General features: G+C 35.7%; 197 protein-coding genes, 9 tRNA genes, 1 other RNA gene, 4 pseudogenes and 1 riboswitch (2 of these 212 cut by a window edge). Of the genes and pseudogenes, 113 read left to right on the top strand and 98 right to left on the bottom strand.

Going from position 1 to position 230686, the window contains the following annotated elements:
* From ACP3T3_RS12190 to ACP3T3_RS12145, 10 genes are all read left to right on the top strand, one after another.
* Window positions 1–1047 carry the 3' portion of a ComEC/Rec2 family competence protein gene (locus ACP3T3_RS12190; protein WP_426476132.1) on the top strand. It extends 726 nt beyond the left edge of the window, so the window shows 1047 of its 1773 coding nt (coding positions 727–1773); its start codon lies beyond the left edge, outside the window; it ends in the stop codon at window positions 1045–1047.
* A 143-nt stretch (window positions 1048–1190) separates the two neighbouring features.
* The gene (locus ACP3T3_RS12185) at window positions 1191–1853 is read left to right on the top strand and encodes a succinate dehydrogenase cytochrome b subunit (RefSeq protein ID WP_426476131.1); all 663 of its coding nucleotides are present in this window, start codon (window positions 1191–1193) and stop codon (window positions 1851–1853) included.
* Between the two features lie 15 nt (window positions 1854–1868).
* Window positions 1869–3881, top strand: a complete 2013-nt coding sequence (locus tag ACP3T3_RS12180; RefSeq protein ID WP_426476130.1) for a fumarate reductase/succinate dehydrogenase flavoprotein subunit — start codon at window positions 1869–1871, stop codon at window positions 3879–3881.
* Window positions 3882–3905: 24 nt separating this feature from the next.
* Window positions 3906–4673, top strand: coding sequence for a succinate dehydrogenase/fumarate reductase iron-sulfur subunit (locus tag ACP3T3_RS12175; RefSeq protein WP_426476129.1), 768 nt, complete (start codon window positions 3906–3908; stop codon window positions 4671–4673).
* Between the two features lie 306 nt (window positions 4674–4979).
* Complete coding sequence (locus ACP3T3_RS12170) at window positions 4980–6518, top strand: TlpA family protein disulfide reductase (protein WP_426476128.1); 1539 nt, start codon at window positions 4980–4982, stop codon at window positions 6516–6518.
* Window positions 6519–6626: 108 nt separating this feature from the next.
* A complete protein-coding gene (rlmD, locus tag ACP3T3_RS12165) occupies window positions 6627–8039 on the top strand; it encodes a 23S rRNA (uracil(1939)-C(5))-methyltransferase RlmD (RefSeq protein ID WP_426476127.1) in 1413 nt (470 codons plus the stop codon).
* Between the two features lie 31 nt (window positions 8040–8070).
* Window positions 8071–8547: a DUF6452 family protein gene (locus tag ACP3T3_RS12160; RefSeq protein ID WP_426476126.1), complete on the top strand. Its 477-nt coding sequence runs from the start codon at window positions 8071–8073 to the stop codon at window positions 8545–8547.
* On the top strand, window positions 8513–9178 hold the full coding sequence (locus ACP3T3_RS12155; RefSeq protein WP_426476125.1) for a DUF6048 family protein: 666 nt from the start codon (window positions 8513–8515) through the stop codon (window positions 9176–9178). Before ACP3T3_RS12160 ends, ACP3T3_RS12155 begins: the two co-directional genes overlap by 35 nt.
* 296 nt (window positions 9179–9474) lie before the next feature.
* Window positions 9475–11490, top strand: coding sequence for a M43 family zinc metalloprotease (locus tag ACP3T3_RS12150; protein WP_426476124.1), 2016 nt, complete (start codon window positions 9475–9477; stop codon window positions 11488–11490).
* Between the two features lie 167 nt (window positions 11491–11657).
* Window positions 11658–16088, top strand: a complete 4431-nt coding sequence (locus ACP3T3_RS12145) for a GEVED domain-containing protein (protein WP_426476123.1) — start codon at window positions 11658–11660, stop codon at window positions 16086–16088.
* Window positions 16089–16224: 136 nt separating this feature from the next.
* On the opposite strand, the gene coaE is transcribed toward ACP3T3_RS12145, so the two are convergent.
* The 4 genes from coaE to ruvB are packed head-to-tail and all read right to left on the bottom strand — an operon-like array spanning window position 16225 to window position 19427.
* Window positions 16225–16854 (bottom strand): dephospho-CoA kinase, encoded by a 630-nt coding sequence (gene coaE, locus ACP3T3_RS12140; protein WP_426476122.1) that lies wholly within the window; start codon window positions 16852–16854, stop codon window positions 16225–16227.
* A 9-nt stretch (window positions 16855–16863) separates the two neighbouring features.
* Window positions 16864–17730, bottom strand: a complete 867-nt coding sequence (locus ACP3T3_RS12135) for an MBL fold metallo-hydrolase (RefSeq protein WP_426476121.1) — start codon at window positions 17728–17730, stop codon at window positions 16864–16866.
* A 13-nt stretch (window positions 17731–17743) separates the two neighbouring features.
* Window positions 17744–18355 (bottom strand): FMN-binding negative transcriptional regulator, encoded by a 612-nt coding sequence (locus tag ACP3T3_RS12130; RefSeq protein WP_426476120.1) that lies wholly within the window; start codon window positions 18353–18355, stop codon window positions 17744–17746.
* A gap of 49 nt (window positions 18356–18404) precedes the next feature.
* Window positions 18405–19427: a Holliday junction branch migration DNA helicase RuvB gene (ruvB, locus tag ACP3T3_RS12125; RefSeq protein WP_426476119.1), complete on the bottom strand. Its 1023-nt coding sequence runs from the start codon at window positions 19425–19427 to the stop codon at window positions 18405–18407.
* Between the two features lie 261 nt (window positions 19428–19688).
* Here ruvB and hutI point away from each other — a divergent pair, with 261 nt between their 5' ends.
* The 3 genes from hutI to ACP3T3_RS12110 all read left to right on the top strand — a co-directional run bounded on the left by hutI (window position 19689) and on the right by ACP3T3_RS12110 (window position 23350).
* Complete coding sequence (hutI, locus tag ACP3T3_RS12120) at window positions 19689–20912, top strand: imidazolonepropionase (protein ID WP_426476118.1); 1224 nt, start codon at window positions 19689–19691, stop codon at window positions 20910–20912.
* 87 nt (window positions 20913–20999) lie between these two features.
* Window positions 21000–21920: a formimidoylglutamase gene (gene hutG / locus ACP3T3_RS12115; RefSeq protein WP_426476117.1), complete on the top strand. Its 921-nt coding sequence runs from the start codon at window positions 21000–21002 to the stop codon at window positions 21918–21920.
* A 137-nt stretch (window positions 21921–22057) separates the two neighbouring features.
* Window positions 22058–23350 (top strand): aldehyde dehydrogenase family protein, encoded by a 1293-nt coding sequence (locus ACP3T3_RS12110; protein ID WP_426476116.1) that lies wholly within the window; start codon window positions 22058–22060, stop codon window positions 23348–23350.
* A 200-nt stretch (window positions 23351–23550) separates the two neighbouring features.
* Here the strand turns inward: ACP3T3_RS12110 and pyk are convergent, their stop codons facing one another.
* The 6 genes from pyk to ACP3T3_RS12080 form a co-directional block, all read right to left on the bottom strand.
* Entirely contained in the window at window positions 23551–24996 is a 1446-nt protein-coding gene (pyk, locus tag ACP3T3_RS12105) for a pyruvate kinase (RefSeq protein WP_426476115.1), read from the bottom strand.
* A complete protein-coding gene (locus ACP3T3_RS12100) occupies window positions 24989–25462 on the bottom strand; it encodes an IPExxxVDY family protein (protein ID WP_426476114.1) in 474 nt (157 codons plus the stop codon). The genes pyk and ACP3T3_RS12100 overlap by 8 nt, the downstream gene beginning before the upstream one ends.
* Window positions 25440–26204 (bottom strand): ribonuclease III, encoded by a 765-nt coding sequence (rnc, locus tag ACP3T3_RS12095; protein ID WP_426476113.1) that lies wholly within the window; start codon window positions 26202–26204, stop codon window positions 25440–25442. The genes ACP3T3_RS12100 and rnc overlap by 23 nt, the downstream gene beginning before the upstream one ends.
* Window positions 26205–26213: 9 nt before the next feature.
* Entirely contained in the window at window positions 26214–27458 is a 1245-nt protein-coding gene (gene fabF / locus ACP3T3_RS12090; protein WP_426476112.1) for a beta-ketoacyl-ACP synthase II, read from the bottom strand.
* Between the two features lie 34 nt (window positions 27459–27492).
* Complete coding sequence (locus ACP3T3_RS12085) at window positions 27493–27732, bottom strand: acyl carrier protein (protein WP_002976354.1); 240 nt, start codon at window positions 27730–27732, stop codon at window positions 27493–27495.
* 503 nt (window positions 27733–28235) lie between these two features.
* Window positions 28236–28691, bottom strand: a complete 456-nt coding sequence (locus tag ACP3T3_RS12080; protein WP_426476111.1) for a hypothetical protein — start codon at window positions 28689–28691, stop codon at window positions 28236–28238.
* A 245-nt stretch (window positions 28692–28936) separates the two neighbouring features.
* Between ACP3T3_RS12080 and ACP3T3_RS12075 the strand changes: the two are divergent.
* The 5 genes and pseudogenes from ACP3T3_RS12075 (at window position 28937) to ACP3T3_RS12055 (ending at window position 33318) form a co-directional block, all read left to right on the top strand.
* Window positions 28937–29814, top strand: a pseudogene (locus ACP3T3_RS12075) (IS982 family transposase).
* A gap of 184 nt (window positions 29815–29998) precedes the next feature.
* Window positions 29999–31498, top strand: coding sequence for a hypothetical protein (locus ACP3T3_RS12070; RefSeq protein WP_426476110.1), 1500 nt, complete (start codon window positions 29999–30001; stop codon window positions 31496–31498).
* Between the two features lie 10 nt (window positions 31499–31508).
* On the top strand, window positions 31509–32069 hold the full coding sequence (locus tag ACP3T3_RS12065) for a DUF6705 family protein (RefSeq protein WP_426476109.1): 561 nt from the start codon (window positions 31509–31511) through the stop codon (window positions 32067–32069).
* A 482-nt stretch (window positions 32070–32551) separates the two neighbouring features.
* Entirely contained in the window at window positions 32552–32959 is a 408-nt protein-coding gene (locus ACP3T3_RS12060) for a hypothetical protein (RefSeq protein ID WP_426476108.1), read from the top strand.
* A gap of 5 nt (window positions 32960–32964) precedes the next feature.
* The gene (locus ACP3T3_RS12055) at window positions 32965–33318 is read left to right on the top strand and encodes a hypothetical protein (protein ID WP_426476107.1); all 354 of its coding nucleotides are present in this window, start codon (window positions 32965–32967) and stop codon (window positions 33316–33318) included.
* 411 nt (window positions 33319–33729) lie between these two features.
* Here ACP3T3_RS12055 and ACP3T3_RS12050 read toward each other — a convergent pair whose 3' ends face one another.
* From ACP3T3_RS12050 to ACP3T3_RS12040, 3 genes are all read right to left on the bottom strand, one after another.
* On the bottom strand, window positions 33730–35061 hold the full coding sequence (locus ACP3T3_RS12050) for a hypothetical protein (RefSeq protein ID WP_426476106.1): 1332 nt from the start codon (window positions 35059–35061) through the stop codon (window positions 33730–33732).
* A 69-nt stretch (window positions 35062–35130) separates the two neighbouring features.
* A complete protein-coding gene (locus ACP3T3_RS12045) occupies window positions 35131–35400 on the bottom strand; it encodes a hypothetical protein (RefSeq protein WP_426476105.1) in 270 nt (89 codons plus the stop codon).
* A gap of 5 nt (window positions 35401–35405) precedes the next feature.
* Window positions 35406–35642 (bottom strand): hypothetical protein, encoded by a 237-nt coding sequence (locus tag ACP3T3_RS12040; RefSeq protein WP_426476104.1) that lies wholly within the window; start codon window positions 35640–35642, stop codon window positions 35406–35408.
* A gap of 633 nt (window positions 35643–36275) precedes the next feature.
* Between ACP3T3_RS12040 and ACP3T3_RS12035 the strand changes: the two genes are divergently transcribed.
* From ACP3T3_RS12035 to ACP3T3_RS12010, 6 genes are all read left to right on the top strand, one after another.
* A complete protein-coding gene (locus tag ACP3T3_RS12035; RefSeq protein WP_426476103.1) occupies window positions 36276–37565 on the top strand; it encodes a tyrosine-type recombinase/integrase in 1290 nt (429 codons plus the stop codon).
* Window positions 37566–37580: 15 nt separating this feature from the next.
* On the top strand, window positions 37581–38315 hold the full coding sequence (locus ACP3T3_RS12030) for a hypothetical protein (RefSeq protein ID WP_426476102.1): 735 nt from the start codon (window positions 37581–37583) through the stop codon (window positions 38313–38315).
* A gap of 81 nt (window positions 38316–38396) precedes the next feature.
* Window positions 38397–38675 carry a helix-turn-helix domain-containing protein gene (locus ACP3T3_RS12025; protein WP_426476101.1) on the top strand — a complete coding sequence of 93 codons (279 nt, stop codon included), beginning with the start codon at window positions 38397–38399 and terminating at the stop codon, window positions 38673–38675.
* A gap of 75 nt (window positions 38676–38750) precedes the next feature.
* Window positions 38751–39989, top strand: coding sequence for a primase-helicase family protein (locus ACP3T3_RS12020; RefSeq protein ID WP_426476100.1), 1239 nt, complete (start codon window positions 38751–38753; stop codon window positions 39987–39989).
* Window positions 39990–40317: 328 nt separating this feature from the next.
* Window positions 40318–41298, top strand: a complete 981-nt coding sequence (locus ACP3T3_RS12015; protein ID WP_426476099.1) for a toprim domain-containing protein — start codon at window positions 40318–40320, stop codon at window positions 41296–41298.
* Between the two features lie 813 nt (window positions 41299–42111).
* On the top strand, window positions 42112–43242 hold the full coding sequence (locus ACP3T3_RS12010; protein WP_426476098.1) for a hypothetical protein: 1131 nt from the start codon (window positions 42112–42114) through the stop codon (window positions 43240–43242).
* Here the strand turns inward: ACP3T3_RS12010 and ACP3T3_RS12005 are convergent.
* The 8 genes from ACP3T3_RS12005 to ACP3T3_RS11970 all read right to left on the bottom strand — a co-directional run bounded on the left by ACP3T3_RS12005 (window position 43154) and on the right by ACP3T3_RS11970 (window position 49833).
* A complete protein-coding gene (locus ACP3T3_RS12005; RefSeq protein ID WP_426476097.1) occupies window positions 43154–44293 on the bottom strand; it encodes an HlyD family secretion protein in 1140 nt (379 codons plus the stop codon). The genes ACP3T3_RS12010 and ACP3T3_RS12005 overlap by 89 nt on opposite strands.
* On the bottom strand, window positions 44283–46475 hold the full coding sequence (locus tag ACP3T3_RS12000; protein ID WP_426476096.1) for a peptidase domain-containing ABC transporter: 2193 nt from the start codon (window positions 46473–46475) through the stop codon (window positions 44283–44285). Before ACP3T3_RS12000 ends, ACP3T3_RS12005 begins: the two co-directional genes overlap by 11 nt.
* A 38-nt stretch (window positions 46476–46513) precedes the next feature.
* Window positions 46514–47164, bottom strand: coding sequence for a DUF6624 domain-containing protein (locus ACP3T3_RS11995; RefSeq protein WP_426476095.1), 651 nt, complete (start codon window positions 47162–47164; stop codon window positions 46514–46516).
* 27 nt (window positions 47165–47191) lie between these two features.
* Complete coding sequence (gene gwsS, locus ACP3T3_RS11990) at window positions 47192–48295, bottom strand: grasp-with-spasm system SPASM domain peptide maturase (RefSeq protein WP_426476094.1); 1104 nt, start codon at window positions 48293–48295, stop codon at window positions 47192–47194.
* Window positions 48279–48452, bottom strand: coding sequence for a hypothetical protein (locus ACP3T3_RS11985; protein WP_426476093.1), 174 nt, complete (start codon window positions 48450–48452; stop codon window positions 48279–48281). Before ACP3T3_RS11985 ends, gwsS begins: the two co-directional genes overlap by 17 nt.
* Window positions 48439–49410, bottom strand: a complete 972-nt coding sequence (gwsG, locus tag ACP3T3_RS11980) for a grasp-with-spasm system ATP-grasp peptide maturase (RefSeq protein WP_426476092.1) — start codon at window positions 49408–49410, stop codon at window positions 48439–48441. The genes ACP3T3_RS11985 and gwsG overlap by 14 nt, the downstream gene beginning before the upstream one ends.
* A 77-nt stretch (window positions 49411–49487) precedes the next feature.
* Entirely contained in the window at window positions 49488–49652 is a 165-nt protein-coding gene (locus ACP3T3_RS11975) for a hypothetical protein (RefSeq protein ID WP_426476091.1), read from the bottom strand.
* A gap of 16 nt (window positions 49653–49668) precedes the next feature.
* Complete coding sequence (locus tag ACP3T3_RS11970; protein ID WP_426476090.1) at window positions 49669–49833, bottom strand: hypothetical protein; 165 nt, start codon at window positions 49831–49833, stop codon at window positions 49669–49671.
* 333 nt (window positions 49834–50166) lie between these two features.
* On the opposite strand from ACP3T3_RS11970, the gene ACP3T3_RS11965 reads away from it, so the two are divergent.
* The 3 genes from ACP3T3_RS11965 (at window position 50167) to ACP3T3_RS11955 (ending at window position 54376) form a co-directional block, all read left to right on the top strand.
* Window positions 50167–51900 carry a helix-turn-helix domain-containing protein gene (locus ACP3T3_RS11965; RefSeq protein WP_426476089.1) on the top strand — a complete coding sequence of 578 codons (1734 nt, stop codon included), beginning with the start codon at window positions 50167–50169 and terminating at the stop codon, window positions 51898–51900.
* A gap of 133 nt (window positions 51901–52033) precedes the next feature.
* Complete coding sequence (locus ACP3T3_RS11960; protein ID WP_426476088.1) at window positions 52034–52186, top strand: hypothetical protein; 153 nt, start codon at window positions 52034–52036, stop codon at window positions 52184–52186.
* 57 nt (window positions 52187–52243) lie between these two features.
* Window positions 52244–54376: a prolyl oligopeptidase family serine peptidase gene (locus ACP3T3_RS11955; protein WP_426476087.1), complete on the top strand. Its 2133-nt coding sequence runs from the start codon at window positions 52244–52246 to the stop codon at window positions 54374–54376.
* A gap of 599 nt (window positions 54377–54975) precedes the next feature.
* Here the strand turns inward: ACP3T3_RS11955 and ACP3T3_RS11950 are convergent.
* The 4 genes and pseudogenes from ACP3T3_RS11950 to ACP3T3_RS11935 form a co-directional block, all read right to left on the bottom strand.
* Window positions 54976–55157, bottom strand: a pseudogene (locus ACP3T3_RS11950) (ISL3-like element ISMdi2 family transposase); the annotation flags it as partial.
* A gap of 847 nt (window positions 55158–56004) precedes the next feature.
* Window positions 56005–56199: pseudogene (locus ACP3T3_RS11945) on the bottom strand (XRE family transcriptional regulator); the annotation flags it as partial.
* A gap of 156 nt (window positions 56200–56355) precedes the next feature.
* Complete coding sequence (locus ACP3T3_RS11940) at window positions 56356–57450, bottom strand: hypothetical protein (protein WP_426476086.1); 1095 nt, start codon at window positions 57448–57450, stop codon at window positions 56356–56358.
* Window position 57451: 1 nt separating this feature from the next.
* On the bottom strand, window positions 57452–58267 hold the full coding sequence (locus tag ACP3T3_RS11935) for an RNA polymerase sigma factor (RefSeq protein ID WP_426476085.1): 816 nt from the start codon (window positions 58265–58267) through the stop codon (window positions 57452–57454).
* Between the two features lie 742 nt (window positions 58268–59009).
* Between ACP3T3_RS11935 and ACP3T3_RS11930 the strand changes: the two genes are divergently transcribed.
* Window positions 59010–59540, top strand: coding sequence for a helix-turn-helix domain-containing protein (locus tag ACP3T3_RS11930; protein ID WP_426476084.1), 531 nt, complete (start codon window positions 59010–59012; stop codon window positions 59538–59540).
* A gap of 406 nt (window positions 59541–59946) precedes the next feature.
* On the opposite strand, the gene ACP3T3_RS11925 is transcribed toward ACP3T3_RS11930, so the two are convergent.
* From ACP3T3_RS11925 to ACP3T3_RS11915, 3 genes are read right to left on the bottom strand one after another with little or no spacing between them, the layout of a single operon-like run.
* Complete coding sequence (locus ACP3T3_RS11925; protein WP_426476083.1) at window positions 59947–60078, bottom strand: helix-turn-helix domain-containing protein; 132 nt, start codon at window positions 60076–60078, stop codon at window positions 59947–59949.
* Window positions 60071–60307: a recombinase family protein gene (locus tag ACP3T3_RS11920; protein ID WP_426476082.1), complete on the bottom strand. Its 237-nt coding sequence runs from the start codon at window positions 60305–60307 to the stop codon at window positions 60071–60073. Before ACP3T3_RS11920 ends, ACP3T3_RS11925 begins: the two co-directional genes overlap by 8 nt.
* Window positions 60276–60554 (bottom strand): recombinase family protein, encoded by a 279-nt coding sequence (locus tag ACP3T3_RS11915; protein ID WP_426476081.1) that lies wholly within the window; start codon window positions 60552–60554, stop codon window positions 60276–60278. Before ACP3T3_RS11915 ends, ACP3T3_RS11920 begins: the two co-directional genes overlap by 32 nt.
* A gap of 761 nt (window positions 60555–61315) precedes the next feature.
* Between ACP3T3_RS11915 and ACP3T3_RS11910 the strand changes: the two genes are divergently transcribed.
* Window positions 61316–62584 carry an FISUMP domain-containing protein gene (locus ACP3T3_RS11910; RefSeq protein ID WP_426476080.1) on the top strand — a complete coding sequence of 423 codons (1269 nt, stop codon included), beginning with the start codon at window positions 61316–61318 and terminating at the stop codon, window positions 62582–62584.
* A gap of 1057 nt (window positions 62585–63641) precedes the next feature.
* Here the strand turns inward: ACP3T3_RS11910 and ACP3T3_RS11905 are convergent.
* The 4 genes from ACP3T3_RS11905 to ACP3T3_RS11890 form a co-directional block, all read right to left on the bottom strand.
* The gene (locus ACP3T3_RS11905; protein ID WP_426476079.1) at window positions 63642–63884 is read right to left on the bottom strand and encodes a Txe/YoeB family addiction module toxin; all 243 of its coding nucleotides are present in this window, start codon (window positions 63882–63884) and stop codon (window positions 63642–63644) included.
* A 3-nt stretch (window positions 63885–63887) separates the two neighbouring features.
* Window positions 63888–64142, bottom strand: coding sequence for a type II toxin-antitoxin system Phd/YefM family antitoxin (locus ACP3T3_RS11900; protein ID WP_426476078.1), 255 nt, complete (start codon window positions 64140–64142; stop codon window positions 63888–63890).
* A 305-nt stretch (window positions 64143–64447) separates the two neighbouring features.
* Window positions 64448–64612 carry a hypothetical protein gene (locus ACP3T3_RS11895; RefSeq protein WP_426476077.1) on the bottom strand — a complete coding sequence of 55 codons (165 nt, stop codon included), beginning with the start codon at window positions 64610–64612 and terminating at the stop codon, window positions 64448–64450.
* A 411-nt stretch (window positions 64613–65023) separates the two neighbouring features.
* A complete protein-coding gene (locus ACP3T3_RS11890) occupies window positions 65024–65545 on the bottom strand; it encodes a recombinase family protein (RefSeq protein WP_426476076.1) in 522 nt (173 codons plus the stop codon).
* A 643-nt stretch (window positions 65546–66188) separates the two neighbouring features.
* On the opposite strand from ACP3T3_RS11890, the gene ACP3T3_RS11885 reads away from it, so the two are divergent.
* Both ACP3T3_RS11885 and ACP3T3_RS11880 read left to right on the top strand, forming a co-directional pair.
* Window positions 66189–66440 carry an AbrB/MazE/SpoVT family DNA-binding domain-containing protein gene (locus ACP3T3_RS11885; protein WP_426476075.1) on the top strand — a complete coding sequence of 84 codons (252 nt, stop codon included), beginning with the start codon at window positions 66189–66191 and terminating at the stop codon, window positions 66438–66440.
* Complete coding sequence (locus ACP3T3_RS11880; protein ID WP_426476074.1) at window positions 66434–66751, top strand: type II toxin-antitoxin system PemK/MazF family toxin; 318 nt, start codon at window positions 66434–66436, stop codon at window positions 66749–66751. The genes ACP3T3_RS11885 and ACP3T3_RS11880 overlap by 7 nt, the downstream gene beginning before the upstream one ends.
* A gap of 558 nt (window positions 66752–67309) precedes the next feature.
* Here ACP3T3_RS11880 and ssrA read toward each other — a convergent pair.
* Window positions 67310–67708: a transfer-messenger RNA gene (ssrA, locus tag ACP3T3_RS11875) on the bottom strand.
* A 260-nt stretch (window positions 67709–67968) separates the two neighbouring features.
* Between ssrA and rpsU the strand changes: the two genes are divergently transcribed.
* The 11 genes from rpsU to ACP3T3_RS11820 all read left to right on the top strand — a co-directional run bounded on the left by rpsU (window position 67969) and on the right by ACP3T3_RS11820 (window position 72305).
* Complete coding sequence (rpsU, locus tag ACP3T3_RS11870) at window positions 67969–68166, top strand: 30S ribosomal protein S21 (protein ID WP_027375518.1); 198 nt, start codon at window positions 67969–67971, stop codon at window positions 68164–68166.
* Between the two features lie 78 nt (window positions 68167–68244).
* Complete coding sequence (locus ACP3T3_RS11865) at window positions 68245–69132, top strand: tyrosine-type recombinase/integrase (protein ID WP_426479969.1); 888 nt, start codon at window positions 68245–68247, stop codon at window positions 69130–69132.
* On the top strand, window positions 69129–69419 hold the full coding sequence (locus tag ACP3T3_RS11860) for an HPF/RaiA family ribosome-associated protein (protein ID WP_426476073.1): 291 nt from the start codon (window positions 69129–69131) through the stop codon (window positions 69417–69419). The genes ACP3T3_RS11865 and ACP3T3_RS11860 overlap by 4 nt, the downstream gene beginning before the upstream one ends.
* A 109-nt stretch (window positions 69420–69528) precedes the next feature.
* Window positions 69529–69602 (top strand) — tRNA-Thr (locus ACP3T3_RS11855).
* A 19-nt stretch (window positions 69603–69621) separates the two neighbouring features.
* A tRNA-Tyr gene (locus ACP3T3_RS11850) sits at window positions 69622–69702 on the top strand.
* An 87-nt stretch (window positions 69703–69789) separates the two neighbouring features.
* Window positions 69790–69862 (top strand) — tRNA-Gly (locus tag ACP3T3_RS11845).
* A gap of 88 nt (window positions 69863–69950) precedes the next feature.
* Window positions 69951–70024: transfer RNA gene (locus ACP3T3_RS11840), tRNA-Thr, on the top strand.
* 20 nt (window positions 70025–70044) lie between these two features.
* Window positions 70045–70125: transfer RNA gene (locus tag ACP3T3_RS11835), tRNA-Tyr, on the top strand.
* Between the two features lie 85 nt (window positions 70126–70210).
* A tRNA-Gly gene (locus tag ACP3T3_RS11830) sits at window positions 70211–70283 on the top strand.
* Window positions 70284–70326: 43 nt separating this feature from the next.
* Window positions 70327–70398: transfer RNA gene (locus ACP3T3_RS11825), tRNA-Thr, on the top strand.
* Window positions 70399–71558: 1160 nt separating this feature from the next.
* A complete protein-coding gene (locus ACP3T3_RS11820) occupies window positions 71559–72305 on the top strand; it encodes a hypothetical protein (protein ID WP_426476072.1) in 747 nt (248 codons plus the stop codon).
* On the opposite strand, the gene ACP3T3_RS11815 is transcribed toward ACP3T3_RS11820, so the two are convergent.
* The 4 genes from ACP3T3_RS11815 to ACP3T3_RS11800 all read right to left on the bottom strand — a co-directional run bounded on the left by ACP3T3_RS11815 (window position 72294) and on the right by ACP3T3_RS11800 (window position 76749).
* On the bottom strand, window positions 72294–73490 hold the full coding sequence (locus ACP3T3_RS11815; protein WP_426476071.1) for a hypothetical protein: 1197 nt from the start codon (window positions 73488–73490) through the stop codon (window positions 72294–72296). The two genes, ACP3T3_RS11820 and ACP3T3_RS11815, sit on opposite strands and share 12 nt — an antisense overlap.
* On the bottom strand, window positions 73487–75343 hold the full coding sequence (locus ACP3T3_RS11810; RefSeq protein WP_426476070.1) for a prenyltransferase/squalene oxidase repeat-containing protein: 1857 nt from the start codon (window positions 75341–75343) through the stop codon (window positions 73487–73489). The genes ACP3T3_RS11815 and ACP3T3_RS11810 overlap by 4 nt, the downstream gene beginning before the upstream one ends.
* A complete protein-coding gene (locus ACP3T3_RS11805; RefSeq protein WP_426476069.1) occupies window positions 75333–76493 on the bottom strand; it encodes a hypothetical protein in 1161 nt (386 codons plus the stop codon). Before ACP3T3_RS11805 ends, ACP3T3_RS11810 begins: the two co-directional genes overlap by 11 nt.
* A gap of 82 nt (window positions 76494–76575) precedes the next feature.
* Window positions 76576–76749 (bottom strand): hypothetical protein, encoded by a 174-nt coding sequence (locus ACP3T3_RS11800; protein ID WP_426476068.1) that lies wholly within the window; start codon window positions 76747–76749, stop codon window positions 76576–76578.
* A 661-nt stretch (window positions 76750–77410) separates the two neighbouring features.
* On the opposite strand from ACP3T3_RS11800, the gene ACP3T3_RS11795 reads away from it, so the two are divergent.
* The 31 genes from ACP3T3_RS11795 (at window position 77411) to ACP3T3_RS11645 (ending at window position 115076) form a co-directional block, all read left to right on the top strand.
* On the top strand, window positions 77411–78091 hold the full coding sequence (locus ACP3T3_RS11795; protein WP_426476067.1) for a response regulator transcription factor: 681 nt from the start codon (window positions 77411–77413) through the stop codon (window positions 78089–78091).
* Entirely contained in the window at window positions 78092–79456 is a 1365-nt protein-coding gene (locus ACP3T3_RS11790) for an ATP-binding protein (protein ID WP_426476066.1), read from the top strand.
* A 215-nt stretch (window positions 79457–79671) separates the two neighbouring features.
* Complete coding sequence (locus tag ACP3T3_RS11785) at window positions 79672–80913, top strand: TolC family protein (protein WP_426476065.1); 1242 nt, start codon at window positions 79672–79674, stop codon at window positions 80911–80913.
* Window positions 80914–80917: 4 nt separating this feature from the next.
* Window positions 80918–82003: an efflux RND transporter periplasmic adaptor subunit gene (locus tag ACP3T3_RS11780; protein WP_426476064.1), complete on the top strand. Its 1086-nt coding sequence runs from the start codon at window positions 80918–80920 to the stop codon at window positions 82001–82003.
* Window positions 82004–82072: 69 nt separating this feature from the next.
* Window positions 82073–85171: an efflux RND transporter permease subunit gene (locus ACP3T3_RS11775; RefSeq protein ID WP_426476063.1), complete on the top strand. Its 3099-nt coding sequence runs from the start codon at window positions 82073–82075 to the stop codon at window positions 85169–85171.
* A gap of 256 nt (window positions 85172–85427) precedes the next feature.
* Window positions 85428–86615: an elongation factor Tu gene (gene tuf / locus ACP3T3_RS11770; protein WP_034693176.1), complete on the top strand. Its 1188-nt coding sequence runs from the start codon at window positions 85428–85430 to the stop codon at window positions 86613–86615.
* Window positions 86616–86679: 64 nt separating this feature from the next.
* Window positions 86680–86750: transfer RNA gene (locus tag ACP3T3_RS11765), tRNA-Trp, on the top strand.
* 12 nt (window positions 86751–86762) lie between these two features.
* On the top strand, window positions 86763–86969 hold the full coding sequence (gene secE, locus ACP3T3_RS11760; protein ID WP_300224503.1) for a preprotein translocase subunit SecE: 207 nt from the start codon (window positions 86763–86765) through the stop codon (window positions 86967–86969).
* Window positions 86970–86988: 19 nt separating this feature from the next.
* Complete coding sequence (nusG, locus tag ACP3T3_RS11755) at window positions 86989–87531, top strand: transcription termination/antitermination protein NusG (protein WP_002976412.1); 543 nt, start codon at window positions 86989–86991, stop codon at window positions 87529–87531.
* Between the two features lie 490 nt (window positions 87532–88021).
* A complete protein-coding gene (locus ACP3T3_RS11750) occupies window positions 88022–88642 on the top strand; it encodes a hypothetical protein (protein ID WP_426476062.1) in 621 nt (206 codons plus the stop codon).
* A gap of 12 nt (window positions 88643–88654) precedes the next feature.
* Window positions 88655–89302 carry a hypothetical protein gene (locus ACP3T3_RS11745; RefSeq protein WP_426476061.1) on the top strand — a complete coding sequence of 216 codons (648 nt, stop codon included), beginning with the start codon at window positions 88655–88657 and terminating at the stop codon, window positions 89300–89302.
* A 7-nt stretch (window positions 89303–89309) separates the two neighbouring features.
* Entirely contained in the window at window positions 89310–89978 is a 669-nt protein-coding gene (locus ACP3T3_RS11740; RefSeq protein ID WP_426476060.1) for a hypothetical protein, read from the top strand.
* A gap of 263 nt (window positions 89979–90241) precedes the next feature.
* Window positions 90242–90685 (top strand): 50S ribosomal protein L11, encoded by a 444-nt coding sequence (rplK, locus tag ACP3T3_RS11735; protein ID WP_047435399.1) that lies wholly within the window; start codon window positions 90242–90244, stop codon window positions 90683–90685.
* 11 nt (window positions 90686–90696) lie between these two features.
* Window positions 90697–91389 carry a 50S ribosomal protein L1 gene (rplA, locus tag ACP3T3_RS11730; RefSeq protein WP_185247202.1) on the top strand — a complete coding sequence of 231 codons (693 nt, stop codon included), beginning with the start codon at window positions 90697–90699 and terminating at the stop codon, window positions 91387–91389.
* A gap of 17 nt (window positions 91390–91406) precedes the next feature.
* Entirely contained in the window at window positions 91407–91991 is a 585-nt protein-coding gene (rplJ, locus tag ACP3T3_RS11725; RefSeq protein WP_426476059.1) for a 50S ribosomal protein L10, read from the top strand.
* Between the two features lie 46 nt (window positions 91992–92037).
* Window positions 92038–92406 carry a 50S ribosomal protein L7/L12 gene (gene rplL, locus ACP3T3_RS11720; protein WP_105701283.1) on the top strand — a complete coding sequence of 123 codons (369 nt, stop codon included), beginning with the start codon at window positions 92038–92040 and terminating at the stop codon, window positions 92404–92406.
* A 1366-nt stretch (window positions 92407–93772) separates the two neighbouring features.
* Complete coding sequence (gene rpoB, locus ACP3T3_RS11715) at window positions 93773–97594, top strand: DNA-directed RNA polymerase subunit beta (RefSeq protein ID WP_426476058.1); 3822 nt, start codon at window positions 93773–93775, stop codon at window positions 97592–97594.
* A 122-nt stretch (window positions 97595–97716) separates the two neighbouring features.
* On the top strand, window positions 97717–101982 hold the full coding sequence (rpoC, locus tag ACP3T3_RS11710) for a DNA-directed RNA polymerase subunit beta' (RefSeq protein ID WP_426476057.1): 4266 nt from the start codon (window positions 97717–97719) through the stop codon (window positions 101980–101982).
* 87 nt (window positions 101983–102069) lie between these two features.
* The gene (locus tag ACP3T3_RS11705) at window positions 102070–102375 is read left to right on the top strand and encodes a DUF3467 domain-containing protein (protein ID WP_002976436.1); all 306 of its coding nucleotides are present in this window, start codon (window positions 102070–102072) and stop codon (window positions 102373–102375) included.
* A 216-nt stretch (window positions 102376–102591) separates the two neighbouring features.
* The gene (locus ACP3T3_RS11700) at window positions 102592–105426 is read left to right on the top strand and encodes a T9SS type A sorting domain-containing protein (protein ID WP_426476056.1); all 2835 of its coding nucleotides are present in this window, start codon (window positions 102592–102594) and stop codon (window positions 105424–105426) included.
* A gap of 3 nt (window positions 105427–105429) precedes the next feature.
* Window positions 105430–105900: a hypothetical protein gene (locus ACP3T3_RS11695; protein WP_426476055.1), complete on the top strand. Its 471-nt coding sequence runs from the start codon at window positions 105430–105432 to the stop codon at window positions 105898–105900.
* A 15-nt stretch (window positions 105901–105915) separates the two neighbouring features.
* Window positions 105916–106206: a hypothetical protein gene (locus tag ACP3T3_RS11690; protein WP_426476054.1), complete on the top strand. Its 291-nt coding sequence runs from the start codon at window positions 105916–105918 to the stop codon at window positions 106204–106206.
* Window positions 106207–106503: 297 nt separating this feature from the next.
* Window positions 106504–108687 (top strand): TonB-dependent receptor, encoded by a 2184-nt coding sequence (locus ACP3T3_RS11685; protein WP_426476053.1) that lies wholly within the window; start codon window positions 106504–106506, stop codon window positions 108685–108687.
* 173 nt (window positions 108688–108860) lie between these two features.
* Window positions 108861–109511, top strand: a complete 651-nt coding sequence (locus ACP3T3_RS11680; RefSeq protein ID WP_426476052.1) for a Crp/Fnr family transcriptional regulator — start codon at window positions 108861–108863, stop codon at window positions 109509–109511.
* Window positions 109512–109636: 125 nt separating this feature from the next.
* The gene (locus ACP3T3_RS11675; protein ID WP_426476051.1) at window positions 109637–110479 is read left to right on the top strand and encodes a DUF5777 family beta-barrel protein; all 843 of its coding nucleotides are present in this window, start codon (window positions 109637–109639) and stop codon (window positions 110477–110479) included.
* A gap of 1 nt (window position 110480) precedes the next feature.
* The gene (locus ACP3T3_RS11670) at window positions 110481–110828 is read left to right on the top strand and encodes a hypothetical protein (RefSeq protein ID WP_426476050.1); all 348 of its coding nucleotides are present in this window, start codon (window positions 110481–110483) and stop codon (window positions 110826–110828) included.
* A 10-nt stretch (window positions 110829–110838) separates the two neighbouring features.
* A complete protein-coding gene (locus tag ACP3T3_RS11665; protein WP_426476049.1) occupies window positions 110839–111384 on the top strand; it encodes a YceI family protein in 546 nt (181 codons plus the stop codon).
* Window positions 111381–111905 carry an ankyrin repeat domain-containing protein gene (locus tag ACP3T3_RS11660; RefSeq protein ID WP_426476048.1) on the top strand — a complete coding sequence of 175 codons (525 nt, stop codon included), beginning with the start codon at window positions 111381–111383 and terminating at the stop codon, window positions 111903–111905. The genes ACP3T3_RS11665 and ACP3T3_RS11660 overlap by 4 nt, the downstream gene beginning before the upstream one ends.
* Window position 111906: 1 nt before the next feature.
* Complete coding sequence (locus tag ACP3T3_RS11655) at window positions 111907–112668, top strand: T9SS type A sorting domain-containing protein (RefSeq protein ID WP_426476047.1); 762 nt, start codon at window positions 111907–111909, stop codon at window positions 112666–112668.
* 174 nt (window positions 112669–112842) lie between these two features.
* Window positions 112843–113688, top strand: a complete 846-nt coding sequence (locus ACP3T3_RS11650) for a GNAT family N-acetyltransferase (RefSeq protein WP_426476046.1) — start codon at window positions 112843–112845, stop codon at window positions 113686–113688.
* A 104-nt stretch (window positions 113689–113792) separates the two neighbouring features.
* Window positions 113793–115076 carry an ectonucleotide pyrophosphatase/phosphodiesterase gene (locus ACP3T3_RS11645; RefSeq protein ID WP_426476045.1) on the top strand — a complete coding sequence of 428 codons (1284 nt, stop codon included), beginning with the start codon at window positions 113793–113795 and terminating at the stop codon, window positions 115074–115076.
* Between the two features lie 75 nt (window positions 115077–115151).
* On the opposite strand, the gene ACP3T3_RS11640 is transcribed toward ACP3T3_RS11645, so the two are convergent.
* Window positions 115152–116204 carry an NAD(P)-dependent alcohol dehydrogenase gene (locus ACP3T3_RS11640; RefSeq protein WP_426476044.1) on the bottom strand — a complete coding sequence of 351 codons (1053 nt, stop codon included), beginning with the start codon at window positions 116202–116204 and terminating at the stop codon, window positions 115152–115154.
* Between the two features lie 316 nt (window positions 116205–116520).
* Here ACP3T3_RS11640 and ACP3T3_RS11635 point away from each other — a divergent pair, with 316 nt between their 5' ends.
* The 3 genes from ACP3T3_RS11635 (at window position 116521) to ACP3T3_RS11625 (ending at window position 119278) form a co-directional block, all read left to right on the top strand.
* A complete protein-coding gene (locus ACP3T3_RS11635) occupies window positions 116521–117423 on the top strand; it encodes a helix-turn-helix domain-containing protein (protein WP_426476043.1) in 903 nt (300 codons plus the stop codon).
* Window positions 117424–117647: 224 nt separating this feature from the next.
* Window positions 117648–118988: a carboxylesterase family protein gene (locus tag ACP3T3_RS11630; RefSeq protein WP_426476042.1), complete on the top strand. Its 1341-nt coding sequence runs from the start codon at window positions 117648–117650 to the stop codon at window positions 118986–118988.
* A 128-nt stretch (window positions 118989–119116) separates the two neighbouring features.
* Entirely contained in the window at window positions 119117–119278 is a 162-nt protein-coding gene (locus ACP3T3_RS11625; protein ID WP_426476041.1) for a hypothetical protein, read from the top strand.
* A 49-nt stretch (window positions 119279–119327) separates the two neighbouring features.
* Here the strand turns inward: ACP3T3_RS11625 and ACP3T3_RS11620 are convergent, their stop codons facing one another.
* The 6 genes from ACP3T3_RS11620 to lpxK all read right to left on the bottom strand — a co-directional run bounded on the left by ACP3T3_RS11620 (window position 119328) and on the right by lpxK (window position 125199).
* Window positions 119328–120800, bottom strand: coding sequence for an alpha-amylase (locus ACP3T3_RS11620; protein ID WP_426476040.1), 1473 nt, complete (start codon window positions 120798–120800; stop codon window positions 119328–119330).
* Between the two features lie 44 nt (window positions 120801–120844).
* Entirely contained in the window at window positions 120845–121942 is a 1098-nt protein-coding gene (gene dinB / locus ACP3T3_RS11615; RefSeq protein WP_426476039.1) for a DNA polymerase IV, read from the bottom strand.
* 168 nt (window positions 121943–122110) lie between these two features.
* On the bottom strand, window positions 122111–122566 hold the full coding sequence (locus ACP3T3_RS11610; RefSeq protein WP_426476038.1) for a GNAT family N-acetyltransferase: 456 nt from the start codon (window positions 122564–122566) through the stop codon (window positions 122111–122113).
* Window positions 122567–122651: 85 nt separating this feature from the next.
* Window positions 122652–123167, bottom strand: a complete 516-nt coding sequence (locus ACP3T3_RS11605) for a TlpA family protein disulfide reductase (RefSeq protein ID WP_426476037.1) — start codon at window positions 123165–123167, stop codon at window positions 122652–122654.
* Between the two features lie 207 nt (window positions 123168–123374).
* Complete coding sequence (locus ACP3T3_RS11600) at window positions 123375–124190, bottom strand: purine-nucleoside phosphorylase (RefSeq protein ID WP_426476036.1); 816 nt, start codon at window positions 124188–124190, stop codon at window positions 123375–123377.
* Window positions 124174–125199: a tetraacyldisaccharide 4'-kinase gene (lpxK, locus tag ACP3T3_RS11595; RefSeq protein WP_426476035.1), complete on the bottom strand. Its 1026-nt coding sequence runs from the start codon at window positions 125197–125199 to the stop codon at window positions 124174–124176. The genes ACP3T3_RS11600 and lpxK overlap by 17 nt, the downstream gene beginning before the upstream one ends.
* A 109-nt stretch (window positions 125200–125308) precedes the next feature.
* Here lpxK and truA point away from each other — a divergent pair, with 109 nt between their 5' ends.
* From truA to ACP3T3_RS11575, 4 genes and pseudogenes are all read left to right on the top strand, one after another.
* A complete protein-coding gene (gene truA / locus ACP3T3_RS11590) occupies window positions 125309–126040 on the top strand; it encodes a tRNA pseudouridine(38-40) synthase TruA (RefSeq protein ID WP_426476034.1) in 732 nt (243 codons plus the stop codon).
* Between the two features lie 24 nt (window positions 126041–126064).
* On the top strand, window positions 126065–126409 hold the full coding sequence (locus tag ACP3T3_RS11585) for a hypothetical protein (protein WP_426476033.1): 345 nt from the start codon (window positions 126065–126067) through the stop codon (window positions 126407–126409).
* 250 nt (window positions 126410–126659) lie between these two features.
* On the top strand, window positions 126660–128417 hold the full coding sequence (locus ACP3T3_RS11580) for an ABC transporter ATP-binding protein (protein ID WP_426476032.1): 1758 nt from the start codon (window positions 126660–126662) through the stop codon (window positions 128415–128417).
* A gap of 168 nt (window positions 128418–128585) precedes the next feature.
* Window positions 128586–129410, top strand: a pseudogene (locus ACP3T3_RS11575) (IS5 family transposase); the annotation flags it as partial.
* Here the strand turns inward: ACP3T3_RS11575 and ACP3T3_RS11570 are convergent.
* From ACP3T3_RS11570 to ACP3T3_RS11550, 5 genes are all read right to left on the bottom strand, one after another.
* Window positions 129411–130022 carry a class I SAM-dependent methyltransferase gene (locus ACP3T3_RS11570; protein ID WP_426476031.1) on the bottom strand — a complete coding sequence of 204 codons (612 nt, stop codon included), beginning with the start codon at window positions 130020–130022 and terminating at the stop codon, window positions 129411–129413.
* The gene (locus ACP3T3_RS11565; RefSeq protein ID WP_426476030.1) at window positions 130019–130612 is read right to left on the bottom strand and encodes a hypothetical protein; all 594 of its coding nucleotides are present in this window, start codon (window positions 130610–130612) and stop codon (window positions 130019–130021) included. The genes ACP3T3_RS11570 and ACP3T3_RS11565 overlap by 4 nt, the downstream gene beginning before the upstream one ends.
* Window positions 130602–131072: an RNA polymerase sigma factor gene (locus ACP3T3_RS11560; RefSeq protein ID WP_426476029.1), complete on the bottom strand. Its 471-nt coding sequence runs from the start codon at window positions 131070–131072 to the stop codon at window positions 130602–130604. The genes ACP3T3_RS11565 and ACP3T3_RS11560 overlap by 11 nt, the downstream gene beginning before the upstream one ends.
* Complete coding sequence (locus ACP3T3_RS11555; RefSeq protein ID WP_426476028.1) at window positions 131072–131923, bottom strand: alpha/beta fold hydrolase; 852 nt, start codon at window positions 131921–131923, stop codon at window positions 131072–131074. The genes ACP3T3_RS11560 and ACP3T3_RS11555 overlap by 1 nt, the downstream gene beginning before the upstream one ends.
* A gap of 200 nt (window positions 131924–132123) precedes the next feature.
* Window positions 132124–132798, bottom strand: coding sequence for a DUF4919 domain-containing protein (locus ACP3T3_RS11550; RefSeq protein WP_426476027.1), 675 nt, complete (start codon window positions 132796–132798; stop codon window positions 132124–132126).
* 218 nt (window positions 132799–133016) lie between these two features.
* Between ACP3T3_RS11550 and ACP3T3_RS11545 the strand changes: the two genes are divergently transcribed.
* The gene (locus ACP3T3_RS11545) at window positions 133017–133232 is read left to right on the top strand and encodes a hypothetical protein (RefSeq protein ID WP_034696179.1); all 216 of its coding nucleotides are present in this window, start codon (window positions 133017–133019) and stop codon (window positions 133230–133232) included.
* 57 nt (window positions 133233–133289) lie between these two features.
* Here ACP3T3_RS11545 and ACP3T3_RS11540 read toward each other — a convergent pair whose 3' ends face one another.
* Both ACP3T3_RS11540 and ACP3T3_RS11535 read right to left on the bottom strand, forming a co-directional pair.
* Entirely contained in the window at window positions 133290–134582 is a 1293-nt protein-coding gene (locus ACP3T3_RS11540; protein WP_426476026.1) for an MFS transporter, read from the bottom strand.
* 111 nt (window positions 134583–134693) lie between these two features.
* A complete protein-coding gene (locus ACP3T3_RS11535) occupies window positions 134694–135446 on the bottom strand; it encodes a DUF3575 domain-containing protein (protein WP_426476025.1) in 753 nt (250 codons plus the stop codon).
* Between the two features lie 166 nt (window positions 135447–135612).
* Between ACP3T3_RS11535 and ACP3T3_RS11530 the strand changes: the two genes are divergently transcribed.
* A complete protein-coding gene (locus ACP3T3_RS11530; RefSeq protein WP_426476024.1) occupies window positions 135613–137697 on the top strand; it encodes an outer membrane beta-barrel protein in 2085 nt (694 codons plus the stop codon).
* Between the two features lie 175 nt (window positions 137698–137872).
* On the opposite strand, the gene ACP3T3_RS11525 is transcribed toward ACP3T3_RS11530, so the two are convergent.
* From ACP3T3_RS11525 to ACP3T3_RS11440, 18 genes are all read right to left on the bottom strand, one after another.
* Window positions 137873–138871, bottom strand: a complete 999-nt coding sequence (locus ACP3T3_RS11525; RefSeq protein WP_426476023.1) for a T9SS type A sorting domain-containing protein — start codon at window positions 138869–138871, stop codon at window positions 137873–137875.
* Window positions 138872–139006: 135 nt separating this feature from the next.
* Window positions 139007–139654 carry a 3,4-dihydroxy-2-butanone-4-phosphate synthase gene (gene ribB, locus ACP3T3_RS11520; protein WP_426476022.1) on the bottom strand — a complete coding sequence of 216 codons (648 nt, stop codon included), beginning with the start codon at window positions 139652–139654 and terminating at the stop codon, window positions 139007–139009.
* Window positions 139655–139746: 92 nt separating this feature from the next.
* Window positions 139747–139872, bottom strand: a riboswitch (FMN riboswitch).
* 176 nt (window positions 139873–140048) lie between these two features.
* Window positions 140049–140402, bottom strand: coding sequence for a DUF2200 domain-containing protein (locus ACP3T3_RS11515; RefSeq protein WP_426476021.1), 354 nt, complete (start codon window positions 140400–140402; stop codon window positions 140049–140051).
* 10 nt (window positions 140403–140412) lie between these two features.
* On the bottom strand, window positions 140413–141192 hold the full coding sequence (locus tag ACP3T3_RS11510; protein ID WP_426476020.1) for an alpha/beta fold hydrolase: 780 nt from the start codon (window positions 141190–141192) through the stop codon (window positions 140413–140415).
* A 118-nt stretch (window positions 141193–141310) separates the two neighbouring features.
* Complete coding sequence (locus ACP3T3_RS11505) at window positions 141311–142141, bottom strand: hypothetical protein (RefSeq protein WP_426476019.1); 831 nt, start codon at window positions 142139–142141, stop codon at window positions 141311–141313.
* A gap of 615 nt (window positions 142142–142756) precedes the next feature.
* Window positions 142757–143260: a DinB family protein gene (locus ACP3T3_RS11500; RefSeq protein WP_426476018.1), complete on the bottom strand. Its 504-nt coding sequence runs from the start codon at window positions 143258–143260 to the stop codon at window positions 142757–142759.
* A gap of 33 nt (window positions 143261–143293) precedes the next feature.
* A complete protein-coding gene (locus ACP3T3_RS11495; RefSeq protein WP_426476017.1) occupies window positions 143294–143677 on the bottom strand; it encodes a 5-carboxymethyl-2-hydroxymuconate Delta-isomerase in 384 nt (127 codons plus the stop codon).
* A 153-nt stretch (window positions 143678–143830) separates the two neighbouring features.
* Window positions 143831–144370 carry a dihydrofolate reductase family protein gene (locus ACP3T3_RS11490; protein ID WP_426476016.1) on the bottom strand — a complete coding sequence of 180 codons (540 nt, stop codon included), beginning with the start codon at window positions 144368–144370 and terminating at the stop codon, window positions 143831–143833.
* 203 nt (window positions 144371–144573) lie between these two features.
* Window positions 144574–145512, bottom strand: coding sequence for a DUF6985 domain-containing protein (locus tag ACP3T3_RS11485; RefSeq protein WP_426476015.1), 939 nt, complete (start codon window positions 145510–145512; stop codon window positions 144574–144576).
* Window positions 145513–145563: 51 nt separating this feature from the next.
* Entirely contained in the window at window positions 145564–146223 is a 660-nt protein-coding gene (locus tag ACP3T3_RS11480) for a DUF2461 domain-containing protein (RefSeq protein ID WP_426476014.1), read from the bottom strand.
* 5 nt (window positions 146224–146228) lie between these two features.
* Entirely contained in the window at window positions 146229–146774 is a 546-nt protein-coding gene (locus ACP3T3_RS11475) for a hypothetical protein (protein WP_426476013.1), read from the bottom strand.
* 259 nt (window positions 146775–147033) lie between these two features.
* Entirely contained in the window at window positions 147034–148206 is a 1173-nt protein-coding gene (locus ACP3T3_RS11470; RefSeq protein WP_426476012.1) for a Kelch repeat-containing protein, read from the bottom strand.
* A gap of 106 nt (window positions 148207–148312) precedes the next feature.
* Window positions 148313–149083, bottom strand: a complete 771-nt coding sequence (locus ACP3T3_RS11465; RefSeq protein WP_426476011.1) for a hypothetical protein — start codon at window positions 149081–149083, stop codon at window positions 148313–148315.
* A 182-nt stretch (window positions 149084–149265) separates the two neighbouring features.
* The gene (locus ACP3T3_RS11460; RefSeq protein WP_426476010.1) at window positions 149266–149715 is read right to left on the bottom strand and encodes a hypothetical protein; all 450 of its coding nucleotides are present in this window, start codon (window positions 149713–149715) and stop codon (window positions 149266–149268) included.
* A 411-nt stretch (window positions 149716–150126) separates the two neighbouring features.
* Window positions 150127–150573, bottom strand: a complete 447-nt coding sequence (locus tag ACP3T3_RS11455; RefSeq protein ID WP_426479968.1) for a DUF5694 domain-containing protein — start codon at window positions 150571–150573, stop codon at window positions 150127–150129.
* Between the two features lie 60 nt (window positions 150574–150633).
* Entirely contained in the window at window positions 150634–150945 is a 312-nt protein-coding gene (locus tag ACP3T3_RS11450; protein ID WP_426476009.1) for a hypothetical protein, read from the bottom strand.
* A 273-nt stretch (window positions 150946–151218) separates the two neighbouring features.
* Window positions 151219–152118, bottom strand: coding sequence for an alpha/beta hydrolase family protein (locus tag ACP3T3_RS11445; RefSeq protein WP_426476008.1), 900 nt, complete (start codon window positions 152116–152118; stop codon window positions 151219–151221).
* Between the two features lie 109 nt (window positions 152119–152227).
* On the bottom strand, window positions 152228–152731 hold the full coding sequence (locus ACP3T3_RS11440; protein ID WP_426476007.1) for a hypothetical protein: 504 nt from the start codon (window positions 152729–152731) through the stop codon (window positions 152228–152230).
* Between the two features lie 517 nt (window positions 152732–153248).
* Here ACP3T3_RS11440 and ACP3T3_RS11435 point away from each other — a divergent pair.
* Window positions 153249–153473: a helix-turn-helix domain-containing protein gene (locus ACP3T3_RS11435; RefSeq protein ID WP_115958603.1), complete on the top strand. Its 225-nt coding sequence runs from the start codon at window positions 153249–153251 to the stop codon at window positions 153471–153473.
* Window positions 153474–153563: 90 nt separating this feature from the next.
* Here ACP3T3_RS11435 and ACP3T3_RS11430 read toward each other — a convergent pair whose 3' ends face one another.
* The 8 genes from ACP3T3_RS11430 to ACP3T3_RS11395 form a co-directional block, all read right to left on the bottom strand.
* Window positions 153564–155774 carry a S8 family peptidase gene (locus ACP3T3_RS11430; protein ID WP_426476006.1) on the bottom strand — a complete coding sequence of 737 codons (2211 nt, stop codon included), beginning with the start codon at window positions 155772–155774 and terminating at the stop codon, window positions 153564–153566.
* 204 nt (window positions 155775–155978) lie between these two features.
* Window positions 155979–157604 carry a chaperonin GroEL gene (gene groL, locus ACP3T3_RS11425; protein WP_426476005.1) on the bottom strand — a complete coding sequence of 542 codons (1626 nt, stop codon included), beginning with the start codon at window positions 157602–157604 and terminating at the stop codon, window positions 155979–155981.
* Between the two features lie 75 nt (window positions 157605–157679).
* A complete protein-coding gene (locus ACP3T3_RS11420; RefSeq protein WP_045500963.1) occupies window positions 157680–157958 on the bottom strand; it encodes a co-chaperone GroES in 279 nt (92 codons plus the stop codon).
* A 167-nt stretch (window positions 157959–158125) separates the two neighbouring features.
* Window positions 158126–158260 (bottom strand): hypothetical protein, encoded by a 135-nt coding sequence (locus ACP3T3_RS11415; RefSeq protein ID WP_262483571.1) that lies wholly within the window; start codon window positions 158258–158260, stop codon window positions 158126–158128.
* Between the two features lie 254 nt (window positions 158261–158514).
* A complete protein-coding gene (locus tag ACP3T3_RS11410; protein WP_426476004.1) occupies window positions 158515–158655 on the bottom strand; it encodes a hypothetical protein in 141 nt (46 codons plus the stop codon).
* Window positions 158656–158808: 153 nt separating this feature from the next.
* Entirely contained in the window at window positions 158809–159531 is a 723-nt protein-coding gene (locus ACP3T3_RS11405) for a hypothetical protein (RefSeq protein WP_426476003.1), read from the bottom strand.
* Between the two features lie 55 nt (window positions 159532–159586).
* Window positions 159587–161971: a M1 family metallopeptidase gene (locus ACP3T3_RS11400; RefSeq protein ID WP_426476002.1), complete on the bottom strand. Its 2385-nt coding sequence runs from the start codon at window positions 161969–161971 to the stop codon at window positions 159587–159589.
* 66 nt (window positions 161972–162037) lie between these two features.
* The gene (locus ACP3T3_RS11395) at window positions 162038–162616 is read right to left on the bottom strand and encodes a HupE/UreJ family protein (protein ID WP_426476001.1); all 579 of its coding nucleotides are present in this window, start codon (window positions 162614–162616) and stop codon (window positions 162038–162040) included.
* Between the two features lie 269 nt (window positions 162617–162885).
* Here ACP3T3_RS11395 and ACP3T3_RS11390 point away from each other — a divergent pair, with 269 nt between their 5' ends.
* Complete coding sequence (locus ACP3T3_RS11390; RefSeq protein ID WP_426476000.1) at window positions 162886–163401, top strand: DUF6702 family protein; 516 nt, start codon at window positions 162886–162888, stop codon at window positions 163399–163401.
* Window positions 163402–163406: 5 nt separating this feature from the next.
* Here ACP3T3_RS11390 and ACP3T3_RS11385 read toward each other — a convergent pair whose 3' ends face one another.
* On the bottom strand, window positions 163407–164000 hold the full coding sequence (locus ACP3T3_RS11385) for an ACP phosphodiesterase (RefSeq protein ID WP_426475999.1): 594 nt from the start codon (window positions 163998–164000) through the stop codon (window positions 163407–163409).
* A gap of 157 nt (window positions 164001–164157) precedes the next feature.
* Window positions 164158–165507, bottom strand: a complete 1350-nt coding sequence (gene radA / locus ACP3T3_RS11380; protein ID WP_426475998.1) for a DNA repair protein RadA — start codon at window positions 165505–165507, stop codon at window positions 164158–164160.
* A gap of 138 nt (window positions 165508–165645) precedes the next feature.
* Here radA and ACP3T3_RS11375 point away from each other — a divergent pair, with 138 nt between their 5' ends.
* Window positions 165646–166215: a YceI family protein gene (locus ACP3T3_RS11375; RefSeq protein ID WP_426475997.1), complete on the top strand. Its 570-nt coding sequence runs from the start codon at window positions 165646–165648 to the stop codon at window positions 166213–166215.
* A 146-nt stretch (window positions 166216–166361) separates the two neighbouring features.
* Here the strand turns inward: ACP3T3_RS11375 and ACP3T3_RS11370 are convergent, their stop codons facing one another.
* Window positions 166362–169013 (bottom strand): NACHT domain-containing protein, encoded by a 2652-nt coding sequence (locus ACP3T3_RS11370; protein WP_426475996.1) that lies wholly within the window; start codon window positions 169011–169013, stop codon window positions 166362–166364.
* Between the two features lie 22 nt (window positions 169014–169035).
* Between ACP3T3_RS11370 and ACP3T3_RS11365 the strand changes: the two genes are divergently transcribed.
* Window positions 169036–170643 carry a CTP synthase gene (locus tag ACP3T3_RS11365; protein ID WP_426475995.1) on the top strand — a complete coding sequence of 536 codons (1608 nt, stop codon included), beginning with the start codon at window positions 169036–169038 and terminating at the stop codon, window positions 170641–170643.
* A gap of 179 nt (window positions 170644–170822) precedes the next feature.
* Window positions 170823–172622, top strand: a complete 1800-nt coding sequence (gene yidC, locus ACP3T3_RS11360; RefSeq protein WP_426475994.1) for a membrane protein insertase YidC — start codon at window positions 170823–170825, stop codon at window positions 172620–172622.
* A 131-nt stretch (window positions 172623–172753) separates the two neighbouring features.
* Here the strand turns inward: yidC and ACP3T3_RS11355 are convergent, their stop codons facing one another.
* Window positions 172754–173338, bottom strand: a complete 585-nt coding sequence (locus ACP3T3_RS11355) for a ribonuclease HII (RefSeq protein ID WP_426475993.1) — start codon at window positions 173336–173338, stop codon at window positions 172754–172756.
* Between the two features lie 297 nt (window positions 173339–173635).
* Between ACP3T3_RS11355 and ACP3T3_RS11350 the strand changes: the two genes are divergently transcribed.
* The 7 genes from ACP3T3_RS11350 to argS all read left to right on the top strand — a co-directional run bounded on the left by ACP3T3_RS11350 (window position 173636) and on the right by argS (window position 185843).
* On the top strand, window positions 173636–176617 hold the full coding sequence (locus ACP3T3_RS11350; protein WP_426475992.1) for a SusC/RagA family TonB-linked outer membrane protein: 2982 nt from the start codon (window positions 173636–173638) through the stop codon (window positions 176615–176617).
* 13 nt (window positions 176618–176630) lie between these two features.
* Window positions 176631–178271, top strand: a complete 1641-nt coding sequence (locus tag ACP3T3_RS11345) for a SusD/RagB family nutrient-binding outer membrane lipoprotein (RefSeq protein WP_426475991.1) — start codon at window positions 176631–176633, stop codon at window positions 178269–178271.
* Window positions 178272–178675: 404 nt separating this feature from the next.
* Complete coding sequence (locus ACP3T3_RS11340) at window positions 178676–181672, top strand: SusC/RagA family TonB-linked outer membrane protein (protein WP_426475990.1); 2997 nt, start codon at window positions 178676–178678, stop codon at window positions 181670–181672.
* A 10-nt stretch (window positions 181673–181682) separates the two neighbouring features.
* A complete protein-coding gene (locus ACP3T3_RS11335; protein ID WP_426475989.1) occupies window positions 181683–183110 on the top strand; it encodes a SusD/RagB family nutrient-binding outer membrane lipoprotein in 1428 nt (475 codons plus the stop codon).
* A 40-nt stretch (window positions 183111–183150) separates the two neighbouring features.
* A complete protein-coding gene (locus ACP3T3_RS11330; protein ID WP_426475988.1) occupies window positions 183151–183603 on the top strand; it encodes a lipocalin family protein in 453 nt (150 codons plus the stop codon).
* Window positions 183604–183776: 173 nt separating this feature from the next.
* On the top strand, window positions 183777–183926 hold the full coding sequence (locus ACP3T3_RS11325; RefSeq protein WP_426475987.1) for a bacteriocin-like protein: 150 nt from the start codon (window positions 183777–183779) through the stop codon (window positions 183924–183926).
* Between the two features lie 156 nt (window positions 183927–184082).
* Window positions 184083–185843, top strand: a complete 1761-nt coding sequence (gene argS / locus ACP3T3_RS11320) for an arginine--tRNA ligase (protein ID WP_426475986.1) — start codon at window positions 184083–184085, stop codon at window positions 185841–185843.
* Window positions 185844–185960: 117 nt separating this feature from the next.
* On the opposite strand, the gene ACP3T3_RS11315 is transcribed toward argS, so the two are convergent.
* From ACP3T3_RS11315 to ccoN, 5 genes are all read right to left on the bottom strand, one after another.
* Window positions 185961–186902 carry a YihY/virulence factor BrkB family protein gene (locus ACP3T3_RS11315; protein WP_426475985.1) on the bottom strand — a complete coding sequence of 314 codons (942 nt, stop codon included), beginning with the start codon at window positions 186900–186902 and terminating at the stop codon, window positions 185961–185963.
* Window position 186903: 1 nt separating this feature from the next.
* The gene (locus tag ACP3T3_RS11310; protein ID WP_426475984.1) at window positions 186904–189231 is read right to left on the bottom strand and encodes a BamA/TamA family outer membrane protein; all 2328 of its coding nucleotides are present in this window, start codon (window positions 189229–189231) and stop codon (window positions 186904–186906) included.
* Entirely contained in the window at window positions 189231–194264 is a 5034-nt protein-coding gene (locus ACP3T3_RS11305; RefSeq protein ID WP_426475983.1) for a translocation/assembly module TamB domain-containing protein, read from the bottom strand. The genes ACP3T3_RS11310 and ACP3T3_RS11305 overlap by 1 nt, the downstream gene beginning before the upstream one ends.
* 293 nt (window positions 194265–194557) lie before the next feature.
* Window positions 194558–195445, bottom strand: coding sequence for a cbb3-type cytochrome c oxidase N-terminal domain-containing protein (locus ACP3T3_RS11300; protein ID WP_426475982.1), 888 nt, complete (start codon window positions 195443–195445; stop codon window positions 194558–194560).
* 18 nt (window positions 195446–195463) lie between these two features.
* A complete protein-coding gene (ccoN, locus tag ACP3T3_RS11295) occupies window positions 195464–197743 on the bottom strand; it encodes a cytochrome-c oxidase, cbb3-type subunit I (RefSeq protein ID WP_426475981.1) in 2280 nt (759 codons plus the stop codon).
* Between the two features lie 184 nt (window positions 197744–197927).
* On the opposite strand from ccoN, the gene ACP3T3_RS11290 reads away from it, so the two are divergent.
* The 5 genes from ACP3T3_RS11290 to ACP3T3_RS11270 all read left to right on the top strand — a co-directional run bounded on the left by ACP3T3_RS11290 (window position 197928) and on the right by ACP3T3_RS11270 (window position 201689).
* Window positions 197928–198221 (top strand): helix-turn-helix domain-containing protein, encoded by a 294-nt coding sequence (locus ACP3T3_RS11290; protein ID WP_426475980.1) that lies wholly within the window; start codon window positions 197928–197930, stop codon window positions 198219–198221.
* Between the two features lie 299 nt (window positions 198222–198520).
* Window positions 198521–199939, top strand: coding sequence for an amino acid permease (locus ACP3T3_RS11285; RefSeq protein ID WP_426475979.1), 1419 nt, complete (start codon window positions 198521–198523; stop codon window positions 199937–199939).
* Between the two features lie 226 nt (window positions 199940–200165).
* Window positions 200166–200798, top strand: coding sequence for an HdeD family acid-resistance protein (locus ACP3T3_RS11280; protein WP_426475978.1), 633 nt, complete (start codon window positions 200166–200168; stop codon window positions 200796–200798).
* 47 nt (window positions 200799–200845) lie between these two features.
* Window positions 200846–201319, top strand: a complete 474-nt coding sequence (locus ACP3T3_RS11275; RefSeq protein WP_426475977.1) for a hypothetical protein — start codon at window positions 200846–200848, stop codon at window positions 201317–201319.
* Entirely contained in the window at window positions 201300–201689 is a 390-nt protein-coding gene (locus tag ACP3T3_RS11270; RefSeq protein WP_426475976.1) for a hypothetical protein, read from the top strand. Before ACP3T3_RS11275 ends, ACP3T3_RS11270 begins: the two co-directional genes overlap by 20 nt.
* A gap of 126 nt (window positions 201690–201815) precedes the next feature.
* Here ACP3T3_RS11270 and ACP3T3_RS11265 read toward each other — a convergent pair.
* Window positions 201816–201886, bottom strand: a tRNA-Gln gene (locus ACP3T3_RS11265).
* 99 nt (window positions 201887–201985) lie between these two features.
* Between ACP3T3_RS11265 and ACP3T3_RS11260 the strand changes: the two genes are divergently transcribed.
* The 5 genes from ACP3T3_RS11260 to ACP3T3_RS11240 all read left to right on the top strand — a co-directional run bounded on the left by ACP3T3_RS11260 (window position 201986) and on the right by ACP3T3_RS11240 (window position 206082).
* On the top strand, window positions 201986–203005 hold the full coding sequence (locus tag ACP3T3_RS11260; RefSeq protein ID WP_426475975.1) for an AMP-binding protein: 1020 nt from the start codon (window positions 201986–201988) through the stop codon (window positions 203003–203005).
* Between the two features lie 39 nt (window positions 203006–203044).
* Window positions 203045–203437: an alternative ribosome rescue aminoacyl-tRNA hydrolase ArfB gene (gene arfB, locus ACP3T3_RS11255; RefSeq protein WP_426475974.1), complete on the top strand. Its 393-nt coding sequence runs from the start codon at window positions 203045–203047 to the stop codon at window positions 203435–203437.
* A gap of 47 nt (window positions 203438–203484) precedes the next feature.
* A complete protein-coding gene (locus ACP3T3_RS11250; protein WP_426475973.1) occupies window positions 203485–204126 on the top strand; it encodes a hypothetical protein in 642 nt (213 codons plus the stop codon).
* Window positions 204127–204422: 296 nt separating this feature from the next.
* Window positions 204423–204803, top strand: a complete 381-nt coding sequence (locus tag ACP3T3_RS11245; protein WP_426475972.1) for a GreA/GreB family elongation factor — start codon at window positions 204423–204425, stop codon at window positions 204801–204803.
* Between the two features lie 304 nt (window positions 204804–205107).
* On the top strand, window positions 205108–206082 hold the full coding sequence (locus ACP3T3_RS11240) for a deoxyhypusine synthase family protein (protein WP_426475971.1): 975 nt from the start codon (window positions 205108–205110) through the stop codon (window positions 206080–206082).
* Between the two features lie 387 nt (window positions 206083–206469).
* On the opposite strand, the gene ACP3T3_RS11235 is transcribed toward ACP3T3_RS11240, so the two are convergent.
* Window positions 206470–206616 carry a hypothetical protein gene (locus ACP3T3_RS11235; protein ID WP_167449396.1) on the bottom strand — a complete coding sequence of 49 codons (147 nt, stop codon included), beginning with the start codon at window positions 206614–206616 and terminating at the stop codon, window positions 206470–206472.
* A 71-nt stretch (window positions 206617–206687) separates the two neighbouring features.
* Here ACP3T3_RS11235 and ACP3T3_RS11230 point away from each other — a divergent pair, with 71 nt between their 5' ends.
* Window positions 206688–206984, top strand: a complete 297-nt coding sequence (locus ACP3T3_RS11230) for an MGMT family protein (RefSeq protein WP_034697384.1) — start codon at window positions 206688–206690, stop codon at window positions 206982–206984.
* A 251-nt stretch (window positions 206985–207235) separates the two neighbouring features.
* Here ACP3T3_RS11230 and ACP3T3_RS11225 read toward each other — a convergent pair whose 3' ends face one another.
* Window positions 207236–207622: a helix-turn-helix transcriptional regulator gene (locus tag ACP3T3_RS11225; RefSeq protein WP_426475970.1), complete on the bottom strand. Its 387-nt coding sequence runs from the start codon at window positions 207620–207622 to the stop codon at window positions 207236–207238.
* Window positions 207623–208026: 404 nt separating this feature from the next.
* On the bottom strand, window positions 208027–209919 hold the full coding sequence (htpG, locus tag ACP3T3_RS11220) for a molecular chaperone HtpG (RefSeq protein ID WP_426479967.1): 1893 nt from the start codon (window positions 209917–209919) through the stop codon (window positions 208027–208029).
* 147 nt (window positions 209920–210066) lie between these two features.
* On the opposite strand from htpG, the gene ACP3T3_RS11215 reads away from it, so the two are divergent.
* Window positions 210067–212958, top strand: coding sequence for an alpha/beta hydrolase family protein (locus tag ACP3T3_RS11215; RefSeq protein WP_426475969.1), 2892 nt, complete (start codon window positions 210067–210069; stop codon window positions 212956–212958).
* A gap of 107 nt (window positions 212959–213065) precedes the next feature.
* On the opposite strand, the gene ACP3T3_RS11210 is transcribed toward ACP3T3_RS11215, so the two are convergent.
* A complete protein-coding gene (locus tag ACP3T3_RS11210) occupies window positions 213066–213845 on the bottom strand; it encodes a hypothetical protein (RefSeq protein ID WP_426475968.1) in 780 nt (259 codons plus the stop codon).
* A gap of 613 nt (window positions 213846–214458) precedes the next feature.
* Here ACP3T3_RS11210 and ACP3T3_RS11205 point away from each other — a divergent pair.
* On the top strand, window positions 214459–215892 hold the full coding sequence (locus ACP3T3_RS11205) for a hypothetical protein (protein ID WP_426475967.1): 1434 nt from the start codon (window positions 214459–214461) through the stop codon (window positions 215890–215892).
* Window positions 215893–216214: 322 nt separating this feature from the next.
* On the opposite strand, the gene recA is transcribed toward ACP3T3_RS11205, so the two are convergent.
* Both recA and ACP3T3_RS11195 read right to left on the bottom strand, forming a co-directional pair.
* Window positions 216215–217216: a recombinase RecA gene (gene recA, locus ACP3T3_RS11200; protein ID WP_426475966.1), complete on the bottom strand. Its 1002-nt coding sequence runs from the start codon at window positions 217214–217216 to the stop codon at window positions 216215–216217.
* A 456-nt stretch (window positions 217217–217672) separates the two neighbouring features.
* The gene (locus ACP3T3_RS11195) at window positions 217673–218863 is read right to left on the bottom strand and encodes an oxygenase MpaB family protein (protein WP_426475965.1); all 1191 of its coding nucleotides are present in this window, start codon (window positions 218861–218863) and stop codon (window positions 217673–217675) included.
* 191 nt (window positions 218864–219054) lie between these two features.
* Between ACP3T3_RS11195 and ACP3T3_RS11190 the strand changes: the two genes are divergently transcribed.
* Window positions 219055–219606, top strand: a complete 552-nt coding sequence (locus ACP3T3_RS11190) for a hypothetical protein (protein WP_426475964.1) — start codon at window positions 219055–219057, stop codon at window positions 219604–219606.
* A gap of 92 nt (window positions 219607–219698) precedes the next feature.
* Here ACP3T3_RS11190 and gap read toward each other — a convergent pair whose 3' ends face one another.
* From gap to ACP3T3_RS11165, 5 genes are all read right to left on the bottom strand, one after another.
* Window positions 219699–220703, bottom strand: coding sequence for a type I glyceraldehyde-3-phosphate dehydrogenase (gene gap, locus ACP3T3_RS11185; RefSeq protein ID WP_426475963.1), 1005 nt, complete (start codon window positions 220701–220703; stop codon window positions 219699–219701).
* A 32-nt stretch (window positions 220704–220735) separates the two neighbouring features.
* Complete coding sequence (pfkA, locus tag ACP3T3_RS11180) at window positions 220736–221722, bottom strand: 6-phosphofructokinase (RefSeq protein WP_426475962.1); 987 nt, start codon at window positions 221720–221722, stop codon at window positions 220736–220738.
* An 83-nt stretch (window positions 221723–221805) separates the two neighbouring features.
* Window positions 221806–222684, bottom strand: a complete 879-nt coding sequence (locus ACP3T3_RS11175) for a DUF4846 domain-containing protein (protein WP_426475961.1) — start codon at window positions 222682–222684, stop codon at window positions 221806–221808.
* A 466-nt stretch (window positions 222685–223150) separates the two neighbouring features.
* A complete protein-coding gene (locus ACP3T3_RS11170; protein ID WP_426475960.1) occupies window positions 223151–223909 on the bottom strand; it encodes a TIGR03915 family putative DNA repair protein in 759 nt (252 codons plus the stop codon).
* A gap of 171 nt (window positions 223910–224080) precedes the next feature.
* Window positions 224081–225340 carry a putative DNA modification/repair radical SAM protein gene (locus ACP3T3_RS11165; RefSeq protein ID WP_426479932.1) on the bottom strand — a complete coding sequence of 420 codons (1260 nt, stop codon included), beginning with the start codon at window positions 225338–225340 and terminating at the stop codon, window positions 224081–224083.
* Window positions 225341–225496: 156 nt separating this feature from the next.
* On the opposite strand from ACP3T3_RS11165, the gene ACP3T3_RS11160 reads away from it, so the two are divergent.
* The 5 genes from ACP3T3_RS11160 to sucC all read left to right on the top strand — a co-directional run.
* Window positions 225497–226825, top strand: a complete 1329-nt coding sequence (locus ACP3T3_RS11160) for a hydroxymethylglutaryl-CoA reductase, degradative (RefSeq protein ID WP_047435076.1) — start codon at window positions 225497–225499, stop codon at window positions 226823–226825.
* A gap of 165 nt (window positions 226826–226990) precedes the next feature.
* Window positions 226991–228061 (top strand): hypothetical protein, encoded by a 1071-nt coding sequence (locus ACP3T3_RS11155; protein WP_426479931.1) that lies wholly within the window; start codon window positions 226991–226993, stop codon window positions 228059–228061.
* Between the two features lies 1 nt (window position 228062).
* A complete protein-coding gene (locus tag ACP3T3_RS11150) occupies window positions 228063–228449 on the top strand; it encodes a DUF423 domain-containing protein (protein ID WP_131435885.1) in 387 nt (128 codons plus the stop codon).
* 2 nt (window positions 228450–228451) lie between these two features.
* Window positions 228452–229729 carry a chloride channel protein gene (locus ACP3T3_RS11145; RefSeq protein ID WP_426479930.1) on the top strand — a complete coding sequence of 426 codons (1278 nt, stop codon included), beginning with the start codon at window positions 228452–228454 and terminating at the stop codon, window positions 229727–229729.
* A 131-nt stretch (window positions 229730–229860) separates the two neighbouring features.
* Window positions 229861–230686, top strand: the 5' portion of a protein-coding gene (gene sucC, locus ACP3T3_RS11140; protein ID WP_426479929.1) for an ADP-forming succinate--CoA ligase subunit beta. Its footprint extends 365 nt past the window's final position; the window shows 826 of its 1191 coding nt (coding positions 1–826); its start codon is at window positions 229861–229863; its stop codon lies off the right edge, out of view.

Genomic DNA, 230686 nt, shown 5'->3' with positions numbered 1-230686 from the left:
GCCATTTCCGGAACCCATATTGTTGTTATATTCGGAATGATTTATTTCTTACTGATCCGTTTTACTCCTTTAAGATTCAGGAAATATGCAATTATTTTAAGCCTGGCTTTTATTTGGCTGTTCGCTGCTTTTATTGGATTTGGAAATTCAGTTTTCCGGTCGTGTATCATGCTGAGCATCTATTTTATTTTCATATTGCTTCAACGAAAACCGGATCTGCTTCATTCATTGGCTTTATCCGCTTTTTTTATCTTAATTGGAGACACACAGCAGCTTTTTGATGTGGGGTTTCAGCTTAGCTTTTTAGCAGTTTTAGGAATTTACTGGTTGAATCAGCCTCTTTTGAAACACTTTCCGAAACAGGATAATTATATTAAAAACTTAGTGTTTAATACCATTACAATATCTTTATCAGCACAGCTGGCAACCCTTCCTCTGGTATTATATTATTTCCATCAGTTTTCATTAATCTCAATCATCGCGAATTTTGTTATTGTTCCTTTCTCTGAAATCATCATTGTTTTTTCATTTTTAATGACTGCTCTTATTTCCTTTGGAGTTGATTTTGAATTGCTAAACATAGCATATGACTGGATTATTCAGATTTTACTGAAGCTGATCCATTGGTTTGCAGAGGTTGATATACTGTACTTTGAGAATATTCCAATGAATGGGATGGAAGTTTTATCAGTACTGGTAGTTGTCTTTTTACTGCGATCTGTCATCCTAAAAGCCAATTTTAACCACTGTACAAGATTGGCAATGGCAGCTTTGGTATTTCTGATGATAAGAACCGGAAGTACAGCTTTTGAAAATCAGAAAGAAGAAATATTGGTTCATGATTTTAATAAGAACAAAATTTTTTCGATAAAAAGTGGTAGTAAAGTATGGTTCTGGATTCCGGATATGGAAAATAAGACACAGGTTTTACAGTATATCATAAATCCCTATTGTGCTTCCAGGAGGGTGGATCATTTTGAGATAAAAATCATGTCACCCTCTGTTCAAAAAGTAGTTTTCCGAGATAAAATTTATGATCTGAAATGATGGCTCTTCATGTAAGGTTTTCCCGTATTTATAATATGTAAATTCTTATTTAGAAAGATTACAAACTGTCTAATTGTGAGATTTCTCACTTTTTGATATAGTTAACATTTCTTAATTTTGTGGAAAATCAAATGTAAACTTATATGGCAGGTTTAACGAGTTCTACAATAGGTAGAAAATATGCTATGGCATTGTCGGCTATGTTTTTGCTGATATTTCTGGTGATGCACCTTTCTGTAAACCTTTTGTCGGTTTTTGGTGAGGACGCGTACAACAATGCTTCGCAATTCATGGGGTACAATCCTCTTATTCAATTTATAATGCAGCCAATTTTGATATTTGCTGTCGTTTTCCATTTTGTAATGGGGTTTGTTTTGGAAATTAAAAACCAAAAGGCACGCCCTGTGAAATACAATTCAAACAATCCTTCTCACAATTCTACCTGGATGTCTAGAAATATGATTATTTCCGGTGCTGTGATTTTGGCTTTTGTTTTTCTTCATTTGTATGATTTCTGGCTTCACGAGATGAATTACAAATATATTGACGGACTGCCGATCGAAGAAACACGTTTTTGGGGAGACCTGCACGCAAAGTTTGCTGATCTTTGGAGAGTAGTTTTATATGTCGTTTCTTTTGTTTTGCTGGGGCTACATTTGGCCCATGGTTTTCAGTCTTCATTCCAGTCTATCGGAGCAAGACATCCAAAATATACCCCGGTGATTAAAGCTTTCGGGACATGGTATTCAGTCCTTATTCCTGCAGGTTTTATTTTTATTGCTATTTATCACTTCGTAACTCAATAATATCAATATACTAATATGAGTAAATTAGATTCAAGAATTCCAGCGGGTCCTCTTAAAGACAAGTGGAAAAATCATAAAGACCATATGAACCTTGTTGCACCAAACAACAGAGATAAGATTGATATTATTGTTGTAGGTACAGGTTTGGCAGGAGGTTCTGCTGCAGCTACATTAGCTGAGCAGGGATATAACGTAAAAGCATTCTGCTACCAGGATTCTCCAAGAAGAGCGCACTCAATTGCCGCTCAGGGAGGAATCAACGCAGCTAAGAACTATCAGGGAGACGGAGACTCTACTTACAGATTATTCTATGATACCATCAAAGGTGGTGACTATAGAGCAAGAGAGGCCAACGTTTACAGATTAGCTGAAGTTTCTGCCAATATTATTGACCAGTGTGTTTCCCAAGGTGTTCCTTTCGGTAGAGATTACGGAGGTCAGCTGGATAACCGTTCATTTGGTGGGGTTCAGGTAAAAAGAACCTTCTATGCAAAAGGACAGACAGGACAGCAGTTATTATTAGGTGCTTATTCTGCAATGAGCCGCCAGATCGGTAAGGGAAGAATCAAAATGTACAACCGTCATGAGATGATGGACCTTGTAATTGTTGATGGAAAAGCAAGAGGAATTATTGCAAGAAACCTTGTAACAGGTGAAGTTGAGAGACATTCTGCTCACGCAGTGGTAATCGCTTCAGGAGGATACGGAAACGTATATTTCCTTTCTACCAACGCAATGGGATCAAACGTTTCAGCAGCCTGGAAAATTCACAAGAAAGGAGCTTACTTCGCAAACCCTTGCTACGTACAGATTCACCCGACTTGTATTCCTGTTCACGGAACACAGCAGTCTAAACTGACTTTGATGTCTGAATCATTAAGAAACTCCGGAAGAATCTGGGTTCCTAAAAAAATTGAAGATTCAGTAGCGATCAGAGAAGGTAAATTAAGACCAGAAAATATTAAAGAAGAAGATAGAGATTATTATTTGGAAAGAAGATATCCGGCGTTCGGTAACCTTGTGCCTAGAGACGTTGCTTCAAGAGCTGCTAAGGAAAGATGTGATGCAGGATTCGGAATTGAAAATAATGATACAAAAGAAGGTGTTTACCTTGATTTCTCTACAGAGATCATGAAAAAAGGTAAAGAAGCCGCTATCGAAAAGCATATTCATAATCCAACAGATCAGCAGATCTACGATTTAGGTAAGAGCTGGGTAGAGGAGAAATACGGTAACTTATTCGTAATGTATGAGAAAATTACTGCTGATGATCCTTACAAAACTCCAATGAAGATCTATCCTGCGGTTCACTATACAATGGGTGGTGTATGGGTTGATTACAATCTTCAGTCTACTATTCCCGGATGTTTCGTAATCGGTGAAGCGAACTTCTCTGACCACGGGGCAAACAGACTTGGTGCTTCTGCACTGATGCAGGGTCTTGCAGACGGATATTTTGTGCTTCCTTATACGATTGCAGATTACCTTTCTGCAGATATCAGAACAGGAACAATTCCTACGAACTCAGGAGCGTTTGATGCTGCTGAAAAAGGAATTAAAGAGAAAATTGATTTCTTCTTAAACAATAAAGGGACTCATTCAGTAGATTATTTCCATAAAAAACTGGGCCACATTATGTGGAATAAAGTAGGTATGGGAAGAACACCTGAAGGTTTGAGAGAAGCAATCAAAGAAATTGAAGAAGTAAGAAATGACTTCTGGAAAAATGTAAAAGTGCCTGGTGAAGGAGAAGGAATGAACACTGAGCTTGAAAAAGCATTCAGAGTTGCTGACTTCCTTGAGTTAGGACAATTAATGGCTATCGATGCACTGCACAGAAATGAATCTTGTGGTGGACATTTCCGTGAAGACCATTCAACTCCGGACGGAGAAGCGGAAAGAGATGACGTAAACTACAAATACGTCGGAGCTTGGGAATATCAAGGAGAGGATATCAACGCGGAAGTGTTGCATAAAGAAGAATTGATATATGACAACATCGAGGTTAAAACTAGAAGTTATAAATAATCTCCAACCTATAAATATAACATTATGAGTGCAAAAAAAGGCTTACATCTTACGCTGAAAATTTGGAGACAAAAGAATAATAAAACTAAAGGTCAGTTTGAGACCTATAAAATATCAGATGTATCTACAGACTCTTCATTTTTGGAGATGCTGGATATTTTGAACGAAAACTTAATTAACGAAGGTAAAGAACCTATCGCTTTCGATCACGACTGCCGTGAGGGAATCTGTGGTATGTGCTCCCTTTACATCAATGGCAGAGCTCACGGGCCGGATACAGGAATCACTACTTGCCAGCTTCACATGAGAATGTTCAAAGATGGTGAAACAATCGTTATTGAACCATGGAGAAGTGCAGCTTTCCCTGTTATCAAAGACTTAATGGTAGACAGAAGCGCATTCGACAGAGTAATGGCAGCCGGAGGTTTTATCTCTGTGAATACATCTGGTAATACATTGGACGCTAATGCCATTCCTGTTCCTAAAGAAGATGCAGACAAAGCAATGGATGCAGCAGCTTGTATCGGATGTGGAGCTTGTGTGGCTACATGTAAAAACGGATCAGCGATGCTGTTTGTTGGTGCTAAGGTTTCCCAGTTTGCTTTACTTCCTCAGGGTAGAATAGAGGCTAAGAGAAGAGTTCTGAACATGGTAAAAGCTATGGACGAAGAAGGTTTTGGAAACTGTTCAAATACCGGAGCATGTGAAGTTGAATGTCCTAAAGGGATCTCTCTTGAAAACATTGCAAGAATGAACAGAGAATACATGGCAGCTTTTGTAGATCAAGGATAGAATTGATTTCAAATACATAAAAAAATCGCCTTCATTCTGGAGGCGATTTTTTGGTGACAGGAATGACTCTGTTAAAGTTTGTTAACTTATTGATAGATTTTTGTCATTCTTTATTTATTAAGTATATATTTGGAGGGTAGATGAATCGTTTTTTTAAAGACTTTTTTAATACCTTTTGCTGTCAAAAGAGATTATTAAATATTGAAATCTTCTTTTTGGAAGGCAATATAAAATTTTTAAAAAAAATAATTAGTGTGAATTAGCAAGCCCTAAAAAGCGTATTTTTGTGTAATATTAAAAATTGAAATGAAAAAATATCTTTTATTGTTTATCATCACATTTTTTGTGATGTCTTGTTCAAAAAAAGTAGAAGTAAAAGGAAAAATTACTGGAAGCTCCCCATTGGAAAGAATTGAATTTGTAGAAGCTTCAGGAGTAGGAACTCTGCCTTTGATTAATATAGGTCTGGATAAAGACGGAAACTTTTCAGGAAGCTTCGAAGCACCGAAAGACGGAATGTATGTAATCAACTATGCAGGCAGACAAAACCTGATCTATCTTGAAGGTGGACAAAAAGTAAATATCTCAGGAAACGGGGCTACTTTCCCAAATGAATATATAATTACCGGAGATGCTAAAAAGAACAACGATTTCCTTACAGCAAGCATGAAGTTCCTCGCAGACTATGGTAGCAAAGTTAACTTGGCAGGATTAATGGGTGGAGACGAAGCTGCATTTTTGAAAGGAATGCACAAAGTAGAAGCTGACATTAATAAAAATGTAGACGATCTAGCAAAGAAAAATAATCCAAGCAAAGGACTTCTTGAGTGGAAGAAAAACGATATTAAAGTTACCATACTTAATTTGCTTGCCAACTATGAAATGTCTCACGGACCAATGTCCGGTAATCCATCTTACAAAGCTTCTAAGGCTTTCAAAGATTATGAGACTCAGCTGGAAACTGATAAAGAAGCTATGGTGAAGAGTATTCCTCTTTACAGACAGTATCTTCTTGTGAAAATGACTCCTGATTTCCAGAAATATGCGGAAGCCAACAGCAAAGGAAAAACAGGAATTACAACTTCTGAAATGTTTGCCCAGTATTTAAAAACAAAAAAGGATTTATCTCAAACGGCAAAAGACTACCTTTTGGCATTTGTAATGGCTCAAGCCGATATTCACCCAACAACTACGCCAGCAAATATCGATAAGATTAAAAAGATCATCGACTCAGATATTAAAGATGCTACTATTAAAAGTGATCTTTTAAAAATGCAGGTAGCCATTACAGGACTTAAAATAGGAGAAGCAGCCCCTGAAGCAGCTTTGGCAAAACAAGACGGAAAAGCTTATAAGCTTTCTGAAAACAAAGGAAAACCATATATGCTGTTCTTCTATGCTTCATGGAATCCTTATATCAGCGAAGCTACAGTACCTGTATTAAAAGAAGTGGTCAACTTCTATAAATCCAAAATGAATTTTGTCTTTGTAAACGTTGATGATACAAAAGACCAATTCATTAAAACAAGTAACTCTTTATTAAAAGGAATTCAGGGAGTAAATGTTTACGGTGAAGGAGGTTTGAACTCAGACATCGCTAAGAAATATGGTGTGTACGGATTTAAATTACCTTGCTTTGTAATTATTGATAAAGACGGTAAGATCGCCAGCAGATCATTTGTAAACTTGGGTGAGCAGGAATTGGTAACTATTCTTGACAAGCAGACTGGTCTTAACGCACCAAAGGTAGATCCAAATATGCAGATGCAGCCACAGCTTGACCCTTCTGCAGCTCAGCAGCAAGCTCCACAGCCAGCAAATCCACAGCCGGCTCCAACAAAATAATAAACTTTAACACAGTATAGAAACCTTATCTTCGGATAAGGTTTTTTTTATTGTATTTTTGCAAACTGAAACGTAAAAGTTTCAATTAGGAAAATAGAAAATTTTAGAATGAGTAAGAAGAAAAAAAGAGATCTGACTCTTGAAAATATAAAATTGTTGACTGCCGGAGCAAAAGGGGTGGCAATTGGAAGAACAGATGAAGGTAAAACAGTAATGGTTTCAGGTGCAATTCCAGGTGATATTGTTAATGTAAGGGTGAAAAAAGCGAAGTCAAAATATTATGAAGGCGAAGCTATAGAAATTATTGAAAAATCACCTTACAGAGTTGATCCCAAATGTATTCATTTTGGTACCTGCGGCGGATGCAAATGGCAGAATATGAGCTATGAAAAGCAGCTTGATTTTAAACAGGAAGAAGTATATAATAATATTAAAAGAATCGGTGGAATTGATAACTTTGAAACAGTTTCAATCCTCGGATCTGAAGAACAGTATTTTTATAGAAATAAAATGGAATTTTCTTTTTCCAATGCAAGATGGCTTACCCAATATGAAATCAGTTCTGAAGAGAATTTCGGAAGCAAAGATGCCCTGGGTTTCCATATCCCTGGAATGTGGAGTAAGATTCTTGATCTGAAAGAATGTTTCCTTCAGGAAGATCCTTCCAATGCCATACGATTGGCTGTAAAAGAGTATGGGGTAAATAATGGCCTGGACTTCTTTGATGTGAGGAATCAGGAAGGGTTTTTAAGAACCTTGATGATGAGACAAAACTCAAAAGGAGAATGGATGGTTCTCTTCCAGCTCTACAGGGAAGAAAAAGAAAACAGGGAAAAGCTTTTTGAATTCCTGTTGGAGAAATTCCCACAAATTAAAACATTGGTATATGCTATTAATTCTAAACAGAATGACTCTATATATGATCTAAATATCAATGTGTATTTTGGGGAAGGATATCTTATGGAAGAAATGGATGGGCTGAAATTTAAGATAGGACCGAAATCATTCTTCCAGACCAACTACAAACAGGCTTTGGAATTATACAGAAAAACCCTTGAGTTTGCAGATCTGAAAGGCGATGAAGTGGTATATGACCTGTATACAGGAACAGGTACCATTGCTCAGTATGTGGCAAGAAATGCAAGACAGGTAATCGGAATAGAATCAGTACAGGAAGCCATCGATGCGGCTATAGAACATGCTGCATTGAACGGTCTTACCAACTGTACCTTCTATTGCGGGGATATGAAGGATATTTTCAATGATGAATTTATGGCAAGCCATCCGAAGGCAGATGTTTTGATTACGGATCCACCAAGAGATGGAATGCACCAAAAGGTTGTAGAGCAGATTTTAAAACTTTCACCGGAAAAAGTAGTTTATGTAAGCTGTAATTCCGCAACTCAGGCAAGAGACCTTGCTTTGATGAAAGATCACTATACATTGGTGAAGATCCTGCCGGTAGATATGTTCCCGCAGACACACCATGTTGAGAACATTGCATTGCTGATTAAAAAATAAATTTATTTAAATTTGAATTTCAAATCTTAATATGAAGTACTTTAAATTTCTCATTGCGGTCTGCTTTTTAGGGTTGCTGTTTTCCTGTGGAGGAGATGATGATATCTGTGAAAGTGGCGAAGGAACTCCCAGAATGAAGGTGGGTTTCAGATCGCTGGCGACTGGAAAAGACACAACAATAGATACATTATATGTATCAGTAGATTATGGAGCAGGAAAAGTAGATCTGGGGAAACTTGCGAACATTGATTCCAGGTTAATTCCTTTACGTGTAGACAACTCGCCTTATACAGATGTTTATTTTAAAACCAGATATAAAGGTCCGGAGTCTCATATAAAAATCAGCTATAGTACGAAGTCTACCTATGTATCTCCGGGATGCGGAATCAAAAAATCTTATGAGAATTTAAGTTCAGAATTAATAACTCCGGATCCTGTTCAGAAACTGGAAGCCGGACAAAATCAAATAGAGAATGAAGACAAGACTAATCTTTACCTTCTTTTTTAGTTTATTTACTATTATAAGCTGGGCGCAGGACAAAAAAGAGGAAATTGAGACGAAGGTTCACGAAAAATATAAACCCAATTTCATGGTTGGTCTTGATGTATTGAATACCGGTGCCGGATTTTTTTCGGATAGAAAACTGTATCAGGGATTTATTTCTTCAAAAATAAGAGGAAATGTACATGCGATTGCAGAAGCTGGTTTTGAAAAAAATATATACCAGAAGAATGGTTATGATGCTAAAGCAAGCGGTCCTTTCGTTAAATTAGGAGCCTTCTATATGCTGGCAAAGGATACAGAAAATGAATTCAACGGATTTTATGCCGGTGGAAAAGTTGCCGGATCATTTTATAATCAGGAATATATGGCCGTTCCCGTTCGTGGATTTGGAGGAAGTAACTCCTCTGAAGCCTTTCCTTCCTCATCACAGTCTTCTTTTTGGCTCGAAGGAACCATTGGAGGCAGGGTGCAGTTATTCAACTCAAACTTCTATATTGATGTAAATCTTCAGCCGAGATATATGGTATACACTTCTAAGCAGGATGATATTTCACCAATGATCGTTCCGGGATTCGGGAAAAGTTCTTCAAAATTTAATATGGGATTTGCATGGAATATTGCATATAAATTCTAAATAAAGATAATTTGGATAAATAATAGCCCTGGTAAAATTTTATCAGGGCTATTATTTTATTATTGTTCTATCTTTATTTTTGTTTTAATCATTGTTTATATATGTTAGTATTTTTACATAAATATATTCTTTTTGTTATAAAGGATTGTGGATGTAAATAAGTGTTTTAAATTGAATATTCGTGTAAATTACGGTTTGATATTTGTATTTTAACATGACTTGCTGATTATTTTTTTAAAATATATTATAGATTTTATTAAAAACTAATATATTTGTAAAGTTTATAAAAATTAAAGATGCAAAAATCTACTACTTCAAAATCTCTCTTTTTATTACCTTTATTATGTGCCAGTTTAATGAGTGCACAAAATACTGGCTGGACAAGACAGAAGAAAGAATCTGTTACTAAATCTCCACAGGAACTTGCAAAATTTAATGGTTTCGATAGATGTGGTACCACAGAATATGAAGACTTCTTAAGAAGACATTTTCCGGGAAGACTTACTACGGAGCAGTTTGAAGATTGGTTAAGACCATTAATTCAAAAAGCTAAGAATGAAAAATCACAGAATGGAGGTATTGTTACGATTCCTGTAGTTGTTCACGTTATTCATGGTGGGCAAGCAGTAGGTACAGCTCCAAATATTGTAGATGAACAGGTAATATCTCAGATTACAGTAATGAATCAGGATTACCGTAAATTGACAGGAACTCCAGGGTTTAATAATAATGCTGTAGGAGCAGACGTACAAATTCAGTTTGCATTGGCAAAAGTAGACCCAAATGGAAACCCTACCAATGGAATTGATAGAGTAAACTTATGTCAGACTTCTTTTAAAAAAGATGTTATTGATGCCTATGTAAAGCCTGAAACTATTTGGGATCCTACTCAATATATGAATATGTGGAGTGTGCAATTTGCCTCTCCAAATACGGATTTGTTAGGATATGCTCAATTCCCGGATGGTTCTAACCTTCCCGGATTAGATCCGCTTGGTGGATATGGTAAAACAGACGGTGTTGTTGCCAACTTTGCTACATTTGGAACTAGTGATTTGAATACTAACGGTACTTTCATGTTATCTGCTCCTTATGATAAAGGAAGAACAATGACTCACGAGGTAGGACACTTCCTAGGATTAAGACATATCTGGGGTGATGATACTTGTGGTGATGATTATTGTGCAGATACTCCTACGGCTCATGCTGCTAACGGGGGCTGCCCGACTAACATTGCAAGTTGTAATGATCCTTTAGTGATGGAAATGGTTCAAAACTATATGGATTACACGAATGACACATGTATGAATATCTTTACAATTAACCAGAAAGATAGAATTACGGCTGTTATGAACAACTCTCCTAGAAGAGCTTCATTGAAGACTTCTGTTAAGGATATCGCAATTCCTTTGTTTGCAAATGATGCGGAAGTTAAATTAGAAAGAACCTGCTCTGCGGTTACTTGTTCAGGAGCATTGAATGTTCCGGTATCTTTATTCAATAGAGGTACATCTCTTCTTACGTCAGCACAGATCACTTATACAATTAATGGTGTTGCACAAACTCCATATACATGGACGGGTAGCCTTGCTCAGGATAAATCCCAGCTGCTTAGCCTTCCGGTTGCTGCTGGTACATTAGGTGGTCCAATGACGATCAGTATCAGTACTGTAAATGGAGGAGCCGATCAAAGAACTTCCAACAATACAATTACTAATACCTATGTGGGAGCACCAATGCCTGTATCGCAAAATGTGGTATTTAATCTTCAGTTAGATTATTATGGATCTGAAACAAGCTGGACATTAAAAAACAGTGCAGGAACTACTGTATACAGTGGAAGTGGCTATGCGGATGCAACAACAGCTAACCTTCCTGCATTAATTACTCAAAACTGGACATTAAGTGCGGATGACTGCTATACATTTACAATTAATGATGATTATGGAGATGGTATTGCATTAGATGGAGGATATTATAATATCAAAACTACATCAGGAACTGTTCTGTTATCTGGAGGAAGCTTCACAACTTCTCAAAGAAAAGTGATGAAAGCTCTGGTTTTAGGTACAAGCGAAGTTGATAAGAAAGATAATTTTGGAATCTATCCAAACCCTGTAAATGATGTATTAAACATTACTAAAGTTTCTGCTAAAGCTACTTTTGAAATCCACAATGCAGTAGGTCAACTTGTGAAAAAAGGTACAATTGATAATAACAAAGTTAACGTAGGTGAGTTGCTAAAAGGAAATTATATTATTACCGTAAAAGATAATAATATTTCAGAAAACTTTAAATTCATCAAAAAATAGAGATAACCTTTAAATATTAGTAAATCCCCGGCAATCCCCGGGGATTTCTTTATTTAAAGCATAAGTGTTTAATTTGTTGCTTTTTTTCAAAAAAAACCTAAATGAACCTGTAAATTAATAATAAAAAATGATTAGATTTGTCTGATTAATATTATAATGAAAACATTATGAAGAAATTCTTTACCTCTTTAATTCTGTTTCTCTGTTTGATTTGCACAGGCTTTGTCTCCAAAGTCTCGGCACAAGCAGGCCAGATCGGGACAGGAACAGGTACCTCTGTGTATCTCCCCATACGTTCCTATTATGGGTATAGCTATTCCCAGCAGATTTATACCGCTGCGGAAGTCTCGACTGCCATTGGTACGTCGACCTATATCACGGCTATAAAATTTTATGCCAACACCGTTTCATCCTCTCAGGCTGTATATAAGGATTGGGTGGTATATATGGGAAATACAACCCAGAATACCTTTACATCCAATACAAACTGGGTTCCGTTAAGTTCTTTAACTCAGGTGTATGCCGGAGATTTACCTACTTTAACAGATGGAAACTGGGTAACTCTTCAATTGGCTACACCATTTTTATGGAATGGAACAGACAACCTTGTGGTTGCTGTCAATGAAAAAACGCCGGGTTACTCATCTTCTCCAGGTACAGCCTGGGGATCTTACAATGCAGGGGCAAACAGAGGTATGATTTATTATGAAGACTCTGCAAACCCTGACCCTGCTTCACCGCCTACTGCAAAAGACAGGCTTGCCGATATTCCCAGAATACAATTCGAAAGTCATCAGCTTCCAGCTTGTTCAGCAGCACCGCCTACTAATATCACGGTTTCAAACCTGACAACAAATTCAGCTAATGTAGGTTGGTATCTTTCTGCAGGAGCTACTTATGTTGTAAGGTACAGACCTGTATCAGGAGGGCCTTGGATAACAATTAATGTTACGACTCCTTTGGTTGGCAATCAAATCATTACAGGGTTAACTGAACAGACCCAGTATGAAGTGCAGGTAGCTACGGTCTGCGGTGGTACTCAGGGAGCATTCTCTGCCAGCGTAAACTTTACAACTCCGGCACTTAGTTATTGTGCTTCAGCTGCTACAAGTACTTATATTGATGGATATATTAACCAGGTTATTGTGAATGCACAAGGAGCGCCGTCCATGGTTAGTAACTCCGATCAGAGTGGTTATACAGATTACAGTACAGATCCTACAAGAGTAGTTACTTTGGTAAGAGGTGGTACTGCTACCGTTTCTGTTTCAAAAACCTGGCCGAATTATCAATATAGCTTCTTAACAGGAGTTTGGATTGACTTTAACCGTAATGGTATTTTTGAAAGCACCGAAAGAGTACTTACTTCACCAAGTAATACAACTACTCCGGTAACTGCTACATTTACAGTACCAACTGCTGCGGGTGGTGCATATACTGGAAACCTGACTACAAGAATGCGTGTTGTATTAAACGAATACAGCCCTATTAATGCTTGTGGAACATATTCTTATGGGGAAACTGAAGACTACGCGGTAAAACTTATAGATTTATCAGGATGTACTACAGCGCCGCCTTCTGGCATCATGGTGAATAACGTAACTCCTTCTTCAGCTAATGTTACCTGGATATCTACTACAGGAGCTACTTATATTGTAAGATACAGAGTTTCTCCTTCAGGAGCATGGCAGCAGATTGCAGTCAATACACCATTAATCAGTAATCAATTACTTACAGGATTATTGGAGCAGACTGCATATGAAGTACAGGTAGCTACCATTTGTGGAGGTACAACAGGTGCTTTCTCACCAAGTGTGAACTTTACAACACCGTCTCTTACCTATTGTACAGCAGGTCCTACAAGTAATACTGCGACAAGTGGTTATATTAATAATGTCACGGTAACTCCTACGAATACTCCTATTATGTTGAGTAATTCCGGATCAGATAATTATAAAGATTATACACCGGATCCGACAAGAGTAGTGATCTTTGAAAGAGGTTCAGCAAATAATAAAATTTCTGTAAACAAATACTGGCCAGGATCTCCTACATCATATGGAGTTGCAGCGTGGGTAGATTTTAACAGAAACGGAACCTTTGAAACAAGTGAGAGAATTCTGAATAATACCTATAGTACAACCACCCCTGTAACGGCAACTTTTGCAGTGCCTACCGTTGCGAGTGGAAATGTATATACAGGAACTCTTCCTACCCGTATGCGTGTTGTCATGAGATATTTTGATAATGCGAATGCTTGTGGAACATACTCCCAGGGAGAAGTGGAAGATTATGCTGTAAAATTTGTAGATCCTCAAAGCTGTACAACAGCTCCTCCAACAAATATTACAGTAAATAATATTGGTGCAACTACAGCCACCGTATCATGGGTTGCTACTGCAGGTGCTACCTATAACATAAGATGGAGAGTTGCTCCTAGTGGAGTGTGGCAAACCGCTACAGTTCCTGCGGGCCAGAACTACTATGGAATTACAGGTCTTTCTGAGCAGACCAATTATGAAGTTCAGGTTTCTACGACTTGTAATGGTTCTACAGGATCCTATTCAGCGTCAGTAACATTTACAACCCCTCCATTGTCTTACTGCCAGATGACAGGTACAGGAACGAATGACCATATTTCGAATGTAACAGTTACTTCTTCGAACCTTGGAGTTCCTCCAATGAATAATACTTCAGTACAGACAAATTATACCAGTTACACTACTCCTGCGACACTTATTACCTTAGATGTAAATTCTCAGAATAATAAAATTTCTGTAGCAAAGGGATGGACCGGGTCAACAGGAAACGATGCTGTAACAGCATGGATTGATTTTGACAGAAACGGGCTGTTTACAGATGCAGAGAGAATCTTAATTTCTCCAGCCAACACAACAACGCCTGTTACCGCTACATTTGCTGTTCCTTCAGCAGCTTATACAGGAGCACTGACCACTACCATGAGAGTTGTACTGAAACGTACAAGTGCTCCTGTAATGTGTCAGAATGCCGTAGATGGAGAAGTTGAAGATTACAGGGTAAGAATCAGACCTTGCAGCAACGCTACTCCAAATGCACCAACATTTACTACCACGCATACAACAGCTACCGTTACCATTACAGGAGCAGGTGTAACTTATGTAGTGAGATACAGGGTTCAGGGAACAACAGCCTGGACGGAAGTATATGCTTCTACACTATTGGGTAACCTTCCGTTAGTAATTAACAACCTGACACCAGCAACTACGTATGAAGTAGAAGTAGCAGCGATTTGTGGAGATGTTGTGGGAACAGCAACACCAATCAAGACATTCACAACAAGATGTGATCCTACGCCTCCTAATGTGACAGTAAGTAACATTACTCCTACAACAGCATTGATTACATGGGCTCCGCTTGCGGCAAGTTCTACGTATACCATGAGATGGAGAAAAGTAGGTGCTACAACATGGAATATTGTGAGCTTACCGGCATCGCCAGCCAATACTTATGTATTAGGAAGTGCCGCTCCATTAGAACCATATACGACATATGAAGTACAGATCGCGAACCAGTGTAATGGTGAAATAACCCTTAATCCATATTCAAACCCTAAAGTATTTACGACAGAAAGAATCTGCGAGATTCCGCCGCCGGGATTGACGATTACCCAGTTGCTTCCTACATCGGCAGCGATTCAGTGGGATCCGTTCCCGGGAGCTACATATGTTCTCAGATACAGAAAAGTAGGTATTCCAAGCTGGACAGAAGTTCCATCATTAGTTAATAACCTTGTATTGACAGGTCTTACAGAATTAACGAAATATGAAATGCAGGTAGTAAATATCTGTAATGGTACACCAGGGAACTATACGCCTCCTTATTACTTTACCACACCTACAGTAATCTACTGTAAGATGAAATCTGAAAGTTCTGTAGGAGAGCATATCTCTAAAGTTACTGTGAAGCCTACAGGTAAGAAAACGATGGAGAATGAATCCGGCGCTTCTACCTATACGGATTATACCGGGGTGCCTAAAACCTTCATTGAGATGATTCAGGGTTCTACAGACAATGAGATCATTATTGAGAAGAAATGGACCGGTACTACTTACAACGAAGGAATTGCCGTTTGGATTGACTTCAACAGAAACGGAGAGTTTGATATCAACGAAAGAGTATTTACCTCTTCACCTAATTCAAACAGTCCTGTATCAGGTAAGTTCAATGTACCGACTGATGCGTTTGTAAGCATGACAGACTACAAGTATGTAGTGATGAGAGTAGCAATGTCCAGAGATGGTATTCCTGTAAACTGTACAGACTTCAAGAATGGAGAAGTGGAGGATTACACGGTAAGAATCTCTAAACCGGTTGTTGCTAACCCGATTGATCAGACAAGTGTTATGATTTATCCTAACCCTGTAAGCTCCGTATTATTTGTGAAAAATGTTAGCAAGAGAGCTAAATACAAAATCTACAATGCTGCAGGTCAGGTAATCGCTGACGGAATCTTGTTAAACAACCAGATTAACGTAAGCAGACTGATTAATGGTGTTTATGTGATTGATATCGATGATAACGGTAATACTGTTCAGAAGAAATTTATCAAAGAATAAGTACGTTACATTTTATATAGAATAAGCCTCCAGGAATGGAGGCTTATTTTTTGATAAATATCTCAGTGGAAATTGCCCTTCAGAAATAGTTTTTTTCAGAAAAAAACTCGTTAGAAAAGCTTCTAACGAGTTTTATTTATTCAATACTGAAGATCACCTTTTCGGTCTGTTCTTTTAAACCCTCCAGATTGGTATTGTTGTAGATGATATAATCTGCCATTTTAATTTTATCCCTTTCAGGCATTTGCTTTTCCATGACAGCCTCTACCTCGCGGTAGGTTTTGTTGTCTCTATCCATTACTCTTTTAGTCCTGATATTATCTTCAGCAGTTACCAAAAGAGATTTGTAGCATTGTCTGTTAAGCTTTAGTTCAAACAACAGAGCTGTTTCTTTGAAAACTAAATATTTACTTTGTTGCTTTACCCAATTTTCAAAATCAATCTTTACAGCAGGATGTATGATTTCATTTAATTGCTGAAGCAGATCTTTATTGCTGAAAACTTGGTCTGCAACAAACTTTCTGTCATATAATCCGTTTTTACCATACGATTCTTCACCAAGAAGTTCCTTGATTTTTATTTTCAGATCTTCGTTTTCATTAACGATGGCCTTAGCCCTTTCATCTGAATAATAAACAGGAAAACCGAATTCCTCTATAAAACGGGCTACCGTAGTTTTTCCAGAACCTATTCCCCCTGTTAAACCTATGATCTTGGGTGCCGGTTCCGGCTCTGTCTGCTGTGTTTCTGAATGTAACTCTTCCATGATTTAAAATTAATATCCAAAAACATCGTTAAAGCTGAACGTCTCATCAAGTCTTACCCCTTTATCGGTCATTTTAAGACTTGCAAGCTCATTGTGAGCATCATGTTCAAAGAACAATAAATATTCGTTATCTACACACTGCTTAAGGAATTTTCCTTTCTCTTCCAGTGTTAAAAGAGGTCTCGTATCATATCCCATTACATACACCTGGTTGATGTGCCCTGCCGTAGGAATAAGGTCAGCTGCAAAAACAACTGTTTTTTCCTGGTATTGAATTACCGGGAGCATCTGTTTTTCCGTGTGTCCGTCTACAAAGATGACATCCATTTTCAAATCCGGTGCAAAACCATAGTTTCCGGTAGTGGGAAGTGGTAAAAAATTCAGCTGTCCGCTTTCCTGCATCGGTATAATGTTCTCTTTCAGGAAACTCGCTTTTTCTCTTGCATTAGGCTCAGTTGCCCACTGCCAGTGATTTTCATTTGTCCAGAAGTTGGCGTTTTTAAAGGCAGGTCTGTATCCCGTCCTGTCGTCATTCCATTCTATAGCACCACCACAGTGGTCGAAGTGAAGATGCGTAAGGAATACATCTGTAATATCCTCCTTTATAAAGCCATATTTTTTAAGATTTTTATCAAGAGTATCATCTCCCCAAAGAGCATAATGCCCAAAAAATTTATCATCCTGTTTGTTACCAAGGCCGCAGTCTACCAGGATCAGTTTTTTTCCATCTTCAATAAGCAGGGAACGGGTTCCCAGCTCGATCAGGTTTTTTTCGTCTGCCGGATTCGTTTTTTCCCACAGACTCTTTGGGACGACTCCGAACATAGCACCGCCGTCCAGTTTAAATTTTCCACATTGTATTGGATATAACTTCATATGTATATTTTGATTATTTCTTTATTAATTTCATTTTCGCCGCAATTTTTCTTGCGTTATCATCAGACTGTTCAAGCTGGTTAATAATATTGTCAAAATCAGCTTCTTTTCTGTTCTGAGAAAGTTTTTGCTTGATGAATATTTCGGTTGGAATTATTTTAATCCCAAAAGCTCCCTTCATTTCCTTTTCCACAAACTCTCTTCCCATATCCTTTACCATCATCGGGCATTGCTGGAGTTTTTCATATTTGGATGTTAATTTATCCAAATGGGCATACAGTTCATCATGGTCCATTAATTCAACTTTTCCGTAGATCTGCACTGCTTCATAATTCCAGGTGGAAACATTAATATGGTCATACCAGCTGCTGGATATATATGTGTGAGCTCCTAAAAAATCACAAAGGACTTCATCGCCGTTTTTTAAGACTTTCGCCTGCGGATTAGCTCTCGAAATATGAGTTTCAATATAAGCATTTTCCGGGTCATCTTCATTCAGCATCATCATAGAATGAGTGGCTCTTATCTTATCAGCGGAAGAGATCAGTAAAGCAAAAGAATTTTCTTTGATGATCTTTCTCATCACATCAAAATCTTCACTTCTGTATAATTTAGGTATAAACATAAACTAATAAATTCTCATTAACCTTAAACTTTAAACTGAAAACTTTAAATTAAAAAAGCTCTCCCGGATTTTTAGGTCTTGTAATATTTAAATGTTTGTAAGCTTTGTCAGTCACTTCTCTTCCTCTTGGAGTCCGGATAATAAATCCTTCCTGAATCAGAAAAGGTTCATAAACTTCCTCCAGCGTTTCAGGATTTTCAGCAATAGAAGTGGCCAGGGCAGAAATACCAACCGGTTTTCCCTTAAAATTTTCAATCATGACACGCATGATCTTATTATCCATCTCATCCAGACCAAATTCATCCACATTCAGAGAATTCAGGGCATATTTGGTGATATTGATCTCAATTTCACCATTCCCTTTTATCTCTGCGAAATCACGTACCCTTCTCAATAAGGCATTGGCAATCCTTGGGGTTCCACGGCTTCTTCTTGCAATTTCTAAGGCTGCATCTTCATAAATGACTACACCCAAAACTCTTGCACTCCGCTGAATAATCATTGACAAAAGTTCAATAGAATAATATTCCAGTCTGCTTTGAATCCCAAATCGGGCAAGCATAGGTTTAGTCAGCATACCACTTCGTGTAGTGGCTCCCACCAGTGTAAAAGGATTCAGCCCGATCTGCACACTTCTGGCATTAGGACCTGTCTCCAGCATGATGTCAATCTTGTAATCTTCCATCGCAGAATACAGATATTCCTCTACAACAGGGGAAAGACGGTGAATCTCATCAATGAAAAGCACATCATTTTCTTCCAGATTGGTCAATAAACCGGCTAAACTTCCAGGTTTATCCAATACAGGACCGGAAGTGATCTTACAGTTTACACCAAGTTCATTGGCGATAATATTGGCCAGAGTAGTTTTACCCAGTCCCGGCGGACCGTGTAATAAAACATGATCTAATGCTCCGCCGCGTCTTTTTGCAGCAGAAACAAAAACTTCAAGGTTCTCCAGCGTTTTTCTCTGCCCCGCAAAGTCTTTAAAGCTCTGGGGACGGATCTGCTCTTCCTGCATCAGCTCCTCTCTTGAGTAGTTTTCCTTATCTGGATGTAAAAAATCTGGCATTAATTCATTTCATTTACTTCAAAGATAGCAAATTTAGACTAAGGTTGAAAAGCAGATTGAGAAAACGTTAAGATTGATACGGAGGTTTATGCGTAGGTTGAAAATGAGAAGACCTAAGATTTAATTAATTGGGATATTTTAAGTATTTTTGAGAGGAAAAATTATTAATAAAAATTAATAAAATTTTGACTGTTTAGCAGACAAGTACTGATTTGATGAATTGATGAACTTGAATCTAAACATTGCACTAACTTTAAACTAATGAAATTAATAGGACCATTTAAGCAGGTGGTAACGCTTGCTGACTTACCATTAAGAGGAAAACTTTCCGATGAACAGCTGGAAATTATAATAGACGGAGGAATTGTAGTAGATCAGAATACCATTCGGAAAGTTGGAAATTTTGAAACATTAAAAGCAGAAAATCCTACCATACAAATTGAACAAATCGAGGGCGAGCAGGTTGTTCTTCCTGCCTTTGTAGATTCACATACACACATCTGTTTTGGAGGAAACCGTGCCAATGATTTTGCCATGCGTAATGCGGGGAAAACCTATCTGGAAATTGCAGAAAGTGGTGGGGGTATCTGGAGTTCCGTACAACACACAAGAAATGCTTCGGAAGAAGAATTACTGAAAACGTTGGTAGAAAGAATCCACTTTTTAGTTGATTTGGGGATTACGACCATTGAAGTAAAGAGCGGTTATGGCCTGGATGTGGAAAATGAGCTGAAAATGCTTAGGATTATTAAAAAAGCTCAGGAGGCAACTAAGGCGACTTTAGTTCCTACCTGCCTTTCCGCCCACTTAAAACCAAGAGATTTTGAAGGAAGCAATCCGGAATATCTTGAATATATCATCACAGAAATTTTACCCAAAGTAAAAGAAGAAGGATTGGCGAACAGAGTAGATATTTTTATTGAAAAGTCCGCATTTCAGCCTGAAGAAAGTAAAGAATTCTTACTTAAAGCAAAAGTATTAGGCTTTGAAATTACCGTACATGCAGATCAGTTTACCCCTGGAAGCTCAAGAATTGCAGTAGAAGTGGGAGCGAAGTCTGCAGATCATCTGGAAGCCACAATAGATGAAGATATTCAATTTCTGGCAGAATCCGATACCGTGGCAACAGCCCTTCCGGGAGCTAGCCTGGGCCTGGGAGAAAAATTTACGCCGGCACGAAAATTATTAGATGCAGGAGCTATTGTAGCCATTGCAAGTGACTGGAATCCCGGTTCGGCTCCAATGGGAAATTTAATTACCCAGGCTGCTATTTTAGCAACATTCCAAAAGCTGACTACTGCTGAAGTGTTAGCAGGAATGACCTTCCGTGCTGCATATGCTTTGAATCTTGAGGACAGAGGACAATTGGAAGCCGGAAAAAAAGCAGATTTTGTCACTTTTAGAACCAATAATTTCCAAAATGTACTTTATAATCAGGGAAGCTTAAAAGCCGAACATGTTTATATTGATGGAAATCTGATTTAAAATTATAAATTAACCATATTTGCTCTTTAGTCAGCAGTTCTAAATTTCTGGTGATTGAAGAGCAGACAATAGGCAAATGACTGAATAATGAGTAATATTTGGCAAGGCAGATTGGACGGAGAAGAACTTCTCTATCACAGATTATTTCAAAGAGTTAACGAAGAACGTAATTACGACAGCATCTCTGCAGGAGATATTGCGTTGCATGGTTTTGCTGTGGATGAAGGAGTAAGAAGAAACAAAGGCCGTCAGGGAGCCAAAGATGCTCCGGATGTGATCAGGAAAAATATGTCTAATTTTCCGGTGATTCTTCCGGATTTTTCAATGCTGGATTTTGGAAATGTTACCTGTGAAGACGGCAACCTGGAAGATACTCAGAATAATCTTGCCAAAAATGTTTCAAAAGTTCTTTTAAAAGGAGGAAAGTCCCTTGTTTTGGGTGGCGGACACGAAGTTACGTATGCTCATTATTTAGGCGTTAAAACAGCCTTCCCGGAGCAGAAAATAGGCATTATTAATATTGATGCTCATTTTGATAACAGACAGCCTGAAAAAGGAGTAGGACCAAGCTCCGGAACCGGGTTCTGGCAAATCGCTCAGGAAGGGCCAATCAATTCTCTGCATATTGGAATTCAAAGAAACTCCAATACGTTGAAGCTTTTTGATACAGCTCATCAGTATGGGATGAAATATATCCTGGCCGACGAACTATTCTTTGAAAATCTTGCATCCATTTATCAGCGTATTGATGAGCTGCTTGACAATGTAGATTATGCCTATCTTACAATCTGTATGGATGTCTTTAATGCATCAATTGCTCCCGGAGTATCGGCTGCAGCGTATAATGGTATCTTTGCAGATGCAGCCTTTATGCATTTTTACAGGCATATCTTAAAAAATAAAAAATTGGTGGCGCTGGATGTAGCAGAAGTTAATCCTTCTTTTGACATTCAGGACAGAACCGCAAGACTGGCAGCATGTCTTGTGAATGAATGGCTAATGATGTAAGGTAAAGTTATATTCTTCCGATAGAGAAAATCATTTTTTTATTGACCCTTAAGGAATAGAATTTGCTGAATTCACCGTGCTTTTAAATAAAAGCGCTCATAAATTCATTAGCTGAATTTAAAACAGAAATTTATATTATGGAACAATTACTTGAAAGCAAGCTTATTAAAGCTGATAAAGCGTTTTCAGTGTGGAGAAAAATGCCGTTTGAGGAAAGGCAGAAGTTAATTGCAAAAGCAGCAGAAATTTTAAAGAATAATTCGGAGAAATTTGGGAGAATCATTACAACAGAAATGAATAAACCCATTTCAGAATCAATTGCTGAAGTAGAAAAGTGTGCTTTAATGATGAATTATTATGCCGCAGCTGAAAATATATTGAAACCTGAAAAAGTTGAATCTGAATTTGCTTATTCTGAAGTGCACTACGCCCCGAAAGGAGTGATTTTAGGCGTAATGCCCTGGAACTTTCCGTTTTGGCAGGTATTGAGATTCGCTACTCCTGCAATGTTGGCTGGAAATACAGTAGTTTTAAAGCATGCATCAATTTGTTTCGGAAGTGGAAATGCCATCGAGGAAGTTCTTCTGGAAGCAGGTTTTCCGGAAGGTATTTTCCAGAATCTTGAAGTAGGACATCAAGCGGTAAAAGAAATCCTTGAACACGATGCTGTAAAAGGAGTGAGCTTAACAGGTAGTGGAAAAGCAGGTGGGGAAGTGGCTTCAATAGCTGGTTTAAATATCAAAAAATCCTTACTTGAATTAGGTGGAAGTGATTCCTTTATCATTTTTGATGATGCTGATTTTGAAGAGGCAGCAAAAGCCGGGGTGAAATCCAGGCTTCAAAACTGCGGGCAAACCTGTACTGCAGCAAAAAGATTTATCATTGATGAAAAAATCGAAGATACATTCTTACCTGTATTCATTGAAGAATATAAAAAATACGAAATTGGAGATCCTTTAGATAAAGAAACCAAATTAGCGGGAATGGCCAGACCGGATCTTGCTGATGAATTGGAAGCACAGTTCAACAGGGCTTTGGAAAATGGGGCAGAAATCATCATTCCTTTGGAAAGAATTTCGGAGAATGAATTTAAACCTGGCTTAATCAGGGTTCAGGAAGGAAATCCTATTTTAAAAGAAGAACTTTTCGGACCTCTTGGAATGGTTATGACTGCAAAAACTGATGCTGAAGCTTTACAAATGGCCAATGATATTCCTTTTGGACTTTCCAATTCTGTCTGGACTAAAAATAAAGAGCGTCAGCTATTCTTCATTGAAAACCTTGAATCAGGAACAGTCAATATCAACAGAATGACAAGTTCTGATCCACGTTTTCCGTTCGGAGGAACTAAGGCTTCGGGATATGGTACAGAATTGTCTTTATTGGCTTTAAAAGAGTTTGTAACGGCTAAGACTATTGTAGGAAATTAAAAGTATAAAGATGTCATTCCGAGGAAGCAAGGAATCTCAGAGATTCTTCACTATACCCCGTTGCGTTCAGAATGACAAATTACCGCATATAAGTTAACAGTAAACTTTACACTATAAATAAAAACTCCCGGAAACTTGTTTCCGGGAGTTTTTTATGCTGTTACAAAAAGTAATTTTGCTTATTGCTTATTGCTTATTGCTTATACTGTAGTCAGTCTCAATGTATTGGTTTTTCCACCTTCATATGATGGAGTAGCATTGATGTTGATAACGAAGTCTCCGGTTTCGATATAGCCGTAGTTATGTGTCAGCATATTTACCTGGATGATTGTTTCGTCAGTAGATTTTTTCATATCATAATAATATGCGTGAACACCCCAAAGAAGGTTCAGCATTGTAATCACTCTTTTGTTCCCGCTGTAGACAATGATATGAGAGTTTGGTCTGTGTGCCGCAAGTTGGAAAGCAGTGTATCCTGAATGAGTAAGTGTTACAATAGCAGAAACGTTTGTTGTTTTAGCAATTCTTACCGCTGCAAGACAAACCCTGTTGGTAATGAATCTCTCATCGATGCAGTTATAATCTTTTTCGATAGGCTCATTTTTGTGTTGATAAAAATGAGTGGTTTCGATATTCTTTACAATTTTAGCCATGTTTTCCACCACCTGTACCGGATATCTGCCTACAGAAGTTTCTCCTGATAGCATTACCGCATCAGCTCCGTCCAATACAGAGTTGGCTACGTCATTTACTTCCGCTCTTGTTGGCGTAAGGCTGTTGATCATTGTCTCCATCATCTGGGTAGCGATAATCACCGGCTTAGAATAGAATCTTGCTTTTTCTACCAGGTTTTTCTGGATCGCAGGAACTTCTTCCATTGGAACTTCTACTCCAAGGTCTCCACGGGCAACCATTAATCCGTCACATTCAAGAAGGATTTCTTCGATATTTTTTACCCCTTCAGGTTTTTCAATCTTAGCAATGATCGGAGTTTTGAATTTTCCGTTCGGATGTGCTTTGATAAGCTCCTTCAAGTCGATAATATCCTGAGCATGACGAACGAATGATAAGGCAATCCAGTCAACTTCCATATCAAGCATGAAATTAGCATCCTGAATATCTTTTTCTGTCAATGCAGGAAGAGATACATTCGTATTAGGTAAATTAACTCCTTTTTTAGAACTTAACGGACCTCCTTGAATGGTTTTTGCTTTTACAGTATCTTTTTCATTGGTTTCGATCACTTCCAACATTAGTTTTCCATCATCAATAAGGATTCTTTCCCCTACTTTTACGTCTTGTGGAAACTGTTGGTACGTCATGTACACCTTCGTAGAATCTCCCTCCATCTTTTCATTGGTGAAAGTAAGAATATCACCTGGATTCAGATAAGATCCTTCCTTTACAACCCCCACTCTCAGCTTAGGACCCTGAAGATCTCCCAGGATTCCCACTGAATATCCATACTCGCTGTTTAGTTCTCGAATTATTTCAATATTTGTTCGAACTAAGTCGTAATCTGCATGGGAAAAATTTATTCTGAAAATATCAACACCCGCTTTCATTAGATCTAACATTACCTCCTTCGATGATGAAGCAGGCCCTAGTGTTGCGATAATTTTTGTCTTCTTTAAATACTTATTCATAATACTGGATAATTTGATAAAGTTCCTCTTCAGAACTCAATGTATAATCTTGAATTGGAAACACAAGATTTTCAGGGAGCAAAATTACGGAAAAATCAGGAAACTGTTCCGAACTATGCAGAATATATTCCACATCTACCTGATTATTTAATAAAAATTTAATGTTTTCTTCTTCTGTAAAGAGTTCTGTCTGAATTTTTTTTTGCTTACTTTCAGAAGATTTATTGGAAATGAAGGTAAAACAGGTCTTTGTAAACTTGTGATAAGCCTCATATCTTGGAAAAAAATAATCATAATACCCTCCATGAAGGACAAGGTCTTCCTTTCTCGAAAAATTGAGATCGTTAGTATGATTTATTTTGTAGAAAAACTCATGAGCAGGTATATCTTTGGCTAATCTTACCAATCCTATGGCAATATCTTCAAATTCTATATCATCAAGATCATAAAGTTTTTGAATTTCCAAGTATATTTTCTTTTTTATTTAAAATATAAAATGCCCTCTGTGCTGCCTTTTCCTCTGCTTTCTTCTTGGAAGTCTCTGTTGCGTTAGCAATTTTTTCGTCTCCCAGCCATACATGGCACCTGAATACGACAGATTTATTGGCCTGTATTTCCTCGCAGGTTTCGTACTTGATATTCACCTTCTTTTTCTGGCTCCATTCGAGAAGGAGACCTTTATAGCTTACAATTTTATTTTCAAGCTTATTGATCTCGGAAGGGGTCAGCAGTTTTTCCAGAATAATCCTTTTGCAGGCATCATAATGGAAATCTAAATAAACGGCACCAATTAAGGCTTCGAATAAATTTCCGGAGATATTCTCGCCCAAAGCCGAAGAATTGTTCTGCTTTTGCAAAAGGTTGGTAAGCTTAAGATCTTCTCCTAATTTATTGAGGTTTTTCCTATTAACAATTTTAGATTTCATTTGCGTCAGGTATCCTTCATTAGCCTGAGGATAGGTCTGGAACAAATGACAAGAAATAATTGTACCCAAAACAGAATCTCCCAAAAATTCAAGTCTTTCATAGTTGCTGTCTTGATTTTTAGAAGAATTTTTCAAAGAAAAAGCCTCGCGGTAAAGAGCAATATTTTGTACCTCTGTACCCAAAACTTTTTTAAGCTCGGTACTGAGAAAATACTCTCTCTCCGTTAATTGTCTTTTTCTTTTTTTGAGAAGGAATTTAGAAAAGTATTTCTGTAACTCCATTCATTGAATTTAGATTTTCTTAAATAGAACGCAAGCGTTGTGCCCGCCAAATCCAAAAGTATTGCTCATGGCTACTTTTACATCTTTCTTCACAGCTGTATTAAACGTAAAGTTTAGTCTGCTGTCAATATTTTCATCATCAGTAAAATGGTTGATGGTAGGAGGAACAGTACCATGAATAATAGTTCCCAAAGCAGCGATAGCTTCAATCACCCCTGCAGCACCTAACAGGTGGCCGGTCATTGATTTTGTAGAATTAATCTGAATGTCATAAGCATGCTCGCCTAATAATTTCGAAATTGCATTGGATTCTGCGATGTCTCCTAATGGAGTAGAAGTACCATGCATGTTGATATGATCTACTTCATCAGCAGTTAAGCCTGCGTCTTCCAGACAACTCTTCATTACGAGATAAGCACCCAGGCCTTCAGGATGTGGAGCGGTCATGTGATGTGCATCAGCACTTAAACCTCCTCCTAATAATTCTGCATAAATTGTAGCACCACGTTTTACAGCGTGCTCATATTCTTCAAGAATAATAGTTCCCGCACCTTCACCCAGTACAAATCCATCTCTGTCTTTGTCAAAAGGTCTTGAAGCTGTTTTGGGATCATCATTTCTTGTAGAAAGTGCCATCATTGCGTTGAATCCACCGACACCACTTGCTGTAACGGCAGCTTCAGAGCCTCCGCACACAATCACGTCTGCTTTTCCTAATTGGATCAGCATTTTGGAATCAATTATAGCATTTGCTGAAGATGCGCATGCAGATACAGTAGTATAGTTGGGCCCGTGGAATCCGTATTCTATTGAGATATGTCCGGGAGTGATATCCGCGATCATTTTCGGGATAAAGAAAGGGTTGAATCTCGGGATTTCCGTATTGGCCCATCCTAATACTTCAGTTTCAAAAGTCTCTAATCCTCCGATTCCGGAACCCCAGATTACACCGACTCTGTTTTTATCTACATTGTCTTCTATAATACCGGAATGTGCTACTGCTTCTCTTGCAGCAACAAGTCCCAATTGAGTATTTCGGTCCATTTTTTTAGCCTCTTTCTTATCAAAATGCTGTAGCGGATCGAAGTTTTTTACCTCGCAAGCGAACTTTGTTTTAAAGTTTGTGGCATCAAAAAGAGTAATCGGAGCGGCACCGCTCTCACCTTTCACAAGATTTTCCCAGTATTCTTTTGCATTATTTCCTATTGGTGTTATTGCTCCAAACCCGGTTACAACTACTCTTTTTAATTCCATAAACTTTGTTTAATTTCTTTTTTGTTGAAGAATATTATTTATTTACTACTTCTTCGATGTAAGCGATAGCGTGTCCTACAGTAGTAATTTTTTCAGCTTGGTCATCAGGGATCTGAATATTAAATTCTTTTTCAAATTCCATGATTAACTCAACTGTATCCAATGAGTCAGCTCCTAAATCGTTAGTGAAGCTAGCTTCAGGAGTTACTTCTGTTTCTTCAACGTCAAGCTTATCAGCGATGATAGCTTTTACTCTTGATGCAATGTCTGACATAGTAAATTATTTTTTTAATTGTTAGATGGTGCAAATATATAAAATTCTTTACGATAAAACATTTTTTTACTCTTTTTTGTGGACCAGAAGCTCTCATTTTGGATTGTTTTACTTTAGTCTTTTCGTTTTCAGGAGGTTATATTGTTGTTGATGTAAAGATGTAAATTGTCATGAAAAACTAAAAGAAGATCTAAAGGATAGATTATGCAAATTTCAGTATTATTAGCTTCGTGTTTTATGAAAATTAGTTTTCTTTCTTTCTTTCTTTCTTTCTTGATGGTTGTCATCAGCCAGCTTTCAAATTAAGGATGTATAAAGATTTTTTATAAATTCTTTTTAAGCTATACAATTCATTGTATAGTTTATTTCATATTGGTTGTAATGTTATTCGAAATACCCAAACACTAATATCTTTGACTAACTGAGAATTTTGTTTCATGTTTAGTCATTTAATGATAATGTTTTTGATGAAACTTAAGTTTTAGCCCTGATTCTAACGCTGGTTATTGCTTTGTATAGTAGATAGCTGGAGAAAAATCCGGATACCTTACCATTAACGTGTCATTTATTTTTTTTACCCTAAACTCATCAGCGCTATACAGATTGCCGGTAGTTGGTTTGCGGGTTTCTGTATAAAAATATAATGTACTTGAATATCCTTCTTTTTCAATTGCCATTACCAGGTTTGTATTTTGGGATTGGTTTATTAAGCTGCTATAACTTATATTATTAGGTAAGATGATATCATCCTGTGTGAATTTTATGTATTGAACTGGTGCAACACTAGTTTGTTTCCATGCCCAAACACCTTGTATCCACGTTGGCGGGTGGAAATGCTGTGCCGGAGGTTGAGGAGTTGTGGCGTTTTCAGGTTCATTATTAGGTAAATTATCATCATTCCCGGAACAGTTGAACGTTAAAAATGATAATGATAAAAGAGATAATAATAAATTTCTCATGGTTTAGTTATTATTAAGCTACTCAAATGTTGAGTATTGTTATTAATTAAATTCAAAATTTGGTTTGTGATTTGCCTTTTTGAAACATAATAAAAGAGTGTTTCACTTTTTCTTGTCCCAATTATTAACGTAAAGATATGTTTTTTGTTATAATTTCTTACCCGTTGTGCATTATGAATTAAAAGAGAAAAAGTTGTTCATTTGATTGAAAATCAGTAAAATGTATTAGCAATAAAACATTTACAATGAACAACTTGAATGCAAATTACGAAAGAATTTTGGAAGTTTTACGAAAAATATCAAATGAGAATCTACTGTCTTATCAAAGACGAGTTCCAAGTTAAAGGATTTGGAATTGATTAGTCTTGCCTTAACCGCTGAATTTATGGGTATTGATAGTGAAAATCATCTTTTTCGACATATTCCCGATACAATTGGGCAAAAAATAGATCGAAGTGTCTACAATCGGCGCAAACGTAGATTGGCTACTAAGATTAATGAAATACGAATGAAACTAGCCATAAGTTTTAATGAATATGAGAAGTTCTTCATCATTGATAGTATGCCTGTAGAAGTTTGCAAACTTTCCAGAAGCCACACCTCGAAAATTTGTAAAGATGCTGAATATTGTTATCCAAACAGAGGTTTTTGTGCCTCTGAGCAAATGCATTTTTATGGTTACAAACTTCATGCGGTTTGTTCCATAAGTGGTATTTTTCAAAGTATAGATTTAAGTCCAGCCTCTGTTCACGACATTCACTATTTAAAAGATATTAAAGAGCAATTATCAGATTGTACATTACTCGGAGACAAAGGATATTTGTCATCTGAAATTCAAATTGATTTGTTCAATTATGCAAATATAGAATTAGAAACGCCTAGAAGACTGAATCAGAAAGATTACAGACCTCAATTTTATTTGTTCAAAAAACAGAGAAAGAGGATCGAGACCCTGTTTTCGCAATTATGTGACCAATTTATGATTAGACGTAATTATGCAAAGAGTTTTGATGGATTTAAAACCAGGATATTAGCTAAAATAACGGCTTTAACCGTTGTACAATTCATCAATAAAGCCTATTTCAATCGAAATATCAATAACTTAAAAGTCAGTATTATTTAAAATGCACAACGGGTTAAGTATTTATTAAATATACTACGACACGTTTTGTCGCTTTGTGGATGTACATTTGCATCACTGTTGTAAAGAATAAATAAAGACAATGTCATCCTGTTGAGATTGAATTAATTAATTTATATCTTTGCGCAAAATAAGGTTAAAACAAACTTTAATTTAAAAACAAATAATGAAAAACAAATTTATTGTTAGGTTACTCTCTTTGGTAACTATTATGGTCTTGTTATATTCCTGTAGGAACGAACTAACATCAGAACAAGAAACCTACAACAACAGCGGTCAATTCAGACCAACATCCAAAACAATTAGTTTAGAACAAAGTAAACATAAACTAGTTCTTAAAACTGAATTACAAAAAGCACAACACAATCTAAAAGAAATCAAAACCAACATATCAGGCAAATCAGTTGATTATGCAAATGGAGTTTCGATTGACACTGATAATGTAACTTACATTGAATATGGACCAACTTTCCATACCTACACATTTAATCTGGATAGAGAAAATGCTCCTGAAAATGCTCCTTTAGAAAACCTTGTGTTATCCTCATTACCTGATGGAACTTATAAGGAGCTTTTAGTTACTTATAATTTTACACCGCAAGAAAAACTTGACTTACTTGCAGGAAAAGGTGTGAAAACAACTGGTAAAACAACAGCTATTGAACTTGCAAAAGGAACATATGGAGGAGTGATCTCTAATAGAAGTATGGGAGGTGCTGAATCATGTTCTTATCAAACGGTAGATATCTATTTCTCCTGCTATACGGGAGAACATCACCAAGGAAATGAAAGCAGTTGGGGAGGCTGTAACTGGCAAGGTGAAGGAGGTTATCCTCCTCAACACCTGACTGTAGTAGCATTAGTCTGCACAGCAAGCACAGCCTTAGGTGATGATGGTTCACCAGGAGGTGGTGAATTGGGACCCACTACAGGCTTAGGAAGTGGACCAAATGAAGGAACTCCTACTATACCAACACTACCACTTCCAAGAAACACTCCTTGCGGGAAAATAAAAACACAAAGAAGTAATGCAGACTTTTATGCTAAAATGAGTTTACTGGAATCTAATACAGGATTAAAAATGGAAACTGGATTTATACAAAAAAATGACGGTAATTACGAATATAAAGACAATGCCACTGCTACTGAGACTAGTAATTCATTAGGACTTCCTAATGCTAGTTTACCTGAAAATAAAAATATTAAAGGTTACATACATACGCATGTAGATGATTTTACATATTATGATACTACAGAAGGGGCAGATGCTACAAGATATGGTATAAAAATATTTTCTCCTGCTGATGTAAGTTATTTTATGGATATGATAAAAAATGCAAAAGATAACTTTAATGATTTAGGAATGGTTTATGCTGTAATGGTTTCAAGTTCGGTAAATTATCAAATTCGTTTTACTGGTAACGAATATCAGATTAAAACTTTTACGGACGCTGATGCCATAGCTTTAAAGAAATCTTATTTTGAATTTATGAAAAGTAGAATAGGTAAACAGAAACAATTAGAGTTAGGCTTTCTTCAATTCATAAATGACAGAATGAATTTAAAAGGAGTAAGTTTGTATAGAATGAACACAGATGGAACAACCACAGAAATTAGCCTTAATTCTGATAAAACAGATACAACAGAAACAAATTGTCCAAACTAAAAAAAATATTATGAAATACTTATTTTTTACTTTAATCTTTTTTACTATTTCTTGTAACGCACAAGTAATTTCTTTAGAAGATGCAGCTCAATGTCTAACAAATCCTAATTGTCCAAACTATAATTATGAAAAAGATATTAATAATTCTCTAGATAAATATATCAGTACATGGAAAGGAACTTATAATGGAAAAACCTATGAGATTCAACTCAAAAAAGGCATTTATGAGGAGATAGGTATAAGAAGAGATAAATTAATTGGTAGAATGAAAGTAACTGATACTAACGGAAATATAATTTATAATTCTTTTAACGAAACTAATGATGCAACGATTAAATTTAATGGCGTAGGATTTCAAAAAGATTTAAAAGCATACATGATGTACTTTATTGGTAACAGTGAATTTGCTTGTGGCGAAGAAGGAATCGTTTATTTAAGAATTAAACCAGAAACACCAAATAAAATGAGTATACTGATGTTGCAAGATGCTGACATTACATGGGGAGAATGTCCACCAACCTACCAACCTACTATACCATATAAAAAATCAATATCCTTGGTAAAACAATAAATTAAAGTTGATGAAATAAAAATGATTGGTTATACCACGGACAGGTAAAACCAATCATTTTTCATTTTAAGTTACTTTCAGTATAAGCCATAGAATCAAGGTTTAAGACTTTGAAAACACAATAAGAATAGCTTAAAAATACTTGCTGACGATCGATTCAAGAACAGGAAAGTACCTTATATGTTAATATATTATGTAAGTTAATCAATAATTTCATTGTATTAAATTACTCCTATTCTGTGAGTGAGAAATGGTACACAGTCCCAGATCCTATATTTATTTGTATATATAATTAAGATCTTATAAAGATTAGTCGTTTTTCACCTAGGCGTTTACGGATTCTAGCCCTTATCTTTTTTTTCTGGTATTATCTGTATCAAAAATAATTTTTAGGGGCTGGAATCCTGATAATTACTTTGATATTATTAAAAAAAATATGTATTTTGATAGTTGTTTATAAACTATGATTAAAATAAAATTATATGGGAACAATAACTTTACGATTTATGGGAATTGATGATGAAAGAAGGATTATGGATGTAATAATGCAAACCGTAGGTCGAGAAGGCAGATACATTCTTAGAATACAAAATAATCTAAGTTTTGAGGATTTAATGGCTAATCAATTAGTTCAGTATAAAGTTCTGAGAAGAAAAATGATTAAAGATAAAGATGATGTAGAATCTTTTGAGTATAGCGAAGGAGATAATTTTGCTTCTGCAAAACTCAAAGGTGCTTATAAATGGGTTGAAGAAGAAAAGAAAAAGCTTAATCCAGATTATTATATGAGAATGTGGAATAAATTGAGTAGCAACGTCCTTATTGCTGCGGTAATAGGAGCTATTGTTGGAACATTATTAACAGTATTTTTAACATCATTATTAAAATAATAAATATGAGTACAGAATTTTATACACAAGCAACAAGATATGAGAATTTAGTTAGAATAGCTTTCAATTGTCAAAGAGGAACAAAGAACGGAGCTGATTTGAGTTTTATGCAAAATGCAATGACTATGGAGAACGGAGATACTTATGCCAAACACTTAGGAAGTTTTGAGAAACAATTTGATAAGGTTAAGAATTACACTTCTAAAGCATTAATTAAATTATCAAAAACAAAACCATTTTCTTCTGAAAAAGGATTTTTCTTAGACTTAGAAGGGAAAGTAAATTATGTAGGTACAACTTCTCAGTTGATGGATATTGTTAACGAATCAATGGATAAAGTTTTGGAGTTGAAAGAATAATTTCCACCAGCTCTCCGCGCATCATAATGATATATGTATTCAATCTCTGAGATTCCTAAGACTTATGCGTAATAAATACTTTATAAATGTCTTTAAATCCTTACTGATAGGCTGTTTAGTGTGATTTTCGTTTTACTTGACAAAATGACATCCATTTAATGGATCAATATCAATCAAAATGAAGTATTCAAATTAATTTTAAAATAAGACTTGTATCTAAAAGAACATTTTATACGGTCTCCTACACAACAATAAAAGCTTTTTTTTACCCTATCGTTCAAAGATTTTAGCCCTTATCTTTTCTTTCTGATAGATCAGTACCAAAAGTAATTTTTAGGGGCTGGAAGCTTGAAATATTAAGACAAAATAAATTTACGATTTTTGCAGATGCAATTTAAGTAGAAGCTTCACTTATTTTAAGTTTTTATATGTCTCAACATAAGATGAAGGAGTTAAATTATCAAATAATAGATAAATTAAGAATGAATCGCCTAAAGTAATTTTTTGTTCATTTAATGTAATTTCGATTGCTCTGTTATCAAATATAAAAGGTTTGTACTTTCTGGCTTCATCGAGAATTTTATGTGTTTCTTTCTTGCTTAACCATCTAGTAACAATACCTTTTGAATTAAATAGTTCTATCAATTTATCCAAATCTATCGCCAAATATATTTTTAATCTTCCAAATATAATGTCAAAAATATTAGCAACACCAAAAGGTTTAAAAAATATTGGATCTTTTAATGGGATGCCAATTAAATTAACGTAATCCACAATCACATTTTTTTCATAAATGTGGTTGACAATCTCCTTGAATAGATATGGCGCAATAGCTCTTTTATTTTCTCTGTAAATCCCTATGTAAATTATTTTTTCGATTTCTCCATAAGCTGAATAATTTAGTTTAGATTCTTCAATAAGATTCATTAAATATTCATAATAATATTTTCTTATATGTGTAGATTCTAAAACTGTTATTTTTTCGTTAGAAAAGGGATCAATTCCTTCTTCATTCTTAAGAAAATTAGAAACTTTAATGCCTTTTTCCATCTGTTTTAAAGTTCTTTCTGCTTGGTCAAAAAACTTACTATCTTTATCGGAGTAATCAATTTTAGTTACATCAAAATCATCTTGTTCTGCATAATCAAAAAACTCATAAATCTTTTTCTGTACAACTCCTTCTTTGCATTCAACTATTTTAATTAAATCTTTTTTTATTAATAAAATATCACCTATATCAATAAAGGAGGTTAAATCTGTTATTAATGCAAAACTAAAATCATCCTCTTTGTGAAAATGTTCGACCGCTCTTATAACAGATTCTAAATTTGTATTTAATAAATCTGGTCTATTTTTATCTCCTGAAAAAAATCTTCTTGCCTTATAATAATCTCCCTTGAATACTTGCCACGCAATAAAATCTGCAAAGTGCCTTAAAATTTTGATTTTATATTGAGTTAAACTCAGTTTAGAATTTAGCTTATTAACTAAACCTTTGTTTTTATCACGTCTGGCCTGTTTCTCATCTTGTTTAAGGGCTTTGAGTTCCTTTAAAAGAGGTACTATTTCTTGAATTATTAAATTTTGTCCAAGTCTAAAACCTTTGTGAACCTGGGAAAGAAATTCTATTTTCTCTTTTTCAGTAATTTTTTCTGGGTTTTTAAAATCAAGGGGTTTATTCCTGATTCCATATTCAGCAATTAAATGAAAAATTTCTTTAATTTTTATTTCAAAAGTTTCCAATCGTGAGTTGTTTTTTTAAGCTTTCTGCTAACGGGAAAGCATTGATAAAATTTGGTATTTCGATGAACTTTAATCTAATATCTTTTTTATTTCATACAATTTGATGATCCAAATTCCATCATTTCGTCTATACCAAAGGTTTAATTTTCTACTTTTTTCAAGTGGTAAAATAGAAATTAACATATCCTTACTTTGATACTCGATTGTTTGTGTTCCAATGCTTTCAAGAAAAGAGATTAATTCGAAATTACTTTCGGATAATTCAATTATGTCTTTTTGTAAATCTATTTCAGATAAATATGACAGAATTTTATTTGCTTGTTCGATGATCTTATTCATTGTATTTAAATAGCAATTACTTCATATCCAATTCTAGATTGTAATGAAATGTAATCCGAATGATTGTTACCAATGCAATAGATTTTAATCCTTTCATCTTCAATTTTAACAAATTGAGCTGTAATACTATAAGGTAAATCGCCTGTTATAGACGTTACACCTTCAATTGAATAGTTTTTATCGTCTGCTGGGATAACAATTTTAAAAACCAATGTATCTCTCGTGTAAATTTTAGTTTCCATAATTATTTTTTTACAGTAAATTTAGATTATTTTTTTTATATGTACTTTCGTAAATGGCACATAAGATCTAAATATACACATTGTGCTAACTATATTATTTTGCATGTACCAATTGCATTTTAAGTTGTGAAAATAGGAAGATTATTGATTATCATGTTTGTAAATCAATTAGTTGAAATATTCTAGTAAATTCGAGAGAATGGGGTATGCATACAAAACCAGCCCACCTAATCCAAAAGGGAAATGACTTTAAAAATAGGGGGTGGCTTCTTAAGATTTATATTATTATGATAAAATTTCAACTCTTTATTTTCTCTTCCTGTTAGGAGCAATGTTATCTCTCACTGTTTGCTGACTGATGTTTATACTTCTATACTATGAGAGTGATAAGGCAAAGACAAATATAATTTAGATTATTTAAATTATCGTGTGTGTTAATTGCTGAAGCATTCAGAAGTAAATAAAAAATTAAATTGTTGTCTATATGTTGTCTAAAAATAAATAAAACCACTGATTGTCAGTGGTTTTAGTGGAGTTGGAGGGAAATGAACCTTGTTAAAATTATCATAAAGCATTTTATATAAGTGTGCTAATTATCAATATTTTATGTATATTTACATAAATAAAAACAAGTTGTTTTTATGGTTAATTATAGAAGTATTAGCACCTAAATTAGCACCTATGAATTATACATTTAAATTAAAAGAACCAAACTCCCAGAAAGAAACTTTAATTTATTTTCGTTCATATTTTGGTAATGAAAATAAGAATTTTATTTATTCTACGGGTGAAAAAATAATACCGACTGAATGGGATTTTGAAAACAGGCAACCTAACGATCTTAATGGGCGAACCAAAAGAGCAGAAAACCATCGAAGTATAAAAAAGCAATTGGATAGGTATAGTGGTTTTTTTACAGAAATTGTCAATCGTTATAAAAATATTAATGAGGAAATGACGGTCGATATTGTAAGACAACGATTTGATGAAGAATTCAAGAAAGCTACAATTAAAGACGATTTTTTTAGAATATATCAGGAATTCCTGGATGAGAAAGAGAATGACTATACAGGCAATGCAATTTCAAACTCAACACTCAAAAGATATAAATGCAATAAAACCCTGCTTGAAGATTTTCAAAAGGAATATAAAATTAAGGTTACGTTGGGCAAATTTGATGATAAGATTTATAATAAGTTCTTAAAATACTGTATCGAGAAGAAAGAACATTCAGCCAATACTGTTCACCGTAACGTTGGATTATTGAAAACCTTTCTATCATGGGCGCTAGAAAAGAAATATACATATAACAGCAGCTTTACTAATTTTAAAAAGCCTCCAAAATTCCGTACCGATGAAATTGCACTGAATTACCAGCAGGTTGAAGAAATTTACCAATATGATTTCAGTAAAAACAAGAGATTGGAAAGAGTGAGGGATCTTTTTGTTTTTGGTTGTGTTACTGGACTGCGTTTTGGAAATTACAGCCGTGTTTCAAAACAAGATATCCAAGGAGATTTTATCAGGGTAATTGATTTGAAAAGTAAAACAAAGAATCTTTCTATTCCCCTCAACAGTATTTCTCGGGCTATTTTAGAAAAATATGATTATGAACTTCCCAATATTTCCAATCAAAAAATGAATGAATTTATCAAAGAAGTCTTTCAGGAAATGGAATTTACTGATGAGATAAAGAAAACCATGAGGTATGGAGATGAATTAGTAGAAAAGAAAACGGAATTCTATAAACGAATTTCGTCTCATACTGCAAGAAGAAGCTTTATTACGATAATGAAAAATAAAAGAGTTCCTGATAAAATAATTATGTCTTACACAGGTCACAGAAGTTTAGAGGTTTTCAATAATTATTATAGACCGAGTGAAGAGGATAAGGTAAATTATATGAATGAGGTTTTTAAATAATCATTAATTTTGATTATGGATCAAAAGAAACTATACGGACGGTGGAACTTCTGGGAAGAATTAGCTGGCTATCCCATGATGATCTATTACTGGATTAGAGGCGAGAGAATCAAGAAGTTACTTTATAAACGGATTGAGAAAGCACGATTCCGAGCCAATCAGATTATTTTGACAGAAAAAATAAAGCATGAATTTATAATTGATTATGAAAAGACAGATAATTTCTTCAGCCATCATTTTAAAAATATTGATGATTCCAGAAATCATAATTTTCAGGAAAAGATTGCCTATTGTTTACAACAATATAGAAAAGAGTCTTCAAGGCTCATGAGTTCAAGCAACATGATGAAGCTTCAGGAGAATTTTCTTAGCGGGGCTGAAACTACCCTTTTTATTTATTTTGCTTTAGATCATAAAGTGAAAAGAGAAATCCATTTGTCGGATATTATGATTGGGGAAAACAGTTCTGTTCTGCTGTTTGATTTTCTAAAAGCTAAAAAATACATTGATGAAAATCATAATTTACTCGTAGATCAAAAGTCTTCACTGATAAGAATACACCGTTTCTTAAAAGATAATTATATTATTAATCCCGATTTTCAGGATATTACGATTATAGAGGCTATGGAAAATGAATACAATACCAATTTTGATAAAGGAACATTTTCAAGAGCTGTCATTGCTAAAACTTCTGATTTTGAGGAAAGTATCTATAAAGAATTATCAAAAATATTTAACATTAAGTATTAAACTTTATGCAATTGAGTAGAATTGCATATTTAATAATCCCAATCACACACTTTTGCCTGTATAATTTAAAAATCTTACAAAATGCAGGCAACCAATCCCTTTCAAATCATTCTTGATGAATTAGGAGAAATAAAAGACCTAGTCTTTTCCCTAAAAAAAGAACCTGAAATTGAGCTAAAAAAGAAATTCTATTCCATCAAGGAATGTTCAGAAATTCTAAAGCTCGATTATCAAACCGTACGCTCGCACATTTTAAAAGGCAATATTAAGGCAGAACAAATAGGACGATTCTACCGAATCAACCATTTAGACCTAATGAACGCTTTACATGAAGTGAAATCACTTAAATACAAAAGGTAAACAGTTCTAATTGTTTGTCCGAAACCTTATTGTTTAACGATCCGTATTTCCTGTACGGAATTAAACCTTTAAAAAATGAGCGAAAAAATCCCCTATTTACGAGTTGGAACCACCTATTATAAAACGATTGAAAAACCTTTGATCTCAGGCGATAAAATATCGATTCTTGTCCGCTGGAACCGTGAAACCATTATCAGCGATCATGGAAAAATTTATGTTTCCAAAGTTCCGAAATATGATGGATTCTGCTGTATACCATCTCATTTGAAATACCAACAGATTATTGCAGGTTTTTACAATGTTTACAATGAAATTCCTTTCCAACCTATTAAAGAAAATATCAGTCTGGCTTCTCTTGCTGAAAAAATTCCGTTTTCCCTTATGTTTATGGAACACATTTTTGGAGAACAGTTGGAACTAGGGTTGGATTATATCAAAATCCTGCTTCAGTATCCTGTGCAAATGCTTCCGATCCTCTGTCTTGTCAGTAAAGAAAGAGCCACCGGAAAGTCTACATTCATTAAATGGCTCAAAGCAATTTTCGGACTTAATATGACCTATATTAAAGGGGATTCCTTCAGCAGCCAGTTTAATTCAGACTGGGCTTCCATGCTTCTTGTTGCAATAGATGAAGTATTCTTCGACAAAAAGGAAATTACCGAACGGTTAAAATATCTTTCCACCACCAATAAAGATAAGAAAGAAGCCAAAGGAAAAGACAGAGAAGAAATAGAATTCTTTGGAAAATTCATTTTATGTTCCAATAATGAAGATAATTTCATCCAGATTGATGAGAACGAAATCCGTTTCTGGATAATCAAAGTAAAATCTATTCAAAGTGAAAATATTGAGTTCCTACAAAATCTAAACAAAGAAATCCCCTATTTCCTGCGCTATCTGATTGAGCGCCCATTTCACAGCCATAATAAAACAAGAATGTGGTTTACAGATTCTCAGATCAGAACCAAAGCCCTTGAAAAGCTTGTCTGGAAGAATAATAACAAGCTGGAATCAAAGATCATTGAGCTTCTGTATGAATTTTTTGAGACTACGGAAGAGCTTGTAATTCATTTTATCCCGCAGGATATTTTCAATATGCTGGGTAAAATGTTCAGGAACCAGTACTGGACGGTTAACGATATCAGAAAGCTTCTGAAAGAAAACTGGAAGCTCGAACCCCAAAATAATTCATTAGCCTATATCAAGCACGATATTGATTATAGCGGAAGCTTCTACCAGCAGAATAAAACAGGAAGGTATTTTACAGTGGAAAAGGATTTTATTCTCCAAAAATTTGATGAAATGATGAATTAATTGATAATGAAAAGAAAATCAATGAATTATATCTCATCAAAATCCTCATCAAATTTTAAATCCCTGATTTTTGATGAGGAACTGATGAGAAGAAAAAGACAACTTTGATGAGATGATGAGAGTTTGATGAGTAAGTAACTTTCTGTATTACAAAAAGATATAGGGTTTTCTCATCAATTCATCAAAAAATTTCCAGTTTGAAACCCGGACACACAAACTGCTATATACACTGAGCGATATAGGTAAAATCATTGTAGCCGGAAATTAAAATAAAGGTTATAACGGACGAAACTATAATATAAAACAACAATTACATAATTATATCAATATGAACTGTAAACAATTTAACACCATTCCGTTGGAAGAAGTCCTTCTTTCTCTCGGACACCTTCCCACAAAACAAAATGAAAAAGAAGCTTGGTATCTCAATCCATTTGCCAACGAAACGCAAGCCTCTTTTAAGCTTGATAAACAGAAAAACTTGTGGTTTTTGCACTCCGAAGGAATTGGCGGGAACAATACTGATTTTATGCAAAAATATTTGAATGCTTCTGTAAGCGAAGTTTTATCGTGGGCAGAAAAACAGAATTTTTCTTCTTTTCACCAGCAAGAAAAACTATTCCTTAGTCCAAAAACTGTTCAAAAACCTGGATATCAAATTACAGGAATTCATGATCTTCAAAATCAAAACCTTAAAAACTATCTTCAGGAAAGAGGACTTTCACCATTTGTCTATCCTTTTGTAAAGGAGGTACATTTTACCATTGGTGATAAAAATCTTTATGCGATCGGGTTTGAAAACCAATCAGGAGGTTTTGAATTGCGGAATTCCTTTTATAAAGGGGCATTACTGAAAAAAGACATTTCAATCATTAAGATGAATAACGATCATAATTATTATCAGGGAAAACTCCAAAACACAGCAGTTTTTGAGGGCTTTATGGATGCATTATCTTTTATTGAGATGAAAAAGCATGTCATTGGAGATATTATTGTCATGAATTCCTCCGCTCTTGTTGGTAAAGTCAAAGAGCAGTTGAAAAACTATTCCATCATAGCTCTCTACCTTGATAACGATCATGCAGGACTTAAGTGTAAGAATGAGATTTTACAATCTTTTCCCCATGCTGTAGATTGTTCTCAGCTCTATTCCGTACATAAAGATCTCAACGAATATTTGATACGAAAAATTAAAAATGAAAAAAATGTAGAAGCCAAACACCTGTCTGAAAGCTTGCAGGAATCCAGAGAAAAAACCGAAAAACAGGACTCTGAAAACAAGCAGGGTTTTAAAAGGAAAAGGGGATGAAATGTGCGATATGGTTTTTACCAGCTTTCTGCAAAAATTATGTGCTGGGTGCTTAGTGCAAAAAGTACCCAAAGTTTACAATAAGCGTGTCCGCTGATTGTAAAATTGGGATTTTTGGTTTTCTCTTACCGTCGAAAACAGGAACAGCTCTATAGATAAAATAAGCGTAATAATCCCTCGAAAAATCAAACCAATCAAACCAATCAAACCAATCAGATGAATCAGAAAAGCAGTGATAAAAACAAAACGAATAGGAAGGGGGGGTATCAAATTACGCAGGGATATAAGAGCAAAAGATGATAAGGTGTGTGGTATGTTTTTTAACAACTATCTGCAAAAGTTAGGAGCTCATTAGCAACTTTGAAGGTCGGTTCCCTCTCAACAAAGTTGCTTCTTCGCTCTGCCGAGGGCTTTTACCATCAATTTAAGGCAATATAGTGTTTATTTTCTGAAGATGTAAAATTCACCCGCCTTTTTGTCTAACGTGCGTGAAATATTTTTGCGAAAAATTGATGAAAATAAATTTGCTATTTACAAATAGTATAGGATGATGATCTAGCGTGCGTAAAATAAATACAGGTATAGCCCAAACATGTGTAAAAATTACCCACCTTTCTGTATACCATGCGTAAAAAAGATACAGGTTATTTCTCAACCTGCGTAAATGAGTATACCCCTTTTTTGATGTATAAAATAAATACAATCTACTTAGCCAACACATTTACACTAATCCACTATAATACAAATATATAATAGTGTAAAAAGACAAATATAGAATTCAATAAATATGGTAATGCAGAAATATACAATTACATGAAAACTTCCATTAATTTTAAAACAGCAAAGTCCGACTCCGAGATCCATAATTTCAGGAAAAAGACTTTTGATTATATCAGAAAAGATTTAACTCCGAAAAATGAATATTGGTTCGAAGATAAAATAGCCGACCGACAAAGAAAGATTGAAACCTATTGTAAAGAAAAATCGGGAAGAAAATTACAGAAAAATGCGTTACCCATTCGTGAAGCCGTTGCTGTCATTAAGGAAAATACCACCATGCAGGATTTACATAATCTTTCCAAAAGATTAGAAAAAGAATTAGGGATAAGGGTATTTCAGATTGCCATTCATAAAGATGAAGGACATTATGATAAAGAATCTAAAGAATGGAAACCTAATTTACACGCTCATCTGGTTGCCGACTGGCAGGATGTAAAAACAGGAAAAACCTTAAAGCATCATCCTCGTGAGTATTCCAAAATGCAAGATATTACCGCAGAGTGCTTAGGTATGGAAAGAGGAATTGCAGGATCAAGGGCAAGACTGGAAGCCATTGAGTTTAAAATACAAAAAAAAGACGAGGAATACAAAGCGCTGGAAGAAAAAATTGAAGAAATGAAAGCGGAGCTTATTTCCATAAAATCCGAAGACCTGATTGTAAAAGAATCAGATTTTCTGGGGTTCCAACATATTAAAACGGATAAAACCGTTGAAAATTACAAGAAAGCTTTTAAAGTGTATAACAGTCAGCTGTTGAAGAATAAAGCAGAACTAGAATCCAAGTCAAAACAAATTACAGAGCTTCAAAATAAAATTGATAGTCTAAAAAAGGAAGTCAATATGCTTAAAAATAAAAATTCAGTCCTGCTCACCAATCCAAATATTTTTGCTGGTGAAAGAAAAAAATACCTGGATTCTGTTTTATATACCCTCGTAAAGTCAATCAAGCATGAAAGGGTAATGAATCCTAATCCCAATAGAGAGGATTTTCAAAAACTCCTTAATGAAATGAGGCTTATTTGTGAAAAAACAGCGGATAAAAATAAAATTCCTTTTTCTGTTTTGGATGAGTTTTTTAAAGATTCCAAAATTGCAGGGGCTCTATTGTCCTTATTAAAGTTTGGGAGCCACCATATTCCTGAAAACGATAATTATCTAATTTGATCAACACTTTTTCTCCTTTGGTAATCTTACCGGAATTGATGGCGGGAACCTGCATCCTTCCAACCAATGCTTCTTTATCTTTTGGAAGAATTGATAAAACAGGATCACCCGTCTTTACGAACTGGTTTTCCCCGAAATATTGCTGAAAGCTTGCAATACCATTAGTTGAAGAAACGAGTAAATAACCTTGTTCCCATTGTTTCAAGGCTTTTCTTAACTGTTCAAATAATTGCAATGTTTGTGAGGAATAAGTAATTTTATCTTTTTCGGTATTAATGCTTGCTCCGCTTTTGGCTTTGTTAAGATTGAAAATTCCTTCTTCCATTTGAGATAGCGAGATATTAATGTTTTCTATACTTTGCTGAGCCTGTAAAAATTTTATTTTTTCATTTTCCAACTCCATTGCTGCAATCACACCCTGATTAAACAATTCCTGTGAACGCTGGAAATTTTTCTTTGTCAGTTCATATTTTGCAACCTCAAGGCTTTTTTGTTGTCTCAAATTAGCTATTCTGCTTCTGGATTCCGAAATATTCTGATTGGCTGCTAGATTTTCAGGAGCATAAGGCTGTAATCTTGTAAAGAGTTTTTCATCCTGAAAAGCCTTGGCAAAAGTATTATAATCACTTTGAAGCTCTCCTAATTTATAGGTTGAAACTTCATTGACAGGAAAAGAAGATAACTTGGCAGAAGAAATAGAATCCACTAACTTTTTAAGCTGTAAGACATCTTGATAATGGGCTGTAGACTGCAAAACCATAAGTACCTCATCTTTCTTTACCTCTTGATGATCTTTAATGAAAATTTTTTCAATTTTAGAATTAACTCTTGACTGAAGCTTTTCAGGTGGATTCTGGGACGTTACAATGATCGGAGCCGGAATAAACTCTGGATATCGAATCATGTAACTCATTAGTAAAATAAGCAGAAGGATAACGAAAATAATAGAATTTCCCCAACGGATCATCCAGTGAGGTGGCTGCGTAAGAATATCCTGAACACTTTCAGAACGTAATTCAATATTATCTAAAATATCTTTGTTAGTTTCCAAGTTCTAGTTGATTTTTTACAAGTCTATAATATTCTCCTCTCAATGCTACCAATTCAGCGTGATTTCCTTCTTCCACTACCTTTCCTTTATCTAAAACAATGATCTTGTCAGCATGCTTTACCGTAGAGAGTCTATGAGCAATAACAACGGCAGTTTTTCCTTTGAAAAACTTTTCTAAATTTTCCATAATGACTTTTTCATTATTCGCATCTAATGCGCTGGTAGCTTCATCAAAGAAAATATATTCCGGAGATTTATAAACGGCTCTTGCGATAAAAAGTCTTTGCTTTTGTCCGCCACTTACTCCAACTCCTTCGTTTCCAATTTTTGTGTTATAGCTTAAAGGTAAACCTTCGATAAATTCTTTAATATTAGCAATTTCTACTGCTTTTCTTAATTTTTGCTTATCAATATAATCTTCACCAATAGCTATATTATTGGCTATACTATCATTAAATACATAACCTTCCTGCATTACGACACCACAATGATTCCGCCAGAACCTCGGTGAGATATTTTTTAGATTCGTGTTTCCAAGTTTAATTTCCCCTTCATTGGGTTCATAAAATTTCATTAGCAGTTTCAAAAGTGTTGTCTTTCCGCTACCGCTGGCTCCAACAATGGCTGTTGTTTTCTCGTAAGGAATGGAAAGACTTATATTTTCAAATACAAATTGATGTGAACCGATGTATCTGAATGATAAATTTTTAATTTCAATATCTTTTTGGGGGATTTCGGAAACATATTGATCTTCTTGGGATTCTTCATCTTCCTTATCATGAATTTCTCCTAATCTTTCTAAAGATATTTTAGCATCCTGAGTTTGACGGATAAAATCTACTAATTGTAATAATGGACTATTGAGTTGACCAATTATATATTGAACAGAAAGCATCATTCCCAATGTTAAATTTCCACTAAGGACAAGCTTTGCAGAGAGAAAGCTCACTAGAATATCCTTTATTTGGTTAATGAAATTTCCTCCAACTGATTGCCACTGTTCCAACGAAAGAGATTTAATATTAATCTTAAATAACTTCACCTGTAAAAATTCCCAGTCCCACCGTTTTTGTTTTTCAGCATTGTGCATTTTAATTTCCTGCATTCCGTTGATGAGTTCAATCACTTTACTTTGCTCCTGGGAAACTTGTGAAAACCTTTTGTAATCTAATTCTTTTCTTCTTTTTAAGAAAAATAAGATCCATCCAATATAAGAGATAGCACCCACAAGATAAACGATAAAAAGCCTATAATCATAAAATAATAATATTATACTGAAAATAATCAGGTTAACTAAAGAAAATAATGTATTAAGTGAAGAATTGGTTAAAAGCTGCTCAATTCTATGATGATCATTAATTCTTTGCATAATATCTCCGGTCATTCTTGTATCAAAGAAACCAATGGGAAGTTTCATGAGTTTAATAAAGAAATCTGAGATAATGGAAATGTTGATCCTTGCAGAAAGGTGTAGTAAAATCCAGCTTCGGATAACTTCAATACCCATTCTTCCTATGAAAAGCATGATTTGGGCGATTAAAACAAGATAAATAAAATTAAGATCCTGATTTTGTATCCCGACATCGACAATACTTTGGGTAAGAAAAGGAAAAATAAGAGACAGTAAGCTTCCTGCTAAAAGACCGACGGCAAGTTGAATAACTAAAGACCTATATTTCAACAAATATTTTGATAGAAAAGAAAAGCTGGCTTTGCTCTGGTTCTCGTCAAACTCATTTTGGAAAAATGAAGGAGTTGTTTCTAACGCCAGAATTACTCCCTCTTCTGTACTCTCGTCAGCATTATTACCAATCCAGAATTTAATAAACTCTTTTTTTGTATAAGTGATGAGCCCATAACTTGGATCTGCTAGGTAAATCTTCCCGATTTTGTCAATTTTATAAATAACAACAAAATGCTGTTTATTCCAATGGCATATACAAGGTAAAGGAACCTCATCTACTAAAGTATTAAAATCAATCTTAATACTTAATGCCCGAAATCCTAAATTCTCAGCTGCATCACTTAAACCAAATAAACTACTTCCTTCTCTTGTTGTCTCCGATAGGTTGCGAATTTGTTGTAAAGAGATATTTTTACCATAATATTTGCTTACAATTCTAAGGCATGTAGGGCCACAGTCCTTGATATCAGGCTGGATATAATGAGGGAATTTTTTCAACTATTAATTTTTTGAAACTTAAAATAGAATTGTTATAATTATTTATAAAATATGGGTTCTGTAATACCTTCCTTTAAAAAAATATCTTTATTCATATTGAAATGTCTTTCAGTCATTAGATTTAAATATTTTTTTAAAGGATCAAGGTTGTATTTTTTTCTCAACTTATCTATATTGATAGTATCAATTAAGCCATTTTTAGGTTTAGCTTGTCCATTTTTTTTGTATTCTATTTGAGTCCCAAATAACTGTTTCTCGCCGTTATTAACCTTAATCCGATCATATAAAAGAGCATAATTGTCTGGACTAGCATTTTTTTTACTAACTTCCTTTTTTAAGGATTTCAAAACTTTATTTTGAAAATCAACAGATTTATCATAGTGTTGTACAATTGCCCAAAACTGTGTTTCTCCTTTTTCTCCTACTTTATCAATCCCCAAATATCCATATTTTTTATAAAGTAACTCTGCTCTTTTTGTATTATCTATCATAACACTATCCTTAAATGCATTCCATTTATCACGAGAGTAGTTTGCATATTTTCCTTGAGGAATATATGCTGCAACCTGATCTATTTTTCCCATTGCATCTATTTCATTTGTCAAATCTCTTTTTTCAGTGATTGACAATGCATTTTTGCAACTTACAGTGGTTAATAAAAGGGAAATAGCAATTATTCTTTTACACATATCTGTTTTTTTTAATAAATATAATTTTTATTTTTCCACAAATTCTGATAAACCGTAATATTCTATTGCTTTTTGTTTAATTGGATTTTTACTCCACTCATCCCATTCTCCGGTATAGGGATTATAACCACATTTCAAAGGTTTGGAAATATCTAGACCATCATTATTGCTGCTGGTGCGTTCTGTGTAAGCCCTACAATCTGTACAGATATAGCGAAATTCACAGTCCTTACAAACTTCTATTTTATCTTTGCTAAGATTCCAGTACTTCTTGAAATCTGGATCTTGCAGAGTTGTCTCTAAAGTTGTATTTTTTATATTGCCAAAAGCTTGTGACATCGATGGACAGTTTTTTATATTACCAGATACATCTATGGCTATTTTTTTATGAAGACAGGAGTTATAATGATGAGATTCAGTAAAGTTTTTTAGTTCCGGAGAGAAATAAAAGTCAGAAATGCAACCGCAAAAAATTGATGATACCTTCTTGTGGGCTAATTGTATAACAGGGAAATATGGACTTTCATATTCTTGAATTTTTGTATCAGCACAAACATAGAGTTCTCTAATTCTTTTGTACTTTCGACCTAAATCTTTGAAAAAATTCAAAGGAAAATCAAAATAATTTATTATTAATCGAATTGATCTTATGCCTGTCGACTGAAAAATAGGAAGTACATTTTCATAATCTTTTTCGAAATAATGGTCATGAAATCTAAGCTCTACTGATTCACAACGCATTTTATCCAATAATTTTACATTTTTACGAAGTAATTCAACCGAAGTATTTCCTCCAATTTCAAAAATAGCATTACTGATCAAATTTGGTGAATCATAACTAAGATCAATTGTAGGAAATCTATCATGAAGAGAATCATCTATAAATATAAATTCTTCTTCTAATAAAAATTCTATATAAGAATCAAACACTTCCAGATCTTCTATATCACTATATGCCTTTCTAAGGTTATCCAAATTTCTTTCGGTAGTGAGGTTGTTCAAAATTTCAAAAAGAGTATTGGGAATTATTTCATAGTTTTTTCGTTGAACATCACAAATAATACTTTGAGTACTACCTTGAACTAAAAAACAACAAGAAAATAGATAGATATATTTATTTGTTTTTTTCATTATCTAGAATTTCAAATTTGCTTATGGGCTTATAAAAAAGAAAGCTAAATGTTTCTGATGAATTTATTCTGTCAATATCAATAAGTACAGCCTTCCCCCCACTTACAGGTTTCAGATTCTTTAAAAGAATACTTTTTTTATATTTATTTGTTTTCATGATCTTTTTGAATTAGATTTTTTGCAATTTTTTTTTCAATATAATAATTACATGGGTTTGAAACCATTCCAAATTGCCCTAATGGATTTACTTCTAAAAAAATCAATTCATTATCTTCGGAACAGATTATATCTAATGAGCCTGTTTCTAGATTTGATTTTTCCATAAATTTTTTAATTTTATTTTCTTCTTTGGGAGTTAATTTAAACGGGATATTTCTATTAGGTAATTGGTTATCATATTGTCTGAAATCAACAGCAGTTTTTTCATTTTTGGAAGAGAAAATAGCCATAGGATAGCAATCACCTTTGTCATAGAAAATCCTTAATTCGTATTTCTTTTTAATCTCAGCCTGAAACAATGATGGAAAAAAAAATGTCGGAATTTTTTCTTTAATATAATCCTCAGTAATTCTTGCTGTAAAAGTACCCATTAATTTTTTTGTTGGTTTATCATAAAATGATTCAACATCACTAATAGGTTTTACTATTATTGATCCATGTTTTTTGAAAAAAGTAACAAGTTCCTTTTTATTATTTGTAATAAGGGTATCAGGTATTTTAAATCCTACTTCCTTTGCTATAGAGAGTTGTTCTGTTTTTGACAAGAATTCTTGGAAATAATCATGTCTATTATACCATTTGTTTTCTTGAAAGCACGAAAAAAAATATTGTGTTAGCGCATAGAACTCTTTTCGCAAATAAGAATTCACCTTCTTATTTCTGTTTAACGTATATTCTGAATTTAACCATCGTCTGTACCAGATAGCATTTACTTGTGAAGGATTAATATCATTAAATTCACAATCATTTAAATTATCAGAAAATAATATTGTGTGCTTATTTTCTATAAGTTCTTTTCCATTGATTCGCCTGGCGTTACCACCAAGGTGTTGAATCCATTCAAATATTATATCAGTAGTATATTCAAATTGATCTTGACTAAATAATAGTATCATTTTACAGTAAAATGTGTTGTTATTATTGATTTAATATACTTCTCAATCTTTAAGATTGAGAAGTATTTGATAATTTACTATTTATCCTTATCAGATTTACTATCAGAACAGTCTGAAGCACCATTGCTTCCACTATCAACACAGTTAGTATCTGTAAATGATTGAGTAGCCATAGCCATCAATCCTCCTTGTACCATATATAGCCCATCTTTTTTGATACTTTTTGCTTGTAACTTTTTCATATTGAATAATTTTAAATTATTTATCTTTCTTTTGATCTCCACAATCCCACGATCCTGATGTTCCAGTTTCAACACAATTAGAACTATAAACAGTATAATCGGGAGCCATTAGTCCTCCAAAGATTGTTTGAACATTTTTCTTAGAAATCTCCTTTGATTTCAATTTTTCTAATTTTTTCATGTTAATTGAAAATTTAATTAATGATTTATTTTTGTCATATAACCCTGACTTGGGTTTGCTGATCAGCTTTATATTTAATTTTTGTACTGTACACATACAAAAAGAAAATATCGTTTGTGTTTTTATCTGGAACAAAGATGCCGCAGCTTTTTCGCTAATACAAGAAAAGTATATCAGGATTTATAAATCTTGGATAAACATTATAAGAAATTTATAAATTCAGGTAAGATAATTACAATATAAAGTGCAAATTATCAGCTATTTACATTCAAAATCCCTATAATCAGTAAGAAAGGATTTGAAAATGCCTATTTTTGCATTTTGAAACACAATATGCAAAAAAGATTGTTCCTTTATCTGTTGATTCTTTGTCAGAATTTATACTTTTCACAAAGTATAAAGGGATTTCGTATTCCAGACTCCTTAAAACAAAAGAGTTTTGAGCAACTAGAAAAATCCTTTGAAAAACAACTTTATAGCAATACAGATAAAGCTGAAATTTATGCTAATACAATTCTTTTGAAGGGCAAGAAAAATAAAAATGGTGAGAAAATGGCTGATGGATATGAGTCATTATATAAAATTAGTAATAATAAGCCGGCCATTTCATTTATAGACAGTATGATTACTGTATCCAAAAAAATGCAAAATTCTGAATATTTGTCTAAAGCTTATCGATATAAAGGAGTTTATTATTATTATGTTGCTGATTATCCCAAGTCGTTAGATAACTATTTAATTGCTAGAGATTATGCTGAAAAGGATAGTGAACTTTACCATAATATAAATTCCTGTATAGGTTTACTAAAGCTTGAATTGCAGAATTATCCAGAGGCTTTAAAACTTCTAATAGGATATAAAAATTATTTAGAAAAGAATAATCTTACATATCAAATCAATTATGAGAAGTGCTTATATAATTTGTCTTATGCCTATCATGTAAGTAATAATTTAGATTCTTCAAATTACTATGTAAAACATGGGTTCGAACAAAATTTAAAAAGTAAAGATCAGGATTTATATGCTTCTTTATCATTAGTTTCCGGCATCAACACTTTCAAACAAGGAAATTACAAGCTTGCTTTACCAATTTTGGAGAAAGCATCCAAAATTTTCACTAAAAACCCTGACAATATTCAAAATGTAGCTCTTAGTGAGTACTATATAGGGCAAGTTTTATATCATATTAAGAATAAAAATTTTATAGCTCGATTTGAAAGAGTAGATTCAATCATAATAGCAAGTAAAAATGTGTCCTATGAATTACGAAATACTTATCCACTTTTAATTGATTATTATAAAAAAACAGGAGACAAGGAAAAACAATTATTTTACATTGAACATCTTTTATCTCTAGATAGTATCTTAAATAAGAACTATAGTTTTTTATCCACAGAAATCAATAAAAAATATGATACACCTCTTTTGTTAAATGAAAAGGAAAGCCTAATTGCAGATTTAAGTTCTAAAAATTACACCTTATTCTGGTTGTTGGGTGTAGGTGGTTTGCTTATAACTAGTTTGATATTTTTACAAATAAAAAATAGAAAAAAAATAAAATTATATCAATCTAAAGCCAACCTATTAGCTAAACATCAAGATATAAAACATGTTATGTCAGAAGAGGTTGAGGTAACAGATAATAAAGCAACTTACCCTTCATTAAAACAAGAAACTGAAAAACCTAAGCTGTCAAATCTATCTGATAATAAAATTAAACAGCTTAAAATACGATTAGAGGAATTTGAAAGCCGTAAACGTTTTTTAGACAAAACAACCAATCTAGATTTATTATCAAAAGAACTCAATACAAACAGGGCCTATTTGTCAAAATTAGTAAACGAGCTCAAAGGGCAAAATTTTCCTCAATATCTTAATGAATTACGAATTAATTACATTATCGAAGAATTAAAGAAAAATAAAAATTTACAAAAGCTTACAATTGCTGCTATTGCAGATGAAGCAGGATATAATAATGTGGAATCTTTTACTAATGCTTTTAAAAAAATTACAGATACCTTGCCTTCTTATTTTATAAAAGCATTAAAAGAGAAAGACACACTGTAATTTTTATTTATCATATAATCAATTAGTTATATTTAAATTTATACGAAATTTATAAATTTCGGTATACAATTTTTGAATAATTATAGATTAATTTCGTTGATTTGTAAAACAATTAAATTAAAAAAACAACAAGATGAAACAAAAAAAAGAGACCTCGAAAAAATTATCTTTAAAGAAATTACAGCTAACAAAAATTATCAATCCTAATTCAATTAAAGGAGGTGACGATTTAAATTATTTTAATGGAGATGATGAACCAACAGGTACTGGTAGAACAAGGAGATAAATCTACATAATGATACATCGATTAATTTTCATATTTTTGATCTATTTTGTTTTTGGAATGACAAATGCCCAGAAAACAAATGCTCCATCAAAGCCAGTTACTGAAAATTATTTTGGAGTTAAGGTTGTGGATGAGTTTAGAAATTTTGAAAATTTAAAAGATCCTTTGGTCATTAATTGGATGCAATCACAAACCAATTATTCAGATTCAGTTCTTAATAAAATTCCTAATAGAGAATACTACATTAATAAAAGAATCGAATTTGATCAGCGACAATCATTTTCCGTAGATAGAATTAATATTACGGAAAATGATTTTTGTTTTTATTTAAAGAAAAGAGCTGATGAAAATACAGCAAAATTATTTTACAGAAAGGGATTTAAAGGTATAGAAACAGAAATTTTCAATCCCGAAAATTATAATCCGAAGTCTGATAAAAAATACATAATTAATTATATTAAACCTAATTATGATGGCTCTAAGGTGGCCATTGCACTAACAGAAAGCGGGAAAGAAATTTCTGAGATGATTATATATGATTTGAAGTCTCATAAAATACTTCCAGATCTTGTTACAAATTGCTGGCCAACGAACGGGGGAGGTATTTCATGGCTTCCGGACAATAACAGCTTTATTTATCTTCAGTTTCCCATAACAGATCCTAATTCTGATCGGTTTATGAAAGACATGCAGGCCGTTGTCTATAAAATAGGACAAAATTCGAAAGAATTAAATGTAATTTTATCAAAAAAAAATAATCCTAATTTAAAAATAAACTCTGAGGACTATCCTATAGTAAAACTTCCTACAAAAGAAAGCCAATTTCTATTTGGTTATATGGCAGGTGCTACAAATTTTAATGATACTTATTTCCAACCAGTTAGTCTTATCAATAAAAAAAATCAATGGAAGCTACTCTTTTCTAAAGAGGAAAAAATTGACGGATTTATTGCAAAAAATGACAGTATAATTTATATATCAGAAAAAAATGGTGTTAATGCGATTTATTGTACATCATTGAAATCTCCAAATTTTAGAAATCCTAATCTAATAATTCCTAGCATCCCCAACGAAGTAATTAATGGACTTTATCAAACTAAAGACGGTTTTGTCTTTAGCAGTTCAAAAAATGGTGTGGAAGCTAAACTTTACCTTTATCAAAATAATAAAATTGAAAACTTGATATTGCCATTCCCATCAGGTGATATTACTGTAACTACTCAAAATAATGATTCTAATGATTTCTGGATAAATTGCACAGGATGGAAAAATGATAATGAACGTTTTAAATTTGATTCAATAACAAAAAAAATTACTCCTGAAAATTTAGCATCGATTGTAGAGTATCCTGAATTCAAAGATATTATAGTAAAAGAAATAACTGTCAAATCTCATGACGGACTGGATATTCCACTTTCTTTAATATATAAAAAAGACCTTCCGAAAGATAAAAGAAATCCCCTTTTAATAGATGCTTATGGTGCTTATGGAATCAATAATAGCCCATTTTTAGATATGACATTTATGCTTTGGGCATTAAAAGGTGGCATTGTTGCTATTGCTCATGTAAGAGGAGGCGCAGAAAAGGGCGAATCATGGCATTTAGGCGGCTTTAAAGATACTAAGCCCAATTCTTGGAAGGATTTAATATCTTGTGCTGAATATATGATCAGTGAAAACTATACATCTGCCGATAAAATAGCCATTTGGGGACAAAGTGCAGGAGGTATTACAGTAGGAAGAGCTATGACTGAAAGACCTGATCTATTTAAAGTTGCTCTCTTAACAGCAGGAATAGTAAATAGTTTGCGGATTGAGGCAATGCCAAATGGATTAAATAGTGTCAAAGAATTTGGTTCCAAAAATATTGAATCCGAGTTCAAGGCTCTATATGAAATGGACGCATATCATCATATTAAAAAAAACATAAAATATCCGGCAACCTTTATTACTACCGGCATCAACGATCCACGGGTAGCCCCTTGGATGCCTGTTAAATTTGCGGCAAAATTACAAACGGATAATGCCTCAAAGAATCCTATTTTACTTAAAGTTGATTATAAAGGTGGACATGGTGGCCGAGATCTTCTTTTAAAGCAAAAATACTTAAATTTATCAGATGTTTTTGCCTTTGCCTTTTGGCAGCTTGGCCATTCTGATTACCAGCCAAAAGAAAACAAAAAGAAATAAATGTCTCGTTTTCCTTATCAATTTTTTGATGAATATGTAGTACGTACTCCTTCATTTTCACGCAAAAACTTTCAACAGACAATAAGTAGTAAAGATGAAGTTACGGATGCAGAACTGAAAAAAATCTGTACCAATCCAATATTTCAGCAAGCTATTTATTTAGCTTCACCCAATCTGTATTAACCAAATGGATTAATTCAGAAAAACAGTTTTTACCAAAAGAGCACCAAAAACTAAAACACACTATTTTAAAATATTATAGCCGAATAAGTACACGCTGTATTTCATTTGGCTTATTTTCATCGGTTGGGTTGGGAACTTCAGTTTAGGCATTCCCAACATAGATAATCCGGAATATATACGGTCAACAATCCGGGACAGAATACAGGACTTAGTTGTATAAATTCTATGTCATTCTGTCAGATATGCACCCAAAAAGGGAAAAAAAGGAGCAATTATCGTATCAAAAAGTATTTCGCGATAAAAAATTCCGGAGCATATGCGGTCAGTGTGTAGAATCTTGAAAAACTGACCATAGTAATCTGATCAAAATGATCAGTTCATTCTGTTTCAAATTGGTTCTTCCCCAATTTTGGTGGTCAAGACGGAGCATATACCACACGTTTCCTCAATAAATCAAATCCCGCTCTACCATACATCTGCCGCTTTATCGTTTTCAGTCGGTTAACGTTTCTTTCTACTGTACCATTACTCCATAGTAAGGTGAGCGCATTTTCAACAGCGGGATATCCGCTAGCAGTCCTTTGGCGAAGGAATCTATTTCCTTTACTCCCGAGGTGCTTGATAATGTCTCCTGTTCACGGTCCGGTAATAGATCTATCACTTTTCCTGTATGGAGGTTGACCAGGATACTACCGTAACTTTCCCTTTTTTTATAAGCCCAATCGTCTACCCCAATGGCGATCACACCTTCTATTGCTAAAAAATCGCTCTTTTCAATCAACCGAAGTATAGTAGTATCGCTCGTGGGCATCGACAATATGCCACAGATCCGCTGTGCAGGTCTTTCGCCGGCAAGAAGCCCTAGTTTCCTGATCTTACTTTCCAGACGCTCAGTCCTTCGTTTATATGGCTTGAAATGACTATTGAACCGCTCGGTGAACACTTTGAATGGACATTCGTCTTGATTACAGTAAAACTTACGTGAGCGAAGAATAATCCTGCAAGTTTTACCAAAGACAGGAAGGTCTGCGATCTTGCGGGTCTAATAGCTAAGGATTCTTTTCGAAGTTATGCAGCAGTTTGGGCAGGCAGCAGACCGAATAGTGCTCTGCACATAGATTGCCAGTACATCTAGTTGGTTATATACTGATATCACCTTGAAGGTATCACCATCATCCGAAAAAACAAGTTTTGATGCATTCATTAAAATTTGGACGCTCAACACAAGACAAATATGATAAAATTACCACCAAAATTGGGGAAGAACCAGTTTTTCAAGATTCTACACTTATAATAAAAAATCAAGATTTTCTCATTTATTAAATTTCTTTCTATAATTGGTTTCTGATCAAAAGTCCCTTGGCGAACATCCTAATATTATTGCAAGTAAATTTAAAATTTTATATTATATTTTGCAGTTTTTGATATAGCTATCGTTGTTTGATAGTGTTAGCCATAATATTTATTGCAGTTTGTTCATCAAAATTCTTGAAAGCTTCTACAGGAATCTTCAATGCCTAGGATACGGCTTCGAGTAGATTTTCATCATTCACTTCCTTTTGTTCGAGCAATGATATTTTCTTCTTGTTCCAATCTTCCCCAAGGTCAAAAGCCAAAGCTTCCTGCTTAATCCCCAGCATTTCTCTGAAACGCTTCACATTTCTTCCCTAATGTATTTTGTGTTCCATATTATAGATAAAAAAGAAGCCCACGCCGTTGTATATACTACCATGTATTTAGTGAGTGCTTTTGACCTCACCCTACGGGTGTACAAGCACCCTCGTTATTTTTTTCGGCTATCCAATGATTAATTCGATACCCGCTTTTTCTGCTTTATATTTTATTTTGGTCTGCAACTGATAATAACTCCAGTTGCGAAGCACAAATTCCTGTTCTTTTGCAATACCTATCTTGTCTTCCTGATTTTTAAGAATAAGTGTGCCCGCCTGTTGCTTGATACAGAAATCGATAAGCTTCCGGCTGTATACATGAAGCCTATGGTTTACATATCGACTTTCCAAATTTTCTGTTTTATAAAGCGCCTTTTGTTTGCGTTTTACTCCTTTTCCACAGCGGGCATAGGCTACACCGGATTGCATCCTCTTTTGCCTTGCCTGAATGGCAAGCCTGCGGTATAAAAACTCCTCTTTCGAGCCGATATTGATTCGTACATTGCCAATTTTTGCTACAATAGGATGCTCCAGAGACAGAGAAGCTTCTGCAATGATTTCGGGTTTTAAAAGATGCTGTTCTTTTTCAAATTCAAATGCAGCAAGCCAATAGATTTTTCCATCTTTAAGCTGGATCTGTGATGTACAAAGCTTTATTTCTCCTCTTAAAAGGCGTTCCATTATCAGTCGCTTATCAGTGTAATCTCTCCCTAAATACGTTTTAACAGGAATAGCAAACATGTTGAAGCAAAATGCTTTATTTTCAGTATCATACTTCATTTTGCTGATGCATTTAACCGGAAGCGGAATAGGAATGTCTTTTTTAAAGTTCCTCAAAGATTTTAGGCCCTGCCAGTAGTCGGCTTTGTTCTTAGAAAAAACAGATTGAATTGTATTGTTCAGGCTTCCCAGAATATCGGTAGGGATCTCTCCTTTGAAACGGTCAAAAATCATGCGTGCCGTTGTGTTTGTTTTCGAACGTGTAAATATTCCCATTTGATCTTTGGTTGCATCGGCCAGCTTGTATTGGATTTCTTCGGTGAAGTAAAAGAAATCCTTAATCATTTCCTGAACATATAGATGGGAAACAATTAAATTAGCCGCTCGGAAACACCGGTTCTGATAACGGTAGAGCTTTTCCCAAATCTCCTTTTTCTCATTGGGAGGAACATTAATCAGCAGCTGAATTTTTCTAGTTAATGTAATCGTTGATTTTTCCATTTCAAAAAGGGCTTTGAGAGGTATTTCGATTTTGTAGAAATTCATAAGCATATAGAAATTCCCGATGGACCTGCTTTTCAGAAAGTTTGAGTTCTCGTGCAATAACAGTAAAAGAAGATTTTTGGTCAACCCTTCTTTTCATAATCTCTAGCTGCCGGTTACTGAGTTTTTCTGACTGCTCTTTATTATCGAAAGTTTTTTCCTGTGAATGTTCCAAAGGACTTCCTCTAAGAATTCTCCGAAGATCATTTATGGCTCTGCTTACCTCATTGCTTATTCCTGTCACACTGCTTCCCATTGCTTCTGCTATTGGTTTATACTGAAAGCCATATTCAAGGCAAAGTTCAATCAGGTGTTTTCTTTTGGGATCTAGTACGTTTAAAACCTTTTTAACTTCATCAAAATCTTTTTGATCGGATTCCTGACGAAGAAGATGCTCTTTATCATGTAGTGGATCGTAACCTGCTAGATAATCCTGATAATTCTCAAAACGCTCAAGGGAAGTGATTAAGCGAACGAATTTATTTTTCGGAGCATTGAAATACGATATACAGTCTCTTTTTAAAACAAACCGTAAAAAGCCAAGAATATGATTCGGAGTTTCAATGGAATCACGGTGTAACCAAAGTTTGAGAAAGGTATCCTGAACAAGCGTTTCCACAACAAAATCATCGTCGAGCATTTGCCTTCCGAGCCAAAAGAGAAGTCTTTTGTACCGTAAATATATATGTTCTAAAGAAATCGGGTTACCTTTTTTCAGCAGCTCATATAGTTGCTGATCGTTTAACATGCGAGGCAAAAAGTCAGTTCTTTTCATAGCAGTATATTTAGCTAAATTATTGCTGGGAGGATTTCAATCTGATATCCAGATTTTTCTATTGTGATAAACCGAGCTTTAGAGTTTTATGTACTGTTGTCAAAAATTTATCTATTGGATATTGTAATTTCTTTCTTAAGCTTTTGGGCATCTTGATTGATATCAATAATCATTTTTTTTGCCTCAAAAACACTTTCCCTATTCTTTTGCCTTTACAGGATCAGAATTTGGTAGTTATGGAACAAAATATTACTTTTAAGGTGCGAGTTTAAGAGAACTGGCTTTAGGAGTTGGCGTATTTTGTAAATCCATGTTGAAACATACCTCACTTTAATGTTAGGTATAGAGCTGATGGTCTTTTTATTGAAAATGGTGGATTAACCTGCCGGTGGTTCCTTAATTGGAATGTTGGATAATTTCGTTCTCATATTAACTATTTTAAATGTTGGTATAGAACGAGTCCATTTTTGGAAAGTTATAAAGAATAGTCCCTTGCCTTCCACTGCCAGATTGGTACGACCAAGCACCTATGACACAGCTTCCAGCAAGGGACTATTCCCCGCAGTTTTGTAAATATACAAAATTGGCGGAGAAGTTAATTCCCTTGTGGTTCCGCGTCTTAAAATTGGTCGTTTTATCTGACGGAACTCGTTTTTATAGAGTATTCTCTATAGTTGAACAAAGATATAACAAATAATCGTAGTAACCAAATATTAAAATACGATTTTAAATAATTTAAATTTTGAACTCAGAAAATCAAAGAATTAGGAATATAATTAAAGATTATCGGCATCATTTTAAGCTAAGCCGTGAAAATATTATTGCATTATCAGGTCTTAATAGAAGTTCTTATACCTCTATTGAATTAGGCACTGGGAATGTAGACTTTGATAAGGTAAGTGCTATTTCAGAAATATACGGCCTTCAAATTTGGGAGTTTATAAATCCTAAGCAAAAAATTCCAACATTAGAAGAATTACCGCTTGCAACTAAAAAATTGGTTATAAATCAGAAAGACAAAGTGATTTATACAAAAAGAAATAATCTGAATTTACCAAAAAAAATAAAGATAATCTTGAATTCTGGTGAGCTCCCTGTGGAGTTTACTGCATCTGATATTTGGAAATTACTTCCAGGACATATCAAAAAAGATATTAAGACTATTAGAGTTACTGATATCATTTCTAGAAAATCTTTTTCCCAAATAGTCTATCCTATAAGAAAAAAAAGAGGGAGGGAAAATTTATTTAAACTTAATTGTTCAACCACATAGTCTACATATTTTTTCTTCTTCACTTTTTACAATGTCCACTAAATTAAGAAATCACATTTATCTGTGTTCCTAAAATAGAAAAGATCTTCATAATACAACAAAAAACCAGAATGAATCCTAAACTATAACTGAAGTTTTAACCGACAGAAAAACTCAATACTGTGAAATAAAAGAACAGCACAATATCAGTTATATTTAGCAATTAAGATATTGATCATGAAGATCAAAACAAAAGCTAAAAGCCGACAAATAATTACATTTGTGAACATTTTATAGAACTATACAAGATGAGTTTTATGCGATTGCTTTCAGAAAAATTTACAGAAGTATAGTAGAACTCCAATTTGATCTTAACAACTGGCTGTTGAACAAATACATTGTCTGATAGCGTTCATTATATTTTTGTTTAGGTGTTGTTTAATAATTTTACAGCAGGTTCTTTAGGAGAACCATCTCCATTGACATACATATACAGTGTTGTCGTAGTAATTCCTAATTTTTTAGCTACATCCTGTGCTACGGAATTTCTGTCAGACATAGCATTTTAAGGCTTGTTCATCCATCTTTCTGGGACGTGTTCCCATTTTCCCCCTGGCTCTTGCTGCTTCCAGTCCCGCTTTGGTTCTTTCAGCAATAAGCTCCCTTTCAAATTCTGCTAAAGATGCAAATATTCCAAAGCATAGTTTACCATTGGGTGTTGTAGTGTCAATCTGTGCTGCGGTTCCGGCAAGCACTTTAATCCCTATTCCTTTTTTTTGAAAGTCCATCAACAAGATTGATCAGATGCTTTAAATCTCTTCCCAGGCGATCCAGTTTCCATACCACCAAAGTATTTCCTGGCTGCAAGGCTTTGAGACATTCTTCAAGTCCGGGCCTGTAATCCTTTCTTCCGGAGGCAAGATATTTATAAATTCTCCCCGGATCTACTCCCGCATTCACTAAAGCATCATGCTGCAGATCCAAGGATTGGCTGCCATCACTTTTTGATACCCTTATATATCCTATATTTATCATAATTCTAACAAGATAAAGATATAAACAAATATAAAACTTTATTTTGTTTTTCTCTGTGGGGGTATCTTGTGTGACTTTAGAAAATAATCAGTGCATTTAATCTTATCAGAAAAACGAACTTTTTTCTTGCTGGGCCTAAAATTCATAAAACTGTACATTTGAAGTGGGAAAAATACAATTTCTCATTTATTAAGAAGGGGGCTCTATATTTTTAGCGCCCCTTTCATGTTTAGACCATTTGAACTAACAGACTACGAAAGAAGCCCAAAACGTAAAGGAGTTCAAAGAAAAGAAATAATTCAGCTTCTCCAATCGGGGCTGGAAACAGCTCCTGAAGTAGCAACACTATTCGATGTCTATCCGGCTACTATTTTATGTCATTACAAACTATTATCACCCTGTCGGCACTTTAAGCAAATCTTCTTTAAGCTGAGAACCGGTAATTTAAATACTATTTTTTGATCCCTGCCTTGCATCCTTATCCTTTAATAGATAGGTATTTTTGCGGTATTTTACCCAAAAGGAGAAACGACCGCAATAGCTATAGTTAAAAAACTACCATCATTTAGTGATAATACGACTAGTAATCAAGGTTTTATTTGTGTTGGAATTGGTAATTTTAATCTCGGAAAAACTCTTAAAGGTTTCTTAAAAGATAGTACAGCATAAAGTTGATAGAACTATAAAATGTATCTAAGATTTACCTTAAGGCCAATTTTTCTGAATATTGATTTAAATATTAATCATTAAATATATGACAAATGAGAAAAATGTATTTATTACCGGTTTTCCTTGGGGCTCTATGTTACGGGCAGGTAGGGATCAACAGTGTAACTCCCGTTTCTACGTTGGATGTAACGAGTAAAACCACGGACGGGAGTACTGCTGAGGGATTAGCACTTCCCAGAGTAACGGGAAACGCTTTAAAGGCTGCTGAAACGGCTGGGGTATATGGTGCTAATCAGAATTCTGTTTTGGTATTTGTTACTGTGGAGCCTGACCCTGCCAACCGTACGGGTCAGGTAGAGGGAATGGATGCTCCCGGCTTTTATTATTTCGATGCTGGGAGTAACCGCTGGGTAAAGATGATTTCCAGTGGCGCTACTACCGCGGCTGTGACCCAGTTATCATGTTCAACACCCATTAATGTGGGATCCTTGGAAGCGGGTGATCCTGCCGCTGGTGTAAGCATCAGTATTCCTTATACCGGAGGGAACGGTGGTTTTTACTCTGGGATGAGCATAGCTTCTGTCGGGGTAACGGGTCTTACCGCTACTCTTTCTTCAGGAACCTTAAACAATGGGAGTGGGAATTTAGTTTTTGATATTTCGGGAACGCCTTCTACTGACGGTACTGCGACATTTGATATTAGTTTTGGAGGGATAAACTGTGGTTTCATTAGAACGGTAGATCCTGCAAGCGGCTTTGCTGATGTGGTTGATGTTATTATTAACGGCCAGACCGTTCAGATGATGACCCGTAACCTGGGTGCTGATACCAGCCTGGATCCTAATATTGTTGTCAAGGGGATTCATGGAAATTATTACCAATGGGGTAAAAGGAATGCGGTAGCTGACGCCAATACCCCTGCCACTGCCCCTGCAGGATGGAGCACTGCTGCTGCTGCTAATGGGGCTTGGAACACGGGTACTGAGGCTGTTCCTAATAAAACAGTCAATGATCCATGTCCTACCGGATTTAGGGTACCTACCCGAAACGAGTGGGTAAGCTTTAATACCAACAGTACGACCTCCAATATGGGGACTTTTGTTGCATCTCCAGGTAGCGCCACCAATTTTACTGTCGCCAAAGTCTTCACTAACAATGGAAGTACACTAACCTTTCCTACAGCAGGCTACCGGAACGCCGCATCGGGAGAACTGAACTACCGAGCTTACAACGGCTTCTATTGGAGCAGTACAGAGAATAGTACGAACGCCTACCACCTGGGCTTCGGTAGTGGTGCCGTTAATCCCGCGAACAATTACTACCGTCCGACCGGATTCTCAGTCCGTTGTATTTCTCAATAGATTTTTACCCATTGTATTTATTTACTATTGAGTTATTTAACAATTTACTATTTAGAATGTATTAAAGGCACAATAGTATAATTTAACATAAATTAATACAATTAACATAATCAATAATGTAATTCTTAATATAATTAACGCAAATAGGATTAATAACATTATAATGTAGTTAATTCATTCAAAAACAAAAAAAAAGATATGAACTACTCCAAGTAATTTTATCATTAGCTTTAAAAGGCTATTAAGGTTTTTTTTGATTCAAGCCTGTGCGGCAAATTACTTTGCCGCACTTTTTAAAAAAACTACACCATGGTAACTAATAACAATAACAATAACAATAACAATAACAATAACAATAACAAAGAGTCTTGAGCCATATGATGGATACGTATACTTTAATACCGTATAATAACTCAGTTAGAAAAGTATGGTCTATGTGCGGTTAAAGAAAGGCCCACTTAGTTAGTATCCATGAGAACCTGTTATGATAAATGAGTGATATATTGTTACAGGGTTTTTGATCCCTCAACAAAGCGCGCGTAAGTAAGAATAAAAAAAAGGAAAGCTAAAAACACAAAGTTTGTATAAAGCAAAGACGGGTAGAATGGCTGTCAAGCATAGGGGAGCATAGGTTCGTTGCTGCTGCCGGGAATTATATTTTTGACGGTACATTATTTAACATTTGACATTTAACATTTAACGTTTTAACATTTGTTTTTTATCTGGCAGGCAGCACGGCGCCCCCAATAAAATAGGATAAAATAATGTAAAAAAAAACTAAAAAAACAAAGTTTCTATAGAGTAAATACTGTTCATGGATTTACGATTATACGGGAGTTCGTTGCTGCTGCCGGGGGTTATATTTTTGGTAGTACAATTTAACATTTTTTTCATTCCTTAGGCAGTAGCGGCGCCCCTCCCCAAAGATGTGCAAGATGTGCTCATTCCGTAAGGAATGGAAAGAAGGACCGGAACGGTCAAAATTTTTTTTTAAAAGGTGTCTTTATGGTAGTTATAGTAATTAAAAATTATTTGTCATAATAATGACCCTTAGCCTTTAAAACACTATTACGTCTTGATCATTGATACTGTATATCAATCTGTCTTTCTTATTGATTCTCCTTGACCAGTAGCCTGAAAGATCACCTTTTAACATTTCGGGTTTTCCTGTTCCCTGTTCCGGATGCTCTATTAGTTCCTCTAAAAATTTTGTAATCTTTCGGAAGCTGACAGGATCAGTTTTTTTAAAGTCTGCTATTTCGGCAGTTGCTTTATCTGAAATTTCTAAATTATAAGCCATAATTTATAATTGCTCTAAAAATTGATGAAGTCCTGCTCTAGATTTAATTTTTGCAGAATGTCCTTTAACAATTTGCTTTTCTGATTCTTTTATTTCAGAAATGAAAGCTTTACTATATCCTGTATCTTTTATTGCCTCTACAGGAACTACATAAAAAGCTTTCCCGTGTCCTCGGCTAACAATGACCCTTTCAGTTTCGGCCAGATCAGCATATTTTTTCATGTTCTTGCGAAATTCTGTATATGTGATTGTTTTCATAATAAAATTTATTTATACAAATGTAGTAAAAAATAAGTACTTGTTTAAGTACTTATTTAATATTTAACACTATTTACTAAATAGTGTTATAGAGATTTAATCTAAAAATTAATGCTTTTGCATCGTATTAAGGGGTCGGCCGTGCGACAGTATACCGATATTTGGAAGCTAGGGGGCAAAAAAGATATATAAATTAATTAACATATTTAAAACGCTGGGTATCTGGTCGCTTGAAATTTCTATTTTACTTTTGGCCCGAATCGGTAGTTGCAACCTATTATAATAGCAAAATTTGGTACTTTTTATTAACACCGGAAGCTTAGTCCTGGGAAAGTGTGCAGCTGATCTATTCCTGAAGATCCGGAACCTACAAGATCCTCACAAACTCCGGAAGCTGAAGAAAGAAATAGTAACCAGGATAACCGGGTTCCGGCTCCGTAATTCCACTCGCCCGGTTGCATCAGGATCAACACCGGAAGTTCTTACGTGGAGAGTATATCATTATAAAAACAATTTTTTCTATTTATTTTTCTCATTTTCACCACTTCATATTCTCATTTTCACCACTCATAAAGTTACGCAAATTCTTTATCCATCGCAATTACAGGCGCACTAAAAAGTTAGTATAAAAGTGTTTAGTTTTTATAAAAGGTATTCGCCTATCGGCTCATCGGCTATTTAAATTTAAAATAAAGGGGAAAAAAAATTAAAAAACCACTCATTCTGTACAAATTACTCTTTAGTTCCAAAAAAAAATAAAAAGTTGTCTCAATTTCAATACCTCTTAATCTCAATTTCACCTCTTAATTTTTTCACTTTTGAAATTGTGTGCCTGGAACATCCTAGCAAGAACTGGATTTTACTATAGCTTTGCCCTAATTCTAAAAGATTCTCAATTTATTATGCAGTTCTACATTCACAGGTCTTCCTTTATATTTTCCCTGATCCTTTGCCTTTAATACTCCATCAGCCTGCCTACGCCTTCTATCTACATAATCTTTTCTTGCAGTAGCTGCTAGGATATCAAGCATCATTGCATTGACTGCTGACAATACCCATCTTTGAAATTCATCATCTATGTTTGCAAAAGAATGACTGGTAGGTAGATCCATAGATATTACTTTTATCCGGTTATCTAATATTATTGATTTTAATTTTCGCCAGTCCTCTTCAGATAATCTGGTTATCCTGTCAATTTGTTCTATCAAAATTGCGTCTCCTGGTTCTGCCGTATCCAGGAGCCTGAAAAGTTCCGGACGCTGAAGCTTTGCCCCGGATTCATTTTCAATAAACCAAGCTGAAATTTTGACCTTCAGGGATTTGGCAAATTCTGATATAGTATCTTTTGCTCTCAGAGCATCCTGTTCTTTGGTAGAGGCTCTTAAATAGGCATACACTCTCATTATTAGTTCATTTTAAGTAGTTTCTTTAATCTGGTGTAATATACATTAAATTTAACCATTAATGCACCATATTAAAAGTAGTTCAATATGGGTATACTTATAATGTAAGATATAAAAAAGAATCCCTAGCACAAAACAAACTAGGGATTCAAAACGCTTCATTTTTAGGAAATGATCAGTAGATTATAATAACGCTTCTACTTTATCTATATCAGTTTCTTGAATTTGATACAGCAAACATGCTAAATGAAACAATGTGTTTGCCTTAAAATCAAATTTAAGTCTATTGATGTATTTTCAACGGAACTAAGAGAATTTTGATATATTTTGCTGCTTAAGCTTTTCCGGAAGATCTTTCATCTGATATCCTTCTCTAAGAAGCTGAATAATAATTTCCACACAAAAGGCTTTCTATTTTTTTCTAAAGGATTATATACTTCCAGAATAAAAGAACAGCGATAGGGAACAATAATAAATAAATAATCCAGTAAAGCCGTTGTGAAATATTTGACAAGAGCAACTTTCTACCGTTATGCTAAAATACTTGACAGTCATACAAATGAGGAAATAAAAAAAATGGCAATTAATAAAAATAAATGATAATAAATTTTGATATGTTATAACAATGTTATAACTTTGAATTATGAAAACAAAAGTTAGAAAAATAGGTAACTCCTTTGGTATTATAATAGGAAGAAAGATCCTTGATCAGGTAGCAGTAGATAAAGAAGTCTCTTTGACTGTTGAGGATTCTAAAATTATAATAGAAGCTGTTAAGAGTAATAATCCCCGGGAACACTGGGAAGAAATGTTACTAAAAGCTAATTCTTTAGAAGATCAAGAGCTTTTAGAAGATTTTGAAAATGAGTTTGATAAATCGGAATGGACATGGTAAAAAGATTTGAAATATATTTTATTGATCTTAATCCTACGATAGGAAGCGAAATAAGTAAGATAAGGCCCTGTGTAATAGTATCACCAAATGAAATGAATACCGCTTTAAATACTGTAATCATTGCCCCTCTTACTTCTACTATAAAAAAATATCCTATGAGGGTTAATTGCAAGGTAGATGGTAAGAATGGACAGATTGCATTAGATCATCTGAGATCTATAGATAAAAGAAGGTTAAAGGCGAAGCTTACAAGCCTTGATAAACCTACACAGGATGAAATTATAGAGACTTTACTCAATATTTTTTCTTAAAAAAAATAATTAAATATCAAAAAAAGATAATAATGGCTTTATCCTCTCAACAGGTAAAAAGAGTAGTAGAAATTATGGAGTACATTAATGATAAAAAGTTACCTTCTTCTACCTAATATTGATACAATCCTTATAGAAAGAGATGAGGATGGAGAATGTCAGAATATATATTAATTATTCAGCCATTTCAAAAGAAGTATTTGATAGATATCAGTCAACATTTGCGACGCAAACCTTTTCTTCTTATGTTACACAAATTGAAAGCGAAGATGGTAAGATATTTCAAATGGGATGGTATGAGTAAGGGGAACTTTAATAATTAATCTCAAAAAACGATGCGACTTAAACACATAGACGAAGTTAAAATTGTCCTTATTGCAGAAGTAGGCAATCTACGAAACGTAATTATTTGCTATTAAATTTCAAAAAACGATTTATTTTTAATATAAATAATGTTAAGTGTCTCAGATGATCCATTAGTAGAATGAAAAGTTTATTAGCACCCGTTTTAGCACCTTAAAATAAAAAACCCTATAAATCAGCGATTTACAGGGTTTTAAGTGGAGTTGGAGGGATTCGAACCCTCGTCCAAACAAGCAATACATAAGATTTCTACATGCTTATTCTACTATTGGTTTTCGACTGGAGGCAGAGAGCAGACACCCAACTTCCAGCTTATCTTCTAAGGTTTTCGAATTTTAGCCGAAGCGTCTAAAATCTTATTCCTGCATTCCTATATCTCAGGATCAAACGCCGCAGAACAGAGCATTTGTGAGATATCTTGCTTCCTTACTATCTTCAGGAAAACGCTTGATCTACTATACTTCGATATTAAGCTGCAAGAGCGAACTCTTCGTTGCCAGTTAAAATTGTGTAGCAAGGGATTATAGAGATCGCGCTACGGTTCTCTGCATGCTTACTTACCCATTGGTCTTGCTGTCGAAACCAGTCAACCCCATGATTAAAGTGAATGCAAAGATAGTGCTTTTTGTTTACATTTCATTAATGCAGGTTCTTTTTGATGAAAATGTGATGTAGCCAATAGATTCGAGTTTTAGATATTTGATGCATGTGGATAAAAATATTATACTGTGTTAAGTGCTTTTAATAATAGGTTTTCAAAGCTAATAAAGATAGGAAAGTGATGGTTTATTGCAATATATTTTGTGTTTTAATAAAAATTGTCTAGTTTTGCAATCCAAAATGAGATGTAAAATATGTTAATAATTCCAGTAAAAGATGGTGAATCCATCGACAGAGCTTTAAAAAAATACAAGAGAAAATTTGATAAAACAGGAACTGTTCGTCAATTAAGATCTAGACAAGCATTTATCAAGCCTTCTGTAACTTTGAGACAAGCCAGACTAAAAGCGGCTTACAAACAAAGAGCGCTTAGCAAAGAAGAGCAGGCTTAAGATTTTTTCTTAACCATATATTAATTCACTTCTTAAATTCTTATATTTGAGGAGTGAATTTTTATTTTTATACCTATGATGCTGGAAAAGTTTTTAGAATACCTGCAATTCGAAAAAAGGTACTCACCTCATACCGTTACAAGCTACAAAAAAGACCTTGAAGACTTTTCCCATTTCTTTCTCCGAACAGAATCTTCCGATAACTTAGCCAAAGCAGACAAGAAAATTATCAGAAATTTCATTGTTGAGCTTAGCGAAAAGGATATTTCCAAAAGAAGTATCAATAGAAAATTATCATCTCTTCGCAGTTTTTATCTTTTTCTTTTAAAAATAGGTGAAATAAAAGTTTCACCCACAGAAGGAGTTTCCTCCCTGAAGTTTTATGCTGAAAAACAGATTCCTATGTCTAAGGAGGAAATGACAGACCTTAATGAAAGGATCTTTGGGCAGGTGCATGATGTGCTTGAGAAATGCATTATGGAAGTGCTTTACCAGACAGGCATGCGTAAAGCAGAACTTTGTGGCCTGATATTTGAGAATGTTGACTTATACGGAAATGAATTAAAAGTAATAGGAAAAGGGAATAAACAAAGGATAATTCCTATTTCCGATGCATTGTCTGAACTCCTTAAAAGTTATCTTGAAGTAAGAAATCCACAGACAGAATTTAAATCCTGGTTTTTTGTAAATAAGAAAGGGAAAAAACTCACCGAAAAATTTGTTTATGTGGTAGTTAATAAGTACCTTAGTCTTGTAACAACGAAAGAAAAAAAAAGTCCTCATATCCTTCGGCATAGCTTTGCTACTCATGTTTTGGATAATGGGGCGGAGATCTCCAAAGTGAAAAAAATATTAGGGCATTCCAGTCTTGCAAGTACTCAAGTCTATACAAATGCTAATATTGAACAATTGAAAAAAGTGTTTAATCAGGCTCATCCTCGAGCATCAAAAAAAGAAGAATTATGAAGATTTCAGTTCAATCAATTGGTTTAACACCACACGAACCACTAGAGTCACACATCGACAAAAAAGTAAGCAAATTAGATACCTTCTATGACAAAATTCAGGAGTGTAAGGTATTTTTAAAAGTGGAAAATAACGCTGATAAAGCTAATAAGACAGCTGAGATTATTTTAGCGGTTCCGGGAGACGATATCGTTGTAAAGAAGACATCCACGAGTTTTGAAGAAAGTCTGGACCTTTGCGTTGATACAGCTAAAAAGCTATTAATCAAGAAAAAAGAATTGGCATAGGAAAAAAAGTTAAAAAAAGTTTATAAAATATTTGAGAATTCAAAAAATCCGTTCTATATTTGCACTCGCAAAAAAGGAACAACGATCTTTTGAATTCTTTTTTATATTTGCCTCCATAGCTCAGTTGGCCAGAGCACGTGATTTGTAATCTCGGGGTCGTGGGTTCGAATCCCTCTGGAGGCTCATAAAATATAAACTTTTTGGGGAGATTCCAGAGTGGCTAAATGGGACTGACTGTAACTCAGTTGCTTCGGCTTCGTAGGTTCGAATCCTGCTCTCCCCACTTTATATTTTTATAAAAAAACTTGCAGGATTAAATTAGTTTTCTTAGTTTTGCACAGCGTTTACCAATAGTTTTGGAAACAAAATTGCGGAAGTAGCTCAGTTGGTAGAGCGTCAGCCTTCCAAGCTGAATGTCGCGGGTTCGACCCCCGTCTTCCGCTCAAAAAATCACACTATAAAAGTGATTTTTTTTAACACTGAAATCTGTAGAGTAGAGTTTCTCGATCCATTTCAGTCTTTTATTAAAATGCCTCCATAGCTCAGTTGGCCAGAGCACGTGATTTGTAATCTCGGGGTCGTGGGTTCGAATCCCTCTGGAGGCTCATTTTAATATAAAATATCTGGGGAGATTCCAGAGTGGCTAAATGGGACTGACTGTAACTCAGTTGCTTCGGCTTCGTAGGTTCGAATCCTGCTCTCCCCACATTTTATATTATAAAAAACTTGCAAAATTAAATAAGTTTTTTTAGTTTTGCACAGCGTTTACCAATAATTTTGGAAACAAAATTGCGGAAGTAGCTCAGTTGGTAGAGCGTCAGCCTTCCAAGCTGAATGTCGCGGGTTCGACCCCCGTCTTCCGCTCAACGAAAAATCACGCTCATTTAGTGTGATTTTTTTAGTTGATGCCGACTTAGCTCAGCGGTAGAGTGCTTCCTTGGTAAGGAAGAGGTCACGGGTTCAAGTCCCGTAGTTGGCTCTCAATTTTCCCGAATTTTCTTCGGGATTTTTTTGTCCCGGTTTTATCAGGCCAGTTTTATAGATATGGCGAATTGAGAATCATTGATACTAAGATTTGACATATTAAAAATATCTTGGAATCAATTTACACGGCAAATTCAATATTCCATAAGAAGTTGCCTGAAGACATTGTTTAATGAACTATTAGAATATGGCTGTGTGGATTTGGATCACTTTCTAAGAGATCAGAAGCTCCGGCAATTAGAGAACTCTTCACAGATCGGAAAAAAGTAATTGTTTTACAGCATCTACATAATAATTTTACTGAGTCTTATAGATATGCAAATATCTTCCATTATTCAGGAGCCTGTACTACGGCATTATTTAGACTTCAGATTGATATCGGAAATCAAGAGTATAAAGTTTTAATAAAGAAAAGAAGAAATTTGAATGGGAAACGAAGATAATTATTTCTGTAGCGGTTTCATATTGGTGCCAAATTTTACTTGAGTGTAAATCAGACGATGGATTATGTTTTCAAAAGGTTTACACCCAGGATCAGCTCAGATTGCTCCAAGCCAGATTGAAAAATGTTGGAGAACGAATGTGAAAATTCGGATAAAATAATAGATCCAATTTCTAAGCAGCTAATATAAGTTACTGAAAATTTTTATTCTGGAAACATTTATTCCCTGATAAAACCTGACCAGCCTCAGAACTCACAGAATGCTCCAATCATTCCGATTAATTTAGCTCAAGGTATGGCAAGTCATTTATCCCCGCAAACGACAAAAGAATATACTATTGGAAAGTCTGACAGGAATAAGGAGTATTTAAAGAAAATTTCAATTAAATAAAATGAAAGCCCAGATTTAGGAGTCTGCATTTAAGATTTCAAAAAATCCAATAGCAACGAGTGGAAATTTTTACAAATGTAGGTATAATTTATTTTACAAACACTTGTAAGTGCTTTTGTCTTATTTAGTAAATATTAGCTTTTCATTAGACAATTTAGAGGTTCTTTATCATCAATAAATCTGTGTAATGCTTCGTAATTGATATTATCCATTATAGAAATTATTCTTTACTTTAAAATTACAGATAGAAAAAGCCTTTGAATTTTTTCAGAGGTTCAAAATGTTTCTTTTTGGCAAACGTTATGCTATATAATAGCTCTATATGAAGTATTTAATTTTTTTTTTCTTTAGCACTTTCATTTATGCTCAAAATACACTCTCTGGAAATGTTTTGTCAGAGAGTGACTTTGTATTACAAAATGTAACAGTTGTCAATGTGAAAACTGGTAATAAAACACTTACTAATAATGATGGGAATTTTAGTATTGAAGCCGATGTAAATGACGAAATACGATTTATAAAAGAAAATTTTGAAAGAGGGTCAAAAGTTGTTCAAAATAGTGATTTTTTTACTCCATTATCTATTCAGCTTGTTCGAGTGCCTACAGAAATAGAAGAGGTAAAAGTGGCCGTAAAGCCTACCGGAAATCTAGGGAAAGATACCAATAGATTAAAAGTTGACCATTCTAAAGATATTCTTCAAAAGGAAATAGGATTGCCACAACCTAAAGGAATTCAAAGGGAGAAAGTTCCAAAAAGTCTACCTTTAGCAATAGCTACTTTAAATATTGATGCCATTTATAAGTTAACCAGTGGAACAGCTCGAAAAATGAAAACTATGTATAAATATGAAGATAAGCAAAGAAATATCAATTGGATAACTGAACATAATGGAGACGAATATTTTACGCAAAGAGGAATTCCAAAAGAAAGAATCAGAGAGTTTGTTGATTTTTCAATAGTAATAGAACCTCTAATACCCCAATATATCAAATCAAATAATTTATCTGCTGTAAATTTTATATTAGAGAAAACCACTTTTATTTATATTGAAAGATCAAAAAAATGATTTTAATAATTTCTTGCCAAACCCAAATAATATTTTTATAGATAAAATATAAAATATTAAAACGGATAAAGATTTAACTAATTCGTTAAAACTCATTGTAAATCCTCCATGATAGGCAGAAGTAATAATATTCAGAACTGTTAAAGGAAAACGAATAATTGAATCTCTGTTTAATATTATCTGATAATAAAAAAATGCTCCAATGAGCATGATATTAAACAGCCCGTAAAATGCAATAAAATAATCTTTTATATCTAAATTTTGTTTTTTCCTTTTAAAAAAAGAGGTAACTGTTAATTTCAAATTATTTATTGAGTGAAAATTGAGATTGGGCTTATTTAGCAAATCAGACAATATCCAATATCCATCTGCTCTTAAAAATGGTAATAGATTATAGAGTGCCTTTCCTGCAATTACCAACGCTAAAATTTCAATAGTTTGATTTTTTGTGAAAAACCCTATAATAGACAATGTAAGACAAAAAATAATTTCAAAATAAACTCCGGCACTATTTACAATTATTCGTTTCCATCTGTTCAATCTCCAAATATCTGTAACATCTGCAAAGAATACAGGTATGAAATAAATAAAAAAACCGAAGCCAATTCCGCCATGTTTAGCTTTAAAATGATGTGAAGCTGTGGCGTGACCCAATTCGTGAAAAATTATTGAAGAGAAAGCCAACATCATAAAATATGGAAATATTTTCCCAATATTTAATTCTCTATAATCATGGTAATTTATGTAAAGATTAAAAGAAAATACAATAACACTTAAAATAAATAGAGGTATATAAACAGATTTTTTAAATAAAAAGCTCAAAAAAGGGACTATTTTGGAAACGAGTTCAGATTTTAGAAAAATAAATCCAAATTTTATATAATTAGGAATCTTGATATTTTCTTTTATTGAATCGCTGTGACCAAAAACACCATACTTATTTAATTGACCAAAAAGAGATTCAATCTGATCTTGTGATAAAGGTATTTTATTGAGTTCTTGGAATTCTCTTTGTATTTCTGATAAGGTTTTGTTACCATCAACCAAACTTAAAAGATCATAATATTTTTCATTAAGTTTTGTGTATTTATTGAGTTGTAAATTATGTAGTAAATATTCATTTTCATTGAATTTTGAGAACTCAATGTCTGATGAGATTGTATATATGTGATTTTCATCGATCATAATAAAGCCTTTAAAACATAAGCTGTGGTAAGAATCTTACTTTTATAAGGTTCAAATGCTTTTGGTTTTATAAAGTTTTCAGCAATCCAACCTCCGTCATTTAGTTGGTTATCAAGTAAGTACTTCTGTGCATTATTTTTTATACCTTCTAATTCGGAAAACTGAAATAGATTTATGCAGAAAACAGCAAATGAGGTTGATAAATTTTTATATTGCTGCTCATCAAAACTTCCATCTTCATTTTGTGCATCAATTAAAAATTGTTTTACTTTTTGTTTTTCTGATTCATATTGGTTGGGGAATTTATTAAGCAATCTTAAACAAACATAAGTGCCGTAAAATCTACCATAATACCATCTGCTCTCCCAATATCCCAGTTCTTTTTGTTCTGAAATAATATAGTTTATAGCATTGTTGATCGTGGATTTGTATTTTTCAGCATCAAATAATGTTAAAGCGTATATAAAGTTAGCCACTACTTCAACATCCGGACCTTTGCCCCATTTGGTAGAATTAAATAAATCCTGTTTTACTTGTTTTTCTGTAAGGTTTTCTTTTGGAATAATCCAAGTTTCTATTCCCCCATTGGCTGTAGTTCTATCAAGTATGGCTGTTTCAATGGCTTTGATACAATACTTATTTATTAATTCTGTATTACCAGTTCTGATAAACTGTTGTATAATTTGTCCCAAATCATCAATATCTGCAGCTATTTCCTGAACAGTAGGAAAATAAGACCAAGCTCCTATACTATCATTATTTTGTCTTTCAACTAAATATTGGTTTTCTTTTTGAAAGAAATCTTTAGCATTAATAGGGAAAGATTGAGTAATATCAAATAAACAATCATTCAGCAAAGCCCTTTGAAAAGTATCGGAAGAATGTATATCCGTATCATTTTCAAAACCTTCAATGCTTCCTAAATACATAATATGTTTTAAGTCTGCATAATTCTGAAGAAAACCAGATTTGATAAAATTTAATCCTTTGGAAAAGACCTTACTATTTAATTTTTCAAAGTCAAAAAATTCATTATCCTTTATAAAGTTTTTTTTGATTTTTGCTCTTTCCTCTATGGTTTTTATATAACTTTGTGTAGCATTTCTATATCCATTAATAGTATGTTTAAAACCATCAATAGTATCACACCATAAACTTTTTTCAGATAATCCTTCAATAGTCTTTTTAGCTTTATCTAAATAGAAAATAGATTCATTTAAAATGTCAACTCCTACACCCTCTATATAAAGTAATTTTTTTAAAATATTGATGTCATTATTATATTTTGTGAAATCTACCAATTTTGACAATTCATAAACGGCTCTATTGAATTGTTTTTTATTAAAATCATCTTCAAAATCAGCAATATCATCATATAGCTGAAAGCCTATTGAAAAATATTTATGAGATTCAAGTAGTAAGTTATAAGTTTTCTCGTTTTTATTTTCTGAAAGAGTATAAAGAGAATCAATGGCTACTTTTCCAAAGGCTGATTTTTTATCAGCTACTTCATTATATTTTTCTATACTCGGGCTTTCCCAAAGTTTTCTTTCTAAAAATATGGCTTCCCGAAATTCTGTTTTTCTTGTTTTCCATAGATCCCAAAACACACAGTCACGATCATAAATATAAGCAAGAGTTTTTATAGCATCTTCTTGTAAAGTTAGGGCTGAGAAAAGTTCTGTTGTATTTTTATCATCAATAATCATATCTAGTCGTAAGGTAGATTGATAAATAGCAAAGCCTGCTGCATCTAGTTCTAGAATAGTTTTATTAGATACTTCTTTATAGTGGTCGCGAAATTGGGATGCGTAATGATTATAAAAGTCGGGAGATTGGTGTTTAAGGCTCATCAATAAATTCTTGTTCTTGTTTTGATAATAAATCTTTAGTGTTTTTTATTTCATTATCAGGTATGTAACTGATAATGTCTTTTTTAGAAACATCTATTTTGTTTTGTAAGTTAGTTTGTGGTAATTCTCTAGCATTAGTAAATACTATTTCACGCATCCTACTAAAGTTTTCAGACTTTTTATTATTAGTTATAATACCTTTCTGTATTAATGTAAGCTTAGAAGGCATATACTTTTCATTTTTCTTATAAAAATCATAGATAGTAATAACAGATTTTGTATTTATGTATATTTTTCCATTGTCTGATTTATACTCCCTTTCAGACTTGCTATAAGTCTGTTCTACTTCCATATAAGTGACCGCACCGGTTTCTTTATCTAAAACGAAATTCCCTCTGAATGTAGTTCCTCTCCTTGCAAGAGTTTCTGTTTCAAAAGAAAACTTTTTCATTATATCGTCTTGATAAACAATTTTTGTTTTAACTGGAATTTTGTTTAAACCGAATTGCAAAATTGCTAATTCTCCGTTTAAAAACATTCTTCCGTTAAACCAAGAAATAGAGCGACGGTTAGTGAACTTTTTGAAATTGATTTCAGAATTATCCACTTTATAATATTTCACTTTATCTAATGCGATCTGTAAATATTCATCTACATTCCCCATAAGTGTCATCCCAACAGCATTTCTTGTTGTGAAAAGATCAATATCGGCAATCAACAAGCTGTTAATTTTATTGTTAATGAATAATTTATCTTTATATTGTGCATTGTACAAATGAGACTTTGTATTGTAAAATTTACTATAGTTTTCATATAAGTTCTTCACTAGAGCATTAAAGTCAAATTTTGTAAGAATAACATCTTCAATTTTGTTATAGGTAGGCTTTAGGGAAATTTCCTGATTTTCTTCTGTAATATTTTTAACAATTTTTTTATCATAAAAAGGTACTTCTATCGAAACCTCGGAACTCCTATCTCTCAAAGGAAGCCTTACTATACCATCTTCATTAGTGTAAAGAATTTCTTGATTGATTGAGGTTTTGGCATTTTTAATTGGAGTTTTCGTTTCTTCATCCAAAATCTTTATTCTCATTTGGGCAGAAGTGTATAAAGACATAAGAAATGCGATAAAGAATGTTGTTTGTTTCATTGACAATTTATTATACATTGTTAGGGCTAAATTTACTTAGAAATAGGCTATTAATTTAAAAGCCTCTAAAAGAGGCTTTTAATTAGAAGATAGTCCAAGTTACAATAGTTACTGAACCGGGCTCAGGGTCATCTACACTTGCATCAACAGCAGCAGTCATTTCAAACCTTTGCTCCAATTCTTCCATTTGGAACTCATGTAAAAGTTCAACTTTTTGTAATTCTTTTTCTTCTTGAGAAAGATTGTCTTTTGTCATAATGTTTATTTTTAATAAATTTTGCATTTCAAATGTATATGAAAATTTCGAATGTGTAAATAGATTGTTGAAAATATAATGAACCCGATAGGTAATAAGTGGTTTTTTATTTAAAATATACTAAATAGTGCGTTTTTTTTGTTATTATTATAAATGAATATTGCCTTAAAATAAAATGTTATTTTTCAATGTTTCCTACTAAAATGAGATTATCAAGCTGTTTCCATCAACTCAGATACAAAATAAAATCCCCGGAAGTGTTCCAGGATCAGTAATATACATTTCATTTTTTTTTAAAGGTGTCAAAGCCGACATTTTTGGTGAAATATTATAGGATTACATAACTGGATTTGTTTTCCCTGTTAAAGCTTTATCACATTCCTCAATAATTTTCGTTACCTCATTCCTTACTAAAGGGAGAAGCTTTAATATTCTTTCTTGTGTAATCTTCCGTTATTGTTTTATTTTTGTTTCATCTTTAGAAGATTACGCACCTGAAAAGTTGTAATTCGTCTCACAGGACGGATGAAATATTTACAAAATCGTTTCCGGATTGATAACCTCAATATTTGTGTCCTCATCGTGTTTAAAAAACTTTTACTTCACCTTTAGAATCACAATCATAAAAATTTTCGTTAAATTCGTGTAAAATAAAATTTTGATGAATATTCTTTTATTAGAAGATGATCTCATTCTGTCTGCGGAACTTTGCAGATTTTTAGAATCGAATAATTTTAGCTGTGATAAGATTTATGATGGGGAAACTTTTCTCCGCCAGATAAAAAATAATACTTATGATCTGTATTTGCTGGATATTAATGTTCCAAAAATAAATGGCCTTGATGTCTGTCAGACGATTCGTTCTTTTGATAAAAATACACCCATCATTATCATTTCTGCCTATGGAGATATCTCTGATAAAAAAGATGCCTTTACCAGACTCGCAGATGATTATTTGGTAAAGCCTTTTCAGTTTGAAGAGCTTCTTTTAAGAATGAACTCCTTGTTGAGAAGAAAAGCACCGTCTGATAATTCGGATCAGGATATTCTCAGAATTGATGATCTTATCATTAATAAGACAGAGCAGAAGGTTTATCGTGGAGGAAATGAAATAACCCTTACGCTAAAAGAATTCCAGCTGCTGGTTTATCTTGCGGAAGCGCAGGGAAGAACGGTTTCCAAACAGCAGATCACAGAACATGTATGGGAGCATAATTTTAATACAAATACCAACACTGTGGAAGTTTATATCAATTTCCTGAGGAAAAAAATTGATAAAGATTTCAAAGTAAAACTGATCCATACCCGCTCAGGTTTCGGATATTACTTAAGTCCATTATAAATGTCTTTAAAAAGAAAGATAGCCTTAACGATCAGTATCGCCTTTTCATTGCTTTTTGGAATGGTGATGGCGGTTATTTATTTATCTTTTAACGACTTCAGAAGGGATGAATTTAAAGAACGGTTCAGGCAAAGGCTTGAATTTACTTCCCATTTCATTTCAAAATCTAAAGACTTTGAAGAAGAAGCTCCGGTTTTCTTCAATGAAAATTCAGACAACATTCTTTTAAATGAAAAGATTTTAATTTTCAACGAAAAGAAAGAACTGATCTACAGCACGATTAAAGACCGTAATGTTACCTGGGACAGCGCCATGCTTAAAGAGTTGGATAGAAAGAAGATCATCTATACAGAAAAGACAGTTCCGGAGATCTATGCTGCGCTTAGAACAATCAATGGAGAGAACTATTATATTCTTACCAGTGCTTTTGATACCAATGGGAAATCGAAGTTGGGATATCTTAAATATCTTTTGATTACAGCTTATGTGATGAGCACTATGCTGATAGGTTTCTTCAGCTATTATTTTGTTGAAAAGTTCCTCCGTCCGCTGGAAGATCTGAACAAAGAAATTTCTGAAGTTACAGCTCATAAACTTACTACACAGATTCCTGTTCAGCAGTCCAATGATGAAGTCAGTGTTCTTGCAAAATCTTTTAATACAATGATTGGGAGGCTGGATGATGTGTTTCAGTCGCAAAAAGACTTTACGGCAAGTGCTTCGCATGAGATCAGAACGCCCATTACCAGAATGGCTTTTCAGTTGGAGAACCTGATTAAATTTGAAGCGCACTCTCCCGAAACTCTGACTTCTCTAAAGCAGATTCAGCGGGATGTTTATCAATTATCGGATCTTACAAATTCTCTGTTGCTGTTGACAAAGTTTGATAAAGAAAATATTCAGAGTATTTATGAGGAGGTAAGAATTGATGAAGTCATTTTTGAAGCTTTCGAAGGAGTAGAAAAGAGTTATCCACAGCTTAAACTGGACTTTCTGATTAATGAGGATAACTCCGAAAATGCTTTTCTGACAATAAAAGGAATACAGTCATTATTAGTGATTGTTTTTATCAATTTGTTTAAAAATGCAGCTGTATATTCTGACAATACAGAAGTACAGGTTTTGATTACCGAAACGAATGACAATCTTTCCGTAGAAGTTATTTCCCACGGGCATACAATTTCTGAAGAAGAGCAGGCCAAACTGTTCGAAGCGTTCACCAGAGGAAATAATGCTCAGAATATTGCCGGATCGGGCTTGGGCCTTAGAATTGTTAAAAGAATCCTGGAATATCACGATGCGGATATTGCGTATTCTTCTCCTGAGGAGTATATCAATACATTCACTTTAATTTTTAAAAAATAATTTTTACAGTAGCTGATCTCAAAATAGTTGCTTTTTTGTTAAACTTAGGGTTAAATTTTTAACTGAAAATTCAACAGTTGGAGAAAAATATATTGTTTTTATTCATTAAACATTCGTTAAAACGTCCTGTCTGAGCTTATTTTAATATTTTTTTAAGCGTCATTTAAGTTTCTTTTAATCGCATCAAAGCAATTTTGTAATTTAAAAAGAAAATAATGAACAGAATTGCAGTGCTGTGCCTCGCCGTTTCCTCACTCATGGCGGCACAACAGCAGATGTCTCTTTTGGAATGCGAAACCGCTTTTCAGAAGAACAACCTCCAGCTGCTCGCCGAACAATACAACATCAATATGGCTGATGCGGATATTCTGCAGGCTAAAATCTGGGAATTACCTCAGTTAAGCGGACAATTCAATGCTTATAACCCTCAGGATAAAAAGATGTTTGATGTAGGTCATTCAAAAGGAGCAGGAATTACACAACTGATCTATATGGGTGGGAAAAAGAAAAACGAAATTGCTTTTGCCAAATCCAATAAAGAACTTGCCCAGCTTCAGTTTTCCCAGCTGCTGGTGGATTTAAGATCCCAGCTTCGTTCTGCTTATTTCAATCTTTACTACGAAAAACTAAAACTGGAAAATACCAACAGACAGTTAGGCTATATGAATGATCTTTTAAATGCCTATCGTGTACAGTCTGCAAAAGGAAACGTTTCCCTTAAAGATGCTGTCAGATTACAAAGTATTGTGATCCAGCTGAATCATGATAAACTGGAGATCAACAAAAATATTCTGGATTTTGAGCAGAGCTTAAAAGTTTTAACAGGTGTTTCGGAAGAAATTGAACCTACAATGTCTGAAACCGAAGCTAAAGAAGCCCTGGCAGCGCAACCTTTCGGTGATGAAGAAGAGCTTAAAAGTAAAGCGCTTGAAAATAATGCTGATTACCGGTATAATCTTAAACTCATTGATAACAGTAAGCTGTATGCCCAGTGGCAAAAATCCTTGAATGTACCGGATGTTACTGTAGGTGCTTCATGGGACCAGGCCGGAGGAACCTTTAACAATGAAGCCAATCTGACTTTTGGTATCCCGCTCCCTCTGTGGAAATCAAACCAGGGAAATGTAGTAAAAGCCAACTATGCTATTCAGCAGAATCAGAAAAATGCCGATTTCCAGAAGCTTACTCTTGAAACCAAAGTTCAATCCGCCTATAAAACCTGGAAAGCTCAGTATGACCAGCTTCAGGATGTGAAAACTACAGACCTCCAGAATATGGAACTCGTCTACAACGGTATGCTGAATAATTTCAGAAAAGGAAATATAAATCTGATTGAATTTACAGACTTCATAGACAGCTACAGAGAAACAGCCCTTCAGATTTATGATATGAAAAATGAGATCATGCAGTCTGCAGAGCAGCTTAACCAACTAGTACAAACGAAAATCTTCTATTAAAATCATGAAAACATATATTATTCCCATATTGATCACCCTTTCGTTAACGGCCTGCTCAAAAAAAGAGGAAGAAAAAAGTCGCCACGCCCAAAAAGGCTTTGAGCTTAGCAACACGATGTTGAGCTCTATCTCCTTAGCAAAAGTTGAAAAAAAGAATATAGAAGATCAATACAGCTTTTACGGAAAAATCTCAGCAGACAAAAACAGTTATATAGATGTGTATCCGCTGGTAGGGGGAAATGTAATGAGTGTGAATGTAGAGCTGGGAGATTATGTGAAGAAAGGACAGGTACTGGCAACCATCAGAAGTACTGAGCTTGCGGAAATTCAAAAAGATGTAAGTGATGCAAAAACAGATCTGATGGTGGCAAAAAATAACCTTCGTGTTGCAAAAGAGCTCTACGAAGGAAAACTAAATACAGAAAGAGATGTGCTGGAAGCTAAAAGCCAGCTGCAAAAAGCCGAAGATCAATTGCAGAGAGCAGCTGCTGTAAGTACGGTTTATAATGTGAAAACCGGCAATATATACAGTGTAGTAGCACCTATAAGTGGTTATATTGTTCAGAAAAGTATCAATAAAGATATGCAGCTCAGAAGTGACAGAAGCGATAATATTTTTGATGTTGCCAATACCACCAATGTATGGGCGATCATGAACGTTAACGAATCTGATATTGATAAAATCAGCCTTGGAATGAAAGCTCAGGTATCTACACTTTCTTATCCGAATAAAGTTTTTGACGGAAAAATTGATAAAATATTCAAAATTATTGATCCGCAGACCAATGCCATGCAGGCAAGGGTAGTATTGGACAATGCCAACGGGCTTTTGATTCCGGACAGTAAAGCCACTATAAAAGTTTCCAGCCTGGAAAGCAATACAACACTGACAGTTCCATCCAAGGCAGTGATTTTTGATGACAATAAAAGCTTTGTGGTGATCTTTAAATCCAGAACAGATGTGAAAATCAGAGAAGTTAAGGTCTTAAAGCAAGTAGGAGATGTCACCTACATTGCCGATGGTCTGAAAGAAGGTGAAGAAGTGATTACCAATAACCAGCTGCTGATCTACCGTTCACTGAACAGCTAGTCTTATTAAACCACTAAGAATGTTTGCATTTTTCTTTAACGGCTTTTTTAGGTCATCAATTTATCTGTCATGAATAAATTCATAAAAAATATAATTGCTTTTTCATTAAAAAATAAAGCATTTACTTTTATCTGGGTTGCGATTTTAGCCATCGCCGGTTTTATAAGTTTCAAAAATATGCCTATTGAAGCTTTTCCGGATGTTACCAATACCCAGATTGTAATCATTACCCAGTGGAATGGGCGTAGCGCAGAAGAAGTAGAACGTTTTGTCACTACACCCATCGAATTGGCGATGAGCCCGGTTCAGAAGAAAACAAGTGTGAAAAGTACCACGATGTTTGGACTTTCCATTGTTAAAATTCTGTTTGACGACGGGGTGGACGATACTTTTGCCAGAAATCAGGTCAATAACCAGTTAAGAACCATTAGCCTTCCTGATGAGGTAGATCCCGAAGTACAGCCACCCTACGGGCCAACCGGTGAGATTTTCAGATATACGCTGGAAAGCAAAACAAAAGACTCGAGAGCATTACTCACCCTGCAAAACTGGGTGATAGACCGTGCTTTAAGAGGAGTGCCCGGTGTTGCTGATATCAACGTCTTCGGAGGTCAGGATAAAGTTTTTGAATTAAGTATTGATCCAAGAGCATTGGATAAATACAATCTGACTCCGCTGCAGGTATATGATGCAGTCACCAGAAGCAACCTGAATGTAGGAGGTGATGTTATTGAAAAAAATGGTCAGGCTTATGTGGTAAGAGGTATTGGTCTCGTAAAATCAGTGGCGGATATCGGAAATATTACCATTCAGAATGACAGTGGAAACCCTGTTTTGGTAAAAAATGTAGCCGAAGTTCATGAAAGCTCTATGCCTAGAGTAGGGCAGGCAGCACTGAATCATCATGACGATACGGTGGAAGGAATCGTTGTGATGAGAAAAGGAGAAAATCCAAGGGAAGTTTTGGTAGGAGTGAAGGCTAAAATTAAAGAGCTTAACGAAAAAGTACTTCCGAAAGATGTCAAAATGGTCACTTTTTATGACCGCGACAATCTGATGGATTTTACAACCCATACCGTAATGCATAACCTTATTGAAGGAATTGTACTGGTAACGGTAATTGTCTTAATCTTCATGGCTGACTGGAGAACAACCCTTATTGTTTCCATCATCATTCCTCTATCCTTACTATTTGCCTTTTTATGTTTAAAACTGGCAGGAATGAGTGCCAACCTGCTGTCATTAGGAGCGGTAGACTTCGGGATTATCATTGACGGAGCCGTCGTCATGGTGGAAGGTCTATTCGTAATGCTCGATCATAAAGCACATCGGTATGGAACCGAAAAGTTTAATAAACTGGCAAAAGGGGGCTGGATCAAGCAGACCGGAACCGGACTAGGAAAAGCAATCTTCTTTTCAAAATTAATTATCATCACCTCTCTGATTCCTATTTTCTCATTCCAGAAAGTGGAAGGAAAAATGTTCTCTCCCCTGGCATTTACATTAGGATTTGCATTAATAGGAGCGTTGATATTTACATTAACATTGGTTCCTGTTCTTTCACATATTCTTTTAAATAAAAACGTAAGAGAAAAAAATAATCCGTTTGTTAACTTCTGGGACAGAATCGTTTTGAAAGGCTTTAATTTAACATTCAAGCACAAAAAGATGAGTATGATCGTGGCAATTTCCTTTTTGGCGGTCACGTTGTTTTCGGGTAAATTCCTTGGAACGGAATTCCTTCCCCAGTTGAATGAAGGTTCATTGTGGATCACTGCTGAAATGCCGATGAGCTCCTCACTGAAAGAATCTCTGAAAACAGCAGATCTTTTAAAGAAGGACATTATGGGTTTCTCAGAAGTGACAGATGTTCTCGCGCAGACGGGAAGAAGTAATGACGGAACGGATCCCAACGGTTTTGGATTCGTACAGTTTGCCGTTAACCTTAAGCCGAGAGAAGAGTGGAAACGAAAGATCACCTATGATGAACTGATCAATGAAATAGATAAAAGACTCAGAAGCTATCAGGGAATTACTTTCAACTATTCCCAGCCGATTTCCGATAACGTTGCAGAAGCCGTGGCAGGTTTTAAAGCTGAAAATGGAATCAAAATCTATGGTGACAACCTGGAAACCCTTGATAAATTAGCTCATGAAGTTTTATTGAAGATTAAAGACGTACAAGGTGTAAAAGATCCGGGAATTATTAAAAATATCGGCCAGCCGGAAGTAAGCGTTGTGCTTGACAGGGATAAAATGGCGGCGTATGGAGTAATGCCGGCAGATGCACAGGCTGTACTCGAGATGGCCTTTGGTGGAAAAACCGCTTCAGAAATGTTTGACGGTGAAAGAAAATTTCCGATCCGTCTACGCTATTCACAGGAATACAGAACCAATGAAAACGATATTGCCGCTTTGATGGTTCCTACTCAGGATGGAGCAAAGATTCCTTTAAAAGAAATAAGCACCATTGTTAAAGATAACGGCGCCGCATTTATTTACAGAGATAATATCAAACGATATATCGGGGTTAAATTCTCAATCCGTGACCGGGACTTGGGAAGTACAATTGCCGATGCTCAGAAGAGAGTTGCAACTATTGAACTTCCAGACGGATATTCTGTAGGATGGACCGGGCAGTTTGAAAACCAGCAGCGTGCCTCACACCGTCTGACTCAGGTAGTGCCGGTAAGTATTCTGATGATTTTCTTCCTGTTGTTTATCCTGTTTGGAAATATGAAAGATTCCCTTTTGGTATTGGCTAATGTATCATTTGCTTTAATAGGCGGAATTATTGCCTTACATATTACGGGAATCAATTTTGGAATATCTGCCGGAGTGGGGATGATTGCCCTTCTGGGAATTTGTATCCAGAACGGGGTGATTCTTATCACAGAATTCCATCAGAATGTTAAAAATGGTCTTGATATAGACACTGCCATATTAAATGGGGTGAAATCCAGAACCAGGCCTGTAATTATGACGGCGCTCATGGCCTCTATCGGTCTTATGCCGGCAGCATTATCTACAGGAATTGGTTCAGAATCTCAAAAACCCCTGGCGATTGTTATTATCGGAGGGCTCATTACCGCAACAGTGCTTACACAGCTTATTTTTCCGATTATTTTTTGGATTTTCAACAGAACAAAAAAGCTCAGTCAGATCTGAGTTTTATCTTTCATTTATATATTAATTGAGCCTGGAATATTCTGTATTCCAGGCTTTTTAATAAAAGGTTTCAGAAAGTTTTTTTCAATTCGGAAAAATGTGTAAATTTGCAGTCTCAATACGTTTAAATATAAGGTTTGTCCTTCACTGGATGATAATATTGAAAGTTTTTTTAATAAAAAGTTTTTGGTATTTAAAAATTCATTATATTTGCACACCGAAAATTTGAAAAACAATAAATAAATAATTTTAAATCATGGCAAAGGAAACGTTTAATCGTAACAAACCACACTTGAACATTGGTACTATTGGTCACGTTGACCATGGTAAAACTACACTTACTGCAGCTATCAGTAGTGTATTAGCTAACAAAGGTCTTGCTGAGAAAAAAGACTTCTCTGCTATTGACTCTGCTCCAGAAGAAAAAGAAAGAGGTATCACTATTAATACAGCTCACATCGAGTACGAAACTGAAAACAGACACTATGCACACGTTGACTGTCCAGGTCACGCCGACTATGTTAAGAACATGGTAACTGGTGCTGCTCAGATGGATGGAGCAATCTTAGTATGTGCTGCAACTGATGGACCAATGCCTCAAACTAGAGAGCACATCCTACTTTGCCGTCAGGTAAACGTACCAAGAATCGTTGTTTTCATGAACAAAGTTGACATGGTGGATGATGCTGAGCTTTTAGAGCTTGTTGAACTTGAACTTAGAGATTTATTATCTACTTACGAATATGACGGAGATAACTCTCCAGTAATCCAGGGATCTGCTCTTGGTGCTCTTAACGGAGACGAGAAGTGGGTTAAGACTGTTGAAGAATTAATGGATGCAGTTGATACTTGGATCGAGCAGCCTGTTAGAGATCAGGATAAGCCATTCTTGATGCCAATTGAAGACGTATTCTCTATTACAGGTAGAGGTACTGTTGCAACTGGTAGAATCGAGGCTGGTGTTATCAACACTGGTGATCCAGTTGATATCGTAGGTATGGGTGATGAGAAATTAACTTCTACTATTACAGGAGTTGAGATGTTCAGAAAAATCCTAGACAGAGGTGAAGCTGGTGATAACGTAGGTCTATTATTGAGAGGTATTGAAAAAACTGACATCAAGAGAGGTATGGTTATCGCTAAGAAAGATTCAGTTAAGCCACACAAAAAATTCAAAGCTGAGGTTTATATCCTTTCTAAAGAAGAAGGTGGACGTCACACTCCATTCCACAACAAGTACCGTCCTCAGTTCTACGTAAGAACTACTGACGTTACAGGTGAGATCTTCTTACCAGAAGGTGTAGAAATGGTAATGCCTGGTGATAACTTAACAATCACTGTTGAATTACTTCAGCCAATCGCTCTTAACGAGGGTCTTAGATTCGCGATCAGAGAAGGTGGTAGAACAGTAGGTGCAGGTCAGGTAACTGAAATCATCGACTAATTCACACTAAAACAATATAAAAAAGCTTCCGTAAGGAACATTCTTTACGGAGCTTTTTTTAACTACGGGCATCGTCCAATGGTAGGATACCGGTCTCCAAAACCGTTGATCAGGGTTCGAATCCTTGTGCCCGTGCAAATATAAATTATGAGTTCACTTATCGATTTTTTAAAAGGTTCTTATAACGAATTCAGACATAAAGTTGAATGGCCAAAATGGGCTGACCTTCAGTCTTCTACAATTGTAGTGACTATTGCGACAGTTATTCTGGCTTTATTTACCTTTGGAGTTGATGAATTGTTTTCAAAAGCAATCAGCAACATAATAGGAATGCTAATCAACTTGTTCAATTAATAATTAAGTATTTTCCATAATGAGCGAATTGAAATGGTATGTGCTGAAAGCTATCAGCGGACAGGAAAATAAAGTGAAAAACTATATTGAGACAGAAATCAAGCGTTTAGGGTTTGAGCAGTACGTTACTCAGGTGGTTATTCCTATGGAAAAGGTGATCCAGATTAGAAACGGTAAAAAAGTTCCTAAAGAGAGACCTTACTATCCTGGCTACCTGATGATTGAAGCTGATCTGATGGGAGAGATTCCTCACGTTATCAAGAATATTCCTGGTGTTATTTCTTTCTTAAGCTTAACAAAAGGAGGAGATCCTGTTCCAATGAGAAAATCAGAGGTAAACAGAATGCTTGGTAGAATGGATGAGCTGTCAGAATTTGCAAGCGATGTTGAGATTCCTTACGTAGTAGGTGAAAACGTTAAAGTAATCGATGGACCTTTCAACGGATTCAATGGTACAGTTGAGAAGATTCTTGAAGACAAAAAGAAAATTGAAGTTTCTGTATTGATCTTCGGTAGAAAAACTCCAATGGAGCTGAGCTACATGCAAGTAGAAAAAGTATAATACATTTCTTATAAAATATAAAAAGACTGCTGATAAGCGGTCTTTTTTTGCATCGTATTTTTCGATGAAGTTTGTCTCTCTTTTTGATTAACAAACTTTATTATTTTAATTAATTTATCATAAATATAGAAAATAGATTTTTCAATTTTTTCCCGGTTGTTAGAGTTCTTTTAAGTTTGCCAAGATTGTCTTCCGTATTTTTCAAATTCAAAATTCTGTTGATTGCTTTTATATAGTCGTTTACACTGATTTAATTATCACTTCAGGGTGATAATATTAATTTTTCCGTACATTAGTTATTTTTCGAGCTTTAATTCACCTTTAGATGGCATGCTTCTTGCAACCAAGCAGTTAACTAATCCCAAAATTTATGTTTTCTTATTTTCATACACTGGTTACAGCAGTATGGAATGTATGCTTTTAATAAGCAGAAAATATAAACCAGGATCAGTTATTCAGAAACACAAGTCTTATATAAACACATAACCCAATGACAAAAATTATTTCGATGATCATTCTGGTGGGTGCATCTGTGCTCACGAGTGCGCAGGTTGGTATCAATACTGCGGCCCCGGAAAAAGAGCTTACCGTGAACGGTACAATGAAGACATCAGGAATTGTTTTCAAGCAGCCTATGGAAAAACTGAAAGCGGACGAGAATTACACTTTCATTATCAAATCTCCGGCTCCGGAAAACAAAATTACAGCGTACAATGATTCCTTTGTACCTAATTCACCGGCACCTATTAATCTTGTTCAGTTCAAAATCACCTGTGATCCTACAGACAAGGATTGGGTAAATCAATTTGACACAAAGATCAATTCCAAGAAGTTTTTGGTGGTGATCTCTTCATTTGGCTTTACACAGCCAACAAGAACGTATTCTGCCGACTGGCTTACGCCCGTGCCTCAGATTTTTGCCTATTCTTCAGGAGGAACATGGAAACTGAAAGCGGATTATCAGGGATTCGCACCTGATAACTCTCTTCCTACCGGAGTTTGGACACTGAACTTGCTGGTGTTCGACAGGTCATATGCCAAAGATTTCAATACGACACAAAATCTTAATGCTTCAGCAACGGGTGCTGCTGCAGCTCCGTTAATTCAATAAAACATAAATTATATGAAAAAAATTATTGCGATACTCTTTACGGGTTTTGCTGCCTTAAGCATGAATGCCCAAGTAGGAATTAATACTACAACACCCAAAGGAACTCTCGATGTTGAAGGAGAAACTTTGATAGAATCCTATTTAATAGATACTGAAAATACAAAGGCAAGTGGAAATTATCTTCTCCTTACCCGTTCAAAAGATACTTCACCGGTAGGTAAGGTGAAGCTGCTGGATATATCGCTCCGTAATGTAGCCCCTGTAAACATGTATAATGTTGTATTGAAAAATGTGAGACAGGATGAAGTTGTGAATCTCAATACAGGATTGGATGCTGGTAAATATGTTGTGGCCATTACAGGTGCTGTATTTACGGAAGCGGTTTCAGCAGCGAATACAACGACAACTCCCAAATCTTATGGTTCTTATTCCACAGAAATTACGCAGGTTACCAGTGGTGGTAAAACCTATCATGCCATTAATTTAGCTTTTAAAGGAGCCGGTACGGTTTCTGCTCAAAACGGAACATGGACCTTTACATTGAATGTCTTTGAAAAATCATTAGTTAAAGACTGGGGAACCTTTAACGGTTCCGTTTCAGTATCTGCTTCACCAGCTTATTCAGGAGTATCAACCAATACGCCGCTAGGGCTTCAATAAAAAAACTATGAAAAGAAAAATTTATATCACAATAATCATATGTCTGGGGATATTTTTGAATGCCCAGAAAGGAAAAGTAGGGGTGAATACAGCAAACCCTACCGAAACCCTTGATGTTAATGGAAAAACATATACAAATTCTTTATACCTGAGAAATCCGGGAGAACCTACTATGACGGGAGGCAGCTTTTTGGCAACTTCAGAGAATGCATTGCAATTATATGATCCGGCTTTGGAAAGCAGCGGATTGTTTAATTATCTTAAACTTACTCTTACCGGTGTATCTGGCACAGGAATCGCAGATTATGATACTAAGATCGATGCCAATAATTTTCTTGTTGTGCTTCATAATTATTCATTTAAATTAAATGACGGCAGTACCAGCGTGATGCTGGATTACGGAGACAACGGAATTAATGACAACAAACAGGGATCTCCTGAGGTAGCGGCATTCAAAAGTAATGGAACATGGCATATCAAAGCAAGATTTACAGACAGCAGAATTATTGCCACAAATTCCAATCCGCCATCAAGAACTTACAACAACTTTACTGTTGACCTTTATCTGATGGCTTACAAAAGATTGATTACAAAACAAAATATTAGCGATATCAGTGATGATCTTGGTGGAAGCGATGGTTCTACACGAACGATTAACAAGCCGGCAGGTTTTTAACAGGTTTTCTTATTATGTAAATATAAACGGTCATTCAGATGAAGTGACCGTTTTTGTTTTTCCGCTAATAGTTGAAAATAAACTGCAGTATATTATGATTTATTTTTTAAACTTTTTAAAAATCAGCAATTTCCGTTTGCTATTTCAAAAATATTTTATACTTTTGCAGTCCAAAAAGTAGGTTTATTGTTATGTGAGTGCATAACCTACTGAATAATAAATGCTTCCAAACTCATTAATTATTCAAATTTAAAAAACAAACAATGGCTAAGAAAGTCTTTAAAATGGTAAAGCTTCAGGTGAAAGGTGGCGCAGCTAACCCTTCTCCACCAGTAGGTCCAGCATTGGGTTCTGCAGGTGTGAACATCATGGAGTTTTGTAAGCAATTTAACGGAAGAACCCAAGATAAGCCAGGGCAAGTTTTACCTGTAGTAATTACAGTATACGAAGACAAATCTTTTGAATTCGTTATTAAAACTCCACCTGCAGCAATCCAGTTAATGGATGCAGCTAAGATCAAGGGAGGTTCTGGTGAACCAAACAGAAACAAAGTAGGTTCTGTAACTTGGGAACAAGTAAAGAAAATCGCTGAAGATAAAATGGCGGATCTTAACTGTTTTACAATGGATTCTGCTCTTTCTATGGTTGCAGGTACTGCTAGATCTATGGGGTTAAGAGTAACAGGAACAAAACCAACTAACGCTTAAAACTTAAAGAAATGGCAAAATTAACTAAAAAGCAAAAGGAAGCTTTAAGCAAAGTAGAAAAAGGAAGAATCTATAACCTTGAAGAAGGTTCAGCTCTTGTAAAAGAAGTGAACACTGCAAAGTTTGATGCTTCTGTAGATATCGCTGTAAGATTAGGTGTAGACCCAAGAAAAGCAAACCAAATGGTAAGAGGTGTTGTATCTCTTCCTCACGGTACTGGTAAAGATGTTAAAGTATTAGCTCTTGTAACTCCGGATAAAGAAGCAGAAGCTAAAGCTGCTGGTGCTGACTATGTAGGTCTTGACGAATATTTACAAAAAATCAAAGAAGGTTGGACAGATGTTGACGTTATCGTTACTATGCCAGCTGTAATGGGTAAATTAGGTCCGTTAGGTAGAGTATTAGGTCCAAGAGGTTTAATGCCAAACCCTAAATCAGGAACTGTAACAATGGAAATTGGTAAAGCAGTAACTGAAGTAAAAGCAGGTAAAATTGATTTCAAAGTAGATAAGTATGGTATTATCCATGCAGGTATTGGTAAAGTATCTTTTGATGCTGCCAAGATCAAAGAAAATGCTCAGGAATTGATCCAGACATTGATCAAAATGAAACCAACTGCTGCTAAAGGAACGTATGTGAAGAGCATTTATTTGTCTTCTACAATGAGCCCGGGTATTGCAATTGATACTAAATCTGTTAACTAATAATAATCCTTAAGACAATGACAAAAGACCAAAAAGTTGTAGCAATACAAGAGATCAAAGATTTGCTTCAGGATGCAAAAGTAGTATATGTAGCAGATTTAGAAGGTTTGAACGCTGGTAAATCTTCAGATTTCAGAAGACAGGCTTTCAAGCAAAATATCAAAGTGAAAGTTGTAAAAAATACACTTTTACAAAAAGCAATGGAACAAATTGAAGGAGTAGATTACTCTGAAATGTTCCCATCTTTCAAAGGAAACTCAGCGTTAATGATTGCTGAAACAGCAAACGCTCCTGCGAAACTGATCCAAGGATTCAGAAAGAAAGAAGAAAAGCCGGCTTTAAAATCTGCTTTTGTTCAGGAAACTTTCTACGTGGGTGACAATAACCTGGATATGTTGGCTAATATCAAGTCTAGAGAAGAAATGATCGGTGAAATCATCGGATTACTTCAATCTCCAATCCAGAGAGTTGTTTCTGCTCTTCAAAACAAATCTGAAACTGTAGAAGCTAAAGCTGAAGAAGCTGCTCCTGCGGTAGAAGAAACTCCTGCTGAAGCTCCTGAAGCTGCTGCAGAAAGCACTGAAGAAACAAGTGCTGAATAATTACACTCAAAAAATTAAATAAATAATCAACAAAAACATTACAACAATGTCAGATTTAAAAAATTTAGCTGAAACGCTAGTAAACCTAACTGTAAAAGACGTAAACGAATTAGCTGCTATCCTTAAGGATGAGTACGGAATTGAGCCAGCTGCTGCTGCTGTAGTTGTTGCTGCAGGTGGGGCAGGTGAAGCTGCTGAAGAAAAGACTGAATTCGATGTAATTCTTAAGTCTGCAGGTGCTTCTAAATTAGCTATCGTTAAATTAGTAAAAGATTTAACTGGTGCTGGTCTTAAAGAAGCTAAAGATATCGTAGACGGAGCTCCTGCTGCAATTAAGCAAGGTGTTTCTAAAGACGAAGCTGAAGCTCTTAAGAAGCAATTAGAAGAAGCTGGTGCTGAAGTAGAATTGAAATAATTTTCAATTGTATATAAATATAGAAACCCGGGCAATTTTGTCCGGGTTTTTGTATGTAATCCTCTATAGGGTGTCTTTTACTTTATAATAGTATTTCAATATTCTTGGATCGTATTTTAATATATTTTATTATGGTTGATTATTTCACTATAATTTACACTATAATATGAGTATAATTTATTACTTATCTATTTTGTGTAAATTTTTATTAATAAAGTGTTGTTTTAATTGAAAAATATTATATTTGTATTGAAAAACACAATATAATTGAACAAAAATTATTTTCTTTCCTATAATCATAAGATAGCACTTTTATTGCTGGAAGCTGTGGGAAAGCTAAACACTAAGCTGATATCTCTAACAATGCGTAAATCCGTATTATCTTGTTGTATAAATCGTCAACACAGCTTAAGCAGCTCTTCATTTCACCAATGGATTGGAAATGGAAATGGGTTGGGAACTCTTCATCATAAATCTACAGGGCAAACGACTGTAAATATCCGCTGCAATGGTTCTTTGCCGGATCTATATCTTTTAATCTAACTACGCAGTGTTTGCTGATAATACTTTTGTTGTCATTTATTATTTAGATGAAACATCTGAGAATTACCTTTATCAAAAAATACATCTGTAAACCAGGAAATATGATGATAATGAAAAATAAATATTCACATCACCCTTTTATCAGTTGGTCTCACCTATAAACGCACAGTTAGGTATTAAGACTTTTCTGTTTAAAACGACCTTCGGAATGGAAAGGTCACCTTTGCAGACTGTTTGTTCCGGGAGTGACGGAATCAGAACAAAAAGCCAGGAACTATGAGAATCAAAACGGAAGTGTAGGACCACTGCAGAAAAGAAGCCTATGAGGAAGTATACTAAAGTAAAAAGTAAATCAAAATAAAATCTTGGATTATTATGAAATAATCATAGGATTAGCTTGTGTTGTGGAGGGGTTGCTCATTTTGGGCAGCCTCTCTTATTTTAAAACCCTCAAAATGAGATGATTTATTTGTTATTGTGGCTAACTTTTTGTATCTTTGCCCCTCTTTTGGCGCTAAAAATTGTTTATAAATTTATAAAATATTGAAAATCAACTCTTTCATTGTGTGAACATGGAAGGGGTTTCGTGTATATAAATAGTACAATAATGCTGCCTCAAAAGTAATAAAAATATTTTGCATTACGCTGTGAAAAGATATACCAGTGTTGCAGTTAGAAAGAACCAAGTACAAAGTTAAAGAACATAAGGACTTTCGTGAGCGCCAAAAACACTTTTACCTTATTACTTTTACCTTGTTTTCTAGTTCTTTTCTGATATTTTTTAATGAATCAAAATATTTTTTAACCCTTTCTTAAAAGTTTTATGAGTAAAACAAAATCAACAACTCAAGGAAATCCGAGAATTAATTTCTCATCAGCGAAAGGAAAAATCATCACGCCAGACTTTTTGGATATCCAAATTGAGTCTTTCAGAGAATTTTTCCAGCTTGATACACTTCCTGAAGCCAGAAAGACAGAAGCTCTTTACAAGACTTTCCAAGAGAATTTCCCAATTACGGATTCAAGAAACCAGTTCGTATTAGAATTCTTAGACTATCTGGTAGATTCTCCACGTTATTCAATCGATGAGTGTGTGGAAAGAGGACTTACCTATTCAGTTCCTCTAAAAGCGAGACTTAAATTATATTGTACTGACCCGGAACACGAAGATTTCCAGACTGTGGTTCAGGATGTATATTTAGGTCCGGTTCCTTATATGACGCCAAGTGGTTCTTTCATCATCAACGGTGCTGAGAGAGTTATTGTTACGCAGCTTCACCGTTCACCTGGTGTATTCTTCGGACAAACTTACCACGCGAACGGGACAAAACTTTACTATTCAAGAATTATTCCTTTTAAAGGATCTTGGATGGAATTTACAACCGATATCAACAGCGTAATGTACGCGTATATCGACCGTAAGAAAAAATTACCATTAACAACTTTATTAAGAGCAATCGGGTACGAATCTGATAAGGATATCCTTCAGATCTTCGACCTTGCTGAAGAAGTGAAAGTTTCTAAAGCTGCCCTTAAAAAAGTGGAAGGGAGAACATTGGCTGCGAGAGTATTGAACACCTGGTTCGAAGATTTCGTAGATGAAGATACAGGTGAAGTAGTTTCTATTGAAAGAAACGAGATCATCCTGGATAGAGAAACAATCCTTGAAAAAGAACATTTAGATCTTATCCTGGATGCTGGTGTGAAATCAATCCTGATTCACAAAGAAAACAGCAATGAATTCTCCATCATCCAGAATACATTACAAAAAGACCCTACCAACTCTGAAAAAGAAGCGGTAGAATATATTTATCGTCAGTTAAGAAATGCAGATCCGCCAGATGAGGAAACTGCAAGAGGAATCATTGAAAAATTATTCTTCTCTGAGCAGAGATACTCTTTAGGTGAAGTAGGACGTTACAGATTGAACAAAAAATTAGGTCTTAATATTCCTACAACAACTGAAGTTCTTACAAAAGAAGATATCATTGCTATCGTAAGACACCTTATAGAGCTTGTAAACTCTAAAGCTGAAGTTGATGATATTGACCACTTATCAAACAGAAGAATTAAAACTGTTGGTGAGCAATTAGCAGGACAGTTCGGGGTAGGTCTTTCTAGAATTGCAAGAACAATCAAGGAAAGAATGAACGTTAGAGATAACGAAATCTTTACTCCGCTTGACCTTGTAAATGCTAAGACATTAACATCTGTAATCAACTCATTCTTCGGGACCAACCAGCTTTCTCAGTTCATGGACCAGACCAACCCTCTATCAGAGATCACTCACAAGAGAAGATTATCTGCACTAGGGCCTGGTGGTTTATCAAGAGAAAGAGCAGGTTTCGAGGTTCGAGACGTTCACCATACTCACTACGGAAGAATTTGTCCGATTGAAACTCCGGAAGGACCAAACATCGGTTTGATTTCATCCCTTGGTATTTATGCTAAAATCAACAGACTAGGTTTCATCGAAACTCCATATAGAAAAGTAGAAGGTGGTAAGATTGAGCTTAACGCAGATCCTATTTACTTAAATGCAGAAGACGAAGAATCTAAAGTAATTGCTCAGGCAAACGTTGAATTGAGCGACAACGGTGATTTCTTAACAGACAGAATTATTGCAAGATTGGATGGTGACTATCCGGTAGTAGAGCCTGAGCAGGTAGACCTTATCGACGTAGCACCAAACCAGATTTCCGGTATTTCCGCTTCATTAATTCCATTCCTGGAGCATGATGATGCGAACCGTGCATTGATGGGATCCAACATGATGCGTCAGGCGGTTCCTCTATTGAAGCCACAGGCTCCAATCGTTGGTACAGGGCTTGAGCAGCAGGTTGCAAGAGATTCAAGAATCTTAATTAATGCTGAAGGAACAGGTACGGTACAGTACGTGGATGCTGACAAAATCGTTATTAAATATGAAAGAAGCGAAGACGAAGATTTAGTACAATTCGAGTCTGCTACGAAAACATATAAACTTACTAAGTTCAGGAAAACCAACCAGAGTACAACCATCACACTAAGACCAAACGTAAGAGTAGGTGATGTAGTGGAGAAAGGACAGGTACTTTGCGACGGGTATGCTACTGAAAAAGGAGAATTGGCTCTTGGTAGAAACTTAGTGGTAGCGTTCATGCCTTGGAAAGGATATAATTTTGAGGATGCGATCGTAATCAACGAAAAAGTGGTACGTGAAGACTGGTTTACTTCCATCCACGTAGATGAATATTCTCTTGAAGTTCGTGATACCAAGTTAGGTATGGAAGAGCTTACAGCAGACATTCCAAACGTATCCGAAGAAGCTACCAAAGATCTTGACGAGAACGGTATGATCAGAATCGGTGCTGAAGTGAAGCCTGGAGATATCATGATTGGTAAAATCACTCCAAAAGGTGAATCTGACCCGACTCCTGAAGAAAAACTTCTTAGAGCAATCTTCGGTGATAAAGCCGGTGATGTGAAAGATGCTTCATTGAAAGCTGACTCTTCATTAAGAGGAGTTGTTATCAACAAGAAGTTGTTCTCCAGAAATATTAAAGACAAAAAGAAAAGAACTGAAGAAAAACTTAAACTTGAAGAAATTGAAAACACTTACAAGGCTAAGTTTGACGAGTTGAGAAATACTTTAATTGAAAAATTAAATACACTGGTAAGCGGTAAAACTTCTCAGGGGGTACAAAATGACCTTGACGAAGAAATCATCGGTAAAGGTGTGAAATTCACTCACAAATTATTAACTTCAGTTGAAGATTATGTAAACGTTAGTGGTGCAGACTGGACAGTAGACGCTGATAAGAATGAATTGATCAAGCAATTGATTCACAATTACAAAATCAAATACAACGACATCCAGGGAGTTAAAAACCGTGAGAAATTTGCAATTTCAATCGGAGATGAGCTTCCGGCAGGGATCATGAAGCTGGCTAAAGTTTACATCGCTAAGAAACGTAAACTGAATGTAGGAGATAAGATGGCAGGACGTCACGGTAACAAAGGTATCGTTTCAAGAATCGTTCGTGAAGAAGATATGCCATTCCTTGAAGATGGAACACCGGTAGATATCGTATTGAATCCACTTGGGGTACCTTCCCGTATGAACATCGGTCAGATCTATGAAACAGTTCTTGGATGGGCTGGTCAGAAGCTGGGTATGAAGTTCGCTACACCGATCTTTGATGGAGCTACTCTTGATCAGATTACTGAATATACAGAGAAAGCGGGTCTTCCTAAATTCGGCCACACTTACCTTTATGATGGTGGTACCGGAGAAAGATTTACTCAGGCTGCAACTGTAGGGATCATTTACATGCTGAAACTAGGACACATGGTAGATGACAAGATGCACGCACGTTCTATCGGTCCTTACTCATTGATTACTCAGCAGCCGTTAGGAGGTAAAGCTCAGTTCGGAGGTCAGAGATTCGGAGAGATGGAGGTTTGGGCACTTGAAGCATTCGGTGCATCTAACATCCTTAGAGAGATCCTGACTGTGAAGTCGGATGACGTGATTGGTAGAGCAAAAACTTATGAAGCAATTGCGAAAGGTGAGTCTATGCCTGAACCAGGTATTCCGGAATCATTCAACGTATTACTTCACGAGTTACAAGGTCTTGGATTAGACGTAAGATTGGAGGAGTAAGATATCAGATGTCAGACACAAGATGTCAGGCTATGACACTCTAAGAATTTTATAATCCTTGAATTTGGAATGATGATTTCGTCTGAAATCTGAAATCTGAAATCTAAAATCTAAAAAAAATTATGTCAAATAAAAATAAATCAAGTAGATTTAATAAAATAACCATCGGTTTAGCTTCACCGGAGTCTATTTTACAAGACTCAAGAGGGGAGGTTTTAAAACCGGAAACTATTAACTACAGAACTCACAAGCCTGAAAGAGACGGGCTGTTCTGTGAGAAAATCTTTGGTCCTGTAAAGGATTACGAATGTGCTTGTGGTAAATACAAGAGAATTCGTTACAAAGGGATCGTTTGTGACCGTTGTGGAGTAGAAGTTACTGAGAAAAAAGTAAGAAGAGAGAGAATCGGGCACATCAACCTTGTAGTTCCAATTGCACATATCTGGTATTTCCGTTCATTACCAAACAAAATCGGATACCTTCTTGGAATTCCTTCTAAGAAATTAGACATGATCATCTACTACGAAAGATATGTAGTGATTCAGCAGGGTATTGCTAAGAAATTAGACGGTTCTGATTTTGAAAACATGGAATTCCTTACAGAAGAAGAGTACCTTGACATCATGGAAACTCTTCCTGTAGAAAACCAGTATCTTGATGATTCTGATCCCAACAAATTCATCGCCAGAATGGGTGCTGAAGCGGTAGAAGATCTGTTAAAAAGAATTGATCTTGATGCATTGTCTTTCGACTTGAGACACAAAGCTCACAACGAAGGTTCAAAACAAAGAAGAACTGAAGCTCTTAAAAGGTTGAACGTTGTAGAAGCATTAAGAGGTGCTAATACAAGAATGATCAACAGACCGGAGTGGATGATCATGCGTGTACTTCCTGTTATCCCGCCAGAACTAAGACCATTGGTTCCATTGGATGGAGGACGTTTCGCAACTTCTGACTTGAATGACCTTTATAGAAGAGTTATCATCAGAAATAACCGTTTGAAGAGATTATTGGAGATCAAAGCTCCTGAAGTAATCTTGAGAAACGAGAAGCGTATGCTTCAGGAATCAGTAGATTCATTATTCGATAACACAAGAAAATCTTCTGCAGTAAAATCTGAATCAAACAGACCGTTGAAATCACTTTCTGATTCATTGAAAGGTAAGCAGGGTCGTTTCCGTCAGAACCTACTAGGAAAAAGGGTTGACTACTCTGCGCGTTCGGTAATTGTTGTAGGTCCAAACTTACAGCTTCACGAATGTGGTATTCCTAAAGATATGGCAGCTGAACTTTACAAACCGTTCATCATTAGAAAACTAATTGAAAGAGGGATTGTAAAAACAGTAAAATCTGCAAAGAGAATTATCGACAGAAAAGAACCGGTAGTTTATGATATCCTTGAAAACGTGATGAAAGGTCACCCTGTTCTACTGAACAGAGCACCTACGCTTCACAGACTGGGTATTCAGGCTTTCCAACCTAAGATGATCGAAGGTAAGGCAATCCAGCTACACCCATTAGTAACGACGGCCTTCAACGCCGATTTCGATGGTGACCAGATGGCGGTACACTTGCCACTAGGACCAGAAGCGATCCTTGAAGCTCAGTTATTGATGTTAGGTTCTCAGAACATCCTGAACCCTGCAAACGGTTCTCCAATTACAGTACCATCTCAGGACATGGTTCTTGGTCTTTATTTCATGACCAAAGAATTGAGTTCTACAGAAGATATGAAAGTAAAAGGTGAAGGTCTTGCATTCTATTCTCCTGAAGAAGCGGAAATCGCTTATGCTGAAGGCAGAGTATCTTTAAATGCTAAAGTAAGATGTAGGCTGCCTATCAAAGAAAACGGTGAAATCGTTACAAGATTAATCGAAACTTCTGTAGGTAGAATCCTATTCAACCAGATTGTACCTAAGCAGTCAGGATATATCAATGAACTTTTGACTAAGAAATCATTGAGAAATGTTATCGGTAAGATCCTTGCTGATACAGATTTCCCTACCACTGTGAAGTTCCTGGATGCAATGAAAGATTTAGGATATTCAAACGCATTCAAAGGAGGTCTTTCTTTCTCACTTGGGGATATTGTAGTTCCTGTTGAGAAGAAACAAATGATTGCACAATCAATTGAAACTGTAGACGAAATTAGAGCTAACTATAACATGGGTCTGATTACCGATACAGAACGTTATAACCAGGTAATCGACGTTTGGACTAATACCAACGCCGGATTAACTGAAATGATCATGAGCAGAATGAAAACTGACCAAGGTGGTTTCAACTCTGTATACATGATGCTTGACTCTGGAGCGAGGGGTTCTAAAGAACAGATCCGTCAGTTATCAGGAATGAGAGGGTTGATGGCAAAACCGCAGAAAGCCGGTTCTACCGGAGCGGAGATCATCGAAAACCCGATCCTTGCCAACTTTAAGGAAGGTCTTTCGATTCTAGAGTACTTTATCTCTACCCACGGTGCCCGTAAGGGTCTTGCGGATACCGCTCTTAAGACAGCCGATGCTGGTTACTTAACGAGAAGATTGGTAGACGTTGCACAGGACGTTATCGTTACAGAAGACGACTGTGGTACTTTAAGAGGTACTGAAGTGACTGCACTTAAGAAAAATGACGAGATCGTTGAAAAGATCTCCGAAAGAATCTTAGGTAGAGTTTCTCTTCATAACATCTATGACCCTGAAACAGATGAGATGATCACTGAAGCAGATCAGGTAATTAATGAAGCATTAGCGAAAAGAATTGAAGCAGCAGGACTGGAATTTGTTGAAGTTCGTTCACCATTAACTTGTGAGGCTAAAAAAGGTATCTGTGCGAAATGTTACGGTAGAAACTTAGCAACAGGTAAGATGATTCACATGGGTGAAGCGGTAGGTGTAATTGCAGCACAATCCATTGGGGAACCAGGTACTCAGCTTACATTGAGAACCTTCCACCAGGGGGGTACTGCAGGAAACGTATCAGAAAACCCTTCTATCGTTGCAAGAAGAGATGGTATCGTGGAAATGGATGAAGTAAGAACAATTACTTCTGAAGATGAAAACGGTAATACGGCTGAAGTTGTGGTTTCACGTTCAACAGAATTCAGATTAGTGGCTGATAATGAGTCCAGAACTCCATTAATGATCGCTAACGTACCTTACGGATCTATATTATCTGTAAAACCAGGTGATAAAGTGAAGAAAGGAGATACAATCTGTAGATGGGATCCGTATAACGCGGTTATCATTGCTGAAACTTCAGGTAAAGTAGAATACGAGGATATTATCCAGGGTATTTCATTCCAGCTTGAAATTGACGAACAGACAGGATTTGAAGAGAAAGTAATCTCTGAATCCAGAAATAAGAAAGCCGTACCTACCTTGAAAGTGGTAGACTCTAAAGGAGTTGAGCAGAAAGCTTACAACTTACCGGTAGGAGCCCACTTAATGGTTAACGATGGTGAAAAAATTAAGGCTGGTAAAGTCTTAATCAAGATCCCAAGAAAATCTGCAAAAGCAGGGGATATCACTGGAGGTCTTCCGAGAGTTACCGAATTATTCGAAGCAAGAAACCCTTCAAACCCAGCGGTTGTTACTGAAATCGACGGGGTAGTTTCTTACGGAAAAATCAAGAGAGGTAACCGTGAACTTATTGTTGAGGCTAAAACTGGTGAAAGAAAAATTTACTTGGTAAAACTTTCTAACCAGATTCTTGTTCAGGAGAATGACTTCGTAAGAGCAGGTTCTCCACTTTCTGACGGTTCTATCACACCGGAAGATATCTTAAGAATTAAAGGTCCAACAGCAGTTCAGGAATACTTAGTAAACGAGATTCAGGAAGTTTACCGTCTACAGGGGGTAAAAATCGACGACAAGCACTTCGAAATTATCGTAAGACAGATGATGACGAAAGTATCTATCGTAGATGGAGGTGATACTCAGTTCCTTGAAGGGGCTCTTGAACACAAGTACGACTTCTTGGAAGAAAACAACAGAGTATTCGGTCTTAAAGTAGTAGTAGATGCCGGTGATTCAAAAGAATTCAGACCAGGTCAGATGATTACTGCAAGAGAACTAAGAGACGAAAACTCTAAGTTGAGACGTGAAGATCAGGCTTTAGTTGAAGTAAGAGAAGCTTTACCTGCTACAGCAACGCCTGTGTTGCAAGGTATTACAAGAGCAGCTCTTCAGACGAAGTCATTTATGTCTGCAGCATCGTTCCAGGAAACAACTAAAGTTCTTAACGAAGCAGCCGTTGCTGGTAAAGTAGATGCTCTGGGCGGTCTTAAAGAAAATGTAATTGTAGGACACAGAATTCCTGCAGGTACAGGTCTTAAAGAGTATCAGAACGTTATTGTAGGTTCTAAGAAAGAATTCGAAGACCTTAACTAAAATTAATGATTTGAAATTTGGGGTTTGAAATTATTTTTATATTTTCACAATCTCAAATTTCGAATTTTAAAAACATAATTTATAACAATGGACAACAATCAAAATCCACAAGACGGAAACATCAACATCGAATTAAACGAAATGGTAGCTGCTGGTATCTATGCTAACCTGGCTTTAGTAAACCACTCTCCATCTGAATTTGTAGTAGACTTTATTCAGTTGATGCCAGGTGTTCAGCAGGCTAAAGTAAGATCAAGAGTAATTCTTGCTCCACTTCACGCTAAAAGAGTATTAAATGCTCTTCAACAGAACATCGCTAACTACGAGCAGCAGTTCGGAGAAATCAAAGAAGTTGAGCCTTTCGTATTAGGAGGAAACAACGTTCAAGCGTAAAAGATTTCTTTTGTAATCATATAATTGCCCCGGATTTATCCGGGGCTTTTTGTTTTTTAATTAAAAAAATAATCTCTTTAATTAAAAAAACAAAAAAAAACGCTCAAATAGGTATTTGGTAAATTTTTGTTGTTTTTATTTGTAAATTGATAACTTATTTACATATTTTTTAATACTTTGATATTTATTTAGTATATTTGTAAAAAACAAATGAAGATGAAAATCTATACTATTGCGTTAGCATTATTTTGCACTTATATTAATGCACAGCAGAATACGCTCAAAAATAATCAAAAACATTTACAGAAATTGTATGCCCAATATGGCAAGGACCTTAAACAGCTGCATAAAGCTGCTAAGGCAGCTGGAATACCACCCAATGAATATTATGAAGAAGATTACAAAAGAACAATGGATCCTGTTACCGGGAGAACCAACTTTGAAGGACTGGTAAAGGTAAACCAAGATATCTTAACGGGTAAATATCAACCTTCAGAGCCTATGTCTTTTATTTCTAACCATACTGCTTCTGCTAGTAGCAAAATAGTCAACGAGCCCTGGATAGAAAGAGGTCCTTATAGTGTAGGGGGAAGAACAAGAGCAATCATGTATGACCCTAATGATCCTACAGGTAAAAGAGTTTTTGCAGGAAGTGTTTCAGGAGGACTTTGGGTAAACCAGGATCCTTCCGTGGCGGCTAATCAATGGCAGCCATTGAGTACATTCTGGGCGAATACTTCCATTTCAAGTATTACTTATGACCCAAACAATCCACAGGTCTTTTATGCCGGTACAGGGGAAATTGAAACGGGCAATGCTAAAGGGTCTGGAATATGGAAATCGGTGGATGGAGGTGCTACCTGGGCACAGATATTTACAATACCGGTAACCTATTCGAATGGAATAGGAAATGGAAACTTTTATATTAATGATGTTAAAGTTAGAAATAATAACGGAATCTCAGAAGTATATGCAGGGGTAAGTGGGACATATGTATCAACTCCTTCTTTTAATGCCGGATGGCAGGGGGTAAATCAGGCTGGATTATATAAATCAACTGATGGAGGGGCTACATTTACTAAAAACACCAGTTTACTGGCTTTAGATACAACAACAAATACAACCAGTACAACAGGATATTCTATTCAGCAGATAGAAATTGGAGCAGATAACGCCGTATGGGTTTCCACCAGAACTTCCAAACTTCCAAATATAGACTCAGGAGGAAGGATTTTTAAATCTGCAGACGGAAATACTTTTAATCAGGTTTATAATGTTGGGAATACAGGAGCAAGAGTTAATTTTTGTCTTTCTAAAACGGATGCTAATAAAATCTATGCTTTTATGCAGGGAAGCTCTACAACTACAGAGCCTATCAGAATTGCACGTTCTGCTGACGGAGGTACAACATGGCAGGCTACCAATGATACAGCGCCTGTTTTGACATTACCTACAGCTACAGATACAAGTATTCCTCCTAATGACTTTACCAGAGGACAATCTTTCTACGACCTGATTATTGCAACCGATCCTTTGGATGATAATACGGTTTATATCGGAGGTGTAGATTTGTATAAATCTACAAACGGAGGAACCAGCTGGACACAGATTTCAAAATGGTCCAATAACAATAACATGGCTGCTTTACAGGTTTCAACGGTACATGCGGACCAACACGAAATCGTATTCAACCCTTATAATAATTTCGCTACAGGGCAAATGATGTTTGGAAATGACGGAGGGATCTATTATGCTGCTAATAAAGCCAATATCGGAGCTGTGGGTGGCTTTGCTGCAAGAAATACCAGATACAATGTAACACAGTTTTACTCTGCAATGCTGAATCCGACAAAAAACCCGGCAGATGAAGAATTATTAGCCGGAGCACAGGATAATGGGTCATGGTGGATTTATGGTGTACCACAAGCTAATAATTTCCTAACCAGCCAGTCGGCTACAGGCGGAGACGGGATGTATACGGAATATGATGATCAGGATACTTATGAAATAGCAAGTTATACCAACAACAACCATTATTTATTAACTAACGGCTCTCATAATCTTATTTCTACCAGCGCCAATAGGAGCCTGGGACATTTTGTAAATGAAATTGCTCTGGACAGAATCAATAATGTCTTTTATTCTTACCGTTCAGGGCTTACGCTTTTCAGAACAAGCGGACTTTCTGCATCTGCAACATCTTTTACCAATGATGTGGTTACGGTAGAAACTGCACAATCCGGAGAACAGATTTCATGGATGAAAGTCTCTCCTTATACAACCGCATCCACAACACTTTTTGTAGGAACCAACCTGGGACGAATTTTTAAAGTGACAAATGCCAACACCACAGCATATGCATCAACTTTGTTAACATCACCAATAACTGGAACTGTTTCTGACATAGAATTTGGTGCCAACGAAAATGAAATGATTGTAACGTTCTTCAATTATAACCTTACCAGTATTTTCTATTCTACAGATGGAGGAACTACGTGGCAGAATAAAGAAGGAAATCTTCCTGATATGCCGGTAAGAACCATATTAAGAAATCCGGATAATCCAAATGAGGTATTGGTAGGAACAGAAATGGGAGTTTGGGGAACTACTGATTTCCTGGAGCTAACTCCTGAGTGGGCTTCAGTGACTGGAAATATAGGAAATATAAGAATTACTAATTTAGATTACAGACCTGCAACCAAAACAGTTCTGGTTTCCACTTATGGAAGAGGAGCCTGGACAACACAGAATACAGTTCCATTGTCGACCACAGAGACTAAATCCAAAAAGCATATGAATATGATATATCCCAATCCATCGAAAGGGATTTCCCATCTGAGATTTGATACTGCTAAATACAGCAGTGTGGATATAAGTATTGTGGACGCATCGGGCAGACTGGTATACAGTAAGAAAAATGTAAAGTCTGATGAAGAGTTTGGTCAAAAAATGGTACCCGGAAATTATATACTGAAAGCTGAGTCTAAAGGTGAAATAGTATATAGTGGTAACTTCCTTGTATTAGGCCGTACAGGTGGCGATGATGATTAGAAAATGAATAATCAATTATATTTAATGGTATTTTGGATGCTGGCTTCCTGCGGGATGCCGGTATCCTCTTTATATCAGGATAAGACCGTTTCTGTGATCTCTGCTGAAAAAACAGAATGGGTGGGAGGAAGAGCAGGAGTAAGGGGAATCATGTACACCATTAAGCTGAAGAAAAAAAATAACAGTATCCTCATGGTAAAAACTTTGACAGCAGAAGGAAATACCGTTTCATTTGTTCAGAATAATACAGGCAATGTAATAACAATAAGAGGAAATCTTCAGTATAAAAATGATCAGGATGCTGACATCATTGATCATATGCCTGCAGGAGCACCTGTAGAAAATACTGTTTCTCAGAAATTAGATCCAAAAGACAATTGGATAGCGTACACTGTAAAAGGATCTGAGACACTTCACAAAATAAATATATCAAAATTTACTTCTGTAGAACGATCTGGAGAACTTGTCCCTTAAAAAATCTTTCATTCTTTGAATAAAAAACTACTATTTATTTTTTTATCTATTCCGGTTATCATATTATTCAGTAATGTGATGTATTCTGTTATTTTTCATGTAAAAAGAGAACTTTATGAAAAGACACAATACAGCATTACACAGAGTAATTTCAGAAAATCTGAAACCATATTTTTTACAGAAAAAGATTTGGAAAATGCAGAATGGAAAGAAGAAAAAGAATTTACTCTGAAGGGATTGTCCTATGATATTATCAAAATCAGTATAGTTAACGGGAAGAAATATTTTTATTGTTATATGGGATAAAAAAGATATTATCATCAATTCTTTATTAGACTTTTCGAAAAAGTTTGCTTGTAAAAAAAATTGCTTAACATTACAGATTGATCTTCCAGGTCACAGCAAAAATCTGATTAAGATACCGGGCTTTTTTGCCATTTTTGAAAACAAGCAATTCCGTTTTTTCTCAAATAATTTCATAGAAACAATTTCCAGACATTATCATCAGCCGGAATACGCTCATTATTTATCCATTGTTATTCCTCCTCCCGAAAGGGCTTTATTGTGAAGTGAAAATAATATTAATGGTAACAAATTTAAATAATGAAAAAATATATATGCATAGCAGCTTTGTTAGGTTGTACTATTGCACATGCTCAGCAGACACAGGAAGGATCAATTGATGAAGTCAATATCCTTGGAAGAAAAAAAATAAAACAGGAACGGGCAGAATTCAAAAGACATGCGCAATCTGTAGAAACCCTTTCTGAAGAAGATCTTAACAGAAATAATCCTGCCGCAATAGATCAGACTTTATCCACCATGCCAGGACTTCAGGTGGATAAACGAACCAATTTCGGAGGTCAGAGACTCGTGTTGAGAGGATATGGAAATGACCAGAAATTTAATAACTGGGGAGTAAAAGCGTACTGGAATAATATGCCCTTAACAAACGCCGAAGGAATCACCGTTCTGGATGATTTGGATTTTGCTTATGTAACAAATGTTGAGGTAATAAAAGGCCCTGCCGCAACAATGTACGGAGGTGGTGTAGGCGGAGCTGTTCGTTTCTATACCCGTCCGGACTTCACAAAAGGAGCATCTGTTTCAGAAAATGCAATGTTTGGTGCTTTCAAAACATTTCAGTCAAGAACACAACTGAATGTGGCAGACGATAATTATTCAATAAGTGCTGCATACGGACATCTTGAAACAGACGGCTACAGGCCGAACGGAGGAGGACTGAAAAACTTCTTCAATGTAAATGGCACAGTGAAATTAAGCAAAAAAGACCAGCTGAGTTTCTTTGCAAGCCAGGCTTATTCCTATGAACATACTTCAGGCCAGATTTCATATGATGAGTACTACGCAGGAATTGATAACGGAAATCCCGCTTATATCAGAAAAAATTCAGGAACGAAAATAAAATCAACAAGAGTAGGATTAAGTAATACAGTCAGTCTCACTTCCAACTTAAGAAACTATACTACGTTATTTTATTATAATGCAAATACAGAAAGTGTTTCTGCAGGAGCATATGGAATTACGAGTTCCCCGAATGTAGGATTGCGTTCCACTTTTACATTAAAAAACGAGTTTCAGGATTTTGAAAACCGGTTAGATTTTGGTGCCGAGATACAAAATTCTGTGTCTACTGCTTCAAGTTACAGGTTTACAGGTTCAGAAACAGAGCCTTTGCAGACAACAGGGATGAGCGGGGCATCATATTTTAAATATAATAATAATCAATCTACCTATTTTGTGATTGATTATCTTACCTATAAACCATGGGGACTTACATTCCTGGCAGGAATAAGTGGCAACAGAACCAACTATGGCAGGAAGGATCTTTATGCCTTACCAGATTTAGTTACCGGACACAAAGACCAGTCATTCAACAAAAAGTATGATATGGCTTATACGCCTCACTTCGCCTTACAGAAAGAATGGAAACATCAGATCTTTAATCTGAGCTACAGTGAAGGTTATAATTCTCCCACCGCAGCTTCTTCATTTATAACTGCAACCAATACGGTAAATGATGATTTAAAGCCTGAACGCGCGAGAATGGTAGACTTCAGTGTACATGGGCTTTTACTCAATACGAAGCTGGATTACCGTATCTCCGCATTCAGAATCGATTATTCTGATAAACTTACGCAGTTAGTAATTCCTGGAATCACTCCTCCAGGACAAACATATTGGGGCAATACAGGAAGCCAGAAAAATACAGGGCTTGATTTTAGCGTAGGATATCAATACAGAACAGAAAATTCTTTTATTGAAAGAATTGTTCCATTTGTTAACCTTTCTTACTACGACACAAGGTATAAGGATTTTTCAATCTACGATCCAAAATATCAAGACCCTGTTACAGGAAAGACGGTAGGAAAGCTAATGGTATATGATCATAAAACGGTTGTTGGAGTTCCAAGAAATAAATATGCCATAGGATTAGATATCTTTACCAAACCAGGATTCTATCTTGTAAATACCTATAACTATCTGGGAAATGTATATTCTGATTTTAACAATACAAATCTCGTAAAAGGTTTCGGATTGCTTAATTCAAAATTAGGGTTTAAAAAATCATTTAATAAACTTGATCTGGATCTGTATGTAATGGGTAATAATCTTACGAGTCAGATCAATTATACTTTCCTATTCTTAGGAAATAATATTAATGATTCAGATAAAGGAAGTAATTATACGGTTCCAACAGATCTTAATCCGGGGCCTCGAAAAGCCTATTTCTTTTATGGATTCAATGTAAAATACAGATTTTAAAACTAAAGACAGCTTCATTAAAGTGAAGCTGTTTTTTTTAAACTGCTTGTAAAAACAGTATGAATACATATAAAATTTGTCTAATTGTTAATTTTCTTTAATAAGATAAAAATACATAGTAACGATGTATCAATTTCATACCTTTGTTTAAGAAAAAGTATAAAATCTAAAATATGATTGATAACTCGTTTGCTGTAAGTAAATTTGGTTTCTTAGGCGCTGATTTTTTATCAGAACTGGAAAAACATGCCGTTGCTATTGACATAAAAGCCAAAACTGAAATCATAAGGGAAGGACAGAAAAATAAATTTGTACCCTTTTTAATAAAAGGATCTATTAAAGTTTTTACCCTTAATGATGGAAGAGAACTTATCTACTATTATATTAAGCCAAAAGACAGCTGTCTGATGACCTTTTCTTCTATTCTGACAGATTATATCAGTAGAGTATACGCTATTGCCGATGAAGATTCTGAAGCTATTCTCATTCCCGTTTCCATCATGCACGAATGGCTGATCAGATTTCCGGAAATCAATAAACTGTTTTATCATGAATACGACCGCAGATTCTCAGAAGTTATGAATATGGTGAATGATGCTGTTTTCCACAGGCTTGATAAGAGAGTTTTGAATTATATTAAACAGCAGATCTTATCCACAGGAAATAATCCTATTAAAATTACCCATCGTGAAATTGCAAGCAGTCTGGGAACTTCAAGAGAAGTGGTAAGCAGGGTTTTGAAAAAAATTGAAAGCGAAGGAGAAATTGTTCAGAGCAAAGAAGGAATAAAAGTTCCTGTAAATGATAATGTTAGAATAATCTAATTTTATTTGTTTGAAAAGTTTATTCCTATCATTGATAAAAACAATTTGGCTGGTGACTTTTATCACCTGTTTTTGAATTGAGAACTCAATAAGTTTGTTGTATCATAATTTAATTCAAATTGTATATGACAAAAACTCTCTTATTTTTGTCAGTGTTTTCTTCAGGTCTTGTCTTTGCACAGGAAGACCTGCTGAAAGATATTGACACTGTTAAAACCCAAACAGAAACCTCACAACCCGCCTTCAAGGCCCTTCAGATTGTTACAGGACAGTCTACGAAGCTGGCAGCCAAAAAAGAATGGTATATTATTGTTGCCCATAGATTTGGTGATATAAGCGCAGGATTTAAGGACTTTTTTGGTCTGGATCATGCCTCAACCAAACTAGGCGTTATTTATGGTATTTCAGATGCTGTTTCAGTAAGTCTCTCCAGAGAAACCAATATGAAAACGTTTGAAGGAGCCGTTAAATACAGACTGGTAAGACAAAATGAAAACTTCCCGGTAGATATTGTGGGGTACAATGTAATGGGTGCCAATACAGAGCTGGATAAAGATAACTATCCGCACCTGAAATTCAGCGACAGACTTTCTTATCTTACCCAGGCATTGATTTCTAGAAGATTTAATGATAAGCTTTCACTACAGCTTACCCCTTCCTTTGTTCATAAAAACCTTTACGAACCTACCATTGAAAATAAGAACCAGTTTCTGGCAGGTTTGGGAGGACGCTATAAAATTTCAAAAAGAGTTTCTGTGAATGCAGAATACTTTGTGAATTTCGACGATCACAGTTTTTATAAAAACCCATTATCATTAGGGGTAGATATAGAAACAGGAGGACATGTGTTCCAGCTTTTACTGACGAACTCCCAGATAAATTCAGATATCGGATATCTTACCAATGCCACAGGAGCATGGGGAAAGGGACATATTTTCTTTGGGTTTAATCTTTATAGAGTTTTTTAATATGAAAAAGCTAACATCCTTATTGATACTGTCGTCAGCAATCATACTGACGGCTTGTGACAGCAGAACTTATGAAGAGATTTCTGACAATACACCCATCACAGTACCTGTAAAATATACAACAGATGTAAAACCAATTGTAGATAATAACTGCATAGGCTGCCATTCTGCAGGAAGTTTTAAACCGCTGGTTACTTATGATCAGGTGAAAAATAATATAGACGGAATTCTGGACCGCATCCAAAGACCTAATGGTGATCCCGGGAAAATGCCTCAGGGAGGATCATTGTCTGCAGCCCAGATCAATATTTTCATCAAGTGGAAAGCTGATGGGTTAAATGAAAATTAAAAAAATTGATATGAAAAAATTAACACTATTAAGCGTATTACTGCTCTCTGCCGGTTACGCTTCAGCACAAAAATACAGCTCTAAAACAGGGAAAGTAACTTTTGAAGCCTCAGTTCCTCTGTTTGATGATATTTTTGCACAGGATGACAACAACATTGTAATTCTGAATACAGATAACGGTGAAATGGCATCGGTTTCAACCGTCAAAAACTTTCATTTTAAAACAAAATTAATGGAAGAGCATTTTAATGAAAGTTATGCGGAATCTGCAAAATATCCGAAAACGACTTTCAAAGGAAAAATTGCCAACTTTGATAAAACAAAGCTTACGGGCAGCCCTCAGAAATATACAGTTCAGGGAACGTTAAACTTTCATGGAGTAGACAAAGCGGTAAACTCTTCGGCCACTTTATATGCAAAAGATGGAAAAATCTATATGCAGGGCAGTTTTATGGCTAAACCCGCAGATTATAAAGTGACCATTCCGAAAATGGTTACCAAGAAAGTTGCAGAAAATGTAAATATTGAATACAACTACGTAATGGTAAAACAATGAGAAATATAATCTTAGTACTAGGACTCTTTCTGAGCGCATTAGTATCTGCTCAGGAAAAAGCAAAATCAATATTTGATATGGCCAGAAGCGGAACAGTTGCTGAAGTACAGGAGCTGATGAAGCAAAATCCGGATGTAATTAATCAGGTTAACGAAAACGGATTTTCACCACTTATTTTAGCCTGTTACAGAGGCAATGTAAGCGTTGCTGATTTTCTGATTGACAATGTAAAAGATGTGAATTACAAAAGCCGTGAAGGGACAGCATTAGCCGGTCTTGCCATAAAATACAACAAAGATCTGGTAGAACATCTGCTAAAGAAAAAAGCAGATCCCAATATTGCCGACGCTACCGGCTATACTCCTTTGTTCTGGGCAGTAAAATCCGGAAATAAGGACCTGATAGAACAGCTGCTCAAATACAAAGCAGATAAAACCAGGAAAGATTCAATGGGAATGACCCCTTTTGAATATGCATTACAAACCAATAACAAAGAAATTATAAATCTCTTAAAAAATTGATATGAAAAAAACTCTACTAGCGCTTAGCGTACTTCTTGCCAATTTTGCATTGGCGCAGTTTTCGTCAGGAACGGTAAATTTACCGAATACAGCCATGACGGTGAAATTAGATACGACTCCCGCCGGGGTAACGATCACAGTAACGGGAGACAGCAACTCTATGTTGGGAATTGGCTTTGGTGGAAATGGTGTAAATCTGGGGGGAATGTCGGCAGGTTCAGACGGATTTATATATAATTCTTCTGCCAACAGAGATTATTCATTCACCGGCCCTATGATTCCTCCTACCGTTGATCCTTCTCAGGACTGGACAGAAACCTCCAACACTGTTTCAGGATCTACAAGAACAGTCGTGGCAACAAGAAGTCTTTCCGGAGGAGCAGGTGATGTTGCTATTGCCAATGCTGCAGGAACAATCAATATCTTCTATGCAAGAAAAACAGGGACGGGGATAGGATATCATGATGCAGGAAGAGGGTACGCATCATTAACACTGACTGCATCTACCTTATCTACCAATGAGATTGCTGCTAACAGCAAAAAGGTAACTCTTTACCCAAATCCTGCTAAGGCAACAGTGAATTTCAAAAACTCTGATAAGATAAACTCTGTTGATATCTATGAAGCAACAGGAAGAAAAGTAAGATCAGTAAAGCCTGAAGGCGAAAGCATCAGTGTCGGAGACTTGAAACCAGGAAGCTATTATCTTGAAATTCAGCTTAAAGATGGAACTGCATCTTATGAAAAACTGATTAAAGAATAATTTTTCAGAAAAACACACCTAAATATTTTTTAAACAGGTACCTCTGATTTTTCAGGGGTATCATTTTTTTCTTACAGTACCAATTTCAGGGCAATTGCTGTAAAATTCATATATTTGTGTAGATCCTGGTTCTTATCAAAAGGTAGTTTCTTAACCTTATAAATTTACACATCAATGGAATTTAAAACTTTGGCAAATACAACTGTAGATGAGTTGTTATCGGCATTCAATCATTCATTTTCCGATTATATTGTTCCTTTTCATTTAACAAAAGAGGTGCTTATCTCAAAAATTGCTGCAGAAAAATTAGATATGAGTTTATCTGCCGGAGCATTTGAAGAAGGAAAACTTGTAGGCTTTATTCTCCAGTCTGAAAAAGTTGAAAATGGAGAGAAGGTAATCTACAATGGCGGAACAGGAGTGGTTCCGGAAAGCAGAGGTAAAGGATTGGTAAGAAAAATGTATGATTTTATCATTCCTGTTTTAAAAGAAAGAAATGCCAATACTTTACTTCTCGAAGTGATTGAAGGAAATCATAACGCGATCAGGGCATATGAAAATTTAGGGTTTACTATTGTCAGGAGATTGCTTTGTTTTAACGGAAATATCCAACAGGGAAAAGAAAATGCTGAGGTTGCTATACGTGAACTCAAAAACTTCCAATGGGAGCTGCTGTGTTCTTTCTGGGACATTGAGCCGTCATGGCAGGGATCTGTTTTCGTATTGGAACCGATGCCGGAAAACTATGTGACACTGGGAGCTTATGATGGAGAGAAGCTTGTAGGATATATTGTTTATAGCCCTGCAGCAAAAAAAATATATCAGTTTGCAGTAGATAAGAGGTACAGGAATCGTGGAATCGGCACAAAGCTTTTTAATGCTATTAAAGCAAGAAATGGCGGACAAACTATAGCATTGAACAATGTAGACGATTCCTCAGAAAATACGGGCAAATTTCTTAGTGAAAAAATAGGTCTGAACAATTGGCTGTCTCAGTTTGAAATGAAAAGACCTGTTTAGCAGATCTTAATTTTGATTTAAAAATAATCGGTTTTAATATACTTTTAATCTCTTAAACTTTTCCGGCAGGAGTATAGGATGTAACTTTGCGGAAAATTAAAATAATGAAGCGAGGAATCCACTTTTTACTGCTGCTTATTTCCTTTACGGCATTTGCACAGCAGGTAAATATTGATACAACCCAGGTGGTCATCCCGGGAAGACAAAACACTCCTGAAGCACAGTCAAAACCTTATGTGATTATGATATCCGCAGACGGTTTCCGGTATGATTATGCCCGGAAATATAATGCTCAAAACCTTCTTAAACTGGCTGATAACGGTATAAAAGCAGAGGCAATGATTCCCAGCTATCCAAGTATTACTTTTCCTAACCATTGGAGCCTGATTACCGGACTTTACCCCTCACATCATGGATTGATCGATAACTTTTTCTATGATTACAAGAGAAAGGAAGCTTATGCCATGAGCAATAAGAAAAATGCTGAGGATGGAAGCTGGTATGGCGGAACTCCGCTTTGGGGACTTGCTGAAAAACAGGGAATGGTGTCAGCTTCTTTAATGTGGGTAGGATCGGCCAGTGATGCAGGCGGAATAAGACCGGCTTATTATTATCCTTACCACGAAAAATTCACTCCTTCTGAAAAAGTAGAGAAAGTAGTAAACTGGTTGAAATTACCGGAAGATAAAAGACCCCATTTTATTTCATTATATTTCCCGGAAGCAGATGGAAGCGGACATCATTTCGGACCGGATACGGAAGAAACGGAAAAGGCAGTTCATCTCATAGACCATGCTGTTGGTGATCTTGTTAAGAAAGTAAATGATTTAGGTTTAAAAAATGTCAACTTTATTTTTGTTTCCGACCACGGAATGATCAAAGTAGATGGGGGAGCACCGTTGGAAATTCCGGCAGTTCTTTTTGATAAAAACAGATTTGATTTTTACAATTCCCAGACCCTGCTAAGAGTATACGTTAAAAATCCGGATGAGGTGAAAGCCGTTTATAAAGAACTGAAAGCCAGTAAAACAGATGATTACGAGGTGTATCTGGATAAAAGACTTCCTAAATATCTGCACTTTGCAACAAGAGATGACCGGTACAGCAGAATAGGACAGATTCTTCTGATCCCGAAAGCACCAAAAATCTTCCTGGAAAAAGGCAAGAAAACATCCGTTGGAAAACATGGCTACAATCCTAAAGTTGTTCCGGAAATGAAAGCTACATTTCTGGCATGGGGACCGGAGTTTAAAAATAATCTGGTTATCGGGGAATTTGCCAACGTCAATGTTTATCCTTTGGTTGCAGAAATTTTAGGATTAAAAATTGATCAGCCGATTGATGGAAAACTGAACGTTTTAAAACAAACATTGAAAAATAAAAAATAGTCTGAAAAGTAAAAATATAGTATAAAAAGTTTCGGCGCACCAAGGTGCGCCGAAACTTTTTTATTGACTTAAGAGTTACAAAGACTGTATATCAATTACGAAACGGTATCTCACATCACTTTTCAGCATTCTTTCATAAGCTTCGTTGATTTCCTGCATTTTGATGATTTCAATTTCGGAAACGATATTGTGCTCGCCGCAGAAATCCAGTAACTCCTGAGTTTCTGCAATTCCACCAATTACCGAGCCCGCTACAGACTTTCTTCCCATAATCATGGGAACAGTATTCAGAATAGGGTCTAAACCTCCAAGGTATCCTACAAGAACATGTGTTCCGTTGATGTTTAATGTAGCCACATATGGATTTACATCATGCACATATGGAACCGTATCAATAATCACATCGAATTTTCCTTTTACAGCATCCATTTGGGCATTATCTGTGGAAATAACAACATGATCAGCTCCCAGTTGTTTGGCATCGTCAGTTTTTCCGGGAGTTCTTGAAAATAAAGTAACTTCAGCACCTAGCCCTTTTGCCAGTTTAATAGCCATATGGCCCAAACCGCCTAGTCCTACAACAGCTACTTTAGAGCCAGGACCCACATTCCAGTGTTTTAAAGGAGACCAGGTTGTGATACCTGCACAAAGAAGGGGTGCTACAGCTGCCAGATCAAGATTTTCAGGTACTTTTAAAACATGATGAGAATCTACCACTACTTTTTGGGAATACCCTCCAAAAGTATGACCTCCCAAATGCTTGTCCTTACCATTGTATGTTCCTGTAAAGCCATTCAGGCAGTACTGTTCAAGATCGTGCTGGCAGCTGTCGCAGTGGCCGCAGGAATCTACTATACATCCCACTCCGGCAAGATCGCCAACTTTAAATTTGGAAACCTCGCTTCCTACTTTAGTAATTTTTCCAACAATTTCATGTCCCGGAACTACAGGATATAAAGATCCGCCCCAGTCGTTTCTTGCAGTGTGAAGGTCGGAGTGGCATACCCCGCAGTATAGGATTTCAATCTCTACATCCTTTGAGGTTACCTCTCTTCTTTCAATATTCATTTCTTTCAGATCTGCCGTGATAGACTCTGCGCCATAGGCTTTTACTGTGATTGTACTCATTTTTATACTTAGTTTATTTAGGGTTGTTGTTATGTTCTACGTTTGTTACAGGTTTCATTCTACAATTCCTGAGTATTGGGCTGATAACAATAGAGTGGGGCCTACTGTCTGGAACCGTCCCTCCTGTGAAATCATCCGGTGAGCTTGTGCTCAGGGAAAAAATGTTTACATTAAAAGTTTCCATAACTATACAAAAGTCGACACTTTGCCGTAAACCGGACTTATACAGATTACCGAATTACTTACCAATTTTACAGGCCTCATTTCAGTTACAAATGAAAGTGGTAATTTTGAATAGTTAATAAAAATATACTTCATGGAAAATCAGGAGGTTGAAATCTATAATAGTGTTGCGGAATATAATAAAATGGCGAATCATGAAACCCTGCATCCATTGGTCAGTATCATTGATTTTTCCAAGTCTGATCCTATTTGCCAGTATAAAAGAAAGTTTGGTTTTTATACTGTTTTTCTGAAAGACGTAATGTGCGGGGACATGCAGTATGGAAAACACAGCTACGATTATCAGGAAGGAACATTGGTGTTTATTGCTCCCGGGCAGACCTATGGAATTTATAATAAAGACCGATATGTTCAGCCTGCAGGTTTTGCCCTGATTTTTCATCCTGATCTGATAAAAGGAACCAACCTGGGGAAAAATATCAAGGAGTATTCATTTTTCTCTTATGATGTACATGAAGCACTCCACCTCTCTGAAAAAGAAAGAGAAGTGGTACTGGATTGCTTTAAAAATATTAAGCTTGAGCTGGAACAGGCTATTGACAAGCACAGCAAATCTTTAATTGTTAATAATATTGAGCTGTTTCTGAACTACTGCATGCGCTTTTATGACCGCCAGTTCATTACAAGAGACCATATCAACCAAGGTGTTATTGGGAAATTTGAAAATCTGGTAGATGATTATCTTAAATCCGAAAATCCTAAAAATATAGGTTTCCCAATGGTCAATTACTTTGCAGAAAAACTGAATCTGTCTGCCAATTATTTTGGCGATCTGATCAAAAAAGAGCTGGGAATTTCCGCTCAGGAATTTATCCACAACAAACTTATAGATATAGCCAAAGAACAAATTTTGGATCAGGGCAAAACGATCAGTGAAATTTCCTATGATTTAGGATTCAAATATCCACAGCATTTTACAAGGCTTTTCAAAACGAAAGTAGGCATCTCTCCAAGTGAATACAAAATCCTGAACTAGTTTTTTAACACGAATACATTAATCTTTTCACGAAAGACACAATAATTATTAGTGGATATTAGTGTGCTTATTTGTGACATTCGTGTTTAGATTATTTTTTAACACGAATAACACTAATCTTTTCACGAAAGACACAATAATTATTAGTGGATATTTGTGTATTCATTTGTGAAGTTTGTGTTTAAATAATTAAATTTAAAGAGAAAAGTTTTCACAGTTTTAAGATGACACCAAATCAGCAAGATACCACTGTTTTTAATACCAGATTCGGGAGAATTACAGCACTACAAGAAGAAGGGATTATCCGGGTTAAAAGTATCCGGTATGCTCATTCTGAAAGATTTAAAAAACCAGTCGCCGTAGAAGCTTCTTTATCTTCAATCATTATTTCTCCGGAAAAAACGCCGGTATGTCCGCAGGCTTTGAGTCCGCTTGTAGAAAAAATGATTGGCGCTACACCTGTTGAAAGCTTTGAACCTGATGAATCTACGCAATATCTTTCCATAACCCGCCCGGAAGTCATATCTGAAAATGCCAAGCTCCCTGTTGTAGTCTGGATCCATGGAGGCTCCCATGAGATAGGCTGTGGTGACCTGGCTACTGCCGATCCCGCTGAATGGGTGAAAGAACAGCATATGATGGTGGTTACGGTTTCATATCGTTTAGGACTTTTTGGTTTTCTGGGAGGTGACGAAAAAAGACCGGCCAATCTCGGACTATTGGATATAATCGAAGCATTGCGATGGATAAAAATCAATATTGCAGATTTCGGGGGTGATGAAAACAGTATCACACTTCTCGGACAGTCTTCAGGGGGTGATGCTATTGCCCATTTAATGATTTCGGAAGGTGTGGAAGGCTTATTTCAGCGTGTAATTATTCAGAGCGCTCCTTTGGGGCTGCGTCATAGAAGACAGAAAATGGCTGCAGAATTTCTGAAAAAAACAGAAGTACTGAAAGATGAAAGCGATGTTTTTAAAATGATGGATGAGTACAAGGCATTTGTACCCTCCGTAATAAGATACGGTTTGAAAGCAGCCATGCCTTTTGGTACCCAATATGGAAATTTTCCCCTATGTAAAGAAGAAGAGTCGGTGGAAATGTGGAAAAAGAATGCTCAAAATTATGACGTTCTGATTGGTTTAAATAACGATGAGACTGCCTTTTATCTCAAAACCTCCGAAGCTTTAAATAAATATTTCGGAAAAGGATTAGGCTTAAAAATCATGGATAAAACGGTTGAAAAAACTACAGCATTCATCTATGGAAATCCGGCAAGACAGTTTGCCCAAAACCTCGCTGATGCCGGCGGAAATGTATATCTCTTCAGAATTCATTCAAAATTGAAAGATAATCATATCGGAGCACCCCACTGCATTGATCTTCCTTTGATTTTTGGAAACGAATCAGCCTGGAAATCTTCTGAGCTGCTGAAAGAAATTCCCTGGAGCCGTATTCATGAAAATGGCAAAAAATTACGGGCACTCTGGGCAGAATTCGCCAGAACCGGAAAAATATCAGATACCTCTGAAAAACCGGAAATACTGGAACTCCGAAAAATGTAACCGGACATCAAACTTATAAAATTTCTAATCTTAACAAATATCTCAACTGAAGACGTAAATATTCCCCTCCTTCGGAGGGGTGGCAAAAATTCAAAGAATTTTTGACGGGGTGGTCAACTGTATTTTCAATGATTATAGGTTGTTTTGTAAGAAAACTTAACCGTCAGGAATTAAGGAGTTTAAAGGCCGGAGATATCAACAGAGACAGAGTATGCTGTACTTCCAACGAAGACGGGCAATGTTGTGAATGGGCAAAAGATATCTGGTACTGTCAGTACATTTATTGTTAATTTCTAATAAAAGAAAGCCTTGTCAAGGTTTAAAACCTTGACAAGGCTCTTATTCAGGAATCCAAACACTTATATTTCCTGCGGGAACAGGGAAATTTCCCCATCCGTTTTCATCAATAAGCACTTTTTCTTTGAATCGTTTCAGCAGGTCTTTAAACTTCTTTCCGGCATAAATCTTTCCTACTTCCATAGGCTTGTTATAAGCATCTTTATTGCTTAAAACCACAGCACATCCGGTATGTTCATCATCGCCTGTACGTACCCAGCCGAGGCAGTTGGCATCCTCAAAATAATCCTGTTGATCACCGTAAGCATGATCTTTTCTTGCTTTTAACAGCTCTTCAATACCATCTACTTTAGGCATAAATATTTCCTGGTCATTTCCTTCTCTATCTTTATCCACATAATGGGCTCCATAAAGATCAGGATAAAATATACATGGATAGCCGTCTTTTCTCAATAAAATAAGGGCATACGCAATAGGTTTGAACCATGGTTCTACAGGGGCTTCAAGATCTTGTAAAGGTTGTGTATCATGATTGGCTACTAAACTTACAGAATGCATAGGATCAGCCTGGGTAAGCGTTTCATCAAAAATTCTTCGGAGGTCATAGGAGCTGCCTTCTTTTGAGGCATTATGAAAATTATTCTGCAGGGAACTGTCGAAAAGACTCATACAGCCTTCTGTCACTTCAATGTATTTTTGCAGCAGATGAAGATATCCAGGAGCCCAGTATTCACCTACAGCGAAAATATCTTTTCCGGAATTGGAACGGAGCAGTGTGAGCCATTCTTTATAAAAATCAAAAGAAATATGTTTTAAGGCATCCAGTCTCACGCCGTCAAAATCGGTCTGATCAAAGTACCATTTTGCCCAATTATTAAGCTCTTCCCGTACAAAAGGATTCCGGTGCTCAATGTCATTGTACATCAGATAGTCATAATTTCCCTTTTCATCATCTATCATTTCTTCCCAGTCATTTCCATATTCTGACTGTATTTTGAAGATGTGGGAATCCATTCCCTCCGCATAATCTACACCACTGAAACAGGTGAAATTCCATACAAAGTCGGAATATTTTTTTCCCCGTCCGGGAAATGTAAATTTGGTATACGATTCAATCTCGATCACATCGGAAATTACTTTCTCCCTGTTTTCTTCGTCTACTTTTACAACTTTGAATTTTTCCAGTTCATCACCGCCGGCTTTATGTCCGAGAACAATATCTACAATGACTTGTATATTTTGCTTCTTTAAGGCTTTAATGGCTTTTATATAATCGTTTTTAGTGCCGTATTTTGTAGAAATGGTTCCTTTTTGGTCAAATTCTCCCAGATCATACAGATCATAGGCATCATATCCAATGGAATAACCTCCATTTGTACCTTTATAGGCTGGAGGAAACCATACTGCAGTTATTCCTAGTTTTGCTAAATATCGGGCCTGTTTTTCGGCTTCTTTCCATAGCTTTCCGTCTCCTTCAGAATACCAGTGGAAAAACTGGATCATGGTTGGGTTCATAAATTTGCTGATTTGGTGGATACAAGTTAGCAAAAAAATATGAGCTATTCATTTTCGAATTCTTCAAACGGGATTTTTAGTTGAACGGAAACCTGTTTTTTTTCTTCCGTATTCAGTTGAGAGAGAGACAAACCAAGCAGACGGACCGCTTTATCAAAGGGACGAAGTTCCCAGAGTTTTTTTCCGGTATTGAAGTATTGTTCCGGTGACGAAAAATAATCTTCCCGCGTGATGCTCCTTGTGAAAAGAGAAAAATCTTTATATTTTATTTTTAACGTCAGGGTTCTCCCAAGAATATTGTTTTTCTGCAGTCTTTGATGGATTTCCTGTGCAAGGCTTTCCAGCTTTTCATTAATCTGCTGCTCATCCAGAAGATCTTCAAAAAATGTTCTTTCCACAGCCACACTCTTCTGAATACGATGAGGTTTTACCTCAGAAGTATGGATGCCTCGGACCACATTGTAATAATGTCTGCCAGACTTTCCGAAAAGTTTTACCAGATCTTCAAGCGATCGTTTCTTTAAATCTTTTCCTTTATAAATCCCTAAACTAAACATTTTGTTAGCCGTAACTTTTCCAACGCCATAAAATTTTTCCACCGGCAGCTCTTCCAGAAAGATTTCTACCTTATCAGGGTGAATGGTCTTCTGCCCATTGGGCTTATTGATATCCGAAGCTACTTTAGCCAAAAACTTATTAACTGAAATTCCTGCAGAAGCCGTAAGTCCGGTCTGTTCAAAAATTTTCTGACGGATTTCCTTGGCGATCAGGTTGGCAGATTCCATTCCCTTTTTATTTTCGGTGACATCCAGATACGCTTCATCCAGAGATAAGGGTTCTACCAGATCAGTATATTCATGGAAAATTTCCCGGATTTTTTTTGAGATTTCTTTATATCTGGCAAACCGGGGCGGAACAAAAATAAGATGTGGACACTTTTCTTTAGCCGTCTTACTGGGCATTGCGGAACGGACACCGTATTTTCTGGCTTCATAGCTGGCGGCTGCCACTACACCACGGTGCTGTCCTCCTACAGCGATGGGCTTGCCTTTAAGCGTAGGATTATCATGCTGCTCCACAGAAGCATAGAATGCATCCATATCCACATGAATAATTTTACGAAGAGGCAAAGAAAAATCCATATACAAAGATATGGATTCCTGTATTTATTTATATAAGGAAGCTAGGAGCTGGAAGAGGGAAGTTAATATTACCCGATAAGGGAATTAAAGAACTGCTTACTAAATAATAAAAAACGAAGTAGTAATTAATAACGTGTCAATAACTTCCAGCTTCCATCTCCCTGCCTTTTACGATTTCAATCTCATCAAAAGAATATGAGGTTCAAAACCTGCTTTTTCATAAGCTTTGATAGCGGATTCATTTTGAGCATAGACTTCCAGTCTTATCTCAGTGATTCCTCTTGATTTTGACCACGCAATAAGTTCATCAGTAATCACTTTATTGATGCCTTTTCCTCTATGCTCAGGCTTTACATACATAAAGCCGAGATAAGAATACTGCTCAAATTGGTAGTAATATTTTTCTGACTTTTTGATCAGGGCATATCCTGATGCAATGATTTCATTATTCTCTTCGGCAACAATTACAGTTGCGTCCGGAGACCGCATAAGGCTGTTTAAATCATAATAATGAATTTCCCCCTCAATAAGGGTGCTGTTGAAAGGTCTTTCTGCGGTAACAACTCCCTGTTCAAATTCTAAAAGGATGTCTAAATCCTGTTCTGTAGCTTCTCTTGTGATCATGGTGGTAATAAAATAAAATTTTAAAACCCATTGAAAGCATCAATTTCAATGAGTTTGTATTTTCGTGGGCTAAAAAAAATGATAATTATTTTAAAATTTGATCTATGGTTTGCTGAAGTTCGGGATCTTCAGGTGATATTGAATAATATTTTGCAATAGAAGATTTCTGATCAATCACCATATATCTGGGGATCCAGTTAAGATCCACATAATTATTAAAATCATTTTTCCATCCGGAAGCAAACCAATAATTTTCTTTGTTTTTCATATCAAATCTTTCAAGACTTTTTTCAAAACCCTCTTTTGAACGGTCTAATGATAGAAATACAAAATCAATATTCTTATTATGTTCTTCTAATTCTTTAGCTTTTGGAAGTGCGTTTAAACAATCCCTGCACCATCCGGCCCAAAAATCAATCACTAAAACTTTTCCTTTATGCTGGTCAAGAATCTGCTGAATGGTAATGGTTTTTCCCTCTTCATCTTCCAGTTTCTGTTGTAAAGCTTCTTTTGAAAATTCCGTTTTAACGACTGCAGGTACTTTTTGTGAATAACTTATCCCAAAAATACCTATCATAAGTATTAATATTAACTTTTTCATCTCGACAATTTCATTTATACAAATCTAAACAATGAATTGCAATCTGAGATTGATTTCTGTTGAATTAGGAAAAATTTATAATATTGATGGATTCTATGGGATGGGAGAGTGGGAGTGTGAAAACCACCCCGTCAAAAATTCTTTGAATTTTTGCCACCCCTCCAGAGGAGGGGAATGTTACGTCTTCAGTTGTAGTATTAGGTTATTTTACTGATAATTTTTAATCAGTCCCTTGACAACGGTAATTACGTTCGGCATTGCTTTATTGGCGGCATTCAGGACTTCTTCGTGAGAAACGGCAAAAGCTACCTCCGGTCCGCCAAGATCCGTAATCACGGAAATACAGAATACATCCATTCCCATATGTCTGGCAACAATTACTTCGGGAACGGTGCTCATTCCTACCATGTCACCGCCAATGGCTTTGATCATGCCATATTCGGCCGGGGTTTCAAAGGTTGGCCCCTGAAGTGCAACGTAAACTCCCTGATGGATTTTTATATGATGCTCTGCAGCAGCCTGTTCTGCTGTGGCAATCATTTTTTTGTTGTAAGGTTCGCTCATATCCACAAAACGCGGTCCGAGCTCATCTCTATTTTTTCCACGAAGCGGATGTTCGGGCATCATGTTGATGTGATCTTTCAGAATAACGATATCTGCAACGCTGTAAGCCGGGTTTACCCCACCGCAGGCATTGGAAAGAATAAGATTTTTAATTTCCAATACATGAAAAACCCTTACAGGGAAAGTTACAGTTTCCATGGAATGTCCTTCATAATAATGGAAACGTCCGCTCATTATCAGTACTTTTTTCCCCTCAAGAAGTCCATACACCAGCTTTCCGGTATGCCCGGCCACTGTAGTTTGTGGAAAATGAGGAATATCTTTGTACTCTAAAACATGGATCGGTTTTATCTCATCCTGTAATTTTCCCAGCCCGGATCCTAAAACAACCGCAAAATCAGGAGTTTCCTGAATGATATTTTTGATAAAATCTGCGGTCTCTTTAATTTTTTCTAACATACTCTAAGATGATTTGATTGAATTCTTCTTTCTTATCAATCAATACATTGATCGGCCAGTAGTAAACAATTTCTCTAAGATAGTCAAAAGTTTTCAGACGTACATAGTCTTTCTCTGTGGTTAATATCAGTTTATATTCGCCTAATTTTTTATACTCGGCAAGGATTTTTTTAATATCATCATCTGTAAAATTATGGTGATCTCTGAACTTTAAATGTTTCACTCTTTTTGAGAATTTTGCCAGATGTTCCAGCAGCGGTTTTGGGTTCGCAATTCCCGTGATCAGCAGAATATCGTAATAATTGAGGTTATTATCTGGAAGCATTTTATCTTTTCCGTATACATTTTCATCATAACCGATCGATGAAAAGAATACTTTCTGTCCGTAAGAAGGTCTTATTCTTGAGATATAATATCTTTTTGTTTCTTCCGTCAGTTCGTCAGGGCATTTGCTGACCATGATAATATTGGCTCTTTTGTATCCTGATCTTGATTCTCTGAGATCTCCGGCAGGCAGAAGATAATCTTTAAAAAACGGATCATTAAAATCGGTCATCAGAATATTGAATCCGGCCTTGATCGCTCTGTGCTGCATAGCGTCATCCAATACCAGAACTTCAAGGTCCATATCATCAATTACTTTTTTGGCTCCGGGAACGCGTTCTTCGGAAACGGCAATGACAAAACGGTTTTTAAAACGCTCAAAAAGCTGCATCGCTTCATCGCCAACCATTTTGTAATTACTTTCATAATTGGTTACTTCATAGCCCTTTGTCAGCCTTCCGTAGCCTCGTGAAAGCACTCCGGTTCTGTAATGTTTGGATAGGAACTGGGCAAGATACATCACCATGGGAGATTTTCCGCTTCCGCCCACAGAAAGATTCCCGACATTGATTATCGGAGTCTTGAATTTTGTAGATTTAAAAATTCCCAGATCATACATTGTGTTCCGGATACCCGTTACCAAATGATAACCAAGGGAAAAAGGATAAAGGTACCATCTTTTCATACGATTGCAAAAATAGGAATTTTCATAAGCATTTGGTATATTATTCTCAAAGACTTTTCAACAAATATTTCGTTAAATTAAAGTATTTTTGTGGAGTTATTAGAATACATTGAGATACTTTATTGAATTTTCTTACAACGGAAAGAATTATTTCGGCTATCAGATACAGCCGGATGCCATTTCTGTGCAGGAAGAGCTGGAAAAAGCGCTGTCTACCATTTTGCGCGAAGAGATTAAAACTACAGGTGCAGGAAGAACAGATACAGGAGTTCATGCCAAAAAAATATTTGCCCATTTTGATACAGATCAGGAATTAAGCGATCAGCTTACACGCAGGCTGAACAGTTTTCTGCCGCCTGATATTTCCATCAAAAGGATTTTTCCTGTAAAAGATGATTTTCATGCCCGCTTTGATGCAACCTACAGAACGTATGAATATTATATTTCGCTGGAAAAAAATCCGTTCACACAGGAATCTGCCTGGCAGCACTGGAAAAGATCTCTGGATATTGATGCCATGAACGAAGCCTGTAAAATTCTTTTTGAATATGAAGATTTTACCAGTTTTGCCAAATTAAAGACCGACAACAAAACCAATATCTGTAAAATCTACAAAGCAGAATGGGAACAGAACGGTTCGGAACTGAAATTTACTGTTTCTGCCAACCGTTTTCTCAGAAATATGGTTCGTGCTATTGTCGGAACCATGGTAGAAATCGGAACCGGAAAACTGAAACCCGAAGATCTCCGTAAAGTAATTGAAGATAAAAACCGCAATGCGGCAGGAACTTCAGCACCGGGACACGGGTTGTATCTCGTAGATGTGGGATATGAATTTTAAATAAAAAACTAAAAAATAATAATCATGTTATCAGTTTTTATTCTTATCGGTGCTTACCGATACTATGCCCAATTAGCAGAAAGGTTTGGAAAAACAAAGTGGCAGTATGGTATTTTGGCTATCAGTATTTATCTGGGAACCCAGCTTTTGTTAGGTTTCGGTTATGGTATGTATTTGGGAGTAACAGATCCTGCATCCGTAGAAAATGTGAGTTATACAGGGTTTTCAGGAGTGAATATCGTTGGTTGGCTAATCTCTATTGTTGCAGTTTGGGGAGTTTATAAATTCCTTGAAAATAAATTTCTCAAAGAAAGATCTGTAAAACCAATAGTCGAAATTGAAGAAATAGGAAAGCCTCTTGATCAGTAAGATTTGCAGAATCTAATATTAGAAATTAAGGCTATTCTTGAATAAAAATGAGGTTTATTATAAATAACCAGGATTGAAATTGATAAAGAACATGTACTGGCTGGAGGCAAAAGAATGCTTAATATATTCATTCTGTAAATGGTAGGTATCTGAAATTTTCTATGACGATTTGCAAAAGTTGTAAAGGCAGTCCGGTTATAAAGTCTTATTTTTGCATAGAATATTTTAATTCTTTCTTTCGATTCGTACAATGAAAAAACAAGATACCTGGGGAATTATAAAGAGGCTGTTCTTTATCGGAATGAAATTTCGTTCTTGGTTCATCCTTACCCTTATTATTTCCATATTCCTTTCGATTGTTTCTACTTACAGACCTTATCTCACCATGCAGGTGGTGGATAATGATATTACAAAGCTGCATGATAAAGCTTTGATGATGAAACATATCTATATTCTTGTCGGATTGGTGTTTGCTGAAACAGTTTTAAACTTTTTTCTGGTTTATTTTTCAAATTTTATCTCTCAGAATGTGATCAGGGATATCAGAGAGCGGCTGTATGCGAAACTGATTTATTTCAAAACTTCCTTTTTTGATAAAACCCCTATCGGACAGCTGGTCACTCGTGCAGTAGGTGATGTGGAAACGATTGCTACGGTATATACGGACGGTTTCCTGATGGTTTTCGGAGATATCCTGAGAATTTTGTTTGTATTGATTATGATGTTCAGTACCAATGTCCATCTGAGTTATATTACACTGGCTATTTTACCTTTAATGGTTGTTATCACGAGATTCTTCCAGAAAAGGCTGAAAAAAGCTTTTGGAGATGAGAGGAACTGGACTGCCAATCAGAATTCTTTCGTTCAGGAAAGACTTGCCGGAATGTCTATTATTCAGGTATTCAACAGACAGGAATCTGAATTCAAAAAGTTTGACGATATCAATGTTACGCTTAAGGAAGCTTTACTGAGAACTGTATTTATTTTCTCACTTTTCTTCCCGGTTGTGGAACTTATTTCATCATTATTCATAGGATTTATCCTTTTCTACGGAGGCTATATTACAATCAGTGCCGGGGTAGTCATTGCATTTATCCAGTATATCTCAATGCTGATCCGTCCTTTGAGACAGATTGCAGACCGTTTTAATAATATCCAGCGAGGAATTGTGGGAGCAGAAAGAGTACTGGGATTGATGGATGAAGAAAACTCAATGCCTAATAACGGAACGGTGAAGAAAGATCATTTTGCCGGAAAAATAGAGTTCCGGGAGGTGCATTTTGCATACGATGAGAAGCAGGAAGTACTGAAAGGAATCGACTTTAAAGTAAATCCGGGAGAAACCGTAGCGATTGTAGGAGCAACAGGTGCCGGAAAATCTACCATTATCAGTTTGATTACACGGTTGTATGATATTAATTCAGGAAATATTCTGATTGATGATATAGATTTAAAAGATTATGAATTGTATAATCTGAGAAGTCACATCGGCGTGGTATTGCAGGATGTATTCCTTTTCCATGGGAGTATTTTTGAAAACCTTGCCTTCGGGGATGACAGTATAACGCTGGATAAGATAAAAGCCGGCGCCAGAGAAATTGAAGTAGATCAGTTTATCGAGCAGCTTCCGGGCGGATATGATTATGTGGTGAGCGAAAGAGGTTCATCTATCTCTTTAGGGCAGAGACAATTGCTTTCTTTCCTGAGAGCTTATTTATCTGATCCTAAAATCTTAATCCTGGATGAAGCAACATCTTCCATTGACCACGAAAGTGAAAAGCTGATTCAGAGAGCAACAGAAAAAATTACTAAAAACAGGACCTCCATTATTATTGCCCACAGGCTTTCCACTATTGAAAAAGCAGATAAGATTATCGTTATGGAACATGGTAAAATAGTGGAGGAGGGGAAACACCTTGAACTTCTGGATAAAAACGGATACTATGCCACTCTTTACAAAGCCCAGCTGCGTCATGAAGTGGAAGTGGAGGAAGGGGAAAAATCGTAATCCTGAGAATCTGTTTCAGGAATTTAAATAAATAAAAGAGAGTTATTATCAACTCTCTTTTTTATATTCAATCAATTTCTTAACACTGAATCCGTCTTGACTTTTTGAAAATACAAAAGGGTTGAAGAAATTTGTGTTGCAAAACATAAAAATTCCTTATCAACCCCTATGTACAAAGTACTAAGCAAAGATACAATAGAAATGGAAATAGTACCTTATCTACCAACCCCCAAAAGAGGGTTTAAAGCAAAAGTCCCTTTATATGAGATAGTTAATTGTATTTTATATAAATTAAAAACGGGAGTTCAGTGGCATTTGCTGCCGATATTACATTTGTTCAGCGATAAGACACTGCATTATAAAACCATATTTGGTTATTACCGAAAGTGGTGCAAGGAAAACATATGGAAGACCTGTTGGATAGGTTTTCTGGGTCGAAACAAAGGTAAAATCGACTTATCCAGTGGCGATTTGGATGGTAGCCATACCATAGCTGTAAGAGGAGGAGAAGAAGTCGGATATCAGAGAAGAAAAAAGCATAAAACGACCAACGCTCTATACTTTACGGATAGACAGGGGCTCCCTCTGGCTATGTCTAAACCTGTTTCAGGTAATCATCACGATCTTAATAATATTGAACTGCATTTTGATGAAATCATAAATACTTTACAACAGGCAGCCATTTCCGTAGAGGGGCTTTTTATGAATGCAGATGCCGGCTTTGATGCTGAAAACTTACGCAGAATTTGTCAGCAAAAAGGAATCATCGCCAATATTGCTCAGAATAAAAGAAATTCAGGCATAGATAGTGAGTTAGCTTTTGATGAAGAATTATACAAAGAAAGATACAGCATTGAACGAACAAATGCCTGGATGGATAGCTTTAGATCTTTGTTGAACAGGTTTGATACGACAGTATCAAGCTGGATTGGGTTCAATTACTTAGCCTTTATTACTATCGCATGCAAGAAATTTAAAAAAGTCAAGATGACCTCACTTTTTAAAACTACAGAACACAAAATTCTGAACAGTTCCAAAAGGAGTTGTATGATCTTCAGTAATACATTTTACTTTTTTAAAGCTTCTTTCAAACTTTTTGGACAATGATTCCTCATCATACTGTTGAATATCCAAGCCGCTGCATTTGGTGGGCCCGTTTTTAGAAAAAATCCCGAGGATCATAAACTTATTCACGTGCTTTTCTGCAATACCAATGTATTTTGAAACCTGCTCTGAAGTTGTAAGGAAGTGAAAAGCAGCTCTGTCATGCCAGATATCATAAGTTTCCGTAGGTTTGTAAGTGGTAATATCTGTTACAATCCATTGTACTTTATTGGCTGAGTCTCCAAGTCTTTCCTGTGCTTTTCCCAAAGCTTTGGCGGAAATATCAAGTACCGTAATATTTTCATATCCTTCTTCAAGAAGAAAATCAACAAGATTGCTGTCTCCGCCGCCGATATCAATAATGCTGGCATTTTTTCCCAATCCTGAAGACCGGATAAAATCAAGCGAGGTCTGAGGCTTTTTCTGGGTCCAGCTTACCTGGTCAGGACTTTTGGTTTCGTATACCTTTTCCCAGTGATTTTTGTTGTCGGAAGAAATCATGATTCTTTTAATTGATTATTGATCTCTTCAAATTTATTAATTAATTCGTCAAGTTTTCCTTGTTGCTTCTTTATGGTTCTTGGTCTCAGATAAAACCAGTTGAATGCAATCCAGGCAGATGTCACGGCATAAGTCAGAATACCTGAGCCCAGCGTCATTCTTGAAGTATATTCATACATATAAAAGCATATTCCCAGAAACAGTATGATGAAATACAGATTGAGTATCGTGGTCTGCATAAACTTCTGTTTGTTTTTTACCACATATAAGCTTTGGAGATACTCATTGTTAGACTGTGTCTGATCAATTTTGTAAAATACCATAAACATTTTATTATAAACAAACAGGAACATGACCATAGCCAGAATAACCAGCACAATTCCGATTTTTGTAGTGATCATCTGAGGCTGATAACGGTACCAGATAAAAAGAATTAATAAGGAAGTGGTGATTAATCCAATGTTGGCAAAGATCAGTCTGCGCAGATTTTGGTTTCTGAATTTTTTCAGGTTGCCAAGAAGCTCTTCCATATTGGGTTTGCTGGAAGTCTGCTGCTTCCATATATTTTTGAAATCTATATTAGTAGCCATTTTCTTTAAACTTTTGCGTTAATTTTTCTTTTATCCTGTGAATCTTTACCCTGATGTTGGATTCTGAAAGTCCTACGATATGGGCGATTTCTGCCTGCTTCACCTCTTCCAGTTCCAATGAGATGATGATTCTGTCTGTTTCAGGAAGCTCTGAAATAAACTGATAAAGCAGCTGGATCTGAGGTTCCATGGATTCCTGTTTTTTTTCTTCAAGATTGATAGGCAGATCTGCTTTGGCAAATTTCTTTTCCTTTTCAATCTGCCGGAGACAGTTATTAGAGGCAATTCTGAAGATCCATGTTCCCACACTGGATTCATTCCTGAACTTTGCAAGCTGCTGCCAGACAATGATAAATGTTTCCTGGGCAAGATCCTGCGCAAGCTCGGTATCGTTCACATATCCCATGCATAAACGGAATATCCTTTGCCAGTAGAGTTCGTATATCTCTTCAAAAACCATTATTTCGCGGATAAAAAGTGAGTAAGCTGGTTAAAATACCAATCCCTGTCATCGTACATAATGAAATGTAATCCTTTTGAAGCATACTGCATCTCAGCATTTTTTAAATTTTTATACTGACCTTCAATCGTTGGTTTAAGGTTTACAAAAAAAGATTCCAGAAGAATAAGAGAAGGGCACTGTATATTTTTTATTTTTTCTCTGAGATCGGTATTGGAAAAATCACAGTACATTTTAGCAAATGTTTTTCGGTCAGATTTCATGCTCCAGCCAATGACGGTTTCCTGCATAGAAGTATCTGCCAGAAGGCGTGGTATAGCCTGAGTCTGCATTTTACGGAACTGTTCATCATTCATGGCTGTTAACTGAGTAATGGTAGATGAACAGTCATTATTTTCTTTAGAGGTAAAATTTGGATCAGAGAAGGCAGCCAGGCATGGAAGGGCATCTACAATAACAATTTTACCGGCAAGCTCAGGATAATCGGCTGCAATGGCCATTGCAAGACCGCCTCCCATGCTGTGTCCGATGATCACGGGCTTGTCAATTTTATTATTTTTGATATAATCTGCAATTCCTTTTTCCCAATCTTTAAAACTGGCGTCCGCTTGTGGTTTCGTTCCTGCGAATCCTGCCATTGTTAAAGTATAACAAGTGTAGCTTTTTTCAAATTTTGCAACGGTTTCGTTCCATACATCTCCTGAAGAAGCAAATCCCGGAATAAATAGTAAAGACTGATTTCCTTTTCCCGTTTTCTTTACTTCAAAAGGATATGCTGTTTGCTGTCCGAATATATTGCATACCGCTAAAAAAAATAACATGATGATCAGAAGGAATGTAAATTTTTTCATGATTTCTAAAGTTTTAAGGTTTATTTGTCTTTTAGAGACGAACCTTTAAAAAATGTTACACACAATTTAATTTTTTTTTGAAAAAAATATTTTTCCTTCTCCGAAACCCTTATCATCAGGACAAAATCATATGAAATTTATTTTTATAAAATGGATACTTTTATTTTTGATACATAAAATAGCTTGAAAATTGAAGACTGCTAATCCAATATTCTTCCATAAAACCTGCTGATATCAAAATATAACCCCGGAATTTTATATTTGTCTTTTTCAAACTCCTGATAATCACATTTTCCTTTCAGGGTTTGTGATTTTGTTTCCATTTGAAACCTGTTCAGAAGTACATATTCATCCGTAACGGAAATCACATGAAAACCTGTCTCACATCTCAGGCCGTCACCGGATGTGAGAACAGCATTTAATAATCCATGGAAATTTCCTGCAATTTTCTCTGCTGTGGCATCATCTTTATTCAAATGGTATAAATAAGCGAGATAGTTCATGGCACGCAGATCCATAGGATTTTCATCCAAAATATCCAGAAACAGCCGGATTCCTTTAGAAAGATCTTTTTGTGAAATACCTTCGCCACGATAATATTTTGCTACTTCTTCAGCTTTTTTCCCTGTTTTATAAGGCTGATATTCTTTTTGAAAGGTATATCCGAAATAAAGATGGCGGTATTGATTACTGGTAAGAAGTGTATCGTTCTGTTTTAATCTTTTTAAAAGTTTCGGATAATAGAACTCAGAATTCTTATCCTCAATATTTTTTTGAATTACAGCATAATCCGGTGCTTTGAATTCCATTTTCTGACCATGCATGAAAGTAAGCAGTGCTAAAAAGAATAAAGAGAAAAATGCTTTAGTATTCATAGTTTGTATAAGGTTGTTACAATTTTTCACAAAGTTAAAAATATGAAATATGTATAAATTGAATAATATTGACTGACAATATGTAAAAAAAATAATAAAATATTGCCAAAGTGTTACTTTGTGTCGATAAATTTACTAACTTTATTCGGAATTTGAGATGGTACCCCTGACATTTGAAGGGGTAAATGGAATTTTTAACTAAAAAACTAAAAATATTAATGAGCAGTAGTATCCAAGATGAATTTAAAGTCTTCAAAGACGAATTGAGAAAGTTGAATATCGAAGTACAGAAAGTTGTAAAAGTAGGAAACGGGAGTATGGATTTCCACGAGGTTTTCTACAAATCGCCGAGGTATGAAGAGGTAAAAAGTATATACGTCCAGCGTCATAATCTGGATAGTATGATTGAAAAATTTAAACAGGCCTATCATTAAAAATAGAACGCGCGCCGCAGATTTCTGCGGCGCGCGTTTTTATAAAGTTCTGAAATTTCAGTCTTTATCTAGTGTAGAGGTCTCCCTGGTATCTTTCATGCCGGTATAAACAACCAGGGAGAAAAGTATACAAGCGGTAATGTACCAGTAAAAATACTCTTCAGAACCAATCTTTTTGAACCAAAGTGCAATATATTCTGCTGTTCCTCCAAATACAGCAACGGTAATGGCATAGGGCAGACCTACCCCAAGTGCTCTGATTTCGGAAGGAAAAAGTTCGGCTTTTACCACTGCATTGATAGATGTGTATCCGCTTACAATAATTAATGCAGCCATAATCAGGAAAAAAGCACCCCAGATTGAAGTGGTTGTACTCAATGCTGTAAGAAGCGGAACAGTACATAAAGTTCCAAGAATTCCAAAGCCTAAAAGAAGCGGCCTTCTTCCGATTCTGTCAGAAAGTCCTCCAAATACAGGCTGCAGGCAGGCGAATATAAATAATGAAATAAAAGAGACCAATGTAGATTCTTCCTTGGTAAGATGTACGGTATTCACCAGAAATTTCTGCATATAGGTTGTGTAGGTATAAAATGCCAGCGTTCCTCCTAACGTTAGTCCTACAACTGTAAGCAGGGCTTTCGGATGTTTAAGAAGTTCCTTCACGGTTCCTTTTCTCTTTTCATTCACTGCCTTTTTATTCTCAAAAGCTTCCGTTTCATGGAGATTGGCGCGAAGGTATAATGCAATGATGGAAAGCATTGCTCCAATTACAAAAGGAATCCTCCATCCCCATTCTTCAAGCTGGGTTTCCGTAAGCAGTAATTTCTGTAAAATAAGCTGAATTCCCAATGCGATAAGCTGCCCGCCAATCAAAGTAACATATTGAAAGCTGGAATAAAATCCTCTCCGGTCCTGGGTAGCCATTTCGCTGAGGTAAGTTGCAGAAACTCCATATTCACCGCCAACACTCAATCCCTGAAGTAATCTTGCCAGTAAAAGTAATAATGGAGCTAAAATTCCTATCGAATGGTAAGTAGGAGTAAGGGCAATCAGTAAGGATCCAAATGACATCAGCAGAACAGAAAGGGTCATTGCTTTTTTTCTTCCGATCTTATCTGCAATACTTCCAAACAGCCATCCGCCGATAGGACGCATCAGAAAACCTACAGCAAATATTCCTGCAGTATTCATCAGCTGTGCATTCAGATCAGAATCCGGGAAAAACGAATGTGAAAAATAGATGGCGAAAGCTGCATATGCATACCAATCATACCATTCAACAAGATTTCCGATAGATCCGCCTATAATAGCTTTGATTCTTTGGCCCGTGGTGATTGAGGATGAGTTCATAAAATGTTGTTTTCCGGAATAGTTTTTAATAATGGCAGCCAAGATACAAATTTCATAAAAAAATAAAACCGCCCTGAAAAAAGACGGTTTAGAACTGCAGGAGGATATCGTTTAAAATCTATATCCAATGGAGAGACCGCTTCTGAAGCCTGCCCATGGACCATCCACTTTTATTCTGGCACCATTGGCATTGGTTTCTACGGTATATTTTACAAATGGAATATCCAGGTTTTCAATTTCTTTTTTTAGCTGAGCCTGCATATCAGGAGTCAGTACATAATCTGAGGTCATGGTGAAATCACCTTTTCCGCTTCCGTAGTGAGCACCTGCAATCCAGAAATCCAGGACAAGATTCTGGCTTCTTGTCAGAAAGAATTGTACTCCAACCATTACTCCGCCACTGTTCCCTTTTGTATCTCCCTGTCCTTTAAGGGGAACCTGATAGGTAATCCCATTAGGACCGTGATAGTCATAATAAAAATCAAAAGTATTGGAAGTGACGCTTGAATAGCGGTAATAAGGAGCAAAATAGAATCCTTTTCCATAACCTTTTCCGATGTAAAACCTTGGTTCCAGGGTGAAATTCGTGGCTTTTACCCTAAGATTCTGGAATCTTTTTTCATCTTCATCTTTCAGAAAGGTATTGATGAAAGGAACTTTCCCTTCCGGCATGGTTCCGAAACCGATGTTTAGCGAAAACCATTGGTTGATAGCCCGCTCGTAAGACAGATTGATATTTCTGAATGCATAAGCCGTAATATTGGTCTTGATGATATTCATCTTTTCCGCCTGGCTGCTTTGAATTTCCTGTGCTCCCGATACAGAAAACAGAAAGCACGGAATTAATATAAATGCCTTTTTCATGACGCTATATTTTGTGATGTAAAAAAATAGCAGCAAAAAACGGGCTGAATTTAACATAATAATTAGAAATTAAAGAGAATTTATACACAATTTTCAAAGAACAGCGGAGATAAATGTAATAAACACGGGAGATTGATTGTCCTAATGGTATAATTCATCTTCATACATGAAAAAAACTATATATACCATCTTCTTTCTTTGCAGTGCCTTTATATTTTCACAGGAGAAGAAAAATGATACGGCTGATGTGGCTGCAACCCGAGAAATTCAGGAAGTTATTTTAAAATCACAACGTAAAAAACAATTTGCAGACAAAGCGGTGTATACTTTTGATAAAGAAGCGCTGGAAAAAGCCCGCTATGCAAAAGATCTGCTCCGTACGCTTCCTGAATTACAGCTGAACCCGGTAGAAAATACCATCACCAGTACAAAAGGTGGAACTATATTATTTCTTATCAATGGCATTGAAGCTACAGATATGCAGATCCGCAGTGTTGCGCCCGGTGAGGTTGTGAAAGTGGAGTATTATGATATTCCACCGGCTAGATGGGCGACGAGAGCCGATACTGTAGTTAATATTCTGACCAGATCTACAGAAACGGGCTATGTTTTTGGGGCAGATGTTTCTACTGCTTTAAATACAGGGTTTGTAAATGGTTCTGCCTACGCCAATTATACAAAAGGAAAAAATAATTTCGGACTGGAGTATTCCCTGAACCTTAGGGATTATAATGACAGAAGGGTGAACAGCATTTATGATTATCAGCTGAACGGAAAGCATTACCGTTCTGACGAAAACAGAACGGATCATTTCGGATATACTTTTCAGAATGTTGCATTGCGCTATACCAGGCTTGTTCCTGATGATTATGCTTTTCAGGCCAAACTGAATATGGATATTTTCAGCAGGTTTTCAAAAGGAATAGGGCAGAGCGTTTTTACGGAGGATAATCTGAAAGAAGAACATGCTATGTTTAAAAATAATGGTTCGGATTACGTGATTCCTAAGCTGGATCTTTATTATTCCAAAAAGATGGGTGAAAAAGATGAGGTAAGTATTAATGTAGTAGGATCTCATTATACAACAAATACTTCGGAAACAGCCAGCGAATGGATCGTGGGTTCCGGACTTTCGGTATATGATAATGATATGATGCTGAAAGCAAAACAGACAAGTCTTGTTGGCGAGCTGGCGCACACCCATGATTTTAAGGCAGGAAAACTTTCATCCGGATATCGTATTTCAAGATCTTCTATTTCCAATGATTTGAATAATCTCGCCGGATATTCTCAATACAGTGTTAATTATCTGGAACAGTATTTTTATACGGAATTTGCCGGAAAAGTAGATAAATTCAGTTACCGCATCGGAGCAGGCCTTACGAATATTCACAACAAGAGTGCAGAAAGTACTTTTGATGAATGGACTTTTACCCCGAAGGTTATTCTGGCGTATCAGATGAAAGGCAATCAGAATCTTCGTTTTACAGCAAGTTATAATCCGGTAACCCCATGGAGTAATGCTTTGAGTAGCAATGTGGTGCAGCTGGCTCCTAATATTGTTCAAAGAGGAAATCCTTATTTGGAGTCCCAGCAGGTATTTTCTAATAACCTGACCTATTCTTTTAATAATAAATATTTTGATTTTAATGCAGGTTTGTTTTACCGGTATACTAACAGGGTAATCAATCAGTATTACGTTCAGGATGATATATTGGGAGGTTATGCACTGACTTATGAAAATGGGAAAAGCGGACAGCGATATGGAGTACAGCTTACAGGATCCTATAAACCTTTCGGGAATAATCTGTTTGTGATAAAAGCTGTGATCACACCAACTTCTGAAACGGTAAGAACAAGTACGGGTGCTTTGATCAAAAATGATTATTTAGGAAATTACTTTTCGCTTTCTTCGGAATATAAATCTTTCTCAGTTCAGTATCAGTTCAATGTTCCGGTGTATAGTCTTAGCGGTGCTTTCCTGAATACCAATGAAAACCAGAATAATATTTTTCTAAGTTATAAACATAAGAACTGGACTTTTTCCACAGGAATGTACTGGATAGGAATGCCTTCAGAATACAAAACGAAAAGTTTACCCGAGAGCCTGGTAGATTATAAGGTTCATACTCAGATTATGAACAATAAATCAATGTTTGTATTAGGGCTGAGTTATGATTTTTCCAAAGGGAAGAAGACAGAAATTCAGCGAAAGCTTAATAATGAAACAGCTCCTGCTGCTACTTTTTAAGAGTTGGTTCTAGGAGAGGAAAGGAAAGCTGGAAGATGGGAGTTTACATTGTGCAGATTATAAAATAGAATAAAAATTAAACTCTATTATTCTTAGACTGAAATAGCTTCCAACCTTCAGCTTCCCTGCCAAAAAAAATCCCCGCTCACTTGTAGGAGCGGGGATTCTGTTTTTATTATTTCTTGATGAATTTTGTATTCTTTGTCTCTGTCGTATTTTTTCCACGGATCTCAATGAAATAAGATGCCGGCGGAAGGTCTGAGATTGGAATGTTTCCGGATTTTACATCTGAAGTTTTTACCAGTTTGCCATCCAGACTGTAAATGTTTGCTTTTGAATAGTTATCCGTATTTCCTTTGAAACCGATAAAGTCCTGTGCAGGATTAGGATAAACCACTAAATTTTCTTTTTTTACTGCATTGCCGGTTGCCAGAAATGTTTCACTTAAAGCCAGTGAAGTAGCTACTGTCTGATTGATGCTCAACAATGGAACACTGATATTTCCGCTTGTAGAATTTAACAGTGCATATCTGTGAGAAGCATCATAATAAGCATAAGCCGTATTGGTAAGCGTTCCGATAGGGTTGGCATATATAATATCAAAAGATGAATACAGGTTAAAGTTCTGAGTGTATTTTACTCTGAGGACATTGCTGTATGTTTGGTTACCTATAATCAGCGTCCCATATGCATCAGCAAGTGCAGTCATTGTCCCGCTGAACAATCCGTTCGCAGAAGATGAAGAGAAAGTTCCTTTTGCGGTGTCATTTTGGGCTGGTCCGTAAGTAAGTGGGTAACTGATATAAGTACCATTATCCACGGTAAAGTTTAAAGTTGCCTGTGGGTTTACAATTCCTGTGATTTCCAGTTTAGTAGCAGAAGCTTTATAATAAACGGTTGTTGCTCCGTCTACCATTTTAATAGTAGAACCAGGAAAGGTTGCTGTTTCAGTAGAAGTGGGAACTGAATAGGTAGTTTGTGATGGAATTCCCATCGTAAGACCTCCATTTGAAAATGTAGTGTTAGCCCCTGTTGCAGAGTTGTTTACAGCTCCTGTTACATGATTGTAATTAATAACGTTTCCAGCAATAGGATCATTGGCTGCTTTTGTAAGCGTAATCTGCGCGGAAAACATGGCAGATGCTCCTAATAAAAGGAGTAAAGATTTTTTCATAGTCAGAAATTTTTGTTAAAAATAATTAAAAAATAGTATTCAAATGATAATTTAATTTGTTTTTAATTGAATTTTTTTTAAAACCGCCTGCTGGTATGATCAGCAGGCGGTTCTGTGCGTTAAAATTATTTAAGTCTAATTGCTCATCACCATTTTACGGTAAGTATAAATATCTTCAATGGTTACGACGCTCATTCCTTTTCTGATGGCAAAGTCCACAATTTCAGGGAGTCTTGCCATAGAACCGTCCTCATTGGTCAGCTCACAAAGTACGGCATCGTCACCCAGGTTAGCCATTTTTACAAGATCTACACTTCCTTCTGTATGGCCGCGCCTTTCAAATACACCGCCTTTTCTGGCGATCAGAGGGAAAACGTGGCCCGGGCTTGCGATATGGTCTGCCTTTGCATCTGATGCCACAGCTGTTCTGATCGTTGTTACGCGGTCTCTTGCTGAAACACCTGATTCCACACCTTCTCTGGCTTCAATGGAAATTGTAAAGGCAGTTTGATTTTTTGAATTGTTGTTTTCCACCATCGGACGGAGGTTGAGGTGGCGGCTTTTTTCCTCAGAAATGCATAAGCAGACAATACCGCTGCATTCGCGGATCAGAAGTGCCATGTCCTGTTCTGTAATAGTGGAAGCGGGAAAGATGATATCGCCTTCGTTTTCACGGTTTTCATCATCTACTAAAAGAATGCCTTTTCCCAGTTGTAATGTCTGAAGTGCTTTTTCTACACGTTCTCTGGAGCTGGCTCCGAATTGTTCTAATAATTTTTCCATGTTATTTTACTTTTAAAAGTTAAAATAGTCTTCGGTACATGGAAATGAAATACAACACAACAAGAGTCCATAAGGAATCTTATTGGTCATCTCATTTTCTTCTCCCATCCAGACTTTAACTGTCGGTTCCGGAATTTCACCAGATCAGTCCTTTCCGGAGAAAGGAGTCGCGGACTGTAACCGCCGGTAGGGAATTTCACCCTGCCCCGAAGAAAACTTATACTAAGTTTTGCTGTATGTTGTAATTTAAATTTTTATTTCATTGAGTAGTATTTAACGCACAGGCTGCTAATTTCGGGAAGTTTTTTGAAATGAAAAAGATATTTTTCAGATTTTATAAGCCATTCAAAGGGCTCATTTTTATGACGGGTAAGTATTGTTTCTTTTCAAAGTTTTAAGCTGTTCTCAAAATTTTGTCCATCTTCTTTCCTTTTGCCAGTTCATCAATCAGTTTATCCATATACCGGATATTTCTCATCAGTTCATCTTCTATTTCTTCCACACGATATCCGCAAATGACGCCTTTGATCAATGAGACATTCGGATTGATGCGAGGAGCCCGTTCAAAGAACGTTTTTAAATCAGTTTTGTTATCGATTATTTCCTGTAACTCTTTTTCGTTATATCCTGTCAGCCAGAAAATAATTTCATGTACCTCTTCTCTGGTACGGCCCTTTTTCTCTGCTTTTTGAATATAATGGGGATAGATACTGGCAAAAGACATTGCGAAAATCCTGTTATTGTGCATGTTAAACAATTTAGATCAGTTTTTTTATGACTCCATCAAGAATAGCATTGAATTCCTGAGGTTTTTCCAGCATAGGATAATGGCCAACTCCTTCAATGATAGCGTAATGATAGTTTTTCAAATATCTGCGGTTCGCTTCCAAATCAGTAGGAGAAGCATCAGAATTGATAGCAATTACAGGTATCTGGACCTGTTTGGCGATGGTATTGAAATCAGTTTTATATAATGGTCTGAGAAGATTGATCGCCAGTTCAGGCTTATTCTGAAGAAATTCATGCTGTAGTCTTTCTTTTACATCAGAAGGTGTTTCTTCAACAAACAGATATTGAGGCAGAAAGTTTTCCACAGCATATTTAAAATCAGCCATGTACTGTGAGAATAAAACTTCTTCTGCCTGTTGTTCTGTAAAAGCTTCGTCTAAGTTTTTCAATGTATCAATCAGAATCAAGGCTGTTACCTGTGGAATTTTTAATGACGCCTCAAGCACATAAGCTCCGGACATAGAATGTCCCACAAGAATGATTTCCTGGGAATTAACAGCTTCAGCAACTGCTTTAATGTCATCTGCATAGTTTGCACTCGTCCATTCCTGTCTGGAAGAATCTGATTTTCCGTGTCCTGCAAGATCCATCTGAACAATATGATACTTTGTTTTGAAATATTCCTGCTGGTCTGCCCACCATTCAGTATTACCAAGCCAGCCGTGAATGAAAATCAATGTTGTATTTCCGCTTCCGGATTCCTTATAATGAATTTTCTGGCTGTCTGGCGATATCGTGTATTTTTCCATTTAAATTATATGTATTAGTGTATTTTTTTAATCTTATTTACAAAAAGTCTTGTAAATAAGAAGGTCTTATGTTAACGTAAAAATAAACATTACAATGATGCAGTGTTTACTTTACGATTTATTTTTTGGATTTGATATTAAAAATTATAACACCATAGGGGTTTCCGGAAGTATCCTTTATCTCACATTTGAAATAAAACAGATTCTTCAAATACTGTTGGTGAAAAACCTCGGTCCGAAAAGTTATTCCCGTTGGGAGCGCATTGGAAGCATAGGCTTCAAAACTTTCTATTTCGTAACGGGATCCAGTAGTGAGAAAATTGAATATTTCCTTCAAAATGCAATTGGTTATATATACAAAAGGTACAATGGGATAGTTTTCGAAATGTCCTTTACACTGATTGGGCGTAAAAGGTTCCGTTGAAATAATAAAGTGCTGAGAATTTTCTGTGTAGATGATTTCACTTTGCGGGAGATTTTTGTCATGATATTCTACCGGAACTGTGCTGTAAATATCTTTATAAAAAAGTTCGAATGCTGCTCTTGTGATAATATAATAATCCAGCTCTGCGGAATATAGCAGTTCTCCGGAATAGCTGTCTTTTATATGAGTATGGGTTTTTCCTTTTCTGTTTGACTCGAGAATGCTTTTGCTGGTAATTGTAATGGAGGTGGGTTCCCTGTAGGATACTTTTCTGATTCTGATTTTTTCACCCAGGAAATAAATTTTCTCTCTGGTTTCATCATTGAGGATTTTGTATAGGCTGAGACTTCCCAATGAAAATATGAGTTTTACCAGATCGGAGAAATTTTCATTTTCAAAGTTCCAGTCTCTTATCTCTGTTTCAATCGTATGATCGCGGAAAAGTATATTTTCAGGGATAGACATGTAAGGTGGTGTTTCCCCAAGATAGGGGATGATGTTTTCTTTGATGTCGGTTGCTGTCATTTGAATGAGGGTTTATTCGGTTATTAAATTTATTTTTCAGTTGTGGATAACTTTTCATCATAGTGCATAATAACATTTGCGGATACCTGCAGGTTTGTGTTTGCTGATTTTTTAATTGAGCATTTAGGAACGGTAAATAAAATGTACCAATATGGATGTCTTTTTTTGTTAATTTATTTTTAATTTATTGAATATAATTTAGTTATATATTTTATTTCTTTTATTGGTGATTTGTTTTTAATGCAATTTATAAAAAATATTTATAATGAATAATGAATGTTTGTTCATTATTTGAGAAGTAAAACTGTAAAAAAGTGTGAATAAGTTATCCACATAACTTATCAACACAATTTTCTATTGTGGAAATTGTGTGAAAATTAATAAGTCTTGTAAATTAAATAAAAACAGCTGTTTACAAGCTTTGTTTCAATGGTTGGAAAACTTATCCATAGTTTATCCACAGAGAGAAATTAGAAATGAAAAGTTATCCACAAATAATTAAATAAGTGGATAACTAGTATTTTTTAATTTAAATTGTTTGAAATCAGTAATTTAAAATAATGTCAATTGATACTCTGAAATTCTCTTTCAGACTTATCCACAAAATTGAATGTTTTATTTCTGATCTTTATAAATATTCCAGAAATTAAAATCAGTCATCGGGGCATCCGTAATACCGATATTTCTTCCCATTGTTACAATTTGTCCTCTGTGATATGTTCCATGCAGAATAGCATGCTGAATATATTCATATTTTGAAAAATCACACTGAAACCATTGGGATTCTATCTTTACATTTTTTGACAGATCTTCCTCAGATAAGCTTTCCACATAATCTACCAGCATTTGTGAATTGTTTCTTATCGCATTGAAAACATCTTCTTTGCTGGTGGTTTCTGTAGTTTTAGTAAAATCAAAATCATTCTTTTCAGAAATATGACTCCACCAGTATTCCTGAGTTTGCCAGATGTGGTGTAATGTTTTTAAAATAGTCGGAAAACTTGAAATCGTTTCCTGATTCAGCTGTTCGTCAGACTTTGTGGATAACCAGTCAATATATTTGTTGACTACCCAGTTGTTGTACTGTACGGTTTTATTGACTAATGTTTTTAAGCTCATAATATTAATTATTTATTGGGGTAAAAGAAAGTGTTATAATCCGAAATGCCGGTCTTTATTCGTATTCTCAGGATTAATGAGCGCTTTGTTGCTGTAAGTTGCTGCTTCAAAATCACTAATGTTTATAGAAAGAAAAGAGATATCAGGCAGTAATTCTGAGAGTTGTGTGTTGATCTGTCTGGAAAGTTCAGATTTTTGTTCGGTAGTGCGCCCTTCCATGATATATCCAAACACATGCAAAAAATTTTTCTTGCTTGCACCTAATCTATAATATTGATAAGGCTGAAGCCTGACTTTAATATCATTGGGAGCAAACAGAGCTGTTGCATCAGCCGCTTCATAAACGGCATCCATTAATTCATCAGGTGTTCTCTGCTCAAGAATATCCTGTGAACAATCTATAATAAAATGGGGCATAGATTATATTTTGTGATTTGATTCTGTGTGATATAAAAATAATAAAATATAGTGACGGATACTCAAATAAAAACCGTTATAGAAAATATAACGGTTTGGAAATGTGTGTTTTTTACTTTGTAAATACCGATTTTATGGTTGTTAATTTTTAGCTTAGGATTCGTAAATAAGCTGTACTACACCAGATCTGAAAACATGGGTTTTAACCAATTTTAAATGTACTCTTTCCTTTATATCTTCAAAAAGAGGTTTCCCTTTCCCCAGAGCAATCGGATGTACGGATATTCTGTAGGTGTCAATAAGATTGTGCTGAATAAAAGTTTTAATTAAACTTGCACCTCCATACAGCCAGATGTCCTTTCCTCCCTGATTTTTTATTTCTGAGACTTTATCCACAATGTCAGAACTGATAAAAACAGCATTTTCATCTTCCCTGTTTTGACTGGAAAAAACAAATTTATTTTTTGAATGAACCGCTTCCCAAAGTTTTTGTTCTTCCGGACCTGCATTTTCTTCCGGCTGATAATTTCCCCAAGCATCATAGCTCACTCTTCCGTAAAAAATAGTGTCTATTCCCGAAAGAAACCCGTTAAAATCCATATCATCATCCATGATGCACCAGTCTGTTTCTCCGTTAGGCCCTTCAATAAATCCGTCCAGGCTGGTGGCCAGATCAAGTATTATCTTTTTCATGTGTTAGTTTAAGTTGAAAATTAAGGAATACAAAACAAATTTCGGTATTTAAATGATATCTTTTTCTGTTTTCTTCATCTGGTATATCCTGTTAACATTCCAATAATCCCTGTAATTGGAGGAATTCAGGAGGGTGCAGATATTCCGGTCATTAAAGCTGAAATGATGACAATAAAAAGCGTGTAACTCCTTCCTAAACGGATTTACAGATCTTCTTCAGCGGCCCAGGTATTAAATGCAACCTCTGCACCGCCTGTTTCTACAATCCTGTCTTTGCAGGTCATTATTCCCAGTCCGTGTTCACTGTCCCATGAGCAGGTAAAACCGAAACCAATATACGGATAGCCGTCTTTTACCACAGAAGTAACATAAAAACAGGTAGGGGATAAAAGATCAGAAAATCCGGATATATCGTTAATGTCAGGCATGAAATCACGTTTGTCTCCTTCCTGGTAACCGTAGGTTTGCTGCAGTTCCGGATATTGCTTCAAGAGCTCATTTAATATGTTTTTCAGGATTTTTTCCTGATTCTCTTTCAGATAATCCAAGCCGTTCTGCTGTTCGAGGGTAGGCTCGTACAGGTAATCATCTTCTTCATCAAAAAGCTCGTACCGGAATTCGTTATCTTCTGTATTGAAAAAGGTTTTCCAACAATCCAGCTCAATACTGAGGTCAGGATATTCATCACTGTCTTCAGTCCTGTCAGGTAATTCCCTCGGGCTTTCAAGATGCCGATTGAAAAACTCATAGCAAAACGGAGCTCTTGAAAAAATATAATCCGGGTTTTCGGCATAAGAAAGCCTGAAATATTCCAGTGCCTTTTCTTCATTGCCACATTCAAGACAGCATTCTCCTGCGTAATAATGCAGGATATAGGAAGGGGTGTTTTGTGAAGCGGTATGACGGTCGGAAAACGTCAGCCACCGTGCCATATTATCAAAGTCTTTTACCTGGATGTACTCATTAATCATACGGCTGATGATAATGTAGGCCTGATATATATTGTATTTTTCATCATCAGCTTCCCTCCATTTTTCTTCTATAAAACCTGTTAATTCTTCTTTTGTAATCCTGGATGTTTTGAGCATCGATTTTTCCAGAAAAGTGTCAATTTCATGGATCAGATTTTCGGCGTTCGACATATAATTTGTGTGTGGTTTTAAGTTGGTAAGTCCGTATTTATAAGTACCGGTTTAAAATAAAGGTTCCCCGTTCAGATCCGTTGTCAGCACTTCACTCATATAATCAAAAAAAGGACGCATGGCCAGCAAGGTCATCATTGCTTCTTTCTGAAAATTGTCTGATAAAACCTCCCTGTCAGTAAATTTTCTCATGACTACAAACTGTTTTTTTCTGATCAGATCTATGGCCGGATGATTTTTATCAAAACCTCGTGGTGCCGTTTTTACGGAATCTCCTTTAATCTCTCCGAAATATTTTATGAAGGTTTCTTCAGAAATAATTTTTTCTATTTCTGTGGTGCTGATTTCAAATTCTTTACGGATACGAAGTAAATCGCTGGCTTCAGGTCCCCAAAATCCACCTCCTGCAAAGCTGTTGCCCGGTTCCAGCTGAATATAATATCCACCTCTCAGCATGGGCTTCGAACGGGAATATCCCACCCCGAAATTGGTCTTATAGGGTGTTTTGTTTTTGGAAAAACGTACATCATTATAAATCCTGAAAATATGAATCCCTTTGAGCTGATCATGTTCCTGAAGCTCATTATAGATCTGAGTAAAAAGAACTTTGTTTTCTTTTGTAATTGAATCATATTCGGATTTATGCCGGGCAAACCATTCGCGGTTGTTGTTGTCTTTTAATTGGGTGAGAAATTCAAATGCTTTTTTCATTCAGATCAGGGTTTTTCTTCGTTGATATATTCTTTATAATCTTCTTCTAATTTGTTAATTTCCTCTATCAGGAAATCATAAATATTTCCTTCAAATATATCGTAATCTTCCTCGTCATATTTGTCGTACTCAACTTTGATGATGCCGTTGTCGGTATAGGCTCTGTACAGATTTCCGCTGCGTTTAAAAAATAACTGCCCCAATGGCTTTTCCCGGTATTCAAGAGCTTCCTCATGCTTTTCCTCAAAACCCATCCATGAAGGCATTTCTTCATCCTGCGAAAGGCCATATACAAAAAAGCCGTATCCGAATTTCCAGGCCGGAAGAACATCAAACTCCTGAGGCCGCTTCCATATTTCTTCTTTAACTTCAAAAATTAAGGAGCCGAATGTTGTCAGGAAATCTTTAATATCTTCACTGAACGTAAAACCCGTACTTTCTTCATACTTTGTAATTTGTTCTTCGGTTGCCGGTTTGGCCACAGAGCCCATTACAAAAAAGTCATCATTTAATTTCTTTTTTCTGTCCCAGAATTCTTCTTTAGTTGCCATATTTTGTTTTTGGTTTATGCCGTCATCATTGATCAGACCGTTATTGAAACAAATATAAGGGAAAGTTGAAAGTAAAAAAATGGAGACTTATCTTTCACGTTTCTCTCTAACTTCTGTTTCAATTCTTCACTGATCAGGTTTCTATCAGGTAGCGGCTCATTATTTTCAGGAAATAGCTGCATTCCTTTACGTAATCATGTGAAGATTAGATGAAAATGGGATATGATTAACAAGATAGGGGCAATTAGATTGAAACCTATTACCTGAAAATTTTAATCTGCTGTAAAATTCCTTTTTCATTTTTATAACTGAAAATATAAGTCCCGCGCTGTACTTTAGATAAATCTATCGTTTTATTATAGTACGCAAAACCTTTGCTGATCTGCTTTCCATCTGTGGAATAAACGGTAAATTCAAATTGATTGCTGTTATTTTTATTGCTAATGATAAAACCGTCTTTAGCTGCATTGGTATAGACTTTTGTTTCCAATATACGGTTCTCACTGGTTGTATTGGCGAGTGTACTATCGCTGATATCAGCCACCTGTATGCTTTTAATCGCTGATTTGGTTACAGATGTTGTGCTTCCACCGATGATGTATAATTTATTGTTATAGACTTCTGCGGCAGCGTGTCTTCTGGGAATCATATTTGATGACAGCTGATGGAATTTATGGGTTGTCGTATCAAAATAGGCCAGAAAAGTCTGATTATTATAACCTCCGGCAATAAAAATCTTATTACCGGATACCGCTAATGAATGTCCGGATATCCCTGCTGGCATCGTAATTTGATCGGTCCAGCGACTGGTGTTGATGTCGTAGATATTGATCAGGCGGGATGAAGTGCCGTTAAAGCCTCCAATGACATACAGTTTATCATTCACAATTTTACCCTTAGCTTCTCTGGCGGTAGGCATATCCGGTAATGGATGCCATGTATCTGAAGCGATATCATAATATTGGAACCTGTTAGAAAATGCAGTGGTTGCAGCGCCGTTCAGTCCACTGCCGCCGAACACATATATTTTTCCGTTATGGATAGCAGAACCTGCATTCCCTGTATAGGAGCGGTTAACAGCTCCCTTCGTTACCTTATAGGTTTCGAGGTCTACAATTTCAAGATGGCTGTTTCCCCAGCCATTAAAAATATAAATCTTATTATCGTAAGTCTCCGAATTAGCAAATTTTTTGGGACTCAGCGTAGCATTGAGAAGGCTCCACTTATTATCAGTAATATTATATTTTTCAATATAATTGGCATTGCCTCCGCTTTCCTGATATCCATTGCTCACATAGATATTATCGTCCACAATGACACTGGTTGCAGCACCTCTGCCTACTGACATATTGGCGAGACTTTTAAATTGAAGCGTTTGTGCATGGGTAAGCAGTGAGCCCAAAAATGACAGGAATAATAATTTTGTTTTCAAGGGTGTTGAGATTTAGTGTTTGGTATAATTGATTATCATATTGATTTTGTAACTTCGAGTGATTAATTTTATTGACTCAAATCGGGAAACTTTGCACAGGGAATGTTTATTGAATCTTTGAGATTTGATGAGTTATAGAATATAAATCCATTTTATATCCATATTCGTTTTTTTCGGCTAAGCCATAGCAGTAAACCAATGATTTTTCTATTTGATTTATTTTATTAATATTTTTTTCCTTGAAGCTGCTTGGTATAAAAATATCAAATTTGTGTTTATTTTGATATTTACCTCCATAGGTCAATGGTATTTTAATATTGTTTCCTATATCTATTTTAGTTGTTAGATATCCTCTAAGAATGCAGATGAATGGTTTATTATCAAGATCAAGCTTTTGAACAATCTGATCCTGTCTCATAATTAAATCTGCAATAGGAATACTCTGCCTGTCTTCAGTTCGGATAAATATTGCTTTATGATCAAAGTCCTGAATGGAGATCAAAGCATTCAAAAATATTTGACTTCTTCTGCCTAAATATCGTCTGATAATTTTTTGTTTTTCCTGTGGTGTAGAGAATTTTTGTAATCTTTCTGCTCGGGGAAGAATAGTGGATGTTAATCGCTGGATATTGTGATTATCATTTTGTGATTGTAAGCTTTGAAGTTTTTCAATTTCACAATCCTCCTTATGACTTATATTGGGCCAATTTTTAAAATGTGGATCAAGTTTATGTACTCCACTGTTATATTGAATTTTTACAAGGCATTCGGGGCATTTAAATCTTTCTTTATCATACTTTTCAGGATGGTCATCTACTTCAAGACTATCAATTAAATCCGGACCATTATCATAGAGTGCTGAATTGATTCTTGCCATATTTTTTTGGTATTGTTTATTTTTCTGCTAATGAAAAAGCATTTGTAATGTGCCATGAGACTTTATTGAAAGTCCAATGCAGAGTGAATAGGACAAAGTACTTTTTCAATGAATTAAATTTACAAAAAAGATGAATAGGAGATCATTTTTTTAAGTCGGGAGATCTTACAGAGTGGTAACATTTATTTAGTATAATCTCCTGCAACAATAGATTTTTCCATTATTCCTACAATCTCAGAAACGGGAATGGTAAATATCCCGGCCTCTCCTTTATCGAATTCTCTTTTCCAGTAAGAATATCCGTCCATTTCAAGGGAATCCGGTTTTTTTCCGGTTTCATTTTTCAGATTAGTGACACTTTTGTTCAAAGCTTCTTCTGATATGGGAATATGGCTGAAATATTCTGCAAAACCTGTAGGACTGGCAGGGTTTTTAATTTTCAATCCACTGATGGAAATATGAATCACTTTTCCGGTTTCAGGATATTCTTCAATCTTTAGGATTTTAAGGATTGAGCTTTTTTCCGTAGGGCGGTTTTTATAATTCCATTCCTGGCCGACACGGTATTGGTCTTTTTTTGTACAATTGGAAAACAGTAAGAATATTCCTACGATTAAAGTATAGAATTTCATGAAGGGAGGTTATTAGTTTTGTTTTATTTCAAATAAGTTTGTTCAAGAAGTTCCACTGATTCTGCTTCAGTTAATGGTATCTTTTATCGATATTATTTGTTAAATTGAATGAGATCAGATTGTTGTTTCAAACGATGTAAATATATCGTTATTTTTATAATTTAGATTTTCTACTAATTTAAATTACTAATATTCATCACGGAAACCATAATTTAATAAAAACCGCTCTACAAAGTAGAACGGTTAGTATATTAATCTGCCACGGTCGCTGACCGTTACATCATTCCTGGCATTCCATCTCCCATTGGCATACCTGGTTCCTTTTTTTCACTTCAGTGATTACACATTCAGTGGTAAGAAGCATTCCGGAAACAGAAGCTGTATTTTTAAACTGTAATTGTTGGTAGCAGTTTATTTTAGTACGCTATTTACTTCAACGACTTCAAAGTCGTCATTGTTCTGCAGCAGGTGTTTTAATATAGGAATATGTCCTTGTCCAAATATGAGGATAACGTATTTGTCATTGGGATCTATTTGAGTAATGATATTAGCGTAAACGGCTAAATTCCTCAGATACCAATCAGAAACTGATTCCGCACCAATGTAATTGTCTCCAGCACCCACTTTTACAATATATTTTAAGTACAAGGATAAATTTTTCTGCAATAGTTCTTTTGTATTGATATATTTCAGTATTCCGGTTATTGAATTTTGTTGTGTGACACGATCCATTTCAAGCATAAAGTTTTTTGCTGTAGTCCCTAATTCATTTAAGAGATATAACTGATTTTTTTCTTTAGCAGTAACAGAAACCAAACTGTCATGTTTCATTCCATAAAAAATATCTACAGAATTGATGTGTTTTAAATTTAATTTTTTAGCTAATCTAAAACCAATTTGCTCTCGTTCAGAAACCGTTTATGTATACTTGTTTTTGGAATAGGCATTATACAGACTATCAATTTGCTTTTGCTGATTCAATGGTTTTTCTATCATCACTTTATCAGCATTTGTCCGTTTTAAAACTTCGGTGAGTTCTTCCAGTTCTTTCTGTCTTTTCGGATCTAAAAAATTGTCAGTCTTTAGTTCAAAAGCATCTAAATGAGGGGTTTCGAAGTGAATGGTCCCGATTAATAGGATTTTGGTTTTGTGTTTAGACTCTTGTCCAAAAATTGTGGTTAATGATAAAAGGATAATTAAAAATGTGAAAATTGTTTTAGTGAAAGTCATTCTTTAGGTTATTAGTTTATTTTTTGTTAAAGATAAAGCTTATTGCGAGACGTAAAGATGAATAACAATAAAATTAGTAATTGATTGAAACGGCTGTTGTAGATTTTGCTGATTCGCTGTTTTTTCATTCTAAACAAAAAACCGCCATGCAAAAGCAAAGCGGTTAATATATACATTGTTTTAGCGACCCGTTGTTACATCATTCCTGGCATTCCACCTCGCAGGTTCAGCGCTCTTCACTTCAGATCTGCTTTAAGCATGTGAACAGATGCTTTATTTTGAAGCTTTATTTTTTCTAATACTCAAAGCTTTCTGCTTTATCCATTGTAAAGCAATATCAACAGGTGCTGTATCGTTGCCGGAAGAAGTGTTGTGCCCCAGTTTAGAAAAAAGAGCATATTCGAAAGGTTTGCCTTGAACTTTAAGTGAATTCAATTGTTCTATACACAGCTTTACCGGAATCTGTATATCTTTTTCGCCAAAAAGCCAAAGCCCTGGAATGGAAAGTGTATTCAGATAGGTTTTTGGGTCAGTTGCCACAAATTGGTACCTGTCCGGATCATTTCTGGTATGCTCAATGGCATCTGCTTCTGTATGATTTTCCCAGAAATTATTGTTTCCATTGGTATAAAACTGAAATCGAAGTTGTTCTAACGTTGTAATGGTAGGGCAGCTAAATAAAGCCATAAATTCAATTTGTGGATTTTTGCTTGCAGCAATCGGGATGATCCATCCTGCCTGACTGAAGCCAACTAATCCAATGGGTATTTTTTTATCTTTCAAATAGGATTGAAATGTTTTTACGGCTGCATTGGCATCGTGAGCTAATAAAGTAAGATTAGCCGTGTCGATATTATTCGTGCCGACAGATGGCCCTACATACACACCGCCAGATTCTCCCACACCACGTTTATCATAGGTGAGTACAGCAATGCCTTCTTTGGCAAGGCGTTTTGCGAACTCCATTTCTCTTTTTACCGGATCAGATCCGTGAACAATGACAACTGCCGCTAATGGTTTTTCAGGTTCTAAAATTGAGCCTGCGAGAATGATGCCCTGACTTTCAAATTTTACATCCTGAATGGTAAAGCCGGGCGATTGTGAAAATGCAAATTGTGGAAAAGCTATCAATAATAGCCAAAAATATAAGGTAGAAAAAAAGTTGATTTTCATAGATCATGGTTAGCTGTCAAATATAATATAAAAAACCGCTCTATAGAATAGAACGGGAGTATATTAAATTGTTTCAGCGACACGCTGTCTTTATTTTTTCCCTCTTCTTTCAATAACGAGGTACGCTGCATCCAGCATTTTGATCAGATGGATGTATGGGTTTATCATATTCCTTTCCGGGAGATTGTTGTATACGCCAAGTGAAATAGGCCATCCCGGATATAAAATAATCAAACTCCTGCATGCTGTATTCTTTGAATGCTTTTTTGAAGACCAGTAGAGGATTTTGATATTCTTTCTCAGAAAGCAGGCCAAGAACTAATGGAGAGACTTCTTCCAACGGAATATTGACGATCTCTTTCTTTTCCTTCATCGCTATGAAGTAACCTGCACGGATGAATGTCCGCATCGCCTGGTAAAAATGAAGAATGACGGACGGATCTTCTTGTATCCGGCTATTTCGTTTGAGAGCATAATTCATAATGTTGTTTAGCTGTTTTTTGGATGCTGTAAGGTCATTGAACTGAAAATAGGTTTCCAACAGCTGTAAGCCACAATGCTTCTTCCGGCCTTTGCCAAGCCGGGATTGAAAGTCTGTTTTGGTTTTTTTCATGAGTTTGTATTTTTTTACTGTACGATTTTACCGGCCGTAAAGGATGAAGTCCGCCTGAACTTCCTGTCCATACAAGCCCAATGAATATGAGAGAATTTATGTTTTTCTAAAAGCCCTAAAGCCGCAATGGATTGTACACCCCATTGTACGTATCATGATACTTTATGTTGTAAAGCAGGCTTAGAAAAAGATGATTGTAGAAAACAGAACGACATGAAAATAAAAACGGCATGAGACTCTACAATATCCGCTTTTGAGGTACTGGTATACCCTGCACACAGATAAGAGAGCCCACGCCTAGGTCGTGAGCTTCCTGCTTATCATCTTGCGTGCATAAAAATTACCAGTTTTCAAAAGCAAGGTTCTAAGCAATAGCTTCTAATATTCTTTGAAGTATCGCAAAGCTACATTTATTGTAGCTTATTATACAAATATAATATAATTTTTGGATTGTAGGTTAATTCGACTACAGTTTTTTATTGTAAACTTTCCAAATTGCTTTGATAATGGTATTGCAATGGATAGAATTGAGTTTCGAATAGCTTTTGGAAAAAGAGTTGAAAAATTTAGAAAGAAGTTGGGATTAAGCTATCGGGAGTTAGCTCAGAAATGTGATGTAGACCACAGTAATATCAGCAAAATTGAAAAAGGAGAAGTTGATTTAAGAATTTCAACAATACAGGAACTAGCTAAAGGATTGGAAGTTCATCCTCAAGAATTATTCGATTTCAAAATAGAATAAAAAAACAAGCTCCGGGGTCTTAAGACTTCGGAGCTTGTTTAAGAAATTACTTTACTTGCATTTATTACATAATTTACTGTATAACGTATGTTAAGCGTAATTTATATCATTAGCTAGATTTTCATATGAATTATAGTGTAAAGTTTGATCATTCTTTATTTCGTCATATACATTTATTTTTCCAGTCACATCAATTACTTCGATTACAATAGCATAACTCTGTGTATAATTCGGATCTATAATACCCCTTGTATAAAGCCTTAAAGCAACTTCCCATTCGCCATCAATAAAGTTCCTTGAAAATGTTTTTTCGAATTGTAGTATAGGACTCCATTGTCTAAAATAATTATTTGAATCAGACAAACTTATTTCACGATGTCCCCTTCCTGTATTTTTAACAAGTTTAACAGATAATCTTGTTTGTGAATATTCTGTCGGACTGTTGATATCAACTTCAGGATTATATACGATAGTAATTTTTAGTTTTAATTTTGATTCTTGATCATTAACAAATTGATGGGGAATATTAAATTTAACATAGTCATAGTTATCTAAATCTAAATTTCCTTGATATAAATATGTTGCTGAATTATCTGCATATATCGTTTTATTGATATTAGGTTCACCAAAACCTGTAAATTTATAATCAAAATCAAAATCTTCAAATATCTCTCTCTTTTCAGAAAAATGAATAAGTAAAGCTTTAACTAAATTAGTATTTGCAAAGGGATAATAATCAAATAGCATTTGTGAATATCTAGAAACTAAAGGTGAAGAAAAACTAGTTCCGTTATCATAGGCTAAACTGATTCCATCATCAAAAAAGCCACAGGTTGCAATTCTTGAAAAAGGGGCAAGCACATACGGGGAGACTAGGTTTCCTCCATGAGTTACAAGTTCAGGCTTCAATCCTCCATCTGTACCTGGGCCAATTCTTGAAAAAGGAGATATATGATCTCTTTTTGAAACAGAACTTTCAAAATCGAATTTTGCAATTGATCCAACAGTTAAAGATAATAAAGATTCTGCCGGAGAGCCAATTCTAGCATTTGGATGGGTAAAATGTTCATCAGGATATTGACCTAAGCTAGATAAAATATTTCCTGATGAGACTACAAAAAGCACATCATACTCTTTAGATAATATATCAAGTGTATTTGCTAAATGTGATCTATAATTATCTGTTAAAGAAAATGGGCTACCTAAGGATAAATTATAAACTTTAATTTCTGTATGTAATGATTCTATTACTTCTGTAATTACTTTACTTAAATCGAAATCATTCATACCAATTAGATTACCAGATCCGTCAATTCCAAAAACAGGTACATCAATTACATAACAATAAGGATCTAATTTTTTTTGTGATATCTGATATTCAATATTATCTCCAAATATACATCTACTAGCAACAAAAGTTCCATGAGAATATTGAGGGGAAATTGTACCGTAAGGAAGATAACTATTTATTCTGTGTCTTACAAAGCTTGGGATTATTGGGCCTTGAGTTGTAATTCCTGAGTCAAAAATGCAAATCGCTGAACTGGAAGACGGAGGACTTATTATAATGTCATGATTTATACTATCACCTTTGATACAATTTGTAACATAATAATCTAGATTTAATTGAATATCTTTAATTGAATTGAATTCATTTAAAATATTTTTTATTTCTTCTCCATTAAGGTAAGATTTAACTGAAACTATTTTGTTTGAAATATTGCAAAATGAATATTCTAAGTCACGGTCGTGAAATTCTGAATTTAATAGTTTTTCTAGAGAAAAAATCTCATTTGATTTTAATCCGCTAAAAAAATTAATAATTATATTGTATTTTTCTGTAGATTCTAAATTTATACTAACTACTTTTGTTTCATCTGGTATTGGTTTAATATTCTCAATTGGAGCAAAATAAGTTTTATATTTATTTTCTTCCGTATAAATATATTCATCTAATTTAGTTTCAAACTCCTGAAACTTTTCATTATTTATTTTAAAATTCCCAATAGATTGATTATCTGGAATAGTGGATATTAATTTAAACCCTAGGTTTTCAAATTTCGAAGAATGATTTTTGATTTTTAAATCATCTAATGTGCTGATTTGTAGAAAAATATCACTTAATACCTGTAGATCTTTTTTTCTAAATTCGTGTTCCTTAAATAGCTCCTTACTGCTTTTTAATGACAAGCCATGTTCAGAATAATTATCTCTTGGAACAGATTCTCCAAATGCGTTTTTATTTATCTCTTTTTTCGAGATATTTTTATCAGGAATTTCAAAATGATATTTTTTTGCCATCTTGATTAGTTTGTTATTAGATTTATTTCAAATATACTTAAAATACATATCTTATTTATTGATAATGGTAGAATGTATTTTTGACTAAGTTAAAGTATTGAAATATTAATTCCTTACGGAAAACCGTATTTTATCAAAAAACAAAAAACCGCCCTATAAAAATAGAACGGTTAGTATATTAAATGGTCTCAGCGACATGCTGCGTTACATCATTCCTGGCATTCCACCACCCATTGGCATAGCTGGTTCAGCGCTCTTCACTTCAGTGATTACACATTCAGTGGTAAGAAGCATTCCGGAAACAGAAGCTGCATTTTCAAGGGCAACTCTTGTTACTTTGGTAGGGTCAATGATACCTGCTTCAAGCATATTTACATACTCGTCAGTTTTAGCATTGTATCCGAAGTCTCCTGATCCTTCTGCTACTTTAGCAACAATTACAGAACCTTCACCACCTGCGTTGGCAACGATTTGTCTTAATGGCTCCTCGATTGCTCTTTTCACAATTTTGATACCTGTAGTTTCGTCAGAATTGATTCCTGTAAGGTTTTCCAAAGCTGAGATTGCTCTTACTAAAGCAACACCACCTCCGGCAACGATACCTTCTTCTACAGCAGCTCTTGTTGCGTGTAGTGCATCATCTACTCTGTCTTTTTTCTCTTTCATTTCTACTTCAGAAGCAGCCCCTACATACAACACAGCAACACCACCAGCTAACTTAGCTAATCTTTCCTGAAGTTTCTCTCTGTCGTAATCAGAAGTTGTAGTTTCCATCTGAGCTTTGATCTGAGCTACTCTTCCTTTGATTTTCGCTTCGTCACCACCACCGTTTACAACAGTTGTGTTGTCTTTGTCGATCGTTACTTTTTCAGCAGTTCCAAGCATATCTAAAGAGATGTTTTCCATCGTGAAACCTTGCTCTTCAGAGATCACCTGTCCACCTGTAAGGATCGCGATATCTTCTAACATTGCTTTTCTTCTGTCTCCGAATCCAGGAGCTTTTACAGCAGCAATTTTAAGAGAACCTCTTAGTTTGTTTACTACCAAAGTAGCTAAAGCTTCCCCTTCAACTTCTTCAGAGATAATTAATAGAGACTTACCACCTTGTGCAATTGGCTCAAGAACGGGTAACAATTCCTTCATTGAAGAAATTTTCTTCTCTACTAAAAGGATATATGGGTTTTCCAGTTCAGCTAACATTTTCTCAGGGTTAGTCACGAAGTAAGGTGACTGGTATCCTCTGTCGAACTGCATACCTTCTACAACATCTACTGTTGTATCGATACCTTTAGCTTCTTCTACAGTGATTACCCCTTCTTTACCTACTTTTCCGAAAGCTTCAGCGATTAAAGCACCGATTGTTTCGTCATTGTTAGCAGATACAGAAGCTACTTGCTTTACTTTGTCTGTAGAATCTCCCACAGCCTGAGACTGTGCTTTAAGGTTTTCAACAACTGCTGTTACTGCTTTGTCGATTCCTCTTTTAAGATCCATTGGGTTAGCACCTGCAGCTACGTTCTTAAGACCTTCTCTTACGATAGCCTGTGCCAAAACAGTAGCGGTAGTAGTACCGTCTCCTGCAATATCGTTAGTTTTGGAAGCTACTTCTTTCACCATCTGCGCTCCCATGTTTTCTACTCTGTCTTCAAGTTCGATTTCTTTTGCTACAGAAACACCATCCTTAGTTACGTGCGGAGCACCGAAAGATTTTTCAATCACTACGTTTCTCCCTTTAGGACCTAAAGTTACTTTTACTGCATTAGCCAATGCGTCAACACCTCTCTTTAGAGCGTCTCTTGATTCAATATCGAATTTTATTTCTTTTGCCATAATTTTTTATTGTATTAATGATTTTGTATTCTGAAAATATCATTTTTTACATGAATACATTTTACTTTTTACAAATTATCCGATGATTCCTAATAAATCAGCTTCTTTTACAATTAAGTAATCTTTACCTTCCAGTTTCAATTCGGAACCTGAATATTTTCCATAAAGAACTTTATCACCTACCTGAACTGTTGTAGGCTCATCTTTTTTACCAGGACCTACTGCCACTACAGTACCTTCTTGCGGCTTTTCCTTTGCAGTATCCGGGATAATAATACCTGAAGCTGTTTTAGTTTCTGCTGCGATTGGCTCTACCAGAACTCTGTCTGCCAATGGTTTAAAGTTTACTGACATAATATATTTAATTTTTTAATTATTTCTGAGTTGTAATTCTCTAAATGTATGCCATGCGGTGCTGATGGATGAAATGGCAGATTTTTACTTCCGAATGTGAAAATTTGGCAGAAAAATAAGAAAGCCGGAAACTTCCGGCTTTATGATATTGTTATGAGAGGACTGATCTATGGGCAATACTGCCCAGGTCCGATCCAAAGGATACATTGCCCTTTGTAATTGTATTCACAGCAGTAGCGTCCGGCAGCTCCTCCATTGATAGATTTCTGAGCATCCCTGCTTAATAATTTGGCATTTTTCATAGTAATAATTTTTTGTTTGTATGGTTTCCTGAACATTTATTGTCAATCAGGGTTTTTGACATCTGGTGTTTTATGTCTTCTATCAAATATAAATATTTTTTCCTTATCAGGTGACATAATTTGTTATTTTTTTAAATAAAATTTTGATTATCAGGTATTAATGCTTTTTATATATGTATTTCCACTCCATGAAAGAACATAAATAAAGCCGGAAATTTTCCGGCTTTATTGTAAATTGTTATCAGATGATTGAACTAAGGACAATACTGTCCGGGTCCGATCCATAAAGTGCATTTTCCGTTTTCGTCGCGTTCGCAGCATACAAGTCTGGCTGCAGCAATTCCGCCAAGTAGAGATTTTTGAGCTTCTCTGCTTAATAATTTAGCATTTTTCATAGTTAGAAATATTTTGATTTGTACAATCCTGAACATTTAAAGTCAATCAGGTTTTTGACATGGTGTGTAATTATTCAAATATAAAGCTTTTTAAGCCAGGTTGTTATATTTTTTGTAGACGGAAAACAGGTGTTGCTATTAACCCATGATAATTTACTGAACCATTTCAAGAGACATTTTTCTTCCTGCCATATCCATATCCTGCTTTATGATTTTTCTTGTTGCAGCATCAATATAATAGGTTGTGGTAGTTGCTTTGCTGCTGATGTCATCATTTGTTTTCACCGCCCATACCGGCTTCCCTTTATATTCTGTTTTTTGAGTGTCCAGAATGTAAGCTTTCATGATCCCTTTTTTCTCAGATTTCGGGTTGTAATCAAATATGGAAATTTCGGCAGTATAGTTTTGTTTTAGCGGAAGAAACCGTATCAGCATAGCATAACTGCTGCTGTCAAAATACCGGCTTGCAGGAAGGTCAATGATATCTTTTTTCTGGGATTTCTTATCAAGATAATATCCGGTGACTTTATCTTTACCGGATTTGAGAGCCATATCTCTCATAGAGTTGTAGGAAGAATGATAAACCGGAGCGAAATCCGATATTTTTACAAGGGTAGAATCAGTCCATTTTGCATCCGGAGCCTTACTCAGTTTTACTGTGGTTCTGATGAGAAGATCTGTTTTGTTCAGCTTTTTGAACTCTGTAATAATGCTTCCGATTTCTGTTTTTGCACCGGCATTTTCAGCATACCACACCGCTTCAGAAGTTTCATCCTGTATCAGCTTTGAATTGATCCCCGCATTTTCCGGACTCAGCAGAGTTTGGGCAAAAAAATTAGCACTGCTTATTATTAAAAGGAAAAGAATAGTTCTCATGATCTTTTTAATAATAAGTAGTGCTGTATTGTTTAAAAGTTACAACCTTTTGATTTTAACTTTTTCCTGCGGCCTGCATCGGATTAACCTTACCGGTTGAGCTTCCTCTTACAGGTCCTCCTTCCTGTTTTTGTTTGAACAGTTGGAATCTGGAAGTTTCAGTACCTGATCCGGTGCTGCTCCAGAAGTTATTGGTCGTATCAATATCAGCAGTTTCTTTCATTGGATCAAGCTGAATGGATTTCAGTTTCTTATCAAAATAATAAGTCTTGGAAACTTTTTGCTCATTCAGTCTCCAGATCTGCGCGGCAGATTTATCATATAACTTGGTGCCGTCTTCAAACGTGAATTCAAGGATGATAGGCATTACCAGTCCGCCTTTGTTCACAAAATCAATCTGGTACCCTGTAATATTTTTGAATTTTTCCTTATCCTTGGCGTCTAAAGGAAGACCGGCTTCTGTTTTGATCGTGTATTCCTTGTTATTATCCACCTTTTCCTGGCCCCTGTCATATCTGTAATAGAAATCCTGTACTGCTTTATCAGTATCTGCATAGAATTTAATATTCTTATCTTCTCTGTTTCTTATTTTTGAAAGATCTTCAAAACTGTTTACTAGTGGCTTTTCAACCTGATATTTTACTTCAGCAGCTGCTTTAGGGTCAGTCTCCAGGTTTGGAACCGCTACTGTTACTTTATCAATAGCAATATCTACAGGATCGGTGCCGTAAAACCAGCCTCTCCAGAACCAGTCAAGATCTTCACCGCTGGCATCTTCCATGGTACGGAATAAATCTGCAGGCTCAGGATGTTTGAATGCCCATCTTTTGGCATACGTTTTAAATGCTTTATCAAAAAGCTCTCTTCCCATGATCGTCTCACGAAGAATATTCAGTCCTGTAGCAGGTTTTGAATACGCATTGGGACCATACTGAACAATATTTTCAGAGTTGCTCATAATAGGTTCCAGCTGATCTTTCGGCAGTTTCATATAATCTACAATTGTCCATGCCGGTCCTCTTTTGGATGGGAATTTATTATCCCATTTTTCTTCCGTAAGATATTCTGTGAACGTATTCAGACCTTCATCCATCCAGGCCCATTGTCTTTCATCAGAGTTGATGATCATTGGAAAGAAGTTGTGACCCACTTCATGAATGATTACTCCGAGCATTCCGTTTTTGGTTCCTTCAGAATAGGTTCCGTCTTTTTCGGTTCTTCCGAAATTGAAACAGATCATTGGGTATTCCATTCCGCTGGCAGCTTCTACAGATTGTGCCACTGGATACGGGTAGGGAATGGTAAATTCTGAATACGTTTTAATGGTATGAGCAACAGCTTTTGTGGAAAACTTTCTGTAAAGGCCATACGATTCTTTTGGATAGAAGCTCATTGCCATTACCTTATTGTTGTTTTCCGGAATGGTTACACGCATTCCGTCCCAGACGAATTTTCTGGAAGAAGTCCATGCAAAATCCCGAACATCCTTCGCTTCAAAAACCCAAGTTTTTCTCTGTTTTGAATGGTTTTTCTCTGCTTTTTTAGCTTCATCCAATGTTACAATTTCAATAGGGTCAGAGGCGTTTTCAGCTTTTCTGTATCTTGATAACTGTTCAGAAGTTAATACCTGATCGTAATTTTTACATTCTCCTGTTCCGCCAACAATATGATCGGAAGGAACATTCATTGAAACTTTAAAGTCTCCGAAAACCAGGGCAAATTCACCTCTGCCTGTAAACTGGTGGTTCTGCCAGCCCTGGAAATCGCTGTATACACACATTCTTGGATACCATTGTGCCATAGTATACAGGTCATTGCCATCTTCAGGGAAATTTTCATAACCTCCGCGGCCTCCCATTTTTATTCTGTTGGGGATATTGTAATTCCAGTCTACTTTGAAAACGAATTTTTCACCCTTTTTCAGAACTTTAGGAAGATCAATACGCATCATGGTCTTGTTCACCGTATATTTCAGGGTGTTTCCTGAAGCATCAGTTACTTTTTCAAGAATGACGCCATAGCCGTTATCCTTCACCGGCAGCTCTGCTGTTTTAAGCTGTTGATCCGTTGTTGAAGGATGAATTACAGATGAAGTATCATAGCCGGCATTTCTGATGCTTGAATGTTCATTTTCATCAAGCTGCAGCCAGATATAATCCAGATCATCCGGAGAATTGTTGTAATAAGTCACCGTTTCCGAACCTTTAAGGTTTCTCTTATCTTCATCCAGATAAGCGGTAATATTATAATCAGCTCTGTTCTGCCAGTATCCGTGACCGGGAGCTCCTGAAGCTGTTCTGTAAATGTTGGGTGTTGGCAGAATAGTTCCCAGCTGCTCAAACTTGTTACCGTGATTGCTGCCCGGATTATTCTGAATATTTTGTGCGGTGAAACATGTATATGCCAATAGTGAAAGTGAAAGTGTAACTCTTAGTTTCATAACCGAAGTGATTTAATAATGTCAAAGATAGTAATAAGCAGTTGAAATAATAAAAATTTTTCAAATTTAGAAAGGAATCCTTTCCAAAGTCATTTTTAAGGATAAGGCAAACACACCGGAGGAAACAAACAGGATCCAGTCTTTCTTATTTACTTTAAAAATATTGAGCAGAATAAAAAGAACGATCAAAATCGCGAAAACAATTACAATTTGCCCCAGCTCTAAACCAATATTGAAGCCAAGAAGCGGTAACGCTATGCTCTGGCTTTTTGCAATCATTACTCTTGCCGTGTTGGCGAATCCCATTCCATGAACGAGACCGAAGATGAGGGCAAGGTAATAATTGGCCCGCATCAATGTTTGTTTCTGGTTTTTCATGATAATATTATCCAGGGAAGTCAGAACAATAGTAAGAGGAATTAAAAACTCAACCCAGCCGGAAGGAACTCTGAAAACATCGAGAATACTTAACGCTAATGTAATAGAATGTCCAATAGTAAAGGCTGTTACAAGAATCAGGATTTTTTTCCAGTCACTGTAGGAATAAACTGCAATCAAAGCCAGAACAAAAAGCTGATGATCTAAGGCATCCAGAGAAATGATATGCTCCCAGCCAAGGTTTAAATAGAATAAAAAATCCTGCATTTTAATGATATTGAATTAATAATATTATTTTAGATTGTAATTGTTGAATTTTGCTGCTTATTTTAAAATATTTTGAATTTAAATTAAGATAGTATAATTGTGTTATTGAAAATTACACGATTATGGAAATCAAAATTACTCCATGCAAAAGTAAACATTTCATATAAAGGGACTAAGTTCTTTAGAAATGTTTCCATTGTTTATTAGGACTTTACTCATGTAGTTTTTATAACTGCTGCTTTTTTTATATTTGCTGTAAAATAGAATATATGCCGGGTAAACTTTTTTGGGGATTTCTTTTACTGTTAACAGTCGTTTTTCAAAGCTTTGTAAGCAGTGATGCTGTGCATCCCTATCACGTAGGCTCTGTAGAAATCAATTATAACTCAAAATCCAGAACATTTGAAGTGACGGGAAGATTCTTTCTTGATGATATGGAAAGCGGACTGGGAAAAAAATATGGCGGAGCTTTTCATTTCAATGATGAAAAATACAAAGCGAAACTGAATGACGCTTTACAGAAATACTGTTCAGAATATTTCAAATTAAAAGCTGATAACAAATTTCTGAAGGTAAACTATATAGGCTATGAAGAAGACCAGGAATCTGTGAATGTGTTTATGGAATCCGAACCGGTAGCCACACCTAAAAAAGTAGAAACAGCAGTGAGTTTTCTTTATAACCTTTTTGATGATCAGATCAATATCGTACATATCATTGTGAACGGACAAAGAAACAGTGAAAAACTTACCTATCCCAACCGTTATCTCTATAAACAGTTCTGAGAATATTAATTTTCCAGCTGAAGTAATGTGTTGATTCCTTTCGCATGGGCGAGCAGATCAGGAAAAAAATCATCATAACATTGCTGAAGAAGATCTTTATTATTTAAAAAGGCCTCAAAAACAGGAATGTCTTTATCAAGATATTTTGCTTTATTCAGTACATTCTGAATACTGAATTTTATTCCCCAATCTTCACGGTAATTATAAAGCCAGTCGTCCTGCTCCATTTTGGCAAGCATCTTTTTAAAATTTTCTGGCAGCCACTGTTCATGGGCGTTTAAAACACTGTAAACACGAAGGGAATGAGCTTTCCATCCTGCCAGAGAATTCAGGGAAAGATCCCTGGCTACAAAATGATCCATCGAAACATCTACAAATGCGCCGGCATACAGTCTTACCAAAGGAGCAAATATTTTTTTGGCTTCATGAATAGCAGGATGGGAATCTGTATACGTGTCAATAGCTCTGTGGAGGGTAATTCCGTCCTGAATATCTTTCGGGAAAGTAAAACGATCCCTGTTACGGATAAAATCTTCGAGAAATTGTCCCACGATCTGCCCGTCGGTAAAAGAAAGAAAAGAATGAGCCAGATAATTCATAACTTAAAGGTATGAATTAAATGCTAATGTTGGGAACAATAGTGAATAGTGAATAGTGAATAGTGAATAGTGAATAGTGAATTCGCTTCGCTTGTGAATTTTTTTATCCTCATTTCAATTGACGATTGATTTGCGCAGCAAAATTGACCATTCACAATTAAAAAAGCCTCTCATGGAAATCCTCAATTTTACTCACTTCTTCTATCTTTATCCCAAATTTTCTTTTTGGAATTTTATTAAGATTGGAAACAAATATTTTTTCATACCCCAGTTTTTCAGCCTCGGTAATTCTTTGTTCCACCTGTGCTATAGGACGTATTTCACCGCTTAATCCAATTTCACCGGCAAAGCAGTAATGTTCCGAAATGGCAATGTCTTCATTGGAAGAAAGAACAGAAGCGATAACCGCCAGATCCAGCGCCGGGTCGTCTGTTTTTATCCCTCCGGTAATATTCAGGAAAACATCTTTTGCTCCCAACTGAAAACCCGCTCTTTTTTCCAGTACCGCTAAAAGCATATTCAGCCTCTTTGAATCAAAACCGGTGCAGCTTCTTTGAGGAGTACCATACACCGCTGTACTTACCAATGCCTGAATTTCCAGAAGCATAGGCCGGTTTCCTTCCAGGGTTACGGCAACGGAGTTACCGGAAAGCTCTTCAAATTTTTTGGTGATCAGAATTTCAGAAGGATTTTTGATTTCTTTTAATCCTTGTGAAACCATTTCATAGATCCCAATCTCGGAAGTAGATCCGAAACGGTTTTTGTTAGCTCTCAACAATCTGAAAAGGTGATTTCGGTCGCCATCAAAATTCAGAACTACATCCACCATATGCTCCAGCACTTTCGGTCCTGCGATTTGTCCGTCTTTAGTGATGTGTCCTACAAGAAATACCGGAGTGTTGTTTTCTTTGGCATATTTGATGATCTCATTGGAGCATTCCCTTATTTGGGAAACAGTTCCGGGAGAACTTTCGATCAGCTGAGACTGCAGTGTCTGAATGGAATCTATAATCATAAAATCAGGTTCCAGTTTCTTTGCTTCATGAAGGATCTTTTCCAGTGACGTTTCGGTGAAAAGAAAACAGTTCGGATTCTGAATATCGGTAAGTCTGTCTGCTCTCATTTTAATCTGGGAAGCACTTTCTTCCCCGGAAACATAGAAGATTTTTTTCTTCATTTTCAAAGCAAGCTGAAGCAGAAGTGTAGATTTTCCGATTCCCGGTTCGCCTCCAATTAAGGTAACAGAACCTAAAACGATTCCGCCTCCTAAAACGCGGTTCAGTTCTTCGGAGGGCGTTTTTATTCTCGGTTCCTCACTCGTTTCCACTTCAACAATATTGATCACATGTTGTTTGGATTTTGAAAAAGGTGGCGTTTTGTGAGAAGGTTTTTCAACCACTTCTTCTACTAAGGTATTCCATTCTCCACAGTTTTTACATTGTCCCATCCATTGAGGATACTGGGTTCCGCAGTTTTGACAGAAATATGCTGTTTTCAGTTTTGCCATACTGCGAAGTTATAAAAAAAGCATTTTTCTTTCAGAATTTAAATGGATTTAATAGTAAAAACTAATCCATGCACAGTAGAAATATCTTTCATATCTTAGCTTCATTCAATTAAAATATTAATGTAAAATATCATTACAATGAAAAAAGTATTTTTATCTTTCGTATTTGCGCTTTTAAGTGTTGTCACATTTGCACAAGGTACCTGGCAAGCAGACCAGATGCATTCTTCTGTCAACTTTAATATTAAGCATATGGGCATTAGCTTTGTACAGGGAAGGTTTGATAAGTTTGACGGAAAAGCAGCCACCAGCGGTGCTAATCTGGATAAGGCCGATCTAAGCTTTTCTGTAAGTGTTTCTTCTATTAATACCGGAGTGGACATGAGAGACAGACATCTTATCAGTGAAGATTTCTTTGATGTGGCGAAATATCCGGTTATTGAATTTAAAAGTTCTTCCGTGACAAGAGATAAAAACAACAATTATATCGTGAAAGGAAAGCTGACGATGAAAGGAGTGGAGAAAGAAATCAGTGCTCCGGTTACATTCGGCGGAATTACAAAAAATAAAGACGGAAAAGAAGTCATGGGGATTCAGACGAAATTTACAGTGAACCGCCTGGATTATGGAATTAAATATGATCCTACAGGAGCCGGTGTTGCAAAAGATGTTGAAGTAACGGCTTACTTTGAACTGGTAAAGCAATAGTATTTCTAACTATACATAATATAAAGGTTTTCCATTTGAACGGAAGACCTTTTTTATGAAAACTAAAAAATGTAAGAATTTATTTTTTCTTAATAATGAATGCTTTTTTCTAATTAGTGGAAAAAGTATCTAGCTAGGGTTAAATCCTAAAATCTGAGATCCTCTATGTTATCATGATCATCATTTTTTATTCCTCCAGTAGCTATAAGTTTATATTTGTCAATAAGATCAGAAATTAAAAATTCAATGGGACTGTTAATAGAATTGAAAATAAAATTTATGATAGGAGAATTTATTAGGCCTTTATCTCCTAATGTTTTAATGAAAAATTCGAAATCATTACTAATATTAAGATATAATAGGATGGGGCCATACCACCACTCTGATTTGATATATTGAAAATAATCTATTTTTCTATTTGATGCAATTTCCTTGGCTGTCAAATATTCCTGAAATCTTAGATGCCCAAAACCATAATTTTTATTACCAGTCATTGGAACTAAAATTTCACATGGAGAAATTAATTCTTCAATACCTTTTTCAATTTCATCTACAGTGTACTTATATTTTAATTTTTTTAGAAGATATTTACTGATGTCTTCCAAATCCATTTCTCTTAAATTTAGAGAATGTAGATGGAATGCTATTTTTTGAGAAAGATTTTCAAGTAAGGATGGCAAAGAAGATATCCTTGTTGTGATATGTTTTACATTGTCATAATAACCTGTAAATAACTTTAATCTTTCTTCGTAAAGCCTTATTTCTGTTGTGGGTAAATTTAAGCCATTTTCAGCTAGTACACATAATGTTGTAGTTAATAATGGATTTTTGATGAATTTATCCATTTCTTCATTTTTCCGAAGATGGCTTAGAACTATTTTTGGTGTAGATTTATTGTTTCCAAACCATTTTTTTATGAAATCTTCTCTTTGGTTATTAGTAAAGGGGAGGAGAGTTATTGAGAAAAAAGGTATTTGATTAATGTATTCTCCATAATATCTAGAAGAAATAATAATTTGTATTTTATGATATATTTCCGAAAACTCTTTGATAAGTTTTGGTAAATTAGGTTGTGGTTTGATGGCTTCGTCTATTCCATCAAAAATTACTATAGTTTTTTTATCAGATAAATATTTTTTTAATTCAAACATACTTATCGAAATACCAATTTTCTTTAAGTAGAATATAATTAGTTTTTCAATGTATTCAACGCTACTACCTTCGCTTTTAATTTCAATATTAAACTCTTTTACAACATAACCTAACGGAAAAAGAAAAATTTTTTTATCTGATTCTTGTTTTTTATGAGAAAACATTTCGAGACTTGTTGATTTTCCAGCACCGGCTTCCCCTAATACTGAAATATTCAAACCTGTTTCAAAGATTTCATTAATCGGCACTCTAAATCTAATATTTTCAAGGTTTTCACCATATTTATAATTTGATTTAATACCTAAGGTTTCTATAAAGTCGTGATTTTGAAAATCAAAAATTTTTGAGCATTTATTTATGATATTATCGCATTCATAAATAAAGTCTTTTAATAGTTTACGAGTATATTTTTTATTATTTATAAGTTCAACATTACTTTCAATATATTTTCTTTTCTCTAATATTTGTTCACATAAATTTTTTCCATTTATTTTTATTCTAACTTTAAAATTGTAATTTTTTATTTTGAGTAATTTCTGCTTTTCTGATAAATTCTGAATAAAATTTTGATTTAGTGCCAATCTCGTTTTATGATTTTTTATGCTCGAATCTAAATTATCAATTTCATATTGCTCATTTTTAGTAACAATTAATTTGGAGCTTTTCTTTATTGAGCTAATTTTTGCTGTTTCTTGGCTAATATTCTCTGTAATCAAATTATTTTCATTGGATAAATTATTTATTTGTTGCTGAATTTTATTGATTTCATCTAAATTTTCTTGATAAATTTGTTCCTTGTTTTGATACTTTTCTTTTAGAATTCGAAAGTCTTGTTCAAGAAAAGATAAATTAAAGTCACTTTTAATGTCGATGCAAATATTTTGAAATTTATTCCATTCTTCAAAATTTAGATTAATAGTTTTAATTTTTGGTTCAAAACCATAATTAAAAAATAACTCAGTGGTTTGCTTGCCGATTGAGAAATCAACATCTGTATAGATAGTTTTGATATCTTTAATTCTATCTTTACCCAGAGCTTTTAAAAGAATATTATTACTAAATTTTGGAGCAAGTTTAGTCTTTATTTCAAAATCAATTCCCTGGAATGCTTTAATTAAGTCAGGTGTTTTGTCCATAATTAAATCTACTAACCTTGGACCGTCAATAATTTTTATATTGCCTTTTAAAGTTGGGTAGTCATCGAAGATCGTTAGTAATGTTTTAGCATCAACTTCATGTGAACTTATTAGAAATACTTTATGAGGGATTTGTATTAAACCATTTGAATGTGGTATTTTTTTATTAAAACATACAGAGAGTTGATTTATTATTGTTTGTAGACTAGATTTGTCACTTGAAGAATTTGTAAATTTAAAATGTTTTACTTGTGCCACATTTAAATAAAGATCATTAAGTGGATCTTTTTCCCAGAAAACAATATCTTTACCTTCCTCGGAGGTACCTCCAAAAAATTCCACTTTCTCATACAAAGTTTTTAATACTGGAATTATTAAATCTTTTGTAAGATTATTTTCTGGATATTTTTTTATTGCTTCTAAAACTAGCTCTTTACGATTCATATTAATTATTCTTCTTCTAAAATACAAAAATTCATAACAAAATTGCTTTGTATCTCTTTTTCCCATAACTTTGCACAAACCTAATCTAATGAGTAAAAAGAATACAAAGTACATCTTTGTGACAGGAGGTGTAACTTCATCTTTGGGAAAAGGAATCGTGTCTGCTTCTCTGGGACTATTGCTAAAATCACGCGGTTTTAACGTAACGATCCAAAAACTAGATCCTTATATCAATATCGACCCGGGAACTTTGAATCCTTATGAGCACGGAGAGTGCTATGTGACTGAAGATGGTGCAGAGACGGATCTGGATTTAGGCCACTACGAGCGTTACCTTGATGCTCCTACATCCCAAAATAACAACGTTACTACAGGGAAAATCTACCAGACTGTAATTGAAAAAGAAAGAAAAGGAGATTTCCTTGGAAAAACAGTTCAGGTAATTCCTCATATTACTAACGAAATCAAACGCAGAATTAAAATCCTTTCTAAACAGAACTACGATATCATTATTACTGAGATCGGGGGAACTGTAGGAGATATCGAATCTTTGCCATACATTGAAACTGTTCGTCAGCTGAAATGGGAACTGGGAGAGCGCAATTCTATGGTGATCCACCTTACTTTACTGCCTTATCTGGCTTCAAGTGGGGAATTGAAAACAAAGCCATCCCAGCACTCTGTACGTCAGTTGATGGAAAGCGGAATTATGGCAGATGTTTTAGTATGCAGAACAGAACACAAGATTCCTAAAGATCAGAGAGCAAAATTAGCTCAGTTCTGTAACGTTCCTTTAGACAATGTTATCGAATGTAAAGATCTTGAAACGATCTATGAAGTTCCGATGTATCTTCAGAAGCAAAACTTTGATGATGTAGTATTGAAAGAACTGGATCTGAAAAGCGATAAAGAAGCAGATCTTAAAGACTGGAAGAGTTTCCTTAAAAAATTCCAGAATCCTAAGAAAACCGTTGAGATTGCATTGGTAGGAAAATATGTTTCCCTTCAGGATTCCTATATTTCCATTGCTGAAGCTTTCAAACATGCAGGAGCAGATCTTGAAACTGAAGTAAAAGTAAGATGGGTGTACAGCGGAGATATTACTGAAGAAAATATTAAGGACACACTAAAAGGAGTGAATGGTATCCTGATCGCTCCAGGTTTCGGGGACAGAGGGATTGAAGGAAAAGTTCTTACTGCAAAATATGCAAGAGAAAATAAAATTCCAATGTTGGGAATCTGTTTAGGTATGCAGATCATGACGGTTGAATTTGCAAGAAATGTTTTAGGACATACAAAAGCGAATTCAGTAGAATTTGATACGTCAACTCCGGATCCTGTGATCTCATTAATGGAGGAACAGAAAAATGTAATCGATAAAGGTGGAACAATGCGTCTTGGAGCTTGGAAGTGTTCATTGAAAAACGGATCCAAACTTTATGACATCTATGGAAGCAAAAATATTTCTGAAAGACACCGTCACCGTTATGAGTTCAACAGTGATTATCTTCAGGAGTTTGAAAAAAATGGTTTCCTTGCAACAGGAACCAACCCTGAAACAGGTTTGGTAGAAGCCCTTGAACTTCCTGATCACCCGTTCTATGTGGGGGTTCAGTATCACCCGGAATACAAGAGTACGGTAGCAACGCCGCATCCTTTATTCAGAGCTTTCATTAAAGCTTGCGAAAAGAAATAAGGTAAAATTTTATCATAAACGTCTACCCATAAACTCAGGCTGATTATTCTCAGCTTGAGTTTATTATATAGTAACAACGTAAAGCATAGAGTTTTGATAAAAAAACAGTATTTTTGTCAGCTCAAATTACGTACACCAATACGTATATTTTAAATTTAAAATTTTAATATAAAAATAAAATGCAACAAAACAACGGAATCGATAAGAAGCAAATGATTAGTTTCGCGGTTTTATGCCTTGTTCTCTTCGGTTTTATGTTCTACTTCCAGAACAAACAAACAAAAGAAGCGGAGCTGAAAGCTCAGGAGCAGAAAACGGAACAGGCCAAAAACACCGTAAAGCAAACTCAGGCAAATAATATCAATCCAAATGTAACTCCTAACGCAATTCAAACGGCAAGTCTTGGAAATAATGAATTAAAACTTGAATTTTCAAGCTTAGGAGGACAGGTTTCCAAAGTAGAGCTTTTAAAGTATAAAGCCTACAACCATAAAACAGATAATGCAGATCAGCCTCTTTACCTGATCACTAAAAATAACTCAAACTACGGCTTTCAGTTTAAAGACAAAACGGGAAAGGTGATCAATACTAAAGATTTAGTTTTCTCACCTGCTGTTAATGGAAATGCTGTAACTCTAACTGCAGATTATAATGGGGCTGTAATTCAGTTCATTTATACACTGCTTCCTAAATACACCCTTGATTTCAAGGTAAGAACTCAGGGGCTTTCTAAAATTACTTCAGATAATAAAGCAGATTTCATCTGGGATTATAATGTAAGAAACCTGGAAAAGGGTAGAGCTCAGGAGCAATCTCACTCAGAATTTTCTTATGCTTTCAATAATTATAAAGACTATGATTATGATGGAAGAACCACGATGGAAGAAGAAAAAGAAACCCTTAACTGGATTGGTGTAAAGCAGCAGTTTTTCTCTTCAGTAATTGAAGCTAAAAACGGATTTACCCAAAGCAAAGGGAATCAGGAAAATGTGGAAGAGGGAGAGTATTTGAAGAAATTCAATTATGAAGGTTTCGTTCAGATGACCGGAAGTGAGTTGAACCAGGATTTCACGTGGTATTTCATGCCATTGGATTTACCTTTGCTTAAATCATATGACAAAAACTTTGACGAGATTCTTCCGTTAGGTTGGTCGTTTATCGGAGCGATGAACCGTTACTTCTTCATGTGGTTATATAGCATTATTGCTGCCTGGGGATTATCAGCAGGCTGGGTGATCTTTGTAATGACAATCATTGTAAAACTGATCTTATCACCCATTATGTATAAGCAGCACAAATTAAGTGCAATGATGAAGGTAATCCGTCCGGAAATTGATGAAGTAAATGCTAAGTTTAAGGATGCAGATCCAATGAAGAAGCAGCAGGCAACGATGGAGGTTTACAGAAAAGCCGGAGTGAATCAGATGGCTGGATGTTTACCGGCATTGGTTCAGATTCCTATCTTCTATGCATTATTCCGTTTCTTCCCGAACTTCATTGATCTTAGAGGACAAGGGTTCTGGTTTGCAAAGGACTTAACGGCTTATGATGATTTGATTAAGCTTCCGTTTAAAGTTCCATTCCTTGGGGATCACCTAAGTATTTTTGCCTTAGCTTGTACGGTTGTGATCTTGATCTATACTGTTATGACTTCAGGAAATATGCAGCAGCCTCAGCAGGAAGGAATGCCTAATATGAAAGTATTAATGTATATCTTCCCGATTACATTCCTGTTCTTCCTTAATACTTCCGCTTCAGGTCTTTCATGGTATTATTTTGTATCGAATGCGATTAACATCCTAATCATCCTGGTTATTAAATACGTGATTCTGGATGAAAAGAAGATCCATGCTCAGATTCAGTCTAATAAGGAAAAACCAAAAGCAGAAGGTAAGTTCCAAAAGAGAATGAGAGAAATGATGGAGAAAGCTCAGGATCAACAAAAAGCTCAGGAGCAGCAAAAAAATAAGAAGAAGTAATTCTTAATTATAACATAAAAAAGAGAAGCAATTGTTGAATTGCTTCTCTTTTTTTATTTGAAATATTATTTAGAATGGTTTTAAATTTTTAATCAAGGTGTGTGAATTTAATAATTGATAATCAGGTGTTTTTAATCATATTTCAGTCTGAAAGATTGTCTGTGATGAGGTGTCGGGCCATGCTTTATAAGGGCTTCCTGATGTTTTTTTGTTGCATAGCCAAAATTGGTGTCCCAGCCGTATTCAGGATGCTCTTCATGCAGTTGAATCATTAGTGTATCCCTGTAATTTTTAGCAAGAATTGATGCTGCAGCAATAGATAAAACCTTAGAATCTCCTTTAATAATGCATTGATGGGGAATGTAATTATAAGGATGGAATTTATTTCCATCTACCAAAATAAGTTCAGGTGTGATGGTGAGTTTATCCAGCGCACGATGCATCGCATGAATGCTTGCATTGAGAATATTATGCTCGTCAATAAAGGAAGGAGGGAGCTCTGCAATGGCATAGTTCTTCACATTATCTTTAATATAACCATCCAGTTCCATGCGGGTTTTGAATGTTAATTTTTTTGAATCATTCACCATATTTTGTTTGAAATCATCGTCTAAAATTACAGCAGCAGCTACCACCGGCCCGCTTAAACATCCTCTTCCCACTTCATCACATCCCGCTTCGATGTAAAGGTTTGACCAGTTTTTTATTAGCTCCATGAATTGTTTCTATAATGCAAAAGTATAAAATTTTGTAATAAGTTATTTTGTTGATTTTTTATTGTTTTCACCCTAAATGTGTGTATGGTTTTGTGATTTTTTTAGTTTTTGTATTGTAATTGTTAATTGTTTTGGTTTTTCATATTGATGAAATAATGTGTTTTCATTTGAGATATTGTTAGTTTTATAATGTTTTTATGATAATATTTTTTATTACTTATAAAACTTTAACATTTTTTTTGGTTAATTTATGAAAGTTTCACATATTTGTAATCTGTAAAAATAATTGAATTTGATATGAAGAAATTAACTGCGAGTGTTTTCGCGGTTGTACTATCGTCATCATTTGTGATGTTGTCAGCCCAAAACACAAAAGATACCCTAAAAACTAAAAATATTGAGGAAATAGTTGTTACTGGAGCCTTAGGTATTAAAAAGAAACAAGACGCTGTTACAGCGGCAAGCCAGGTAGTAGGAACTAAGGAACTTAATGCAGCATCAAACCCAAATGCTGTTCAGTCATTGACAGGTAAAGTTGCAGGTTTGCAAATTACAACAACAAACGTGGGTGTAAACTCAAGTAACAGAATTGTATTAAGAGGGACCCGCTCTATAACAAGTGACAACCAAGCTCTTATTGTTATAGACAATGTAATTTCTTCCTCGGCTGTATTTCAACAATTACCCCCTGATGCAATTGAAAGTGTCAATGTTATTAAAGGACTTCAAGGAGCCGCTTTATATGGTTCTCAAGGGGTAAATGGAGTTATTGTTGTTACTACTAAAAAAGGAAGCAATAATCAAAAAATTCAGTTTAATCTTACTTCATCAGTTGAAATTTCCTCTGTTTATAAATTGCCAAAAATACAGACTAAGTATGGGCAAGGCGTTCAGGATGAGACTTTCAGTGATGTAGATTATAATGGAACAAATCATGTTCCTTGGGAGAATACCTCTTGGGGACCAGCTTTTGATGATCCAAAAATTGGGGGACAATATGTAGAAACCGGCTTACCACAAGCAGATGGAAAGTTTCTATTTGCGCCATATGCACCAGTTAAAGATCATTTTGCGAAATTTTTTAAAACCGGAGTTACTTTCCAGAATGGAGTATCTATGAACGTTGGTGGATCTGACGCGTATGCTTATTTGAATTTGAACAGAATGAGTAGTGATTTCATGGTGGAAGGAGATAAAATGCTTAAAAATTCATTCTTATTTAAAGCAGGTAAGAAATTCGGGAAATTTAGAATAGATGGTGATATTAACTATATTTACAGATCTACTACGGAAACAAGTCATGATTTATATGGAGAAATGTTACAAATGCCAAGTAATATTGACATCAGGAATTATAGAAACTCTGGACTAGAAGGCAATTATAGTGTTTATGCGTTGAATCCATACTGGACAATTCAGAATGAAAGATATAATGCAAAGACTAGTTTTATTTCAACTATAATAGGCCTTCAATATGAATTTAATGATCATATTAATGTGACATATAAAGGAGGTTTGCAGAATACAATGGGGGATTTTGATAATTATAATAATGGTTTCAAATTTACTCGTCAGTATAATGGTACAGGGACAGGACTAGACGAAACCTATTTTTCTGACTATGGAACAGGTGATGTTACCTCTCTTTTTAGACAGAGTCTTTCCAAAACTTCAAATTATTATGGGGACTTATTAGTAAACTTCGACTATAATTTAACGGATAATATTGTATTTAAACTTAACACAGGTATTAATACCCAGGACAATAATTATAGAATTAACGAAGTTGGAGGTGAAAACCTTAAAATAGCCAAATGGTATAATTATGCCAATGTTTTAAATCCATATTTAGCTTACCAGTTAAATAATTACCAATTAAGAAGCCGTGTATTTGCTGTATTAGGGAACTTGGATTTGTCATATAAAAATTATTTATATTTGAATGGTACTTATAGACAAGAGTGGAACTCTGTTTTTTCCGTTCGTCCAACAGGTACTTATGAGCAGGATTTACGAAGCTATGGGTATTTTTCTGCCGGTCTAAGTTTTATACCTACTAATGCTTTCGAAAGCCTAAAAGGAGATATATTGAATTATGCAAAAATATCTCTATCATATACAAGTGTAGGAAACGCACCAATAGCTGCTTATGCTGTAGATCAGATTGGGTCATTCCCTACAGGCTATCCATTTGGAACTAATACTGCTTACATTGCCAATCAAAATCCTACATCAGAACTTATACGGCCTGAAAATGTTTATACGAAAGAAGCAAACTTATATTTGGGCTTCTTTAAAGATCGATTGACTTTAACAGGTTCATATTCGCAGTCAGATACAAAAAGATTGATTACTCGTGTAACCTCTAGTTCAACTACAGGTTTGGCAAGCCTTCAGAATAATTTTGGAAGAATGGTTAATAATACATATGAACTTGAATTAGGGATTACACCCATTAAAAGCAAAGATGTAGAATTAAACATTAGAGGGTTTTATTCCTCTTCAATAGCTAGAATTAAAGAATTGCCAGAAGGAGTAGATGAAGTGAATCTATTAAGTTATTCAACTCCTGGTGTTGGTATTTTTGCAATTAAAGGTGAAAAAATGCCAATGATAAAAGGAACAAAATACCAGCGAGATCCTAATGGGAACATTATTGTTGATTCTAATGGAAATCCTTTAACAACATCTACTTTTGAGATATTAGGAAAAGCAAATCCAGACTACATTTTAGGTATGAACCTTAGCTTTAGAGTTAAAGGCTTTACTCTTTCTGGTACTATGGACTATAGAAAAGGTGCTAGTTTTATCTCAATGTCTAAAAGGTTATTGATGTTTACTGGTGCAGATCCTATGACTGCTGATTATGATAGAAGTCAAGGGTATGTTATACCAAATTCTGTGCAGCTTGTTAATGGAAATTATGTGACTAATACTACTCCTGTAGGAAACAGTGCAGATTATGGTGGGGCAGTATCTTATTTTACAGGAGCTGGAAGAAATATTGGTGAAAATCTTGTTGTTGACGGAACAGCATTAAAGGTAAGAGAATTAGCTTTAAGCTATAGCTTGCCAAAATCACTTTTAGCATCCACTTTTGTTAATTCTGCTACTTTAGGAGTTTTTGCAAGAAATCCGTTTATAAAATATGCAGATAATAATTTGAATTATAATGATCCGGAAACTGCTTCTGGTAACGGTAATGCTAATGGAATAGCATTAGACACACAATATCCGAATTATAGAACATTTGGATTTAACTTAAATGTAACTTTTTAATTGGACGAGAATTATGAAAAATATTAAAATAAGTACTTCGTTAATCATTGGAGCGCTGGCTTTAGCCTCTTTTCAATCATGTAATAGATACCTAGATATTAATGAAAATCCAAATGCTATTCATATTGAGGAAGTAACTCCGGATTTATTATTGCCAGGAACAAATACCCAGATATTTAGAACGCAGGCAACTACCATGAATGTTTTTGGTAATTTAATGATGAACTCTTGGGCTGGTAATTCATATGTTTATGGTTCTCCTTATGTAAGGGAGTTTAACCTTAATACTGTAGATAATAGTTTTTATAATGGTATTTGGGATGGGTTATACCGTAACATGGCAAACTATAAACTCATAGAGAACTATCCTAATAGTGATGGTGCCCAAGACTATTATGTAGCAGCTGCTAAAATTATGAGAGCATTTTATATGCAGACAATTGTTGATTTGTACGGAGATGCTCCTTTTTCTGAAGCGTTTAATTATCAATCAAATTTGACTCCCAAATATGATGATGATAAAAATATTTATCATGCTGAAATTGAAGATTTGGAAAAAGCTATTTCATTAATTCAGCATGCAGGATCAAATGTAATAGCTTTGAATCCTTCTACAGATAATATTTTTGGAGGATCAACTACTAAATGGGTTCAATTTGCTAATACTATCAAATTAAGATATCTTGTAAGAATGAGTCGACTTACAGGTTCCGAGGCTACTTACAGAGACCAGAAATTAGCATCATTAAATGGCGCCGCTTTTATTAATGAAGATGTTTTGATAAATCCTGGTTATTCTGCTGCTACAGATGATCAACAAAATCCTTTTTATGGTACATATATCAGAACAACTGCAGGAACCAGAGTAGGGCAGGTTGTTACTGTTTCAGAGCATTTTGCTAATGCATTAAATGGTAATCCAAATAATTTGGTATTACCTAATAATCCATCAAATATATATGATAAATATACCGGGCTTGTTGATCCTAGGAGAGGAAGAACATTTACATTGGTTTCTGGTGCTTTGAAAGGTATTCGTCAAGGTGCTTTAGCTGGTGAACCCGGTGCTCCGACAGGAAATAACTCTGTTTCCAGAATTGGCTTGGGAATTACAGGTGAATTATCTACTGTAAACAATTCTACAAATATTAGCCTTGGTTCTACTAAATCAGGAGTAATCATGTCTAAATCGGAAATTAAGTTTCTTCTTGCAGAAGCTGCTTTAAGATATCCTTCTGCAAACTTAGGGAATGCTCAGGCCCATTTTGAAGATGGAATAAAAGCTTCATTTGCTTATCTGGGAATAGTAGATCCACCGGCTCCAGCTCCTCCTGTAATAGGACCTTATATTACTTCTGCAAATCTAAGACCAGGATTGGGTTGGACAGGATCTATGGATCAAAAAATCGAAGCAATTATGACACAGTCTTGGATTGCAAATACAAGTATAAACCCTATTCAGTCATTTATTAATTATAATAGAACTGGCTATCCTTATACTCCATTAGCAACTACAACTAATAAGCCAAATAAACCATATCGATTGATATATCCTGTATCTGAGTATGTAGCAAACTCATCAAATGTACCAAATGTTTCAAGTGCTGATGCATTCGTGAGAAATCAGTTTACTCCATTTTGGAATCAAAATTAATTCTTACTAAACAATTTTAATATATTTTACCGCCTTCGGGCGGTTTTTTTATTTTTAGGTCTATTTTTTCTGTATATAAAAATACATGCTAAGCATAATATCTGTATTAATTATAGACATATTTGTTTTCTTTCTTGATTTCAAGTTATTGACATTCAGGTTATTTTATTTCTTTTTATTCACAATCATTATAGATATTATCAATTTAAATGATTGTTATTATTTCTTAAATCAAATTAACAATTAATTAGTTTGTTTTTGTTAAAAATTTAGTTTTTAACTTATTTCAATATGTTATTTATTGTTTCTGTTTTAAAATATTGAAATAAATATATTTTTTTAAAATTTTGCTTTGTGATATTAAGAAAGTTTTACAAATTTGTAGGGTACAAAATTAATTTGATATGAAGAAACTAACAGCAAGTCTTCTTGTTTTGGTATTATCTTCTTCTATAGCTGTTGCAAATGCCCAGCAAAAGAACGATACTATTAAAACAAAAGAGATCGAGGGCGTGGTCGTAACCGCTCTTGGTATTAAGAGAGAAAAGAAATCTTTGGGATATGCCTCACAGGAGATTAAAGCAAGTGCTCTTTCTGATGGAACAACGAACACGGGTAACATTGGAGCTCAATTATCTGGTAAGGTAGCTGGTCTTAATGTTACTACCAACAATAACTTTGGTGGATCAGCAAATTTGCTTATCAGGGGTGTTAAAACATTAGGAGGAGGAAACCCATTGATTGTAATTGATGGATCACCAGTTAATAATACGTATACACAAGAGAAATCAATTGATTACGGTAACGCCTTATCTGATATTAATCAGGAAGACATAGAATCAATTAACGTATTAAAGGGTGCCGCAGCATCGGCTTTATATGGAGAAAGAGGTTTAAATGGTGTTATTGTTATCACGACTAAAAATGGTAAAGGAAAAGATGATGGGTCATGGGGTGTTACTTTATCATCTTCAGTAAATGTTGGCTTTATTGATAAATCAACATTTCCAGAATATCAGACGAGATATGGAGCTGGATATTCTCAAAAATTTGGATCTAAAGGCCCTGGAGGCTTAAATAATGCGAATTTTGGAGCAGATGCTTCTTGGGGACCAAAATTTGATCCTAATTTATTAGTGTATCAATGGGATTCTTTTGATCCAACATCTCCTAATTATAAAAAAGCAACACCTTGGGTAGCAGCTAAAAATGGACCGATTAAATTTTTTAATAACCCGGCTACTTATACAAACACTGTTACATTAGAAAAAGGAGAAAAAGGAAAAAATATTAGTTTTACTTATGACAATATGATGTCAGATGGTCTTATGCCTAACTCGCATATTAATAAAAATACTTTTTCCCTAAAAGTAAATTATGATCTGACTTCTAAATTACATTCTTCTTTCTATTCTACAATGACATTACAGGATACGAAAGGACGTAGTATAACTGGATATAGCGATAATACAGTTACAGGTTTCAGACAATGGTGGCAAACTAACGTAGATGTAAAGGATCTTGAAAGGGCTTATTTTGCTAATGTTAATCCTAGTATTGCTAGTGCAGCGAATAATTATGGGAATGTTACATGGAACAGAAAGTCTGCTTCTAATGGGGCTCCGGCATATTGGAATAACCCATACTTCCAAGCGTATCAAAATTATACAAGTGATAAAAGACATAGAAATTTTACCTATGCTCAATTAACTTATGATTTATTAGATAATATTTCTGTAACAGGTAAGGTATCTTATGACAGATCAAATCTTTTTGCAGAGAATAGAGTAGCTGTTGGATCTATAGCTCAGCCTTTTGGACAATCAGGAAATGACGTATCTTCTGGTTATGCAAGACGTGATGTGCTTAGAACTGAGACAAATTATGATTTAATGGTGAATTATAAATTTGACATTACTGATGACATTAATGTTTCAGGAGTTTTAGGTGGAAATATTAGAAGGAATTATTTTAATTCTGTATATGGCTCAACTGAAGGAGGATTAGTTGTTCCTGGAATTTATGCACTATCAAATTCTAAAAAAGCTCCATTAGCATCAGATGAGAGTGAGTATACCACACAAACTAACTCAGGGTATATCACAGCATCATTTGATTTTTTCAAAAAGTTTTATATAGATGGAACGTGGAGAGTTGACCAAAGTTCAACGCTGCCGGCCGGTAATAATGTATATAACTATCCGTCAGTGACCGGATCTCTAATCATGTCGGAAATTTTGGATACTAAGAGTTGGATGAACTTTTGGAAATTAAGAGCAAACTACGCAGAAGTAGGAGGTACTGCAGATCCTTATATGCTGACAAATAATTATAGATCTGCAGGGATTTTATCAGGTGTAGGAATATATAGTTCAATTTTGAATCAAGCGAATCCAGATCTAAAACCCCAGAGGTCTAAGGAATTTGAAGTAGGTACAGAAGCACATTTCCTAAAGGATAGAATAACAGTTGATTTTGCTTATTATAAAACGAAAACGATAGATCAGATTATCACACTTCCTGTTTCTTCAGGAACAGGCTATACTGGTAAAGTTATTAATGCAGGGAGAATTGATAATACAGGGTTTGAAGTTCAGTTAGGATTGGTGCCAATAAAAACAAAAGATTTTACATGGAATATTGATGCCAACTGGTCTAAAAATAAAAACGAGGTTGTGAGCCTATATCCTGGAATTACTAACCTTCTTCTGAACAGCTTCCAAGGAGGAGTTTCTCTGAATGCCAGAGTAGGAGAAGCTTGGGGTACTCTAATCGGAAGTGATTACGTCTATTTGAATGGACAGAGAGTTATTGATCCTGACACAGGAATTTATCAAACTAATTCAAATCAAATTATAGGTAATACTACTCCTGATTGGATTGGAGGCATCAGAAATACCTTTAGCTATAAAGGCTTCTCTTTAAGTTTCTTAATTGATATGCGTAAAGGTGGAGATATTTTCTCAACGGATATGTATTATGGTATGGATACAGGGCTTTATAAAGAAACTGCTATTGGCGATTACAGAGATAAGGATGTTATACTTCCTGGAGTTTTGCCAGATGGTTCTCCTAACAATATAGCATTGTCACAATTTTCAACTGGAAGTAACTATGGATATGAGACTCAGCCGGCAAAAGAATTCGTATACGATGGATCATTTATTAAACTAAGAGAGGCTAGCATTGGTTATATGCTTCCTAAATCTTTATTGGCTGGAACCAAAATCTATGATGCTAAAATCTCTATTGTAGGTAGAAATTTGTGGATCATTCACAAAAACCTTCCGTATGCTGATCCAGAAGCTATGATAGGTGGTGGGATTAATTCTTATGGATGGTCAATAGGATCTATGCCAACGACAAGAGATATTGGAGTAAATGTTACATTCAAATTTTAAAAAATCAACAATGAAAAATATATTAAAAACTGCATTAATGGGCATATTTATATCGGCAAGTTTGGTATCATGCCAAAGTGATATGACTTCGCTGAATGAAGATCCTAAGCATCCATCGGTTTTACCGTCAGAAAATTTACTAGCAACTGCACTTTTTCAGTCTTCTTACTATATGGATAACCCAAGTGTGAATTTTAACAATTATAGATTTTTCACACAGCAATGGGCAGAGGGTCAGTATCCTCAGGAGACTCAATATGATTTAGTGACGAGAAACCAGCCTAGAAATCATTTTAACAGAATGTATGTATACAGCATCAATAATATCAGACAGGCAAAAGAAAATCTGAAAGCAGAAGTGGAAACTAATGATGTTCGTACAAACAAATTAGCAACATTGGAAATTGAAGAGATTTTCATTTGGGAAAACCTGGTTAATACTTTTGGTGATGTGCCTTATTCCGAAGCTTTTAAGCCTAATGAGATTCTTACACCAAAATATGATGATGCTAAAAGTATTTATATAGATTTAGTTAAAAGAATTGATGCAGTCATTGCCACAGTAAAACCTGCAGCAAAAGGATATGGATCTGGTGATTTAGTTTACTCGGGAAATATGAATAAATGGGTAAAATTTGCCAATTCTGTGAAATTAAGACTGGGAATAAACTTGGCAGATGTTGACCCAACATTGTCAAAAGCAACTGTTGAATCAGCAATTGTAGGCGGTGTAATTTCTTCTGAAGAGGAAGCCTATAAGTTTGCCTATGATGGGAATACGTTTTCAAATCCTGTTTTCGATAATCTTGTAGCTTCTAACAGAGATGATTTTGTTCCTAGTGAATTAGTTATCAATACTATGAATAGCCTTTCGGATCCAAGAATGGATAAATGGTTTACAAAAGTTGGTGGAGTTTATAAGGGAGGTATTTTTGGTGAATTAAATGACCCATATAGTGATTTCTCTCATCTAAACGATTATTTCAGATCATCTACAACAGCTTCAAATTTATTAAGTTATGCAGAAGTAGCTTTTCTTAAGGCTGAAGCAGCAGCTAGAGGGTATTCAGCAGGTGGCACAGCAGCAGATCTGTATGCTACTGCAGTAACAGCATCTATGAAAGAAAATGGCGTTTCAGATACTAGCATTACATCGTATCTTATTGCTAACCCTTATAATGCAGCTAACTGGAAACAATCAATCGGAGTTCAGGCATGGATTGCTATGTTCAATAAAGGATTTGCTGCATGGAATTTTACGAGACGTTTAGATTATCCAACTCTTGTAAATCCACCAAAATCTAACCTGTCTTCAGTACCATATAGAATGCCTTATTCTGATCAGGAATATGTGTTAAATGGGGCAAATGTTAATGCTGCTGCTAGCAAAATCGGTGGTGACAAGGCAACTACAAAGCTATTCTGGGATAAATTTTAATTTTTATACAGTTAAAATAAATTTGTGAAATTATAATCTAATGCGTTATATAAAATTTTTTATAGGGGTTTTTCTCTTTATGGCTGGTACCTCATGTTCTTCTAGCAATGATGATAATAGTATTATAGAAGACCGTGTCAATATCACTGGAAATTGGAAACCATATAAATATGAATTTAGAGGAAAGACAATTTTGTTAAGTGAGTGTGAGAAAAAGGGCCAAATATCAATTAATACAGATTTTTCAGGTGTTTATGAAAGGTACAATCTTGTTAATTCCGGTAATTGTGATCTTACTGAATCTTACAGTGGTAAGTGGAGCTTTGATAATAGTAGTTTAACACTAACTTATAGTGAGGCAGGAATTGTAAAAACATTAAAGAGAACTGTTCAGTCATTTGATGATTTTGAGTTAAGAATTTCGGATAATTCTAAAGATTTAGATGATACACCTGGAAATGATAATGCAATTTTAGTTTTTGTTAAACAATAATCCTTATATAAACCGCCTTCGGGCGGTTTTTGTAATTATGACAAAGGTCAATGATATCGGTTGAATAGATATGGAAGATTTATTTTTAAATTGATTTTTTATTTCATATTTATTTATTACCTTGGTCTAAAGAGACTTCTACAGTCTTTACAACTAAATTAAAAAGTATTATTATGAAAAATCTAAAAAAATTATCGAAATCAGAATTAAAAAAAATTGCAGGTGGATGGGTTCCCCAGCCAGGACAAAATTGTCCAGAGGGAACTTGTCAGTATACTGAGAATGGACCTTGTAGAATTTACAATCCGGACAAATGTTATTAATAGCTCTATAGCTTAAAAGCTAAAGGAATTACGTTTATGAATTAATAAAAGAGTTCGGTAATTGTTACCGAACTCTTTCCGTATATTTGTACTTCAAAATTTTGAAATGAAATGCAGGCTATTACATGTGGCCTTTGAAAAAATAAGTATGAACACATGAATATTAAAGATATTATAGAAGAAAAGCTTTCAGAGGTTATTTTAAATGTATATCAGTTAAAAGACATCAAGCTGGAAGTTCAGGAAAATAAAACGGAATTTGCGGGGGATTTTACAATCGTCACTTTCCCGTTGGTAAAACAATTGAAAAAAAATCCTGAAAGTATTGGGGTTGAATTAGGGGAAGCTTTGACAGAACAGACGGAACTTTTTGAAAGCTTTAATGTCGTAAAAGGATTCCTTAATGTTAAAGTTAAAAACCAATTGTTTGTGGATAACTTTAGATCCGTAAGCAATAATTTTTCCACTGTAGAAAAGAAAAATGCTACGGTAATGGTAGAGTATTCTTCACCGAATACCAATAAACCATTACATTTAGGACATATCAGAAATAACTTATTAGGGTTTTCAGTAGCTCAGATTTTAAAAGAAGCAGGATATGATGTGATTAAAACCCAGATTATCAATGACAGAGGAATTCATATCTGTAAATCGATGCTGGCATGGGAGAAATTCGGGAAGGGAGAAACTCCTGAGACTACCAATACCAAAGGAGATAAATTTGTTGGAAACTACTATGTAGAATTTGATAAAAATTATAAAAAAGAAATTGCAGAGCTGGTAAACCAGGGGGTAGGAGAGGAACAGGCCAAAAAAGAGGCTCCTGTGATGAAAGAAGCTCAAAAAATGCTTTTAGATTGGGAAAATGGAGAAGAAACGGTAAGAGCGCTTTGGGCAGAAATGAACTCATGGGTTTACAAAGGATTCAATGAGACCTATAAAAGATTAGGCGTTGATTTTGATCAGGTTCAATATGAAAGCAACACTTATATTTTAGGAAAAGATCTTATTCAGGCTGGATTAGATAAGGGCGTTCTATATCAGAAAGAAGACGGTTCTGTCTGGTGTGACCTTACAGACGAAGGACTAGATCAGAAATTATTGTTACGTTCAGACGGTACATCTGTTTACATGACTCAGGATTTGGGAACAGCCGTAGAGCGTTTTAAGCAAAATAATATTCAAAAGTTAATTTACACTGTTGGAAATGAACAGGATTATCACTTCCAGGTTCTATTTAAAATCCTGAAAAAATTAGGATACGAATGGGCAGATCACTTATTCCACCTTTCTTATGGTATGGTTGAACTTCCTGAAGGGAAAATGAAGTCCCGTGAAGGAACCGTAGTAGATGCTGATGATCTGATGCAGGAAATGTATGAAACAGCGAAATCTAAGGCTCAGGAACTTGGAAAGCTGGAAAACCTTTCTGAAGAAGATAGAGAAGCTTCTTATGAAACGGTAGGACTGGGTGCGTTGAAATATTTCATGCTTAAAGTGGACCCTAAGAAAAAAATGCTTTTCAATCCGGCAGAAAGTATCGATTTTAACGGGAATACAGGACCGTTTATCCAATATACCTATGCCCGTATTCAGTCATTATTATCTAAAGCAGCTGCTTTGCAGACAGAAACCGCAGATATTGAATTAAACCAATCTGAAAAAGAATTGATTATGCAGCTGACTAACTTTAAAACGACAGTAGCCAAGTCAGCGGAAACCTTAAGTCCGGCTTTAGTAGCAAACTATGTATACGATCTTGTGAAAGCATACAACTCTTTCTATCAGAATAATCCTATTCTGAATCATGAAGATGAAAATGTAAAACAATTCCGTTTGAATATTTCGGATATAACAGCAAAGACGATCAAAAAATCGCTAGAGCTGCTGGGAATCGGAACCGTAAACAGAATGTAAAAATAGAAAGCCTCCTGAAAATGGACTGCCCCCAAAAAGTTAGACGCTTTTTAGGGGCATTTTTATATATGAGAAATTAATAATCTAGCATCATAACCCAAATCTCGCAACCCGCATCTACGTTTTATCATTACTTTCACCGTGCATTTGTTTCAGACTATCTGCATACAGTTTAGCGGGAGTCCAGCGTGCATGTTTAGAAAGAATCACTTTATAGCCTTTTTTGTATGTGTAGACCTTTGTGAATTCGGCACCGAAGAATATCAGCATGCAGGAATAATTGATCCACATCATAATCAGAATGACTGTTCCGGCAGCTCCAAAGGCTGAAGTAGGTTTTATCTGGTTGAAGTAAAGGCTTAATAAAAATTTTCCGAGAGTGAATAAAACGGTGGTCAGGAATGCCCCTTTCCATACCGGTTTCCAGCTGACCAGAACATCAGGCAGCACTTTAAACATTAAGGCGAATAACAGCATGACAAGGCCGAAACCTACAGCAAAATTGACGGTTTCTACCAGCATATAGGTTTCAAAACCGAAATATTGAGTGATAATCGTATTAAACAGGCTGATCAGAGAAGATAAGATCATCGTGATCATTAAAAGAAATCCTAAAATAAGAATCATTCCTAAAGAATTGGCCCTGTCCAGTAAAAATTTCACTAGTGCTTTTTTTGGAGCTGCCTCTACTTCCCAAAGCGTATTCAACGAATGCTGAAGCTGAAAGAAAAGAGTGGTAGAACCGAAAATTAATGATCCTACTCCTACGGCTTTCATAAAAATATTCTTTTTGTCAATAAGAGCACCTGCCAGCATTCCTTCAATGCTTTTGGCTACATCAGGTCCCATAATACCGCTGATCTGTGTGCTGATCTGTCCTCGGATCGCTTCTTCACCAAAGAAATTTCCGAGTACCCAGATAATAATGATCAATAATCCCGGGATAGAGAAGATGGCATAATAGGCCAGACTTGCTGAATCTTTTGATGCAGAAGAATTATTCCATTCTGTAAATGTATCTTTCAGAACCTCCCAGAAAAATTTAACAGTTTTGATCATACTAAAAAGGATATCCGATGGCAATATTTAAAACAAGATTATCTTTTCTCCAGCTTGGATCTCCGAAATTGATTTTATCGAAGGCCCATCTGTCCCCTTTCTGATAGTAGGGAACTCTCAGTGGCATCGCAAGATCAAGTCTTAAAATCAGGATAGAAAAATCCAGTCTCAGACCTACTCCGGCTCCCACCGCAATTTCGTTTAAAAAGTCCTTTGAAAATTTAGCTCCCGGTCTGTTTTCATCATCGTGGAGCAGCCAGATATTTCCGGCATCCACAAAAACGGCAGCATTTAAAAATTTATAAAGATTGGCGCGGTATTCTGCATTTAATTCCAGCTTGATATCTCCGGACTGATCAAAATAAGTACCCGGCTCCAGAGTTCTCGGATCAAAACTTCCCGGTCCTAATGTTCTCGCACGGAATGCTCTGATACTGTTGCTTCCTCCTGAGAAAAACTGTTTGGAGAAAGGGATAAATTCTGAATTTCCGTATGGATAGGCAATTCCTCCAATGAATCTCGTTGCCAGGGAAGACTTTTCTGTAAACTTATGATAGAACCTGAAATCGTTTTCAATCTTTACATACTGACTGAAAGGAATTCCGAATATTTTCTTTTCCTTATCTTTTTTTACGTCAGCCCCCGTAACCAGCCCTGTAATATTACCTGCAAGATCAAGCATACCTTTATAATAAATAGTATTGGTTTTTGGCAGCATAGTATTGGTATAGGTATAAGAATAGGTAGGCCCGAAAATCAGCTGTCTAGCTACAATTCTCTGCATAGCAGGATTTCCATTAGATTTGGCTTTATATTCATCTGTAACATTTGCCGGGGATACCAGCGTAATGTCAATCACCTTCAGCTCATGTTCTTTCCTTGCATTTTCTTTCCATACATATCCGAATGATCCGGTGAAATTATTAAGTGTATAATATTTTGTTCTGTTCTGGAATTCATATCCCAAAGTGATATTCGTTCTTGGAACAAATTCACTGGAAGAATGAAAACGGAATGGTGCTACAATTCTCGGAATAGAAAGCTGCGCATTGGCTCCTGCACGGAAAATATTATTGGCATCCTGAGCGCCACCCATCTGGAAATCAAAAGCTCCGTAAATTGCGGCTTTGAATTGTTCTGCACCCCGGAAGAAATTTCGGTGCGTCCAGTTCAGATTGAGTTCACTCCCTGCATAGTTGGCCGAATTTGTTCTTCCCAACGCTTCCAGACGAAGTGACTGGATTTGTCTTGGCGTCAATAAATAATACGCATCAAATTTATGACGTAATGAATCCGATACAATGAACTCATTTTTTACAAACTTGAAAACGCCGAGACTGATCAATCGGTTTAGCGTAAGATTATGATTGGAGCGGTTATAAAGATCTCCCTTTTTGAAATACAGCGCTCTGTCAAAGATCTTCGGTTTGAATTTATGCTGGGGATCAATGACGTAAATATCGTCAAAAGCATATTTTGAAAGAGAATCTTTATCCATCGGGATGCTGTATTTGCCATCTTTTACATCCTGAATGTTGTAATTGGGAAATACAATAACATTATCAATGCTGAACTGCTGAGTCGCTAAATCCGGAGTATTGTCCTTCAGCTTTACATTAAGTTCTACCTTATGATTTTTGCTGACAGTACTATCTGCCTGTACAATAATATTATCGGGATGAAAATAATAGAAACCTCTTTCCTTTAACCTGTTGTCAATTCTCTCTCTTTCTGCTTTGATCACATCCAGGTCAAATGGTTTCCCGTTTTTAAGGAGCGTCCTGTCCGTTAAACTCTGAATTTCCTGATTAACCAACGTAGAATCTTTCTGGAATTTCACCCCATCAATCAGATATCTGGAACCTGGTTTTACCGTATAAATAACCTGAGCCCTTTTATTCTTCGAAATTGTGTCATAAGTAGCTTTAGCATTAAAATACCCTTTGTTTTCGGAATAATTTACAATAATATCTTTATTGAACTCACGGTCTACATCACCTAATAATACAGGTTTTTCGCCCATTTTATATTTAAGCCAGTAATTAAACCCTTTATCCTTTTTCGGCTCTTTCGCTATATTATAAAAATACAGCTTGGGGCGCAGCCCTAAAAATGTAGAATTGGGCTTGGGAGTCAGGTTGGCTTCCAGTGCAGACTGCAGTTCTTTTTTTTCTTTTTTTGAAATTGTGTCGTTTTCAATTTTTACTTCAGCTCCTGTGTAAAGCATCTGACCTTCTTTCAAAAACCTGGTATTGCTGCAGGAGATTACCGTTGATGCCATTCCGGAGACCAACAGATATTTACAATAAATATGGAACTTATTATTCATTATTTAAATTCTACCACTTGGTTATTTTGATTTTTTTTCGGTTTTTTCTCTCTGGATTTCTGGAAAATCTCCCGGAATTTGTCATAATCCAATGTAATAATGAATCCGACCCCGGTTTCTATGATCTGCCCCTGAAGAGCCACCTGATATTCATCCTTACGATAAGCACGCAGCATATACCTTCCGTCTTTGGAAAGGCTGTAATCTACAGAAACATTACCCGCAATATTGGTCATGTTCTCATTCTGGCGGGCCTGGCCTTCCAGTCCGAAGTTACTTCCCACTGTTACTTTCAGCCGGTCATTCAGTAGTTTTTTACTGATGTCTACATTCAGATCGGTTCTTGTATTTTTCTGTCCTGTGGAATAATCCTCTGAAGAATCAAGTCCAAAATTAAGATCTACACCTTTGATCAGACCTGCCGCAAGATTGTTTAATTGTTGAGAAAGAATTTTACTCACACTCTGCCTTGCCATCGTTTCTGCAGACATTCCAACACCACTTTCAAATGGATTTTCACCGATAAAACGATTCAGCAACAATAAGGCAAATACCTGTTTGTTCAGTTCAGATTCCTGAGTTCTGAGCTGGGCGAGTTTCTGATCGACAACATCTTTTACATTCGTTGATATAGAATTGTTTTTTTCTTCTGTTGTAATATCAAAAGTAAGTTGAGGTTTTAACAGCTCACCTTTCATTTTCAATAAAGCATTGAATGGTATTCTCTGTTTAAATTGGTTAATCAGTGAAGCGCCTCCGTTTTCAGTGCTTACCTGCTGCTCTACAAGGTCAATAGGCGGAGCCTCTGTTTTGTAGACGGCTGTAATATCCATTTGAGCCATCGTAGGCTCACCGGTCCAGGTAATGGTACTTCCTTTCTGGATATCAAATTTACGCTTAAGGAAACTTACAGAGAGATCATAACTTCCTTTTTCCACTTCATATACTCCTACCAGTGTGGTTTTTCCTGACGGATCTATTCCTCCGGTTAATTCCGCTTCACCCTGAAGCTGTACAAAATCACCATTGGCTTTATCAATAATCAGCGACAATTTTGCATCCTTGCTGACTTCTATATTAACACTTACATCCATTCCTTTGATACGGCTTTGTGCATTTAAGGAATCTGCCTTGATCGTTTTATTTAAAACCACCTGATCCTGATCTATAAATTCAACAATACCGTCTCTTTCCTGTAAAGATGGGGTAGACTGGGGAAGAACAAAAGTGAAATCCGTATTGTCGGCTACATTCAGTTTTCCGTCTACTTTAGGGAGGTCAAGATTTCCCCGGATATGAAGACCGGCATCAATAGCAAGAACACCATACATGATTGCATCATTGGACTTTTCTGAATTAACCACTTTGAAGTCTTTGGCATTCACATTCAGGTTAAAGGCAAAATCTCTGTAGGTCTGGGTAAGAACCTGCCCGTCTACAACAAGAGCATTTCCGTCTTTATCTTTGATCTTGAATTTATCAAACTCAATTCCACGGCTGGTAAAGTCTATTTCATCACTCAGATGTCGGAAATCGCTTCCGGTTTTGGCTATTTCCAATCCTGCATCATTGAATTTTACTTTTCCTAAAATATTAGGTTTATCAGTGGTTCCGGTGATCTTTAAGTTTCCTGAAAGATAGCCTTCCGTATTGGTAATCGCGTTCATCGAGAAGCCTTGTATACTCTTCATCTGGAGCTGGTTGATGGCCATATTCAGATCGAAGGTACTGGAAGAGGTATTATAATCTCCAAGGATTTTTACATCATTATTATTTCCGGAAAGAGCAATGTCAGCATTTAAAAGATTCGGTGAAGCATTGTTTACTTTTACAGCAAGATTTCCGACCGGGCTTCCGTATACAATTAAATCAGAAATATTCAGATCGGAAGTAAAGGACATTTTTTTCGTTACATCCCGAAGCTGTGCTGTTCCGTTGATGGTTCCTCTGGCCAGCACAGTATCTTTTTTGATCAGTTCTGTAATGGTTTCAATTTTAAAATCTTTCAACGAAATATTCAAAGGACTGGCCGGGCTATTACTTTCCGACTGAACGGCGATTTCACTGTTTCCATTGGAAAGAATAAAATTATCCGCCAGAATTCCTTTGCTGCTGATCTGGATTTTATTGTTTTCAGCAACATTCCAGTCTGTATAATTGAGTTTTAATCCGTTCGGATTCAAGGATATTTCTGTAATGTCATTCAATGATTTTGCATTTCCTGCAATCAGGAATTGGGTAGCATCTTTATCGTCTTTTGTCGTAACATTATACCGGATCGTATTGTCTGCAACATCTCCATCAATGTTGATTTTACTCAAAGAAAAGCTTGAACTTTTCAAAGCAGCAACATTCAGGCTGTACTGCAAAGCCTGATTTTCATTGGTAACTTTTAAAGCTCCCTTTTCAATAGTATTTTCACCGTATAATAATCGTGGGATCTGCCCGTCAATTTCAATTTTCTGAGAATCGGCATCATAGTTTCCTGCAATATTGATCGTTTCAAAATCCTTAAGATCCGGAACAAACTTTCTGATCAGATCATCATTTTTGATTCTGGCTGTAAAGGTAAAATGCTGTCCGGGATCAATTTTCTGGTTTTTATCCGGCTTCTGGAACTGATAATATTGATTGACAGTTTGCGTTAAAGCACCAAAAATCTGGGTAAGCTTATACTTGCCTTTCAGTTCCACATCTGCAATCTGAGAATTGAAAATAATCTGTGTTGAATCCTGAGTAGATGAAGCCTTCAGGTTGGCTTCCTGCACCGGATATACTTCTTTGGTATCTGAGAATGCAAAATCTTTAAGGTTTACATATCCATTCAGATTATTCGGGTCTAAACTTGTGAAATCACCATCAATTTTCCCTGCAATGATCATCGGTTTTTCATAGAAACCAAGTTTGTTGATATCCAGCTTGATGACTTCTCCGTTCACTTTTACCGTAGGATTTTTTTCGTCATACATTCCGGAAGCGGTCAGATGTAAACTGGCATTCGGGTCTTTTGAATCCAAAATCACGTGATATGCCCCCTTGTTGATCTTTCCGGTAAGGTTCATGTTTTGATAACGGTATCCTTTGTAAACTGCTGAAGCTACATGTCCTTTTAAGTCTGCATTGGCATTTTTGAAATCAAAACTTTCACCCCTGGCTGCAATCTGTGCTGTGACAGGGCCGATATCTTTATTCTGAATAATTTTTCCTACCTGTACACCCTGCAGATTAGCTTTTACGTTATACAGTTCATGATTCTTTCTACGCATGTCTACTTGTGCTTTAATAGCTGCATTCCCTAAAGTAGAGTAGAGGTTTAGGTCTGTATTGACTACTTTCGTTGTTCCTTTTGCATTGCCTTTGATGCTGAAATGGGAAGGAAGTGAAATATTGGAAGGAAATGTGTTTTTAGGAACAAGATTAAATATCGTTTTGGCACCGGAAGAAAATTCCCCGATTCTCAGATCATAGTACAGCTGGTCAGGATTCATGGCATTTTTAATTTTTCCTGAAGCCGTTATCCTCAGCTGATCAAGCCCTGAAACTTTGAGATCCTGGATTAAAAGATCATTTACGCTTCCTTTTACATTGGCGTTAACATTTAAAACAGCGTTCGGATATTTGTTAAATGGTACTGTATTTCTTAAAGTAGGAACAATATTCAGAATGTCGGAGAATCCTATTTTTGAATTTTTAATGTTGGCGGAAATCTTTACAGCGCCCAGATTTGAGCTAAGCTGATCGATGGAGTTGTAATTTAAAATAACCTCATCACGCAATATTGTTTTCGGGGTTTGAAGATAAAGGTCTTTCAGGTACGCTTCTTTTTCTGCATACACAAAATCCGTATTGAATTTCTGGATATCCAAACCTCTGCCTTCTTTGATTTCTGCCGAATTTACTGTTCCTGCGAAGGTGTTATTTTCCATTTTGAAGCTTCTCACCTCCACATTCATTTTTGATAAGTTAAGGTGGTTGAAGTCGATTCCCTGTCGGGTCGGAGCAATAGCGGTATTGTTATAATTTATCTTTGTATCATTCAAAACAAGCTTTCCTAAGAGAAGCTTCATGGTTTTATTCTGATCAGAAGCTTTGGAAACTTCAGGTTCTTTTGTTTTTTTCGGGTTGGCATTCTGGGCCGGAAGATAAAGGTTGGCATTAATATCTGCCCCGGAAAGAAATACATTCGCTATGTTGTAAGCATTATTTTCAATATCCAGTTTATTCACCTTTGTGCTCAGCTCTTTGAATATAACTTTTGCAAATGTTTTGGTGTTTTCATCCCCGTAATCAATATCGAAATGGGTAAGTTTAATTCCTCTCAGTCCAATATTCATCGGCTTCTTTTCATTGAGAGAATCTACTTTTTTCTCCACCTTTTGAGCCACTTCCTCTACAAGTCCCTGCTTTAACTTTAATTTTAATCCGTCAAGGTTGATATCATTAACCGCATAATTATTTTTGCTGAGATCAAAAGTTTTTACCCTTGTATCAAACGACTTGAAATATAGCTTAATGTCGTTTTTCGACTGCTGGTCATTGAAAGTGACCCCAATATCTTTTAAATTAATTTTATCAAGAGAAATAATAAAGGGTTTGGAAGGGCTTTCTTCTTTATCGCTGGTGGCAAAGGCATCGATAATATAATCAAAATTGAATTTCCCGTCTGGCTTCCGTACAACATTGGCACGGGCTCCTTCCATGCTGACTGAAGTAATATCTGCTGTAGAATTGAGCAGCTTCAGCATATGTAAACCTACATCCAGTTTCTTCACTGCCAGAAGGGTGTCTACATCCTGGCCTTTGAGATAAAGGTTTTCCATGACGAGACTGTTGGGGAAACCGATGTAAACTCTTTCAAGGCTTACAGGGGTTTTTATTTTTTTCTCAAGGTAAACAACGAGCTTGTCTTTGATGAAGTTTTGAACAGCAGGAAGCCTTAGGCTTAATATCAACAGGGTAAGAAGAACCAATATTGAAATAAAGGTTATTGCAATACGCCTTAAGAGTTTTGTGGTGTTGATTTTCAGTTTCAAATGCGATGTGGTTTCTAACAAAGATAATAATACTATTTTACTTAGTCTTTGTTGTGGTACCATTTGCGAATGCAAAAATCCTGCCTTGGCCGTCTTTTTATGGAATATTTTAGTTTGTAGTTGTCAAGTGAATAGTTGAGTAAGACGAACCAAGGCAAGGATTGTTATTGTAAAAAACGCCCCCTTTTATCATTTTTTTAATGTTGAAAAGGTTAGTTAGCAAAAATGAAATTCAAATGTTAGTGTAGTTGTAAAGGGGGCGTGGCATGTTTATATGATAGATAATAATTTTTTTAATCGTTTCCGTTTTCCCATTTCGCTTCTTCTCCCTGTGGGGCGGCACCGCCTTGTGCTGTGGTGATAGGAGCAGTTTCCTGGTTGATATGGTAAATGTAGGCCGCAATTTTTTCAGCATCTCTTCCGGTAATGGTTCCTTCCTTAATGAAAGGTCTCATGGTAGGATTGTTTGGAGAACCGTTTTCAAGCATCCAGAATACATTTTTAAATAGGCTTTTTTCTTTGATATTGATCCAGTGGGTGTCGGTAAGATTAGGTCCGATACCTCCTTTTCCTCCGTCTCCGTGACAGGTTACACAATTGGTTTTGAAAAGTTCCTGTCCTTCTGCGATGTTATCAGCACTGTACTTTGCAGATTCCAGGTTGATCTGAGGAGCACTTTTTTCATACTCTTCGATGGAAGCTAACATTGTTTTTGCTTCTTTGGTATATTCTGCATCCGGATGGGCATAATCTGTAAAAGAGAAGGCTACCAGATAAACTGCACAGAAGATACATCCGAACCAGAACAGACCGATCCACCATTTCGGAAGAGAGTTGTCCAGCTCTGTGATTCCGTCAAAACCATGGTCGATAAGGATATCTTTTTCTTCCGTAGCGGTTTGTTTCTTGAAGGCAGAGTTCCATAATTTCTGGTAATAAGGAACTTTTTTTTCTTCCAGATATTGTTTTTTCTCTTCTTCTGATAATCTGCTGAAGCTTTCATTTTCCACCAGATCTCCTATCGAATTCATGATCAGCAGCAGGATCGTAGCGATTACTATCAGCGCCCAGAAAAAAGGGGAAGAAAAATATCCTGAATCTCCGGCGAACATTTCAAAGGCCATGATCGTTAAACCTATTGTTGTTGCGATATATATTGAAATTGGGGTTCTCGTTTTCATTGCAATACAATTTAAATGTTACTCTACACTTGCGGTTTGTACCTGTGTTGTTTTAATATCTGTACCTAATCTCTGAAGATAAGCGATCATGGCTACAATTTCTCTCTGCTCAAGCGGTACATAGGCAGCTCCTTTTGTAATCTTTTCTTTGGCCATCTGATCTTTTACATCTGCAGCTTCGGCGTAAATTCTCTGTACAATAGCTTTTGACTGGTTATCTGCCCATTGGTTGGCAGAATCGATCTGAGCTTTTGTATAAGGAACATCAAAGGCATTTTTCATCAGTTTCATTTTGTCCACCATTTGTGTTTTATCCAGTGTATTGGTAATCAGCCATGGGAAACGCGGCATGATAGAACCGGCAGAAGTAATTCGTGGGTTATACATATGCTTGAAGTGCCATGAATCCGGGTTTCTTCCTCCTTCTCTGTGTAAATCCGGTCCCGTTCTCTTAGATCCCCATAAAAATGGCCTGTCATATATAAATTCTCCCGCTTTGGAATATTGCCCGTTTTTTCCTTCAAATCTTACGACTTCATCACGGAACGGTCTGATCATCTGAGAGTGGCATGCATTACAGCCCTCACGGATATATAAATCTCTGCCTTCCAGTTCCAGTGGAGTATATGGTTTTACTGCCGTAATGGTAGGAACACTTTGCTTCAGTGACAACGTAGGAACAATTTCTACCAATCCGCCGATGGCTACCGTGATGAAAGCTAATATTGAAAGGAGAGTAGGCGTTCTTTCCAACCAAAGGTGCACCCCTTCGCCTTCTTTTCTTGAGCTTCCGATATTGGCTAATGCAGGTGCTTCTGCAGGAACTTCTTTCTGGAATGAACCGGCCTTGATCGTTTTGATAACATTGATCACCATTAAAATAGCACCGGATAAATAAAGTATACCTCCCAGGAATCTCATTTTAAAGTATGGAATAATTGCAGTAACAGTGTCCAGCCAGTTTTTCCATAATAATGTCCCATCCGGGTTGAACTGTTTCCACATCAATCCCTGTGTGAACCCTGAAATATACATGGGTACGGCGTAGAAGATAATTCCTAATGTTCCCAGCCAGAAGTGCCAGTTGGCAAGCTTTTTAGACCAAAGGGATGTTCTCCACATGATCGGAACCAGGTAATATACCACCCCGAATGCCATAAAGCCATTCCATCCAAGGGCGCCTAAGTGTACGTGGCCAATTACCCAGTCGGTATAATGCCCAATTTTATTTAATGATTTTGTTGCTAATAAAGGTCCTTCGAAAGTAGCCATACCATAACAGGTAACAGCTACTACAAAGAATTTAAGGATCGGATTTTCTCTTACTTTGTCCCATGCTCCTCTTAAGGTAAGAAGGCCATTCAGCATTCCTCCCCATGACGGTGCAATCAGCATGATAGAAAATCCTGTTCCCACTGCCTGAGCCCAAGCCGGTAAAGCTGTATATTGCAGGTGGTGAGGCCCGGCCCAAAGATATACAAAGATCAGCGACCAGAAGTGAATAATGGATAATTTGTATGAGAATACCGGCCGCTGAGCTGCTTTTGGCATAAAATAATACATCAGACCTAATACAGGGGTGGTTAATACAAATGCTACTGCATTGTGCCCATACCACCATTGTACCAATGCATCTTTTACACCTGCATATACAGAATAAGATTTCCAGCTTGTGAAAGATAACGGAACTTCAAGGTTATTGAAGATGTGAAGCATGGCTACAGCAATCCAGGTCGCCAGGTAGAACCATATGGCTACATATAAATGTCTTACTCTTCTTTTGGCAATCGTTCCGAACATATTGATTCCGAAAATAATCCATGAGAATGCAATCAGGATGTCAATAGGCCATTCATGTTCGGCATATTCTTTAGAAGTATTGATTCCCATAAGGAATGTGATCACTACACTGATAATCATAATCTGCCATGACCAGAAGTGAATCCATGAAAGGGTATCACTGTACATTCTGGTTTTAAGGAGCCTCTGCATACTGTAATAAGCACCGCAGAAAAAAGAATTACACACGAAAGCAAAAATTACAGCACTGGTATGAAGCATTCTGATCCTTCCGAAGCCCATGGCTCCCTGGGTATTGATCAGCCCCTGAATATTACCCGAAGCTAAGCTTTTAATAGTTGTATCATCCGTACCGAATAAAAATTCCGGCAGTTCGGGATAAAAAAGCATCAATGCAGCTGTAAGTCCCAGCAGAAATCCTACAAGTCCGAATGCGATAGTCGCATAGAGGAATGCTCTGACAATATTATTGTCATAATTAAATTTTTGCGTCTCCATAAATTCCAATAGTGTTTACCGAAGTGATATTTTCTCTGAAAAAAAAACTATTTTAGACCTTTTTCTCGGTTGAAAATAAATATCATGTAACGTGTATAATGTTTTGCCAAAGGTATTTATTAACTTTGTTGGAGGCTAATAGATAATCTTCTAAAATATACCGAAAACTACTAAAACAAAAACGATGAAAATATGCGGTCAAAATATCAGAAAAATACGTAGAAGCAAAGATCTTACGCAGGAATACATGGCCTTTGAAATGGGGATTTCCCAGAAGGCATATTCCGATATTGAGAATTCCAAGGTGAAAATCAATCTGGAGATACTGACTAAAATTTCTGATATTTTAGACATCAAACCGTCGGATATCTGTAGTATTTCGCATAAGTGTGGAACAGATGGATATGACAATAAATATCAGAGCCTTTTGGAATACATGAAAAAGAATGACATTTCCATCCCGAAAGAATTTTTATAGACCTGTTTTCTTCTTTTACATTCAATTAAAACAATTATAAACAATGACCTCCTTCAATAGTTGAAAGAGGTTATTTTGATCAAAATAAATTTAATAGTAATTGTTAAGCAGGTTGAAAAGTCACTCTTAATTTTATCTATTAGAGGCTGTTTTTAATTATATTCTGGTATTTAGGAACAGATAATAAAAAAGAATATAGAAATTCCCTGCTGTCAGCAAGCTGAATTCTCAATTTACCCCATGGAATGTGAATTTCTCTGAAAAGTTTTTATATATTTAGCGACCGAATAATTCATTCAATGAGCAGCGAAAATAAAACAGGACAAAACGAGACTTTAGTTAGAGGATTAACAAATCGACATATACAATTAATTGCCCTTGGAGGTGCCATAGGAACAGGATTATTTCTGGGAATCGGGCCGGCTGCAGTACTGGCAGGACCCTCCGTAATCTTAGGCTATGCCTTAGCAGGGATTATTGCCTTTTTCATTATGCGTCAGCTTGGTGAGATGGTAGTTCAGGAACCCGTTTCGGGAAGTTTTAGCTACTTTGCCTACAAATATTGGGGAAATTTTCCAGGATTTGCTTCGGGATGGAACTACTGGATTCTCTATATTCTTGTAAGTATGGCTGAGCTCACGGCAATTGGGCATTATATCCACTTTTGGTGGCCGGAAATACCACTCTGGGTTTCCAGTTTATTCTTCTTTATAATAATCAATGCGCTTAACCTGGCTTCTGTAAAGGTGTATGGGGAAACAGAATTCTGGTTTTCTATTATCAAAGTAGTAGCTATTATTGCGATGATTATTTTCGGAGTCTATCTTTTAATAAGTGGAACAGGAGGAGAAAAAGCAACCATTACCAATCTGTGGAATGACGGAGGTTTTTTTCCAAAAGGATTATTTAATAAAACAGAAAACGGATATTCAGGATTATTTGCCGCCATGGCGATGATTATGTTCTCGTTCGGAGGACTTGAGCTTATCGGAATTACAGCGGCAGAGGCCAAAAATCCGGAAAAAACGATTCCACAGGCAACCAACCAGGTGATCTACAGAATCCTTATTTTCTATGTAGGAGCGTTGGTAATTTTATTTTCTTTAAGTCCATGGAGAGATATTACAGAAGGATCCAGCCCGTTTGTAATGGTATTTCAAAATCTGAACGGTCTTGAGTTCAGTCTTTTCGGAAAAGTGATTCAGTTCAATACTTTAATTGCTAATGTTCTCAACCTGATTGTTTTGACAGCTGCTTTGTCAGTGTATAACAGCAGTGTTTACAGTAACAGCAGAATGCTTTTCGGATTGGCCCAGCAGGGAAATGCACCGAAGTTTTTGAAGAAGCTGAATAAAAATTCAGTTCCTACCAATGCAATCATTGTGTCTTCGTGTTTTGCCGGGATTTGTATCATCATCAATAAATTAGTGCCGGAAAAAGCTTTTGAATACTTAATGGCTTTGGTGGTGTCCACACTGATTATCAACTGGCTTATGATCTGCTATACCCATTTGAAATTTAAAAAAGCAATTAATAAATCCGGGATTCTGTCAAAATTTCCATCGATATTTTACCCTATATCCAATTATATCTGTATTGCATTTTTGGTTCTGATTTTAGGACTGATGAGTATTACAGGAATGGAAATTCAGGTAATTCTTATTCCGATATGGATTGGTTTTCTGTTTGTGATGTATAAACTATACAAACCGAAATAAAGTATAAAACAAATTTAACATGTTTTTGAAAGGTGAAAATCAATTGATTTTCACCTTTTTTTGTTTCTTCATGGGATAGATATTTTAGATTTTCGGTTATTTTTCATATCTTGGGAAGAGGATATATTTCAAAACCAGGTGAAAATTGTGATCTTTTTTTGAAATTCCGGTGGACAAGCCGAACACCGCATCACAAAGTAGGCAAGCTTAAAAAAAACACACTATTATGGCTAATCTGTTTCAAACACTTACCAACACGGTTAAACACTGGTATATTCCATTAATCTTCGGAATTCTTTTTCTGATCTGCGGCTTTTATGTATTCAGCGTACCCCTTGCAACGTATGTTACACTCTCTGTTTTTTTCAGTGTCTCATTCCTTTTTTCAGGAATTACTGAAATATTCTTTTCCCTCCAAAACAGTAAATCTTTACAAGGATGGGGCTGGTTTCTTGTAAGCGGATTGTTAACAACCGCAATAGGAATTTATCTTATTGCAAATCCGCAGATTTCAATGACTGTACTCCCGTTTGTTATAGGATTTACTTTATTGTTCCGTTCTTTTCAGCTGCTGGGTTTTGCTTTTGATTTGAAAAGCATGAGAATAATGAGCTGGGGAAATGTGGCCCTTGCCAGCGTAGGAGGAATTATATTTTCCCTGTTGCTGATATTCAATCCGGTATTTACAGGAATATCGCTGGTAACGCTTACTGGTGTTTCTTTCATTTTCATGGGAATCGCTTCCATTATGCTGGCTCTGGATTTAAGAAAGGTCAAAAAGATTCCCGGAAAAGTAAGTCAGGAACTTAGAGACAAAATTAAAGCTATACAGGATGAAATTGATGATCTTAAAAAATAGTAGATTTATTAATAAGGCCTTGTAAAAGGTCTTTTTTTGTATACTATTTGAAAATACAAAAAAAAATATTTATCCGACAGGAATTTTTTACGACAAGTTCTGTCGTATCCTACCTATATCTTTGTATTATAGATTACTTAGGAAAAGGACATAAAGCTGGAAGACAGATTGTAATTTATGGTCATAGCCGTGGGGGAGCTGCCGCTGTTAGAATAGCAAATAAATTAGGAGATATGAATATTCATGTTGCCGAGGTAACTCTATATGATCCTGTAGGTATGTATGGAGGTGGTGATTTTGTGTTCACTCACGCTAATGTAATGAAGGTAACTAATTATTACCAAAGAAACCCCATTGACAGATTCTTATTTTGGGCAGATAACCCTTTTGTAGGAAGTCCGGTTAGTGCTAAATTTCAATGGCCAGTAATTAACAATGTTGACTTAACAGGAAAATATTTTAAATCAGGAAAATTAATGAACCATCTTAATATAACGACTTATGCAATTCAACATCCATAAACTAGAAATTGGATTATTTGTTTCAATATTCCTTTTAATAATAAGTTGTAATAGAAAATCTGATGTAGGAAAACAACTTTTTATAAAGGTGAATTCAATTGATAAAGAAACTAGACAAGTGCGAGTGAATACATTTGATACCATTGAAGTTAGAACTCCTGGTATTGGATATCTCATGAAAACACAAGAAAAAGTAGGAGAATATATTACGGATTCGTCTGGTTCTGTTGTTATCAAAATTTATACTGACAAAAATTATCATCTTATACTTGGCGGGGATAATGCTTACGGTTCAGTAGATATTAACAAAGGAAGCATGATAAATGGTCAAATGGTAACAATTAAAGTTACATCTTTTAATAAAAGATAAATTTTAATTTGATAAGATAGCCTTTATTAAACAGTTATAGTAAAAATTACTATAACTGTTTAATTATTTGAGAATTTATTGTATTGATTTAAAAAACAAAAACCATCCTTAAAAAAGGATGGTTTGTAGACTCACAGGGATTCGAACCCCAGATGACTGAACCAAAATCAGTAGTGTTACCGCTACACCATGAGTCTGTTTGTTTTTAGTGGTGCAAATTTACAGCTTTTTTCTTTATATACAAGAACTTTTTAAAATTTTTTTTAAATTTACTGTAGAATTTATTTACGGAAAACATGCTGATAGACTTCAATAATCTCAATATTAATAAATTATCATTCGATACGGAATTTGAAAAGAAAGTGAAAAATTTTCTGGAAGAATGGTTCTCAGAAAAAGCAGGGGTAAAGGTTCAGACATCAGGCTCTACCGGAGTTCCGAAAGTTTTTGAGATCGAAAAAAAGAAAATGATTAATTCCGCAATAATGACGTGTGATTTTTTAGGATTAAAAGAAGGTGATACCGCATTGCTTTGTCTGCCTGTAGAATACATCTCGGGAAAAATGATGATTGTTCGTTCCATAGAAAGGAGACTGAAATTAAGAATTGCAGAACCTTCCCTGAAATCTGTTGAGAATTTAGAAGAGGAAATAGACTTTTGTGCAATGACACCGCTTCAGGTAGAAAACTCATTGGAAAAACTTTCCCTGATTAAAAATCTGATCATTGGAGGCGCTGCCGTATCACAAAGCCTGAAAAATAAAATTCTGCAGATGAATCTTAGTCCTTCAAACCGCATTTTTGAAACCTATGGCATGTCTGAAACCCTTTCCCATATTGGGTTAAAGCAACTAATGCCGATGCAGGAGGAGCATTTCACTGTTTTTGAAAATGTAACCATTTCTTTAGATAACAGAGGATGCCTGAAGATCTTTGCGCCCAATGTAAATGCTGACGAATTGCAGACTAATGATCTGGTGGATATTAAAAATGAAAAGAAGTTTAAATTTCTCGGAAGAATTGATAATGTGATCAACTCAGGAGGGGCAAAAATTTCTCCTGAAACCCTTGAAGCTTTAGTAAAAAAAGAACTTCCGAACGAAGCTGTATTTATGGGGTTGCCGGACGAAAGTTTGGGTCAGAAATTGATATTGATTATAGAAGGAAATGAATCCGATGAGGTGAAAAGAATAATATCGGAAATTCCGTTTGAGAAAAATTTCCACAGACCGAAAGAAATTATTTTTATCAATGAAATCCCGAGAACACCCAACGGAAAAATAAACAGACTGGAACTGTATAAAAGGATAACGTAACTCTCTAGAAGGCGGTTACTGGTATTTAAAACTAAAAAAATGAAAGACTTTTCAAAAGAACTCAGTTTCAAAACTTCCCGCAGCAGCGGGGCAGGCGGGCAGAATGTCAACAAAGTGGAGACTGCTGTTACCGTACTTTGGAAAGTGGATGCCTCAGAATTTTTCAATGAAGAGGAGAAAATATTGATTCAGGATAAACTGAAAAACAGGATGAATGCCGATGGTTTTTTATTCCTCACGGTTTCTGAAAGCAGAACCCAGCTGATGAATAAAAATAGAGCTATTGAGAAAATAACTGAAATTGTGAACAAAGCACTCATTGTTCCAAAAAAGAGAACTGCCACAAAGCCTTCAAAAGGCCAGAAACAAAAAAGACTGGACAACAAGAAAAAACTTTCAGACAAAAAAGAAAACAGACGCTTCAGGTTTTAATTAGTTTTTCCGCAGAAAACTTTATTTTTGCCGGAAACTTTTAAACCATGATAAAAAAATTAATCACACTTGGAGTATTCTCAATCTCCATCATGTCTTTTGCTCAGAAATTTTCTATCAGACCTTCCGTAGGGTATGCATGGCGAACAGCAAAAACAATTCCCGGACTTAGCAGGGAAGAAAAAGAATATATAAAGGACCTTAAAAACGGGTTGAACTTTGACATCGCAGCCCATTATGAAGTAAAGGAAGGTCTTGCATTTGGATTAAAATATTCTAATTACCGTGCGTCCAGCAATGGATTTTTACTTGGGAATGTCAACGGAATGCCTGTGTCTGTTCCTGTAACGACAAAAGATAATATTACATTTTTCGGAGTTTCCGGGCTTATTTCAAATAATAATTCATCTACAAGACATAAAATATTTGCAGATCTGGCACTTGGGGTAATATCCTATACTACAAAAACCGGGGATGTAAAAGGAACAGGAAGCACTTTCGGGGCAGAAATCGATTTTGGCTACCAGTATCAGATCAGCAACAACTTTCTTATAGGGCCAAAAGTTGGCTTAAGCGGTGGTACACTCAGTAAAATGAAGTACAACGGAGTGACCTATAAATTTGATGATGATCAAAAAGAAGGTTTGCACAGAGTTTCTTTAAGTGCAGCCGCAACTTTCCGTTTTTAAATGCTATCTTTGTAAGAATTACAAACATCTCATAAATAATGGCAGCAACAATTTCTTTATCAGCAGAAAGCCGGCAATCAGGATTGTTGCTGTCATTACTTTATCTTCATACAGATTCTTTTCTGAAAAGTTCCAAGGACTTTATCAATTAAGCCCTGTCAGGATCCAAGACAGGGAATAACTCCGGATTTTATGTATTACTTTTTGCGGTTTTCTATAGAAGGAGGCTGTTTTACGCCTGGATTCTACATTGGATCGTCAGGGATAACTGCATTTTAATTTAAAAAATTGAAGAAATGTCTGATCATATTATTGTGACCACCGGAATTTATGATGCTATAAAAGATACACTCAGAAGAAAAAAAGTGAGCATCGAAGAAGAAAAAAGACTTATTGAAGAACTTAGAAAAGCCAAACAGGTACTCAGAAGAGATCTTCCTGCCGATATTGTAACGGTTGACAGAAAAGTAACGTTAAAAGACCATACATTAAATTTTGAGCATGAATATATTTTTGTGCCTTCTGCCAAAGCAAAACTTAAAAAGAATAAACATTCCATACTGTCAGATATTGCCCTTGCAGTGGTAGGATATAAAGTGGGAGATGTAATCGACTGGCCTTTCAGAGACGGAGAAAGAAAAATTGAGATCCTGAAAGTAGAAGCCTGGGAAGGATAAATTTCAATGCTGTCAGGTTGAATGATAATGAAAGCGTGGCTTATTTTGGCTGCGCTTTTTTTCATTACCTCAACTGTTTGAAAAACGCAAAGGCGTAAGCTTTTGTATAATGCTTTTTAAGACGCGAAGATTTTATCTTCAATAAAATTGTATACTGTTGACATGTGTAATCTTTGCTGAAAACTCTGACTTAAGACTAAGATTCAATTTAACAAATGATAAAAAAAGACTCCTCTGTTATACTTTCTTCAAGTGCTTTCGCTGCATTCCGTTTTTAAGTTTTATCTTTGCAAAAATTAAAAAAATGAGCAAACCGATAACTGAATTCATAGAAAAGTATTACCTGCACTTCAACGCAGCTGCATTGGTGGATGCTTCTAAGGGATATGTTGCACATCTTAAAGAGGGCGGAAAAATGATGATCACTTTAGCTGGAGCAATGTCTACTGCTGAATTGGGTAAAATTCTTGCAGAAATGATCCGTCAGGGAAAAGTAGATTTTATCTCTTGTACAGGGGCAAACCTTGAAGAAGATTTAATGAACCTTGTAGCTCACTCTCATTACGAAAGAGTTCCTCATTATAGAGATTTGACTGCTCAGGATGAATGGGACCTTTTAGAAAGAGGTTTAAATAGAGTTACAGATACATGTATTCCTGAAGAAGAAGCGTTCAGAAGATTACAGAAACATATCGTGGAGATCTGGAAGGATGCTGAAGCTAAAGGAGAAAGATATTTCCCTCACGAATTCATGTACAAAATGATCCTTTCAGGAGTATTGGAGCAGTATTATGAAATTCCTAGAGAAAACTCATGGATGATTGCAGCTGCAGAAGCAAACCTGCCTATCGTAGTTCCGGGATGGGAAGATTCTACAATGGGTAATATTTTCGCTTCTTACTGTATCAAAGGAGAGCTTACAGCTACTACCATGAAATCAGGGATCGAATATATGACTTACCTTGCTGACTGGTATACTAAGAACTCAGGCGGAAAAGGCGTTGGTTTCTTCCAGATTGGTGGAGGTATCGCAGGAGATTTCCCTATCTGTGTAGTTCCAATGTTGTATCAGGATATGGAAATGCATGATATTCCTTTTTGGTCTTATTTCTGCCAGATTTCTGATTCTACAACATCTTACGGTTCATATTCAGGGGCAGTTCCGAATGAAAAAATCACTTGGGGTAAGCTTGATATCACTACACCGAAATTTATCGTTGAAAGTGATGCGACAATCTGTGCACCATTGATGTTCTCTTATATCTTAGAAAACGCTTAAAAATAAACTTTCTCATCAGAGATTATAATATCAGCGCTTCAATTCAATTGAAGCGCTTTTTTATTATAGGATTTTAAATAGATTTGTGGTACACTTTACTTTTCATTAAAGATGAAACTTAATTATTCTTATAATCTTCATTTTCTTAATGGTTTAAAGTAGTATACATTATTCCCACGGATTACACGAATTGCACAGATTTTTACTTTCTGCGTAATCTGCAAAATCAGCGAGAGATAAAATCAGCGATGTCGTATAAAATATTATCGAGATAAAATCCTTGCATCTTAAAGCAAGAGCCATGTCAAAAGAATTAGCACCTTTGTGTTTCCAAAAGATATACATAGCAGCATTTGTGAAAACCTGTGCAATCCGTGGGAAAATAAATCAGTCCAAAGAATTCACCAGCACAAAATAGCGATACGCCAGAATTCCCTTTTCAATCTTAGTCAGATGATTGGGATCTTTATTACTCAGCTTCGGAAGAACTTTTTTATTGACGGCATTCAGCAGCCTGAAAAATGATTTTTTCATATCTTTATTTTTTTAATGAAACATCATTGATTTTAAAAGAGTTCAAAAATGATGCAAAAAGAGTACGCAGTATGGACGAAATTTTCAAACAACAGGTATACGAAGTGGCAAGGCTTATTCCTAAAGGAAGAGTTTCTACTTATGGTGCTATCGCAAAGGCTGTCGGCTATCCTAATCATTCCCGGCATGTAGGAAAAGCCATGGGAGGATGTCCGAAAGATGTGCCTGCACACCGTGTAATTTCCAGCTCAGGAGTACTGTCTGTTCCTGAATTTCAGCCTAAGCTCGAAGCAGAAGGAATCACGGTGGAAAATTTAAGGATAAAAAATTTCAAAAAGCTGTTCTGGGATCCATTGGAGGAACTGTAAATTAACTAAATATTTTTAAGCAAAGTTTTAATTGGGTCAAAGTTGGAAGCAATGAAACTGATTCTTTGTAAGTGAACATATTATCCGAAAATTTCGTCAGTGACAAAGCGGCAATATTTTTCCTAAAATAAACATTCAAACTCCCAGTTCGTCAGAAAAAACAATTCCAATTATAATTTATCTAAAAAAAATGTCACTCCATAAGTTATTATGAGTGACACCAATATTTTTACAGTCTCAAACCGATTTTTTTATTGTTTTCGAATCTCTTTTAATTCCTCTTTAAGTCTTTCGTTTTCCTCTTTTAATAAAGCAATATAGCCTTGAAGGTTTTCAATAATAGCGCCCGGAATATTATCATAATTATTTTGAGTAGTAATAGCATTCGCATTTGAAGATCTGTCATTAAATACGGGATGATCATTATTAACAACAATTATAGGCTCATCCTCTTCATAAATATCCTCAATCGGCACATCCAGAAAACGGGCAAGTTTGTCCCACTCATCTCTTACAATTCTCACATCACCGCTTTCTTTTCTGCTGTAATTGGATACATCCGTTGCAATAAAATCAGCTACCTGCTGTTGAGTATAACCTTTTTGCTTTCTGATGACGCGTAATTTTTCTTTTTGCATGACCGACATTTTATACAAAAATGGCAAAAAAGCGCAATCTATACAATAGAAAACAGAAAAAATGTGCCTGTGAAGTTTAACGGTCACATAGATCTGGCAGGAAAGTTTATAATAGTAAGGCTTTTAGTGATATTGTTGAATATTTTACATTATTTGAAACTCATCTAAAGATCCGCCAAAAAAACTTATGCTTACACATTTTAGTTCATGCAGCCTGTTCTGCATAATACAAGTAAAGTAGACACCCATATAAAATCTTTGGTTTTAAAAACTTAAGGGCCTTCTCAACCGCATTATATTTACTTAATAAAAACCTTAAGTGCCAAACTCTTTTGCGCCTTTTGTGGCTTAGCGATTCTGTAAAATAAAAAAGACTGCTTCAATTTTGAAACAGTCTTTAGTTATTATTTTTCCAATTGCTTATAGCTTCTCTGTATAAAATCTGTCAGGTCTTTTCCTTTCAGTAAGTTCTGTGAAAGTTTGGCAAGATCCAGTGCATATTTGATCAGATTTTCTTTCTCTTCAGCATTCTCAGTTTTCAAGATCTGGTTTGAAAGCTCACTGTTCGAGTTCACTACAAGATTGTACATCTCCGGGAAATCTCCCATTCCGAACATACCGCCACCGCCTGTAGCCTGCATTTCCTTCATTCTTCTCATGAATTCTGGCTGCGTAATGGTGAACGGAGCATCATTGCTGTCAAGATCTTCAAGCTGAACTGTGAATTTGGAATCCTTGATAGCTTCTTCCACATTCTTTTTCAAAGATTCCTTTTCAGTTTCATTCAGTTTTGAAATGATCGGTTCATCTTTTTTGATAAGATTGTTCACATGATCAGCATCCACTCTTGCAAATGAAATATTTTCCTTTGAAGTTTCAAGCTTTTGAATCACGTGTGAAATGATAGGAGAATCCAATAACAGAACTTCATATCCTTTATCTTTCGCAGATTGGATGTAACTGTGCTGCTCATCTGCATTGGTAGCATACAATACAACTAATTTGTTATCTTTATCAGTCTGCATTGGTTTGATTTTCTCTACCAATTCATCCCAAAGGAAGTATTTACCGTCTGTTGTAGGATATAATGTGAATTTGTCTGCTTTTTCAGCAAATTTCTCTTCTGTAACGATTCCGTACTCAATTACTACTTTAATATCATTCCATTTTTTCTCGTAATCTTCACGGTTTTCGTTGATCAGAGAAGCCATTTTGTCGGCTACTTTTTTCGTGATATACGATGATATTTTCTTCACCGCACCGTCCGCCTGAAGGTAAGAACGGGAAACATTCAATGGGATATCCGGGGAATCAATAACTCCTCTCAGAAGCATCAGGAAGTCCGGAACAATGCCTTTCACTTCATCTGTTACGAATACCTGGTTTTGATACAATTGAATTTTATCCTTATCGATATTCAAATTGTTGCTCAGTTTCGGGAAGAACAGAACTCCGGTAAGGTTGAAAGGATAATCAACATTCAGGTGGATATTGAATAAAGGCTCTTCAAACTGCATTGGGTACAGCTCGTGGTAGAATTTCATATAATCCTCGTTGGTCAGTTCGCTTGGAGCAATCGTCCACGCTGGTACCGGGTTGTTGATGATATTATCTACCTCTTCTGTTTCTGCTACAGCATCTTCAGGCGCGTCTTCCGGTAATGGAAGCGTATGTGTTCTCGTTCCGAACTTGATCGGAACAGGCATAAATTTATTATACTTTAACAACAGCTCACGGATCTTTCCCTCTTCTAAAAATTCTACAGAATCTTCAGCAATATGAAGAATGATTTCCGTACCTCTGTCTGTTTTATCAGAAGTTTCTTCAAGGGTAAATTCCGGGCTTCCGTCGCAGATCCAACGTACTGCCGGCTCATCTTTATAAGATTTTGTAAGGATTTCTACCTTTTCAGCTACCATGAATGCAGAGTAGAACCCAAGACCGAAGTGTCCGATAATCCCTGAATCTTTTGCAGAATCTTTATATTTTTCCAAAAACTCTTCAGCTCCTGAAAAGGCTACCTGATTGATATATTTTTCAACCTCTTCACCAGTCATACCGATTCCCTGGTCAATGATGTGTAACGTTTTCTGGTCTTTGTCAATCTTAACTTCAAGTTTAGGATTTCCATATTCCACTTTTGCCTCCCCAATGCTTGTCAGATGTTTTAATTTTAAAGTAGCATCCGTTGCGTTGGAGATCAATTCTCTCAGGAATATTTCGTGGTCACTGTAAAGAAATTTTTTAATTAGTGGGAAAATGTTTTCCACAGATACATTAATATTTCCTTTAGTCATCATATTTAGATTTTTAATTTTAAATTCTTTCACAAAAAAAATACCATGGAGAAGAAAGTGACAGAATGGCATTTTTTTGCTTGAAATATACTCGTGCTGTGAATTGTCAAAGAAATATCTTATTTTTAATTCTTAAAATATTTAAAAATGAAGTTGAAATGTACAGTTTTTCTTCTGCTCATCACCTGCTGGGTATATGGGCAGAAGAAGCCTTTAGACCATTCTGTCTATGACAGCTGGCAGAATATTGGCGCGAGAAAGATCTCAAATGACGGAAAATGGATTGCCTATTCTGTGGATGCCCAGGAAGGAAATTCTACCCTTTCTTTATATTCAGTTAAAAATAAAGCCTCAAAGAAGTTTGCAAGAGCTGCAAAGGTGGAGCTTACAAATGATTCCAGATTTGCTGTTTTTCAGATCCGTCCGCAGTATAAAGATATAAAAGCGGTAAAAGATAAAAAGCTTAAAAAAAATAAATTAACAAAAGACAGTCTTGCAATAGTAGACTTTTTAAATGATACAACGGAAAAAATTCCAAATGTAAAATCATTCAAAATCCCTGAAAAAGCAGGTTCCTATGTTGCTTATCTTCTCGACAATACAAAAGATAAATCTTCCGATGATGCTTCTGATAAAGAAGACAGTGACGAAAGTAAAGAGGAAGACAAAAATGTAAAACCATTACAGCTGGTTGTAAGAAGCCTACTGGATGGAAAAAGTACAACATATGATAATGTAATCCGCTATGAGTTCAGTAAAAATGGGAAACAACTTGTTTTTGTAACTAAAAAGCCGGAAGAGAAAAAGGATAAAAAAGAGGGGAAAGATTCGGCAGATGAAAAATCTGCGGACAAAAAAGATAACGACAAATCGAAGCCGAAGAAATATACACTTCAAACCGTACAGGTAGTAGATCTGCAAAAAGGAACGGTAAATAAAATTTCGGAAATGGAAGGTGACTTTTCGCAATTGTCTTTTGATGAAGAAGGAAATCAGCTGGCATTTGTAGGCACTTCTTCTGCACAGAATGATCTGGTGAAATTCTATCAGTTGTATTACTTTAATATTAAAGGAAATAAAAAAGAAATCATTACCAATGAAAATGCCCAGATGAAGAAGAACTGGGTAATTTCTGAAAACCGTTTACCGCTATTCAGCAAAAACGGAAAGCAGCTGTATTTTGGTGTTGCCCCCAAACCAATAGCAAAAGATACGGCAATGATTGCAAACGACCATGCAGTAGTTGATATCTGGAATTATAAAGACGACTATCTGCAAACGGTACAGCTAAAGGAATTAAAAAATGATTTAAAAAAATCTTACGCTGCAGTCATGCAGACGGAAAAACCTGGTTTCTTTAGAAATATTGATGGAGAAGATTTAGATACTTTAAGATTGGTAAACGAAGGAAATGCTGAATTTGCTTTGGGGATTACCAGTATCAATAACCGTATTTCTTCGCAATGGGAAGGCTCCACAAAGAAAACCTATTTCCTTATTGATAATAAAACGGGGGAACGAACAGAAGTTATAAAAAGCCTGAACGGGTCGGCTGCTGTATCTCCGCTTGGAAAATTCGTTGTTATTTTTGACAGGGAAAAAGGAAAATGGCTGAGCTATAACGTGAAAACAAAGCAGACACTTCCATTGAATACAGGTTTACCTGTTTCCTTTGTGGATGAAGAATTTGATATGCCGGATTTCCCCAATTCTTATGGTATTGCATCCTGGACAGATAAAGATGAATCTGTGATTATCAGAGACCGTTTCGACCTTTGGGAGTTTTTCCTGAACGGCTCAAAAAAGCCAAGAAATATCACCAATGGATTTGGACGTAAGAATAAAATAACATTTGATACTTATGACTTAGATAAAGATATTAAAAGCTTAAACAGAAAATCTGCCATTTATCTGTCAGCGTTTGATAATACATCCAAAGCGAACGGAATTTTCAAAACATCTATTCAGTCTAATTCTGATCCTGTAAAAATTCAGATGGAAAATGTCTGGGGATACCGAAGTCTTCAGAAAGCAAAAAATGCTGAGGAATATATTGTTGTAAAAGAATCATACACAGATTCTCCCAATATTTTTGCTACATCTGATTTCTCGGAACAGCAAAAGCTGAGCAATACCAATCCGCAGCAAAATCAATATAACTGGGGGTCGAGTGAACTGGTAAACTGGACAACACCAAAAGGAAATATATCCACAGGAGTTTTATACAAACCGGAAAATTTCGATCCGAATAAAAGATATCCGATGATTGTTTATTTCTACGAAAAACTTTCGGATAATCTCAACCGGTATGTTGCGCCAGCTCCCACACCTTCAAGATTGAATATTTCTTATTTTGTGAGCAACGGATACCTTGTTTTCACACCTGATATCTCTTATACAGACGGTTTTCCGGGAGAATCAGCCATGGAATACATTAATTCAGGAGTTGAAAAGCTAAAGCAAAATTCCTGGGTAGACGGTGCTAAAATCGGAATTCAGGGACAAAGCTGGGGAGGTTATCAGGTAGCGTACCTTATCGCTCATACCAATATGTATGCTGCAGCATGGAGTGGTGCTCCTGTTGTTAATATGACTTCTGCCTATGGAGGGATCCGGTGGACTTCCGGAATGAACAGACAGTTTCAGTATGAAAAATCGCAAAGCAGATTAGGGAAGAATCTTTGGGAAGCTCCGGATCTTTATATCAAGAATTCACCACTTTTTACCATTGATAAAGTACAAACTCCGGTAGTTATTATGAGTAATGATAAAGATGGTGCCGTACCCTGGTATCAGGGAATTGAAATGTTTACCGCATTACGACGTCTTGGAAAACCGGTATGGCTTCTGAATTATAATGGTGATGATCACAATCTGGTAAAGCGTCAAAACAGAAAAGATATTCAAATCCGCGAACAGCAGTTTTTTGATTATTATCTCAAAGGGACTAAAGCTCCGGTCTGGATGACAAAAGGGGTTCCCGCAACCCAGAAAGGAAAAGATTGGGGATTTGAGCTGACAGATGATAAACCTAATTAATAAAAATCCGGGACCAAAGCTACTGATAAGTTAGCTGAAAATAGATAAAAAAACCCTTGAAATAATTTATTTCAAGGGTTTTCTGAATCATATTTCCTTATGCCTTTTTAGTTGATTTTTTGAATTGAAACATTAGAAAGCCTGAATGATTGTGGGGTTCCGGATGTTCCATAAGTTTTCCCTGAAAAACGGATTGTGTCACCTTCACTTAAATCTAAAATTTCACTCCAGGAGAGCGAGAAGATAGCACTAGTAAAGTTTCCGTTTGTTTGGGGTATTGCGCACCCAGGGGTACCTGTTGTGAGACCGATTCCATTTTTTTTAAGATATATAAAAAACGAGTATGAAGAAGGTACATCGCCAGTTACTCTTACTCCTCCACTGAAGCTAACCAGGTATTTTCCTTCTTTACCGGTTGGCACAGTTAAAGTAGTATTATCAGTTCTCCAGCTGGCAAGAGTGCCGGTCCCAATACTCATATCTAAATCTGCCCCAATATTATTTCCCGGATAAGGAACTGTATTTCCTGATATTAATACTTCATAAGGTACTAAAGTACCGCCGGTATTATTACCGAAAGCAGTCCATAGATTTCCATTAAAAGTATAGTAGCCTGGAGAGGTTACATTGATTGTTTTAGATGTTTTAGGATTGGCAGCAGCTGTTACATACACCATTGCTCCTGTCTGAGCAGCTGTATAGAGTGCATCTTTTGCTGCTAATTGATTACCTGTCAATCTAGGTGCTATTATGCCATCAATTTTAGTAGTGTCATCCGGGTTACCTACTACATCTAAAGTAGACTGAGCATCTGGAGTGTTAACACCAACTTGGGAGAATGCCAATGATGCCGTAATCATTGCACACAGAATAATTGTTTTTTTCATTAGAGTGTTTTTTGTTATGTTTTGAGTTATATCTATCTTGATTTTTATAATAAAATGTGTTATAATATTATCAACAGACTAAATTGTGAAAATATTTATAGTCATCATTTTCTTTGGAACAGACCAGATAGCCTTGATAGAGTTAAACTCTGCACAAATAAAAATTATTTTGCTCAAATTTAAATAACCTGCAAATAATTGACAAATGTTTGAAAAAAGTATTTAATAATGGATTTTTTGCTTGTAAAAATTTATAAAAAATATAAAAACTATGATGAAATTTGATAAAAGTAGTTTTTCGGTATGATATTGTTAAGTCATCTTTTTTTAATTGACTATTAAAATCATGATTTTTAAGGTCAAAAGCTCATCATTTTATTCATGATCAATGGAGAGATAACAATTTTGAGGAGAAAATCTGAGACATCACAAGATTTTATCAGTTTTACCAAGACGCCCTGAATATTTCCACAGATACATTAAATATGTACTTTACTCTCATATTTTAAATCTTTCTCAGAAACATGTGGAGGGAACTGACACAATGGCATTTTTTTATGATGAGCCTGTTAAGCACTTTTTATTATATTTACCGCCAATTATAAATAACAGTATGGGAATTTTTGATTTTTTTAAGAAGAAAAATAACAGTCAGGAAAATGTAAGTACTCCGGTTCAGGAAATGGAAATGCCAGAGGAAAAAGTAGTAGAGGAAGTGGTGGAAGAAGTTGTGGAGACGATACCGGAAACCCCTTCACCACAGATAGAAGAGCCAAAAGTAAATGAAGAATATGAAAAAATCAGGATTTATAATGATTATATCGTATATTCTATCGCCCTTCAGCTAAGAGGTGAGTATACGCCTATTTCAGCTTTTGAAAAAGAAAATGGCGAAGTGGAAGGTTTTGCGTATATGGTAACTGAAGATGCCTATGCGCTTTCTCCACAACAGGCGATCGCACAAATGGAAGAGAAGTTTGAACATGAACTGCAGGCAGGAAAGATTAAATCTTATATGATTTTGTACCATTCTCAGTTTGATCATAACGGCAATCACACTCCGGCAATTCAGGAAGGAGAGTTCAAAGGGATTTCTCTTGCATATCATTTTGCTGGTCAGGATAAAGCGAAAACAGGTCTGCCTTATGTTTTTGAAAATCAGAATGTTACCTATAAAGGTTTTGCGGAGTTTTCTCATGAAGAGAATAATGAAATCATGAATCATCAGTTGGTGGATGGTAAAGATTATTTCCCGAATGCAGAAGGAATTACAGCTCCGGAAATGACTAACGAGGCAGGAATTATCATCAGAAAATCAAATATCCATAATCTTGTGAATACATGGAGTGGAATTTTTGGGCATCAGAATTTTCAGACTAAAGATTACGGTCAATATCTTACTACTGTTTTAATGCAGTCTACGGTTGCTGATCCGTCTGGTGAAAGTAAAAGCAAAACGGACTTTGAGGATGTAAGATTTAAAACCATTGTTACAGATGAGCTTAGTACGATAATTCCGGAAGTAAAAACTGATTATGCTTTGGATTTTGAAACAAGATCAATCCGTGAATGGGAGAATGCATTGAATTTACAGGCAATTGTGGCTGGTCCGGCAAGAGATACTTTCGGAGTTTGGTTTTTTGCCACGGATTATGCTGAAAACAGAAATACATACCTGACACAGCCTCATCTGAAGGTGAATGTAAGTGGAATTGTTCTGATTTTAGATGTTCAGACCAACACTGATCTCCCTGACGGTACCAAAATGAGTGATGACTTCACAACGTATGCTCCAAGCCAGGATCTTCCTAATTATGCATGTTTTGATTTTATTGGCCAGGTTGTAGACTTTAAGGAGACAGAATTACTTGATGACAGAAGCGTTAAGGGTTATATCCTGAAGTTGAAATTAATCACTAATGAAGAAAATGAAGATTTCTTTACCATTGATGCTTTTGTGAATAAAGAAAATATGCGATTTGAAACTCCAGCAAAAGGAATGAAAGTGACCGGAGCACTTCAGCTGCAAGGTAAAATTGCTGAATAATTTTAAAAATATAAAAGCTAAAAGAGGTTGTTCCGCGGAATGATCTCTTTTTTATTTTTTGATTGTAAATGAATGAAACCTGAAAAATTATTAAACGCAAAGGAATAAGATATTCGGAAGTTGATTTTTAGGTGGCAAAGAGTTGCGATTTTGCCGCTTGTGGTTATGCGTTCGCTTAAAAAGGATCAATGAAATTGATTCTGCCTTTGCTCTCTTAAAAATAACACAACCAAAAATAAAAACTTTGTGTTAAAAAAAGCATATACACTTCAAAACAAAAAAGACAATCTTAAAGACTGCCTTTCTATATTTTTCTGAAAAATTATTTGTTTTTCATTTCTTCTTTAATCTTGTTTTCCAGTTCTTCGGAAAGGTCAGGATTATCTTTCAACACGTCTTTTACAGCATCACGTCCCTGACCAAGTTTAGTCTCATCGTAGCTGAACCAAGATCCGCTTTTCTTCACAATTCCCATATCTACTGCAGTATCCAGAATTTCTCCTACTTTAGAAACTCCTTCTCCGTACATGATATCAAATTCTGCCTGCTTGAAAGGAGGTGCTACTTTGTTTTTTACAATCTTTACTTTCACACGGCTACCGATCGCTTCGTCACCTTGTTTGATAGGTGCACTGGCTTTTCTGATATCAATTCTTACAGAAGCGTAGAACTTCAGCGCGTTACCTCCGGTAGTCGTTTCGGGATTTCCGAACATGACACCAATCTTTTCTCTCAACTGGTTGATAAAGATCACTGTACATTTCGTTCTGGAAATAGTCGCAGTCAGTTTTCTTAATGCCTGAGACATCAATCTTGCGTGAAGACCCATTTTAGAATCTCCCATTTCCCCTTCAATTTCTGCTTTTGGAGTAAGGGCAGCCACAGAGTCAATCACTACGATATCAATAGCTCCTGAACGGATCAAGTTATCTGCAATTTCTAAAGCCTGTTCACCATTATCCGGTTGAGAAATAATTAAGTTTTCAAGGTCGATTCCTAGTTTTCCCGCATAACCCCTGTCGAAAGCATGCTCTGCATCAATGAATGCAGCAATACCCCCTGCTTTTTGAGCCTCAGCAATAGCATGAAGGGTCAAAGTTGTTTTACCTGAAGATTCAGGACCATATATTTCAATGATTCTTCCTTTTGGATATCCGCCTATACCTAATGCAATATCTAATCCTAAAGAACCGGAAGGAATTACTTCAATTGTATTGTCTATAGATTGATCACCTAAAGTCATTACAGTTCCCTTTCCATATGTTTTATCTAGCTTGTCAAGCACTAAAGCGAGTGCTTTTTTCTTATCATCAATGTTACTCATCTCTATTAAAATAATTTCTCAAAAATACATAATTTAAACATCAAAAGCTAATATTATTTACCCCGGAAAGCTGTTTTTAGAGTTAAAAAATGATAAAATTTTACCGCTGATCTTATTCATAACGAAGCAGATGCAGAATGTGGTATCTAAAGTATTTTTTAATGTTTTTTACTAAATAAGAGAAGCCTTTTTTGTTGGAAATGGCAAAGGCGCTAGTTTCATAGAATGCTTTTGTTTTTAAGTCGCAAGGATTTTATCTCCGATAAAATTGAATACTGAATATTTTTCTCATGGATTGTGCAGATGCTAATGAAAATCTATGTAATCTGTTTGATCTGCGAGAAGATTTTATACTTTCCCTTGCTGAAAATCTTCGATTTTCTTGCGGCTTAAAAGTTTCCATAATGAATTAAAACTCTTTGCGCCTTTGTGATTTCCAACCAAACAAGGCTTTATTTAATGAAAGTTTGAACTTTTAGTGATTGCAAGATAATCTTCCAGAACTTTCATCTGATCCTTATTTCCTCTTTGTATTCTCGCTTCACGTCTGACGAGTTGATCATAGATTTTGTTAAAAAGTATTTTCGATTTTGGAAACAGATTTCTGTAAGGAACTTCCGGAATTTGTAATCTTTTACAAACTTCATCATCCAGCAGAAACCATGTACAGGAGATATGCAGATACCTTAAATTTTTCCTTTGGAATTCAAATTTTAGAATAGGATTTTCAAGCGATTCATCCAGCAGAGAATGAGCAAGAAGAACAGAATCTTTATCTGAAGGCGGTTGAACGGAAGTCCATAAATAAAAATATTCCGTTGCCTGTTTCTTATCTTCAGGGAGAAGCTGCTCCGGAATTCCCAAGAGATATCCTACATATTTCCAAAGGTGAAAAATTCCCTGTTCCTCTTCAATAGAAAATCTGTTTCCTAATTTTTTAAGGCTATGAAGAAAAACCAGACTGAATCCGATATAGGTTGCCATCATATCCCACGAATTGATGGGCTCGCCCCAATTTTCAGTATCCCAGTCTTTATAATGTTTTTTAATGGAAAGCCTGGCATAAGAATGAATCAAACGGGTTTTTATCGCAAATTCATATCCTTTTGCATGAACTTCGAGCGCATGGTAACGGGTTACATTCACCCAAAAGTCCAATGTTTCCGAAAGACGCTTCACTGCACCTTTTTTCAATGCTTCTGTGACGATAAGGGGTTTGTTGAGGTAAGCATAATCATAACCGCCGATCAGGCAATAATCTCTCAGGGAAATCAAAGAATCGAGGTTGCTTCTCATACAAAGTTCTGCACCGCTTTTGAGAAGATTATAATCCAGCCATTCAGGAACTTTTTGAGCTTGGCTGAAAAGCCTTTTTACACTTTCAGGAACTGAATCTGTTTCTGAAACTCCATTCCTGATATAATGTTCAATTTCCCTGGAAGCCTCATGGAATTTTTTAGTGAAATAAACATCTTTTACCACTTCGTCACCAGTCTCATCCACATGATGAAAAAAAGGAGCGAATTTTTCAAATTGCTCAAAACTCACCTCTGCTCCGGAAAACTCAATAAGCTGTTTTCCATTGCCACTTTCCCAAAAATTTTTGAAGTGGGATGCATCTTTAAAACGGGGTTGTATCATGTTCATTCCTTTACTTATAAAAGTACAAGTTTTGCACTGAAATATACTGGTGAGATTTATCATCCGTTCGATGTACCTATTGAAAAATACCACAAAAGGGTAATTTCTTTATTATAAAATAATTCCAAAATTTGTTGTGACATTATTGATGTTGGGATTTTAAATGTAATTAAAAGTATATCTTAAAACTTTATATCATGAAAAAATTATCATTTATTGTGTTTTTAACAGTATTTATTGGGGGCTCTGCTCAAAAGAATTATGAAGTAAAGCCCTATGATGCTTACCTGTCTGAATATAAACCGTATTATACGTTGATTTATACTGAGATTCAGGGTATGAATGTTCCTTTATCTGAGAAATTAAGACTTTTAGATGAAGGCCTTCTTAATTTAAAAACAAAATTTAAAAAAGAAAGGAAAAATGAATTTGAAAGTAAATCAGTTGAGCTTGGGGTAACTAATTGGTGTACAAGCAAAAGCTCAGGAGGTAAAAAGAACTGCGGGTATTCTTATGTCTCTGCTCCTTCACCAGCTTTGTATACTACCAATAGCTGGATTAGAGTTGTAGGAACTAATAAAGGAACTACAGTAACTGCTGACGGAAGTTCTGCCGGATTAAAAATGACTGTAGCAGGAAAAGGTAAAAATATAGGAACCCTATATGCTGTCTTTAAGTACAGGCCGGATTATACAAACAAAACAGTGGAAGATGATGCTGATAAACTTTTCAGTCTTATTACTCAATAATTATTGAATGCTAGAAATTAAAATTTGTATATCAAAAAAACCTTCCCATCGGGAAGGTTTTATATTACTTATTGCTTATCACTCATTACTTATTATAAAGAAGCAGCGTGTACAAGCATATCCACTAACTTGTTAGAGTAACCCATTTCGTTGTCATACCAAGAAACAAGTTTCACGAAGTTAGGAGAAAGCATGATACCGGCATCTTTGTCGAAGATAGAAGTTCTCTTGTCTCCTACGAAGTCCTGAGATACTACAGCATCTTCAGTATATCCTAGGATACCTTTCAATTCACCTTCAGAAGCAGCTTTGATTACTGAACAGATTTCTTCATAAGAAGCAGCCTTTTCAATTCTCACTGTTAAATCTACTACAGAAACATCAACAGTAGGTACTCTGAAAGACATACCTGTTAATTTTCCGTTTAGTGAAGGGATTACTTTTCCTACCGCTTTAGCAGCACCTGTAGAAGAAGGGATAATATTGTTTAGAGCAGCTCTACCACCTCTCCAGTCTTTCATTGAAGGACCATCAACAGTTTTCTGAGTAGCTGTTGTAGCGTGTACAGTCGTCATTAAACCTTCTACGATTCCGAAGTTATCGTGGATTACTTTAGCTAAAGGAGCTAAACAGTTTGTCGTACAAGAAGCGTTTGATAAGATTTTGATATCATCAGTAAGTTCCTTGTGGTTTACACCCATTACGAACATTGGAGTATCATCTTTAGAAGGAGCAGAAAGGATTACTTTCTTAGCCCCTGCAGCAAGGTGTTTTGCAGCGCTTTCTTTATCTAAGAATAAACCAGTAGATTCTACTACGTAATCTGCACCAATTTCGTTCCACTTTAGGTTGCTTGGATCTTTTTCAGCAGTTACTCTGATTCTTTTCCCGTTTACTACAAGATCATTTCCTTCTACAGAAACTTCACCTGGGAAAATACCGTGTACAGAGTCATATTTTAACATGTAAGCCATGTATTCTGCATTGATTAGGTCATTGATTCCTACAACTTCAATGTTGTCTCTTTCAGTCATTGCTCTGAAAACAAGACGTCCAATTCTACCAAAACCGTTGATACCTACTTTAATTGTTGACATAATAGTTTGTTTTTATTAGATTATAAAAATAATTAGATTGCTAAAATTTCTGAAATCAGCAAAAGATCGCTATTGATTTCGTTATGTTTTTTAATGGCTTCTTCTATGGGTGTATAGGTCAGGTCGTTAGAACGCATTCCTGCCATTACATTGCTTTGTCCGTCCATTAATCCTACGACTGCACCATAGCCAAGCCTGCTTGCCAGCACTCTGTCTGCACAGCTTGGAGAACCTCCTCTCTGCATATGTCCCAAAATGGCTACACGAATGTCATAATCAGGGAATGTCTGCTTTGTTTTTTCTGCAAGTTCATAAACGTTGGCTAATTTCTCGCCTTCCGCTACAACAACAATACTGGATGCTTTTCCTGTTTTTTCAGCATTTCTGAATTTTTCGAATAGCTCATCAATGCTATCTTTTTTCTCAGGAATTAAAATGTCCAGAGCACCTGTTGCCAATCCACTGTTTAGAGCAATAAAGCCAGCATCACGACCCATTACCTCTACAAAGAAAACTCTGTTGTGGGATGTGGCTGTGTCACGGATTTTGTCAATGGCTTCCATGGCAGTATTCAAAGCAGTATCGTAACCGATGGTATTATCTGTTCCGAAAATATCGTTATCAATAGTTCCCGGGATACCGATTACCCTGATTCCGAATTCTTCATTAAAGATTTTGGCACCGGTAAACGTACCGTCTCCTCCAATACATACCAATCCGTCTATGCCAAGTTTTACGCAGTTGTCGTAAGCTTTCTGACGGCCTTCCTTCGTTCTGAATTCAGCGGATCTGGCAGATTTTAGAATCGTTCCACCCTGGTTGATTATATTTTTTACGGAACGGGCTCCCATTTTCAGGAAATCATCATTGATAAGGCCGTTGTAGCCTTCTCTCACTCCGTAGCATTCGATATTATAGTAATTGGCGGTTCTTACTACCGCTCTTAATGCCGCATTCATACCCGGAGAGTCACCCCCTGAAGTAAGAACTGCAATCTTTTTTACAGCACTCTCTTTCATCAAGTAAAAAATTTCGAACACAAATTTACAAAAACAAGTTCAGATTATCGTAGTAACTTTCCAATAGTTTTGAATATAAATGATTAAAAACTTCTGAAATTTGTAGGTTTAAAAAAATATCGCGCAGTTTTCGTTTCCGCAGCATGGATATCAAGTTGGTACCATGGCGTAAAATAGGGGTTAAATGGATTGGAAAGCACATGAACCGACTGAGCCGGTGTGAATCCTTCACTCAATAAAAATAATCTTTCCTCTTTCTGATTTTTGCAGACCCCCGAAATAAAAACGATATGTCCCGGACTGCCTGGTGTAATCAGAATATCGCCCGTTTTAAGATCAGAATTCTTCATTACCGGCTTTGTTTCCTTGTTTAATGAAATCGTTCCGGCATAATTAAAAATCAGATCCAGATAATTCCTGAAACTCTCATAAGAATCATCAAAGGCTGCTGTTTTTCTGAAGCTGACCGAATTTCCATTCACAAAAGCTCTCATACCGTTTTTATAATCATTCCAGCGGAGAAGATCACCACTGGTAAAATGAAATTTAATCTCGTCAAATTTTTTCACTTTATAAAGATACTCAGCTCGTATACGGATAGCGGCATCAGCACATTGCTGTAAGTCTTTGTTTCCGGTATCCATATCAAAAACAGCTTCATGAAGATGCTGGGTTGAAATAGGCGTTCCGTCATATTTTAAAATCTGGCTGCCGTAAGGTTTCAGTTTAAAATTTTCAATAAAATACCCAAAAGAATCAGGTTTTTCGTCAATCCATTCATAGCCTTCCGGAGGAGAAAATCTTTCCCGGATCGTATTTTTATCTTTATGGATTTTTAAAGCATTTTCTGCAATTAAATGCTCGTTCTTATCTGCTTCAGGCAGTAAACGGTCTGACAATTTTTCTTTTGTACAGCCTGTTAGAATTAAAAATGCTGCAATTCCGGTGATAATTTGTTTCATGTGTTTTTAGTAAACGCAAATATCATTTTTTTTTCACAGATCTGCCGATATATAATCTGAAAATATATGATAAATGGCTTTGGGAAAGTCCAGCAAAAGAAACACAGTATATCATCAAAAAAGCTCTGCGAACCCTTAAAAAGTGAGAGTTATCCACAAAACAAAAATATTGCTATAATATTTTAACATATATATCGCATATTTTCAAGTTTTTAAATGATTTTCTCAAACCCTTTATTATCGTTGTATAGGCAATAATCCACCTGATTTTTGAATAAGAATAAGATTGAAAAAATCCTTATGTTAACGGTATGTTAACTGTAAAAGTTATCCACAATATGGGTTTTTAATTAATGTGAATTATAAACATACAAAATGAGTATGTTAAATAATGTAGAGTGAAAAAGAGCTTGAAATTATATTTTTTTTCGTCGAAATAAAAAGTTATCCACAATATGGAATTTGACTACCATTTTTCAGTCAGATATTTCCAGTATCTTTTTGGTACATGCTGGATATGAAGCTTCATATTTTTTCGTTCCACAATATTGGTTTTTGTAAAATATCGCTGCCATAGTACCTGATAACTCTTTTCCTCATCATGGAACTTCTGCTGATAATTGTGGAGATCAATCTTTTCATCAGGGTAGAAGAAATCACAGGAGTCCAGATCATAAAGAAGGCCGTAGTTTCTTCGAAGGTCGTAGATCATCCATTTCTGATCCTGATACCGATCTTTAAAATGTTTTCTGACCAAAGGAAGAACATTAAAGTCGGGATCTGTTTTGGAGAAGAAAACACCATCCTGCATTTTTTCAAAGCGGACAAAAGCTGTCATTCTGTGTCTTTCCCTGTCTACTGATTTGCAGATTTTCGAAATTTTTAAAACATCGGAATCGGCAAAGTTTTCAAGAATATTTTTGTCCGGATGTTTAACGGATTGTTTTACTGCAGATAAGATGAGGTTTTCCAGATCCGGATCTTCTGATAGAAAAACTTTTAAAAGCTTGTAAACGCCCTGCTTCCCGATATTCTGTTCCAGTTTATTCAGTACCCTTTCAGATTTGTCCGGTTGGGTAATTACTTCATTAATCTCAGCAAAAATATTTTCCTGATGAAACCTTTCTCTGCTGGCAATCTCCACATCCTTATAGCGGTATTCGAAAACTTCAAATACCGCAGTGAAAAGACCGTCAAAACTTCCATCATAGAGTAGGGTTGTCATGTATTTAATAATTTAAAGTTCAGTTGGGTTGTCATTCTGAACGAAATAAAATGAAGTGAAGAATCTGTTTTATAAGAGAGATTCTTCCTTCGTGAGAATGACAGTAGTGTTGTATTATAAATTTGTGATCATTCGTGAAAATATTAGCGTTATTTGTGTTTGATATTAAGATCAAAATAAAGTCAGCTGCTGGGAAAACTGATTATGAAATTTGGATGAGCTTCCGCCTGCCAGAAGCTTTCTGAGGTTTTTATCCGTTAAATATTTCAAATAAGCATTTCCTGCATTGAAATCAATGAAATATTTTGCACGGTTGACAGCCGCACCCAGTTTTTTTAAATGATCCATGGTCAAAATCTGAAAACGTCTGGCACTCACAATTTTCTGAGCAGTTTTTACGCCAATTCCCGGAATTCTTAAAATCAACTGATATTCTGCGGTCTGAAGGTTAATGGGAAATTGGTCAAGATTTCGCAGTGCCCAGCTTAATTTCGGATCTACTTCCAGATCGAGGAATGGCACATTCGGGTCTAAAATCTCTTCCGCTTTAAAACCATAAAATCTCATCAGCCAATCCGATTGATACAATCGGTTTTCCCTGAGCATAGGAACTTCCGTGGTTAAAGAAGGCAGTCTCTGATCTTCCAGAACAGGAACATATCCGGAATAATACACCCTTTTCAGATTAAAATTTTTATAAAAATGATCGGCAACTTTGATAATCTGCAGGTCATTTTCATTGGTTGCTCCTACAATCATCTGGGTAGATTGTCCCGCCGGAGCAAACTTGGGAACTTTTTTCAGAATTTTCTTTTCATCCTTATATTGAATAATCCCTTTTTGGATATAGCGCATAGGGCTGATCATATCCTGCCTGTTCTTTTCAGGAGCCAGCAATTTTAATCCGCTTTCTGTAGGAATTTCGATATTTACCGATAAACGGTCTGCGTACAAAGCCGCTTCCTGCATCAGATCATCACTTGCTCCCGGAATAGATTTAAGATGAATATAACCGTTAAAGTTCTCTTCCAGACGCAGTTTTTTGGCCACCCTTACCAGTCTTTCCATTGTGGTATCAGCATTTTTGAATATTCCTGAACTCAGAAATAAGCCTTCAATATAGTTTCTGCGGTAAAAATTAATAGTAAGATCTACCACTTCTTCTACTGTAAAAGCAGCCCTTTTAATATCATTTGAACTTCTGGAAACACAGTAGGCACAATCGTAGATACAATGATTGGTCAACAGAATTTTAAGCAGGGAAACACATCTTCCGTCTTCCGTATAGGTATGACAGATCCCGCTTGCAGAACTGTCTCCTAAAGCTCCCTTTTTATTTTTCCTCGTACCTCCGCTTGATGAGCAGGAAACATCATATTTCGCTGCATCAGCAAGGATCTCGAGCTTTTCTTTAAGGCGGTCAAAATTCATATTTTTAAACGTTTGATATGTTTTGTATCTAAATTGTAATTTAATTTTGTTCAAATTTAGTTCCAAAATTGATAAATGTCAATCTTTTTTCATAGAAGTTATCAACAAAAAAGAGTCTCAAAATCATTATATTTACGGCTCATTAAAGTTTATATCATGAATCATAAACCAATCGAAGGTTTTTCCAAGCTTCCAAAGCAGGGGAAAATCGAATGGCTCGTAAACGAATATCTTGAAGGAAACCAGGAGTATCAAAATATATTAAAACAATACTGGAACGATGATGCAGACCTTCAGAAGCTTCACGAAGAATTTTCTGAAAACACCATCTCCAATTTTTATATGCCTTACGGAATTGCTCCGAACTTTCTGATCGACGGAAAATTATTGGCACTTCCAATGGCCGTTGAAGAAAGTTCAGTAGTGGCTGCCGCTTCAAAAGCTGCAAAATTCTGGATAGACAAAGGAGGTTTCAAAACAACCATTATCAATACGGAGAAACTGGGGCATACCCACTTTATTTTTAATGTAGAACCTCACAAATTATTACATTTCTTTAATTTCAGTTTAAAGAAAAAATTATTCGAAACAACGGAAGATATTACGTCCAACATGAGAAAACGTGGTGGAGGCATTCTTAATATCAGCCTGGTGGATAAAACAGCAGAAATGCCGAATTACTACCAACTGAAAGCAAGCTTTGATACCGTAGACTCAATGGGAGCCAACTTTATCAATTCATGTCTTGAGCAGTTCGGAAAAACGTTGAGACAGGAAGTAGCTACCAGCGAAGATTTCACCCAGGAAGAAAAGAATTCATTACAGATTGTGATGAATATTCTTTCCAACTTTACTCCTGACTGTATTGTAAGGGCTGAGGTTTCCTGTAAAATGGAAGATTTAAAAGATGACAGCGGAATTTCTCCTGAAGAATTTGCTTCTAAATTCAAGCAGGCCGTTACCATTGCCGAAATTGAACCTTACCGCGCAACAACTCACAATAAAGGAGTCATGAATGGAGTAGATGCCGTTGTAATTGCTACCGGAAATGATTTCAGAGCTACAGAAGCCTGTGCACATGCATATGCTGCAAGAGACGGACAATACAGATCTTTAACCCACTGTACAACCGATAACGGAGTGTTCAGATTCTGGATTGATCTTCCTATTTCTGTAGGAGTTGTAGGAGGACTTACCAATCTTCACCCTTTGGTAAAATTCTCTTTAGCCCTACTTGGGAAACCTTCTGCCCAGGAACTCATGAGTATTCTTGCCGTTTCAGGTCTTGCACAAAACTTTGGTGCTTTACGTTCTCTGGTGACCACAGGAATTCAGAAAGGACATATGAAAATGCACTTATTGAATATCCTGAACCAATTGGGAGCTACGGAAGAAGAAAAGCAGCATTTTGTGACATATTTCAAAGATAAGACGGTGAGCCACCATGAGGTGATCAATGAATTTAACAGAATGAGAGGAAACTAATGTTACAGATCATTTTGCCCATTGTATTCCTTCTTTTTGGATTTTTTCTTAAGAAAACAAACAATGAAGGTTTCAGAGCTCCAAGAGATTCGCCAATATGTTTATCATACTGGGAATTTCTACACTGGTTGCCAAGTTCATTTTAATGTACTTAAAATCAAAATAGTGAAAAAGAGTATTGTATTTTTCTTATTGATTTCCGGTTTAAGTTTTTCGCAGCAGAAAGATGTAAAAATACAAGATTTGCAGCCTAAATCTGAAAATTTTGTGTTTCCGGTTGTTTCCTACGCTGGAAATCCTGCCGCTGCCAATAAAATCAATACATTTCTTCAGGTGAATGAACTGGAATATATTCCGAATTCCGGAGGAAATCCTTTTAAATTAGCCTCTACAGCTACAAACTCCTATTCCAACTATGTTTATTTTTATGATTGGCAGAAATTGGAAACTCCTAAAAATATTTTAAGTATAAGCATCAATGGAGAAGCTTCGGGAGCGTATCCGGAAGAGTTTTCAGACTGGAAAAATTTTGATCTGAGAACTGGAAATTTTATTAATGCTGAAGATTTATTTCAAACAAGTGCTTCCACAACGGTTGCAGGTTTGATTCAGAAAAAAATAAAAAAAAGAGTCAATAGCTTTCTCGTAAAATTAAAATCCGAAAAGAATCCATCAGAAGAAGTTCAGGAACAGATTGGCTTATATGAAGGATGCTTCATGGATTATACTTTGAATGGCATCCGGTATTTTTTTGGAAAGGATAAACTCACTTTTGTTGCCGGAAGATGTTCCAATCATGCCATGCGGGCATTGGATGATTTGGGAAGTCATGAACTGGAATTTACCTATAAAGAACTTGAAAAATACCTGAGTATTTATGGTAAGAATCTGATATCAGGTTCTGAAAAAATTGGGCAGACGGGTCCGGGAAATAAATTATTCAAAGGAAAAATTGACGGAAAATATCCTATTACGGTTTTATTTAACGAAATCAATGAGGATGATTCCTTTTCAGCTACTTATTGGTATGACAAGAACAAAAAACCAATCAACTGGAGAGGGGAATTTGTCCATGATCATTTTTCCATCACAGAAGATGATTATCACAGTGAGGAACTTAAAGAATGGATACCAAAAGCTTTAATAGAAGCGGATTTAAAAGGAAATAAAATCATTGGTACATGGCAGGAGTATAAAACAAAAAAATATTTAACCCTAGAATTAGAAGAGTTATAAAATGAAAACAATTACCTTAGTTTTTGGAGCAGTTTACGGAATGGTTTCTGTAATCCTGGGTGCATTCGGAGCACACGCTTTAAAGAAAATATTGGCTGTGGAGAGACTGGAAAGTTTTGAAACTGGCGTAAGATACCAGATGTATGCAGCTTTTTTCCTGCTGATCATTGGGTATATCTTAAAATTCGAAACTTCTGCTGAGAAATGGACTTCCATTTTAATGATTGCAGGAACATTCTTATTCTCCGTGAGTATCTATTTCCTGAGTATGCAGGATTATCTGGGAATGAATCTTAAATTCTTAGGCCCAATCACTCCGCTTGGAGGTCTGATGATGATCTTAAGCTGGGGAATGCTGATCTTTTATTTTGCTAAAAACAGAATTTAAGCATGAAAATTAACAGAAGAAGACGGTTAATACGAACATTCAATCTCTTAGATCAGCCTATCAGATTTAATCCGTTTGTGTTCAGCCGTACTTTTTTTATGTGGGCTGTTACAGGTCTCGTGGGTGGTATCATTGCCGGAGGATATTGGATTGTACTGGAACATTTTACAGAATTTTTAGCCGAATTTCAAGGCTGGCAGGTGATTCCAACGATGGCTATCTGCGGATTGCTGGCCGGGCTGGTGATTCATTTTATCGGCGATCCGGGAGAAATTCATCTGATTGTTAATAACATCAGGTTCAATAAAGGAAAACTGGAACCCAAGAACAATCCATCGATGATCCTTTCATCCCTGTTCTGTGTAGCATCAGGAGGAAGTTTAGGTCCTGAAGCACCATTGGTACAGGTTACGGGATCTACGGGAACGTGGTTGGGGAAAATTTTCAGACTGAAAGGGGAGGAGCTGAGGTCTTTGAGTATTGCCGGTATGGCCTCCGGTTTTACCGCCTTGTTCGGTGCTCCGCTGGGAGGAAGCCTTTTTTCATTGGAGATTTTACACCATAAGCATGCTGTAGAATATTATAAAGCCATTATTCCCGCACTGGTAGCAAGTTGTTTCAGTTATCTTATGTTTGCGTTGATTATTCACTTGGGAATTGGGGCAACATGGGATTTGAAAGCCTATCATTATACCGGAGTATATGATTTTGCTTACGCAACTGCTTTTGGAATTGTGGGCACTTTATTCGGATGGATCTTCATTTTTGTAGTCAAATTTTTCAAGAAAGTTTTTGAGTACAGAAAATTCCCGATTTACATTAAAACATTCGTAGGTGGAATTATTTTAGGAATTATCGCCTATAATTTTCCCATTACAAGATACTTCGGACATAACGAAATCAGTCAGCTGATTGGTGGAAATTTCGGACTGAGTTTTTTAATCCTGATTTTGGTTTTTAAAATACTGGCCATTGCTATTACAGTGACTTCCGGATGGAGAGGAGGCTTCATTATTCCATTGTTCTTTGTAGGAACTACGTTGGGACTGATTATCCATAATTTATTTCCAACAGTAGATACCACGTTAGCCATTGTAAGCTGTATGGCTGCTATCAACGCCTGTGTAACGAGAACACCGATGAGTACTACAATTATATTGGGAACACTTACCGGATTTACCTATTTTGTTCCCATATTATTTGCGAGCCTTACCGGATATTTCCTAGCTCCTAAAATTCCGTTTATCGGATCACAGTCTGAGAAATTAGAGGAAGAATAGGGGAAAATCGGAAGATATGTTAAAAATCAAGTCCATCAGACTTTAATTTTTAGGTCAATAAACTTGAACTTCCATGTCTTTTTAGTAAATTTGTCAACCTTTAAATATTAAAATAAAATAATAAAAATAATATGAATCTTCACGAGTATCAATCAAAAGAGATTTTATCAAAGTATGGAGTAGCTATCCAACGTGGTTTCGTTGCAAACAACGTAGATGAAGCTGTAGCAGCTGCTGAAAAATTGACTGCTGAAACCGGGGCACAGGCTTGGATTGTAAAAGCACAGATTCACGCAGGTGGTCGTGGTAAAGGTGGGGGTGTTAAGTTTTCTCCAAACATGGATAAGCTTAAAGAAAACGCTCAGAATATCATCGGAATGCAGTTGGTAACTCCACAAACTTCTGCTGAAGGTAAAAAAGTACACTCTGTTTTGGTTGCAGAAGATGTTTATTATCCTGGAGAATCTGAAACTAAAGAATTTTATGTTTCTATTCTTTTAGACAGAGCTGAAGGGAAAAATACAATCGTATATTCTACTGAAGGTGGTATGGATATTGAGCACGTTGCTGAAGTAACTCCTCATTTGATCCACAAAGAAATTATTGATCCTGCTTTAGGTCTTCAAGGGTTCCAGGCTAGAAAAATTGCTTTCAACCTAGGTCTTGAAGGAAATGCATTCAAAGAATTCACAAAATTCATTGCTTCTCTTTACAATGCTTACACAGGAATTGATGCTTCTCTTTTCGAAATCAACCCGGTATTAAAAACTTCTGATAACAAAATTATCGCTGTAGATGCTAAAGTAACTTTAGATGACAACTCATTGTTCCGTCACAAAGACTTAGCTGAACTTAGAGATACAAGAGAAGAAGATCCAATGGATGTAGAAGCTGGTGAAGCGGGTCTTAACTTCGTAAAACTGGATGGTAACGTTGCTTGTATGGTAAACGGAGCTG

It is taken from the genome of Chryseobacterium sp. CBSDS_008 (genome assembly GCF_049959325.1).
In the GTDB taxonomy this organism is placed as follows: Bacteria; Bacteroidota; Bacteroidia; order Flavobacteriales; family Weeksellaceae; genus Chryseobacterium.
This window is presented reverse-complemented; position numbering and strand designations above follow the sequence as displayed.

Bases quoted from the DNA above. Each gene is read 5' to 3' on its own strand.
- ACP3T3_RS12185 (WP_426476131.1), top strand. From the start codon at position 1,191: ATGGCAGGTTTAACGAGTTCTACAATAGGTAGAAAATATGCTATGGCA.
- ACP3T3_RS12180 (WP_426476130.1), top strand. From the start codon at position 1,869: ATGAGTAAATTAGATTCAAGAATTCCAGCGGGTCCTCTTAAAGACAAG.
- ACP3T3_RS12175 (WP_426476129.1), top strand. From the start codon at position 3,906: ATGAGTGCAAAAAAAGGCTTACATCTTACGCTGAAAATTTGGAGACAA.
- ACP3T3_RS12170 (WP_426476128.1), top strand. From the start codon at position 4,980: ATGAAAAAATATCTTTTATTGTTTATCATCACATTTTTTGTGATGTCT.
- rlmD (WP_426476127.1), top strand. From the start codon at position 6,627: ATGAGTAAGAAGAAAAAAAGAGATCTGACTCTTGAAAATATAAAATTG.
- ACP3T3_RS12160 (WP_426476126.1), top strand. From the start codon at position 8,071: ATGAAGTACTTTAAATTTCTCATTGCGGTCTGCTTTTTAGGGTTGCTG.
- ACP3T3_RS12155 (WP_426476125.1), top strand. From the start codon at position 8,513: ATGAAGACAAGACTAATCTTTACCTTCTTTTTTAGTTTATTTACTATT.
- ACP3T3_RS12150 (WP_426476124.1), top strand. From the start codon at position 9,475: ATGCAAAAATCTACTACTTCAAAATCTCTCTTTTTATTACCTTTATTA.
- ACP3T3_RS12145 (WP_426476123.1), top strand. From the start codon at position 11,658: ATGAAGAAATTCTTTACCTCTTTAATTCTGTTTCTCTGTTTGATTTGC.
- coaE (WP_426476122.1), bottom strand. From the start codon at position 16,854: ATGGAAGAGTTACATTCAGAAACACAGCAGACAGAGCCGGAACCGGCA.
- ACP3T3_RS12135 (WP_426476121.1), bottom strand. From the start codon at position 17,730: ATGAAGTTATATCCAATACAATGTGGAAAATTTAAACTGGACGGCGGT.
- ACP3T3_RS12130 (WP_426476120.1), bottom strand. From the start codon at position 18,355: ATGTTTATACCTAAATTATACAGAAGTGAAGATTTTGATGTGATGAGA.
- ruvB (WP_426476119.1), bottom strand. From the start codon at position 19,427: ATGCCAGATTTTTTACATCCAGATAAGGAAAACTACTCAAGAGAGGAG.
- hutI (WP_426476118.1), top strand. From the start codon at position 19,689: ATGAAATTAATAGGACCATTTAAGCAGGTGGTAACGCTTGCTGACTTA.
- hutG (WP_426476117.1), top strand. From the start codon at position 21,000: ATGAGTAATATTTGGCAAGGCAGATTGGACGGAGAAGAACTTCTCTAT.
- ACP3T3_RS12110 (WP_426476116.1), top strand. From the start codon at position 22,058: ATGGAACAATTACTTGAAAGCAAGCTTATTAAAGCTGATAAAGCGTTT.
- pyk (WP_426476115.1), bottom strand. From the start codon at position 24,996: ATGAATAAGTATTTAAAGAAGACAAAAATTATCGCAACACTAGGGCCT.
- rnc (WP_426476113.1), bottom strand. From the start codon at position 26,204: ATGGAGTTACAGAAATACTTTTCTAAATTCCTTCTCAAAAAAAGAAAA.
- fabF (WP_426476112.1), bottom strand. From the start codon at position 27,458: ATGGAATTAAAAAGAGTAGTTGTAACCGGGTTTGGAGCAATAACACCA.
- ACP3T3_RS12085 (WP_002976354.1), bottom strand. From the start codon at position 27,732: ATGTCAGACATTGCATCAAGAGTAAAAGCTATCATCGCTGATAAGCTT.
- ACP3T3_RS12080 (WP_426476111.1), bottom strand. From the start codon at position 28,691: ATGAGAAATTTATTATTATCTCTTTTATCATTATCATTTTTAACGTTC.
- ACP3T3_RS12070 (WP_426476110.1), top strand. From the start codon at position 29,999: ATGAAAAACAAATTTATTGTTAGGTTACTCTCTTTGGTAACTATTATG.
- ACP3T3_RS12065 (WP_426476109.1), top strand. From the start codon at position 31,509: ATGAAATACTTATTTTTTACTTTAATCTTTTTTACTATTTCTTGTAAC.
- ACP3T3_RS12060 (WP_426476108.1), top strand. From the start codon at position 32,552: ATGGGAACAATAACTTTACGATTTATGGGAATTGATGATGAAAGAAGG.
- ACP3T3_RS12055 (WP_426476107.1), top strand. From the start codon at position 32,965: ATGAGTACAGAATTTTATACACAAGCAACAAGATATGAGAATTTAGTT.
- ACP3T3_RS12045 (WP_426476105.1), bottom strand. From the start codon at position 35,400: ATGAATAAGATCATCGAACAAGCAAATAAAATTCTGTCATATTTATCT.
- ACP3T3_RS12040 (WP_426476104.1), bottom strand. From the start codon at position 35,642: ATGGAAACTAAAATTTACACGAGAGATACATTGGTTTTTAAAATTGTT.
- ACP3T3_RS12030 (WP_426476102.1), top strand. From the start codon at position 37,581: ATGGATCAAAAGAAACTATACGGACGGTGGAACTTCTGGGAAGAATTA.
- ACP3T3_RS12025 (WP_426476101.1), top strand. From the start codon at position 38,397: ATGCAGGCAACCAATCCCTTTCAAATCATTCTTGATGAATTAGGAGAA.
- ACP3T3_RS12020 (WP_426476100.1), top strand. From the start codon at position 38,751: ATGAGCGAAAAAATCCCCTATTTACGAGTTGGAACCACCTATTATAAA.
- ACP3T3_RS12015 (WP_426476099.1), top strand. From the start codon at position 40,318: ATGAACTGTAAACAATTTAACACCATTCCGTTGGAAGAAGTCCTTCTT.
- ACP3T3_RS12010 (WP_426476098.1), top strand. From the start codon at position 42,112: ATGAAAACTTCCATTAATTTTAAAACAGCAAAGTCCGACTCCGAGATC.
- ACP3T3_RS11995 (WP_426476095.1), bottom strand. From the start codon at position 47,164: ATGTGTAAAAGAATAATTGCTATTTCCCTTTTATTAACCACTGTAAGT.
- gwsS (WP_426476094.1), bottom strand. From the start codon at position 48,295: ATGAAAAAAACAAATAAATATATCTATCTATTTTCTTGTTGTTTTTTA.
- ACP3T3_RS11985 (WP_426476093.1), bottom strand. From the start codon at position 48,452: ATGAAAACAAATAAATATAAAAAAAGTATTCTTTTAAAGAATCTGAAA.
- gwsG (WP_426476092.1), bottom strand. From the start codon at position 49,410: ATGATACTATTATTTAGTCAAGATCAATTTGAATATACTACTGATATA.
- ACP3T3_RS11975 (WP_426476091.1), bottom strand. From the start codon at position 49,652: ATGAAAAAGTTACAAGCAAAAAGTATCAAAAAAGATGGGCTATATATG.
- ACP3T3_RS11970 (WP_426476090.1), bottom strand. From the start codon at position 49,833: ATGAAAAAATTAGAAAAATTGAAATCAAAGGAGATTTCTAAGAAAAAT.
- ACP3T3_RS11965 (WP_426476089.1), top strand. From the start codon at position 50,167: ATGCAAAAAAGATTGTTCCTTTATCTGTTGATTCTTTGTCAGAATTTA.
- ACP3T3_RS11960 (WP_426476088.1), top strand. From the start codon at position 52,034: ATGAAACAAAAAAAAGAGACCTCGAAAAAATTATCTTTAAAGAAATTA.
- ACP3T3_RS11955 (WP_426476087.1), top strand. From the start codon at position 52,244: ATGACAAATGCCCAGAAAACAAATGCTCCATCAAAGCCAGTTACTGAA.
- ACP3T3_RS11940 (WP_426476086.1), bottom strand. From the start codon at position 57,450: ATGGAAAAATCAACGATTACATTAACTAGAAAAATTCAGCTGCTGATT.
- ACP3T3_RS11935 (WP_426476085.1), bottom strand. From the start codon at position 58,267: ATGAAAAGAACTGACTTTTTGCCTCGCATGTTAAACGATCAGCAACTA.
- ACP3T3_RS11925 (WP_426476083.1), bottom strand. From the start codon at position 60,078: ATGTCTGACAGAAATTCCGTAGCACAGGATGTAGCTAAAAAATTAGGA.
- ACP3T3_RS11920 (WP_426476082.1), bottom strand. From the start codon at position 60,307: ATGGACTTTCAAAAAAAAGGAATAGGGATTAAAGTGCTTGCCGGAACC.
- ACP3T3_RS11915 (WP_426476081.1), bottom strand. From the start codon at position 60,554: ATGATAAATATAGGATATATAAGGGTATCAAAAAGTGATGGCAGCCAA.
- ACP3T3_RS11910 (WP_426476080.1), top strand. From the start codon at position 61,316: ATGAGAAAAATGTATTTATTACCGGTTTTCCTTGGGGCTCTATGTTAC.
- ACP3T3_RS11905 (WP_426476079.1), bottom strand. From the start codon at position 63,884: ATGGCTTATAATTTAGAAATTTCAGATAAAGCAACTGCCGAAATAGCA.
- ACP3T3_RS11900 (WP_426476078.1), bottom strand. From the start codon at position 64,142: ATGAAAACAATCACATATACAGAATTTCGCAAGAACATGAAAAAATAT.
- ACP3T3_RS11890 (WP_426476076.1), bottom strand. From the start codon at position 65,545: ATGAGAGTGTATGCCTATTTAAGAGCCTCTACCAAAGAACAGGATGCT.
- ACP3T3_RS11885 (WP_426476075.1), top strand. From the start codon at position 66,189: ATGAAAACAAAAGTTAGAAAAATAGGTAACTCCTTTGGTATTATAATA.
- ACP3T3_RS11880 (WP_426476074.1), top strand. From the start codon at position 66,434: ATGGTAAAAAGATTTGAAATATATTTTATTGATCTTAATCCTACGATA.
- rpsU (WP_027375518.1), top strand. From the start codon at position 67,969: ATGTTAATAATTCCAGTAAAAGATGGTGAATCCATCGACAGAGCTTTA.
- ACP3T3_RS11865 (WP_426479969.1), top strand. From the start codon at position 68,245: ATGCTGGAAAAGTTTTTAGAATACCTGCAATTCGAAAAAAGGTACTCA.
- ACP3T3_RS11860 (WP_426476073.1), top strand. From the start codon at position 69,129: ATGAAGATTTCAGTTCAATCAATTGGTTTAACACCACACGAACCACTA.
- ACP3T3_RS11820 (WP_426476072.1), top strand. From the start codon at position 71,559: ATGAAGTATTTAATTTTTTTTTTCTTTAGCACTTTCATTTATGCTCAA.
- ACP3T3_RS11815 (WP_426476071.1), bottom strand. From the start codon at position 73,490: ATGATCGATGAAAATCACATATATACAATCTCATCAGACATTGAGTTC.
- ACP3T3_RS11810 (WP_426476070.1), bottom strand. From the start codon at position 75,343: ATGAGCCTTAAACACCAATCTCCCGACTTTTATAATCATTACGCATCC.
- ACP3T3_RS11805 (WP_426476069.1), bottom strand. From the start codon at position 76,493: ATGAAACAAACAACATTCTTTATCGCATTTCTTATGTCTTTATACACT.
- ACP3T3_RS11800 (WP_426476068.1), bottom strand. From the start codon at position 76,749: ATGACAAAAGACAATCTTTCTCAAGAAGAAAAAGAATTACAAAAAGTT.
- ACP3T3_RS11795 (WP_426476067.1), top strand. From the start codon at position 77,411: ATGAATATTCTTTTATTAGAAGATGATCTCATTCTGTCTGCGGAACTT.
- ACP3T3_RS11790 (WP_426476066.1), top strand. From the start codon at position 78,092: ATGTCTTTAAAAAGAAAGATAGCCTTAACGATCAGTATCGCCTTTTCA.
- ACP3T3_RS11785 (WP_426476065.1), top strand. From the start codon at position 79,672: ATGAACAGAATTGCAGTGCTGTGCCTCGCCGTTTCCTCACTCATGGCG.
- ACP3T3_RS11780 (WP_426476064.1), top strand. From the start codon at position 80,918: ATGAAAACATATATTATTCCCATATTGATCACCCTTTCGTTAACGGCC.
- ACP3T3_RS11775 (WP_426476063.1), top strand. From the start codon at position 82,073: ATGAATAAATTCATAAAAAATATAATTGCTTTTTCATTAAAAAATAAA.
- tuf (WP_034693176.1), top strand. From the start codon at position 85,428: ATGGCAAAGGAAACGTTTAATCGTAACAAACCACACTTGAACATTGGT.
- secE (WP_300224503.1), top strand. From the start codon at position 86,763: ATGAGTTCACTTATCGATTTTTTAAAAGGTTCTTATAACGAATTCAGA.
- nusG (WP_002976412.1), top strand. From the start codon at position 86,989: ATGAGCGAATTGAAATGGTATGTGCTGAAAGCTATCAGCGGACAGGAA.
- ACP3T3_RS11750 (WP_426476062.1), top strand. From the start codon at position 88,022: ATGACAAAAATTATTTCGATGATCATTCTGGTGGGTGCATCTGTGCTC.
- ACP3T3_RS11745 (WP_426476061.1), top strand. From the start codon at position 88,655: ATGAAAAAAATTATTGCGATACTCTTTACGGGTTTTGCTGCCTTAAGC.
- ACP3T3_RS11740 (WP_426476060.1), top strand. From the start codon at position 89,310: ATGAAAAGAAAAATTTATATCACAATAATCATATGTCTGGGGATATTT.
- rplK (WP_047435399.1), top strand. From the start codon at position 90,242: ATGGCTAAGAAAGTCTTTAAAATGGTAAAGCTTCAGGTGAAAGGTGGC.
- rplA (WP_185247202.1), top strand. From the start codon at position 90,697: ATGGCAAAATTAACTAAAAAGCAAAAGGAAGCTTTAAGCAAAGTAGAA.
- rplJ (WP_426476059.1), top strand. From the start codon at position 91,407: ATGACAAAAGACCAAAAAGTTGTAGCAATACAAGAGATCAAAGATTTG.
- rplL (WP_105701283.1), top strand. From the start codon at position 92,038: ATGTCAGATTTAAAAAATTTAGCTGAAACGCTAGTAAACCTAACTGTA.
- rpoB (WP_426476058.1), top strand. From the start codon at position 93,773: ATGAGTAAAACAAAATCAACAACTCAAGGAAATCCGAGAATTAATTTC.
- rpoC (WP_426476057.1), top strand. From the start codon at position 97,717: ATGTCAAATAAAAATAAATCAAGTAGATTTAATAAAATAACCATCGGT.
- ACP3T3_RS11705 (WP_002976436.1), top strand. From the start codon at position 102,070: ATGGACAACAATCAAAATCCACAAGACGGAAACATCAACATCGAATTA.
- ACP3T3_RS11700 (WP_426476056.1), top strand. From the start codon at position 102,592: ATGAAAATCTATACTATTGCGTTAGCATTATTTTGCACTTATATTAAT.
- ACP3T3_RS11695 (WP_426476055.1), top strand. From the start codon at position 105,430: ATGAATAATCAATTATATTTAATGGTATTTTGGATGCTGGCTTCCTGC.
- ACP3T3_RS11685 (WP_426476053.1), top strand. From the start codon at position 106,504: ATGAAAAAATATATATGCATAGCAGCTTTGTTAGGTTGTACTATTGCA.
- ACP3T3_RS11680 (WP_426476052.1), top strand. From the start codon at position 108,861: ATGATTGATAACTCGTTTGCTGTAAGTAAATTTGGTTTCTTAGGCGCT.
- ACP3T3_RS11675 (WP_426476051.1), top strand. From the start codon at position 109,637: ATGACAAAAACTCTCTTATTTTTGTCAGTGTTTTCTTCAGGTCTTGTC.
- ACP3T3_RS11670 (WP_426476050.1), top strand. From the start codon at position 110,481: ATGAAAAAGCTAACATCCTTATTGATACTGTCGTCAGCAATCATACTG.
- ACP3T3_RS11665 (WP_426476049.1), top strand. From the start codon at position 110,839: ATGAAAAAATTAACACTATTAAGCGTATTACTGCTCTCTGCCGGTTAC.
- ACP3T3_RS11660 (WP_426476048.1), top strand. From the start codon at position 111,381: ATGAGAAATATAATCTTAGTACTAGGACTCTTTCTGAGCGCATTAGTA.
- ACP3T3_RS11655 (WP_426476047.1), top strand. From the start codon at position 111,907: ATGAAAAAAACTCTACTAGCGCTTAGCGTACTTCTTGCCAATTTTGCA.
- ACP3T3_RS11650 (WP_426476046.1), top strand. From the start codon at position 112,843: ATGGAATTTAAAACTTTGGCAAATACAACTGTAGATGAGTTGTTATCG.
- ACP3T3_RS11645 (WP_426476045.1), top strand. From the start codon at position 113,793: ATGAAGCGAGGAATCCACTTTTTACTGCTGCTTATTTCCTTTACGGCA.
- ACP3T3_RS11640 (WP_426476044.1), bottom strand. From the start codon at position 116,204: ATGAGTACAATCACAGTAAAAGCCTATGGCGCAGAGTCTATCACGGCA.
- ACP3T3_RS11635 (WP_426476043.1), top strand. From the start codon at position 116,521: ATGGAAAATCAGGAGGTTGAAATCTATAATAGTGTTGCGGAATATAAT.
- ACP3T3_RS11630 (WP_426476042.1), top strand. From the start codon at position 117,648: ATGACACCAAATCAGCAAGATACCACTGTTTTTAATACCAGATTCGGG.
- ACP3T3_RS11625 (WP_426476041.1), top strand. From the start codon at position 119,117: ATGATTATAGGTTGTTTTGTAAGAAAACTTAACCGTCAGGAATTAAGG.
- ACP3T3_RS11620 (WP_426476040.1), bottom strand. From the start codon at position 120,800: ATGAACCCAACCATGATCCAGTTTTTCCACTGGTATTCTGAAGGAGAC.
- dinB (WP_426476039.1), bottom strand. From the start codon at position 121,942: ATGGATTTTTCTTTGCCTCTTCGTAAAATTATTCATGTGGATATGGAT.
- ACP3T3_RS11610 (WP_426476038.1), bottom strand. From the start codon at position 122,566: ATGATCACAAGAGAAGCTACAGAACAGGATTTAGACATCCTTTTAGAA.
- ACP3T3_RS11605 (WP_426476037.1), bottom strand. From the start codon at position 123,167: ATGAAAAAGTTAATATTAATACTTATGATAGGTATTTTTGGGATAAGT.
- ACP3T3_RS11600 (WP_426476036.1), bottom strand. From the start codon at position 124,190: ATGTTAGAAAAAATTAAAGAGACCGCAGATTTTATCAAAAATATCATT.
- lpxK (WP_426476035.1), bottom strand. From the start codon at position 125,199: ATGAAAAGATGGTACCTTTATCCTTTTTCCCTTGGTTATCATTTGGTA.
- ACP3T3_RS11585 (WP_426476033.1), top strand. From the start codon at position 126,065: ATGTTATCAGTTTTTATTCTTATCGGTGCTTACCGATACTATGCCCAA.
- ACP3T3_RS11580 (WP_426476032.1), top strand. From the start codon at position 126,660: ATGAAAAAACAAGATACCTGGGGAATTATAAAGAGGCTGTTCTTTATC.
- ACP3T3_RS11570 (WP_426476031.1), bottom strand. From the start codon at position 130,022: ATGATTTCTTCCGACAACAAAAATCACTGGGAAAAGGTATACGAAACC.
- ACP3T3_RS11565 (WP_426476030.1), bottom strand. From the start codon at position 130,612: ATGGCTACTAATATAGATTTCAAAAATATATGGAAGCAGCAGACTTCC.
- ACP3T3_RS11560 (WP_426476029.1), bottom strand. From the start codon at position 131,072: ATGGTTTTTGAAGAGATATACGAACTCTACTGGCAAAGGATATTCCGT.
- ACP3T3_RS11555 (WP_426476028.1), bottom strand. From the start codon at position 131,923: ATGAAAAAATTTACATTCCTTCTGATCATCATGTTATTTTTTTTAGCG.
- ACP3T3_RS11550 (WP_426476027.1), bottom strand. From the start codon at position 132,798: ATGAATACTAAAGCATTTTTCTCTTTATTCTTTTTAGCACTGCTTACT.
- ACP3T3_RS11545 (WP_034696179.1), top strand. From the start codon at position 133,017: ATGAGCAGTAGTATCCAAGATGAATTTAAAGTCTTCAAAGACGAATTG.
- ACP3T3_RS11540 (WP_426476026.1), bottom strand. From the start codon at position 134,582: ATGAACTCATCCTCAATCACCACGGGCCAAAGAATCAAAGCTATTATA.
- ACP3T3_RS11535 (WP_426476025.1), bottom strand. From the start codon at position 135,446: ATGAAAAAGGCATTTATATTAATTCCGTGCTTTCTGTTTTCTGTATCG.
- ACP3T3_RS11530 (WP_426476024.1), top strand. From the start codon at position 135,613: ATGAAAAAAACTATATATACCATCTTCTTTCTTTGCAGTGCCTTTATA.
- ACP3T3_RS11525 (WP_426476023.1), bottom strand. From the start codon at position 138,871: ATGAAAAAATCTTTACTCCTTTTATTAGGAGCATCTGCCATGTTTTCC.
- ribB (WP_426476022.1), bottom strand. From the start codon at position 139,654: ATGGAAAAATTATTAGAACAATTCGGAGCCAGCTCCAGAGAACGTGTA.
- ACP3T3_RS11515 (WP_426476021.1), bottom strand. From the start codon at position 140,402: ATGCACAATAACAGGATTTTCGCAATGTCTTTTGCCAGTATCTATCCC.
- ACP3T3_RS11510 (WP_426476020.1), bottom strand. From the start codon at position 141,192: ATGGAAAAATACACGATATCGCCAGACAGCCAGAAAATTCATTATAAG.
- ACP3T3_RS11505 (WP_426476019.1), bottom strand. From the start codon at position 142,141: ATGACAGCAACCGACATCAAAGAAAACATCATCCCCTATCTTGGGGAA.
- ACP3T3_RS11500 (WP_426476018.1), bottom strand. From the start codon at position 143,260: ATGAGCTTAAAAACATTAGTCAATAAAACCGTACAGTACAACAACTGG.
- ACP3T3_RS11495 (WP_426476017.1), bottom strand. From the start codon at position 143,677: ATGCCCCATTTTATTATAGATTGTTCACAGGATATTCTTGAGCAGAGA.
- ACP3T3_RS11490 (WP_426476016.1), bottom strand. From the start codon at position 144,370: ATGAAAAAGATAATACTTGATCTGGCCACCAGCCTGGACGGATTTATT.
- ACP3T3_RS11485 (WP_426476015.1), bottom strand. From the start codon at position 145,512: ATGTCGAACGCCGAAAATCTGATCCATGAAATTGACACTTTTCTGGAA.
- ACP3T3_RS11480 (WP_426476014.1), bottom strand. From the start codon at position 146,223: ATGAAAAAAGCATTTGAATTTCTCACCCAATTAAAAGACAACAACAAC.
- ACP3T3_RS11475 (WP_426476013.1), bottom strand. From the start codon at position 146,774: ATGGCAACTAAAGAAGAATTCTGGGACAGAAAAAAGAAATTAAATGAT.
- ACP3T3_RS11465 (WP_426476011.1), bottom strand. From the start codon at position 149,083: ATGGCAAGAATCAATTCAGCACTCTATGATAATGGTCCGGATTTAATT.
- ACP3T3_RS11460 (WP_426476010.1), bottom strand. From the start codon at position 149,715: ATGAAATTCTATACTTTAATCGTAGGAATATTCTTACTGTTTTCCAAT.
- ACP3T3_RS11450 (WP_426476009.1), bottom strand. From the start codon at position 150,945: ATGACTTTCACTAAAACAATTTTCACATTTTTAATTATCCTTTTATCA.
- ACP3T3_RS11445 (WP_426476008.1), bottom strand. From the start codon at position 152,118: ATGAAAATCAACTTTTTTTCTACCTTATATTTTTGGCTATTATTGATA.
- ACP3T3_RS11440 (WP_426476007.1), bottom strand. From the start codon at position 152,731: ATGAAAAAAACCAAAACAGACTTTCAATCCCGGCTTGGCAAAGGCCGG.
- ACP3T3_RS11435 (WP_115958603.1), top strand. From the start codon at position 153,249: ATGGATAGAATTGAGTTTCGAATAGCTTTTGGAAAAAGAGTTGAAAAA.
- ACP3T3_RS11430 (WP_426476006.1), bottom strand. From the start codon at position 155,774: ATGGCAAAAAAATATCATTTTGAAATTCCTGATAAAAATATCTCGAAA.
- groL (WP_426476005.1), bottom strand. From the start codon at position 157,604: ATGGCAAAAGAAATAAAATTCGATATTGAATCAAGAGACGCTCTAAAG.
- ACP3T3_RS11420 (WP_045500963.1), bottom strand. From the start codon at position 157,958: ATGTCAGTAAACTTTAAACCATTGGCAGACAGAGTTCTGGTAGAGCCA.
- ACP3T3_RS11415 (WP_262483571.1), bottom strand. From the start codon at position 158,260: ATGAAAAATGCCAAATTATTAAGCAGGGATGCTCAGAAATCTATCAAT.
- ACP3T3_RS11410 (WP_426476004.1), bottom strand. From the start codon at position 158,655: ATGAAAAATGCTAAATTATTAAGCAGAGAAGCTCAAAAATCTCTACTT.
- ACP3T3_RS11405 (WP_426476003.1), bottom strand. From the start codon at position 159,531: ATGAGAACTATTCTTTTCCTTTTAATAATAAGCAGTGCTAATTTTTTT.
- ACP3T3_RS11400 (WP_426476002.1), bottom strand. From the start codon at position 161,971: ATGAAACTAAGAGTTACACTTTCACTTTCACTATTGGCATATACATGT.
- ACP3T3_RS11395 (WP_426476001.1), bottom strand. From the start codon at position 162,616: ATGCAGGATTTTTTATTCTATTTAAACCTTGGCTGGGAGCATATCATT.
- ACP3T3_RS11390 (WP_426476000.1), top strand. From the start codon at position 162,886: ATGCCGGGTAAACTTTTTTGGGGATTTCTTTTACTGTTAACAGTCGTT.
- ACP3T3_RS11385 (WP_426475999.1), bottom strand. From the start codon at position 164,000: ATGAATTATCTGGCTCATTCTTTTCTTTCTTTTACCGACGGGCAGATC.
- radA (WP_426475998.1), bottom strand. From the start codon at position 165,507: ATGGCAAAACTGAAAACAGCATATTTCTGTCAAAACTGCGGAACCCAG.
- ACP3T3_RS11375 (WP_426475997.1), top strand. From the start codon at position 165,646: ATGAAAAAAGTATTTTTATCTTTCGTATTTGCGCTTTTAAGTGTTGTC.
- ACP3T3_RS11370 (WP_426475996.1), bottom strand. From the start codon at position 169,013: ATGGGAAAAAGAGATACAAAGCAATTTTGTTATGAATTTTTGTATTTT.
- ACP3T3_RS11365 (WP_426475995.1), top strand. From the start codon at position 169,036: ATGAGTAAAAAGAATACAAAGTACATCTTTGTGACAGGAGGTGTAACT.
- yidC (WP_426475994.1), top strand. From the start codon at position 170,823: ATGCAACAAAACAACGGAATCGATAAGAAGCAAATGATTAGTTTCGCG.
- ACP3T3_RS11355 (WP_426475993.1), bottom strand. From the start codon at position 173,338: ATGGAGCTAATAAAAAACTGGTCAAACCTTTACATCGAAGCGGGATGT.
- ACP3T3_RS11350 (WP_426475992.1), top strand. From the start codon at position 173,636: ATGAAGAAATTAACTGCGAGTGTTTTCGCGGTTGTACTATCGTCATCA.
- ACP3T3_RS11345 (WP_426475991.1), top strand. From the start codon at position 176,631: ATGAAAAATATTAAAATAAGTACTTCGTTAATCATTGGAGCGCTGGCT.
- ACP3T3_RS11340 (WP_426475990.1), top strand. From the start codon at position 178,676: ATGAAGAAACTAACAGCAAGTCTTCTTGTTTTGGTATTATCTTCTTCT.
- ACP3T3_RS11335 (WP_426475989.1), top strand. From the start codon at position 181,683: ATGAAAAATATATTAAAAACTGCATTAATGGGCATATTTATATCGGCA.
- ACP3T3_RS11330 (WP_426475988.1), top strand. From the start codon at position 183,151: ATGCGTTATATAAAATTTTTTATAGGGGTTTTTCTCTTTATGGCTGGT.
- ACP3T3_RS11325 (WP_426475987.1), top strand. From the start codon at position 183,777: ATGAAAAATCTAAAAAAATTATCGAAATCAGAATTAAAAAAAATTGCA.
- argS (WP_426475986.1), top strand. From the start codon at position 184,083: ATGAATATTAAAGATATTATAGAAGAAAAGCTTTCAGAGGTTATTTTA.
- ACP3T3_RS11315 (WP_426475985.1), bottom strand. From the start codon at position 186,902: ATGATCAAAACTGTTAAATTTTTCTGGGAGGTTCTGAAAGATACATTT.
- ACP3T3_RS11310 (WP_426475984.1), bottom strand. From the start codon at position 189,231: ATGAATAATAAGTTCCATATTTATTGTAAATATCTGTTGGTCTCCGGA.
- ACP3T3_RS11300 (WP_426475982.1), bottom strand. From the start codon at position 195,445: ATGAAAACGAGAACCCCAATTTCAATATATATCGCAACAACAATAGGT.
- ccoN (WP_426475981.1), bottom strand. From the start codon at position 197,743: ATGGAGACGCAAAAATTTAATTATGACAATAATATTGTCAGAGCATTC.
- ACP3T3_RS11290 (WP_426475980.1), top strand. From the start codon at position 197,928: ATGAAAATATGCGGTCAAAATATCAGAAAAATACGTAGAAGCAAAGAT.
- ACP3T3_RS11285 (WP_426475979.1), top strand. From the start codon at position 198,521: ATGAGCAGCGAAAATAAAACAGGACAAAACGAGACTTTAGTTAGAGGA.
- ACP3T3_RS11280 (WP_426475978.1), top strand. From the start codon at position 200,166: ATGGCTAATCTGTTTCAAACACTTACCAACACGGTTAAACACTGGTAT.
- ACP3T3_RS11270 (WP_426475976.1), top strand. From the start codon at position 201,300: ATGCAATTCAACATCCATAAACTAGAAATTGGATTATTTGTTTCAATA.
- ACP3T3_RS11260 (WP_426475975.1), top strand. From the start codon at position 201,986: ATGCTGATAGACTTCAATAATCTCAATATTAATAAATTATCATTCGAT.
- arfB (WP_426475974.1), top strand. From the start codon at position 203,045: ATGAAAGACTTTTCAAAAGAACTCAGTTTCAAAACTTCCCGCAGCAGC.
- ACP3T3_RS11250 (WP_426475973.1), top strand. From the start codon at position 203,485: ATGATAAAAAAATTAATCACACTTGGAGTATTCTCAATCTCCATCATG.
- ACP3T3_RS11245 (WP_426475972.1), top strand. From the start codon at position 204,423: ATGTCTGATCATATTATTGTGACCACCGGAATTTATGATGCTATAAAA.
- ACP3T3_RS11240 (WP_426475971.1), top strand. From the start codon at position 205,108: ATGAGCAAACCGATAACTGAATTCATAGAAAAGTATTACCTGCACTTC.
- ACP3T3_RS11235 (WP_167449396.1), bottom strand. From the start codon at position 206,616: ATGAAAAAATCATTTTTCAGGCTGCTGAATGCCGTCAATAAAAAAGTT.
- ACP3T3_RS11230 (WP_034697384.1), top strand. From the start codon at position 206,688: ATGGACGAAATTTTCAAACAACAGGTATACGAAGTGGCAAGGCTTATT.
- ACP3T3_RS11225 (WP_426475970.1), bottom strand. From the start codon at position 207,622: ATGCAAAAAGAAAAATTACGCGTCATCAGAAAGCAAAAAGGTTATACT.
- htpG (WP_426479967.1), bottom strand. From the start codon at position 209,919: ATGACTAAAGGAAATATTAATGTATCTGTGGAAAACATTTTCCCACTA.
- ACP3T3_RS11215 (WP_426475969.1), top strand. From the start codon at position 210,067: ATGAAGTTGAAATGTACAGTTTTTCTTCTGCTCATCACCTGCTGGGTA.
- ACP3T3_RS11210 (WP_426475968.1), bottom strand. From the start codon at position 213,845: ATGAAAAAAACAATTATTCTGTGTGCAATGATTACGGCATCATTGGCA.
- ACP3T3_RS11205 (WP_426475967.1), top strand. From the start codon at position 214,459: ATGGGAATTTTTGATTTTTTTAAGAAGAAAAATAACAGTCAGGAAAAT.
- recA (WP_426475966.1), bottom strand. From the start codon at position 217,216: ATGAGTAACATTGATGATAAGAAAAAAGCACTCGCTTTAGTGCTTGAC.
- ACP3T3_RS11195 (WP_426475965.1), bottom strand. From the start codon at position 218,863: ATGAACATGATACAACCCCGTTTTAAAGATGCATCCCACTTCAAAAAT.
- ACP3T3_RS11190 (WP_426475964.1), top strand. From the start codon at position 219,055: ATGAAAAAATTATCATTTATTGTGTTTTTAACAGTATTTATTGGGGGC.
- gap (WP_426475963.1), bottom strand. From the start codon at position 220,703: ATGTCAACAATTAAAGTAGGTATCAACGGTTTTGGTAGAATTGGACGT.
- pfkA (WP_426475962.1), bottom strand. From the start codon at position 221,722: ATGAAAGAGAGTGCTGTAAAAAAGATTGCAGTTCTTACTTCAGGGGGT.
- ACP3T3_RS11175 (WP_426475961.1), bottom strand. From the start codon at position 222,684: ATGAAACAAATTATCACCGGAATTGCAGCATTTTTAATTCTAACAGGC.
- ACP3T3_RS11170 (WP_426475960.1), bottom strand. From the start codon at position 223,909: ATGACAACCCTACTCTATGATGGAAGTTTTGACGGTCTTTTCACTGCG.
- ACP3T3_RS11165 (WP_426479932.1), bottom strand. From the start codon at position 225,340: ATGAATTTTGACCGCCTTAAAGAAAAGCTCGAGATCCTTGCTGATGCA.
- ACP3T3_RS11160 (WP_047435076.1), top strand. From the start codon at position 225,497: ATGAATCATAAACCAATCGAAGGTTTTTCCAAGCTTCCAAAGCAGGGG.
- ACP3T3_RS11150 (WP_131435885.1), top strand. From the start codon at position 228,063: ATGAAAACAATTACCTTAGTTTTTGGAGCAGTTTACGGAATGGTTTCT.
- ACP3T3_RS11145 (WP_426479930.1), top strand. From the start codon at position 228,452: ATGAAAATTAACAGAAGAAGACGGTTAATACGAACATTCAATCTCTTA.